The organism is Caulobacter sp. GW821-FHT09B11, assembly GCF_059418205.1.
On sequence record NZ_JBWKPK010000009.1, the window covers coordinates 16,283 to 185,684 of the forward strand.

Genomic DNA, 169,402 nt, shown 5'->3' on the forward strand with positions numbered 1-169,402 from the left:
CCCCCCCCCCCCCCCGAGACTGGGCGCTGAGCTTGCGGTCGCCCCCTCCGTCACGGCGCTGATAGCGCCGCGCCACCTCCCCCGTTTCACGGGGGAGGAGTAAGGAGTTCGCATGACCACCCGCACCATCGCCCGCCTGCACGCGGCCTATCGCGACGACATCGGCGACCTCTCGACCCGCCGCCCCCTGCCCGGTCCGGGTATCGAGCAGCTGGACCCGTTCCTGTTCCTCAATCACCACGGCCCGCAGACCTACCGTCCGGGCAATCGCGGCCTGCCGTTCGGGCCGCATCCTCATCGCGGCTTCGAGACCGTGACCTTCATCCTCGAAGGCCAGCTGTCGCACCTGGACAGCGGCGGCCACGAGAGCGTCATCGACGCCGGCGGGGTGCAGTGGATGACGGCCGGCAGCGGCCTGGTGCACGCCGAGCTGTCGCCCGAGGCGTTCAAGAAAAGCGGCGGGCCGCTGGAGATCCTGCAGCTGTGGGTCAACCTGCCCAGCCGCCTGAAGATGACCAAGCCGCACTATGTCGGCCTGCAGGCGCCGGACATCCCCAAGATCGCGAAGGACGGCGCGACCATCGAGCTGATCTCGGGCGAGGTCGACGGCGTGACGGGGCCGATCGAGTCCCTGACCGGCGTCGCCATGAGCATCGTGCGGCTGGAGGCGGGCGCGGCTTTGTCCCTGCCGATCCCGGCCGGGCGGGCGGTGTTCCTCTATGTGGTGCGCGGGTCGATCGTGATCGGCGACCGAACGGCGGGCGCGGCGAACCTCGTCGAGCTGACCGACGGCGAGGGGCTGGACCTTTCGTCCGTGGACGGCGCGGTGCTGCTGCTGGGTCACGCCGACCCGATCCGCGAACCGGTCGTCTCCCACGGGCCGTTCGTGATGACGACGCGGGAAGAGATCATCCAGGCGATCCAGGACTATCAGGCCGGGAAGTTCGGCAGCGTGAACGCCTAGGAAGGACCCCCTCAGTCGCTCCGCGACAGCTCCCCCAGAGGGGGAGCATCTTGAAGAGCGAGCCCGCGTCCAACAAGATCCTCCCCCTCTGGGGGAGGTGGCCCGGAGGGCCGGACGGGGGACGTTTTCAGCCGCTGAGAAGCTGGCCGATTTCGCGCCACTCCCCTCTCCGTCGGCTTCGTCGACACCTCTCCCACAGGGAGAGGGGCTTGCCGCCACATTCAAACGACCGTTAGACTTCCCCCATGTCCGACGACCTGACCGAGGCCCAGAGCGCCGCAATTCCCGACGGCTACGCCCAGCTGAACTGGACGCGCGGTTTCGGCCGGCAGATCGGGCCGCTGTACGAGCGCGCCGACGGGCCGGGCGAGGCCACGCTGGGTTTCCGGGTCGAGGAGCACCACACCAACGGCCTGGGCAACTGCCACGGCGGCATGCTGATGAGCTTCGCCGACATGGCCTGGGGCCGGATCATCTCGCTGCAGAAGTCCTACAGCTGGGTGACGGTGCGGCTGATGACCGACTTCCTGTCGGGCGCGCAGCTGGGCGAGTTCGTCGAGGGCCGGGGCGAGCTGCTGGCCGAGGAGGACCTGGTCTTCACCGTGCGCGGCCGCATCTGGACCGGCGAACGCACCCTGATGACCGGCACCGGGATCTTCAAGGCGCTCTCCCCCCGCAAGCCCCGCCCCGGCGAGGTCGCCTTCCGCGAGGAGGGCTGAGCCCATGGCCGACGACCACGCTCCCGCCTCGCTGCTGGCCCCGTTCCACGGCGCGCCGCCGCCCGCTCCCGCCTGGTTCGAGGCGGCGATCGCCCATCAGCCCGAACGCTCGACCATCGACGTGCTGGGAACGCCCATCGAGCTTCTGACCTGGGGCGAGATCGGCAAGCCGGGCCTGCTCTTTTTGCATGGCAACGGCGCCCACGCCGACTGGTGGAGCTTCATCGCCCCGTCCTTCGCCAAGGAGTGGCGGATCGCCGCCATCTCCTGGGCCGGCATGGGCAGCAGCGGCTGGCGCGAAGCCTACAGCGCCGAGACCTTCGCGGCCGAGGCCTTCGCCGCCGTCGAGGCGGCGGAACTCGAAGCCGGCGGGGTGAAGCCGATCTTCGTCGGCCACTCGTTCGGCGGCTTTCCCACCCTCTATTGCGCCGCCCGCCACCCCGAACGCCTGCGCGGGGCGATCCTGGTCGACACCAGCATCCAGCCGCCGGAAAAGCGCTGGAAGGGCCCGCCGCCGCGCTCGGGCTTCGGCACCAAGGTCTATCCGACCCTGGAGGAGGCCCTGGCCCGTTTCCGCCTGGCCCCGCCCCAGCCCTGCGAGAACCTCTATATCGCCGACCACATCGCCCGCCGCTCGCTGAAGGAAGTCGAGGGCGGCTGGACCTGGAAGTTCGACCCGGCCATCTGGCAGCGGTTCTCGATGCCGGACCTTGGCCAATTGCTTACCGAGATCGCCTGCCCGGCCGCCCTGATGTGGGGCGAGCGCTCGGGGCTTATGCACGCCGAGACCTTGGACTATATGGTCGCGCAGATGCCCAAGGACGTTCTGCGCTTGCCCATTCCCGACGCCGACCACCACGTGATGCTCGATCAACCCCTGGCCTTCGTCGCCGGACTTCGCGGCCTGCTGGCGGCCTGGGCGTGAACCTGGACCCCGCCGTTTCGGCCGGGACCGGCAAAGGCCTCGTCATGGTCTACATGCCCGACCGGGGCGTGGGCGACCTGACCTGGCACCTGCCGACCCTGCGCGCTATCGCCGCCCAGACTCCCGAGCAAACTGTGCTGCTGGCGGCCCGCCCGACCAGCCGCGCCCGCGACCTGCTGGGCGCGGAGACCTGCATCACCGCCATCGACTATCTCGACTACCGCTCGGGAACCTGGAAGGACGTGCAGGAGATCGCCGACTTCTACGCCCTGTGCCGGGCCCGCCGGCCGCGCGCGGTGTGGATCCTCGAGAAGATCGACCGCCCCGCCATCGGCGCGGCCCTGGCCGGCGTGCCCGAGCGGCGCGGCTTCGGCATGGCCCACGGCCAGCAGCGCTGGCTGACCCACGGCCCCTACCTGCCCAAGGCCATGCGCCCGGCCCACCGGATCGAGAAGCTGGCCGCCTTCGAGCAGGCTCACGGCCTGGCGGTCGCCAGTCGCGAGCCGGCCCTGATCCCCCTGCCCTCGGCGCTGGAGACGGTCGAAGCCCGCTTCGCCGGCCTGCCCCGCCCCTGGGTGGTGTTCGGCGTCGGCTCCTACGAGCCGGCCCGCTGCTGGCCGCTGGCGCGCTGGAGCGAGCTGGCCCGCCGCCTGTCGGACCTGGGCGGCACGCGCTTCTGGCTGGGCGGCTTCGGCGACGCCCCCGCCGTGGACGCCCAGATCGCCCGCCCGGACGCAGCGCCGGGCCAGGTCAATGTCTGCGACGTCAAGCTCGACGTCGGCTCGGCCCTGATGGCCCGCTCGGACCTGATGATCGGCAACAATTCGGGGCCGCTGAACCTGGCAGCCGCCGTCGGCACGCCGGCCCTGGGCATCTTCGGCCCCTGGCCGGTGCTCGCGCACTCGCGCTTCATGAACGCCCTGGACGCGCCGGGCCTGGCCATCGCCGACGTGCCCGCCGACCTGGTCGAGGCCCAGGCCCGCCCGCTGCTGAGCTAGGCCGGCACGCCGGCGGCGTCGCGCAGCAGGCTTTCCAGCCGCACCACCGCGCTGTCCCAGTCGTAGCGCGCCAGCGCCTGACGCAGGCCGGCGTTGAGCCGCGCGCGCAGGGCCGCGTCGTCGATCAGCCGCACGACGTTAGCCGCCAGGGCGGCCGGATCGTGGATCGGGCTCAGCAGGGCGGTCTCGCCGTCGACGCCGAACTCCCGGTGGCCGAGATTGTCGGTGATCGCCAGGGCCGCCCCGCACAGCCCCGCCTCGCACGGCGGCAGGCCCCAGCCCTCGTTGTGGCTGGCCGACAGGAAGATCGCGGCGCGATTGTACAGCGCCCGGATCTCGGCGTCGGTCGGCTGGGCGTGATAGACGACCCAGTCGGGCAGGTCGTCCGGCGCGGCCGGGCCGAACATCTCGACCACCAGTTCGGGACGCTGCTCGCGCACCCGCTCCAGCGCCGCCATGGCGTCGGCGAAGCCCTTGTAGATCGAGGTGTGGTGCAGCAGGGCCACCCGGAACGGATCGCGCCGGTCCAGGGGCGCATCGACGCCGTAGTTCCAGAAATCCAGCCCCAGCGGCGCTCGCTCGACGGCGAAGCCGCGGGCGGTCGCCTCCTCCTCGATCGCCTTGGCGATGACGATGCGTCGCATGGGCTCGGCCCAGGCCGCCGCCAGGGGGGCCACGTCGGCCTGCGGCACGTAGCCGAAGTCCCAGTGGATCGCGAAGAACACCCGGGCGCCGTGGCGCGGGGGCAGGTTGGCGACCGCGCGCACCACCTTCCAGTTCACCGCCACGACGACGTCGCCGGCCGGCACGCTGCGCGCCGACAGGTCCGGCGCCCAGATCAGCTCGACCTTGGGCGAGATCGTCGCCCAGGCCGGATACCAGCTGCCGTCGCGCTTCCAGCGCCGCCAGCGCGACCTCAGCCGCAGCCGCTTCAGCAGGCGATCGGGGCGGCTGGGCGCGACCGGATGGACGATGCTGACCTGGTGGCCGCGCTCGGCGAGGCGGCTGGCGTAGTCGTAGAGCACCCTCGCCCCGCCCACCGGACGCGGGCAAGCGCCGACTTCCACGAACACGATTCTCAAGCCTTCCCCCGCGTGCGTCATCGCGCCGCCCCAGCTTGAGCGCCGCGCGGCGTTGCTATACTTCGGCTGTGAGGAAACAACTAGGAGAGCCTGGCTGATGGCCAATCAAGCGTCCGATTACCACCGTGGGGAAATGGACATCCACGAACAGGCCGCCACCTATGCGGCGTTCGGCAAGATGACCAAGTGGGGCTCGCTGGCCATCGCCGTGCTGCTCACCTTCATCACCCTGCTCTTCTGCACCCCCGCGGGCTTCATCGGCGCGGCCGGAACGGCCGTCGTGCTGGCCGTGGTCGGAATCCTGGCGCTCCGCGAGAAGGCCGCCCCGGCTCATTGACACCGGTGGACATCGGCAATTTTTTGCGCCCGACACGCGGGTATTTCTCGACAAGAGGCAAGAACCTCCCCTAAAGAGCGGCTCAAGTTATTTGAGCGAACAACGCTCCCGGGGGAGGTATGCCGATGGCCGTCATCGCCGTCACGAAAGAGACCCGCTCGAACGAGACACGGGTCGCCGCGACGCCCGAGACCGTCAAGAAACTGACCGCCGCCGGCTTCTCGGTGGTGGTCGAGGCCGGAGCCGGAACGGCCGCCTCCTATCTCGACGCCGACTATGAAGCGGCCGGCGCCAAGCTGGCCAAGACCGCCAAGGACGCGATCAAGGACGCCGACGTCCTGTTCAAGGTCCGCGCGCCCGAAGCCGCCGAGATCGCGGCCCTGAAGAGCGGCGCGATCGTCGCGGCCGCCCTCAATCCCTACCAGGACAAGGACACGCTGAACGCCCTGGCCAAGGCGGGCGCCAGCGCCATCGCCATGGAGTTCATCCCGCGCATCACGCGGGCCCAGGTGATGGACATGCTGTCCAGCCAGGCCAACCTCGCCGGCTACCGCGCCGTGATCGAAGGCGCCGAGGCCTATGGCAAGGCCCTGCCGATGATGATGACCGCCGCCGGCACCGTCGCCGCGGCCAAGGTGTTCATCATGGGCGTCGGCGTCGCCGGCCTGCAGGCCATCGCCACCGCCCGCCGCCTGGGCGCGGTGGTCACCGCCACCGACGTCCGCCCCGCCACCAAGGAGCAGGTCGAAAGCCTGGGCGCCAAGTTCCTCGCCGTCGAGGACGAGGAGTTCAAGAACGCCCAGACCGCCGGCGGCTACGCCAAGGAGATGTCGGCCGAGTACCAGGCCAAGCAGGCCGAGCTGGTCTCCAGCCACATCGCCAAGCAGGACATCGTCATCACCACCGCCCTGATCCCGGGCCGTCCGGCGCCGAAGCTGGTCAGCGCCGCCCAGGTGGCGTCGATGAAGGCCGGCTCGATCCTGGTCGACCTGGCCATCGAGCAGGGCGGCAACGTGGAAGGCGCCAGGCTGGACGAGACCGTGGTCACCGCCAACGGCGCCAAGATCCTCGGCCACGCCAACCTGCCCGGCCGCATCGCCGCCGACGCCTCGGCGCTCTATTCGCGCAACCTGCTCGCCCTGTCGGCCCTGTTCCTGACCAAGGAAGGGGCCTTCGCGCCCGACTTCGAGGACGAGATCCTCAAGGCGGCCGTGGTGACCCGCGGCGGCGAGATCGTCCATCCGAACCTGAAGACCGCCTAACCGGCATAGAAAGGGAGGCTCCCATGGAAGCCGTCGACCCCACCGTGTTCCGCCTGGCGATCTTCGTGCTCGCCATCTTCGTCGGCTACTACGTCGTCTGGAGCGTGACGCCCGCCCTGCACACTCCGCTGATGGCCGTGACCAACGCCATCTCGTCGGTGATCATCGTCGGCGCGCTGCTCGCCGCGGCCGCCCACGGCGGCGCGGGCGAGGCCGCCACCGGTTCGGTGTGGATCTCCAAGGGGGCCGGCGCGCTCGCCGCGGCCTTCGCGGCGGTCAACATCTTCGGCGGCTTCCTGGTCACCCAGCGGATGCTGGCCATGTACAAGAAGAAAGAAAAGAAGTGAGCGGCCAGAGCCACTTGGGGGAAATGACATCATGAACGCCAATCTCGCCGCCATCCTCTACATCGTCTCGGGCGTGCTCTTCATCCTGGCGCTGCGCGGGCTGTCCAGCCCGGTGACCAGCCAGACCGGCAACCGCAACGGCATGATCGGCATGGCCATCGCCGTGGCGACCACCCTGGCCACCCTGTGGACCCAGGGCGCGCTCGACATCGTGACCCTGGGCCTGATCCTCGGCGGCGTCGCCGTCGGCGGCGCGGTGGGGGCGATCATCGCCCGCAAGGTCGCCATGACCTCGATGCCGCAGCTCGTGGCCGCCTTCCACTCGCTGGTCGGCATGGCCGCCTGCCTGGTCGCCGTGGCCGCCATCTACACGCCCGCCGCCTACGGTATCGTCGGCGAGGACGGGCACATCCACCTCAACAGCCTGATCGAGCTGTCGCTGGGCCTGGCCATCGGCGCCATCACCTTCACCGGCTCGGTCATCGCCTTCGCCAAGCTGAACGGCAACATGGGCGGCGCGCCGATCCTGCTGCCCGCCCGCCACCTGCTGAACATCGTGATCGCCCTGGCCATCGTCGCCCTGGTGGTGGTGCTGGTGATCAGCGGCGGCCAGGCCAAGTGGGCCTTCTGGGGCATCTTCGCCCTGAGCCTGCTGATCGGCGTCACCCTGATCATCCCGATCGGCGGGGCCGACATGCCGGTCGTGGTGTCGATGCTGAACAGCTATTCGGGCTGGGCCGCCGCCGCTCTGGGCTTCACGCTCGAGAACACCACCCTGATCATCACCGGCGCCCTGGTCGGCAGCTCGGGCGCGATCCTGTCCTACATCATGTGCAAGGGCATGAACCGCTCGTTCGTCTCGGTGATCCTGGGCGGCTTCGGCGCCGACGCCGCGGCCGCGGGCCCCGGCGGCAAGGTCGAGAGCCGTCCGGTCAAGCAGGGTTCGGCCGACGACGCGGCCTTCATCATGAAGAACGCTTCGAAGGTGATCATCGTCCCGGGCTACGGCATGGCCGTCAGCCAGGCCCAGCACGCCCTGCGCGAAATGGCCGACAAGCTGAAGGAAGAAGGCGTGGAGGTGAAATACGCCATCCACCCCGTCGCCGGCCGCATGCCGGGCCACATGAACGTGCTGCTGGCCGAGGCCAACGTCCCCTATGACGAGGTCTTCGAGCTGGAGGACATCAACTCGGAGTTCTCGACGGCCGACGTGGCCTTCGTCATCGGGGCCAACGACGTGACGAACCCGGCCGCCAAGACCGACCCGACCAGCGCCATCTTCGGCATGCCGATCCTGGACGTCGAGAAGGCCCGCACCGTCCTCTTCGTGAAGCGCGGCATGTCGTCGGGCTACGCCGGGGTCGAGAACGAGCTGTTCTTCAAGGACAACACGATGATGCTGTTCGCCGACGCCAAGAAGATGGTCGAAGGCATCGTCAAGGGGCTCTGAAGCCGCCTTGTCCCGCCAGAAACGCGAAAGCCCCGGTCGCAGGACCGGGGCTTTTTCGTTTAATCCTCCCCTCTTGGGGGAGCGGGGTCCTCCAGCAAAGGCCCCGGCGTCACCGGGGCCTCCGCGGCGGATCGTTCGGCATGCGGGGCTCAGCGAGCGGCCACCGCCACCGGGGTCGCGCGGGCGGCCGAGGCCAGGGCCTGGCGCTGCTTGTCCGAGAGCTTCTCGTTGATCTCGTCCCGGACGTCGATCGTGCAGGCGCGACGCGACATCAGGTCGAGGCGCTCGTGGTTGGCCCGGGCCCGGCAGAAGCGGTTGGTGGCGTCGGCGGCGCGGGTCTCGAACTCGGCGGCGTCGGCCGGGTCGGCCAGGTTCAGGTCGCCGACGCGAACGGTGACCGGCGCGGCGTGGGCCGCCTGGGTCAGGCCGATCAGCGGCACGGCCGCCAGGGTCAGGGTAGCGATCGAGGTGAGGCTGATCATGAACTTGCGCATTGGAATTTTCCCTCTGTTCCAGGGCGCGTCCGCCGCGCCTCCATGGACAAAGGTGTACTGAACGATACTTGAAGAGTCCCGTTAAGTGTCGTTCATGACTCCGTATTCATAGTATTGACTGGATTTAATATTATAAACTTTGCGTAATGTTTGACGAATTCGCGACAGCCCTCAGCCAAGCTCTGGCGAACACCACAGCCCAGCTGCCGCCTTTCCGCCCGATCGCCCAGGCAAAGAGCCGCGTTCACGATCGCGAAAGGCCAAGCCCCTAGAACCGCCCGGCTCGCGATCCTCGCACATGACCGATCCACGAGGTTCCGTTCTTGGCGCCAGACATCCAGGCCCCGCCCGCCCGAAGCTTCGCCCTGCCCCTGACGATCGGCTTCGCCGTCGTCGTGGCCGCGGCCTCCGTGCCGGCCGCCCGCGCCCTGGCCGACCTGCTGGCGCCGGCCCCCAGCGCCGCGCCCGTCGTCCAGGCCGTCGCCGAACCCGCGCCGCCGGCCCCGCCGCCGCCCGCCTACGCCTTCGACGCGCCCCTGCCCGGTCGCGACATCGCCTCGCCCTTCGGCCTGCGCCAGCTGCCCTGGGAAGAAGGCGGCCGCCTGCACGAGGGCGTCGACATCGCCGCCCCCTCCGGCACGGCGGTGAAGGTCGCCGCCGACGGCGTGGTGCTGCGCACCGGCGTCGACGCCGGCTACGGTCGCTTCGTCGAGGTCAGGCACAAGGACGGCTTCACGACGCTCTATGCGCACCTGGGCCGCAATCTCGGCATGAAGAAGGGCGTCTTCGTGCGCCGGGGCACGCCGATCGCCCTGGTGGGCGACAGCGGCCGCTCGACCGGCTCGCACCTGCATTTCGAGATCAGCCGCAAGGGCCGGCCGCTGAACCCGGCCCTGTTCATGGACAAGACCTTCGCGCAGGCCGACGACCTGCCGCTGAAGGCCGCCGCCCGCGTGCCGCGCAAGGTGCGCCTGGCCCAGGTGTCGCGCTGGCCCGAGGGCATGAAGGAAAAGGTCGCCGCCCGCCGGGCCGCGGCCAATGGCGGCGTCGGCGTCGCCACGCGCGGCGAGGACGGCCGCGTGCGCGTGCGGATCCAGGTCGCCGACGGCTAGGGCTTCAGGCTCATTCCCGCTCGGCGCCCTCGCCCAGCAGCAGATGGCCGAGCCAGCTGACCACGCCGATCACGATCGCCCCGAGAATCCCGGCCCAGAAGCCGTGCACGGCCAGCCCCGACAGCAGCATGGCCACAAGGCCCAGCATGGCGGCGTTGACCACCAGCAGGAACAGGCCCAGCGTCACCAGGGTGAGCGGCAGGGTCAGCAGCACCACGATCGGCCGCACCACCGCGTTGACGACCCCCAGCAGCACCGCGGCGATGGCGATGGTCTGCCAGCCCGAGGCGCTGATCCCCGGCACGATCCGCGACGCCAGCCACAGGCCCAGCCCCGCGAACAGCGCGCGCAGAAGAAAACCGGTCATGCGGAGGGTCTCCCAAGAACAAGCGCGACCGTGACGCTCTCCAAAGATGCAGACAAGCCCTGTTCGCGCTCTCGTGCGCCAAATGTCGACAAGACGACGGTCAGCCTGTTCAATGCGACGTACTGTCAAGCACCGGCCTAGGCCGTCTGGAGCCGCCGCCGTGACCGCAGAATTCTCGTCGCACGCCCCCATGCTGGACGGGCTCCGCGCATGACGGCCGTCCCGACGCCCGAGCAGGTCCAGGCCTGCGATCGCGAGCCCATCCACATCCCCGGCGCCATCCAGCCGCACGGCGTGCTGCTGGCGCTGGACCGCGACGGCCTGACCGTGCGCGCCGCGGCCGGCGACGTGGCCGGCCTGCTGGGCGTCGAGACCTGGCTGGACCAGGCGGTCGGCGCCGTGATCGGCGACGACCTGGCCGGCCAGGTGGCCGCCATCTCCAACTCGCGCCCGGCCGGCGGCTTCGTCGGCGTGCTGCACCGGAACGGCCGCAACCTCGACCTCAGCGCCACGGTGCAGGGCGAGCTCGTGCTGCTGGAGATCGAGCCCGGCCTCGAGCGGCCGATGGCCGGCTCGCAGATCCTGACCCACCTGGAGGCCGCCGCCGCCGCCTTCGAGCGCTGCCCCGGCCTGAAGACGCTGTATGACCGCGCGGCCCTGGAATTTCGCCGCCTGACCGGCTTCGACCGGGTGATGATCTATCGCTTCGGGGTCGAGGACGACGCCGGCGAGGTGGTCGGCGAAGACCGCGCCCAGCACCTGAAGAGCTTCCTAAACCACCGCTTCCCCGGCTCGGACATCCCCAAGCAGGCCCGCGCCCTCTATGTGCGCAACCTGGTCCGGGTGATCCCGGACTCGGCCTACACGCCCGCCCCGCTGGAGCCGGCGCCGGACGGCCAGCTCGACATGAGCGACCTGGCCCTGCGCAGCGTCTCGCCGGTGCACCTGCAGTACCTGCGCAACATGGGCGTCGTCGCCTCGGCCTCGGTGTCGATCGTCAAGGACGGCCGCCTGTGGGGCCTGGTGGCCTGCCACCACAACAGCCCGCGCCTGCTGCCCTACGAGATCCGCGCCGCCTGCCGCGCCCTGGCCGGCGGCCTGGCCCGCCAGATCAAGGCCAAGGAAGAGGCCGAGACCTGGCGCGAGAAGCTGCGCCTGCGCGCCCTGGGCGACGACCTGGCCTCGGTGCTGTCGCAGTCCGACATCGGCGACCTGGCGCTGGAGGAGCACGTTCCCGACCTGGTCGCCCTGGGCGACGCCGACGGCGTAGCCCTGTTCCGCGACGACCGCATCGAGACCGCCGGCAAGACCCCGCCGCACACGGCCCTGGCCATGCTGCGCGACTGGCTGCTGGACGTCGACGCCGGCGGGGTGATCGCCACCGACCGCAGCGCCGCCGTGTTCCCCGGCGCCAGCGCCTTCAAGAGCTGGGCCTCGGGCCTGATGGGCGTGGTGGTCGAGCGCTCACCGCTGCTGGCCGTGCTGTGGACCCGCGCCGAAGAGGTCGAGGTCGTGCGCTGGGCCGGCGATCCCTACCGCACCGCCAAGGCGGCCGGCGGCGACGGCGCCCTGACGCCGCGCGCCTCGTTCGACGCCTGGAGCGAAACCGTGCGCGGCCGCTCGCGCCCGTGGAGCACCTCGCAGACCGAGGCGGCCCTGCGCCTGCGCCAGGACCTGCTGGACCTGCGCCGCGCCCGCCGCACGGCAGAGCTGAACAGCCAGCTGCGCGCCACGCTGGACGACAAGGACGACCTGCTGCGGCAGAAGGACTTCCTGCTGCGCGAGGTGAATCACAGGGTCCAGAACAGCCTGGCCCTGGCCGCCGGCTTCCTGACCATCCAGATGAAGGCCATCGAGGATCCGGCCGCCCGCGCGCCGCTGGAAGAGGCCAGCCGCCGCCTGACCGCCGTAGGCCTGGTCCACCGCCGGCTCTATCGTGGCGACCAGCTGGAGACGGTGTCGCTCGACCGCTACCTCGTCGAGCTGGCCGAGGAGCTGGTGGAATCCCTGGGCCAGGAGTGGGCGCGGATGCTGCGCGTCGACGCCGCCCCGGCCACGGTCTCGACCGACAAGGCCGTGACCATCGGCCTGGTGGTCACCGAACTGGTGATCAATGCGGTGAAATACGCCTATGGCGGCCGGCCGGGTCGCATCGATATCGGCCTGGTCGAACAGGGCGGCCGCGTGCGCATCTCGGTCGCCGACCAGGGCGGCGGCAAGCAGGGCCCCCGCGTCGGCTTCGGCAGCAAGATGATGGACGCCATGGTCCGCCAGCTGGCCGGCGCCCTGGCCTATCACGACAACAATCCCGGCGTTCGCGCCGAACTGGACGCGCCGACGGGGTAATGGCCTTACGCCACCAGCCCCCTTTCTTCCCGTCATTCCCGCCCTTGTGGCGGGAAACCCTGGAGCCGCTCGCAGGTGAAGCGCAAGCGGACTGCTGAGCAGTCCGCCCCATCCACCCTTGCGGCTGGCAGAGGGCTTCCCGCCACAAGGGCGGGAATGACGGGCTGTTATGGAGCAGGCACCCCTTCAAACGCCCCCTTGCAATTTTGAGAATGATCGTTCATTTTTTTGAGAATGAACGTTCATTCCGCCATCGAAATGTCCAATACCTGAGCCACGGTGTCGGACATTACAATTGCGTTATCGACCTTACCTTCGCCGCAACCCGTACCTATCTCACCCATTCGAAAGTGGGCTTTAGGAGCCACGTTGGCTCCGGGCCCAGGGGATGTTGAACTCATGGCAGTGAATTCCTTGTCGGTGATGTCGCCGGACGGCGGCCTGTCGCGCTACCTCACCGAAATCCGCAAGTTCCCGATGCTGGCGAAGGACGAGGAGTTCATGCTCGCCCAGCGCTGGAAAGAGCATCAGGACAGCGACGCCGCGCACAAGATGGTCACCAGCCACCTGCGCCTCGTGGCCAAGATCGCCATGGGCTATCGCGGCTACGGCCTGCCGATCGGGGAAGTGATCTCCGAGGGCAATGTCGGCCTGATGCAGGCGGTCAAGAAGTTCGAGCCCGAGAAGGGCTTCCGCCTGGCCACCTACGCCATGTGGTGGATCCGCGCCTCTATCCAGGAATACATCCTGCGTTCGTGGTCGCTGGTGAAGATGGGCACGACCGCCGCGCAGAAGAAGCTGTTCTTCAACCTGCGCAAGGCCAAGAGCCAGATCGCCGCCTTCCAGGACGGCGACCTGCGCCCCGACCAGGTCAGCTACATCGCCACCAAGCTGGGCGTGCTGGACAGCGAAGTCATCTCGATGAACCGCCGCCTGGGCGGTCCCGACGCGTCGCTGAACGCGCCCCTGCGCACCGACGGCGAAAGCGAGTGGCAGGACTGGCTGGCCGACGACGACCAGGTTTCGCAGGAGACCGTGGTCGCCGAGAACCAGGAGAAGTCCATGCGGATGAGCCTCCTGGAAGAGGCCATGGTCGAGCTGACCGACCGCGAGCGCCACATTCTCACCGAGCGCCGCCTGAAGGACGACCCGACCACCCTGGAAGACCTGGCCGCTCAGTACGGCGTCAGCCGCGAACGGGTCCGCCAGATCGAGGTCCGGGCCTTCGAGAAGCTGCAGAAGTCCATGCGCGAGGCGGCCGTCGCCAAGAACATGGTCGAGGCGTAACGGCTTCACCTCTGCTAGAAGAACGGCCGTCGCGACCCTGTCGCGGCGGCCTTTTCGTATCGACGGCGTCGCTGGACCGTCACAAACGGCCTTTTCCTCGCCGCCGACGCGCTCTAAGAGCCTCGCCTTCGATTTTTTCGGCGCTTTCCCGGCGCAAATTCAAAGACTTCCCATGACCCGTCACGAACTGAAGACCTGGCCGCAGTATTTCGCCGCCGTGCGCTCGGGCAAGAAACGCTTCGAGATCCGCCGCAACGACCGCGAATTCAAGGTCGGCGACGTGCTGGTGCTGCGCGAGTTCGACCCCGACCAGGACGTCTACACCGGCCAGGTGGAAGAGCGTCAGATCACCTTCCTGCTGTCGGAAGAAGACTACGGCGTGATCCACGGCTTCGTGGCCATCGGCTTCGGCGACGTCGTGCACCACCCGAGCGCCGCGGAAGACCACCCGCTGACCGCCGGCGAACTGGCGCAGTGGCACGAGACCGCCGCCGCCAACGCCGCCCTGCGCGGCGAGGAGGCCCGCCGGGTGTCGCAGTCCTACACCGCCACCGGCATGAGCGTCGCCGCCGACCGCAACGGCGCGGTTGCCGCCCTGGCCGAAACCGACGCGGCCTTCCACGCGGCGGCGGCGCGGATCATCCGCAAGGGGTGATCCCCTCTTCCTTCCCGTCATTCCCGCCCTTGTGGCGGGAAACCCTCCGTCAGCCGCAAGGGCAGTTGAGGCGGCGTGCCAAGCACGCCGCTTGCGCTTCACATGGAAGCGGAACCAGGGGTTCCCGCCACAAGGGCGGGAATGACGGGAAATTGGAGCTTCGGGACGGCGCCGCGGCGTCGCTCCAGCTCAGTCAAGCTGCGGCTGTTCCCGCTCGCCAAGATCGATTCCAGGCTCGTCGAAGAAGTCGTCCCAGGACATATCGGAGGGCATGACGATGCGCTTGGCGCCGTCACGCACGACGACAACCGAGCGCACGCCTTCAGGAAAGGCGACCTCTTCCGGCAGCAAGACGATCTGCGAACCTTCCGACCTGGATAACGTGACTCCGAACATACTGGGCTCCTGAGCAAGGCAGTTTAGCACAGATTGCCTACACCCCGCCCTCGTCGCCGCGCTCCAAGCCGGCCAGTGTCGCCTCGCCGGGCGTCTCCTCGTCGCTGACCTTGCGCAGCACGGCCTGGCGCAGGGCGTAGGCCAGCATCGCCGCCAGGATCAGGGCGTTGAGCACGAACGGGGCCCAGCGCACGGCCTCGTAGAGCAGCACGAACAGCGGCGCGACCACCACGTTGAGGCCGTTGATGGCGGCGATGGCGCCGGCCGCCCCGGCCTGGTCCTTGGCCTCGACCGACAGCGACGCCCCGGCCGTGAACCCGGGCCGCGCGAAACCGTAGCCCAGCGACGACACCGCATAGCCGATGGCCACGGCCGCATAGTCCGGCGCGAAGGCCACGACCACGTTGCCCAGGGCCGCCACCGCCACGCCCCAGCGCATCAGCTCGCGCGGGCCCATGGCGAACATCCGGATCAGGCCCCACTGGGCCAGCAGCCCCGCCACCGCCCCGGCCGCCATGGCCAGGGTGATGAAGCCCTGGGCCTTGACCGGGGCGACGCCCAGCTTGTCGATGATCAGGAAACCCAGGGTCTGGGTCTGGGCCGTCTGGCAGGTGGCCACCAGGAAGCCGAAGATCAGGAACGGCATGAGGCGCGGGTCGCGCCACAGGCTGTCGCCCCGCCGCAGCGACGGGAAGGCCAGGCGCGCCCGCGGCTGGACTTCGCCGGCGCTGGCCGGCCGCCCGGTCTCCTCCAGGCCTCGGTGGACGATCCACATCATCACCGCGGCAAGCCCGGCGAAGGCGAACATCGGCCCGGCCAGGCCCACCACAGGCAGCACGAACAGCGGGGCCAGCAGCGGCCCGACCACCGTCCCCAGGCCGAACGCCCCGGCCAGGGTGGCCATGGCCTGGGTGCGCTCCTCGCGCTTGGTGCGCTCGGCCAGATAGGCCTGGGTAGCCGGATTGGCGGCCGAGCCGAACAGGCCAAACAGCGCCCGCGCCAGCAGGAACAGCACGAAGACCAGCATCGGCGGGAAAAGGTGGTGCAGCCCGGCGCTGACCACGAAGGCGCACAGGGTCATCGACACGCAGAAGCCGCCCAGCCCCAGCAGGATCAGGGGCTTGCGCCCCCGCACGTCCGAACGCTTGGCCCAGAACGGCGAGGACAGCGCCCACAGCAGGGCCGACAGCGAGAAGATCGCCGCCACCATGGCGTCGGGAATGCCGATCTGCCGGCCGATGGCGGGGAGCACGGACAGCATGCCCGTATTGCCCAGCGCCGTGGCCGCCGACACCCCGAAAAGGATGGCGAAGGCCCGCCGGTTGACCTGTTGATCTTGAGCGGCGGCAGACATCGAACAAACGTTAGAGTGCGTTCGTCGTCAGGGGAAGCCCGTGGAAGCGCCGGGCGACACCGGGACGCCCCAAGGACGCTATGTCGCAACCCTGGGACGGTCCGGATTAAGGGTCCGCTCATGGCGCGGGCGCGTAGTGGGGCCATGCTGCGTCACATCTCCGTCCCCCACAAACTGCTGCTGGCCTTCGCGGCCATGATCACGATCTGCGGCGCGGCCAGCGCCGTGGTCGCCTTCGACCTGTGGTCGCTGCGCAAGGCGACCGAGATGACCGACGACTCCATGGCCCTGACCATGGCCAGCGCCCGCATGCAGGCCGCCGCCCTGGAGCAGCAGAACGCCATCCTCGGCTATGTCGCCTCGGGCGCCAGCGAGCACATCCGCCGCTTCGACGCCGCCGAGAAGGCCCTGGAGGCCGACCTCGACGCCCTGCGCAACGCCGACGCCGCCGGCGACTACGCGACCGCCGCCGCCAAGCTCTCGGACGCCCGCAAGCAGTACAAGGCCGAGGCCCAGGCCCTGATCGCGATGGCCGCCACGCCCGAGGGCCGCGCCCAGGCCGCGACCCAGACCAGCGCCGGCGATCGCCTGGCCGACCTGCGCAAGGTGCTGGCCGAGGTCGAGGCCCAGGAGCATCGCGATGAGGCGGTGCGCTCGGCCAGCCGCGAGCGGGCCTTCGGGCGCGCCTTCCTCGGCATCGTGGTGGGCGGGATCCTCGGTCTTCTCGCCTCGCTCGCCCTCGCCTGGCTGCTGACCCGCGTGCTGGGCCGGCCGGTGACCGCCCTGACGGGCGTCATGACCCGCCTGGCCGGCGGCGACAACGGCGTCCAGGTGCCCGAGGTCGACCGCCGCGACGAGATCGGCGCCATGGCCAAGGCCGTGCTGCGCTTCAAGGACGCCGCCATCGAGAAGATCGCCGTCGAGCGCCAGGTCGAGATCGAGCGCCAGGCCGCCGAAGCCGCGCGCCAGACCGCCGAGGCCGAGCGCGAGGCCGCCCGCGTGCAGCTGGAGGCCGTGGTCGACAGTCTGGCCAGCGGCCTGCGCGCCCTGGCGCAGGGCGACCTGACCCGCCGCGTCGACATCGCCTTCCCCGCCGAATACGAGCGCCTGCGCGCCGACTTCAACGCCGCCATCGCCCAGATGGAAGACGCCCTGAAGGTCATCGTCCGCTCTGCCGGCGGCATCGAGGCCGGCAGCGACGAGATCGCCTCGGCCGCCGACGACCTGTCCCGCCGCAGCGAACGCCAGGCCGCCAGCCTGGAGGAGACCGCCGCCGCCCTCGACGAGATCACCGCCACCGTCCGCCGCAGCTCGGCCGGCGCCAAGAGCGCGGCCATCGTGGTCGGGGCGGCCCGCAGCGACGCCCAGCGCTCGCGCGTCGTGGTCGGCGACGCCGTTGGGGCCATGACCCGCATCGAGGCCTCCTCGCGCGAGATCGGCCGCATCGTCGGGGTGATCGACGAGATCGCCTTCCAGACCAACCTTCTGGCCCTCAACGCCGGGGTCGAGGCCGCCCGGGCCGGCGACAGCGGCAAGGGCTTCGCCGTCGTCGCCATGGAGGTGCGGGCCCTGGCCCAGCGCAGCGCCGAGGCGGCCCGCGAGATCAAGGTGCTGATCGCCACCGCCGCCCGCGAGGTCGAGCAGGGCGTGTCGATGGTCGGCGAGACCGGCCAGGCCCTGCAGGCCATCGCCGACAAGGTGGGCGAGATCGACGGGCTGGTCGGCGAGATCGCCGCCTCGGCCGCCGAACAGTCGGCCGGCCTGTCGGAAGTCAACGGCGCCATCAACCTGATGGACCAGACCGTCCAGCAGAACGCCGCCATGGTCGAGCAGTCCACCGCCGCCAGCCACAGCCTCAAGACCGAGGCCGCCACCCTGGCCCACCTGATCGGCCGCTTCCGGGTCGGCGGCGCGGCCCAGGCCCGCAAGCCCGCGCGCGCGGCGTGACGGCGGCCTGCGCCCCGTCGCCGCACGGACCTGCAAACCGCCGATACCTTGGATTAATCATTAACAGCCATGATGCCGGCTGAATTCTTCGGGGCCTCCTGACGTCATGTTCCAGATCATCGGCATCGTGCTGCTCTTCGGCCTCGTGTTCGGCAGCTACCTGATGGGCGGCGGCAAGATGGACGTGATCCTTCACGCCGCGCCGCACGAACTGATGGCCATCCTGGGCGCGGGCGTCGCCGCGTTCCTGATTTCGAACTCGATGACCGTCATCAAGGCCACCGCCGGCGGCTTCGGCAAGATCTTCGCCGGCCCCAAGTGGAAGGCCGGCGACTACCGCGACCTGCTGGCCCTGCTGTTCCTGCTGACCAAGACGATGAAGTCCAAGGGCGTCATCGCCCTGGAAAGCCACATCGAAAAGCCGCACGACAGCTCGATCTTCTCGCGCTACCCGAAGATCTCCAAGGACCACTTCGCCGTCGACTTCATCTGCGACACCCTGCGGATGATGACCATGAACCTGGAGGACCCCCACCAGGTCGAGGACGCGATGGAAAAGCAGCTCGAGAAGCACCACCACGAGGCGCTCGAGCCCGCCCACGCCCTGCAGTCGATGGCCGACGCCCTGCCCGCCCTGGGCATCGTCGCCGCCGTGCTGGGCGTCATCAAGACCATGGGCTCGATCACCGAGCCGCCCGCCGTGCTCGGCGGCATGATCGGCGGCGCCCTGGTCGGCACCTTCCTCGGCGTGTTCATGGCCTATGGCCTGGTCGGCCCGATGGCCGCCCGCCTGCAGGCCGTCGTCAACGAGGACGGCGCCTTCTACAAGATCATCCAGGCGGTGCTCGTCGCCCACCTGCACGGCAACGCCGCCCAGATCAGCGTCGAGATCGGCCGCGGCAACGTGCCCAGCGTCTGCCAGCCCAGCTTCGTCGAGCTGGAAGAGGCCCTGTCGCAGATCCCCAACGAGGGCTGAGGCCCCTACATCCCTCCGTGCACGGTCAGATCACGCGCCCGTGATCTTTGGCTTGCAACGGGGCGTGAAAAGCGGTTCCTTGCCACCATGGCGCCCGGCTCCCACGCCGGGCGTTTCCATTTTAGACGTCGCAAGGGATGCCCCTATGACCACTCAAGTCCTCCGCAAGATCCTCATCGCCGGCGCGGCCATGACCGCCCTGTCGCTGGCCGCCTGCGGCGGCAAGAAGGACGAGGCTCCCGCCGTCGACGAGAAGGCCGCCGCGGCCGCCGCCGCCGGCGCCAGCGACGTGACGGCCGCCGACGCCGGTGAAGCCGCCGACCAGGCCACCGCCGACGCCAACAAGGCCGCCGCCGACGCCGCCGCCGAACCGGACGCCGTCTCGGCCGCCGAGGGCGCGCCCGCCCCGGCTGCCGCCGAGCCCGCCAAGGAAGAGCACAAGACCGAAGGCCACTGAGCCTTTCGTCCGCTTCTTCCGAAAGATCCGAAGGGCCGTCCGCGAGGGCGGCCCTTCTTCTATGATGGCGCCATGACTTCCGACTCTTCAGACACCCCCGGCTCCCCCCTGATCTGGCGCGAGGACGGCCTGCCGCAGTCGCGGCTCTACGGCGACGTCTATTTCTCCAGCACCGACGGCCTGGCCGAGACCCGGGCGGTGTTCCTGGAAGGCTGCGGCCTGCCGGACGCCTGGGCCGGGCGCGAGCGCTTCGTGGTCGGCGAGCTGGGCTTCGGCACGGGATTGAACATCGCCGCCCTGCTGGACCTGTGGCGACGCGAGAAGCCGGCGGAAGCCCGCCTGCACATCTTCTCGATCGAGGCCCACCCGATCACCCGCGACGAGGCCGCCCGGGCCCTGGCGGTCTGGCCGGAACTGGGCGAGGCGGCCCAGGTGCTGCTCGACCATTGGCCCAGCCCCGCGCGCGGCTTCCACCGCATCGACCTGCCCGGCTTCGACGCCGTGCTGGACCTGGCCGTCATGGACGTGGCGGAGGCCCTTGAGGCCTGGAGCGGCGCGGCCGACGCCTGGTTCCTCGACGGCTTCTCGCCGGCCCTCAACCCGGCCATGTGGCGCGAGGAGATTCTCGCCGCCGTCGCCGCCCGCACCGCTCCCGGCGCGCGGGCCGCGACCTTCACCGTGGCCGGGGCCGTGCGCCGCGGCCTGGCCGCCGCCGGCTTCTCCTGGAAGAAGCGCCCCGGCTTTGGCCGCAAGAACGAACGGCTGGAGGCGACCTTCCCCGGCGAGCGCCCCGCGCCGTTCGCGCCGAAGAGCCTGGCGATCGTCGGCGGCGGCATCGCGGCGGCCGGCCTGGCGCGCGCCGCCCGGGCCGAGGGCCTGGCCGTGACCGTGATCGACGCCGGCCGCGACCCGGCCTCGGGCAATCCCGCCGCCCTGGTCACCCCGGCGCTCGACGCCGGCGGCGGCCCGCGCGCGGCCCTGCCGGCCCAGGCCCTGGCCCGCGCCGCCGCCCTCTACGAGGCCCTGCCCGACGCGATCCTGGCGCGCGGCGTGCTGCGGCTGGCGACCGGTCCCAAGGACCCCGACCGCTTCGCCGCCGTCGCCGGCCAGGACCTGTTCGCCCCCGGCGAGATGTCCGTTCTGGACGCCGGGGCCGCGAGCGCCGGCCTGGGCGAGGCGGCGAGCGGCGCCCTCTCCATGAACCTCGCTCGGGTGATCGAGCCCGCCGCCGTGATCGCCGCCTGGCGCGGCGAAGCGATCGCCGCCGAGGTCGCCCGGATCGAGCCCGGCGACGACGGCTGGCGCCTGCTGGACGCCGACGGCGCGGTCCTGGCGACCGCCGACGCCGTCGTGCTGGCCGGCGGCGCCGATCTGGCCCGCCTATGGCCCGGCGCGCCGATCCGCCCGGTGCGCGGCCAGACCAGCTGGACCGCCGCCGTCGAGGCGACGATCGCGCCCGCCGCCTTCGGCGGCTACGCCGTTCCCACCCGCGACGGCGGCGTGCTGTTCGGGGCCACCCACGACCGCGGCGAGACGGCGTCCGACCTGCGCGAGGCCGACCATACTCGCAACCGGGCCGCCCTGGCCAAGGGCCGGCCGGAACTGGCCGCCCGCCTGGCCGCCACGCCGCTGGACGGCCGCGCCGCCGTGCGCGCCACCACGGCCGACCACCTGCCCCTGGCCGGCGCCGTTCCCGGCGCGCCGGACGGCCTGTTCGTGCTGGGCGGCCTGGGCGGACGCGGCTTCACCCTCGCCCCGCTGCTGGCCGAGCATGTGGTGGCGCTGGCGCTGGGCGCGCCGTCGCCGCTGCCGCGCGCGCTGGCGGCGCTGGTGGACCCCGGCCGATAGCCCTCTCCCATCGAAGCCATGCTCCTCCCTCGCGCAGCGGGGGAGGTGGCGCGGCGCTATCAGCGCCGTGACGGAGGGGGCGAGTGACAGAGCGCTGAGCCCGGTCTCGCCCCCTCCACCGCTTCGCGGTTCCCCTCCCCCGCACGCGGGGGAGGATCAAAAAAGCAAAAGGCCCCGGAGTTTACTCCGGGGCCTTCGCATTTCGTCGGGAAGCGTGAAGCCTCCGTCCGGTCTCGATCTTAGAAGTTGATCGAGATGGTCGAACGGCGGTTCAGCGGTTCCTTCACGCCGTCGCCGGTGGCGACGGCCGGGGCGCTTTCACCCTTCCAGTCGACCGCCAGGGTCGTGGCGGGCACGCCGGCGCCGACCAGACCATCGGCCACGGCCTTCGCACGACGTTCCGACAGGCGGACGTTGTACTTCGGCGAGCCCGAGGTGTCGGTGTGGCCCACGACCGTGATCTTGGTCGCGTTGCCGCCCTTGGCGTAGTCAGCCGCTTGCTGAACCACGGCCTGGGCTTCCGGCGTCAGCACGTACTGATCGAACGGGAAGTAGACCACGAACTCGCGGGCCTCGTAGGCCGGCGGAGGCGGCGGCGGGGGCGGCGGAGCCGGGGGCTCGGGCGGGGGCGGCGGGGGAGGCGGCGGCGGCGGGGGCGGAGGCGGCGGGGGCGGCGGCGAGCCGAAGGTGTAGCGCACACCCAGGGTGATCGAGCTGTCCTTGTAGTCGCCTTCGAAGTAGCCGAGCGGCGTCGGAGCCGGACCGGCTGCGCCGACGTTGTGGGTGATCGTGCCCCAGGTGACGTTCTTGGCCGTCAGATAACGGCCCGTCAGGTCGATCGACCAGTTCGGGGTCAGGTCCCAGGCCAGGCCCAGCAGGCCCTGATAGGCGAACGCCTGGTCGACGTCGTCGATGCTGGCGTTCTGGTAGGGCGCCGCGCCGGTCGGCACGCCGCTCAGTTGGCCGTAGACCTTGTTGTGAACCCAGGCCGTACCGACACCGACGCCGACGAACGGACGCCAGGACGAGTCCGGCATGAAGTCATAGATGACGTTGGCCATCAGGGTGGTGGCCTTCAGCTCGCCGTTCGGCGCGCCGCAGGTCGGATTGGCCGTCGTGCGGATCGGACCGGCGGTGCAGAGACCCAGCGGCTGCGGACGCGAGGAGTCTTCCGAGCGGACGCCCTTGATGTCGCCGCCGCGGTAGCCGTACTCGCCTTCGACGCGCCAGTTCGGCGAGATGCGATAGCCGAGGCGAGCGAAACCCGCCCAGTCTTCGTCGGTCGAGAAGGTCCAGTCGTAGGGACGGCCGTCGGAGGCGTCCACCGACGAACTTGCTTCAACGCCCTCGGTCGAGTGGTAACCGACGTCGCCGGCCACATACCATCCGCTCAACGCGCCTTGGGCGGAGGCGCCGGAAGCCGCGCAGAGCGCGACAGTTGCGACGCCAGCCAGCAACCCGAATTTCATGATGAGAACCCTCTTAAAATGAGCCTGGACGCCCCCACCGGGCGGCTTCCACGACGACAAACGCGCAACCTCGCAATTCGGCTGTGGCACAGGCGCCACAGTGAGCGAGTTTCGTCGAAATCTCGACAGAACCGCTCGGAAAGATCGGGAACGCGGACGTCGTCGGCCGACGCTGGTCTTTGCGCCGTGGAAGGATGATCGCCGCGTTTGCGGACAGCGTCCAGATCAACCCTGGCGTTTATTCGGAGAACGTCGCCCGATGAGCGTTGTTTGATCAGCGGGAGGCGACCAGCGCCGCGGAACGAGCGACGCTGGTCACGGACCGGACCGCGGATCGCCCCCACGACCCTGCAGCCGGCCACCCTCTCCTCTTCACCGCCTGGAGGAAGCGGCGAAGTCTGTCGCCGCCGGCGCTTCGATCCAAGCGCGACGGGCATGTGCATGGGCCGCCCCGGCGCCGCCGACGCTGTGGAGTGCGCGGCGACGCCGAAAACCGCCCCCGGCGGCCTCGGACGGGGATCGAGGGATCGACCACCCCGGCGAGGACGCGGGAGAAACCGTCCCCGCCGCTCCTGGGGGCGAAGACGCTCGGCGCGACGGCTAGCATTCGCCCGGCCGGACTGTCGCGTTCCAAAGCTGGAACATTCCGCAACGGGAGGCGCCGTGAAGGGCTGGACAGCGCGAGGCGTTGCGTTAACTACGATCCTCGCACGGGGGGAAATTGTGCGCCCTCTCCAGTTTCTTGAAGCTTATGCTTGAGCGTATGCGGTCGAGTCCGGACGACAGTCCGTCCGTCGGTCTTCCCATCGTCCTGCTGCTGGCGGCCGGCCACTTCATGGCCTTCGTCGATCGCGCCGTGCCCAGCGTCTACGCGCCGGTGCTCAAGGCCGACTTCCATCTCACCGACACCCAGCTGGGCGCCTTGCAGGGTCCGGCCTTCGTGGCGCTCTACACGGTCGCCACCCTGGCCGCCGGCCATCGCGGGCATCGCCTGCCGCGCGGGCTGCTGCTGGCCGCCTCCGCCGCCCTGTGGACCCTGGCGACGGCGGCCATGGCCTTCGCCCAGAGCTATGGCGCCCTCTTCGCCTCGCGCCTCGTGCTGGGCCTGGCCCAGGCGGTGTACGCCCCGACCGCCCTGGCGGTGATCGTCGCCGCCGCCCCGCCCGCCCGGCTGTCGCGCTGGGTGTCGGTGTTCACCTCGGGCTCGTCCATGGGCCGCAGCGGCGCCCTGCTGGCCGGCGGCCTGGCCCTGGGCGCGTTCTCGACCGGCGTCCTCCAGGCCTTCAGCCCCGCGCCCTGGGGCCACGCGCCGTGGCGCGCCGCCATCGTGCTGCTGACCCTGCCCAACCTCGTGCTGGTCGCGCTGATGGCCTGGCGCCTGCGCGGCCGCGACGAGGGCGCGGCCGGCGGCCTGGGGCTGGACCGGGCCGTGGCGCATCTGGCCGCACGGCCCGCCGGCCTCGCCCCGCACTTCCTGGCGGCGGGCGCGGTGATCCTGCTGGTGCAGGCGGCCGCGGCCTGGGCGCCGTCGATCGTCAACCGCGCCTGCGGGCTGGACCCGGCCGCCAGCGCCCTGCTCGCCGGCCTCGTCGTGCTGGTCGCCGCCCCGAGCGGACACCTGGGCGGCGGCTGGCTGCTCGACCTTCGTCGACGAGCCGGCGGGGGCCCGACGGCGGTCATCGCAGGCGGCGTCCTGGCGGCCGTGCTCGGCGCCCTGCTGCTGTCCCGCGCCGGCTCGCCGACGACGGCGGCCGCGGCGCTCTTCCTGATCACGGCCGGCGGCGGCGGGGCGGCCCTGGCGGCCCTGGCCGGCCTGCAGCCGCTGAGCCCGCCGCACCTGCGGCCGGCCATGAACGGCCTCTACCTGGCCTTCGTGACGGTGGCGGGTCTGGGTTTCGGCCCGCTGCTGACCGGCCTGGTGAGCGACAGCTGGTTCGCCGGCCCGCACGGCCTGGCCAAGGCCCTGGCCGTGGTGATGACGACGGCGGGATCGCTGGCCGTGCTCGCCGCGTTCCTAGGCGCGGGACCCTGGCGGCGGCTGGCGCAAGAAATCAGCGAGGCCGCGCGCCCCTAGATGTCAGCTTCCGTGACCGACAGCTTCCACTTCTCGAGCGACGACCACTCCGCCGACGAAGCCTTCGCGCTCTACGCCACGCTCTATTCGCGCGGGTCGGACGTGAGCCGCGGCGAAGGACCGTTCTTCGCCCGGGTGCGCGCCTGGCGGCTGGACAAGATCCTGCTGTTCGAGCGGCGGCTGTCGGGCGTGGTCCATGCGCGGCGCGAGCGGATCTCGGGCGACGGCTTCGACCATTTCGTGCTCACCCACGTGGTCGAGGGCGAGGTGCGGCTGGACGCGCCCGGCCCGCCCCGAACCCTGCTGCCGGGCGAGGGCGTGCTGCTCGACACCCGCCGGCCGATGCGCACCGACCACCGCGACGCCGTCATCCTGACCGCCAGCATCGCCCGCGACGTCGTCGAGGCGGCCCTCGGCTCGGCCGGGCGGCTGCACGGCCAGATCCTGGCCCCGCCCGACAACCTGGTCCTGGCCGACTTCATGGCCTCGCTTGCCCGGCGCGGCGACGCCCTGGCGGCGGCGGCCCTGCCGGCCCTGGGCCGCGCCTTCATCGACATCCTGTCGTCGGTCGGCGGCGACGCGGCCCGCGCCGGCCGCGAGGACCAGCGCCGCGACCTGGCCCGCCGCGAAAGCGTGCGCCGCTTCGTGCTGCCCCGGCTGTCGGACAAGACCCTGTCGGTCGAGGCCATCAGCGCCGGCGCCGGCCTCTCGCGCTCTTCGCTCTATCGCCTGTTCGAGAAGCAGGGCGGGGTCGCGCGGTTCATCCAGGCGATCCGCCTGGACACCCTGCGGGCCATCCTCGACGCCGAGGGCCACGCCGCCCCGGGCGAGGCCGAACTGGCCGAGCGCCTGGGCTTCGCCGGGGTCGCCCAGATGGAGCGGCTGTTCGCCGAGGCCTACGGCGCCGACCTCGGGGCCTATCGCGAGGCGGTCGGCGACAAGCCCCGCAACGACCCCGACCTCGCCCGCCGGCGCTGGGCCGGCTGGCTGAACGAGCTGGGCTGAGCCTTACGGGGCCTTTGGCGGACGGCCGACCAGCACGCCGCGTCCGTGCGGGGCGATGTAGACGACGCCGTACTCCAGCAGATCGCCGGCCACGCCCTGGATGTCGCCGAACTGGTGGGCGTCGTCGTTGATCCGCGTCCAGGACGCGCCCTCGTCGTCCGAGCGCCACAGGCCGCCGCGCCCCTCGACCTTGCCGTAGAGATAGACCGCGGGGTAGCCGTCCTTCTCCCTGGGCGCGCCGAAGCTCACCGACCAGGCCGCATCGACCTTGCGGGCCGGCTTGAACGGGGCGCCGACGTCGCGCGAGTGCAGCAGGCCCGACGGCAGGGCGATCCACAGGTCGCGCATCCGCGTCGGCACGACGGCCAGCTGGGCGCGGTCCCAGTGCTGGGCCGCCGGCAGGCCCGAGGCGATCGGGGTGAAGGTCAGGCCGCCGTCGACGCTGACCAGCACGCGGCCGCCGGCCCGGTCGTGCACGTAGAACACCCGCTCGACCACCTTGTCGGCGACCGGAACCAGGGTCTGGTCGCCGCCGGCGGGCCAGCCGGCCGAGGCGGTCCAGGTCTTGCCGCCGTCGAGCGAGGCGTAGCCGGCGTCCTTTTCCGGCGCCCACAGCAGGGCCGAGCCCTTGGCCGACACCGCGATGGCGCCCGGCCCACGCCAGGGCTGGCCCTCGCCCGGAGGCTTGTAGGGCTGCGCCGGCATCGGCCGCCAGTCGGCGCCGCCGCTGGTGGAGTAGAAGGCGTTGGCCTTGCCGTTGGCGGTGCGGACGATGTAGCCGGGCTTCTGGCCGGCGTAGTCGACGCTCCAGTTGCTCTCGGTGTTGGGGCGGAACAGGCCGTTGGCCGGCGGACGGGTGACGTCGTCCCAGGCCGCCCCTGCGGTGTCGCCCATGGCCGCCAGCAGGGTCGCCCCGCCGGTCGGCGAGACCAGCTGGGTGACCGCGCCCTCTTCCAGGTTGTCGATCCGGGCGTCCAGCGCCACCGGGGCGTCGCCGCCGGCGGCGGTGAAGTTGCGGCTCATCCACAGGCCGCCGCCGTGGCCGTAGATAAGCTCGTCGGCGTTGAACGGATTGACCCGCAGGGCCGAGATCCAGCCGCCCATCTTGCGCTCGGGATTGGTCTCGGCCAGCCACGGATAGGCCCTGGCCGAGAAGCCGGCCTGGCGGCTGAGCGCGCTCCATTTGGCCCCGCCGTCGCGCGAGACGAAGATGTCGTCGTTGGGCCACCACCGGTCGAGGGTCGAGACCACCAGCGCGCCGTCCGGCCCGACGTCGACGCCCGAGAAGCCGCCCTGGCGGGCCTCGCCCTTCAGCGGGGAGATGTCGCGCCACTTGCCCGAGGCCGGGTCGCGCTTCTGCACGCTGCCGCCCTTGGCGTGGCTGGGATTGACCGCGAAGGCGCCGCCGTCCCCCTCGGCGAAGGCGACGTAGAGCGTCCCGTCGGGAGCGAACACCGCCCGCTGCGGCAGCTGGGCCGGGGCGCCGGCCGCCGGCTGGAACGAGGCGCCGTGGTCATGGCTGACGAACAGCCCGCCCTTGCCGTCGGCCCCGCCCACATAGAGGTCGCCGGTCTTCGGCTCGAAGATCACCAGGTTGATGGAGCGCGCCGGCGAGGCGGCGACCTTGGCGAAGCTGACACCGCTGTCCGTGCTGCGCCACAGCCCGTCCTGGTTGGAGCCGAACCAGATGGTCTTCGGATCGCTGGGATCGACCATCAGCCGCTCGCCCGCGCCGCGGCCGTCGGCGTTGCCGCCCACCCGGATCGGCAGCTCGGTCTTCTTCCAGGTGGCGCCGCGGTCGTCGGAGCGCAGCACGGCCCCCTTTCGGGCCCAGTCCTGCAGATAGAGCCCGCAGACGGCGTAGAGCTTGTTGGGATCGCTCGGATCGACCGCCAGGCTCAGCACGCCCATCAGGTCGGCGTCCTCGCGCGGCAGGTGGTCCAGCAGCGGGATCCAGCGCTTGCCCGCGTAGTCGTAGCGATAGGCCCCGCCGACATCCGTGCGGGCGTAGAGCAGGCCCTTCTCGCGCGGGTGATAGACGAAGCCGTCGACATAGCCGCCCGCGCCGTAGGGCACGCTGGCCCAGGCGTAGGGCTGGGCCGCCTCGGCCGCCCGCGCCTGCAACGCCGGCGCGCTCATGGCCAGCAGCAGGGCCAGGCCCGCGCCGCCGCACGCACGTCCAAGGACAGGCTTCATCCGATCAAGGAGCATCTGGTTTCCCCCGCTGCGCTCCGGACGATCCTTGGGCCTGAGCCGTCGCCGTCCGTGTTCTTGTGAGCGCTACCATAGCGAACGCGATTAATCCTACAATACGGGATTTCGCGGTTATGGCAGGTTGGGCGGCCTCAAGGCTGGAAGCCGTCGCCGCCGAGCCGGCGGTCGGGCTGCCGGTTCCGGTCGTAGCGTCCGTGCGACAGGCCGACCGCCCGGTGGAACGGGCCCAGGCTCGGCGCCTCAGCTCACCACTGGCGGCTTTCCCAGCAGGCGTCGCATTCGCCGCTTTCCTGGTGCTCGCAGGTCGTGTCCGGTTGAGACAGCCCCCACTTCAGCATCTTGCCCAGCGTGACGCCCAGCAGGGCGAACAGCGCCAGCCACGCCGGCGGGCCGATCAAGGTCGAGCTGATGGCGGAAGACGCGGCTCCGAAGGCCGCTGGCGCGATGATCCACATAATCCCCCCCGGGACCGCGATGTTGCCCGAGGATCACCCCGCAACCGGTGGAGCGCAACACCCTTCTTGCATCCCAGGGTTTACGGACGGTCATTGCGTGACCTGGGTCAGCGCCTGCCCGATCGGCGACACCGGCATGGCCGGGCGACCGCGCCGTCGGCGAACGGCAAGCTTGACTTCAACCTGAGGGCGTCAATGCTGATGACGCCAGCGCGCCTTCCGGCAGAGTGAGCGTCGGGGGCGCGTGCGGGCCGTAACGGGGGAAACGGGCCGTGGATCATCCAGGACCTGGGAACGACAGCCGCGCCGACGCCGGCATGCCGCGCATCCTGGCCGCGGCCATGCTGTGCCTGACCGCGCCCTACGTGCTCGTCGAGCTGTCGTTCAATTCCAAGCTGGTGGACGTGCTGTCGACCAACGTGCCGATCGAGACGATCTTCGGCGTCGAGCAGTGGGGCCGGCTGCTGGCGAGCTTCGCCCTGGCGCTGCTGCTGGTCAGCTTCTCGGCCTCGGCGCTCGGCGCGGGACGGACGGATCGGGCCCGGCGCTGGCTGGTCCTGGCCTTCGTCGCGCTTCCGCTGAGCTATGTCGCGCAGGACGCCGTCGTGCGCTGGAGCGCCCACCAGACGAACGACGAGCAACGCCGCGCCCTCGTCATCCAGGACCAGGCGGCCAGCGCCCTCAAGCGCCAGGCGCAGGCGGGCACGGCGCCGCTCGACCCCGATTACCTGCGAAAGCCGGCCGGCCGGACCTTCCTGGCGATGTCGCCGGCAGCCCCCGCGACCACGGACGCCGACATCGGGGCGATCGTCACGGCCAACACCGAGGCCAAGCTGCGGCCCGAAGACACCCTGGAGACCTACAGCCGGTTCCGCGCCGACGCCAAGGCCCGGTTCGTCGAGACCTACGCGTCGGCGTCGGAGACCTACCGCGCGGCCGTCCGCGACAGCCGCAGCGAAAGCGGCCGGCAATGGAACCGCTTCGTCGACAAGGTCGGCTTCCATCCCGAGATCAGCCGCACCGAGCAGTACCGCCGCGCCGTCAACACCGAGCTGCAGGAGAAGTTCGGCAAGCGCGCCCGCCTGCTGCCGGATGACTGGGCGGTCGACGACATGGAGACCTTCCAGGCCACCGTGAAGGGCAATCTGGATCGCGAGGCCTGGGAACGCTGGTCGCGACGCAGCCGCGACGAGCTCGGCGTAGCGCTCTCGCCCGGGCTGAACCCGAACAAGGCCTTCAACAGCAGGCCGGTCCAGGCGGTCTTCGACAAACGCCTGCGCGAGGCGTTCGAGGGCCTGAACACCAAGGCCATTCCGCATCGCGACAAGATCTCGCTGAAGAAATGGACCGTCACCGGCCACCGCGCCTTCGTGCAGGCCCGGTCGCAGACCCTGACCCGGGCGCTGGAGGATCCAGCCGCTTCGTTCACCTCCGGCGATCACCGGTGCATCGGATACATGGCGGCCATTTCCGCCAGCGTCCCGATCATGGCCCTGACGCTGTCGGCCCTGGGGCTGGTCGTGCACAGCTGCAGATGCCTGATGTACCTGGCCTCGCTGGCCCTGGGGCCGGCGCTGTCCTACCCCCGCCGCCTGATCCTGGGCCTCGCCGCCGCCCTGGTGCTCGTCGGCGTTCCGATGCTGTTCGCGCCCCCGGCCGACGCCCATGCCGACCAGGCCCTGGCCGGCCTGCGCGAGCGTTCGCCCGTGAGCCACCAGCTGGTCCGCTGGACCCAGCAGCAGCAGCGCTTCCTGCTGCCCTGGGGACGCGCGGTGCGGGCCAGGCTCCTGCCGAACGTCCGGTTCCGACGCTTCTACGACGAGCACTACTGCTAGCGCAGGCGCGAGCACGGTAGCGGGCGGAGAACCGCCGCAAGTCATTGAGTTCAGAGAGGGAGGGATGGCCGCAAAGGAACTGTGCAGCGTGCTCGCCGTGCCGACCCGGCGGTTCGATCCGGGCGGCCCTGGTCGCGCGGCTTCGTCATCGGATCGAACAACGCGCCTTCCCGTTCGCGTATACTTTCAGGCGCATCTTGCGAAAACGCCCGCTTGGCGAGAATATCCCTGATCGTCGGGGGGGCCCGCAGTGACGGCACATCACACAAGGCGCGCGCCAAGGGCCCTCATCATGCGCGGCGTCGGGGCCGGTCTCGTGGCCGGGCTGATGCTTTCGACCGCGCCATCAAGCGCTCAAACGCCGCCGGCGGCGGGGCCGGCCTTCATGATGTTCGCGCCGGGCGACGCGGTCCTGGCCCCGCAGATCGAAGGCGGCAATTCGGCGAGCGAAGCCGACTGGCCGGCGACCTTCATCTTTGTCGGCCTCAACCAAAAGCCCTGCACGGCCAGCGCCATCGGCCCCCACGTCATCATGACGGCCGCGCACTGCGTCGCCGACAAAAGTTCGGGAAAGCTCGTCAAGAACAGCGCCACCGTGACCTGCACACGCCACCAGTGGTGGGGAGGGTCCGGGAGCCCCTACGACGTGGCGCTCTGCATTTCGGTCCAGAAGATCCCCCTGCCCGACAACGCGCGGTATGAGAGTCTGGAAACCGACCCTCAGCGCCCTCCGACCAGAGCCGGCCTCGTGCTTCTGGGCTTTGGCTGCACGACCCAGAACCGCGCGGGAGGCTTTCTCTATTCGGGAAACGCCAACGTCCAGACCCCGCCGACTCCCCTGCAGCCGTTCTTCACGACGACCGGATCGGCGTCGGTCTGCGCGGGCGATAGCGGCGGAGCCGTCTACGCACCGTCCAAGGACGGCCGCCGCATCGTCGGCGTGGCTTCGCGCGAGGACGGCGCCAGCGGATCCGTCTTCGCATCGATCACGGCCGACGAGGTCCGCGACTGGATCAAGACCTGGTCGGAGAAGGATTCCGACAAGGGCATTTCCGCCAAACTGAAGGTCGGTATCTGTGGCCTGGATGAAGATCCCTCCCATTGTCGCAGCTAGCCTGCTTCTCCAGGCCGCTCCGATACCCGACGCCGGTCCGCCATCGGCGCCCGTCGGCATAGAGATCACCATCGAGCAGGGCTATGCGCCGGCGATGATCGCGGCGGTCGCGGAGGTCGGCCAGCCCGAACCCGTGACCATGGGGGCCGGACAGAGCCTCCGCGGCCTGATCGAGGCGCGATGCGGCACGGTCGATCCGGTCTATCTGGCGGCCCTGATGAAGGAGAACCGCGGCGAACACCCCGAACTGACCGGCGAACTGCTGGACGGTCCTCTCGACGGCGCGGAGCTCTATCTGCCCGCCTGCCTGACGCCGATCATCATCTCCTATCCGGTCGCGGCGGGAGACCAGATCGGGTCGATCTTCAGTCGCAACGGCATGCCGCTCGACCAGAAAGGCCTTCACGCCGGCTACGCGGCCCGCCCCCAGGAGGTTCCGGGCGTGGCGTTCGCGAGCATCTCGGGCCTGTCGCCCAGCGCCAATCCGCTGGTCCTGGCCGCGAGCAATATCGGCATGGTCCGTACGGAAAACGCCCGGCGGTTTGTCAGCCTCAATCGCGACATCGACCCCTACGATCTCAAGCCGGGCCTCCAGCATCTGCGCCTGGATACCGGCCGCAGGTCTGCAACGATCCTGATCCGCAAAGGCCTGGATGCGGATAAGGCCAAGGCCTTGGTCGACGCGGCGCGCACGACCAAGCCCGCGGGCGTTCTGTCGGCGGACGTGGTGGAGCCCGCACGCCTCGACGATGACGCTGCGATCGAGCCGGACGAGTGCGAGGGCGCCGAGAAGGACGAAGACTGGCCGTTCTCGATAGCGATGCTGGATCGGGCGCTGGAAGCCAACCGGACCCAGCGCGCCGCGGCCGTGCTCGATCCTCCGCTTGTCATGATCGCCGACACCGGGATCGACGACCTGGCGCTCGACGGCACCCCGGCGATCCCCAAGCGCTATCTGGGCGCGATGCCTGGCCCCGGAGGCGGCCCCGCCGATCAGGTCGGCGTGAACGCCGCGCACCGTCAGCCGGGAGCCCACCCTCCCGAAGGTCTTGCTTCCGCGGCCCATGGCCTGGAGGTCGCCGCGACGATCCTCGGCGGATCGCGCATCGACAACAGCGAGGGGCGATACCCGTTTCCGCGCCTGGTCTTCGCCAGCCTGGCGCAGCAGGTCTATCCGCCCTATCTGGCGCCCGGCGCGCTCGCTGAAGCCTATGCGCATGCGGTGTCGGCGAAGAACACGCCCATCCCGATCATCAACGCGAGCGTCCGCGCCCCCGCCCCATACAAGCGCTTCAAGAGCGGGTTGCAGGAGCAGCCCCTGCTGATCACCGCAGCGGGCAACGTCAAGGACGAGCCCCAGGACTTTTCGGAAGGCGTCTTCACCTGGCCGGGGGGCCTCGGCGGCGATCCGGCCAACGCCAAGCCGGGCCTGATCATCAGCGTCGGCGCGCACGACAACCACAAGAAGCTGCTCAAATCGAGCCGCAAGGGCGCCGGGCGCGTCGACCTGCTGGCGCCGGGGTGCAAGATCCCGACCTGGACGGCGAGCCGGACCGAGGATGGCGGCCTGGCGGTGACGCAGGTGCGGCGCAACGGCACCTCGTACGCGGCGCCGATCGTGACCATGGTTGCGGCGCTGCTCTGGCGCGAACAGCTGGACCCACCCGCGATCAAGCTTCGCCTTCTCACCACCGTGGACGTCGATCTCGATCTGGAAGAGACCGCCTGGTCGATGGGCCGCCTCAACATCGAAAAGGCGCTTCTGGTCTGGCGCGACCGCATTACCTACCTGCCGGTCGAAGACCCCGGAGCCGGACCCAACGCCCCCAAGCCCGTACCGGTGACCATCACCGGCCTGCTCCAGACGCCAGTGCTCAAGCTGACAGTGTGCAATCGCAGGCTCGTACATGGCCAGGTTCGTCAGCTGGTCCGGGCCGGCAGCGGGTCGGGCAAGGCGGTGGGCGAGCGATGGATCGGCTGGGCCTCGAGCACGGATCAGGAAGACCGCACGGCCATGGAACGGATCGACTGCCCCGTGACGAACGTTCCGAGCGGTCAGCGCCTTTCGTTCATCAACGACGCCACGGGAGAGCGCGTCGACGTCCAGGCTGACAGGATCATCGACTACACCGCCGCATGGAAGAGGCCCGCCAGGCCGGGGGGCTGAGCCCGGCACGACGGATCATCTCCAACGTCACCGATCAACTTCCGCTCTTGGCCTTGTCCAGCTCGCGCTGCGCTTTCAGCCGGGCCAGTTCCGCCTCCAGCAGCGCCTTTTCGGCCGTCGTCACCGCGGCCTCGGCGTCGTAGCGCTTCTTGACGTCGGCCTGGGCGGCGTTGGGATCTTCCAGCAGCTTCTTGCGCTGCTCGGCCAAGTCCACCTCCAGCTTGGCGATCGCGATGCGGGAGTTGAGATCGTCCTTCTGCTCGCTGATCGACAGCCCGGCCGTGGCCGTCGCCAGCTTCTGCTGGGTTTCGATCAGACTGATCTGCTCTTCCAGGAGCTGCTTCGGCGTCCTGGTCAGCGCCGCCTCCGCGTCGGTCGCGCCCTTTCTGGCCTCGGCCAGCACCTTGCGGTTCCGCAGCTCGGTGAGCTCGGCGCTGTCGCGCGCCTTGTCGTAGGCGACGACCTGATCGACGACCGAGCCGGCCGCATTGGCCATGCCGAGAGCCGCGGCGTTGTCGCGCTTCAGGCTGGCCTTCAGCAGCCGCCCCTGGTCGTCGAGCGTCAGGCCGATATTGCCATTGGCGAAGGCCGGGCTCGAGAACGGCACGTTGAAGATCATGCCCAGCTGAGCGATCGGGCCCGGGAACCTCGCGACCAGGGTTTTGTCGCCCTTGGCGCAGACGGCTTCCTGTTCGCAGATCACCAAGGCGCCGGCGGCCGGCACGCGATACCGCAGGCCGTCCTTCGCGCCGCCGGTGTCGCTGCTCGCGCCCTCCCCGCCATAGGTTCCGCGCCGGACCAGGTGCAGGGAGACCGAAGCTTCGGTCGATTTGCGGACCTTGGCTTCGAGTTCGGCGCCGCCGAGCGCCTTCCAGAGCAGCACGAACTCGTCACAGTCCGCCGAGCGCACCGTATGGCATTTGAGGGGCTCGAACGTCGCCGAGGCCAGGGCCGGGTAGGCGGCCTTGAACTGCTCCTCACTCATTTTCACCTTGGCGGCGTTTCCGGTCGGACCGCTATTGCGCAGCCGGGTCACACCTGCCGCGTCGTTCGCGTAGGACGGCGCTGCGTTGGCGTGGAAGCTGTAGGCCGCCGCGAGGTTGAACCACTTGTCGATGGTCGCGGGCCGCAGGGGCTGGATGAGCGCCGTGTGGAATTCCTTGCTGGTTTCGGGCCAGGTGATGGTGACGGTGTCGGTCAGCCACTTCGTCGCGTCGGACACCTTCTTGGTCTGATCGTCCACGGCCTCCTGGGCCTTCTTGATCGCCTCGGCCTTCTCGGCGACGGCCTTTCTCAACTTCGCGTTCGGCTTGACGGCGTATTCCGTCGTCATCGCGGCGAGCTCGGTCCTGGTCGCCAGGAGGGCGTTCGCCATCTCCGCCAGCTTCGGCGTTTCATCCTTGACGAGTTGCAGCTTCTTGATCGCGTCCGCGGTGCACAGCTGCATGGTCTTTGAGCCGTCCACGAAGCCGACCGGCGTCCCCGTCGCCAGGAGTGCGATCTTGCCCGCCGTCGCCGCCGCCGAAGCGACCACCTCGCCGGTTTTGTCGACGGTGGCGGCGTTGAAGCCCACCAGGCGGCCGTCCTTGTAATCGACCGATATGTCGCTGGTCTTGAAAGCCGAAATCAGGGACGACGGATCGATGACGTAGACATGCTCTCCATCCGGCGCCAGGCTCGGCGTCGCCGTGGCCTCGATCTTGATGGAAGGCTCCGCGCCCACCTTGCAAGCGAGAAGCGTGCGGGTCAGGACCAGCTCGTACTGAGTATAGTCGAGCATGTAGGCGTAGCCGGCCTTTGAAGCCTCGCTATCCGTGACTTTGTTGACTTCCAGATGCGTGCAGGCGCCAAGCGTCATCACGCAGGCCGCAGCCGCGGCCAGCTGTTTGAGGTTCATCGCCAAGGCCCCCCGTGGCGCTCGAGTTCAGATCCAATCAAACGCGAGACGGGCCGCACAACGCCCTGCGCGAGAAATTAAGCAGATGCAACCCTGATCTGCAAGGCGCGACTGGCCTGATCCCGTCCGCCGAAGTCGATCGAAAGCGGATGACTTCCACATGCTGCGGCGCGGCGTGTCCCAGGACCAGTATTCGCCCCCGGGGGGCCGATTACGCCAACCTGTGCAATTCCTCCTCGCTGATTATCCCCGCATCGGCCAGAACTTCATGGGCGATGTCGGCGAGGACCTGCTCCACGCGGCGACGGCAATTGGCCGGCTCGCTTACGATCTCGCTTTCGGCGAATACGAGCAGGCGAAATCCAATAGCGACGATCGCGGCCTCCCGTTGGATCTTGTAGGGCAAGCGCTCCCCGACCCGGTGGTCATCGATGATTATGGCGAGCTGGCGGGCATGATGGTCACATCGAACCTCCAGCCCGTAGTCGATGGCCTGCCCGCGGGCTATTTCCGGCAGAAACACGATCGTCGTACCCCAGCCGCGCCTTGAACGATCCTCCCAGCTTCTGGCCAAGACGATGTCGTTGAAGCCGTCGGTCGCCGTCATCATTTCGGCGAGAAACAAAGCCTGCGCCGGCGAGTGGTTAGCTGAAAGCGTCTCCGAGAACGTCTCCCACATTGCATCGCCGACGGCGTCGGCGTGCGCCTGGATTCGTGCGCGCGCTCGCCGTTCGGCCTCCTCGTTCGTCATTGGCGAGCCATCCCGGTCCCCGCCCCATTCAAGATCGCTTTGGACGTGGGTCAAAAGACGGGCTCCTCGCTTTCGAACGTCGCGTCCGGCATGGGCATCGGGGTTTCGATACGCGCCCTGATTTCAGGGTCTTTCAGGAGGGCGACCCTCATGACTTCGCGTGCGCGCGGAGCCGCGGCGCTCGAACCGAACATGCCTCCGTGCTCGACCAGGACCGAAATCGCGTAACGAGGCGCGTCGTAGGGGGCGAAAGCAATGAAAAGATTATGGTCTTTCAGGCGCCAAGGGATGCCCTGATTGCTCCGCGACCCCGTTTGGGAATATTGCCTGACCTGCGCCGTCCCGGTTTTACCGGCCATGAGCACATCGCCCAAGCCCAACTGGCTTTGCTTGTAGGCGCCGCCCGTCGGGTCGTTGGCCACCGCCGCCATGCCCTCGCGAACGACCTTGAGATGCTCGGCCAGAAAGGGAAGGTCGCCGACGGCGTCCCCATGCGGCTGGTCCTCGCCCCCGACAGCCTTAATCAAGCGCGGATTGAGCATCTTTTTGCTGTTGGCCAGGCGCGCGGTCATGACGGCCAGCTGCAATGCGTTGACGTTGATGTAGCCCTGCCCAATTCCGTAGGGAACGGAGTCGCCGGGGTGCCAGATCGGATCACGCTTGAAAGCGCGCTTCTTCCACTCCCTCGAACCGACCAGCCCCTTTTTCTGCCCCGGGACGCCGATGTCGAAGAGCTGCCCGAAGCCGAGCGCCGTCGCCGTGCTGTGGATCGGATCGGGCCCGATGCGCAGCGCCATCTGATAGAAATAGACGTCACAAGAGTTCTTGATAGCGTCGTGCATGTTCTGGGCGCCGTGGCCGCCCTTCTTGTGGCAGTGCCAAGTCCGCCCCCCGAAAAACCAGCCGCCGGTGCAGACGACGCGCTCGGCGGGATTCACCCCGGCCGTCAGCGCCGCCAGCGCAACCGTCGGCTTGAAGGTCGAGCCTGGCGGGTAGACACCCGTCATGGTCTTGTCGAGCAGCGGCTTGCGCTCGTACTCGGCCAGCGCCCTGTACTCGACGCCCGACAGGCCCTTCACGAACCGATTGGCGTCGAAGCTGGGGGCCGAGGCCATGCACAGCAGGTCGCCGTTGCGGCAGTCCATCATCACGATGGCGCCGCTCTCCTCGCCCATCACCTCGAGGGCGCGGTTCTGGATGTCGGCGTCCAGGGTGAGGCGGACCTCCTTGCCCGGGCTCGGCCGGATGTCGCCGGCCGGATCCAGGCTGACGACGCGGCCTTGCGCATCGACCTCGGCCTTGATGGCCCCCGCCCGGCCCCGCAGGTCCAGGTCGAAAGCCTTCTCCACGCCCTGGCGGCCGATGCGGAAGCCTGGATTGTGCAGCAGCTCCTGGTCCTGCGTCGGATCCTTCCTGGCCGCGTCGACATCCTTGTCGGAAACCCTGGCGACGTAGCCGATGACGTGGGCGAAGGCGCCGCCGAACGGATAGACCCGCACCTCGCCCATGTCGGCGCTGATGTTGGGCAGTTCGGGCGTGCGGATGTTGATCCGGGAGAACTCCTCCCAGCTCATGTCCTCCATCACCACCACCGGCGCCTTGCGCGGGGCGTTGTTGATGTCCTTGATCAAGCGAGCGCGGCGCGTGCCGTCGATGGGCACCAGGGTGGCCAGGTCGTCGAGAGTGGCCTCGACGTCCATGCCCTTCTCCTTGACGACCATCAGGCGGAAGTTGGGGCGGTTCGAGGCCAGGGCCACGCCGTTGCGATCGAGGATCAGGCCGCGCGGCGGCGGCACCAGGCGGTAGTTGAACTGGTTGCCGGCCGAAAGCTTCTGGTAGCGCTGGGCCTCGACCAGCTGCAGCTGGGCCAGGCGTCCGGTCAGGGTCAAGAGACCCAGGCCCGCGAAGCCGCCCAGCAGGAACGCCCGGCGGTGGAAGACCCCCTGCCGCTCGTTGACCTCGAAGAAGAAGATCGATGGTTCGTTCACAATACTTTACTCAGCAGGCGCGAAATCTCGAACACGACGGTATCGCAAGCGCCTGAGTTGAAACACGGCCCGATCCGCCTAGAAATTGTCCCGGCCCAAATAGGCGGGAGATGTGCTATTCCAAGGCCTCTGGCGTAGCCGAAGCCGTTTGCTTGGCCAGCGCGGCTTCGAAGTCCTTCCTGGATTGCGCAACGAAACGCTGCAGTTCCGTCGCATCGACAAACGCGCCCGCCTCGCCTTGCTCCAGGCGCTCGCGCTTGCCATGCAGATCAAAGAAGAAATCGTGGGGCGCGAGGAAGACGTCGGCTTTCATCAGGCTGAGCTTCTTGAAGCTGCCCCGGTAGTCTTCCACGACTCCCTCATAGGCCTGCGGGCCGATGAGCGGCTGGCCGACCGACGTGCTGCAGTAGAACACGACGCGCAGCTTGCGCGTCCCATGATGCGTCTGTGTCGTCCAGGTCGTGCATCCGCGCGTGTGCCCCGGGGTGAGATGAGCCGTCAGCTTGACTGAGCCCAACTTGACGACGTCGCCCTCGCGAACCCTCCGATCCACGGTCACCGGCGGGAAGCTCCAAGCCTCCGGGCGATAGGCCAGGCGGCCTGCTTCCAGTGCGCCGGCGTCTTCGTTGCTGGCGATCAGCTTCGCTCCGGATCGCGCCTTCAGCTCTGCCAGTCCCCCCGCGTGGTCCTTGTGCGCATGGCTGTTGAGGATGAATTTCACATCCTGGAGCCGAAATCCCAGCGCCTCGATGTTCTGTTCAATTTGGACCGCGCTCTCGGGAAAGCCGCCATCCAGCAGAACATGCCCCTGGCTCGATGTGATCAGGAAGGCCGAGAGGCCGCCCGTGCCGACGTAGTAGATATTGTCGACGATGCGGAAAGGCGTCATTGGCCTGTTCCACTTGCGCACGAGACTCGGCTCCTGCGCCCTGGCGCCGTCGACACCGGCGAAGGAACCGCTCAGGCATAGAACCGCCAAGCACAGATGCGGCGCCATCCGCCGCCTGCCAGTCCGGGCAAGGCGCAGTCCACGATGAATGTTCGCCTCAGCCATTCATGGCCACCAGGCTATCGCTCAAGCTCCAGCCGGCGTCTCGGCCCAGCCCCTGCCAGCGTCGCTCGGCCCCTTCCCACTGGAAGACGCCGTAGGGGTTGGGAATGCCGTGCTCGGCCATGGCGCGGACAAACCGGCCCAGGCGATCGAATCTCTCCTCGGCCGACAGATCGCGCTTGACCAACTGCGGCGTCACGTTCAGGGCGCGGTTGACCTCCAGACTGAACCGCATCCGAGAGCCATAGGTCTCGGTAAGACTGTCGGAGTTGGCCAGGCCATCCGCGTGATATTGGAAAAGCCAGGCGTCAGCCTGGAAAATGGCGCCTCGATGATCATGGATGAAGTCGAGCGTCTGGTTGAATTCAGCGTCCGTTTCCCCCGGATAGCCGACCACCCAGAGCGTGCTCGTCATCACCCCGGCTCCCGACAGCGCTTCCAGGCTTTTCGACATCAGCGTCGGCGTGGTCATCTTGACCATTTCGTCGAGGATGCGCTGGCTCGCCGACTCCATGCCCAGGCGCGCCCGATAGAGCCCGCCTTCTCGCCACCGCTTGGCCTTGGCGGGATCGATGCACGACTTGTCCGCGCGGAGATAGCAGTCGAACTGATAGCTTCGTCCAAGGCGCGAAACCTGCTCGGTCAACGGTCCGATGACCGAGTTCGACAGGGAGTCGCAGATATAGAACGAGCGCCGATTGTAGCGCGTCGCCAAGGCCTCGACCGTCTCGAACAGCTTCCCGCCGGAGGTCTTTCTAAAGCCGTCCCAAAAGACGGTTTCAGCGCAGAACGAACATTCGAACGGGCACCCTCGCGAACTGGACACCGATAGCTGAAGGTAGCGTTCGATATCCAGGTCGCCGTAGTCCGGCTGCGGCAGGTCGTCGAACTTCAGCTTGGACTGCGCCATGTCGCGGGCGACCAGGATGCCGGACGGCTGCGACGGGTTTTCGAGGAGATCGAGGTAGGGAACTTCCCCCTCGCCAACGACGAAGAAGTCGATCTCGTCATGGGCGTCGTAGAAGTTACGCACTTCTTCGAGGTCCGCGGTTATGCCCATGATCGGCCCAGGACCTCCGGCCACCGTGCGGATCTGGCGGTCGAAGCGCTTGGCGAGCCGCGCGGCGAAAAGGGACCCAGCCCAAGTAGAGTTGAACAGTGAAACGCCGACGATCTTGGGACGGATGCGCTCGAGCCGCCCCAAGACAATTTCTTCCACCCGCGCAAAAAGTCGATCGAACAGATCGTCAAAACGACGCGTGTCGAGTCGCGCCATGACATCCGCCAGCGGCTGCTCCAGAACATTGAGCACCTCCGCCACCATCGATACATAGTTCGGGGCATGCCGGGCGTTGATGTAGAGCACCTGATGCATGGCAAGCATTTCGGTGCCGTTGCGCTCGATACTGAAGCCCTTCCAGAAGGGAAACTGGCGTTTGACCTCCTCGAAATAGAGCTGCTGGAAGCGGAACACTCCCGGCTCGATGTTCAGGTCGAGCAGGTGCACGTCGTGGCCGTGCCTGTCGCCGTAGGCCTTGAGGGAACTCACCCCCAGCGGCACGCATACCGGGTCCCAGAAGTGCGGGACGATCAATAGAGCTGTCGTCATCGGCGCCCGCTCCGCTTTGAGGCTCGATTGGTTTGGAGTTTCATTGCAAGGCCGACGACGCATCGGGCTGGCGGCCGCCATAGACGGCCCCGTGTCCCATCCCGAAGATCATCGCGCTGGGATCCTCGGCGCCGATGCGTTCGGCGTAGGCCCGCGCGGTCGTCATCGCCAGTCCCGACACCCGCTCGTAGACGTGCGGCCGCAGCAGATCCTCAAGGGCGTCCACCCAGCCCGAGATCTCCTGCGGCGGCGTCACCGGCGTTGGCGCGCCCAGGCTTCCGTGCGCCTGTTCGTACCGCTCGATCGGCGCAACCTCGACCAGATAGGGGACGCCGAGCATGGCCTCCGGAAGTCCGCCGACGCGGCTGGCGATGACCGGTATGCCGCGGAGCATTGCTTCGACAGCAGTCACGCCGAAGGCTTCATCCCAGAGGGAAGGCATCAATAGAACGCGGGTCTGCTCGAAGATGTCGTCGATGTCGTCCGAAGCCGCCAGCAAGGTGACATTGGCCTGGACCGCCAGCTTGGCCAGGTCGGCTTCGCTGGTGGCCCAGGTCGGCACGGCGGCGAAGCGCAGGTCGGGGCGCCGGCGCGCCAGCTCCAAAAAGATGTCGAGACCCTTGATGGCTGAAGGGTTCACCAGGGTGACAAACGGCCGGAGACCTGGGGCGTCCGCGGCGGCCCTGGGCGGATCGTATCGCCTGAGCGACAACACCCCCGCGTCGATGTCCGACCAGCGGCGGATGTAGTCCCGCATGTAGCGGCTGCCGCAAAGGACCTGATCGCAGCGCCCGAGACTTTCGGCGGACCGCGCGTCGAACACCGCCGCGCTCGGGCCGAAGCCAAGCTCCGCGGTCGAACGGACGATGCGGACGATACGCCCGCCGCCGTCCAGCGCCGACCTCACAATCAGTGAGGCCTTGTCAGTCCCCGTCACGACGACAACGTCCGGTCGCCAGGATCGGCGCACCTGATCGAGATGCGACAACAAGCCGGTCAAGCGAGCGCCGCTCCCCCCCGGACGCTCGACGACAAGATCGACGCTCGCCTCCGGGAGTTCGTGTCGACGGATTTCTCCGGACTGGGTGCGAACAGCCTGAACCGCGGGCGCTTCGACCTCGGCGCGCGAGACCGGCGAGACGATCGCATGGCACCGATGGCCGGCGGCGCTCAGCCAGCGCGCCAAGAAACGGTCAGATTTCGTTCCACCGCCATGGGCCCGAAGATACGGCCCCCGATGCACGAAAAGAACCCTCACGCGTCACTCACTCCACCAAAGCGGGTACATAAGGGCTGACCCAAGGGCAAGCATCTCGACGCGATCATCCGCTCACAAACGACAAGTTTTCAAGGTAGAAACAAAGCAATATATATCGATGCCTAAATATTCATCGAAAACTGTGAGTATCGATGTGCCTTTGACGCGGGCGCAGTGTCAAGGCTTGTTTTCGCTATCCAGTTGTGCGCACCGTCGGTTCGGCAGGGGGTTGATCGACCCTGGGGTGTGTCCGGGGAGGTGGGGCCGCACTTCGCCGCCGGCCTCCCGACAATCGAGTTCCTTTTGTCAGCTTAGAGAGTGCAATGGTCGACAGTCGCTGGAATGGAATATTCGACGATCATATCATCTTGGTTTCCGGCCTGAGCGTCGACGAACGGTGCGGACTTTTCCTGATCGACGGCGAAACTGTAGTTACCATCGACCGAATAGATACTACGGGTATACATTTTTCGGATGGCGTCCTGCACCGAATTCTGCCGCGCCAAGCGGCTGCAGGCGTGGTCGGACGAATGCTGTCCTACTCGGCGGACGGCGTTCGCGGGACGCCCACGCTCGAAAATGTCGACGAGCCGCACGACGTCCGGCGCTATCGCGGCGAGACGCTGTGCGTTTCCACGGGCACCAACGCCGTGGTGCGGATTCTAGAGGACGGCCGCACGGAGGAGTACTGGCGCGCGCCTGGCGCGGGCAACTCCTGGCACCTCAATTGCCTTGCGGAAATCAATGGCGAGCTGGTGATCAGCGCGTTCGGGCGATTTGCCGAACATCGCGAATGGAACCAGCACAAAACCGACGGCTCGGGCGTGGTCTTCAACATCAGCCGGAACGTGGTGATGGCGGGCGGCCTTTGCTGCCCCCACAATCCGCGCCTCTGGAACGGAGACCTGATCGTCTGCGATTCCGCCGCGTTCGGCTTGGTGGCGATTGATCCAAACGGACAGATCGTCCGTCGCAGATCGCTCGGGGCGTGGACCCGCGGCCTGCTGCTCACGCCCGGCGCCTTCTTTGTCGGCACCAGCGCGCCACGCGATTTTTCCGGCGTGCGCGACCACGGCTCCGTGGAGGTGCTCGACCCGACTAGCTGGGAGACGAAGCGCAGCATCCCGTTGCCCTGCCGCGAAGTCTACGACGTCATCGCCGCGCCGCGCTCGATCGCCGCCTGGTTCGGCGTCTCGCTGTTCACCAAAGAGGCGGAGTCGGCCTGAGGTCGGCCGCGTTCGTTCTCGCCATTCAAGAGCTTCCAAAATGTTCGACGCCAATGTTCAGGCCAGCCAGTCTCTGAGGCTTTGCGCCAACTTCAATCTGGGCATCATCGCGCGCACGTCAGCCTTCCTCATCGACAAGACCGGTCTTGGCTTGCCGATCAAGGTGCTGGACAACGAACAGGCGCTGCTCCAGGTGCAGCGCCTGGCTGGCGCCGGCGTGATCGATGGCCACCATGATCTGGTGCTGTTGCGCCTGGCCTCATGGTTGGGCGGAGCCGGCCTTCCCGAAGCTGATCGCGCCCTGGTGCTGCAGGAAACCGTCGCGCAGTTCATGAACACGCTTTCGGCGCTGGCTGGAACCGAGGTCTCGGTCCGCCTGGCCTTGGCGCCCGACGTGGCCACCGGCAGTCCGTCTCTCGACGAGGCCATCGCCCGACAGCGCGCGTGGATTCTCGCCAACGCCGCGCGCGCGAACGTTCGCTGCCTGGATCTGGCTGACGTCGCAGCGCGATACGGGGTCATCGAGACGACTCAGCAGCACGACGAGATCGGCGCACTTCTGCCGTTCTCCGAAGAGCTGCAGGCCAGCATCGCCGCCGCCGTCGTGCACGACCTCTATCGCGAACTGGGACGGCAGAGAAAGGTCATCGTCGTCGATTGCGACAACACGCTTTGGGACGGGGAGTGCGCCGATGGCTCCATCCCTGGGCTGGCCGCGGAGCATCTATCCCTGCAAGCGTTTCTCGTGCGGGCGCGTGAGCGCGGCGTCCTGGTGTGCGTCTGCAGCAAGAACGAGCCGGCCGACGTCGCCAACGCCTTCGCCAGCACGCCAGGGATGGTCCTGCGCGAAGAGGACATCGTCGCTTGGGAGGTCGGGTGGGATGCGAAATCCACCGCCATCCGGCGCCTGGGCGCCCGGCTCGAGCTGGCCCTGGATAGCTTCGTCTTCATCGATGACGACCATTTCGAGTGCGCGGACGTTCGCTTCCACTGTCCGGAGGTGGTCGTGCTGCACAAGCCGCCGCAGCCGGCCGATTTCGAACGCATGCTCTCGCACGCCTGGTTCCTCGATCCCGTGGCGTCGACCAAGGAGGACGCGGGGCGCACGGCCTGGTACCGCACCCAGATCGAGCGCGCCGCCCCTGCGGACGCCCAGCAGGCGGATCTGGACGCCTTGCTGCTGCGCCTGGATTTCAAGGTCGATCTGGCGCCGCTGAACGAAGAAACCCTGCCGCGCGCCTCGCAACTGACCTTCCGGGCGCGGCAATGGAACAACCTGCGCCACGGCTTGTCGGCCGACGACCTGCGCTCGCTGGCGCGGCGCGCACGGGTTGTCACCGTCCAGGCCAGCGACCATTTTGGCGACTACGGCGTCATCGGCGTCGCCGCCATCGCCGTCGCCGAAGGGCGCGCCCAACTGGACCTCATGGCGTTGAGCTGTCGGGCCCTGTCAAAAAACGTCGAACTGAGCATGCTGCAATGGGCGGCCGGCGCCGCGCGCGACGCCGGAGCCGTCAGCCTCACCGCGCCGGTGGAGATCACCGCCCGCAACTCGGTCCTCCTGGCGGCCTTGAACGCCTATGGAGGGACCCAAGCCGGCGCCCCCGCGGACGGAACCATCTTCACCTTCGAAGTAGAAGGCTTCCTGGATCGCCTGGCGCCGACGCCGTACGGATATCGGTTCATCGCCGATGGCCAGTCGGACGATCCGCTGAGAGCCATTCGCGCGGCCCAGGAGCAACTGATCCTGCCGTCGGCGGACAACCGATCGTCCGAGGCTGAAAGTCTCGCCGACATCGCCGGCACGCTCAATCTGGGTCGGCGCCTGCTGCGTGGACAGAGCGAGTGGTTCGCCAACGCCGACCACGAGGGCGGCAGCCTGGCGCCTCCCCGCACGCCGACCGAGGCCAGCATTCTGGAAATCTGGCGCTCGGTCCTGTCGATCGACCAGATCGGCGTGGATCAAGACTTCTTCGACATCCAGGCGGATTCGCTGCGCGCCGTGCAAATTCTGAGCCGCATCAAGCGGCACTTTAACGTCGAGTTGCCGCTCAGCCTACTGTTCGAGCGGGCGTTCACGATCGAGACCATCTCCGAGGCGGTCGATCTGGCGGTGATCTCCCAGGCCGCGCCGGATGTGATCGATCAGGAAATTCTCGCCCTCGCCGCGTTGAGCGACGAGGAGGTCGCCGCCCGGCTGCAGGCGGGCGCCTAGCCATGGCCCGCGTCTTGATGACCACCTTCGGCACGCTGGGCAACACGGTTCCCTTCGTGGAATTGGGACGCTTGCTCCAGGCGCGGGGCCACGAACCGCAGCTATGGACGAACGCCCCGTTCGCGCGCCGTTACGAGCAGGCTGGCTTCCCGGTCCACGCGCTCGACACGGACGCTGAATACGCCGCCTTTCTGACCGACGGGCCCTTGCTGGACCGGCCGTCCACGCTGCCCGCGGTCTACCGGCGGCACTATCTCGACAAGGTCGAGCGCGAACTGGAATCCATGTCGGCGCAGGTCGAGCCTGGCCGAACGGTCGTTGTCGCCCATGACGCCCCCGGACTGGCCGCTCGGATCCTGGCCGATCGGCATCGCTTGCCGCTCGTCTCTGTACTGACCTATCCGAGCCATGACCTGGCCGCAGAGGTGCTCGAGGAACTCATCTGCAACGCCTTGGCCTCGGATATCGAGGCCCTGCGCGCCCGCACCGGCGGCTCGCGAAACGATCTGCGGACGTGGTGGCGACTGCCCAGCCACTATATCGGCCTCTGGCCGGCCTGGTTCAACAACCACCCCGGACCGCGAAATTCGAAGCTTAGCGAACCGGGCTTCCTGTTCGAGACCCCCGAACCGCCGCCTCCGCCGGAGGTGGAAGACTTTCTAAGTCAGCCTGGCCCCCGCGTGCTGATCACAGGCGGCACCGGCGGGCTGTCCGGAGAGAACTTCTTCGAGCTCGCGCTTGGCGCGGTCTCGGCCTTGGGCGTGCGTGCGCTGCTCGTCAATCGTCGCCCGGCGCCCGCCGCAGAAGGCGTCCTTCAGGTCGATCGGGTCCCGTCGCTGAAGGCCCTGATGCCACGGGTCGATGCGATCATCCATCATGGCGGGATGGGCACGATCGGCCAGGCCCTGGCCTCGGGCGTCCCTCAGTTGATCATAGCCGACGGCGGCGATCGTCCGCAGAACGGCCATATCCTGCAAGCGCTGGGCGTCGGGCGTGTCCTGACGCGGCGTGACTGGCGCGTGGAGCGGGTCAGCCAGGCCCTGTCCGCCCTGCTGGGCGATCCGGCCGTCCGCGCCGAAGCGCGACGGCGCAGCCAACTGCTGGCGGATCAAGATACAGGCGCGGCGATCTGCGAGGTGATCGAGCAGATCGCTCGCAAGACCACGCTGGTGGAAACATGCGCGTTTCCCATCCAGCGAGGACGCGAAGACGGCGTCCTGGCGACACCCGGCCTTGCACACGCCGACGCGATCACCGCCCTGGCGCCCGAGCGCCGCTACCTGCTGGCCAAACTCATCGCCGAGCGGCAGGCCAAGGGCAGGACGTAGGCTCGGCGCGACATGAGGCACAGCGAAAGCAGCGACGGCGCGACCGCGGGGGTCTGGCGGGCTCTGTTCCCATCGGAGGTGGCCGTCCGTGTGGCGACCGCGTCGATGTACGAGACCCCGCCCTGGCCGATCGAGCAGGACGCGGTGGCTCACGCCTCCCTGAAGCGCAGGCGGGAGTTCGCCGCCGGACGCGCGGCGGCGCGAGCGGCCCTGGGTGATCTTGGCCAGCGGCCTGCCGCCCTGCCCCGCGGCGCCGGCGGCGCCCCTGCTTGGCCCACAGGCTTCGTCGGCAGCATCTCCCATTGCGCTGGACTATGCCTGGCCGCGGCGGCCAGCGGCGCGTCGGTCGCCGGCCTGGGCGTTGACGTCGAATGCGCCGCGCCATTGACCGAAGACGTCGCGGCGATGGTCGCCGCCCGCGACGAGCTGGACGTGGCTCGGCGTCGGCTTCCTCGACGGATCGATGCGGCGGGGTTTTTGTTTTGCGCCAAGGAAGCCGTCTACAAGGCGCTCTACCCGATCCTGGGCACGTTCCTGGACTTCCCCGACGTCCGCGTCACGCCCTTCGAGACCGATAGAGACGCCGGCGGCGCTTTCAGCGCGACCCTGCTGCTCGACGCCGCCCGCCTTGGCGGACATCGGCTCCATGGTCGCTGGCTTCACGCCAGCGCCATCATCGGCTGCGGCGTTACACTAGCGGCGCCGAGCCGATGAGGCGGCTGCCCGCCCGCCCCGTCTCATGTTCTGGCGATCGGCGCGAATATGTCGTCGCTGGCGCGCTGGATGATGTCCGCCAGGCCCGCCAAGACCTCTTCACCGCGCAGCATCCCCTTGCTCGGCGTCACGCACGCCAAGTCGAGCCGCTCGCCGCGCCGTCGCGTCCAGAGACGCGTCCGCTGATCGGCCGAGCTCTGGGTGCTGGGCTCGGTCGGCAGCCACGTCGGTCGGGACCAGCGACCTTGCCACGTTTCGGCGGGCTGCTCGTGCAGGCCCGAAAGGTTCAATCGCGCCTGCGCCCGGGGCGGCCGCTCGCCGAAGAGCAGTACGGCGTGGTCGGCGTGCTCGCGGGCCGCCAGATAGTCGGCGCGGGCGCGCAAAGCCAGGCTGGCGAAGCTGTCGCCGGGTTCGACGACGACGCGCGTGAATTCCTCGCGCGCGAAATTGGCCGCCATTTCGGCTTGCTCGGCCATTGGCCTGTTCTCGACGACCATCGAAAACAGGCTGGCGCCGCCCGCCGAGCCTGCGTTGAAATGAGCGCCCAGCGCAGCCAGCACCACCATGGCCGGCGTCATGCCCAATCCCTTGGCCAGCGCGTCCACCTGTCCCCATGGCAGGGTTCCGAGCGTCCGCGCGGACGGCGGCCCGGCTTCCTCGCGCTTCTCCGCACCGGCCGCCAGCCCCGCTTCCGCAAGATAGGTCGCCCAGAATGCGCGTTTGGCGGTCAAGTCTGCTTCGTCGATGCGATCGAACTCGAAACGGCAGTAGTCCTGGTAGCTGAGATCGAGGGCGGCCGGCGGCGAAACCTCGGGATCCACCAGACTCTCGTAGAAGCGCCCGAGGTCGCGCAGAAAGATCTCGCGGCCGATCTCGTCCAGCGCCACATGGTGCGAAACCAGCGCCAGCAGGCTGCGCCCGTCGGTCAAGGTCCATACGCCCAAGGCCATGGGGGCCTCTGTGAAGAGGTCGAACCTTCGGTCGATGAAGTCCTTGGCCAACTCCAGAGCTTGAGCCTGGTCCCGCGTCGTCGCGTCGAACCGCATCTCGACGGCCTCCGGCGCGAGCAGAACCTGCCTGACCTCGGCGCCGTCACGCGAAAAGCGGACGCGAAGCGCATCATGGCGCTCAATGACGGCCAGGGCTGCGCGACGCAGCGCCGACTGGTCCAGGCCCAGGGCCTCGATCAGATAGACGCCGCCGACCGTATCAGCCTCAAGCCTCGCTCCTTCGATACGCCGCAGCCACGCGGCCTGTCCGCGCGACAGCGGCGCCGTTCCGTCCGCGTGCGGTCGATTATCGGGCCGAGAATACGGTTTGATCAGCGCCAGCGCCGCGATGAGCTCCGCTCGCCGATCCGCCATGGCTTGCCGCAAATGCGGCTCCAGCGCGCCGGCCGGCGCTCGATAGCGCAGTTCCCCATCGCTGAGGCTGAGGCGCACGCCCTGCCGTCGCAGGTCAGACAGCAACTGGTGGACCATGCCCGCTTCTCCAAACGCCAGAACGACCAAAGCTCGCCCAATGGTGGGCGCGGCCTGATCTGCAACCTGAACCCAGTGGGCGTTCGTCGAAGAATGCAAGCCCCGCCCGCGGCGTCGCCGCATCGGCGGGGCGCAAGGCGCGGCCTAGCGGCGCAAGCGACCATCGCCGCTCGCCCTTTCAACATCGGAGATCAAAAATGCTCGTCAACATGATGCGCGCCAAGCTGCATCGGGTCACAGTCACCCAGGCCGACAAGGACTACGAAGGCTCCATCGCCATCGATCGCGATTTCCTCGGCGCCGTGGGGATGCTGCCCCACGAGCAGGTCGATGTGCTGAACATCAGCACCGGCGCGCGCTTCACAACCTACGTCATCGAGGCTCCGCGGGGCTCCAGGACCATCGGCGTCAACGGCGCCGCCGCTCGGCTGGTTCAGACCGGCGACCTGGTGATCGTCGTCAGCTACGCGCAAATGACGCTGGACGAAGCTTCGGCGCACGAACCGCGCGTGGCGTTGTTTGGCCCCGGCAACGTTCAGCTCTAGCGGCGCAACCCCGACGTTCAAACTGGAGCACGATTGTGAAAATACTGGTTTCCGGCGGTTGCGGATTCATCGGCTCGCATTTGATCGACCGCTTGCTCAAGCGCTCGGACGTAAGCAGCCTTGTCGTCGTCGATAACCTCTGGACGGGGCTCACCGCCAATCTGGCGCATATCGACGACCCACGCCTACAGGTGATCGTCGCCGACGTCGAATCGATCACCTACGACAAGCTGTTCGACGAGGTCTATCACTTGGCCTCTCCGGCCTCGCCGCCATGGTATATGGCCCAGCCGCTCAGGACGGTTTCGGCCAATGTCAGCGGCGCTTTCGCCCTTCTCAGGGCCCTGCGTGACGACGGCCTCTTCTGCTTTGCCTCGACTTCCGAGGTCTATGGCGATCCCATCGTCTCGCCGCAGCCCGAAACCTATCGCGGCTTGGTGGACTGCACCGGACCGCGCGCGTCCTACGACGAAAGCAAACGCTGCGTGGAGGCGATGCTGTTCGAGGCCAAGCGCGTCCATGGCCTGAGGATCAAGGTCGTCCGGTTGTTCAACGTCTACGGCCCCAGGACGCGACGCGACGACGGGCGGGCCGTCTCCAATTTCGTCACCCAGGCGCTTACCGACAGGCCGCTGACGATCTACGGCGACGGCCTGCAAACGCGCAGCTGGGGCTATATCGACGACATCGTCACCGCGCTCGAACGCTTCTTCTGGCTCGACGGCGTTGATTTCGCGGGGCCGCTGAACGTGGGCAATGATCGCGAGATCAGCGTCTTGGAAGTGGCGGAATACGTGCGCGACCATATTCCCGGCGCGCGCATCGTCCATCTGCCGCCGACGCCCCAGGATCCGACCAATCGTCGGCCGGATCTGGCCTTGATGAGGCGGGTGCTGCCCGGTTGGGATTGCGCGGTGCCCTACGAGGAAGGCGTACTGCGGTGCATCGACTGGTTCAGCGGCCGGAACGACGTGCGCGCCGGAGGCGTGGTGCATGAACAAGCCTGAGTTCGGCTTCGACACGCCGCAGCCCGCCTACGCTCCACCGAGCGCCTACGATCGCCTGCCCCCACATCGCCTCGCGGCCGACTACGATGCGGCCATCGGAGACTACGTGGCGCGCGTCGCCTCGACCGAAGGACTCCTGGCGGTGTTTTCGTTCGGCAACGTCGGCTATCCGGGGCTTTCGGACATCGATCTGCTTTGCGTCGTCGACGACGCCGCCCCCGGGCCGGCCATCGAAACCCTGCGCCTGGCCGCCGGCGACAGTGATCTCTTCACGCACGGACCAATCGTCGTGCCGCTGTCGGTCTTCGATGGTCTCAACTGGATACTCCGAGTCACCGACTACGATCGGCGCCATGGCGCGCTCCCGCCTCCGCGGCCTCTTCCCGCCGCTCAGCAAAAGGCCATCTGGCGCGCCATCGTCCTCGACGGCCTGCTGATGCGCCTCATGCAGCTGGAACGCCAAAGGCTCGGCGGCAAAGCGATCAACACCCGGCAGTGGAACTGCCGCCTCTGGAGCATGCGCTACTATATCGGCCTCACCGAGGAGATCGGCGTCGCGCTGAGCCCCGGCGTGGAAACTTTCCGCCGAGACATCCTGGCGCTGCGGCGGGCTTGGTCGGAAGACGCGACCTGGGAAGCCCAGCGCGATCAGACCAACGACCTCATGGGCCGCTTTGGGGGGATCTGCGACGAGATGTTGTGGGCCCTGAACGACGACCTGGCGGCCGACGTCGAGCTGGCGCTGAGACCGCGGCGCCGGTTCGTCTATAGCAACGTCTCGCTTCTTTCCCTTGGCCGCAATCAACGCTGCGGCGCGGCCATCTCGCCTGTCAGCGGGAAATACCGGGTTCGCGAGCACGTCGTGCTTCGAGCCCCTCCATTGGTCACCGCCCATTGCGCGCTGCACGCGGCCCCGCCCAGACGCGCTGGCCAGGCCGCCGAGGCGCTGATCGAGCGCGTGCGACTGCTCGACCGCCACGACGCCTTCATTCAGATGAAGCAATTGGGCGGATCGCTCCGCTATCGCGGCGCGCTCTCGCTACCGAACAGCGATCCAATGGCCCGTCTTCTGGAACGGTGGCGCGGCCAAACCCTGGCGGGGGGGCGTCACGGCAGCGCGAAGGCGACGTAGGCAGACCCCTGCGGCCCCTTCTTATCCTTTCCGCCGCTGGCGGCGATGACGATGTACTGCTTGCCGCCCACCATGTAGGTGGCCGGTGTCGCCGTTCCCGAGAAAGGCAGGGCTCCGGTCCACAGCAGGCGGCCTGTTGCGGCGTCGAAGATGCGGATTTTCCGATCATAGCGCGTCGCGGCGATGATCAGCAGACCGCTCGCGGTCAGGACGGGGCCGCCGTAATTCTCCGACCCCGTGTCGCGAAGACCCGCCGCGGCCAGGGCGGGATACTCGCCCAACGGAACACGCCAGAGGTATTCGCCGGTGTTCAGATCGATGGCGTTCAGGGTGCCCCAAGGCGGCTTGGCCGCCGGATAACCATCCGGATCGAGGAACTTGCGGTGACCCGTGAACAGATAGGGGGAGCGATCGCGCTCTACGCCTTTCCCGGACCGGGGCATCGCGCGCCCCTCGCGCAAATAGGCGACGAAAGCGTCCCGCTCCTGACCGACCAGAAAGGGGAACGCCGGCATTCGGCCTCGCCCGCCCGCTATGACCTCCACGACGTCCTGATGGCCGAGCCGCTTGCCCAGATCGATCAGCGAGGGCGTCTCAGGCGGTTGGCCACGCCGATCCGGTCCGTGGCAAGCCGCGCACTTGTCGGCATAGATCTCGGCGCCGCGATCCTGGACCGACGGCGATCGAACCAGCCCACCGGTCCAGGGAAGGTCGTTGGCGTTGACATAGAGCACCCCGGCGCGCGGATCGACTGCGGCTCCCCCCCATTCGGCGCCGCCGTCGAAGCCCGGAAACACGACCGTCTGCTTGTCCACCTCCAATGGCGTGAACTGGCCCCCGACGCGGAATTTGCGCCATTGAGCGGCGGCGTAGGCGGCGGCGTCCGCCGTTCGGTCGGTGAGCAACTCCTGCGTCAACGTCTGGCGCGCGAACGGGGCCGGCTTCAACGGGAACGGCTGTGTCGGGCTCGACGCCTCGCCAGGCACCTGACTGGGCGGCACGGGCCGTTCGACGATAGGGAAGAGCGGCGCGCCGCTCTGCCGGTCGAACAGGAAGACGTAGCCATGCTTGGTGACCTGCGCGACCGCATCGATCCGACGCCCGTCGCGCCGCACGGTGACCAGCGTGGGCGGGGCGGGCAGGTCCCTATCCCAAAGGTCGTGGTGCACCGTCTGAAAATGCCAGAGCTTGCGCCCGCTCGCCGCGTCGAGCGCGACCAGCGTGTTGGCGTAGAGGTTGTCGCCGCGCCGGTCGCCTCCATAGAAGTCGCCGCTCGCCGACCCCGTCGGCACGTAGACGACGCCGCGCTGCGGATCGACGGCCATGCCGGCCCAGGCGTTGCCACCTTGACCAGGGCCGCTTCGGCCCTCCCCTTCCTGGGGCCGTGTGAAGAATGTCCATCTCAGACGGCCCGTGCGCACATCGAACGCGCGCACGGCGCCTGGCGCGGCGGGTTTGGTCTCGGACGTCCTGAACCCGACGATGACCAAGTCGCGATAGAGCGCGCCGGGGCTGGTCAGATAGACGGCGACGTTCTCCGGATCGACCCCCAGCCCCTTGCGAAGGTCGATGCGGCCACCCTCGCCGAAGCTGGTGATGGGCTTTCCCGTCGATGGATCGAGCGCGTAGAGGTAGCCCATGACGCCGGCCAGCAGGCGCGGTCGCCCGCCGCCGGGCCAGTACACCAAGCCACGGTTGGGTTGACCGCTGGTCAGCCCCGAGGCGAACCGCCACTTCTCCCGGCCGGTCGCGGCATCGAGCGCGATCACCTGCTGGTCTACAGTGTAGGCGAACAGGACGCCGTCGACGATAAGCGGATTGGTCTCCAGCAGGCCCTTTTCGCCATTGTAGCGCCAGGCCTGCCGCAGGCCGCCGACGTTGCGCTTGTCGATTTGGCGCAGCGGCGAATAGTGCTGCCCCTCGGCGTTCCCGTGATAGACGGCCCAATCGCTGTCCGGCGCCTTGCACCCCACGGCGATGAGCGCGAGCGCTAGGCTCGTCGCCACATTAGAAGCGCGCCGCGCCCACGCCCTATTGACACTCACCAAAGCCTCCACATTGTAACCTTGGATTGCGCGTATAGGTATTTGATTCTGACCATCCGCGCCAAGTGACGATTAAGGCTGCGAGAAATAGGTCGTTATATGCAACTTTTCCGGCGTTTTTGTCGAAATGGAAATATAAACAGCGCCATTCTTATCCATTTTTCTCGTGGCGGAGAGAATATTGGGTGCGACTTCGACGGATCAGACTTTTCACGTCGTTCGCAATAGACAAATATGACCCTTCGTTTTTTCAGTAGGGGTCTGCTGGGCGCTCGGCTCGCGTTTTTCCTTCCGCGCACCAACCGAGCGCCGCCGCGCGGCGTCCGAAGGATCATGGCCTTCGGCATACCCTCTATCGGCAACACCCTGCTCTCCGCCTCGATGTTCGCCGCCTTGCGGACGCATTTCCCCAAGGCTGAGATCGCCATCGTCTACCGTGAGCAGCGAGCCGGCGCGGAGATCCTGCGCCACATGGGACTGGTCGACCGGGTTTATTTCCTGGATCGCGCCAACCCCGCACGTCGTCTGCGGCAGACGCTCGAGGCCGCCGCGTTCAGGCCGCAGATCGTCATCCGGCCCTTCTTCTGCGTCAGCCTCTACTTGCCTGTCGTCGCCCTGGCGCGGCCGCGTTGGCGCGTCGCCCACGTAGCCAGCGACGGCTGGGACGGCGGCCATGACCAGGCCTTCAACCGGCCCGTGCGCATGCGTTCAGGCCAGCACGAAGAACAGCGCTACCTGGACTTGGCGCGAGCGCTCGGATGCTCGCCCTCCCCCGACCGGCCGGTCTTTCCGATCCGGCCTGAAGACGAAAAGACCCTGACGACCTGGCTCGCCGATCGTGGCGCGCCGGCCGAGGCGCGGCTCATCGCGGTGCACATGGGCAGCAGCCCGGGCCAGACCTGGAAGCGCTGGCCACAGAAGCATTGGCGAGACCTGATCGAGCGGCTCCGCGCTGAGCCGGACACCTACATCGTCATGCTCGGCGACGCCGATGAAAAGCCCCTGTCGACGAGCATTCTGGCCCAGCTGGGGCCGTCACGCCTTCTCGACGCCTGCGGTCAGTTCGATCTGTGGACCTCCGCGGCCCTTCTGGCCCGGTGCGCGGCCCTGGTGTGCAACGACAGCGGCCTCATGCATCTGGCCGGCGCGGTCGGCACGCGCGTTGTCGCCTTGCTCGGCCCGACCGATTTGGATCGGACGGGCCCCATAGGGGGCGAGGTGATCAGGCTGGGCCTGCCTTGCCAGCCCTGCTTTCAACTCGCGGGCAAGGACGCGGTGGAGGCCTGCGGCCATCGCCGCTGCCTCGACGACCTCATGCCCGACCTTGTGCTCGACCGCATCCTTCGCGGTGCGCCTTCGCCCCTCATCGCGCATGCCCCGACGGAGCAGATACCTCATGTCCGGCCCTAAGTTCTGGTGCAGCATCGCCTCCACCGAGCCGCTGGTGATCTACACCGTCGCCCAGCACCGCACCGGCCCGCTCGGCGCGGCCGCTTTTGTCGGCGACCAGTTCGCCGACCAGCCCGTCGTCTTTCTCGTCGGGCGCTGGTGGTCTTTCGCCGTCAGCGGCGCGGCCGAGGCCTATGCGCGCGCGGCGACTGAGCATCAGCGTCGCCACCCGCGCCACCAGTTCCTGCTGCTCTGCAACGACCAGCTGGAACTGCAGGAAGCCCAGCGCGTGGGCGTGCCGGCCGTCAGAGGCAATCACAATGTCTTCGTTGACGAGGAGCGCTACACCGCCGCGACAGGCGCCGCATGCCGCGATGCGATCTACGTGGCGCAGATGCATCCCTACAAGAACCACCACCTGTGCCAAGACTTGGACAGTCCAAGCCTCGTCTACCACAATGTGGCGGCCAACGATCCGCGGTACTTTGAATTTATTCAGAAATTGCTGCCCCAGGCGCGCTACGTCAATCACCTCTCGGGCGACTATCATGAACTGACATCGGACGAGGTCGCCGGCGAAATCCGCGCCGCGGCGGCCGGCCTGTGCCTCTCCACAGTCGAAGGGGCCATGTACGCCAGCATGGAATACATGCTCTGCGGGCGCCCCGTCGTGTCGGTCCCGTGCGTGGGCGGGCGCGATGAATTCTTCGAGCCGGACTATTGGATCCGCGCCAGCACCCGCCCGCCCGACATCAGGAACGCCGTCGAGGCCGCGGCCGCGCGCCAGATACCGCCTCAGCAGATCCGGGACGACATCGTCGCGCGCGTGAACAGCTATCGCCAGCGCATGCAGGATGAGATCGATGATTTCGTGCGCCGGCAGGTGGGCGCGGCTTACCTGAACCTCTCGCCGAAAGGCTTCAACAAGCTCCTGTCGGTCCATGACGCGGACACTTTCGCGGTCCGTCTCGAGACCGCCCGGCGCGCTCCATGACCACGATGGTCCAGCGGCTCGGCGGCTTGATCGACACCTGCGCCGCATCCTCCGCACGCGTCGCCTTCGCCGCCGACGGTTTCCGAGCCACCTACGACGAGGCGCTGGCCGAGATCAGCCGCCTGGCCCGCACGCTCTGCGAGATCACCGTGGCCGGCCAGGTGATCGCCGTGCAGGGACACCCGTCGCCGGCGATGACCGCCGCCGCCGCCGCCATTGTCACGAGCGGTCGGGTGCTGCTGCTGCTCGATGCGGCCACGCCCCCCGCACGGCAGGCCGATCTTCGCGAGCGCGCCGGCGCGTCTCTGGTCCTGGCCCTGGAGGGCGGAAGCTCCGAGTTCGCAAACTCCATCGAATACCGGTGGGGCCGTGCGCTCGAAAAGCCGTCCACCGCCGCGCAATCGATGCGGATATTGCCGCCTGAGGCGTCGCAGGTGTTCTTCACCTCCGGGAGCACCGGCCTTCCGAAGGGGGTTATCGGGACCTTCGAGAACCTCAGGTGCTTCATCGACTGGGAGGCGCGGCAGTTCTCCGTGCAGGCCGGCGACAACTTCGCCCAGGTCACCCGCCCGACCTTCGACGTCATCCTGCAGGACATGTTCGTCCCGCTGCGCTGCGGGGCCAGGGCAAGCTTCTTCCCGCCCGGTGCCCCCATCGACCAGCCGCAATTCGCTCTGCAAATGGCTCGCGCGGAAGTCACGACGATCCATACCGTGCCGTCGGTTCTTCGCCATTGGGTCAACGATCTGGCCGGGCCGGTCGATTGGCCGGATCTGCAATGCGTCTTCCTGATTGGCGAACCCGTGGAGGCGGGGCTCGTCCGAAGCGCACGGCGGACCCTGCGCGGCCCCCATCGGATCATCAATCTCTATGGCACCACCGAAACGGGCTTCGAGACCTGTTTCCATCAAGTCGCTCTCGAGCCGGCCGATCCGGTGCCAGCCGGGCGGGCCATGGCCGGCGCCAAGGTCCGCATCCTGTCGCCCGATGGCGATCCGGTCGCCGACGGCGCGACGGGAGAGATCTGCCTTGAACACGCCGCGGCCAATCTGGGCTACCTGGGCGAGCCCATGGAGCGCAGCGGATACCGCGGCAGCGCCTTCGCCGACCGCATAAGCCCGGTGCACTACCGCACCGGCGACCGCGGCATGATCCGCGGCGACGGTGAATTGGTCGTGCTCGGGCGGCTCGACGACGAAATCAAGATCAACGGCGTTCGCATCCATCCGCGCGAAATCGTCCGTCGCCTCCAAGAGATCGCCGGGATCGTGGATGCGAGCGTGGTCGCCGACAAATCCGCCGGCCGCGCCCGCCTCCTCGCCGCCTACGTGGCCGGTCCGGCCGGCCCCGACGAACAGCAGGTCCGAGCCGCCCTTCAGCGGACGCTCCCCGCCGCCTTGCAGCCCTCGGTCCTCCGCCGAATGCCCGCACTCCCCCTCAACCCCAACGGCAAGGTCGACAAACCCCGTCTTCTTCAAAGCCTGGCCGACGACATCCGGCCCGCCCCCGCGCAGTGGGTCTGTCGTGACGACGCCGAGCGGGAAGCGCGCGACCTGATCTCGTCGGCCTGGACGCAGTTTCTGGGCGGGCCGCCGGCGCCTTCGGACGACTTCTTCGCGGCGGGGGGCGAGTCGATCGCCGCAGCGCGAATGGCGGCTTTCTTGTCGGCCCGCTCGGGGGTGGATCTGCGCCCGCGGACGATCTTCGAGGCCCCGCGCGCCGACGAACTGGTCGAGCGCCTCGCCAATCTTCTTTGGTATTCTGGACGGTCGCCCGCCGTGACGAACGCGACCGACGAGGAGGGACGGCTCTGACGATGCGAATCCTAGTGGTCAAGACAGGCGCCCTGGGCGACGTCGTCCGCACGACCGGCCTCCTGCCAGCACTGAGAGCACGCCATGGAGACGCTCGCATCGACTGGGTGACCAGCCCTGCTCACCTTCCCGTGCTGGCAGGCAATGACATGCTGGAGCGACTGCTGGTCGTCGACGACCTCCCGAACCAGCCGGCGGGCGTCTATGACCACGTCCTGATGCTGGAGGAAGATCACGCGCTGTGCCGCATGGTCAGCGCCCTGGCGCCCGGACGCGTGTCGGGATGCTTCATCGAGCAGGATCAGGTGCTCTATACGGACGACCTGGCCGAGTGGTTCGGCATGAGCCTGCTGCGTCCAGAGGCGATTGGCGGCCTGACACGCGCCAATGAGCTCAAGAAGCTCAATCGCCGAGGCTACCTGCAGATGTTGTGCGAGGGGCTGGGCCTTCCGCTCGAGGCGGCTCGCACCGAGGTCCCCCTTTCGGAGGATCACCGGCGGGACGGCGTCCTCTGCATCGGCGGCCGCTCTCTGGGGCGACCGGTGATCGGGCTCAACGCCGGCGCCGGCGGTCGCTGGCCGACCAAGACCTTGCCGCTTGATCTGGCCGCCGACCTCATCGGGCGCCTGGCGGATAGGTACGACGCCCACGTCGTGCTGTTCGGCGGAGCGCCTGAACGCGCCTTCAACCAGGAACTCTGGGCGCACTTCGGCTCGCGTCACGTCGCGGTCGCCCAAACGGCGGGCGACATCAAATTGTTCGCCGCCGCCGTCGCCGCCTGCGACGCCCTGATCACGACGGACTCCTCGGCCATGCATTTCGCCATTGCCGCACGCCGTCCGACCATCGCGCTTTTTGGCCCGACCCCCGCAAGCGAGATCGACGACGCCCCGGGCCTCGTCAAGTTCGAGACCACCCGGGATTGCGGCCGTTGCTATCTGCCCGCCTGCCCCATGTCCGTGCCTTGCATGCACGAGGTCGATCTGGCCGCGATCATCGACGCCGTCGATCGGCTGCTGCGGCCTTGCCAACCTCTGGACGCCGCGCCCGCCGCACTGGGGGCTGCATGAACGCCTCGTCATCTTCCGGCTGGGCGATGGCCAGGTTCGTCGGCGGCGTGTGGCGCGAACGCCCCGGCGCTCTGGCCGCCATTCTCGCCGCCGTACTGACCTCCACGGCATGCGACATAGCCGTGCCGTGGACGGCTAGTGCTTTCCTTGCCGCCGTCTCCCAACACGGCTCACAGAACGAGGCGATCCGTTTGTGGCTGGCGCTCTCGGCGCTGTACGTCGGCCTCTACGGCGCAAAGCAGATCGCGTTCCGGTTCAATGCGCGGTTTTCGGCGCGGAACATGGAAGCGATCATCAACCGCGCCTTCGTCGCCTTGCAGCGACAGACCGCCCACTGGCATACGCAGAACGCGACCGGCGGCATTGCTCGCCGCGTGACCCGCGGCTTTTGGGCCTACGACACTTTCTCCGACGTCGTTCTGCTGGGACTGGGTCCGTCGCTCCTGGTTCTGATCGGGATCGCCGTATCGCTGACGGTGCGCAACGGAGCGGTGGGGGTGGCTTGCCTCGTCGTCATCGTCGCCTATGTCGGCCTCAACGTATGGCTCACGGCTCGCCACGTCAGGCCGGTGAACCTCCAAGCCGGTCTCGCCGACACGGCCATCGGAGCCGCGCTCACCGACGCGATGGCAGGCCATCAGACCACGAGAACCTTCGCCATGGAGCAGGCCGAAGCCGAGCGCTTCGCCAGCGTGACCCGGCTCTGGCGCGCGGCGATCGTTCGCTCATGGGACCGTTTCGGCGACCTCTCGGGCCTGATGGGAATGCTGATCGTCCTGCTTCAGGCCGCCATAAACGGGGTCCTCATCTGGAATTGGATTCACGGCGCCGGCTCGGCCGCGGACGTGGCGTTCGGCTTGACCGCGTTCATGCTCGTCAGCGGCCATCTGCAAAGCGTCGGCCAGATGGTGCGCAATCTGCAAAAGGCGATCGACGGCCTCGATGACGTCGCTGAACTCATGGAGTCCGCGCCGCCGGCGCCGCGGTCTCCCGCTGCGCCCTTTCGAGGAGACACGGGCCACATTCGCTTCGAAAACGTGACCTTCCGCTATCCCGGCCGCACAGATCCGCTTTTCGAGGACCTCGAATTGGAGATCAAGGCGGGCGAGCGCGTGGCTTTCGTCGGCCAGTCGGGTTCGGGCAAGTCGACCCTGTTCCACCTCATGCTGCGCTTCTACGGCCTGGACCGGGGACGGATAGTGATCGACGGCCAGGACATCGCCGAAGTTGACGCCGCCAGCTTGCGGCGGCGGATCGCCTGCGTGCAGCAGGACACCACGCTCTTCCACCGTTCGATCCTGGAGAACATCGCCTTCGGGTCGGAGAGCCTGGACCAGGAGCGGCTCTCGATGGCCGCGCGCAAGGCCGCGGTCGACGACTTCGTATGCAATTTCCCTGATGGATACGAGACGCCGGTGGGCGAGCGAGGCGCTCGGCTTTCCGGCGGTCAGCGACAAAGGATCGCTCTGGCGCGCGCGCTGCTGACAACCGCCAAGATGGTTTTGCTGGACGAGGTCACCGCGAGCCTCGACGTCGCCACCGAGGAGCGTGTCTTCGAGAGCCTGATGGACCTGGCCGCCGGGCGCACGATGGTGATGACGGTTCACCGCCTGCGTCTCGCGTCGCGCTTCGACCGTATCGTCGTGTTCGATCACGGGCGCATCGTCGAGCAAGGCAGCCATGCTCATCTGATGGCGCTCGGCGGACGTTATGCACGCATGGTGCGTCTTTCGACCATAGAAGGGGGCGCGGCGACGACCTCCGAGCCGGCCGAATGAGCGCTCAAGAACCGGCTGGCTGGACGCGCAAACGGGCCAAGTGCGCCTCTATCCTCTCCACGCTGATTTTGTCGGGTCCGCGATAGTCTCCAACCGCCCGATCGTCGCCGCGGACCCTGTGGTAGAAGAACAACGTATAGAGGAAGGAAGCGGCATCGCGCGACGCAGTGTCGTCCAGCCGCATCAAAGCGGCCGCTCCATGCCCTTCCGGATCCGCCGCGAGACGGTCGATCCAGCCCCTCACGACGAGTTTGGCCTGGGCGCGTAGGCCATTGTCGGAAAACAGCCATTCCTCAATGCGCCGAATGAACGCGTCGTCCCCCCGCGAGACGATGCACGCGCCCGACAGCAACGCGTCCACCAACTCCGCCGCCGCGCGCCGATGCGCCGGAGACCACGGACCCGGCCCATTGACCGCATCGCCATCGGACGCGGCGGTGGGAGCAGCATGGGCCGCAGGATAGACGACCGCTCGCATGAACTCATCGATCCAGTCGGGGCGCTTCATCGAAGGTCTCCACGCCGCGCGCGCTGCACCATATGGTCGCTCGCTCGCCAGGCCAGGGCCATGATCGTCAAGGTGGGATTTTTGTCGGGGTGAGAGGCGAAGACGCCGCCGTCGCAGATGGCGACGTTGGGCACATCCCAGAGCGCGCCCCACGGATCGGTTGCGGCTTCAGCTTCGCGCGCCCCCATCCGCAGGGTTCCCAGTTCATGGATCGTCCTTCCGCCCGGCGCCATGGCGGGCGCATCCTCGACGAGGCGCCCGCCCAGCCGCTCGATCAGGTCCATCGTCGTCGCGCGCATGTGGGCGTGGCGCCGGAGGTCCGCATCTGACCAGCGCCAATGGAATTTCAAGCTCGGTATTCCCCAGGCGTCGGTCGCCGCACCGTCCAGTTCGCAACGGCAATCGGCATTGGGAAGCATTTCGCCGCGCGCGGAGAAGGTGACGATGCTCCGCCGATGGGCTTCCAGATCGCCGATCATGCCGCTGGCAAAATTGTCCACCGCCATGGCGCCGATCAGCGGATCCACACCGAAGCGGTGAGGCCCATAGTACTCGAGGTGGTAACCACGTGGAAAATCGAGCGGCTCGGACGCGAAGGGCTTTGGATCCCATGGCGCGTAGCGCCTTGGTACGGCGATCCCGTCCTCGTCGCGCTCGTGCTCAAGCACGGGAAAGGCCGCGCGCAGGGTAAGATCGATCGTGTCGGTCAGGTGAAGTCCGACATGACCGCCGAACGCGGCCAGGCCGTCGGGAAAACGCGGCGATTTCGAGTTCATCATGATCCGGGCGCTTTCGCACGCGCCTGCGGCCACAAAAACCGCATCGGCCTGCACGACGAAAACCTCGCCGGTGACACGGTCCATGCATCGCACACCTGAGGCGAGCCCCGCCGCGTCGACCAGGATTTCGACGGCCGCCGCCGAGTGACGCAAAGTCGCTCGCCCGGTCGCCAGGGCGAGCCTGAGCAGCGCCAAGCTGGCGATGTCGCTCAGCGCCTCCGGCTGAGCCTCTGCGGGCCCTCCGCTTCGGTCGGGCAGCGCGACGATCCGCGCGGGCGCGGAGGCCCGCCCCTGCATCGCCAGCCCGCCGTCGACCAGGATGTCGGCCAGCTGCGCCGGCAATGGCTCAAGCAGATGATCGTCGACAAGCCGCCCTTCGATCCTGTCGACCGGCTCGCCGTGGACGCCCAGAAGGCGCTCCACCCTGTAATAGTAGGGCGCCAGCTCACGATAGCCGAGCGGCCAGTCGACCCCCAGCCCGTCGCTGGACCGACCCGTAAAGTCCCGCTCGTCGAAGCGCAGCGCCACCCTGCCCCAGGTGTTCAGGCGCCCGCCGACGCTGCGGCTCCTGTACCAGCGGAAAGCCCCTGGCGGGTCGCTGGCATAGGGCTCGTCGGGCAAGTTCCAGCCGCCCTCCTTGCGCGGTCGCCGGTCGTCCAGCTGGACTGGAGTGCGGCCGCCGGCCTCCAGCACAAGCACCTCAACGCCGTGTTGAGCCAGAACATACGCCGCCGTCGCTCCGCCAGCGCCGGATCCGACGACGATTGCTTCATACCGGCGAGCCGTGCCAGCTTCACTACCTGACATTGGATTCGGTGCTCTCAAGCATGAATGTGCTCAATCTGTTTTTCTCCCCCCAGAAATTTTACAGCGGAATTACAAGACACATCAGCGCCGTAGCCGATTGTTTCAAGCAGCATGGCCATCGATCTCTTGAGCTGGTCCTGCCAGAGACTGAATTCAGGTATCTCGGACAAGCCTCAGACCAGCCGCGCCTCCCCCTGGTCGGGCTTTCGTCAGCCCTATCCGAATGGATCCGTGCGCAAGGCGCGGACGTCGTCCATGTGCACAATGGCCAGCGCGGCGATCTTGGCGTCTATCGCGCGATCCATTCCGCTTGCTTAAATTCGCGAATACCTCTGGTCAATACAATATACGACCTTCCACAACGAAACAGTGACAGCATTGTTGAAATATTAAACACCGGATGCCAAATAACAATCACGAAACTTGTTGGCGATATTGCTTTCGAATACGCGAATGTCAGGCCGGCGGCCGTGATACCTCCAGCCATTGATTGCAACTTCAAGACCGCCGGACCGCCGCCCGATCTCAGGACGATCGCCTATCCGGCGCGCCTGGTGCCGGAGAAGGGGGCCATGACGGCGGTTCTGGCGGCTGGCCATGTAAGCGCCCAGCTTGGCGAACTGCGCCTGCTGCTGTCGGCGCCGACCGAGAAGTCCCGGGCTTTCGTCGCCGACCTGCAGGCGGCGGCGCGCGCCTTTGCCAATCTCAAACTGGAGTTCAACCCCACCGGCGACGTCGCCTGGATGTACGAACAGGCGGCGCTGACGCTCGTACTGCCGCTGGTCAGGGAAGGCTTCGGGCTCATACCGGCCGAGAGCCTGCTGGCCGCTCGCCCCTGCATCGTACTGCCCTCGGGCGGGCTCGACTGGGTTCGCGACGTACCCGGCGTCCATCTGGTGGGCCCCAGCGATCTCACCAGCGTCGCCGAAGCCATCCTGGACCTGCTCTCGAACTGGCAAGACCATGCCGCGGCGACAACCGCCGGCGCCGCGCAAGTCCGCAGCCTCCTCGCCGCCCCCGTGGTCATGGATCAATTGCTGACGGTCTACCGGCGACTGATCGTCCACGCCGCCCCGCAAGAGGCTTGAGAACCACCGTGTCGTTCGCCGCGGGCAACATGAGCCATCCGCCCGCCTGTCGGGTTGCGGAGATCGACATCCCGGCGATCGGCCTGGGCACCAGCGAATTGAATGACGGGCGCGCCCAAGCCGCCGTCGAACAGGCGCTCCTGCTTGGCTATCGCCACATCGATACGGCGCGCGCCTATCGCAATGAGCATGAAATCGGTCGCGCGCTGGCGGCGAGCGGCTTGCCGCGGCGGGACGTGTTCCTGACCACGAAGGTGTGGAAGGACCAGATGGCGGGCGCCGAGTTGCGGTTCGCGGTAGAGGCCAGCTGCCTCGGCCTGGGGGTCGATCAGGTCGATCTCGTCCTCCTGCACTGGCCCAGCCCCAAGTTCCCGCTTGCGGAGGTCATGCGCGCACTGGGAGCCGTCCGTCGAGACGGCCTAGCCCGGGCGATCGGCGTTTCGAACTTTCCCAGCACCCTGCTCGACCAGGCGAGCAAGGCATGCGACCAGCCGCTGGCGGTAAATCAGATCGAGTACCACCCCTTTCTGTCGCAAAGGCGCGTCCTGGCGGCCTGCCGCGCGCACGACATGGCCGTAGTGGCCTGGTCCCCGCTCGCCCAGGGCCTCGCCGCCAAGCACCCGCTGCTGGCCGCCATAGGCCGGCGCCACGGCAAGTCGGCCGCGCAAGTCTCGCTACGCTGGCTGATCCAGCAGCAGGGCGTGGCGGCGATCCCAAAGTCCGAACACCCGGATCGGCTCGCCGAGAACATCGCCATTTTCGACTTCACGCTCAGCGAGGCCGAAATGTCGGAGATTTCGGCGCTCGGCCAACAGGGACTGCGCCTGGGCGACCATCTCCACCCCGCGTTCAGTTGGGATACGGACTGAACGCCCCGGCAAACCGGACCGCGCCAGCTTTCAACGATCTCATGCAGGCCGCGCATCCCACCGGCATGCGCTCAGCGAGGCCTACGCAGGCGGCCAAAGGACGCCGCGGAATAGGCTGGCGAGGGTCTACCGTGGGGAGGGTCTTTGAGGGCAAGCCCCAGAAGCAGCAAACGGCCACAAGCGTGATAGCTCGACAGGCCTTTGGCTTTACCCGAGGAAGGGGATGGTGGACGCGACAGGGATTGAACCTGTGACCCCTACGATGTCAACGTAGTGCTCTCCCGCTGAGCTACGCGTCCGCCGAAGCGATCCGAAGCGCCTCAACGAGGCGTCCCGGCCGGGAAGGTGTGGGGGTATAGCGGCGGCTTGGCCGGGGCGCAAGCCGCCGAAGAAACTTTTTCGGAGAAGTTTTTCGGAAGGCTGTGGAGGCTTGGAGCGCGCCAGGGTCAGGTGCGTGCGGCTGACCCGCCCGGGCGCGCGTCAGCCCTTTAAGCGGCCATCATCTTTTCGACTTCGGAGACCAGGTCGCGCAGGTGGACGGGCTTGGACAGCACCTTGGCGCCGGCCGGGGCGCGGTCCTGGGCCGACAGGGCCACGGCGGCGAAGCCGGTGATGAACATGATGCGCAGGTCCGGGTCGCGGGCGGCCGCCTGGCGCGCCACCTCGATGCCGTCCATGCCGGGCATGACGATGTCGGTCAGCAGCAGGTCCCACGGGTGGTCGAGGTGCCCGACGGCTTCTTCGCCATCGGCGCAGGCCGTGACTTCGAAGCCGGCGCGTTCGAGCGCCCGGGCGAGGAAGCCGCGCAGCGAGTCGTCGTCTTCGGCGAGGAGGATGCGGGCCATGTCGCTTACGTGTCCGTTGGAGCTCGTCTCTGGAAAGCCGAATCTAGGCCCGGGACGGTAAATCGCCGGTGAACCGACGCGGACCGTCCACAGATACGACAGGGCGCGAGGGCATTTGACCGCAAGCCCGGGGTTCTCGACTATGTGACGCATGAACGCATGGGACCCGATCACCCCGAAAACCGCCTCTCCCCAGGCCGGCGACACCGCCGCCCCGGGGCGCGAGCCGGCGTTCGAGGCCGCGCGGGCCGCGCCGGAGGGCCTGCCCGCCCCGACCCCCGTGGTGTTCGCCTCGCCCCACTCGGGCGCGCTCTATCCGCCGGAGATGATGGCCGCCGCCCGCCTGCCCGAGAGCGTGCTGCGCGGCTCGGAGGACGCCTTCGTCGACCGGCTGATCGCCAAGGCCCCGACGCAGGGGATTTCGACCATCCGGGCGCGGCTGGCGCGCTCGTACATCGATCTCAACCGCGACCCGTGGGAGATGGACCCGGCGATGTTCGACGGCGACCTGCCGGAGTTCGCGCGCGGCCGCACCGCCCGGGTCGCCGCCGGCCTGGGGGCCATCGCCCGGGTGGCGGACGGCCGGCCGATCTACGCCCGCAAGCTGACCTTCGACGAGGCCAAGGCCCGGGTCGAGCGCGCCCACCGCCCCTATCACGACACCCTGGGCCGCCTGCTGGCCCAGGCGCGCACCGCCCACGGCCTGGCGGTGCTGATCGACTGGCATTCGATGCCGGCGGCGGCGGCGCGCGGCTCGCGGGCCCGGGGCGGCGGCCCGTGCGACATCGTGCTGGGCGACCGCTTCGGCGCGGCCTGCGCGCCCGAGCTGACCAGGCTGGTCGAGCAGGCGCTGGAGGAGATGGGCTATCGGGTGGCGCGCAACGCCCCCTACGCCGGCGGCTACACCACCGAGCACTACGGCCGCCCCGCCCGGCGCACCCACGCCCTGCAGGTCGAGATCAATCGCTCGCTCTACATGAACGAGACGACGCGCGAGCCGACCGAAGGGCTGGCGGCGCTGACGGCGCATGTCGAGAAACTGACAGCCCTGCTGGCCCAGACCGACTGGACGGGGCTGAAATAGCGCCCCTCGCCGTTCAGCCGCGGACCCGATCGAGGCCCAAATAGCGGCAATTTGCCTGCAAACCGCCGCAAAGCCCTGCAAACTCGTGCTTTGTCGGCTTCAGGCCAAAAAAAAAGCCCGGCGGTAAGGCCGGGCTAGTTCATTAGGGAGGAAACGCCCAGGAAGGGCAGAAGCGGCAGCGCCGCCTCACACCTTCCTTATAGGGTGCGCTGCGAAATCGAGCAAGCGGAAAGTTGGACAACGTTGTCGAATTTTCTGCGACATCCGGTAGCAACCCTTTGCACAGCAAGGATCGGAGAACGTCGATCTTCAAGCTTGACTATAAATTAGGCATTGCTGCGCTGCACAATTAGTTGCCCAAGAAACGACAACCGCCAGAAACCACCCCAAACCCGGTAGGAATAAGGGTTTGCGGCCTGACACCGGTAACCGCGACATAAGGCGCCGTTTGGGCGGGGTGGATAAACGCAGCGCAGTCGCGTAAAAGCCGCGCGCCTGACGCGCGCAGCGTCTCATCCGATTTTTCTCCGAAAGCCCGCCGTCCTCCCATGTCCATGCGAAATATCGCCATCATCGCGCACGTCGATCATGGCAAGACCACCCTCGTCGACCAGCTGCTGGCCCAGTCTGGCGTGTTCCGCGCCAACGAGGCGACGACCGAACGCGCCATGGACTCCAATGACCAGGAGCGCGAACGCGGCATCACCATCCTGGCCAAGTGCACCAGTGTCCTGTGGAACGGTGAAGCGGGCGAAACCCGCATCAACATCATCGACACCCCCGGACACGCCGACTTCGGCGGCGAGGTCGAACGGATCCTCGGCATGGTGGACGGCTGCGTCCTGCTGATCGACGCCGAAGAAGGCGTCATGCCGCAGACCAAGTTCGTGCTGACCAAGGCGCTGAAGATGGGCCTGAAGCCGATCCTCTGCATCAACAAGGTCGACCGCGCCCACGCCGATCCGGACCGCGTGCACAACGCCGCCTTCGACCTGTTCGCCGCCATCGGCGCCACGGACGAGCAACTGGACTTCCCGCACATCTACGCCTCGGGCCGCGCCGGCTGGGCCACGCTGGACATGAACGTGCCCAGCGACAACCTCGGCCCGTTGTTCGACCTGATCGTCCGCCACGTGCCGGAACCCAAGCAGATCGCCAAGAAGGACGAGCCGTTCCAGATCCTGAACGTGCTGATCGAAAGCGATCCGTTCCTGGGCCGCCTGCTGACCGGCCGCATCGAGAGCGGCAAGGCCGTCCCCGGCATGGCCATCCACGCCCTCGACCGCAACGGCAAGGAAATCGAGCGCGGCCGCATCACCAAGGTGCTGGCCTTCCGCGGCCTGAAGCGCCAGCCCGTCGATGAAGGCGCGGAAGCGGGCGACATCGTCGCCATCGCCGGCATGTCCAAGGCCACCGTCGCCGACACCCTGTGCGCGATGGAAGTCACCGACGCCCTGCCGGCCCAGCCGATCGACCCGCCGACCATCTCGATGACCGTCTCGGTCAACGACAGCCCGCTGGCCGGCCGCGAAGGCGACAAGGTCCAGTCGCGCGTCATCCGCGACCGCCTGCTGAAGGAAGCCGAGAGCAACGTCGCCATCAAGGTGACCGAGACCAGCGAAGGCGACGCTTATGAAGTGTCGGGTCGCGGCGAACTGCAGCTGGGCGTCCTGATCGAGAACATGCGTCGCGAAGGCTTCGAGGTTTCGATCTCGCGTCCGCGCGTCGTGTTCCAGACCGATCCGGAAACCGGCAAGCGCCTGGAGCCGATGGAAGACGTCATGATCGACGTCGACGACGAGTTCTCAGGCATCGTCATCGAGAAGCTGTCGCTGCGTAAGGCCGAACTGCGCGACATGGGTCCGTCGGGCGCGGGCAAGACCCGCATCCAGCTGACCGCCCCCTCGCGCTCGCTGATCGGCTATCAGGGCGAGTTCCTGACCGATACGCGCGGCTCGGGCGTGCTGAACCGCGTGTTCAGCCACTACGAGGGCTACAAGGGCGCCATCGACCAGCAGCGCAAGGGCGTGCTGATCTCCAACTCGGATGGTGAAACCGCGGCCTACGCGCTGTGGAACCTGGAAGAGCGCGGCACCATGTTCGTCGGCGCCGGCGAGAAGACCTATCTCGGCATGATCATCGGCGAGAACGCTCGTCAGGATGACATGGACGTCAACCCGATGAAGGCCAAGCAGCTGACCAACGTCCGCGCCTCGGGCAAGGACGAGTCGATCCGCCTGACCCCGCCGCGCAAGATGACCCTCGAGCAGGCCATCGCCTACATCGAGGAAGACGAGCTGGTGGAAGTGACGCCGAAGAACATCCGTCTGCGCAAGCAGATCCTGAACCCGTCGTTCCGCAAGAAGCGCGTCAAGGAAGACTAGTCTTCAAGCCCCCTGGCGGGGATTGCAGGACATGAAGGGGCCGCCGACCGCAGGGTCGGCGGCCTTTTTCTTTGCCTCCAGGGCGGTGGAGAAGCGGCCAGAAAAAAGGGCGGCGGACCGAAGTCCGCCGCCCCTCCTGCGAAACCGGAAGGATCCGGCCCGCCGTTACCAGGAACGCTCGACCGAGACGAAGCCCTTGCGGCCCTTCAGATCGTAGCCCCACACCTCGGAATTGCCGACGCGGTAGCTGCTCGAGATCGAGGGCGGCGCCTCGTCGAACACGTTCTGCACACCGAAGGTCAGGGTGGTCTTGTCGTCGATCGTCTTGCGGAACGAGACGTCGTGATAGGCCATGAACTCGGTGTGGTACTTGCGGCCGACGTACTTGTAGTAGACGCCGCCGGACACGTAGTCGTAGTTCGTCGAGGACGCGTACTTGCTGGAGGCGACGGTGTCGCCGGCCAGTTCGGCGTCGGAGCCCTTGCCGGTGATCGAGGTGGTCCAGTTGATAGTCCAGTCCTCGTGGCGGAAGCTCAGGTTCATCCGGCCCGAGAAGTCCGGACCATCGTAGATGTAGGTCGAGCCGTTGTAGTCGTCCTCGTCGCTGTCGCCGAACAGCTTGGTGGTGTCCTGCAGCTGCCAGGTGAACTCGCTGTGGAACGACAGGTCGCCGGCCGGGAAGTGGTGGCGGTAGTCGACGTTGAGGTCGAGCGCCCGGTTCTTCTGTTCGGCCACGTTGACGTAGTTGTTGTGGACGATCAGGCGGTTCGTCGAGGCGTCGCGCGAGACCAGCGAGCAGAAGGCGCTCGTGAGGTTCACCGACTCGTAGCAGCGCTCGGCGATGTTGGCCGCGCCGAACTGGGTGATCTCGTTGTCGATGTCGATCTCGGAATAGTCGACGGCCACCTGCAGGTTGATGAACTGCGGCGTCCAGACGATCCCGGCGATCTTCGATTCCGAGGTTTCGGCCTTCAGGTTGCCCGAGCCGCCGCCGGTGTAGACGAGGCTGGTGTAGGTGGTCTGCGAGCTGGACACGCCCTGGGCCGCGCAGTTGGCCTGGATCGTGGCGCTGACGCCGCTGCTGCCCCACAGGATGCAGGGATCGGCGGTGGTGTAGCCGCTCTGGTTGGCCAGGTAGAGCTCGTACAGCGACGGGGCGCGGAACGAGGTGCCGTCCGACAGGCGCAGGCGCCACGCGGGCGTGATCCGCCAGTTCAGGCCGATCTTGTAGACGTCGTTGTCGCCGTAGCTGTCGACCTCGGTGTGACGGCCCGACACGGTCAGGTCGAGGCTGTGCACGAACGGCAGGTCACGCAGCAGCGGGGCCTCGATCTCGATGAAGGCCTCGGTCGTCGCGTCGTGGCCGGCGGTGTGGCCCGCCTGGGTCAGGTTGAGGTTGTTGTTCTTCAGCGAGGCGACGCCGGGGGTGTCGTCGAAGTCGTCCTTGCGGAACGACACGCCGACCGCGGCGCTGACCGTGCCGGCCGGCAGGGTGAAGAGGTCGCCCGTGGCCGAGGCCTCGCCCATCCACTGCTCGTAGACGGTGTGGCCGACGTCGACGCCGAACAGGAAGGCCTTTTCGGCGGCCGTGAAGTTGCCCGACAGGACGCGCTGGCTCAGCCACGGAATGCCGTTGGGCAGGGTCGAGCAGTCGCCGCCCGAGATCGTCACCATCGACTGGACGCAGTAGTTCGTCGAACCGGCGGCCATGGTGGCGGCCACGGCGTCGGTGTTGATCGTGCTGACCGAATAGGTCCCGTCCGACTTGCCGTACTGGGCGTAGACGTCCCAGCTCCACGACTTCAGGAAGTCGAGCCTGGTGTCGCTCAGGCTGCGCAGGTCGCCCCGGACGCCGCCCAGGCCGTGGTAGTAGTCGACCTTCTGGATCGAGTCATAGGCCACCGAGATGACCGGCTGGACCGTGCCGGCGGCCGCGCCCAGGGTGTTGTTCGGGTTGGTCGAGGCCAGAGTGGCGTAGAGCTGGCGCGCGCCGTCCTGCTCGGAGTTGCGGCGGTTGTAGAGCACCTCGCCATAGGCCTCGACCGCGTCGGAGATGTCGTAGCCGCCCTTGACGTAGAGGCTGTAGCGCTCGACCGGGCTGATAACGGTGGCGCGCTGCCAGGCCGCCGAGTCGTAGTTGGCGTAGCGGTAGCTCTCGGCGTAGTTGGCGCGGGCGACGCGGGCCAGGCCGGCGAAGGTGCTGTTGTTGCCCGCGTAGCTGTAGTCGAGGCCGTCCTGCTTGTACTGCAGGTAGCCGACGCTCGTGGAGATCACGTTGTTCAGCTGGTTGTAGCACTTGAGGCCGCCGGTCACCGGATCGGTGTAGTCGAGGCGCGCGCCGGTCTGCAGGTTGTAGTAGTTTTCGCTGGCGCAGCTGGTGTATTCGCGGTCGCCGCGACGCAGGGCGTTCTGCTTGTAGTAGCTGCCGGTGACGTTGACGTAGCCGCGGCTGAAGGTCTTACCCCACAGCGCTTCGGCCGTGTACTGGTTGCCGCCGCCGCCGCTGGAGAACGGGGCGTTGCCGTACAGCTTGATCTTGCCGCCGTCGAAATCCTTCTTGGTGATGTAGTTCACCACGCCGGCCACGGCGTCCGAGCCGTAGATCGACGAGGCGCCGTCCTTGAGGATCTCGACGCGCTCGACGACCGCGTTGGGGATGGTGTTCAGGTCGGTCGGGCCGACCTGGCCGCGCACGCCCGACGGCGCGATGCGGTGGCCGTCCAGCAGCACCAGGGTGCGGTTGGCGCCCAGGCCGCGCAGCGAGATCGAGTTCACGCCCGGACCGCCGGTGATGTTGTAGCCGGTCAGCTCGTTGCCGACCTGGAACGAGCCGCTGGCGATCGACGAGCCCTGGATGATGGCCGTCGTGTCGATCAGGCCTTCCAGCGACGCCTGGTCGGACGTGATCACCTGGATCGGCGAGGCGCTGTTGTAGGCGTTCTGCTTCAGGCGCGACCCGGTGACGACGACGGCCTCGACGGCGTCATCGCTCTCGGCCGGCTTCTGCGCGGTGGAAGCGGTGTTGGTTTGAGCTTGCGCCCAGGCGCCGACGGGCGCGAGGCCGAGGCCCGCGATCACCGACGAGGCCAGCAGCAACTTACGGTCCAGCATTAAATATGCCCCCATGGAGAGATTTGCATGGAAACTTCGCCCCTCGCGAAGCCTCCGCCATGGCAGGTGCTTTAAGATGTCGAGGACATTCGGGAAGCGACAACGCACCCCAAGTCCGCGCAATTTCCCCAAAATCCCCGCCAAAGCCGCCCTTCACGGCAATAGTTAGCCACGAAGGAACAGGGAGCAGACATTAGTCCGTCACAGTTCGGCCGTTATCTCCGAGGGGAAAAATATGCCTCTTCATAGATGTGTTTATCGTGCCGATAACATCGACATCTGGAATCTATGGAAGCTTATGGAGCATCGGCGATTGCCGACGCGCGGCGATGCTCGCCATGGTCGCAAAGGCGCTCACGGAGGGCGCTCGGCTTTTGGGCGCCGGCCCCTCCGCGGGAATCGTCAGCGCGGCGTCACGCGCCAGATGACGTTGCCGACGTCGTCGGCGACCAGCAGCGCGCCCTTGGCGTCGAAGGCCACGCCGACCGGCCGGCCCAGGGCCTCTTCCTCGTCGTTGAGGAAGCCGGTCAGCACGTCGCGCGGCGGACCGGACGGCTTGCCGCCGGCGAAGGGCACGAAGATCACCTTGTAGCCGCTGTGCGGCTTGCGGTTCCACGAGCCGTGCTGGCCGATGAAGGCCCCGCCCTTGAACGGCGCCGGCAGGGCCGAGGCCGCGTCGAAGGCCAGGCCCAGCGAGGCGGTGTGCGGGCCCAGCGCGTAGTCGGGAACGATGGCCCGGGCCACCAGGTCCGGCCGCTGCGGCGCGACCCGCTTGTCGACGTGGGCGCCGTAGTAGCTGTAGGGCCAGCCGTAGAAGCCGCCGTCCTTCACCGAGGTCAGGTAGTCGGGCACCAGGTCGCTGCCGATCTCGTCGCGCTCGTTGACCACGGTCCACAGGGCGCCCGTCGAGGCCTCCCAGCCCATGCCGTTGGGATTGCGCAGCCCGCCGGCGAACAGCCGCTTGGCGCCGGTGGCCAGATCGATCTCCCAGATCGCCGCTCGCCCCTCCTCGGCCGCCATGCCGTTCTCGGCGACGTTGCTGTTGGAGCCGACGGTGGCGTAGAGCCGCTTGCCGTCCGGGCTGGCGATCAGGCTCTTGGTCCAGTGGTGGTTGCGCGGCCCGGCCGGCAGGTCGGTGACCCGCACGCCCTTGGCCGTGATCGTGGTCTCGCCGCCCTTGTAGGGAAAGCGCAGCACCGCGTCGGTATCAGCCACGTAGAAGGCGTCGCCGACCAGCGCCATGCCGAACGGCGAGTTCAGCCCCGACAGGAAGGTCGCGCGCAGGTCGGCCACGCCGTCGCCGTCGGTGTCGCGCAGCAGGGTGATGCGGTTGGCGCTCTTGGTCGCCGCCCCCGCCCGCTTCATGACGACAGCCTGGATCTTGGCCTTCAGGCCCTTGTTGTCCTCCGGCTTGGGCGGGGCGTTGGTCTCGGCCACCAGCACGTCGCCGTTGGGCAGCACCTGGATCCAGCGCGGATGGTCCAGCCCGTCGGCGAAGGCCCTGACCGCCAGGCCTTGCGCCGCCTTAGGCGCGCCGCCCTCCGGCCAGCCCTTGGCCGGCGCGATGTTCAGCGTCGGCAGCAGGGTCTTCTTCGGGGCCGGCAGCTGGGGATTGGGTCCCGTACCGGCGGCGACGTCGAGCCTGGCCCGCTCGCCGCAGGCGGCGAGGTTCAGGGCCGCCAGCGCCGCCGCGGCGATCAGGACCGGCTTCATCCTCAGGCGGCCCATCCTCAGGCGCGTCGGCGGAAGAGACCCAGCAGGGCCAGCAGCACCACCGCGCCGATCGTCGAGATCACCAGGCTGCCCAGCCATCCGGTCGCTCCCAGGCCCACCATGCTGGCCAGGAAGGCCCCGACCAGCGACCCCACCAGGCCGACCACCAGATTGGTCAGCAACCCATGGTCGCGCTTCATGATCTTCTCGGCAAGCCAGCCGGCGAACACGCCGATGATGATCGCACCGATGAAACCCACGCCGTTCATGCCCTGGTTCTCCTGTTCGCCCTCGGGGTGTCAGGAAAATGCGTAGGGTGCGGCAGAGGTTGCTTACCCCCTCAGTCGCTCCGCGACAGCTCCCCCAGAGGGGGAGCATCTCGAAGAACCCGCGCCAACCAGATCCTCCCCCTCTGGGGGAGGTGGCCCGGAGGGCCGGAGGGGGCCGGCGCGGCGGAAGGTCTTGGCGCCTCGACCTCGCCAAGCCATGGTCCGCGCCCACACCGCCAGAGCCTCCCATGGTCCACCCCGTCTTCGCCGACCTGCCCGTCACCGTCTTCGAGGAGATGAGCGGCCTCGCCCGCGAGCTGGGGGCGATCAATCTCGGCCAGGGCTTTCCGGACGACCAGGGGCCGATCGCCCTGCGGCGCAAGGCCGGCGAGGCGCTGATCGAGGGCTCCAACCAGTATCCGCCGATGCGCGGCCTGCCCCAGCTGCGCCAGGCGGTCGCCGGCCACTACGGGCGCTCCCAGGGCCTGGACCTCGATCCCGACCGCGAGATCATCGTCACCTCGGGCGCCACCGAGGCCCTGGCGGCGGCCTTCCTGTCCCTGATCTCGCCCGGCGACGAGGTGGTGCTGTTCCAACCGCTCTACGACGCCTACCTGCCGATGGTGCGCCGCGCTGGCGGCATCCCCCGCCTCGTTCGCCTGACCCCGCCGCACTGGCGGTTCGACCGGGCGATGCTGGAAGCCGTCTTCAGCGACAAGACCAGGCTCGTCGTGCTCAACAGCCCGCTGAACCCGGCCGGCGTCGTCACCCCCGACGAGGACCTGGCCCTGCTGGCCGAGTTCTGCGTCCGCTTCGACGCTGCGGCCGTCTGCGACGAGGTCTGGGAGGCCGTGGTCTTCGACGGCCGCGCCCACAGACCGCTGATGACCTTCCCCGGCATGCGCGAGCGGACGGTGAAGATCGGCTCGGCCGGCAAGATGTTCGGCATGACCGGCTGGAAGGTCGGCTTCCTGTGCGCGGCCCCGCCGCTGGCCAAGGCCCTGGCCGGCGCCCACCAGTTCCTGACCTTCACCACCCCGCCCAATCTGCAGGCCGCCGTCGCCTTCGGCCTGGAAGAGCCCGGCGACTGGTTCGAGACCATGCCCGCCGGCCTTCAGCGCTCGCGCGACCGCCTGGCGGCGGGGCTGCGGGACGTCGGCTTTTCCGTGCTCGACAGCGGCGGGACCTATTTCCTCAATGTCGACCTGACCGCCTCGGGGATCGACGAGCCCGACCGCGCCTTCGCCCTGCGGGCCGTCCGCGAGCACGGCGTGGCGGCGATCCCGGTCTCGGCCTTCTACGCGCAGGATCCGGTGACCAACGTCCTGCGCCTGTGCTTCGCCAAGGGGGACGACGTGCTGGACGCGGCTGTGGAGCGGCTGGCGCGGGCGAAGTAGTCCCTCTCCCGCCCCCTACTTCGTCATCCCGGAAAGCGCGCAGCGCTTATCCGGGACCCAGGGGGACCGGGCGCTGAATCGCCGCCGCCGCAAGCACCAGCCACCTCCTTGCGGCGGCCCCTGGGTCCCGGCTCTTCGCTGCGCTACGGCCGGGATGACGAGCTTTTGAGCGGCGCGGGCCCTCAAGGATGCGCCGCCGCCCAGTCCATCACCTCCTGCAACGGCGCGACCCACACCTGGTCGGGATGCGCCTTCAGCCAGGCCAGCAGCTCCTGGTGCGCCGGGTTCGACACCTGCAGGTAGTCGCCGCCCACGCCGTGGAACAGGAACACCGCAACCCCGCCGCCCGCCGCGGCGCTCTTGGCGAAGTCGATCAGCTGCGCGCCCGTCACGGTCTCCGGAAAGCCGCGCGAGGGGACGTGCATCGGGTCGATCCGGCGACCGGCCAGGTCGTCCGGCGTGGTCACCACGCCGCGCGCGTAGGTCGCCAGGCCCGAGGCCCGCAGCGCCTCCAGATAGTCGACGCCGCCGGCCTTGCTGGCCCCGCAGGGGGTGGCGAAGCCGTGGCGGGCCTTGCCGTCGATGGCGGTCAGCAGCACGTTCTGCTGCTCGATCTCCTTGAGCAGGCTGGCCGGCGTATAGGCCTCGGCGACATAGCGCGGATCGGCCGGGAAGTTGGCCGCCGGGCAGGCGTGAAAGATCGTGTGGTTGGCCAGTTCGTGGCCTTCGGCGGCGGCGGCCCGCCAGCGCGGAATGTCGGCCGCCTTGACGCCCGACAGGAAGAAGCTGCCGCGAAAGCCCGCCGCGTCCAGGGCCGGCACGGCGTTGTCGAGCTGCGAGACCAGGGCGTCGTCATAGGTCAGGGCGACGGCGGCCCTGGCCCCGTTCGGCCATTGCGTCGCGCAGGCGGCGGACACCCCGCCGACCAGGCCCACGCCCAGGCTCATGACGATCGCCAGCAACGCCTTCATCGGACACGTCCTCCCCCGTTTAGAGAGGGAGGACGCTAGGGTCCGCCGAGGCGGGGCGCAAGCGCCCCGCCGGACTCACCGGAACAGGTTGGCCTCGATCACGGCCATGGTCATGTCCAGGTGGTCGCCAGCGAAGTCCAGGTTCACGAAGTTGAGCTTGGCGGTCATGACCGGATCCTCGGCGACCAGCCGCGCCAGGGGCGGCTGGATGCGTTCGGCCTTGGTCTTGATGGACTCCCCGCCCGGACTGGCCGGGACGTTGCAGTGCATCATCCACAGCGGCCCGCCGGTCGGCGGCTCGACCGCGTCGATCGCCAGCCGCAGATCGTAGGCCGTGGTGCTGTAGCCGTTGATCCAGACGCCCGCGAGATCGAAGTCGACGTCGAAACCCGCGGCCTTGGCGGCCTTGAACGCGCCCTCCCACGGCTTCTCGCCCGGCGTCAGGGCCGAGCCTTCCGGCGTCGAGATCCAGATGTTGTGGTCCTTCCGCCGGCCCTTCATCGGCCCGTCCGCCTTGACGGCGGCGGTCGGCGGCTTGCCCCATGAGAACAGTACGACGTTATTCTTCATCCCCAGAAGGCCGTTCTGGTTCGCGTGCTGGATGAAGCGGTAATAGACGTGGTCATGGCCGTCGCCGTCCTTCTCGACGACGATCCGCGGATAGACCCGGGGACCCAGGGCGTTGAGCACGAGGTCCCAGGCGTCGATGGCCGGGGTGTACGGCTGAAGCGCCTGCATGCAGAGGGCAAGAGACGGCTGCGGCTGCGTGAGCAGCGAGATGACGAGGATCTCCTCGGGATTCTCGTCGAGGAAGCGGTTGATATCGGCCAGCACCGAGGTCAGTTCGGCCGAGGTGTTGTCCAGGCCGTGGAAGCCTCGCCAGACGCCGTCGCATCCCGCGCGGAACCGCAGGTCCAGATACCGCGATCCGGCTCGCAGCTGGCCGTAGATGTCCCGCGACTGGGTCTGGCTGCGCTGGTCGCCGCCGGCGATCGGAATGTCCCAGGAGGCCGCGTCGTGGCTGCCGGGGATGACCAGGTCGGCCAGGGCCCGGCCGCCGATGACGCCCCGCAGGTCGCCCATCCAGCTGAAGGTGTCGATCTTCGTCCAGTTGTCGTGCTTGGACTTCAGCCCCGGCGCGTAGGAGGCCTTGGAGCCTTGGAACTGCTCGATCGGCACGAACTCGAACAGGAACGGCTCGGTCGTGAACTCCAGATAGACCTCCTGGCTGCTGAACAGCTGGTCGGGGCCGTTCGGCGCGTTCTGGAAGCTGATCCAGACGACGTCTTCGTTGATCTCGTAGTTCGTCGACAGCTTGAAGGGCTGGCCGTCGCGGGTCTGCGAGAGCGTACCGCTGAAGGCGCCGGGAACCGGGCTTTGCAGGTTCACGCCGGAAACGGGATCCAGGGTCAGCGTGTAGGCCTTGCTGACCCAGTGCCAGTAGGCGTCGACCCCGCCGTCGTTCTCGCCGCCCAGGCCCCAGTCGCCGTCGGGATGCGGCACGGCCAGGACGCCCTGGTTCGAACCGCTCGGGCGCCACTGCACATAGAGGACGTTGTCCAGCTTCAAGGGGTTGCTGTAGACGCCCGCCGGAATGCAGACCGCGTAGTTATCGTTGGTCCCCAGCCAGCCGAAGACCTTGTCTCCCGCCAGATTCCAAAGCCGCACGAAATATTTCTGATCCTTAGCCATCCAGGCCCCCTTCTGATCGCCGAAGGCCTGGATAGACGCAATAGTTGATTATCCCAAATTACAACTTCAAGACGGCGTTGCTAAACTTCACGCCGCCACCCGTTCCTCGTCGCGCACGCTTCGCCTGAAGTCGCGCGGCGAGCAGCCGTACTGGTCGCGGAAGGCGCGGCTGAAGTGGGCGCTGCCGTTGAATCCCCAACGAAAGCAGATCTCCGAGATCGACAGCCGGGCGAACTGGGGGCTGGCCAGGTCGTTGCGACAGCGCTCCAGCCGACGGGTGCGCAGATAGTGGCTGAAGGTCTCCTCGACGCCCTCGAACAGCTTCTGCACGTAGCGCGGCGAGACCCCCTCCTCGTCGGCCACCCGGCGGATGGTCAGGTTCGGGTCGGGCAGCAGCGTCTCGATGGTCTGGCGCAGGCGCTGCAGGTGGGCGCTGCGGGCGTCGGTCGGCCAGGCCGCCCCGCGCTCTTCGCCGGCTTCCAGCAGGCACAGGCCCAGGAACTCGGCCAGGGCCAGCTCGACCGGGCGCAGCTGGTCGACGGTCAGGTCCTCCAGCGAGTCGGCGGTGGCGCGCAGCAGGCCCGACAGGATGTGCTTGACCCCGCCCTCGCCGCGCAGCCGCCCCACCCGCAGGGCGCGCGGCGCGACCAGGCGATGGTTCAAGGCCACGCGCGGGGCGCGGACGAACATCAGCCGGCAGCGGGTGGCCAGCCGCAGGGCCGCCGCCTGGCCGGTCGGGCCAAAGGCGATGTCGCCGATCGACAGGTCCTCGCCCAGGTCGTCGCTGACCACCGCCGCCTGGCCGTCGAGCAGCACCGCCATCCACACCGCCGCCGGCTGGTTGGTGAGACGGCCCGAGATGGTCTGGGCCCCGGCGTTGACCAAGGCGAACTCGATGCCCAGTGGACTGGTCAGGCAGACCACCGAGGTCGAGGCCGGCTCCAGCTCCGACAGGCTCTCGACCGGCAGGCCCAGGCGCGACATGGCCTCGCGCCAGGCGTCGGCCCGCTCGGCGCGGGGGTAGCTGTCGGTGCTGAACGACCAGGCGCGCAAGGCCTCAGGTTCTCTTCGAAGACTTGGTTTGGGGGAAGATGTCGCGCGGGATGCGGACGTGGCAGCCCTGCTTGCCGTCGACCACCTGGGTGACGCCGAAGTCGGACGCCACGCTCATCAGCGAATAGGCGTCGTTCTTGGTCAGGCCGACATGGTCGGACAGCAGGCTCAGCATGTTGAGGGAGGCTTGGCGCATGGCCACGTTGAGATCCTCGTCGAACCCGTGGACGATCCACCACTTGGGGGTCTCCAGCAAAGGCCCCGGGGTCTCGAAATCCTTGCGAAGGACGATCTGCATCAGGACGTTGAGCGAACTTTCGATCGCGGTGCCTGAAAGTTCGCCATCGCCCTGGCTGACGTGGGGATCTCCGATGGAGAACAGCCCGCCCTCCACCTGGACGGGATAGTACATCGTCGCCCCGGCCCCGATCCGCCAGTTGTCGATATTGCCGCCGTGCAGGCCGGGCGGGATGGTGCTGACGCGGCCGTCGACGGCCGGCGCGACGCCGGCGGTGCCCAGATGCGGACGGGCCGGGATACGCACGCCCGGCAGGGCGCTCTGGCGGTCGCATTCGGGGCAGTTGGTGATCGTGCCGGGCGTCAGGTACTTGCCCGGAAAGTCGTAGGCATAGAGGGCGCTGGCGGTGTTGTAGTCGGCGTCGAGCTCATAGATCGTCACCCGCTCCTTCTCGCCGAACTCCTTGTAGAGATAGCCCCAGTTGGCCGCGAGGTTGGAGCCGTAGTTGTTGCGCGGGACCATGCGCAGGTAGCGCACCTCCAGCACGTCGCCGGGCTTGGCGTCCTCGATCCAGATCGGGCCGGTCATGATGTGGACGCCGGGATTGCGGTCGTCCTCCGGCACCTCGGTGAAGATGCGGGTGATCGCTTCGTCCATCATCAGGTCGGGGGCGTCGCCGGCGTGGTGAGTGATCGCCTCGGCCTGGATCAGGTCGCCGCTCTTGATGCGCAGGGCCGGCTTGATCGACGGATCGAAATAGCCCCAGTGGATGGTCTCGGGCGTGGCCTTGAGGTGGTGCAAGGCGCCGGGCGCGACGTCGGGACGGACCTGGCCGGGTTCGCAGATGAAGGGCATCGGGATCTCCGTTTAGGCCGCGGCCAGCGTCACGCTGGTCATGCTCAGCGAGCCATGCTCGATGTGGTCGGGGGAAAAGCGGGCGACATCGCCGGGCAGCCGCGCGCCCAGCACGTAGAGCAGCGGCCAGTAGTGGTCGGGGGTCGGCACGGCGCGACGAGCGTCCTCGCCGAGCTTTTCGAACTCGACGGCGGTCAGCGGCTGGTCGTCGGCGATGGCCGTCTTGATTGCTTCATTAAAGCGCTGCGACCAGTCGTAGGGCGCGCAGTGCCGGTCGCCCCAGTCCATGGCCGGCAGGTTGTGGACGATGTTGCCGGTGCCGACGATCAGAACGCCCTCGTCACGCAGCGAGGCCAGGCGCTTGCCCATCTCGTAGTGCCACTGCGGCGGCCTGGTCCCGTCCATCGACAGCTGGATCACTGGCACGTCGGCCTCGGGCCAGGCCTTGCACAGCACCGACCAGGTCCCGTGGTCCAGACCCCACTGGCGCTCGTCCAGCACCACCGGAATCTCGGGGGCCAGCAGGTCGCGCACGCGCGCCGCCAAGTCAGGCGAGCCCGGCGCCGGGTACTGCACCTCGAACAGGGCGCGCGGGAACGAGGCGCCGAAGTCGTGGATGGTGCGCGGCTGGCTCATGGCCGTGACGCCGACACCCTTGGTGATCCAGTGGGCCGAGACGCAGAGGATGGCCTTGGGCTTGCCGTGCCTGGTCTCGATCTCGGCGGCCATGGCGGCCCAGGTCTTGGTGGTGTCGTTGGTCTCCAGCGCGATCATCGGGCTGCCGTGACCGAAGAAGACGACGGGAAGGCGCGAGGTCATCTCAGGCGGCCTCCACCGGAGCGGCGGGCGTCTCGCCGCCCTTCAGCCGCGCCCACTGGGCCTGGTAGCGCGGGGCGAGCCAGCGGTTGAACTGCACCTGCGCGCCCTCCTGCCAGCTGTAGCGGCCACGAATGGCGAAGCGCGAGCGCAGGCCCTTCTGGACCAGTTCGTCGACATGCATGTCCTGGGCGATGATCTGGCCGGCGGAGGTCATGATCATCTCCAGCCGCTCCTTGAAGCCGTAGCTGTCGCGGGCGCCGGGGGCGACCAGGATGCCGGTGTCCTGGGCCATGGTCTCCGGGCCGGTCGGCCGCAGGATCAGGTAGATGACCATGTCGCTGGTCATCACGAGCGACAGGGTCGGCGGGATGTTGGCGAAGGTCGCCCGGCCCCGGTCCTCGTCCGACAGCTTGGGGAAGATCGGCAGCACCGCCTTCTGGGTCGGGTTGAAGCTGGCGTCCGGGTGCAGGGTGCCGTTGTAGCGCAGGAAGCCGGCGTCGCCGGGCTCGGCTTCCGGGAAACTGGCCAGCTCGCTGGGAATGAAGTCGTGCAGCACGCCGCGATGCAGCTTGCTGGCGTGGTAGCCGTCGTTGTTGTTCTCGAACATCACCTTCCAGTTCCAGGCGAACTGGCCGGTCATCGGTTCGAGCGCTTCGGCGGTCTCGAGGTCGAAATTGGCGATGGCGGCCTCGACCGCGGTCAGGCGCGGGGCCAGCGGCTCGGCCTCGGCGTCGAAATTGACGAAGATGAAGCCCAGCCAGATCTCGACCTTGAAGGTCGGCAGGCTGACCTTCTTCTTGTCGAAGCCGCAGGTGCGGTCCATGGCCGGGGCGTTCACCAGGTCGCCGTTCAGCGAATAGACCCAGTGGTGATAGGGGCAGACGAAGCCGCGGGCGTTGCCCTTGCCCTCGGCCACCAGCATGGCGCGGTGCTGGCAGACCGACGACATCGCCTTGATCTCGCCGGCCCGGTTGCGGGTGACCAGGATCGGCTCGCCGACGATCTCGGTGGTGAAGAAGTCGCCGGGCTCCTGCACCTGGTCCACCCGGCCCACGCACAGCCACTCGCGGTCGAACAGGGCGGCCTTCTCGAACTCGTAGAACGCCGCGTCGGTATAGCAGGCCGGCGGCAGGGTCTCGGCCGCGCCCACCTCTTGGGTGGAGCTGGACAGCCCGTCGAAGAAGGCGTCGCTGAACAGGGTCACGGCCGGGGCGCTCGCTGAAGAGAAGAAGACGACCCAAGGCTGGCGCCCCTCCCCGCCCCGGTCTTGCTCCAGCGCGCACGAAAACTTGGTCAGCCGCAGGGGCGCGCCGCGCGGTCGCCCGCCGAACGGGCGGTGCTGTCGCCGGGGCGTACAGGAGGCGGGCTTTTGACCATACGCGCACGAGACGGGGGAAAGAGAGAGGGCGCTCTGAGGCAAGACCGTGGTTTTTCAGCCGCCTAGGCTTGCCGCCATACAGTCACCCGAAGGTCGATCCCATGCTCGCCGAAGCACCGCCCGCCCTGGCCACCAAGCCCCTCAAGAAGGGCGCGCAAGACGACTTCGGCGCGGAGATCCTGAACATCGACCTGCCGACCGCCTCGGACGCCGAGCTGGACGGCGTGGTCGCCGCCTTCCACGCCCACGGGGCGGTGCTGGTGCGCGACCAGGCGATGACGCCGGACGACCTGATGGCCTTCATCGGCCGGTTCGGCGATCCGGAAGACCACACCCAGACCCGCTTCACCCTGCCCGGCTATCCGAAGATCTTCATCCTCTCCAACCGCGTCGTCGACGGCCAGCCGATCGGGGCCCACAACGACGGCGTCGGCTGGCACACCGACTACAGCTACAAGCCAGAACCCGTGATGCTGACCATGCTCTATTGCGTGGAGGCGCCGGAGGAAGGCTCCGACACCCTGCTGGCCGACGGCTGCGCGGCCTGGAACGCCCTCTCGGCCGAGAAGCAGGCCGAACTTCTGCCGCTGCGGCTGCACCACAGCTACAAGCACTTCATGGCCACCCGCACCTTCGGCGAGCAGATGATCCTGTCGCCCGAGATGGAGGCGGCCAATCCCGACGTCGAGCACCCGCTGATCCGCACCCACCCCTCGGACGGCCGCAAGGCCCTGTGGCCCTCGACCGGCACGGTGACCGAAGTGATCGGCAAGCCCGGCCCCGAAGGCCTCGCTTTGCTCGACGAGCTGGTGGAGTTCATGACGCAGGAGCGCTTCGTCCACGCCCACAAGTGGCGGCCCGGCGACATCCTGATGTGGGACAACCGCTGCACCCTGCACACCGGCACGCTGTACGACGACCAGAAGTACTTCCGGACGATGCACCGCCTGTGGGTGAAGGGCGATAAGCCGTTCTAAGTTCAAGTAAGACCGTCATCCCGGAAAGCCCGAAGGGCTTATCCGGGACCCAGGGGCCGGCGCACTGCGGTCGCCCCTGGGTCCCGGCTCTCCGCTGCGCTGCGGCCGGGATGACGAGCGATAGGAAATGCGAACATGACCCAGACCTGGCTGATCACCGGCGTATCCGGCGGGCTCGGGCGCGAGATCGCCGCGGCCGCCCTGGCGCGGGGCGACGTCGTGGCCGGCACGGTGCGCAGGAAGGCCGACGTCGCCGGCTTCGAAGCCATCGCGCCGGGCCGCGCCCACGGCCTGGTCATGGACGTCACCGACCCGGTCGCCGTCGCCCAGGCTGTGAAAGCCGCCGAGGCCCTGACCGGCCAGATAGACGTGCTGGTCAACAACGCCGGCTACGGCCTGGTCGGCGCGGTGGAGGAGGCCTCTCTGGAAGAGGTCCGCGCCCAGTTCGAGACCAACGTCTTCGGGCCGCTGTCCGTGCTCAAGGCGGTGCTGCCGGCCATGCGGGCGCGGCGTTCGGGGCGGATCGTCAACGTCACCTCGGTCTCGGGCCTGGCGGTCTGGGCCGGCACCGGCGTCTACTGCGCCAGCAAGTGGGCCCTGGAAGGGCTGACCCAGACCCTGGCGGCCGAGGTCGCCGAACTGGGGATCAAGGTCACGAACGTCGCCCCGGGCGGCCTGCGCACCAGCTTCGCCAAGGGCTCCAAGACCATCGTGGCCGACAAGCTCGCCGACTATGACGGCCTGGCCCGCGACGCCGAACGGATCATGGCCGACCATGCCGGCTCCGAGCCCGGCGACCCGAAAAAGGCCGCCCTGGCCGTGCTGGCCATCGTCGATGCGCCCGAGCCGCCCCTGCACCTGCTGCTGGGCGAAGACGCCCTCCACTACGCCGGCTACGCCATCGACGGCCTGAAGGCCGACATCGACGCCTGGCGCGACCTCTCCCTTTCCATCGCCTTCGACTGACCCAAAGGACCGCCCGTGACCAACACCCTGATCTTCGTCGACCTGGCCAGCGACGATCCCGCCAAGGCCGGCGAATTCTATGCTGAGGTGTTCGGCTGGCAGAACGACGCCCGGCCGCAGGGGATCTATCACCGCATGGTGCCGGGCGGTCATTTCAAGAACCCCGACGGCGGCGACAGCCAGATCGGCAACCTGCACCTGGGGATCTTCGACGCCGCCAACGCCCGTCCGCACCCGGAGAGCGCCGGCGTCGAGCCCCGCACGCTGTCGACCGACGGCCGCAAGCCCCGCATCTGGATCCTGATCGGCGACGACGACAGCGCCGACCGGATCCTGGGAACCGCCGAGAAGCTGGGCGCGACGTTGCTCTGGCGCAACCACTACTGGGCCGAGTTCAACGGCTACAACCATGCCTTCCGCGATCCCTGGGGGAACGAGATCGTGCTGTGGGGCAAGGCGGGGCAGAACCCGGAAGTGCCGGAGAGCTTCAGCCGGGAGTAGCCACCTGGCGGCGGCCCCCTCCGGCCCTCCGGGCCACCTCCCCCAAAGGGGGAGGATCTGGTCCGCGCGGCGTAGATGCTCCCCCTCTGGGGGAGGTGGCCCAGAGGGCCGGAGGGGGTCCCGCGCAGCGGGTAACGCACCTGCGAACCCTCATATTGCACCGCACCCAACACCGGCGCATCATCCGGCGATAACCAGAAAAGATCGCCGGGAGCGCAGGATGTCGGACAAGGCCTTTCAGCACGCGCCCGATCCGCCGTGGATCTTCCGCACCTATGCCGGCCATTCGACGGCCGAGAAGTCCAACGCGCTCTATCGCTCGAACCTGGCGCGCGGCCAGACCGGCCTGTCGGTGGCCTTCGACCTGCCCACCCAGACCGGCTACGACCCCGACCACATCCTCTCCCGCGGCGAGGTTGGCAAGGTCGGGGTGCCGATCAGCCATCTGGGCGACATGCGCGCCCTCTTCAGCGAGATCCCGCTGGAGAAGATGAACACCTCCATGACCATCAACGCCCCGGCCGCCTGGCTGCTGGCGATGTACGTGGCCCTGGCCGACGAGCAGGGCGCCGACCGCGCCCTGTTGCAGGGCACCACCCAGAACGACCTGATCAAGGAGTACCTCTCCCGCGGCACCTACATCTTCCCGCCGGGACCGAGCCTGCGGCTGATCGGCGACATGATCGCCTGGTGCTATCGCGAGGTTCCGAAATGGAACCCGATGAACGTCTGCAGCTACCACCTGCAGGAGGCCGGCGCGACGCCGGAGCAGGAGCTGGCCTTCGCCCTGGCCACGGCGATCAGCGTGCTCGACACCGTCCGCGCCGGCGGCCAGGTGCCCGAGGAGGACTTCGAGATCGTCGCCTCGCGGATCAGCTTCTTCGTCAACGCCGGGGTGCGGTTCGTCACCGAGCTGTGCAAGATGCGCAGCTTCACCAAGCTGTGGGACGAGATCCTGCTCGAGCGCTACGGCGTGCAGGACAAGAAGGCCCGCCGCTTCCGCTACGGGGTGCAGGTCAATTCCCTGGGCCTGACCGAGCCGCAGCCCGAGAACAATGTCTACCGCATCCTGATCGAGGCCCTGGCCGTCACCCTCAGCAAGGACGCCCGCTGCCGGGCCTTGCAGCTGCCGGCCTGGAATGAGGCCCTGGGCCTGCCGCGGCCGTGGGACCAGCAGTGGTCGCTTAGGCTGCAACAGGTGCTGGCCTATGAGACCGACCTGCTGGAATACGAAGACCTGTTCGCCGGCTCCCACGTGGTCGAGGCCAAGGTCGCCGAGCTGTCGAAGGGGGCGCTGGAGCAACTGGCCCTGATCGACGAGATGGGCGGCGCCCAGAACGCGATCGACTACATGAAGGCCGAGCTGGTGGCCTCCAACGCCAGGCGGGTGCGGGCCGTCGAGACCGGCGACCTCACCGTGGTCGGCGTCAACCGCTGGACCGACAGCGAGCCCTCGCCCCTGTCGGCCGGCGAAGGAAACATCGAGACCATCGATCCCAAGCTGGAAGCCGAGGTCGTCGCCCGCATCCAGGCCTGGCGCGCGGCCCGCGAAGCCGCCGCCGTCGAGGCCGCCCTGGCCGACCTCAAGGCCGCCGCGATCGACGGCCGAAACATCATGGAGCCCTCGATCGCCGCCGCCAAGGCCGGGGTCACCACCGGCGAGTGGGCCGGGGCGCTGCGCGAGGTGTTCGGCGAGTATCGCGGCCCGACGGGCGTCGCCATCGTCGTCTCAACCGGCGAGGCCGAGGACGTCGAAGCCGTGAAGGCCGAGGTCGAGCGGGTCTCCGAAGTCCTTGGCCGCACCCTGACCTATCTGGTCGGCAAGCCGGGCCTGGACGGCCACTCCAACGGCGCCGAGCAGATCGCCACCCGGGCCCGGGCCTGCGGCATGGAGGTGGTCTATGACGGCATCCGCTCGACGCCGGAGGAGATCGTCCGCCGCGCCAAGGAAAGCCGGGCCCACGTCGTGGGCCTGTCGATCCTGTCGGGCTCGCACCTCGACCTGGTGCAGGAGGTCGTGCGGCTGATGCGGGCGCAGGGCCTGGACCACATCCCCGTCGTCGCCGGCGGCATCATCCCCGAGGCGGACGCCCTGATCCTCAAGCAGATGGGCGTGGCGCGGATCTACACGCCCAAGGATTTCAGGATCACGGAGATCATGGGCGACGTGGTGCGCCTGGTCGAGGCGACGACCCTGGCGGAGGCTTGAGCGCGATTGATCGCCGCCACGGCCACGCTACCTTAGGGTGATGAAGCAGGCGCCGCCCCATGATCCAGACGTCCCGTCCGATAGAGGTTCGGCGGACATGACGCCGTTGCGCAAGGTCGCGAACGGCGTGCGGACGAGCCTGCCCACCGGCGAGATCGCGCGCGAAATGACGACCACGGCGATCTGGTGCGGCCTGCTGCTGGGCGTCTGGGGCGGCTCGCCCGAGGTCGGACCGCCGCTGTTCGTGGCCGGCGGCCTGGCGGCCGTCGCTTTCTGGCTGGCCGGCCGGCGCGAGGACGCCCCCGACCAGCCCGAACTCGGCGTATGGCGCGCCAGCCGCAAGACCCTGTTCCAGGCCCGCTGGAAACGCCGCGCGCCGCTCGGCGGCCTCGCCATCGGCCTGCTGCTGGCCGGACAGTCCTGGTGGTACGGCGACGCCTGGGGCGTGGTCTACGCCCTGGCGCTCTGTGGCGGCTTCGGCTGGCTGGCCTGGAGGCGCAAGCCGCTGGAGGACTGGGTGGAGCTGCGGATCGACGCGGACGGCCTCTATTCCCGCGAACTGGGCTGCACCATTCCCTGGCCGGTGCTGCAGGCGGTGCGTCCGCGCGCGCGCCACCGGGCGGGCAAGCTGGGCTTGCGGCTCGGTCCCAACGACCTGCCGAGCCTGGACGCCGCGGACCGCGCGGTGGGAGCCGATGTCGAGATCGATCTGGCGCCCCTGGCGCTGGGCGTCGACGCCGTCCGCGCCGAGATCTTCCGCTACCGTCCCGACTTGGAGATCGGCCCCGCGCCGGGCGCGCCGCCCGAGTCCATAGTCACGCCGATCCCTGGCGCGGCCACCGAGGCCGACGGCCGCGACGACAGCGCCCTGGCCGCCGTGTCGATGCTGGCGGTCGCCCAGAATCCCGCCCTGGCCCTGATCGCCCTCAGCAGCTCCAGCGACCGCTGAGCCGCCTTCAGCCCTCGAAGCCGACCAGCGCTCGAAACGCCGCCTCGGTCCGCGCCCAGAGCGCCGGATCGCGCGGCGCGACGGAAGGCTTGGCGCTGACCGCCCAGACCATCTGTTCGCGGACATAGTCGTCGATGGCGGGAATGCGCGCGCCCACGCCTACCGCCTCGCCGGCCGCCTGCTTGCGGCGACGCAGGTCTTCCAGGGCCTCGGCGGTCTCGGTCGGCAGGCGCACATGGTCGAGCAGGCGCGGCAGGCTCATCGGCGGCCGGGCGTCGCCCCGCTCACGCAGCCACTGCAGAGCCACGGCCGGGCGGATGACGTAGAAGTACTTCTTCAGCCGCACCTGCTCGCGCCCCTCGATGAAGCTTCCCCACTGGCGGCGGGCCAGGCCGTGATAGTGGGCGACGTCGCCGTGCAGGTCGCGCCAGGCCCGGGCGATCGGCTCGAACGCCGATCGGAAACCGGGATCCTCGGCATAGAGGATCGGCGAGGACAGCCATTCGGAGACCACGGCGTTGCCACGCGCCACCAGCTTCAGCGCCTTGGCCACATCCCAGCCGCCGATGTCGAGGTCGTCGTCGATCGGCCGCTCGATGACGTCGCGGGGCGGGGTCAAGCTCAGGTAGTCGGCGACCGGCCGGGCATAGACGAAGCGGACGTCATAGTCGCTGTCGGGCGAGTGGAAGCCCCAGGCGCGACTGCCCGATTCCACGGCCAGCAGCACGCGCACGCCCTCCTCGCGGGCGATGTCGGCCAGGCGGTTGACGATCTGTTCCCGGCGGTCGGCGGAAACGGCGTCGGCGAAACGGAGGTCGTCGGTCATCCTGGCGTTGTGCCGACGGCGCGGCCTTCCCGCAAGGTTCAGCTTCGCGCCAGCCGCCAGGCCGCCGCGAAGCCGACCAGGGCCAGCGGCACGAAGGCCCCGAACAGCCACGGGCCGTGGGCGAAGGCGGCGGCGGGATCGATTCCGTGGCCGAAGCCCAGCAGGTTGGCCATGGCCCCGGCGGCGGCCGAGCCGGTCGCGCCGCCGATCAGCTGCACGGTCGGCACCGCCGATGAGGCCAGGGCCTGGTCCTGGGCCGGCGCGCCGGCGATGGTCCGCCGGGCCAGGAACGCCCAGCAGAGCCCGAAGCCGCAGCCGACGGCCAGCAAGGAGAGGCCCGTGCTCCACAGGCCGCCGCGCGACACGGCCAGGGCCGAGGCCGCGACCCCGGCCAGGATCACCAGCGCGCCGGCGCGGATGGCCAGGGGCTCGTGCTCGACCTTCAGCCGGGCCACCAGCATGGCGCAGACGGTCCAGCCGGCCGCGATGCCGCCGGTGACGTAGCCGGCCACCAGCGGCGAGGCGCCGTGACGGGCCTGGATGAAGGCCGGGCCATAGACCGTGAAGCCGATGGCGGCGGCCTCGCAGGCGAACATGACCAGCAGGCCAAGGCCGGTGGCGGTGGAAAGATCGGCGGCCGAGCGCGGCAGCAGCCGGTCGGGCGAGATGCGGTTGACGGCCAGCATGGCGGCCATGGCCAGGGCGCCTAGCACGGCGCAGATCCCCGCCGTCGCCGGCGAGGTGACGACGCCGGCCGCGCCGACCAGGCTGACCCCGACCACCAGCAAGGCCAGCTGGCGGCTGGGGATGCGCGTGCGCCCCTCGGCCCGCTTCTCGCCCGGCAGCATGGCCAGCACCGCGATCACGAACACCACGCCCTGGACGACGAAGGCCCAGAACGCGCCCCGCCAGAAGCCGGCGGCGGCGAACACCCCGCCCAGCAGCGGTCCCAGCAGCGTCGCCCCGCCCCAAACGCCCGCCACCGCGCCATAGACGCGCGGCCACAGCTTTTCGGGGAACAGGGCGGTGATGGCGACGTAGCACAGGGCCACCACGGCCCCCGCGCCCAGCCCCTGGATCAACCGTCCGACGACGAAGGTGACGAACTCGGGCGCCAGGGCGCTCATGGCGCAGCCGGCGGCGTAGACAACGCCGGCGCAGGCGGTGGCCCGACGCAGGCCCAGACCTTGCGAGAACTTGCCGCTGCACGCGCCGGCGACGATCGAGCCCATCAGATAGGCCGCCACCGACCAGCCGAAATACTGGTGGCCGCCGATCTCGCGGGCGACGCTGGGCATGATGGTGGCGGTGACCAGGGTGTCGGCGGCGTTCAGCCAGATGCCCAGGCACAGCAGGCCGAAACGCGGCAGCAGGGCGCGGTCCAGCAGGGCGGTGCGATCGGCGGCGACGGACATCGACGGTCTCTTCGACGGCCCTTCCGGACCGGGCAGGCGGTCATGCCCGTTTCCGCGCCGCTCGCCAAGCCGCTGCACAGAACCGGACCGCTCGCCCCGCCGTTGAACACGCGTGAAACCCGCATCCCCTCAAGCCCTGGCGCTGGCCGAGATCGGCGGCCTGCTGCTCGACGCGGCCCTGGCCGGCCTGCTGGTCTTCGCCCTGGTCGACCGCATCGCCCCGCCGCAGGACCTGCCGTGGAAGCCGTTCTCGATCGACCAGCCGCTGGGCCTGGCGACGGAAGGCAAGCTGTCGCGCCTCGGCGCCGATCCGGCCGCCTGCCGCGCCGCCCTCCGGGCCGGGGGGATCACCCCCATCGACCAGCCGGCGCGCGACCAGGGCTTCTGCTCGACCCGCGACACGGTGCGGACCCAAAGCCTGCTGTCGCCCGCCGCCCCGGTGATGACCTGCCCGCTGGCCCTGCGCTACGCGGTCTGGGAGCGGCAGGTGCTGGTGCCGGCCGCCGAGCGGATCCTGGGCAGCCCGCTGGCCGGGGTCGATCACCTCGGGACCTACGCCTGCCGCACGATCTACGGCCGCCCCGGCGAGCGGCCCAGCCAGCACGCCCGCGCCGCGGCCCTGGACGTGTCCGGCGTCCGCCTCGCCGACGGCCGCCGCCTGACGCTGGCCGCCGACTTCCGCAAGGCCGGTCCCGAGGGGCGCTTCCTGCGCACGGCCCGCGCCGGCGCCTGCAAGGTGTTCGGGGCGGTGCTGAGCCCAGACTACAACGCCGCCCACGCCGACCACCTGCACCTAGATCTCAGCACCTACCGCCTGTGCCGCTGAGCGCGACAATAGAGCGCGCCCGCCTGTGAAATCCGTTCCCGGGGGTGCGAGGCGCCGGGCGTGCGCGCTATAGTTGGTCGAGTACCCGACGCGTTCCCCCGAAAGCCCGCCGATGCCCCACTCCATCCTGGTGATCGACGATGACCCGCTGATCCGCGAGTTCGTCGACCTGGTGCTGAGCCAGGCCGGCCACCGCGTTTCGGGCGCGCCCAACGGCGCGGTCGGCCTGGAGACCCTGGGCCACGCCAAGTCGGATCTGGTGCTGCTCGACATCCAGATGCCGGGGATGAGCGGCCTTGAGGCCCTGCGCGTCATCCGCCGCCTGCGCCGGCTGCGCACCCCGGTGATGATGATGACCGCCCGCGGCGACATCGACACCGTCAAGCAGGCCCTGAACGACGGGGCCAACGGCTACATCGTCAAGCCGTTCACCGCCGCCGACCTGCTCAAGCGCGTCACGGCCCTGCTGGCCAGCGACGGCCGCACGCCCGTGCCCCCGCCGGTCCCCGTCCCGGCCAAGCCCGCGCCGCCGCCCCCCGGTCCGGACACCTTCGAGATCGACTGAACGCCCCTCTCCCTTGCGGGAGAGGGTGGTCAAACGCGAAAAGCCCGCCTGGCCGGGGGACCAGGCGGGCTCGCACGGAGCGCGCAGGGGGGACGGGAGCGCGCCCCTAGCGTCCGTTAAGCGCGGTAGACGTAGGCGCTGGAGACGTAGCCGACGCCGACGCCGTTCTGGCCGACCAGGATCCACTTGCCGTCGCCGGTGCGGCCCAGGGCCTGGAAGGTTTCGCCGGTGACGACCGAGCCGACCTTCATGCCGCGGGTCGAGGCCGAGGCGCGCAGGTTCAGGTTCGAGCGGGCGACGTACTTGCCGCTGATCTTGGTCATCGGCGCATCGTCGATGTTGTGCGAGATGCGGATGCCGTTGCTGGTCTTGTAGGCCCCGCCGACGTCACGGGCGGCGTCCTTCTTCTGCATGTTGCAGCCGACGTAGGAGCCGGCGCCCGCGCCGACCACGGCGCCGATGGCGGTGCCCGTGCCACGGTCGTTCTTGGCCAGGTTCGAGCCGGCGACGGCGCCCAGCAGGCCGCCGATCACGGCGCCGGTTTCCTGCTTCTTGCCCGAGGCCTGGCAGCCGACGACGCCGCCCAGGCGCTGTTCGACGGCGTTGGCGGCCGGGGCCGCGGCCATGGTGAAGGCGGTGGCGGCGGCGGCGATGGTCAGACCGATGGTCTTCAAGGTGGTGGTCTTTTGCATGGCGAGAGTCCTTCGTCCCTTATGATTTTGCCGGGGCGCGCCGGCCCCGTGAGACGCAACATGGCAGGGCGAAGCTGAACCGCGCCGTCAGGTCGTTCGACAGAATTCGTTCATGTTGAAATTTTTCGCGGGGGTCCCAAAAGGGCTCCCTGGGGGCCTCATGGGTCGTGGTGTCGAAATGCACAACTTCAGATATTGTTTTTCGGCATGATGCGGCCGCCACGCGGCCAGCAACACCGCGTCGGGGAGGGATGTCATGAGGAAGATCGCTTTCGCGGCGGCCGCGGCTGTCGTGTTCGGCGCGGGGCTGTGGGGCTGCGACAAGGCTCCGGAGGCGCCCAAGCCCGAGGTTCTGCTGGACACGGCGGTAATCACGCCCGTGCCGCTGCCGACCACCGCCGACTATCCGGTCGCCCAGGCCACGATCCAGGGCTGGATCAACAACAGCGACACCGCGGCCATCCGCAACCACGCCTGGCAGATCTGGCAGGCCATGTCGCAGCCGTCCGGCCAGGTGTTCAACGGCCAGGACCTGCCCATCTGGGACACCTGGGCCGGCAGCAACGAAGTCTTCCCGCCGGCGCCGCCGGCCCCCGCCGCCGGTCCTGAGGCGGTCGCCGCGGTCAAGACGACGGTGGCCGACCGGGTCAAGGCGCCGCGCGCGCTGCACCAGTTCATCTCGCCCAACCAGTTCCACCACGGCCGGGGCGGCATCCCCAGCCCGCAGTTCGACGGCGCCATCACCGCGTTCAACAAGTTCAGCCCCGAGGCGGCCGCCTTCATCGATTCCACCCAGCCGGGGCCGGGCGGCAACTACACCTATTCCAACGGCAACGACCTGGGCGTGCTGAACGCCTCCTGGCCGGCGACCACGCCGGCCCAGGACCGCACGATCAACGTCTTCCCGGTGCGCGGCATCGAGCTCAAGCCGGTGTTCGGCCTGGTCAAGGCCACCGGCCTGACGATCCAGCCGCTGTGGCAGGGGCCGTCGGGCTCGACCAACGCCACCAACCCGATGCCGCCGACCTGGACCACCTGCGTCCTGATCGACCCGAACGGCAAGGGCGCGGTGCGGCCGGCGACCAAGGAAGAGATCGCCCAGGCTCCCAACGCCGCCGGCGCGGCCTATTTCAGCGCCTGCAAGACCTTCCTGTGGGGGCCGCTCAGCAGCTTCTACGCGGTCAAGCTCAGCACCGCCGAAGCGGCCGCCTTCAACGCCGCCAACGCGCCGCCGCCCACGCCCGCGCCGCCCCTGGCCGCCAAGGGCGACTACGCGGTGCTGCAGGCCATGCACGTCAACACCAAGGAGATCCCGTTCTGGACCTGGCAGACCTTCTGGTGGCAGCCGGGCGGCGACACGCCCAACGGCTTCCCCGGCAGCAAGCAGGGCCAGCCCTCGTCGCTGAAGACGCCGTGGAACAACTACGCCAGCTGCACGGCCTACGACCAGACGACCACGCCGGGCGGCTCGGCGATGACGGTGTGCTTCAACCCCTATCTGGAGACCAGCACCAACATCCCGGCCGGCATCACCTCCAACTGCATGAGCTGCCACGGTGTGGCGGTGATCGCCGCCAATGCGCCGTATCCGCTGTCGTACACGGCGCCGATCTCGTTCTTCACCGACAAGACCTACTTCACCACCAGCAACACCCAGGCCGACTTCTCCTGGGCGGTGGCTGGCGCGGCCGTGGTGCCGCCGAAGACCACGACGGCCAAGGCGCCGGCGGCGGCCAAGCCGAAGTAGCCGACAGCCGCGCCCGTCCTTCGGGGCGGGCGCGGATCTCCCGCGATCCCCATCGATCCCATCTTCGGGCCATGCCGCGCGCAACCGCATGCTGCGTCGCGGCATTGCTCGCAGGTGCGAAAGAGATCAGAGTGCCGGAAAACAAAAGTACGGCGCAGGGGAGTTCGAAAGCCATGACCGACGCGGTCGCCCAGGAGTCCAAGTCCCTGATCCTTCCCGGCCTGACGGGCCTGCTGCGCGAGGCGGCGACCTCGGCCCAGCTGTTCGTCGCCGAGGCCAAGCCGGCGGTGAAGGCGGGCGTCAGCGGCGAGGACGGCAGGATCGACCGCAAGCTTGCCGACGCCCAGCAGCACGCCGTGCACGGTTTTGGCTGGTACGCCGCCTATGCCGAGCTGATGAACCAGGTCGCCGGCTGGGCCGAGCGGCTGGAGGGCGAGGGGCGGTTCGGCGAGATCGAGGCCCTGCTGGCCCAGCTGCTGTTCTCCGAATACGCCGCCCAGCTGATCGGCGGCGTGCCGATGAACCAGGGCGAGATCGTCCGCCCCGCCCACCTGGTCACCGACCGCGCCGTCATGAACCGCCTGTTCTCGAACGGCATCATGAAGCTGATGGTCGAGGGCGGGACCCAGGCCGTGAAGACCCGCGTGGCCCAGCGCCTGGCCGAGGCCCGGGGACGTCCTACGCTTGAGCACACCGGTCTCGACGAGACCTTCGAGATGATCCGCGACCAGTTCCACGCCTTCGCCGAGGAGAAGGTCACCCCCTTCGCTCACGACTGGCACCTGAAGGACCAGCTGATCCCGATCGAGCTGGTCGAGGAGCTGGGGGCGCTGGGCGTGTTCGGCCTGACCATCCCCGAGGAATACGGCGGCAGCGGCATGGGCAAGACCGCCATGTGCGTGGTCTCCGAGGAGCTGTCGCGGGCCTGGATCGGCGTCGGCTCGCTGGCCACCCGCTCGGAGATCGCCGGCGAGCTGATCCTGACCGGCGGGACCGAAGCGCAGAAGCAGCACTGGCTGCCCAGGATCGCCAGCGCCGAGATCCTGCCGACGGCCGTCTTCACCGAGCCCAACACCGGCTCCGACCTCGGGTCCTTGCGCACCCGCGCCGTGCTGGAGGGCGAGCAGTACGTGGTGACCGGGAACAAGACCTGGATCACCCACGCCGCCCGCGCCGACGTCATGACCCTGCTGGTGCGCACCGATCCGGCCACCACCGATTATCGCGGCCTCTCCATGCTGCTGGCCCCCAAGCCGCGCGGCGCGGAGGGCGACGACTTCCCGGCCCAGGGCATGAGCGGCGGCGAGATCGGCGTCATCGGCTATCGCGGCATGAAGGAATACGAACTGGGCTTCGACGGCTTTTCCGTGCCGGCCGAGAACCTGCTGGGCGGTGTTCCGGGCCAGGGCTTCAAGCAGCTGATGGCCACCTTCGAGAGCGCCCGCATCCAGACGGCCGCCCGCGCCGTGGGCGTGGCCCAGGCCGCGCTGGAGGTGGGGCTGTCCTACGCGCTCGACCGCAAGCAGTTCGGCGACGCGATCTTCGCCTTCCCCCGGGTGCACAACAAGCTGGCCATGATGGCGGCCGAGATCATGGGCGTGCGCCAGCTGACCTATTTCGCCGCCCGCCAGAAGGACGAGGGCAAGCGCTGCGACCTGGAGGCCGGCATGGCCAAGCTGATCGCCGCCCGCGTCGCCTGGGCCGCCGCCGACAACGCCCTGCAGATCCACGGCGGCAACGGCTTCGCCATGGAATACGCCGCCAGCCGCCTGCTGGCTGACGCCCGCATCCTCAACATCTTCGAGGGGGCCGGCGAGATCCAGGCCCAGGTCATCGCCCGGCGACTGCTCGAAGACGGGAACTAGAGTCGGCCGGCGGACTTATCTGGTTTCGTTGTGCCGCTTGCCGCGATGGCCTAGGAATTCGTCCCTGGTCGCGCGTCGCTCCCGCGAGCCGCGCGATCCGCGAGGGAGTTCCTAAGGTGCAGTCGGCGGCCGGCCTTCTGGAAGCTGTGGATTGGGAAAACCACCTGCTTGGCCCGCGCGAGGCCTGGCCGGCGACGCTGAGCATGGTGGTCAATTCGCTGCTGGGCTCGCCGGAGTCGATGTACCTGGTCTGGGGGCCGCAGCGCGTCTTCCTGTTCAACGACGCCTACCGGTCGATCCTGGGGCCGCGCCTGGAGGCGGCCCAGGGCGCCCGGTTCGAGGACCTGTGGGCCGACGCCTGGCCCAGCGTCGCGCCGATGTTCCTGGCCGCGGAAGCCGGCGAGGCTTCGCGTGTAGTCGACATGTTCATCCCCATGGCCCGCTATGGCGAGCACGAGGACACCTGGTGGACCTTCTCCTACACGCCCGTCGTCGATGAGACCGGGATCGTGCAGGGCGTGCTGTGCATCACCAACGAGACCTCCGACAAGGTGCGGGCCGAAGCCGCCCACGCCCAGGCCGTGGCCCACCAGGAACTGCTCAACAACGAGCTCAGCCACCGGGTCAAGAACACCATGGCCATGGTTCAGGCGATCGCCGCCCAGAGCCTGAAGTCGATCGCCGACCGCGAGGCCGTCGAGGCCTTCGAGGATCGCCTGGTCGCCCTGGGCCACGCCCACGACGTGCTGTTGCAGAACCAATGGCGACCGGCCTCGGCGCGCGCGGTGGTGGCGCCGATGCTGGCCCTGCACGACGGCCGCGGCCGGATCGCGGTCGAGGGGCCGGACGTGCTGCTGGGGCCCGACGCCAGCCTGTCGCTGTCGCTGCTGCTGCACGAACTGGCGACCAACGCCGTCAAGCACGGCGCGCTGTCGGTCGAAAGCGGCCGGGTGGCGCTGGGCTGGACGATCGAGGACGGACGCTTCTTGCTCGACTGGCGCGAGACCGGCGGCCCCCCGGCCTCGCCGCCGCAGCGCAAGGGCTTCGGCTCGCGCCTGATCGCCTCGGGCCTGTGCGCGACGCGCGATGCGCAGCTGCGCTATGCGCCCGAAGGCTTCTCGGCGAAGTTCGCCGCGCCGCTGGAGCGGATGATGCGGGGGTGAGGCCCCCTCCGGCCCTCCGGGCCACCTCCCCCAGAGGGGGAGGATCTGAAGCGCCAGGATGCTCCCCCTCTGGGGGAGCTGTCGCGTAGCGACTGAGGGGGTTAGCCCCGCGGCGCCCAGCCGCTGGCGATCAGGGCGATCTGCCGGTCCATGGCCGCCGACATCGTCGTCGCGTCGGCGCCCTGGCCGGCCGCCAAGCGGTAGTTGGAGGCGTAGCAGGCCTTCAGCACTTCCACGGTCAGGGCGAAGTCCAGGTCGGGGCGCACGTCGCCGCGCGCCACGCCTTCCTGCAGCACCTGCTCCAGCATGTCGGCCAGATGCTCGTTGCGGCCGTAGGGGGTGACCCCCGGGTCGTTGGTCGGGCTGTAGGAAGCGGCGATGTGGGCCAGGAACAGCCGCACCCGTCGCGTCTCGAACTCGTAGTGGATGGCGAAGATCGAGCACAGCCGATCGGCCGTGGTTCCGCGCAGGAACGGCAGCACCCGGTCGAACTCGGCGTAGAGATCGCCCAGCCGCCGCTGCATCACATGGCTCAGCACCTCGGCCTTGGAGGCGAAGGTCGTGAAGACGCTGCCCACCGACACGCCCGCCCGTTCGGCGATGGCGCGGATGGTCGTCTCTTCGTAGCCGGTCTCGTTGAACAGGTCGCGCGCGGCCTCGAGCACGCGCTCGCGCGTCGCCTGTTTCTGTTCGTCACGTACGCCCACGCAGTTCCCCCTCCGGACACGCAGCGCTGTTTGCACATCGACCCGCGCGCCCGACCCCAACGGGCGCCCGAACCATCATTCTTTTCGTTGGCCTGGCCGACCGGGGGACGATCCGCCCCCCGGCGGGACCGTCCTCAGGCGCGCGCGCCGGCGAGGATCAGCGTGAGCTGTTCGCGCAGGTGAGCCACCAGGTTCTCGACCGTCCAACCGTCGAAGACGGCGCGGCGATAGTTGGCGACATACACGTCCCAAGCGATCTCGGCCACGAGTTTCGCGTTTACGTCGGCCTTCAGCTCGCCCGACTTCACGCCGCGCTCCAGGGCGTCGTTGATCAGGGCGAACAGGTGCTTGATGTCGCCGCGGGCGCGCTTTTCGGCGGCGTCCGAACGGGTCCAGCTGACGGCGATGCTGGCTTGCAGCAGCGGCAGTTGCTCCAGGTGGAAGCTGTAGGCCACGCCGAACAGGCCCAGCAGGGCGTCGGCGACGTTCTCGCCGTCGCGGGCGGCCTGCTTCATCTGGGCGTAGATGACTTCGTAGTCGGCGGTCAGGATCTCGTCGAACAGCTCGCTCTTGTCCGAGAAGCTGGCGAACACCGCGCCGGTCGACATGCCGGCGGCCTGGGCGATGTCACGGATCGTGGCGCCCTCGTAGCCGCGCTCGCTGAACAGCTGGCGGGCGGCCGACAGCACGCGCTCGCGGGTGCGCTGCTTGGCGAGCGCCCGGCGGGTCAGCTTCACCGGGGTTTCGGAACCGGACTCGATGTTGACGGAAACAAAGCTCATGCGGCGGCCTCCAGGCGGGCGAGCGCGGCTTCAGCGCGCTTTTCAAATTCGATGCAGTACTCGTCGACGACGTTTTGAAGGACGTCGGCGTAGCGGCGGGCGAGGTCGCGCCCATCCTGGGCGGCGTCTCGAAGGTCGATGATCAGTTGGCGGACTTCCGCCAGGGCTTCTTCCCGTTCGGAGGGAGCCGCGGTGAGCCGGGCGCTCTGCGACATGTCGTCTTCTCTCCAGACCGACCGCGGAAACAAACTGCGCTGAACGATCCGCGGCTGGGTGTCGATCATGTTCAACGAACGCGCACTGTGAATTCAGGTGGGGGCCTCTACCCTTGTGCGCAAGGGATTTCAACCCACAAATATAGCCAAAATCGATGAACCTTGGCTGGTTTAGGTTCTATGGTAGCGCTCCTCATCCGTCGATGCGACAAATGCACTCAACGAACACGCTCGCCGAACGCGTTCTGTGAACTTTGGGATGAGTTGGGCGGTGCTGGCGTTCCCTGGAGGCGCGGCCTAGGTTGAGCCGATGGCCCACCTGTTCCAGATCCTGATCCCCGTCGCCCTGTTCGCCGTGCTGGCGACTCTGTGCGTGGGGATCTACGCCCTCTTCCGCGGCGGCGACTTCGGCCGCTCCCATTCCAACCGTCTGATGCGGCTGCGCGTGGTGCTGCAGTTCGTCGCCGTGCTGGTGCTGGTGGCCGCCTTCTGGTGGAGCCACCGCTAGCTTTACTAGCCCGCTGATTTTGCGGGATTGTTTCAGAGAGTAACCAAAACATGGTCGTCCTGAACCGCATCTATACCCGCACGGGCGACAAGGGCTCGACGCGGCTGTCGACCGGCGAGCCGGTCAGCAAGGCCAGCTTGCGGGTCGAGGCCTATGGCGGGGTCGACGAGACCAACGCCTTCATCGGCGTCGCCCGCCAGCACGCGGGCGAGGACCCCGAGCTCGACGCCATGCTGGAGCGGATCCAGAACGACCTCTTCGACCTCGGCGCCGATCTGGCCACCCCCGAGCAGAACGAAAAGCCCGAATGGGAGCCGCTGCGCGTGGTCGAGGCCCAGGTCGAGCGGCTGGAGGCCGAGATCGACCTGATCAACGCGCGCCTCTCGCCCCTGACCTCGTTCGTGCTGCCGGCCGGTTCGGCGCTGTCGGCGGCGCTGCACGTGGCCCGCACCGTCTGCCGCCGGGCCGAGCGCACCTGCGTGGCCCTGGCCGCCACTGAAGGCGAGATCGTCGGCCAGCCGGCGCTGAAATACCTCAATCGCCTGTCGGACCTCTTGTTCGTCGCCGCCCGACGCGCCAATTCCGACGGCGCGCGGGACGTTCTGTGGAAGCCCGGCGCGACGCGATAGCAGGACCCGGCGAGACGACGATGCGTATTGGTATCCTGGAGACGGGCGAGCCGCCCGAAAGCCTGATCCCCGCCTACGGCCGCTACGGCGGCATGTTCCAGCGCCTGCTGGGGCCCGGGCACGACTACACGACCTTCGACGTCCAGGCCGGCGCGCTGCCCAAGGCGGTGGACGCCTGCGACGCCTGGCTGGTCACCGGCAGTTCGGCCGGGGTCTATGACGACCTGCCGTGGATCGCGCCGCTGAAGGGGTTCCTGGCCGGCGCCCGCGACAAGGCGCCGATCGTCGGGGTCTGCTTCGGTCACCAGGTGATGGCCGAGGCCTTCGGCGGCAGCGCGGTGAAGTCCGACAAGGGCTGGGGCGTGGGCCTGCAGAGCTATTCGGTGTCGCAGCCGGCCTCGTGGATGGACGACGCGGCCCCTCACGTGACCGCCCCGGGCTCGCACCAGGACCAAGTCGTGGCCCTAGCGCCGGGCGGCCGGGTGCTGGCCGGCAGCGACTTCACCCCGTTCGGCGTGCTGGCCTACGGCGACAAGGCCATGTCGATGCAGTTTCATCCGGAGTTCGACCCGGCCTATGCCGCGGCCCTGATCGAGAGCCGGCGCGGTACGCGCTTTACCGAGGCCCAGGCTGACGCGGCGGTGGCCTCGCTGGCCGCGCCCAACGACAGCGGCCGCATCGCCGGCTGGATCGAGCGCTTCCTGAAAGAGGCAACCGGCGCCTGATCCCGGCCGTTGCAGGCGGGAAGGGAGACGCCGATGTCCCGCCCCGCCACCCTGCTGTTGCTGACCGGCCTGGCCCTCGCGGGCGGGGCGCTGGTCGCCGGCGCGCTTGCCGAAGGCGAGCCCGCCGCGGCCGCCGCGCCGGTTCCGGTGCTGAAGACCGCCGCCGACTTCCAGTGGATAAAGGATCCGGCCGCCCGGTCGCTGGCCCTGTTCGCCGAGGCCGGCAAGGTCATCCAGAGCCCGCGCTGCCTGAACTGCCACCCGGCCACCCGCGTGCCGACCCAGGGCGATGACCTGCATCCGCACGACCCGCCGATGCTTGCCGGCCAGAGCGGCCATGGCCCCACGGGCCTGCCCTGCCTGTCGTGCCACGGCCCGGCCAACGTCAGGACCTTCGGCGAGCACATCAAGAGCATGCCGGGCGATCCGAAGTGGGCCGTGGCGCCGGCCGAGATGGCCTGGCAGGGCAAGTCGCTGGGGGCGATCTGCGCCCAGCTGAAGGACCCGGCCCGCAACGGCGGCAAGACCCTGGCCCAGCTGCAGCACCACATGGCCCACGACCACCTGGTCGGCTGGAGCTGGAACCCCGGCGAGGGGAGAAAGCCCGCGCCGGGGACGCAGGCCCAGCTGGGCGACCTGGTGCAGGCTTGGATCGATAGCGGCGCGAAGTGCCCGAAGGCGTGAGGGGCGATCACCGCCCGCCTCCCTCTCCCTCTCCTCCCGTCATTCCCGTCCTTGTGGCGGGAACCCCTCTCTCAGCCGCAAGGGCAGTAGTGGCGGCGTGCTGAGCACGCCGCTCGCATCTCACGTGAAAGCGGAACCAGGGGTTCCCGCCACAAGGGCGGGAATGACGGGAGCATTTGGGGGGAGTGTTGGGGCCGAGGCGGCTGGACAACCCCACATTGGCCTGACCAATATCGCTCCAACGACGGCGCTGGCATTACCAGCGTCGCGCGACAGGGAGAGGCGGATGCGGCGGATCTTCGGATGGGCGTTGGCGGTCGCGGCCGCGTTCCTGGCGACATCGGCCGCCCAGGCCGGCCCCACCCTGACCCGCGCCGACCTGCGCGGCGGCCAGGACCTTTCCGGAACCTGGAACTATTCGGTCGATCCCTATCGCGACGGCGTCGCCGGCTTCCATCGCGGTCCGCCGGGCGTGGGCCATCGGCGCTATGACGACAGCGACGTCGACCAGGTGACCCGGGCCGATCCCAAGGCGCTCTACGAATACGACATGCGCCGCTCGCCCACGGCGACCCTGCCGGCCGCGTGGCTGACCCATGCGCCGGAGATGCGCCACTACCAGGGGCTGGTGTGGTACCAGCGGCGCTTCGACAGCGCGGCCCTCAAGCCCGGCCAGCGCGCCTTCCTGCGCTTCGAGGCCGCCAACTACACCGCCAAGGTCTTCCTCAACGGCCAGGCGGTGGGCGAGCACGAGGGCGGGTTCACGCCGTTCTCGTTCGAGGTGACCGGCCTGCTGCGGGCCGGCGAGAACCAGGTGACGGTCGGCGTCGACTCCACCCCGTCGGCCGACGGCGCCCCGCCGCCGGTCACCGACTGGGAGAACTACGGCGGTATCACCCGGCCCGTGCGGCTGGTGATCACCCCGGCCACCTTCGTCGACGAGGCCTGGGTGCGGCTGACCCGCGACGGCAAGACCATCGCCGCCGACGTGCGCCTCGACGGCGTCAGCGCCGCAGGAGCGGCGGTCAGCGTCAAGGTCGCGGGCCTGACCTTGTCGGGAAACGCCGGCGCCGACGGTGTGGCGAAGCTGTCGGCCCCCGCGCCCAAGGGCCTCAAGCGCTGGGCCCCCGGCGCGCCGACGCTGTACGACGTGCGCGTCGAGGCCGGCGACGACGTGCTGACCGACCGCGTCGGCTTCCGCACCATCGAGGTGCGCGGCGGCGAGATCCTGTTGAACGGCAAGCCGGTGTTCCTGCGCGGTATCTGTCTGCACGAGGAGGAGTTGGGCGAGAACCCGGCCCGCACCATCACCGAAGCCTCGGCCCGCGCTCTGCTGGGCGAGGCCCGCGACGGCCTGCACGCCAACTTTGTTCGCCTGGCCCACTATCCGCACTCGGAGGTCACCACCCGCGTCGCCGACGAGATGGGCCTCTTGGTCTGGAGCGAGATCCCGATCTACTGGCTGGTGGCCTTCGACAATCCCCGCACCCTGAAGCTGGCGCGCGACATGCTGGCCGACTCGATCCGCCGCGACCGCAACCGCGCCTCGATCGTGCTGTGGAGCGTGGCCAACGAGACCCCGGTCGGCGAGGCCCGCAACGCGTTTTTGGGGACCCTGACCGACGACGTCCGCGCCCTGGACGACACCCGCCTGGTCACCGCCGCCCTGCTGGCCGCCCGCAAGACGGTGGACGGCCCCGATGGTCGCCACGCCGAGCAGTGGATCGACGATCCCCTGGCCGCCAGGCTCGACGTGCTGGCGGTCAACACCTACGCCGGCTGGTACGGCGACGATCCGCTGGACGCCGTTGCGAAGATCAGCTGGCGGGCCACCGACAAGCCGATGGTGTTCTCCGAGTTCGGCGCCGACGCCCTGGCCGGCTTCAGCGACCCGGTGCTGATGCGCAAGTTCTCCGAGGACTTCCAGGCCCGCTACTACGTCCAGACCCTGGCCATGGCCGCCAACGCCCCCAGCCTGCGGGGCATGTCGCCGTGGATCCTCAAGGACTTCCGCTCGCCCCGCCGCCAGCATCCGGTCTATCAGCAGGGCTGGAACCGCAAGGGCCTGATCTCGCCCACGGGGCGGCGCAAGGCGGCCTTCAAGGTGCTGGCCGACTACTACGCCAGGCTGGCGGGCGAGGGACGTTAGGCGCCGTCCGTCACTTTCCGCCACGCTCCACGACTTTCGGTTTCGAAGGCGAAGGAGGCCGCAACATCGGGCTTGCTCGGCTTGCGCCTCAATGCTCTAGGTTGCGCCTGGCGGCGGGCTCCATCATGTCGGTGGCGACCGCGCGTTTCCGCCGAGTGGGGGCGTAGATGGCGAACTTTGTGGGGGGCTCGAGCCTCGACGTGTACTATGGCCAGGGCGAGGCCGACACGATCGAAGGCAATGGCGGCGACGATCACCTGTTCGGCGGCGGCGGCGACGACCTGATCCGCGGCGGCGACGGCAACGACAGCCTCTATGGCGAGGGCGGGGCCGACACGATCGAGGGCGGGGCGGGCGACGACCGCATCCAGTCCGGCTTCACGCAGGTCGCCTCCGATTTCGACCGGGCCGTCGACATCCTGAAGGGCGGCGCGGGCGCCGACACCTTCGTGTTCGAGATCGCGTTCTACGAAAAAACCGGCAACCTCGACACGATCGACCACATCGCCGACTTCTCGTCGGCGGAGGGCGACCAAGTCTACCTGGCCTATAGCGGATCGACCAAGCTGGCCTGGCGCGGGGCGGTGACCAACGCCGACTTCACCATGACCGTGGGCCAGTCCTATGGCGGGACGAGCTCGGAGTTCCTGGGCGTCTACACCTGGACCAGCGGCTCGACGACCTATCTGATGGTCGACGTCAACGGCAACAACGTGCTCGACGCCAAGGACTTCGCCCTGGCCTTCGACGGCGCGCCGACCCTGTCGATCACCGACCTCGTCCGCGCGTCGGGCTACATCGTCGAGACCGGCGGGGCCAACGCCGACACCTGGACGGGTTCGTCCGTGGCCGACATCTACTACGGCAAGGGCGGCGGCGATCAGATCTCGGGTCTCGGCGGCGCCGACCAGCTGTACGGCGACGACGGCGACGACCGCATCCTCGGCGGCGACGGCGACGACTTCATCCTGGGCGGCCAGGGCAGCGACGAACTGAGCGGCGGCGCGGGCGCCGACACGATCTACGCGGCCTACAATCTGAACGGCTATTCCGAGAGCCAGGACGCGACCAACGTCCTGCACGGCGACGACGGCGACGACATCCTGATCGGCGGCGACGGCAAGGACACCCTGTACGGCGACGCCGGCAACGACCTGCTCACCAACGGCGCAGCGGGCGACAGCCTTTACGGCGGCGACGGCGACGACCGGCTCATCGGCGGCGGCGTGGGCACGGTGCTGGACGGCGGGGCCGGCAACGACACCCTGTCCTACACCAGCGGCGCGACGGTCACCGGCGGCGCCGGCGCCGACAAGTTCACGACGTCCTATTCGAGCTACGCCAGCACCAACCCCACCGGCTTCGCCACCATCACCGACTTCGATGCGACAGAGGGTGACACGCTCGACTTCGGGGCGGCCTACTCGCAAATGCGGCCCATCGTCTGGCGCGGCGAGGTCGACGCCGGCTTCTCGCTGCAGAACGGCCAGGTCTTCTCGTCCGGCGACTACGGCGTCGGCTTCATCCAGGTCTGGACCTGGACGGACGGCGACGCGACCTATCTGATCTTCGACACCGATAGCGATGGGGGCCTCGATTACGGTCCCAACGTCTGGAGCCAGGACTTCATCGTCAAGTTCGAGTCGGCCGTCGGCTTGGCGGCTTCGAGCTTCGCGGCCGGCTACCTGACCACCGTGCAAGGAACCAACGCCGTCGACGTCTTCGCCGGCACGGTCAACGCCGATCTCTATTACGGCGTGGGCGGCGACGACGAGCTGCATGGCGGGGCCGGCGCCGACACGCTCTACGGCAACAAGGGCGCCGACCGTCTCTATGGCGACGCCGGCCAGGACACGCTGAACGGCGGCGAAGGCGACGACGTCCTCGAAGGCGGCGCCGACAGCGACACGCTCTACGGCGCGGCCGGCAACGACACGCTGTATGGCGGCGACGGCGACGACCGGCTCGTGACCGGCGGCTCCGGCGTCGGCGAAGCCGACACGGCCGATGCGGTCAACGTCCTCTATGGCGGGGCGGGCAACGACACGCTGACCGGCGGCCTCAGCACCAACGACCGCTTCTATGGCGGATCCGGCAACGACAGCCTGTGGGGCGGCGGCGAGCTGTACGGCGAGGACGGCGACGACTCCCTGGGCGCGCGAACGTCCAGCCTGCTCGACGGCGGCGCCGGCGACGACATCCTGACGGGCGGCGACGGCGCGGACGTGCTGATCGGCGGCGCCGGCAAGGACAGCCTGCAAGGCGGCTGGGGCGACGACGTGCTCTATGCCGAGCTCGGCGACACGGCCGCCAACGGCGGCTACGGCAGCGACACGATCCATATCGCGCCTTTGCGCGCCGGCGAGACGCAGAACCTCACGATCGTCTACGGCGACTACAACGCCGACCGCTTCGTCATCGACGCGGACCTGGCCAACACGACCAGCCTGTCGCTCGTCGGGGCGATGTATTCCTGGGACTACGACAACTTCGTCGACGCGCTGGATCTGAAGGCGGCGACCGGCTTCGTGCAGGTCGATCTGTCGCTGACCACCGCCCAGCAGACCGGCATGGGCCTGTTGACCCTGCAGCAGATCGAGGACGTCTATGCCGGCGACTTCGGTTCGCGGCTGATCGGCTCGACGGCCGTCAACGGCCTCTACGGCGGGGCGGGGGCCGACTATCTGGACGGCGGCGCCGGCGCGGACGTCCTGACGGGCGGCGCGGGCGACGACACCTACATGGTCGACCAGGCCGGCGACAGCATCGTCGAACTCGACGGCGGCGGCTTCGACACGGTGTTCGCCTCCAGCTCCTACACCCTGGGCGCCTATGTCGAGCAGCTGATCCTGACCGGCTCGGCGACGACCGGCGCCGGCAACGCCCAGAACAACGCCATCCTCGGCAACGCCCTGGCCAACACCCTCTCGGGCGGGGCCGGCGCGGACTGGCTGAGCGGCCAGGACGGGGCCGACCTGCTGTACGGCGGCGAAGGCGGCGACTGGCTGGAAGGCGGCGCGGGCGAGGACTATCTCGACGGCGGCGCGGGCCGCGACACCCTGGTCGGCGGCGCCGGCAACGACACCTATGTGGTCGACGACGCCCTGGACGTGGTGATCGAGCTGGCCGGCGGCGGCGGCGATCAGGTGCTGGCCTCGGTGGACTACGCCCTGGCCGACAATGTCGAGCAGCTGGTCCTCACCGGCGCGGCCCTCGTCGGCAAGGGCAACGCCCTGGACAACTCGATCCTCGGCAACGGGCTCGCCAACACCCTGTTCGGCGGCCTGGGCAATGACTGGCTGAGCGGCCAAGCCGGCGACGACGCCCTGATCGGCGACGACGGCAACGACCAGCTGGAAGGCGGGGCCGGGGCCGACTGGCTCGACGGCGGGGCCGGTTCCGACGTGATGATCGGCGGCGTCGGCGACGACTCCTACGTCGTCGACGCGGCCGGCGACACCGTGGTCGAGGCGTCGGGCGAGGGCTACGACCAGGTGCTGTCGTCGATCTCCTACACGCTGGGCGCCCATGTCGAGCAGCTGATCCTCACCGGTTCGGCGACGACGGGAACGGGCAACGGCCTGGACAACGCCATCCTCGGCAACGGCGTGGCCAACACCCTGTTCGGCGGTCTGGGCAATGACTGGCTGAGCGGCCAGGCCGGCGACGACGCCCTGATCGGCGACGATGGCGCCGACCAGCTGGAAGGCGGGGCCGGGGCCGACTGGCTCGACGGCGGGGCCGGTTCGGACGTGATGATCGGCGGGACGGGCGACGACTCCTTCGTCGTCGACACGGCGTCCGACACCGTCGTCGAGGCCGCGGGCGAAGGCTACGACCAGGTGCTGTCGTCGGTCTCCTACGTGCTGGGCGACAATATCGAGCAGCTGATCCTGACCGGTTCGGCGACCACTGGGACGGGCAACGCCCTGGACAACGCCATCCTCGGCAACGGGGCGGCCAACACCCTGTTCGGCGGGCTGGGCAACGACTGGCTGAGCGGAGAGGCGGGCGACGACGCCCTGGTCGGCGGCGACGGCGCCGACTGGCTGGAGGGCGGATCGGGGTCCGACTGGCTGAGCGGCGAGGCCGGAAACGACACCCTCGTCGGCGGCCTGGGCGACGACTGGCTGGAAAGCGGCGCGGGGCAGGACATCCTGCGCGGCGGCGCAGGCAACGACACCCTGGTGGGCGGTGCGGGGGCCGACACCTTCGTCTACGCCGTGGGCGGCTACGACGTGATCAAGGACTTCGGGACGGGCGACCAGATCGACCTGACCGGGGCGGCCGAGGCCGGCCTGACCTGGACCACCCGCACCACCGCCCAGGGGATCGAGATCGATTTCTCGAACGGCGACGCCATGCTGCTGGAAGGTGTCTACACCCCGCCGGCCGCCGACGGCTGGTTCCTGCACCCCTGATCAGTATAGACCCCCGCCCGCTTCACCGCGGGCGGGGCGATCGCCTCGCGCCTAGGCGGGATCGACATTCACCGGCCTGAGCTCATTTTTCACCGAGCCTCCCCGCGAAGGCGGGGATCCAAGCCGAGGTTGGGTTCGATCCACGGTCGCGCCTCATCCTGAAATCCAGCTTGGGTCCCCGCCTTCGCGGGGATGCGCGGATTTGAAGGTCGCAAATAGCTGAATGTCGATTCGCCCTAGAGCGTCGCGGCCAGGGCGGTCATCTGGTCGGCGGCGACGCCCCAGCCCTCGTGGAAACCCATCTGCTCGTGGGTCGCCTTGTCTTCCGCCGTCCAGTGGCGAGCGGTGGCGGTGTAGCGGGTCTTGCCGTCGCCGAGGTCCTCGAACCGCACGATCCCGACCACGAACGGCTTCTCCGACGGGACCCAGGCGCTGGTGAAGGCGTCGGTGAAGACAATCAGCTGGTTCTCGATCACCTCCAGATAGACGCCGGGATTGGGCATCTCCTCGCCGTTCGGGCCGCTCATGACGATGTAGCTGTTCCCGCCGCTGCGCACGTCCATCTGCGCGTACGACACGCGCCAGGGCGGCGGGCAGAACCACTTGGGCAGCAGCTCGGGCGTGGTCCAGCACTTGAAGAGCTTGTCGGCCGGGACGTCGATGATCCGGGTCAGGGTCAGTTCGTGGGCGGCGGCGGGCGGCGTGAAGGCCATGGCGGGTCTCCGTCTTGCTGGAAGGACTGTTCGGGCCAAGGACGGTCCAGGTCCAGCCGTCCCGACACGCGCGCCGCATTTTTCGATCGCGGTTGACCGGGCGGCGCGCGGCGGTCACTGTGCGGGCAATTCAAACAAACGTTTAGGGAGCGCGCCGTGAGCCTCTTCGACCTTTCCGGCAAGGTGGCGATCATCACCGGATCCTCGCGCGGCATCGGCAAGGCCATCGCCGAGCGCCTGGCGCAGCACGGCGCGAAGGTGGTGATCTCGTCGCGCAAGGCCGGCCCCTGCGAGGAGGTCGCCGGCGCCCTCAACGAAAAGCATGGCGCGGGAACGGCCATCGCCGTTGCGGCCAACATCGCCTCGAAGGAGGACCTGCAGCGTCTGGTCGACGAGACCCGCGCCGCCTTCGGCCGCGTCGATGTCTGCGTCTGCAACGCCGCCAGCAATCCCTATTACGGCCCCCTGGCCGGCATCGCCGACGATCAGTTCCGCAAGATCCTCGACAACAACATCATCAGCAATCACTGGCTGATCTCGATGGTCGCCCCGGAAATGCGCGAGCGGAAGGACGGCGCGATCATCATCGTCAGCTCGATCGGCGGCCTGCGCGGCAACGCCGTCATCGGGGCCTACAACATCTCGAAAGCCGCCGACTTCCAGCTGGCCCGCAACCTCGCCCACGAGTTCGGCCCCGACAACGTGCGGGTCAACTGCATCGCGCCGGGCCTGATCAAGACCGATTTCGCCAAGGCCCTGTGGGACGATCCCAAGACCCTGGAGCGCTCGACCGCCGGCGTGCCGCTGCGGCGCATCGGCGAGCCCGACGAGATCGCGGGCGCGGCCGTCTACCTGGCCTCGCCGGCGGGAAGTTTCATGACCGGTCAAGCCATGGTGGTGGACGGCGGGGCGACCATCTGAGCCCCGTTCCACCTCCGCGCGATAACGGCGGTCTTTCGGTGCGGCCTAGGGACGCGCCGGGCCGAAATTAACCTCCGGCATGGAAACTTGACGCTAGGACAGAGCGGTTGCTTGAGGAACCGCACGCCCCGTGAAGCGCATCCTGCCCCTGCTGCTCGCGCTCGTCGCCCTGGCCGGCGTCGCCCAAGTCGGCGTCGTCGGGCCGGCGCGCGCCGCGACGCCGCAGGCTTCGGAGCAGGCGCGCAAGCTGGAGCAGCTTTATCGCGAGATCGGCGTGCAGCGGGCCGGTCCGGCCCCGCGCGACAACGAAGACGTCGAGCGCGCCGGCCGCCGGGCCCTGCGCCAGAAGGGCGACACCCGCCTCTACGCCCTGTGGCGCGTGCTCTACGCCTACAAGAGCAACCACGTACAGAAGGCCTTCGACGACTGGGAGGCGACGGTTCGCGCCACGGCCCGGGTCGATGACGATCCCGAACTGGCGGCGCTGGCCGACCTGATGCAGGCCGCCTACGACGTCGACGCCCGCGGGCCGACGGGCATGGACGACGCCCGCTGGGCCCGGTTCCTGGGCGGCTCCGGCCGCGAGATCGGCCTGATGGCCGGCGTCGAGCGCATCCGCTCCCTGGCGCGCAGCGGCCGCTGGACCGAGGCCAGCCATTTCGCCGGCCAGCTGTTCGAGGCGCTGGGCGAGCGCGGCTCGATCGCCCGGCCGCTGCTGGCCGAGGCCCATCAGGTGCACTCGTACACGCTGTCGGAAATCGGCGACAAGGACGGCGCCCTCGACCACATGGCCGAGGCCGCGCGGCTGGACGAGCGCGACGCCTTCTACATGCGCAAGATCGAGCGGCTGTACGACATCGCCTACACCGCCGCCGAGCTGGGCGAGATCCCCGCCGCCGAGCGGTTCGCCGAGGTGCACCACCGGATGAGCGTGGGGTCCGGCGATCCGGACCTGCTGACCTGGGACCAGAACCTCTGCGCGGTGATCGCCGACGCTCGCGACGATCCCCAAGGCGTGCTGCGCTGCCTGCGCGACGCCGGGGCGGCGCTGGTCGCGCCGCAGGATCGCGTCGCCATGTCGATGCTGCGCCTGCGGGCCAAGGCCCTGGCCCAGACGGGCCGGGCGGAGGCCGCTCGCCGTGACCTGACGCTGCTGGACACCGCTCCGCCCCGGGCCGCGCGCCCGGATCCGGTGGGGCGGATGCTGGTCGAGGCGTTCATCGCCAACGCCGAGGGCCGCAGCAAGGACGCCTTCTCCCTGTTCGACCGCTGGCGCGTGGCCCATGCCCGCGACACCAACGCCGCCCAGGCCGCCACCGCCTCGCAGATCTCCTCGGCGCTCGAGGCCGAGCTGCAGTCCAAGCGCACCGAGAGCGAGCGCCTGACCGCCGAGGTCGAGCTGACCCGCCGCCTGGCCCAGGCCACCGGCGTGATCGCCGCCCTGATGGCCCTGCTGGTGGTCGGCGGCGTCACCTGGGCGCTCTACATGAGGCGGGCCCAGGCCAACCTGAAGGACGCCCGAGGCCGGGCCGAGGCCGCCAGCGAGGCCAAGTCCTCGTTCCTGGCGGTGATGAGCCACGAGCTGCGCACGCCGCTGAACGGCATGCTGGGCATGGCCCAGGCCTTGCGCGGCGAGACCCTGGGCGACGGCCAGCGCGAGCAGGTCGACCTGCTGATCGATTCCGGCGAGACCCTGCTGGTCCTGCTCAACGACATTCTCGACCTGTCGAAGATCGAGGCCGGCAAGCTGGAGATCGCCCCGACGGCCGGCGACCTGGCCCAGGCTGTCGGCCGGCTGGTCAACGGCTTCCAGCCGACGGCCCGCGAGAAGGGCCTCAGCCTCACCTTCGACGTCGTCGGCGAGCCGCCGCCGTGCCTGATGTTCGACGTGGTGCGGGTGCGCCAGTGCGTGGCCAACCTGGTGTCGAACGCCCTGAAGTTCACCAGCGAGGGCCGGGTCGCCGTGACCCTGTCCTGCGCGCCCGAGCCCAACAGCGGCCGCCAGTCGGTGCGGCTGACGGTCAGCGACACCGGCATCGGCATGACGCCCGCGACGCTGAACAAGCTTTTCGGCGCCTTCACCCAGGCCGACGCCTCGACCACCCGCAACTACGGCGGCTCGGGCCTGGGCCTCAACATCACCCGGCGCCTGGCCGAGATGATGGGAGGCTCGGTGACCGTGCGCAGCCGCGAGGGCGAGGGTTCGCTCTTCACCCTGCGCTTCCTGGCCGACGCCGCCGTCGGCGAGACGGCCGAGACCCCGGCGGCCGAGCCCGCGGCCCTGGAGCTGGACGCCCTGGCCTCGCTGGGCGGACGCCGGGTGCTGGTGGTCGACGACCATCCGGTCAACCGCCGGGTCATCCGCCTGTTCCTGGAGCCGTTCGGCTGCGAACTGGTCGAGGTCGAGAACGGCCAGGAGGCGCTGGACGCCGTCGCCGCCCACCCCTTCGACATCGTGCTGATGGACGTCAACATGCCGGTGATGGACGGGCTGGAAGCCACCCGCCGCCTGCGCGCCGATCCGCGCTGGGTGCGCCTGCCGATCGTCGCCCTGACCGCCGACGTCATGCAGACCCAGATCCGCACCTGCCTGGAGGCGGGCATGGACGCCCACGTCGCCAAGCCGATCGACATGCGCAACCTGCTCTCGGTGCTGGCCCAGGTCGTGGTCGCCGCCCAGGCCCCCGGCGTGACGCGGGCGCGGACCGCCGAGCGGGTCTAGCGTCCTTCTCCCCTTGCGGGAGAAGGTGGCGGCCGAAGGCCGTCGGATGAGGGGTCTCTCAAACTTCGGACGCGGCGTCCGGCCGACCCGCCTGTCGCAGCGGACAGGTCTATCGGCCCCTTGTCTCACCCGACCTCCCTTCGGGAGATGAGGGAGGCGGGATTGGACTGGAGCGCCGCCCTCACCCCAGCGCGCTGACCCCGCCCAGCCAGGTCTGCCAGATCACCACGAAGCCGCCGTGCAGCAGCACCGCCGGCCACAGCGACCCGGTCCGCAGCCGCATCAGGGCGCAGGAAAGCCCCAGGATCGCCGTGCACAGCAGGAAGTCCCAGCGCAGGAACGTCGTCGCGTGCGGCAGGAAGGTCAGGGTCTCCAGCGGATGCCAGGCGACGTAGAGCGCGGTCGAGACGGCGACCCACAACCAGGGCCGGCGGGTTTCGTCGCGGCCGGGCAGCAGCAGGCCCCGGAACGGCAGTTCCTCGCCCAGGGCCGGGATGATCCAGACCAGCAGCAGCCGCACCGGCAGGCCCGGCGCCGTCTCGGTAAGACGATAGAGGCCGGTCGAGAAGCCGATCGCCGCCATCAGCGCGCCGCAGGTCACGGCCGTGATCGCGCACCACCGCCAGCCGGCCGCGTCGGGCAGGGTCGTCAGGACGGCGACGAGGCGCCGCCGCCAAGCACCTGTCAGCCAGGCAGCCCTCAGCTGCGCCACTTCAGCGTGGTTTCCTTGACCGGATTGACGAAGGGCCGGCCCTCGGCGCGGCTGGCGGTCCATTCGCGCTTCAGCTGCTGGTACCACTTGGCCTGGGTGTCGGCGTCGTCGATCCAGATCAGGGCCGGGTCGTACTTCAGCCCCTCGTTCTGCAGGTTCACCATGCGGCCGTCCTGGCGCAGGAACTCGCGGGCGAAGGGGGCGATCAGGGAGCGGAAGGCCATGACCGGATGATCCGACCAGATCAGCTGGCTGATCCGCGTGCTGGTCTCGGTCAGCGGCGTCAGGCAGGTCAGCGCCAGCACCTGATGCTTGCCGACCACGATGTGCTCCCAGCGATAGCCGGGCAGGCGGAAGGTGATCTCGATCTCCGGCGCGCCGCCGAGGATGTCGTACAGCCGGTTGGCCTTGCTGCGCCCGTGGCGGCGCATGACGAAGCCCTCGGGAGACGGCGCGAAGACCTTGGTCTTCTCCGACTGGCGCTTGGACGAGCGGGCCCACCAGGCCTCGTGCACATAGGGCGCGTGGGTGGGATCCATCAGCCCGACCACCGCGTGGTCCATGTGGGTCTCGAAGATCATCGAGTCGACGATCTTGGCGTCGCCGCCGACCACGCCGGGGAACTCGGGCGGCGGCTCCGGCGGCTCGCCGTCGAAGCGCGGGTCGCCGCTGATCCAGACGAACACCATCCCCTGGCTCTCGGCCGCCGGATAGCGCCGCACGCGGATGCGCGAGACCTCCAGGCTCTGGTCGCTGGTCAGCGACGGGATGGAGGCGCAGACGCCGTCCGAACCGAACCGCCAGCCGTGATAGGGGCATTCGACGCTGGAGCGGCCGTCGGCCTCCTGCGTCAGCTTGCCGCCCGACAGGGGCGCGGCGCGGTGCGGACAGACGTCGCGGATGGCGAACACCTTGCCGTCCTTGCCCCGGCTGACCAGCACCGGCTCGCCGAGGATCTCGTAGCGGGCGAGCTTGCCGGTCTTCACCTCGCGCGACAGGGCCGCGTAGTACCAGGCGTCGAACAGGAAGCCCTTGCCGAACTTGGCGGGCGGGGCCTTGGCGGTCTTGGTCGCGGCGCGTGCGGCTTCTGCAGGCAAGGAGGGGGCGGGCATGAGCCGGTTCTAGCGCTCGCCGGGCGCGTTGCGAAGGGCGCCGAGGAGCCGAAACCCCGCCCTTCGACAAGCTCAGGGTGAGGTTTCTACTCGACGGCCGGCAATAGCCCTCATCCTGAGCTTGTCGAAGGACGAGGGCGGCCGCGCCTACCGCCCCGCCGTCTCCACCAGCCGCTGGTAGAAGCGCACCATCTCCTCAAGGTTGGCCACGGTCATATGCTCGTTGGTGCCGTGGATCATCTTGGCGCCGTCCATCGACAGGGTGATCGGCTGGAAGCGGTAGATGTCGTCGGCGATCGGCGACATGAAGCGGCTGTCGGTGGCGGCGATGACCAGGCCCGGGGCGACCGGCGCGCCGCTCTCGTTCCCGGCCAGCGAGGCCAGGGTCTTCCAGCCGCCCGACGAGGTCGACGACACCGGCGAGGGATCATTGGGCGCCCGCTCCCAGGCGAAGGTCACCGGCAGGTCGCCGACGGCGCTCTTGGCCCGGGCCATGACGTCGGCCGCGGTGTCGCCCGGCGCGATACGGTAGTTGATCCAGGCCGTGGCGTCCTGCGGCAGGACGTTGTCCTTGGGCGAGCCCTTCAGCATGGTCGGGGCCGTGGTGGTGTGCAGCATGGCCGCGCCGGCCGGCGACTTGCTCATCTGTTTGATCAGCAGCGGCGAGAACAGCCAGGTGTTGGCCGCCGCCATCTTCACCACCGGCGAGGCGCTGGGGGCCAGGGCCTTCAGCATGTCGGCGCCGGGGCCTGAGAACGTCATCGGGTGCGGGTGGTCGGCGATGGCCAGCACGGCGCGGGCCAGGGTGGTCACGCCGGTCTGGGCCGGCGGGGTCGAGGAGTGGCCGCCCGGCGCCGGGGCGGTGATCCGCATCGTGCCGTAGCCCTTCTCGGCCACGCCGATGATCGCGGCGGGGCCCTGGGTGACCGGGTTGTCGGCCACCACCACCATGCCCTCGTCGAGCACGAACCAGGCCTTGACGCCCCGCGCCTTCAGCGTCGCCGCCACGGCCCGGGCGCCGGCTCCGCCGACCTCCTCGTCATGGCCGCTGGCGATGATGACGGTGCGCTTGGGGGCGAAGCCGCCGGCCGCCAGGCCCTCGACCGCTTCGAAGAGGCCGATCAGCGAGCCCTTGTCGTCGACCGAGCCGCGGCCCCAGACCGCGCCGTCGGCCACCACGCCGGCGAACGGCGGGTGCTTCCAGTCCTTCTCGGTGCCCGGCGTCACCGGCACCACGTCCTGGTGGGCCATCAGCACCAGCGGCGGCAGCGACGGGTCCGAGCCCTTCCAGGTGTAGATCAGGGCGTGGCCGCCGACGACCTCGCGGGTCATGGCCTTGTGAGCGGCCGGATAGGTGCTCTGCAGCCAGGCGTGCAGGGCGTCCCACTGGGCGAGGTCGTTCTCGCCGGCGTCCTGGTGGCTGACGGTCTGGAAACGGACGGCCTCGCCCAGGTGGGCGGCGGCCCTGGCGGCGTCGAACGGACGGGCGGCGGCCAGGGGAACGTCACCGGCCGGGGCCGGCGGCTTGAAGGTCGCCGTGCGCACCGCGACCACCCCGGCCAGCACCGCGACGACGCCGACCGTGCCCAGCGCGACCTTGCTCTTCCACCCCATGACGCCCCTCCGCGAATGTCAGGGCGCGACTGTGGGACGGGACGGCGCGGTTGCCAATCCCTATTTCGATACGATTAGGATCGAAATATGAGTTCTGACTATCGCCCGCCTATCCGCCCGTCATTCCCGCCCTTGTGGCGGGAACCCCTGGTTCCATTCGCACGTGAAGTGCAAGCGACGTGCTCGGCACGTCGCCCCATCCGCCCTTGCGGCTGACAGAGGGGTTCCCGCCACAAGGGCGGGAATGACGGGAAGAAAGGGAGCGTGGGCCGACCTACCCCTTCACGTGCGTTGTCGGCCGGTCATGGCCGTCGGACAGTTCCTCGCGCCACTGGCCGCGCTCGTCCTCGTAGGTGATGCCGGTCGTGTCGCCCGCCACCTTCTGCTCGCCGGCCGCGCGCTTAGCGGCGGCGAGGGCCGCGTCGTGCGTCGGATAGGTCTCGGAGAACACCGCGCCCAGCTTGTAGGCCCAGCCGCCGTCGTGCTCGACGATGGTGTAGGTGATGTCGGTCATGGGCGGTGCTCCTTCGGATGCGAAACTGGAGGGAGAGGGACGTGGTTCCGACGACGCTGTCTTGGACGCAGGCGCTGCATTCTCGAGCCCCAAATTCGTCATCCCGGCCGAAGCGCAGCGTAGAGCCGGGACCCAGGGGACTGGGCGCAGGCGGATCGGCCGGCTCACGGCGTCGGCGGCGACGCGGTGCGGCGGCCCCTGGGTCCCGGATAAGCGCTGCGCGCTTTCCGGGATGACGGCGGTGGGGTTGAACGCCCCCTACCCCTCCCCGCCCAGTTCCTGCACCTCTTCGAAGGTCCGCAGGCCCGGGCGCTGGGCGCAGATCAGCACGCCCATGTTGCCGGGCAGGTGCTGGTTGGCCAGCATCTTCTCGTGGGCGGCGGGGATCTGGTCCCAGGGGAACACTTCCGACAGGCAGGGATCGACGCGGCGGTCGATGACCAGCTGGTTGGCGGCGCTGGCCTGCATCAGGTTGGCGAAGTGCGAGCCCTGCACCCGCTTCTGGCGCATCCACAGGAAGCGGGCGTCCATGGTCAGGTTGAAGCCGCTGGTGCCGGCGCAGATGGCGACCATGCCGCCGCGCTTCACCACGAACACCGACACCGGGAACGTCGACTCGCCGGGGTGCTCGAAAACGAGGTCGACGTCCTTGTTGCCGGTGATCTGCCAGATGGCTTTGCCGAACTTGCGGCTCTCCTTCATGTAGTCGGAGAACTCGGGACCGTTGACCTTGGGCAGCTGGCCCCAGCAGTTGAACTCCTTGCGGTTCAGCACCGCCTTGGCGCCCATCGACAGCACGAACTCGCGCTTGTCGTCGTCGCTGACCACGCCGATGGCGTTGGCCCCCGCGACGGCCGCCAGTTGCACGGCGAAGACCCCGAGGCCGCCCGAGGCGCCCCAGACCAGCACGTTCTGGCCGGGCTTCAGCTCGTGCGGCTTGTGGCCGAACAACATGCGGTAGGCGGTGGCCAGCGTCAGGGTGTAGCAGGCCGCCTCCTCCCAGGTCAGGTGGCGAGGGCGCGGCATCAATTGGCGCGACTGCACGCGGCAGAACTGGGCGAAGCTGCCGTCCGGCGTCTCATAACCCCAAATTCTTTGGCTAGAAGAGTACATCGGGTCGCCGCCGTTGCACTCCTCGTCGTCGCCGTCGTCCTGATTGCAGTGGATGACGACCTCGTCGCCCAGCTTCCAGCGCTTGACCTTGGCGCCCACCGCCCAGACGACGCCCGAGGCGTCGGAGCCGGCGATGTGAAAGGGATGCTTGTGGCCGTCGAGCGGGCTGATCGGCTCGCCCAGGGCGGCCCAGATGCCGTTGTAGTTGACGCCAGCGGCCATCACGAGGACCAGCACCTCGTCCTCGCCGATCTCCCAGGTCGGCACCACCTCGACCTGCATGGCCGAGCCCGGCGGGCCGTGGCGCTCCTTGCGGATCGTCCAGGCGTACATCGACTTGGGCACGTGGAAGGCCGGCGGAATCTCGCCGATCTCGTAGAGGTCTTTGACAGGCGACGCAGTGGTCGCGAGGGTCGCGGTATCCATCTCACTCCCCGGCTCTTGGCCCCGGCTCTTCGGCGCTGCAACATGAACGCCGAAAGGACTGATTGCGCTCCGCGGTACGGTTCGGCGCGAACTAAAAACGCGCCGCCGGGCCGTCGTTCTTATCGTGTTCTCCGGCCACGCTCGGCAGGCCGGTACGGCTGAGGCTGTGACAAGCCTTCGGATCTGGCAAGCGGAATCCTTGTGCGTCGCAGCATGGTTGCGCATGAAACGACCTGTCGCCCCTGAGGTTGCGCGCTTCCCATTCGGCCCGCGCCGGGCGAGGTTGCGGGCATGACGCCGACGATACCGCCGCTGCTGCACGTCTCGCGCCCCACGGGCTCCATCATCCTGCTGGAGCTGGACGCCCCGCCGGCCAACGCCCTGAGCCTGCCCTTGCGGGCCCAGCTGGTCAGGGCCCTGGACGAGATCGCCACCGACGACGACGTCCGCGCCGTGGTGCTGACCGGCCGGGGCGCGGTGTTCTGCGCCGGCGATGATCTGCGCGAGGCGGCCGTGCGCGGCGACGGCGCCCTGGCGGCGGTGGAAGACTTCAACCGGCTGATGGACTGGGTCGAGGCCCTGCGCGTGCCGACCATCGCCGCCATCGACGGCTGGTGCTTCGGCGGCGGACTGGAACTCGCTTTGGCCTGCGACATCCGCCTGGCCAGCGACCGGGCGGTGTTCGCGGCCTCGGGGGTGAACATCGGTCTGGTGGCCTCGGCGACGCGGCTGCCCAAGCTGATCGGCGCCGCCCGCGCCAAGGCCCACCTGCTGACGGGGGCGAAGTTCGACCCGGCCCGCGCCCTGTTCGACGGGATCATCACCGCCGTCCACACGCCCGCCACCCTGCTGCGCGAGGCCATGAAGCTGGCCGAAGCCATCTCCTCCCGCGCGCCCCTGGCCGTGGAAGCGACCAAGCGGATCGTCGACGGCAAGGCCTATGTGGAAGAGGAACTGCCGGCCCTGATCGCCAGCGGGGATCACAAGGAGGCGATCGCGGCGTTCATGGCGAAAAGGACGGCGGATTTCCGGAGGAAGTAGATCCTTCTCCCCTTGCGGGAGAAGGTGGCGGCCGAAGGCCGTCGGATGAGGGGTCTCTCAGACACGAGACGCCACCGCCCGGCCTATCCGCTGCATGCCGCTTTGAGTTCTGAGAGACCCCTCACCCGACCTGCTTCGCAGGCCACCCTCTCCCGCAAGGGGAGAGGGACCAATCACACCGGCCGATCGCCCGCGATGGTCACCCGGAAGCCCGAGCGCACGTCCGGGAAATAGTCCCAGATCGCCTGGTGCCAGGTGCAGCGGTTGTCCCAGAAGGCCACCGAGTTGGGCCGCCAGCGGAAGCGGACCTGGAAGTCCGGATTGGCGGCGTGGTGGTAGAGATAGCCGAGGATGGCGGCGCTCTCGGCCTTGGGCAGGCCGGCGATGTGGGTGGTGTAGGACGGATTGACGAACAGGCTCTTGCGGCCGCTGACCGGGTGGGTGCGCACCACCGGGTGGGCGGTGCAGTTGTACTGCCGGTCGAGGTCGGGGAAGAGCGCCTTGTAGATCGGGTTGGCGTCGTGGACGGCGGTGAGGCCCTCCAGATAGGCCTTCATCCGGTCCGACAGGGTGTCGTAGGCGGCGTACATGCTGGCGAAGACGGTGTCGCCGCCGTCGTCGGGCACGACCGGCATGTGCAGGATGCTGCCCAGGGGCGGCTCGGGATCGCAGGTCAGGTCCGAGTGCCAGCTTTCGCCGGCCACGAACTTGGAGTTCTCGTCGGCGTGGATGGCCACGACCTCGGGATGGTCGGCCAGGCCCGGCACGCCCGAATGGATGGCCAGCGGCCCGAACTTGCGGCCCAGGGCCTTGTGGGCGTCGTGGGTCATCTGCTGATCGCGGAAGAACAGCACCTGGTATTGCGTGAGGGCCTGGTGCAGCTCCTCGAACTGCCGGTTCGACAGCGGCTGGCCCAGGTCGACGCCGAACACCTCGGCGCCGATCCGGCGGGTCATCGGCTTCACTTCCAGAACGTCGTACGCCATCGGGACTTCTCTCAGGTGTTCAGGAACTGGCCGCGCACGTAGACGAGCGGCGGCTTGGACTCGTCGATGCGGACCGAGACGACCCGGCCGACGAGGATCTCGTGGTCGCCGCCATCGTGGGCGGCGTGCAGCTCGCATTCGACCGCCGCCACCCCGCCGGCCAGCACCGGAGCGGCGGTGGCGCCCGGCTCCAAGGCGGCCAGGGCGAAGCGGTCGTCGCAGCCGGACCTGGCGAAAGCGTAGGCCAGCTCGCCCTGGTCGGCGGCCAGGATGTTGACGCAGAACACCCCGGCCTCGCGCACGGCGGCCAGCGTGCGGCTCTCGCGCTTGAGGCAGGCCAGCACCAGCGGCGGGTCCATCGACAGCGACGAGAAGGCGCTGACCGTGGTGCCCGACAGCTGGCCGTCCAGCGCCGTGGTCACCACCGTCACGCCGGCCGCGAAGCCGCCCATGGCCTTGCGGAACAGGGCGGGGTCGGCGTCGCTGGCCAGGGCCGCGCCCATCACTCGCCCCCGAACGGGTTGTCGCCATAGACCGGCGGGGCGCGATTGGCCGCCTCACCCGTCTCGGCCCGGCCGCAGACGGCCAGCGCCGTCAGGGCGTAGACAAGGGCGCTGTCCACGAGGTCCTTCGGCGTCGGGCGCCAGCGGGCGAAGCCCGTGGTGATGGCCGGGATGCGGTGCATGTTGAAGACGTTGTGGTCGCGCCACATGCTCGAATAGACCGGGGCCGCCTTGGCGACCGGATGGCCCAGCGACAGCTGGGTGGCGACGTCCACCGCGCCGACCAGCGGGGCCACCTCGGCGGCGTCTGCCTCGAAACCGTGGCGCACGACCACCGGCTCGACCTCGATCCCCGAAATGCCCGTGGCCCGCACCATGGCCTCCAGCGAATGCTGGATGTCGGCCACGCGCTGGCGGGGGTTGAGGCCCACTTCGAGATAGAGGTTCACCCGCTCGGTGCCGGCCCCGAAGGCGTAGGGGATGCCACCGCGGATCGAGGCCAGTTGCGACTTCGGCTGGGCCACGCCACCAGGGCTCTCATAGAGGCTGGCCTTCTCCCACTCGCCGCTCCAGGCGTGGATGGCCTCGGTCAGCTTGCCGATCTTGTAGAGCGGGTTCGGATGCTCGGCGGCCGTGGCCGGGTGGGCCAGCAGCGGGGTGAACACCCCCTCGCCCCACACCGTGATCCGAAACACCGCATAGCCGCAGCCGACCCAGGTCAGGCCGAAGTCGCAGCCCTCGGCGGCGATGGCGTAGTCGGGGGCGACGCCGCCGTGGTGGAACAGGTAGTGGGCGCCGATGTCCTTGCCCATGTAGGCGATCCCGCGATGCTCCTCGATCGGCTCGGGGCCGATCTCGCCGGGGCAGGCGGTCAGATACATCTTGCCGGCCAGGTCGTAGCCCGCCGCCTTCAGCGCCTTGGCGGCGATCAGGAAACAGGCCATCGGCCCGCGGTCGTTGGCGATCGGATAGCCGTAGAGCTTGCCGTCCTCCAGCCAGCACTTCTCCCACTCGGGATTGGCCAGGGTCGAGGGGCTGTACTTGTAGGCGTCGAGATCGGGGTTCCAGGTCGGCGCCTCGGTGTCGAGGTGGGCGGTGAAGAGGAGGTTCTTCCCCACGCCCTTGCCGCCGTGCGTGCCGATGATGTTCGGACGCTCGGGTGTCGCGCCCACCTTGCGCGGCGAGAAGCCCTCACGCGCCATCCAGTCGTAGACGTAGTTGGCGACCTCCAGCTCCTTGCCCGAGGGGGCGGGGATGTTGCCCAGGGTCAGGGCCAGCTCGACGATCTCGCTCTCGCTGATCGCGGCGGCGATGGCGGCGCGGTCGGCTTCCGTCACCGTATAGGGCGCGGCGACGCCCGGGATGTTGGCGAACCCGTCGGCCATCACGCGGCCTCCTTCCAGGCTTTGGCGACCTCGACGCTGTCGGTGAGGATCGCGGTGTTCAGCGCCATGGTCTTCAGAGCCACCTCGTGCAGGTCGGGCTCGTAGGCCGCGCAGGCGTCGGCGGCGACGAAGACGTGGTAGTCGAGGTCGAAGGCGTCGGCGGCGGTGGCGGCCACGCAGCACTCGGTGGTCAGGCCGCAGACCACGAGCGTATCGACGCCCATGGCCTTCAGGCGGGCATCGAGATCCGTGCCGACGAAGCCGCTGTAGCGGGTCTTGGCCACCACCAACTCGCCCTGCGCCGGTTGCGGGCCGTAGAAGGCGCTGCCCGGCTGGCCGGCGCGGCACAGGGCCGCCTCGCTGTCGGGATCGCCGCCGCGACGGCGCATGCGCTCGTTCCACGACGGGCTGTCGGTGTCCGGCGCGGTGAACAGGCCGACGAACACCACCGGCACGCCGGCTTCCCGCGCGACCGCGACCAGGGCCGCCGCCGCATCCACGGCCGGCGCGGCCATGCCCATGTCGACGCCGTATTGGCCCAGCAGGCCCTCGGGCGAGGCGAAGTCGACCTGGATGTCGATCACCGCCAGCGCCGTGCGGCCGGGCGCGATCCAGCCTGCGAAGTCGCTCACGAGAACACCGAGCGCAGGCCCGGCAGGATCTCCGAGCCGAACATCGACAGGCCCTCCACATAGTCCGGGAAGATCAGCATCAGCCCGTCCAGCTCGCAGTCGGTGACGAAGGCCTGGACCTGTTCGGCGCAGGTGGCGGGCGAGCCGACCACGGTGTGGGTCATGAACGCGCCCTGCTGGGCCGCGACGCTCGACAGCTTCTCGGCCGGCACGCCCCAGCTTTCCAGCATGGCCAGGATGGCGCCCATGTCGGCCCCGTCCTTGTAGCGCTGGACCAGGGCCTCGGCGCCCGCGTCGCTCTCGGCGTGGACGACGGTGCACATGGCGTAGGTCTTGATGGTCTTGCCCATGCCCTGGGCGGCGATCTTGGCCCGGCGCGAGGCGTCGCGGCGCTCTTCGGGCGTGCGGCCGCCGATGAAGCAGACGTCGGCCTCGCGCACCGAGAACTGGAAGCCCCGGTCGCTCATGCCCGCGCAGACCAGTTCCGGACGCGGACGGCTCAGCGGCTTGGGCTTGGACTGGCAGTCCTTCATCGTGAAGAACCGGCCGTCGAAATCGACGCTGTCCTCGCTCCACAGCCGCTTGACGATCTGGGTCCATTCCTCGGTCAGGACATAGCGGTCGTCGTGGGTCAGGGCGTCGTCCCAGGCGCCCATCTGGGCGAACTCGCCGCGATAGGCGCCGGCGACGATGTTGAGGCCCGCGCGGCCGCCGCTGATGTGGTCGAGGGTGGCGATCATCTTGGCCGCCACGGCCGGGTTCTGCAGCAGCGGGTGGATGGTGGCCCAGATGCGGACGTTCTTGGTGGCCTCGGCGATGCCGGCCATCATCGTCACCGACTCCAGGGCCGTGCCCCAGTGGTCGGTCTCGCCGCCGAAGCCTCGGAACTTGCCCATCGACATGACGAAGTCCATGCCGACCTGGTCGGCGGCGACGGCCGCGGCCTTGTTGCTCTGGTAGAGGCCGTCGAGGGTGGGCGTGGTCTTGGAGATGATCCAGCCGCCGTTGGCCACCGGCAGGAAGACTCCGAAGTCCTTGTGCTTGGAAGGGCTGTGGAACATGGCGGACATCCTTGATTACGCGGCGTCTTGCAGAAGGGCGGGAACGGGCTCGCCGATCGGCTCGGCCTCGGCGGCCTTGCGCGGCGGGCGCATGAACAGGGCGGCGACGAAGATCACGCCGATCACCGCGGCGAAGACCTGGAAGGCGGGCGCGAAGCCGCCCAGCTGGTCGCGCATGAAGCCGCCGATCGCCGGCCCCAGGGCCGAGGCCGCGCCCGCCAGGCAGACCAGCGAGAAGAGCTCGAGATTGTTCTTCCGGCCGTAGTAGTTGAGCAGCAGGATGCTGACGGCCAGCACGGTCATGCCAAAGCCGATCCCCACCCCGACGGCGAACAGCATCATCAGCGGCCAAGTGGTGGCGTGGGTCAGGGCCAGCAGGCCGACGGCCATCACCCCTTGCGCGCCCGCCAGCAGCCAGCGCGGGTCGATGCGGTCGCCGACCAGACCACCGCCCAGGCGCGCAGCCACCTGCATCAGGGATTCCAGGCTGATCGCCGAGATGGCGATGGTCATCGGCACGCCCAGCTCGCCGAAGTGGGTCGGGGCCAGGCTGACGGCGGTGACCCCGCCCAGCAGGTGGGCGAAATAGGCCGCCAGGATCACCCAGAACTGCGGGGTGCGGACGGCTTCCTTCACGGTCCAGTCGACGGCGGTGCGATAGACGCGTGTGTTGGCCGGCGCGTTCTCGACGTCCTCGGCCACGGCCTTGTCGGTCTCGGCGGCGGCGGCGTCCAGCCAGGCCTTGCCGCCCACGAGGGCGGTGCACAGAACGCCGACGACCAGCGAGGCGGCCGCCTGCATCCACCAATAGGGCCGCCAGGCGCCGCCGGCGATCTCCATGCCCGACAGGGCCATCCACGGCCCGACCACCCCGCCCAGCGAGCCGACGGTGAAATAGATCCCGAACGGCAGGGCGCGCTTCTTGAACAGCATGCCCAGCACGTGGGTGCCGGGGATCAGGGCCATCATCTGGTAGCCGACGCCCAGCAGCGCCGTGCCGAAGAGATAGACGCCGAGGCCCGGCGTCGCCGCCAGGCACGAGAAGCCCGCCACCATCACCGCCGAGCCGGCCAGGATGGTCGGCCGCACCCCCAGCTTGCGGATCAGCAGGGCCGGCAGCCACGACGAGCCGCCGCAGAACGCCCCCAGCAGGGTGAAGCCGGTGAAGGCCGGGCCGAAGCCCCAGCCCTGCTCCTTGATCATCGCCGGCAGCACCACCCCCAGCGACGAGAAGGTCGAGGCGGTGATCAGGAACAGCAGCAGGGCGAAGACCGACAGGATCAGCCAGGCGCGCCAGGGAGAGGTCGACATGGCGAGGCTCCTTTTGGGGGAAAAGGAAACGACGCGCCCGTTGCAGCGGGCGCGCCGCAAGGGGAACTAGAACTTCCGGGACAGGGTCACCCGCCACTCGCGACCCCTGGAGGGCAGCGCGCCGAGGTTGGCGTAGGTGTCGGCGTCGGGGGTGAAGTAGAGCTTGTCGAACAGGTTATCGACGTTGAGCGTGGCCGTGTACGGACCGTACTCGTAGTAGGCGCTGGCGTTGGCCACGGCGTAGGCCGGATAGACCACCGCGCCCGGCAGCACGCCCGAGGTCTTGGTCACGTGCGTCACGCCCAGCGTGCCGCCGACCTTGCCCCAGTCGTAGGCGTCGGAGGTGTAGGAGCCGTAGAGGCTGACCACCGACTTGGGGATCAGAGTGTAGTCGTAGTCGCCGTTTCCGACCACGCTGCTGTAGCTCCACACCACGTAGGAGCCGCCGAAACCGTTGGCGCCCGAGACGCCCGCGGCCCAGGCCGGGATGTACTGGAACGAGGTGTCCGGGCCCTTGACCGAGGTGTGCTGGCTGTTGCCCGAGAAGGTGAAGCTGAAGTGCTCGCTGGCGAGCCAGCGCACTTCCAGCTCGACGCCCTTCGCGCGGGTGCCGGTGACGGTGCCGGCGATGCCGGTCAGCTGGGTGCGGTTCTGGCGGTAGCCGGCCAGGGAGCCCACCAGCGTGCCGTTCAGCCACTGGAACTTGACGCCGGTCTCGGCCAGGTCGCCGTCCGACAGCCAGGTCCCGCCGTTGACCAGGCCCGGAGCGATGTCGCCCGCCTGGCTCATCTCCAGGGCCGAGGTCTCGGCATAGGTGATGTAGGGCATCAGGCCCAGCGGCAGCTTGTAGGTGGCGCTGGCGGTGTAGGTCCACTTGCCCTTCGACGCCTTCTGCACGCCGGCGACCGTGTAGGACAGGAAGCCGGTGTCGTTGGAGGTGACGTCGTAGTCGTCGTAGCGGCCGCCCAGCATCAGGTTCAGCTTGCCGCCGATCATGATGTCGCTGGTGAAGAAGACGCCCGCGTCGCTCCACTGGCTGGCGTTGTCGTTCTCCCACTGCACGCCGTCGCCGGCGTTGAACGGGCTGCCGAGGATGTCGGTGGCCGAGGCCCCGGCCGACAGATCGCGGCGGTCGAGCGCGATCATGCCGCTGTTGAAGCTTTCGCGCCGACGGCCGTCGAAGTCGCGATAGGAGGCCCCGACGAAGGACTTGGTCTCGACCGCGCCGTCCAGGAAGTCGTGGTCGATGTTGTAGGTCAGGCGGGCTTCCCAGACCTTGCTGTCGAACCAGGCCGGGTAGCCGTAAGACGAGAAGCGCTTGTTCTCCAGATCGTCGTAGAACAGCTGCAGCTTGATCGAGCTGTCGGCGCTGAGATCCTTGGCCAGGTCCCAGTAGAAGGTGTTGGTGCGGGTCTTCGAGAAGTCGGCCTTGGAGACGTAGACCGTGCGCGGCGACAGCTTGGTCGTGCCCACCCCGGTGTCCAGCGTGTGCAGCGCGTCGCTGGTCGGGTAGCCGTAATAGGCCAGGTACATCGACGCGGCGTAGGGGTAGTAGCCGATCTCGTTGGGCGTCAGGCGGCCGTTGCCGTCGCTGTCGGTCAGGCTGGTGTCGCGGCCGGTGATGTAGGTCCCGTTGTCGATCAGGCTTTGCGTCAGGCGGTTCCAGCCGGCCGTCTGCACGTCGCCGTCGGAGTGGTAGAGCATCGCGCCCATGGCGGTGCTCCAGCCGTTGCCCAGGTCGAAGTCGGCCGAGATCTCGCCCGTCTGACGCTTGGGATAGATGCCGTGGTAGTAGCTGTGGCTGTCCTCGGCCTCGCCGTAGAGATAGACGCCGCCGACCACGTCGCCGAACGACACCGGCAGGCCGACCTGGGCCGTGGCGTTCTTGCGGTTGTAGCTGCCGTAGGTGGCCGTCACCTCGCCCGTGGGCTCCGACAGGTAGCCGCCCTCGTTCTTGCCCGACTTCGGAATGAAGTTCAGCAGGCCGCCCACCTTGCCCGGACCATAGATCGGGGTCGGCGGACCGCGCACGACCTGGATCTGCTCGGCCGCGCCGATCGGGGTGGAATAGGTGCCGCGGTTCTCGACCCGCTTGAAGCCGCGGAAGTAGTTCTCGGCCAGGGTGCCGCGAATGTTCAGCGAGCCGGGCACGCCGTAGAAGCTGGCGGTGTAGGTGCCGGGCGAGACGGCGGTCAGGCCGTCGATGGTCTCGATGCCGTAGCGCTGCAGGGTCAGGTCGGAGACGAAGCTGGCCGAGCGCGGCGTCTCGATCAGCGGCTTGTCGAGACCGAACACGGTGTCGTTCGGCTGCTTCTCGATCAGGCCGGCCTTGTCGCGGGCCTTGACGACGATCTCGTCGACGGCGTCCGGCGCGGCGACAGGATCAGGCTCGGCCGCGTGAGCGGCGCCGGCCAGAGCGAGCAGAACGGCGGCGGAGCAGCCCGCCAGCAACATCCGTTGGTTCGACATGACGTCCTCGTTCGAGGCCGTCGCACCTTCCGCCCTCGGCGGTTATCCCCAGGGGCGACACCTCTTGGAGAAACCATCGCCTCGCCGGTTCCGGACGTCCGGCGCGGCATCTGTAATTTCACTCAAAATGTTCGGGTCGCCCAGGATTTGCCCCGCCCTGCGCGGCTTTCGCCCACGGCGGGACCAGAAAACTTGATCCAGCGCGAACGACACCCCGACTCAAGCGCCGTGCGCCGGCCGCCCGGCCCAGAACAGCAGCGGCGGCCTCGGGTCAGCAGGGCGCGGGTCAGGGGGCGGGGTCGCTCTCGCCCACCCCTCCTCCCGTCATTCCCGCCCTTGTGGCGGGAAACCCTGGTTCCGATCGCACGTGAGGCGCACGCGGCGTGCGCGGCACGCCGCCCCTCCTGCACTTGCGGCCGACAGAGGGGTTCCCGCCACAAGGGCGGGAATGACGGGAGAATGGGGAAGATCGGCGCCCTGAAGGAGAAACCGCCTGTAGACCTTCTGCCCGGCCACCGCCGCGGCCCTGGCGAACCGACCAACGAGCACCTGACGAAAATGTAATCTGCGGGCGAAAGGCTCAGCTGTTTACAAACGTCTTACAACGCACCACGTTTCTATCCATGGTCGCGCTGAACACACCCTTGAGCGTCAGGTTGTCCGAGGAGGACGCCCTTTTCCTCGCCGGTCTCGAACTGGAGGGGGCGGTGACGGCCAGCGACAAGGTGCGCGGCCTGATCCGCCAGGCCCGCCAGCGCGCCCAGGCCCCCGCGACCTGGGACGCCGCCCTGGCCGCCGCCCACGACATCGCCGCCCCGGCCCTGAAGGCCCTGCGCGCGGCCGAGCTGGCCAGCGACCGCCACTCCACCGTCGCCCTGTCCCTGACCACCGCCGTCGAGGAGATGCTGGCCGTGCTGCTGGCCGCCCCGGCGGAGCTGGCCGGCGGCGACCCCGAACGCCTGGCCAGGCACGAGGCGCGGCTCGTCGACGCCGCCGCCCGCCTGACCGAGCAGATGCTGCGCTGGGGCGTCACGACCAGCGCCCCCGCCTACGATCCCACGATCGTCTCCCGCCGCGTCGCCGCCCTGGGCGAGCTGACCCGCCTGATCACCGCCGCGGCCGACCGCCCGGCGAGCGCCTGACGAGGACCCGATGGCAGATTCCCTTCGCGCCCGGGTGGGCCGCATCGTCAGCGGCGGGGCCCACGCCCTAATCGACGCCCTGGAAGAGGTGATGCCCGACGCGCTCGGCCAGCAGGCCCTGCGCGAGGTCGACCAGGCGGTCGACGAGGTGCGCGCCGAGCTCGGCCGCGCCATCGCCGCCCGCCACCTGGCCGCCAAGCGCCTGACCGAGCAGTCCAGCCGCCACGACGACCTGTCGGCCCAGATCGAGCTGGCCCTGTCTCAGGACCGCGAGGACCTAGTCCGCGCCGCCCTCGAACACCAGCTGGACATCGAGGCCCAGGTTCCGGTGCTGGAGACCGCCGTCGCCGACGCCGCCCAGCGCCAGGCCGAGCTGGAAGGCTACCTCGCCGCCCTGCAGGCCACCCGCCGCGAGATGGCCGAGGACCTGACCGACCTGTCGGCCGCCCGCGCCAAGGCCCCCAAGCCGCCGACCGACGGCGAACTGGCCCAGGGCGCCAAGCTCTCCGAACTGGAACGCCTGACCCGCCGCCACCGGGTGGAGGAGCGCCTGGCCGCCCTCCGCGCCGCACGGCAGGAGGGCTGACCGCGATGTGGAGCTTCCTCGCCGCCGACGGCAACACCCTGTTCCTGGCCGCCCTGCTGCTGATGCTGCTGATCGGCGCGGTCGAGGCCGCCGGCCTCGGCGCGGGCCTGGGCCATGACGGCCTCGATGGCCACGACCTGGATCATCCCTCGCTGCTGGGCTGGCTGAACGTCGGCCGCCTGCCGCTCTTGATGATCATCGTCGTCTTCCTGTTCGCCTTCGGGACCGTGGGCCTGGTGCTGCAGCAGCTGATCGCCGGGGTGTTCAGGCATCCCGCCCCGATCTGGATCGCGGGGCCGCTGGCCGCTGCGGTCGCCCTGCCCTTCACCCGGGTGCTGGGTCGCCTCTTGGCCCGCATCCTGCCCGGCGACGAGACCACCGCCGTCTCGCGCGAGACCTTGGTCGGCCGCGTCGCCACGATCGTCACCGGCCAGGCCAAGGTCGGCTCGCCGGCCCAGGCCCGGGTGCGCGACGCCCACGGCCAGGCCCACTACGTGATGGTCGAGCCCGACGAGGACGGCGAGGTCTTCGACCAGGGGACCAGCGTCATCATCGTCCGCAACGCCGGCGCCCGGTTCCTGGCCATCCGCAACGAAAGCGACGCCCTGCGCGAGCGCTGATTCCTTCCTCCCTTTTTCGCTTATCCAAACTTCGGGGGTTACCCACATGCCTGCCTTGATCGAAATCGGCGTCATCGCCGGCGGCAGCCTGCTCGGCCTGCTGATCCTGGGCCTGATCCTGGCCCGCCTCTACAAGCGCGCCTCCAAGGAGACGTCCTTCGTCCGCACCGGCTTCGGCGGCGAGAAGGTGGTGATGAACGGCGGGGCGCTGATCCTGCCGGTGTTCCACGAGACCATCCCCGTCAACATGAACACCCTGCGCCTGGCCGTGGCCCGCAGCGCCGAGCAGGCCCTGATCACCAAGGACCGCATGCGCGTCGACGTGCTGGCCGAGTTCTATGTCCGCGTGCAGCCCAGCGCCGAGGCCATCGCCAGCGCCGCCCAGACGCTGGGCCAGCGCACCATGCACCCCGAGCAGCTCAAGGACCTGGTCGAGGGCAAGTTCGTCGACGCCCTGCGCTCGGTGGCCGCCGAACTGACCATGACCGAGCTGCACGAGCAGCGCACCCACTTCGTCCAGAAGGTGCAGCAGGTCTCGTCGGAAGACCTGCTGAAGAACGGCCTTGAGCTGGAGACCGTGTCGCTGACGGGCCTGGACCAGACCGCCATGGAATACTTCAACCCCTCGAACGCCTTCGACGCCGAGGGCCTGACGCGGCTGACCGAGGAGATCGAGCTGCGCAAGAAGCTGCGCAACGACATCGAGCAGGACACCCAGGTGCAGATCCGCACCAAGAACCTCGAGGCCCAGCGCCGCACGCTGGAGATCAGCCGCGACGAGGAATACGCCAAGCTCGAACAGGAGCGCGAGCTGGCCATCCGCCGCGCCGCCCAAGCCGCCGAGGTCTCGCAGAAGGAAGCCGAGAAGTCGCGCGAGGCCGAGGGCGCCAAGATCGCCGCCCAGCAGCAGATCGAGACCGCCAAGATCGAGGCCGACCGGGCCGTGGCCCAGCAGCGCATCGCCGTGGAGCAGGAACTGGGCGAGCGCGAGATCGCCAAGGAACGCGCCGTCGAGACCCAGACCATCGAGAAGGCCAAGGCCATCGAGCTGTCCGAGCAGGACCGCGCCATCGCCGTCGCCGAGAAGTCGCGCGCCCAGTCCGAGGCCCAGGCCGACGCCGACAAGGCGCTCGCACTCGCCGTCGCCGCCGAGGAACAGGTCAAGACCGTCCGTGAACGCGAAGCCGCCGACCGCCAGAAGATCATCGAGCTGATCGAGGCGACCAAGGAAGCCGAGCGCGAGGCCATCGCCGTCCGCGTCGCCGCCGAGGCCGAGAAGACCGCCGCCGCCGACCGGGCCGAGGCCCTGCGCGAAGAAGCCAAGGGCGCGGCCGACAAGACCCGCATCGGCGCCGAGGCCGAGGCCCAGGCCGTTCGCCTGGCCGCCGAGGCCGCCCGCGTGCGCTACGCCGTCGACGCCTCGGGTCAGGAGGCCTTGAACAAGGCCGCCAACCTGCTGTCGGCCGACCAGGTGGCCATGGCCATCCGCATCAAGCTGATCGAGAACCTCGACCGCATCATCGCGGAATCGGTGAAGCCGCTGGAGGCCATCGACTCGATCCGCATCGTCCAGGTCGACGGCCTGAACGGCGCGACCGGCAGGGCGGCCAACGACGCCGGCGGCGGCTCGAACGGCGGCGGCAACCTCGCCGACCAGGTGGTCAGCGGCGCCCTGCGTTATCGCGCCCAGGCCCCGTTGCTCGACCAGCTGATGGCCGAGGTCGGGCTGAACGGCGGCGCCCTGTCGGGCCTGACCGCTCCTCTGTCCGAGACCCCGGCGCTGTCGGCCGTGGTCGAGGACGCGCCCACGCCCCGTCGCGGCAAGAAGGCCAAGCCCGTCGCCATCGCCGCGCCGGTCGAGGTGGAAGAGGTCGAAGCAGAGGAAGAAGGGGACGAGGAGGCGTAAGGACGCTCATCTCGCTCTAAATCGTCATCCCGGCCGAGGCGCAGCGAAGAGCCGGGACCCAGGGGCAGCCGCAATGCGCCGGCCAACGCTGGGGCGGGGAAACCAACCACCGCGCCCGGTCTCCTGGGTCCCGGATAAGCCCTGCGGGCTTTCCGGGATGACGGCCTTAGGGGATGACAGCCTTAGGGGAAGGCGGAGGAAGCCCTCAGATCCGGTTGTACGGATACCGGTCCCGGATCATCCGCTGGAAGAACCGCCCTTTCGAGCGCGACCGCGTGAAGGCGGCGGTCACCCGCTCGGGCACCCCGACATAGACATACTCGTCGCCGTCGATGAACCGGACGAACAGCTTGCCGTGTTCCGGTTGGTAATCGATCGCCTGGATCGCGGTGGAGTCCACAAGCATGCACGAGACCTTTCCTGGAAAGGGTTCGGACGGGTGTCTTCGAAGCTGAAAGCGCATGGACGCGGCGGCCGGTTCCGCCTTGGCCCTCGCGGCTTTGAGCTTCAACCCTGAATAAGCTTAAGCTCCCCCGCGCGCGCCGCCTTGAGCCGCGTCAAAAGGGGGAAAGACACGCCATGCAAACCCACGCCCTGGTCGCCATCGTCACGCTGGCCGCCCTGATCTGCTATATCTGGACGATCCTGCGGGTGGGCGGCGCGCGTCGCCGCACCGGCATCCAGGCCCCGGCCATGACCGGCGATCCCGACCTCGAACGCCACGTGCGGGTGCAGGCCAACACCCTGGAATGGCTGCCGATCTTCCTGCCGTCGCTGTGGCTGTTCGCCATCTACTGGAACGACCTGTTCGCCGCCGCCGCGGGCGTGGTCTGGATCCTCGGCCGGATCATCTACGCGCTCAGCTACACGGCCGATCCGAAGAAGCGGGGCCTGGGCTTCGCCATCCAGGGTCTGGCGACCTTCGCCCTGCTGCTAGGCGCGCTGGGACGCGCGATCTGGGTGGCGGTTACGGTGGGGCTCTGACGACGCCCTCCCACCTCCCGTCATTCCCGCCCTCGTGGCGGGAAACCCTCTTTCAGCCGCAAGGGCGGTAGGAGCGGATCGCCAGCGATCCGCCGGCGCCTCACGTGCGAGCGAAACCAGGGGTTCCCGCCACAAGGGCGGGAATGACGGGCGGATAGGTTGGAAGAAATTGAGGGAACGCTCCGGCTAGCCTATAGCCCCGCTCATGGTCCTGCCCGTCGATCCCGCCCGCTACAGCGCCTTCCTGGCGGCCATGTTCGTCATGGCCATCACGCCGGGCCCGGCCAACCTGTTCGCCATCGCCACCGGCATGGAGAAGGGCAAGGGCGCGGCGCTGCTGGGCGTGGTGGGGATGAACAGCGCCAGCCTCGTCTGGTTCGTGGCCGCGGCCCTTGGCCTGGGGGCGCTGATCGCCGCCTTTCCCGCCGCCTTCCACGTGCTGGCCATGGCGGGCGCGGCCTATCTGGTCTGGCTGGGGATCAAGTCGATCCTCGGCGCGCTGAAGCCGGCAGCCGAGGGTTCGGCCCTGGCGGCGGTGCGCGCGCCCAGCGGCCGCTCCGCCTTTCGCGACGGTTTCACCGTGCAGATCGCCAATCCGAAGATCCTGGTGTTCTTCGCCGGCGTGCTGCCGCCGTTCATCGACATCCACCGGCCGCTGGTCCCGCAGCTGATCATGTTCGCCTGCGCCACCATCGGCATGGACCTGATCAGCATGAGCGCCTACGGCCTGGGCGGGGCGGCCCTGGCCACCCGGATGAACGAACCGGCCTTCCGCAAGGGTTTCGGCCTGCTGGTGGGGGCGCTGCTGATCGGCGCGGCCTGCCTGATCGTCCTGCGCGGATAGGGCCGCGGGTAGAACCCTTTTTTCGCTTTGCGGAAACGGTTCGCCTTGGCGAAACCGCAAAGCTGCGCCATCCGTTACGGTACGGGAGTAACGAGTTGTCGCAAAGGAGCGCGCCATGTCCCAGAAAAAGGTCAAGTGGCTCGCGATCGCGGCGGTCGCCGCCGCGCTGAGCGCCTGCGCCACCGCCACCCCCTACCAGCCCGCCGCGCCCGGCCAGAAAGCGTCGGGCGGCTTTTCCGAACTACGCCTCGAGGGCGACCGCTATCGCGTCACCTTCGCCGGCAACAGCCTGACCGGCCGCGAGACCGTCGAGCGCTACCTGCTCTACCGCGCCGCTGAGCTGACCGTGCAGCAGGGCTACGACTGGTTCGAGACGGCCGACCGCCGCACCGACCGCACGGCCCGCACCGTGATCGACGAGGATCCGTTCATGCGGCCGGGCTTCGGCTACGGCTATCCCTATGCCGCCTGGCGTCCGGCCTGGCGCTACTACGGTCCCCGCTACGGCGGCTGGCGCGCCTGGGACCCCTTCTGGGGCGACCCCTTCTTCGCCAATCGCGCCGAGATCCGCACGATCGAGAAGTTCGAGGCCAGCGCCGAGATCGTCCTGCACAAGGGCGCCAAGCCCTCGGGCGACCCCCGCGCCTACGACGCCCGCGAGATCGTCAAGAACCTCGAGCCGAGCATCCAGCGCCCGGCGCCGGGGCAGTAGAAACGACAAAGGCCCTCTCCATCGGAGAGGGCCTTTTGCTTTGTAGATCCTCCCCCAGAGGGGGAGCATCTTGCTTCCTTAAGCCACGCAGGCCTCGAAACCCTTCTTCAGTTCGGCTTCGTCCAGGTCGCGGCCGATGAAGACCATGCGGCTGTAGCGGTTGTCCTTGTCGGTCCAGGGGCGCTGGAAGTCGCCTTCCAGGATCATGTGCACGGCCTGGAACACCAGGCGGCGCTCCTCGCCCTTCACGTCGATGATGCCCTTGGCGCGCAGGATGTCGACGCCCTTGGCGGCCAGCAGGTTGTTGAGCCAGACGGTGATCTTCTGGCCGTCCACCGGCTTGTCGAGGGTGAGGGAGATGCCCTTCACGCCGTCGTCGTGGATGTCGCTCTTGTGGTCGTGACCATGATCATGACCGTGGTCGTGACCGCAGTGTTCGTCATGCACGTGGTCATGGTCGTGGTGGTGATGGCCGTGATCGTGGCCGCAGTGCTCGTCGTGCACATGGCCCGGCTCGCCGTGGCCGGGGTTGAGGAAGTCCGGCTCCAGCTCGGTGATCCGCTCCAGGTCGAAGCTGTGCTTGCCGATGATGGCGCTCAGCGGAACGTTCGAGCGCTGGGCGCGGTGGATCGGGGCCAGCGGGTTGATCTTGCGGATCCGAGCCTCGACGTGGCGCAGGTCGTTCTCGTCCACGAGGTCGGTCTTGTTGAGCACGATCTGGTCGGCGAAGGCGATCTGCTCGACCGCTTCCTTGCTGTCGGAGAGACGCAGCATGATGTGCTTGGCGTCCACGAGGGCGGTGACCGAGTCGAGATAGGTGCGGGCCTTGACGTCCTCGTCGACGAAGAAGGTCTGGGCCACCGGGCCGGGATCGGCCAGGCCCGTGGTCTCGACGACGATGGCGTCGAAGCCGCCCTTCCTCTTCATCAGGCCCGACAGCACCCGGATCAGGTCGCCGCGCACCGTGCAGCAGACGCAGCCGTTGTTCATCTCGAACACTTCCTCATCGGCCCCGACCACCAGGTCGTTGTCGATGCCGACCTCGCCGAACTCGTTGACGATCACGGCGTAGCGCTTGCCGTGCTCCTCGGTGAGGATGCGGTTGAGCAGCGTGGTCTTGCCGGCGCCGAGATAGCCGGTCAGCACGGTGACGGGGATCTTGCCGGGGGCGGAAGCGGTCTGGGTCATGGCGGGTATTTAGGGCGGCTCAGGCTGAAGTGAAAGCGGCCTTCCCTTCTTCCCGTCATTCCCGCCCTTGTGGCGGGAACCCCTGGTTCCGCCCGCACGTGAGATGCAAGCGGCGTGCCCGGCACGCCGCCCCTCCTGCCCTTGCGGCTGACAGAGGGGTTCCCGCCACAAGGGCGGGAATGACGGGAGATTGTGAGGACCCCGCGCCTACGTCTCAGACTCAGGTCTTCAGGAACGCCACCGCCAGCCCCACCAACACCAGGGCAGCGCCGAGGATGGTCTCCTCGTAGCGCTCCAGCCAGTCGAGGTTCAGGCGGCGCACGCCGGCGAGACTCAGGCCCGTGAAGATCAGCATCCCCGCCGCCGTCGCCGCCAGCAGCACCACGCTGAGCAGCAGGAAGGCGGCCCAGCCGTGCTTCATCCCGGCCAGGTAGTAGGGAAGGAAGGCCTCGCACGGCGACAGGGTTAACAGCACCACCAGCGCCATGATCGCCGCCCGGTCCGAAGTGTAGGCCTTGCGGCCGGCCTCGGGCAGTCCGTGGCTGTGACGGCCGCGCGCTATATAGAAGAGCCCGACGGCGACCATCAGCCCGCCGACCACCCAGTGGAACAGGCCGCCGAGCTTCGGCTCCAGCGCCAGGCCCGCGATCACCAGAAAGAGGCCCAGCAGGATGGTCAGGGCCACATGGCCCAGGCCCGCCAGCAGGGTGACGCCCAAGGTGCGCGCCGCCGACCATTTCTGCGCGCGGCCGACCAGCACGAACGGCAGCCAGTGGGTTGGCAGGGCCGCATGCAGGAAGGCCACCATGAAGCCGGTGGCCGCGATCGAGGCGAAGAAGGCGGACGTCACGCCCGCGCTATAGCCTGTTACAAAATAACGAACCAGGGGACTCTTTGGGGCGGCGGCCACGGGCCGCATATTGAATCTCGTCAAGAGCTTGAGAGGCGTCCTTGGCCGTTGACTCACAGCCTTTCGGCGCTATAAGTGCGCCCCTCTCGCCCGCCGGGTTTCCTAGCGGGCGTTCCGTATTTTGCGAACAGCACGTTATTTAAGGCGCTAACCTATGTACGCGGTCATCAAAACCGGCGGCAAGCAGTACCGGGTCCAAGCCGGCGACCTGCTGGTCGTCGAGAAGCTCGACGGTCAACCTGGCGCGGAAGTCGCCTTTGGCGAAGTTCTGCTGCTGGGCGAAGGCGAGGCCGTGACGGTCGGCGCCCCCACCGTTGACGGCGCCGTCGTCAACGCCACCCTGATCGAAACCCGCAAGGGCGAGAAGGTGAAGATCTTCAAGAAGATCCGCCGTCAGGGCTACCGCCGCACCCGCGGTCACCGCCAGGCCGAGACGGTCCTGCGCGTGACGTCGGTCGCCGGCGCCGGCAAGGAAACCAAGTGGGAAGGCGCGATCGACCTGACCCCGAAGGTCATCCTCGACGCCCGCGCCCGCGGTCTCGGCGACGCCGCCGTCCCGGCCACCATCCCGGAAGCTCCGGCCGCCAAGGCTGAAGCCGCCCCCGCTCCGAAGAAGAAGGCCGCGCCGAAGAAGGCCGCGGCTTCGGAAGCTCCGGAAGCTGAAGCTTAAGATCCGCCAGGGTCTTTTTTGGAATTGATCTGACCCAGGTCCGCTCGCGGAAACCAGGTCGAAGATTAGGAGAGCATCATGGCTCACAAGAAATCTGGCGGCTCGTCGAGCAACGGTCGCGACTCGGAATCGAAGCGCCTTGGCGTAAAGAAGTTCGGCGGCGAGAAGGTTCTCGCCGGCAACATCCTCGTGCGTCAACGCGGCACCAAGTTCTACCCGGGCGCCAATGTCGGCATCGGCAAGGACCACACCCTCTTCGCTCTCGTGCAGGGCGCCGTGGGCTTCGTGACCAAGAAGAACAACCGTACCTACGTGACCGTGGCCCCGGTGGCCCAGGCCGCCGAATAGTACGATCAGAAGTCTCCCTTCGGATCGTGCTTCCCAAAAGAAGACGATCCGGACGCGACGAATTCGAAGCGGGCAGTCCGGACGCCGGACTGCCCGCTTTTGTTTTGTCCACGCTCCACGAAATAGCCCCATCACGGCAATTGGAGCGTCACGGTCCCGCACTATCTGAGGTCCGTCGGAGCGATCCGGCCTCGGGGTGAAGAAGGACCGGGAAAGGGAGACGCGCCATGTGCGTGATCGAAAGAAGCCCCGTCATCGAGACGCGGCGGCTGACCTTGCGGGCTCCGGACATGTCCGACGCGCCGCGCATCGCCAGCCTGGGCGCTGACTACGCCATCCCGAAGATGACCACCCGCATGCCCTGGCCCTACGCCTTGGGCGACGCGGAGGAGTTCGTGGCCCGCGTGCAGTCGCAGGACTGGAGCCGCGCGGCCACCTTCGCCATCGAGCTGGAGGACGCCGGCGTCGTCGGCGTGCTGGGCTTCTTCCCCAACGAGGACGGCCGGCTCGAGGTCGGCTACTGGATCGGCCGGCCGTTCTGGGGCCGGGGCCTGGCGACCGAAGCCCTGCAGGGCGGCCTGTCCTGGGCCGCGCACGACTGGCGTCGCAAGCTGGTCGTCGCCGGCCACTTCGCCGACAACCCCGCGTCCGGCCAGGTGCTGGTCAAGGCGGGGTTCCTCTATACGGGCGTCGTCGAGGACAAGCCGTCGGTGTCGCGCGGGGCGAGTGTGCCGACGCGGATGATGGTGTGGCTGGCTTAGCTTGATCCCTCTCTCTTCGAGAGAGGGAGGGGCCCGCGCCGAAAGGCGTGGGAGGGTGAGAGGTAACAAACTCTCCGGATGAGGCGCGGCCGTTCGAGTCGGCATATCCGAGGGCCCACGGCCGACGGTAAAACCCCTCACCCTCCCACCGCTTCGCGGCGGGCCCCTCCCTCTCCCTATGGAAGAGGGTATCGGCGCGCGGCAGGACCGGTGGGCAAACTCCGCACATGATGTAGAATGCAAGCCCATAATATGGGAGGCATCATGCATCGTCGCGTTCTGGCCGGTCTGGCGCTCGCTCTGGCGCTCACGGCGCCCGCCGCCGCTGTCGCCGAGGCCCAAAAGCCCCTCTATCGCGACCCGGTGTTCGACGGCGCGGCCGACGTCTCGATCGCCTGGGACAAATCGGGCAAGCTTTGGCGGATGTTCTACACCAACCGCCGCGCGACGCTGAAGCTGGACGACCCCAAGGACGTGGCCTGGCTGCACGCCACCGCCATCGGCGTGGCGACCTCCAAGGACGGCCTGTCCTGGACCTATGCCGGCACGGCGAACATCCCGGCCGCCTGCACCGGCGAGACCCTGTGGGCGCCGGAGATCTTCACCGAAAACGGCGTCCACCACATGTTCCTGACCGTGGTGCCGGGGATCTTCCACCGCTGGAACCTGCCGGAAGCCGGCGCGAAGATCGTCCACCTGACCTCGACCGACCTCAAGGCGTGGACCTGCGCCGACACCCTCGACCTCGGCTCGGACCGGGTGATCGACGCCGGCGTCATCAAGGCCCCGCAGGGCGGCTATCGCCTGTGGTTCAAGGACGAGCGCAAGAACAGCCGGATCTTCTTCGCTGACAGCCCGAACCTGAAAACCTGGACCCGCCAGCCGGATTTCGTCGCCGACTTCGCCGGCGAGGGGCCCAAGGTGTTCTTCTTCGAAGGCTGGTGGTGGATGATCGCCGACGCCTGGAAGGGCCTGGCCGTGCTGCGCAGCAAGGACGCCGTGACCTGGGAGAGCCAGCCGGGCTTCATCCTCGACAAGCCCGGCAGCCGGCCCACCGACCGCGACCTTGGCCACCACCCCGACGTGGTGGTCAACGACGGCCGGGCGCTGCTCTACTACTTCGTCGGCCAGGGCAAGGAAGACGAGGCCAAGGCCGACCCGATCTGGAACCAGCGCACGGTGATCCAGCTGGGCGAGCTGAAGGTGGTGGACGGGCGGCTGGCCGTGGACCGCGAGGCTGTGGTGAACAAGGGGCTGAAGGCGCCCAAATGATCCCTCTCCCCTTGCGGGAGAGGGTGGCCCCGCGGAGCGGGGTCGGGTGAGGGGCTGCACGAACAGAAACGCCGCGAAAGCCGATCAGCTTTCGCGGCGTCTGACTTTTGAGAGACCCCTCATCCGTCGGCTACGCCGACACCTTCTCCCGCAAGGGGGAGAAGGACCAGGTCAGGCCGCCCGGTGGGTGTGGATCACCTTCTGCGGGCCTTCGCGGAAGCGCTTTTCGGCGGTCACGATCCGCTCGCACAGGGCGTCGAGGTCGCTCAGCAGCGAATAGGTGGCGTAGATCGGGATCTCCATCATCGCCACCTGCGCGCGGGGCATGAACTCGCAGTACTTCTTCCACGAGATGTGGTTGTCGCGCGCGTTCATGGCCCGCTGGCCCAGCGGGTTCCAGAGATCCAGGTCCATCAGCTCGTCCCGGCACTCCTTCATCACCGGCAGGGCGATGTAGAGGAACAGGAAGGTCGGGGTGGCCGCGCGGCTGAACTGCGGCTGCACCTGCATGTGCCAGATGCGGAAGGCCTCGAAGAAGTTGGCCTTGCGGGTCGGATCCGGCGGCAGCCAGGTGGCTTCGGTGTTGATGACCTCGGCGGCGCTGGCCGCGCGCTTGACCAGCTCGTCGGCGCTGCGGCCGCCGGCCATGGTCTTGGACAGTGCGCCGACCGGGATGTTCAGCTTCTTGGCGACGTCGGTGAAGCTGACCTGCTGGCCGCCCATCGGGGTGAACTGGCCGAAATTGGGGGCGTTGGGGGCCTTGGCGCGGCGGAAGGCGGCGGCCTCGTGCTCCAGCTTCTGGGACTCGCGCTTCTTCTCGGCCTGGAGGCGATCGAAATCGGCCTCGTGCGCGGACTGCTCGTCGGGGGTCATCCAGCGGGCGCGGCCGGGGCCATAGGTGCGCTCGAGCCGGTTGATCAGGACCAGGACGTGGTTTTCGGACGGCCGGGTGCCGATGTCGCCGAGGAAGGCGCGGAAGTCGCGCCAGGTGCCGGTCACGCCGGTGCCGCGGCTCATCAGGATGTTGCGGTGGATCGAGGCCTCGCCGGCGTATTTGCGGCAAAGCGTCTGCAGAGTCAGGTCCTTGAGATCCTGATCCAGTTCGCCTCTGACGTTCGCATCCGTCGACAACGCCAGCCTCCCCCTCCACGAGAAATAGAGAATTTTCGCCCCGGGACCGTTTGTCGCACCCGTACGTTTAACATTTCGTCACGATACCGAACAGCGTTCAAGGCAGCGTTTGTTTGTCGCAATCCCGACACGGGAAGCGTCCGAACGCACTTTCCCGAGGTTGCGCCAAGTCCATTTTACTCGACGCGAAACCCGTGTTGAGACAAAAGACGCCCATGAAATTCCTGGATCAATGCAAGATCTTCATCCGCTCCGGAAACGGCGGCGGCGGGTCGGTGTCTTTCCGACGCGAGAAGTACATCGAATACGGCGGCCCCGACGGCGGGGACGGCGGTCGCGGCGGCGACGTCTGGATCGAGGCCGTCGAGGGCCTCAACACCCTGATCGACTATCGCTACCAGCAGCACTTCAAGGCCGGCACCGGCGTGCACGGCATGGGCCGCCAGCGCCACGGCGCGGCCGGCGAGGACGTGCACCTGAAGGTCCCGGTCGGCACCGAGGTGCTGGAAGAGGACAAGGAGACGCTGATCGTCGATCTCGACACGGCGGGCATGCGCGTGCAGCTGGCCAAGGGCGGCAACGGCGGCTGGGGCAACCTGCACTTCAAGGGTCCGGTCAACCAGGCCCCCACCTGGGCCAACCCCGGCCAGGAGGGCGAGGAACGCTGGCTCTGGCTGCGGCTGAAGCTGATCGCCGACGTCGGCCTGGTGGGCCTGCCCAACGCCGGCAAGTCGACCTTCCTGGCGGCCGCCAGCGCCGCCAAGCCGAAGATCGCGGACTATCCCTTCACCACCCTGACGCCCAACCTCGGCATGGTCGACCTGTCGACCAGCGAGCGCTTCGTCCTGGCCGACATTCCCGGCCTGATCGAAGGCGCCAGCGAGGGCGCGGGCCTGGGCACCCGGTTCCTGGGCCACGTCGAGCGCTCGGCGACCCTGATCCACCTGGTGGACGCCACCCAGGACGACATCGTCGGCGCCTGGTCCACCATCCGCGGCGAACTCGAAGCCTATGGCGACGAGCTGGCCGACAAGTCCGAGATCCTGGCGCTGAACAAGATCGACGCCCTCGACGAGGAGACCCTCGCCGAGAAGATCGCCGAACTCGAAGAGGCCGCCGGCGTCAGGCCGATGCTGGTCTCGGGCGTCTCGGGCCAGGGCGTGACCGAACTGCTGCGGGCCGCCTACCGCCAGGTGCGCGAGCGCCGCGGCGAGGTCATTCCCGACGACGAGGACGAAGGGCCGATCGAGGAGACGCCGGGGGGCTGGCGGCCGTGAACCTGGGGGTCGGGGGACCGCTGGGCCAGGCCCGGCGGATCGTGTTCAAGGTCGGCTCGGCCCTGCTGGTCGACGCCGCCACCGGCGCGGCCAACAAGGGCTGGCTGGAGGCGTTCTGCGCCGACGCCGCGGCCCTGCGCGCGGCCGGCAAGCAGGTGGTCGTGGTCTCGTCCGGCGCGGGGGCGCTGGGTCGCCGGCGCCTGGGCCTCTCGGGCCGTAAGACCACCCTGCCGGAAAAGCAGGCCGCCGCCGCCGCCGGCCAGAGCCTCTTGATGCGAGCCTGGGAAGAGGCGTTCGAGCCGCACGGCGTCGGCGTCGCCCAGATCCTGATGACCCGCGACGACACCGAGATCCGCCGCCGCTGGCTGAACGCCCGCGCCACGGTCGAGACCCTGCTGTCGCTGGGCGTGGTTCCCGTCGTCAACGAGAACGACACGGTGGCCACCGAGGAGATCCGCTACGGCGACAACGACCGCCTGGCCGCGCGCGTCGCCCAGCTGGCCGGCGCCGACCTGCTGGTGCTGCTGTCCGACATCGACGGGCTCTACACGGCCGATCCGCGCCGCGACCCGACCGCCACCCACATCGCCCGGGTGAGCGAGATCACCCCGCAGATCGCCGGCATGGCCGAAGGCGCCAACGCCTCGGCCGGGGTCGGCACCGGCGGCATGGCCACCAAGATCGCCGCCGCCCGCATCGCCCGGGCCGCCGGCTGCGCCACCCTGATCACCCTGGGCTCGCGCCCGCGCCCGCTGGCCGCCATCGAGGAGGGCGCGCCCGCCACCCTGATCGAGGCCGGGGCCTCGCCCGCCGCCGCCTACAAGGCCTGGATCGCCGGCTCGCTGGCCCCCCAGGGCTGGGTGACGATCGACGCCGGCGCCGCCGCAGCGCTCGCCAAGGGCAAGAGCCTGCTGGCCGCCGGGGTGCGCGCCGTCGAGGGTCCGTTCGACAAGGGCGACGCCGTCCGCGTGCGCGACGAGACCGGCCAGGAAGTCGCCCGGGGCCTGGTCCGCTACGACAGCGCCGACGCCCACAAGATCGCCGGCCTGCGCAGCGACGCCATCGAGGCGGAGCTGGGCTTTACGGAAGGCCCGATGATCCACGCCGATGACCTGGCGGTGAACACCTGACCCTTCTCCCCCTTGCGGGAGAAGGTGGCGGCCGAAGGCCGTCGGATGAGGGGTCGCAACCACGAAAAACGCCGCGACGGCTGATCGGCTGTCGCGGCGTCTTGCTTTTGAGAGACCCCTCACCCAACCCCACTTCGTGGGGCCACCCTCCCCCTTCAGGAAGAGGGGCTATTTGAGAAACCCCTCCACCTCTCGGGCAAAGCGCTCCGGCTGGTCGGCCATGATGAAGTGGCGGCTGTTCTCCACCCGCACCAGCTTCACGCCGGGCAGGTCGCCGTACTCGCGCATCCACAGCGCCCCGACCACGCCGGGCGGCAGGGCGCCCTCGGGATCGACGGCGTAGAGGGCGGTGACGGGCAGCTTCAGCGCCGGGAGGCCCGGCCGGGCGTCCAGGGTCATCACCTCCGACAGCGCCCTGGCCACGGCGCGGCGATCCGAAGCCAGCGACCAGGCGACGATGGCCTCCTGCGTCGCCGGGGTGCGCGACAGGCCCTTGGCCGTAGCGGTCTGCTGAGCGGCGAAGGCCTCGGGGCTGGCCGACAGAACGCCCGCCGCCATGCGGTCGGCGAAGGGCCTGGCGCTGGCGGCCGTGGCTGTCGGCCCGAACATCGCGCTGTAGAACGGCAGGCTGTCGACGGTCATCAGCCGGCCGACCAGCTCAGGATGGCGCTGGGCCAGCAGCAGGCCCGACAGCCCGCCCATCGAGTGGCCGATCACCGCCGGCTTCGACAGCCCGGCCGAGCGGATGTAGGCCGCGAGCGCCTCGACGGCAGGATCCACGAACGGCCCGTCGCCGCCGGTCCAGGGCTGGCCGGCGAAGCCCGACAGCTGCACCAGGTGCACGCGGTGCGTGGCCTTCAGCCGCTCGGCCAGGGGCCGGAACGCCTCGCGCGACGAGGCCAGGCCCGGGATCAGGATCACATCCGGCCCCTGCCCCACCACCTCGACCGTCAAGCGATCGGACGTAAAGGCGGCGGGCTCGGCGCGGGCGATCGCCACGGCTATGCCCAGGCCCAGCAGGGCGGCCAGGAAGACGACGCAGGCGCGCGCGATCGCGCGGCCGCCGGGAAAGGCGAACGACATCAGGTCTCTCCAATTGTTGGGAAGGCGACGTCCTCAGCGGACGTGCGGGTTCTCGAAGATCTCTTCGATCGGCCGCTCGAACACGGCGGCGATGCGATAGGCCAGGTCGAGCGAAGGGTCGTGCTTCTCGGTCTCCAGGGCGTTGACCGCCTGGCGCGAGACGTTCAGCACCTGGCCCAGCTGCTCCTGGGTCCAGCCGCGCTCGACGCGCAGCAGCTTCAGGCGGTTCTTCAACGGGTGCTCCGGACGAAGACGGCCGTCAGACCGAACATGGCCCAGAACAGCGGCAGGATCAGCCAGCCCGGAGCGTGCGGCGCGTGGGCATAGCTCTCGCCGAAACCCCAGCCGGTGAACAGGGCGATGGCCAGGCCCGCGGCGATGATGAACTGGCGCGCCAGAAGGCCCCGCACGAACTCGTCGGACTCGGCCATCAACGCCAGCAGCGCCCAGATCTGTCCGACCACCGGCGCGGCCACCACCAGGGCCAGCGCCCAGGCCGCGACCGGGTTGGCGCCCACTTCGTCGAAGGCCCCGAAGATCGCGCCCATGTTGACCAGCACATAGGGGACGGTGAAGGCCGTGATGCGGATCACGTAGCGCCTGTGCGCCGGAGTCTGGAATTTGCCGATGGCCAGCATGGCTCGCCTCCCGTTGATGTAAGGCAAACCTGACACGGGCAAAATGTCGTGTCAACCTGACATCATGTCAGGAAAACACGACATCACTTCGGGTAGGGCGTCAGCGAGTACGGCCGCGCGGCGGGCTTGGCGCCCCAGGCCTTGTTCGGCGTCGCGCCCATGGTGAAGACCAGTTCGCCCCCGGCCCGGATCTCGGCGTCGCGCAGGAACACCCGGTCCAGCGGCCTGCCGTTCAGCGTGACCCTGGCGACGTAGGGATGGGCGTCCGACAGCCCTTCGGCGCGCACCGTGAAGCGCTTGCCGCCGTCGAGGGTCAGCATCGCCTTCTCCACGAACGGCCGGCCGATGACGTATTCGTTCGAGCCCGGCGCGACGGGGTAGAAGCCCAGCGCCGTGAACACCAGCCAGGCCGACATCTGGCCGAGGTCGTCGTTGCCCGACAGCCCCTCGGGCGTGGGCTTGTACTGGCTCTCGACGATCTCTTTCAGCCGGGCCTGGGTCCGCCACGGCGCGCCGGCATAGGCGTACATGTAGGCCACGTGGTGGCTGGGCTCGTTGCCGTGGATGTACTGGCCGATCAGGCCGGCGATGTCCTCGGCGTGCGAGTAGTCGAGCTTGGAGTTGTCGTACTCGAACATGGCGTCGAGCTTCTTCACGACCGCCGCGTCGCCGCCCATCGTCGAGACGAGGCCGCCCAGGTCGTGCGGGGCGAACCACGAATACTGCCAGGCGTTGCCCTCGGTGTAGTCGGAGCCGTAGTTGATCGCCGTCGGGTCGAAGGGCTCGCGGAACGCCCCGTCGCTCTTTCGGGCGCGCAGGAAGCCGGTCTTGGGATCGAAGCTGTTCCGCCAGTTCAGCGACCGCTTCTCGAAGGTCGCGGCCACGTCGGCCCTGCCCAGGGTCTTGGCCATGCGGGCGATGGTCCAGTCGTCGAAGGCGTATTCGACGGTCTTGGAGGCGGCTTCCGGCTCGCGGTCGATCGGCACGTAGCCGAGGGTCATGTAGTCGGAGAGCCCGCCATAGGGTCCGTAGGTCGCGCTCGCGACCATGGCGTCCAGCGCCGCGTCGGCGTCGATCCCGCGGACGCCCTTCAGCCAGGCGTCGGCGATCACCGGCACGGCGTGATAGCCGATCATCGTCCAGGTCTCCTGGCCGTGGAACGCCCAGACCGGCAGGATCCCGTAGGGGCTGACCTTCTGCGAGGCGACCAGCGAATTGACGAAGTCGGCGTTGCGCCGTTCCGGCTGCACCAGGGTCAGCAGCGGATGCTCGGCGCGGAAGGTGTCCCACAGCGAAAAGGTCGAGTGATAGGTGAAGGCTCCCTTTCCGGAGAGGGGCGCCTGGTGCACCGCATTGTCGGGCCCGCGCCAGCGGCCGTCGACGTCGCCGGAGACGCTCGGCGCGATCAGGGCGTGATAGAGGGCGGTGTAGACATTGGTCCGCATCGGGGCCGGCGCGGCGATGTCGAGCGCGCCCAGCGCCTTCTCCCAGTCGGCCCGGGTGCGCATCCGAAGACCGTCGAAGTCGAAGCCCTTCTCGTCGCTGTCGAGATTGGCCAGGGCCCCGGCCTCGTCGACGGTGGAGATCGCGACCTTGGCCACCAGCGGCCCGTCGATCTTGCCGAAGTCGAAGACGCCGACCAGGGCGCGGCCCTCCATCTGAGCGCGGTCGCCGCCGGTGCGGCCGGGCTGCTTGAAGCCCTTGTAGGGGACGTCGGTCTCGGTGCTGGTCAGGCTGCGACCGACCATCGGCCGGCTGAAACGGATGGCGAAATAGAGCTGCCGGCCCGGCGCCCAGCCGCGCGTCTCGCGCATGCCGGTGACCGTCCCGTCCTCGCGCACCCGGATCCGCGACCAGCTGACCTTGCCCGGATAGTTGTAGAGCGAGCTTCGCAGGTCGAGCAGCACCTGGGCCCGCGCGCCCTTCTCGAACGTGTAGCGATGCAGGCCGGTGCGCGTTCCGGCGGTCAGCTCGGCCCGCACGCGGCTGTCGGTCAGGGTGACGGCGTAGTAGCCGGGCTGGGCGATCTCGCCGTCGTGGGTGAAGCGCGAGCGGTAGCCCGAGCCGGGGACCTTCGGATCGCCGGGCTCCAGCCGGGCCTCGCCGCTGACCGGGGCCAGCAGGATGTCGCCCAGGTCCGAATGGCCGCTGCCCGAGAAGTGGGTGTGCGAGAAGCCGAGGATGGTCGGGTCCGAGCGCCGGTAGCCGGCGGCGCGGGCGTAGCTCTGCTTGAACGGCAGGACGTCGGTGTCGGGCGACAGCTGCACCATGCCGAACGGCGCTACCGCGCCCGGGAAAGTGTGCCCCTCCCCGTCCGTGCCGATGAACGGATCGACGGCTTCGTAGGGGGTCTTGGGCGTAGCGGGCGTCTTGGGCTGGGCCAGGGCGGGCGTGACGGCCAGGGCGGCGAGCGCGGCGAGCACCAGTCCAGGACGCATGATCTTCCTCCTCGGGAGGCCCGACCCTAGCCGCAAGGTCCCGCGCCCGTCACGCCGCTTCCAGCTGCGCTGACGGCAAATCCAGCGTTTGGCCATTCCCCCCGAGGCCCAAAGCGCCTAGGTAAGGCTCACTCTGAGCATATCCGGGGACGGACGAGCCATGGACGACGCGGCCGGTGGCCTGCAGGCGACGATGAGAGCGATGGGCCAGGCGGCTCGCGAGGGTGCGCGCGCGCTGCGCCTCGCCACGCCAGCCCAGCGCACCGCCGCCCTGACCGCCATCGCCGCCGCCATCCGCGCCGAGGCCCCCGCCATCCTGGCCGCCAACGCCCGCGACCTGGAGAAGGCCGGCAAGAACGGCCTGACCGCACCGATGATCGAGCGGCTGATGCTGAACGAGGCCCGCCTCGAAGGCGTGGCCGCCGGCGTCGAGGCCGTGGCCGCCATCCCCGACCCGCTGGGCGTGGAAACCGCCCGCTGGACCCGGCCGAACGGCCTGGACATCGCCCGTGTGCGCACGCCGATCGGCGTCATCGCCATGATCTACGAGAGCCGTCCCAACGTGACGGCCGACGCCGCGGCCCTGACCCTGCGCTCGGGCAACGCCGTCATCCTGCGCGGCGGCTCGGAGTGCATCGAGTCCAACCTCGCCATACACGGCGCGGTGCTGAAGGGGCTGGAGGCCGCCGGCCTGCCGGCCCAGGTGGTGCAGATGGTGCGGACCACCGACCGCGCCGCCGTCGGCGCCATCCTGTCGGGCCTGGACCGCAGCATCGACCTGATCATCCCGCGCGGCGGCAAGAGCCTGGTCGCCCGCGTCCAGGCCGAGGCCCGCGCCCCGGTGCTGGGCCACCTGGAAGGCCTCAACCACGTCTTCGTGCACGCCGCCGCCGACCTCAGGAAGGCCGCCGACATCGTGCTGAACGCCAAGATGCGTCGCGTGTCGGTGTGCGGCTCGGCCGAGACCCTGCTGATCGACCGCGCGGCCGCCGCCAGGCTGCTGCCGCCGATCGCCGACGTGCTGATCAAGGCCGGCTGCGAGATCCGCGGCGACGCCGCCGCCCGCGCCATCGAGCCCGACCTCAAGGCCGCCGCCGTCGAGGACTGGACCACCGAATACCTCGCCCCGATCATCGCCGTGGCGGTGGTCGACGGCGTCGAGGGCGCGGCCGAGCACATCGCCACCTACGGCTCGGGCCACACCGACGCCATCGTCACCGAGGACGCGGAGGCCGCCGAGGCCTTCGTCGCCAAGGTCGACAGCGCCATCGTGCTGGTCAACGCCTCGACCCAGTTCGCCGACGGCGGCGAGTTCGGCTTCGGGGCCGAGATCGGCATCGCCACCGACAAGCTTCACGCCCGCGGCCCGGTTGGGGCCGAGCAACTGACGACGTTCAAGTATGTGGTTCGCGGGACCGGCCAGACTCGTCCCTGAGGCCGGCCGTACCAGCGCCCAGCGCCTCGGCTTCCACCTGGAGCCGGGGATGCGCGTCGGGCTGTTCGGCGGCAGCTTCAACCCGGCGCACGAGGGCCACGCCCACGTGGCCGAGACCGCCATGCATCGCCTGGGCCTGGACCGGGTGATCTGGCTGGTGTCGCCGCAGAACCCGCTGAAGTCCTCGCACGAGACCCGCCCCCTGGCCGAGCGCATCGACCAGGCCCGCAAGTGGGCGCGCGGGCCGGGGATGATCGTCTCCGACGCCGAGACGCGCCTCGGCTCGCAATACACCATCGACACCCTGCGGGTGCTGAAGGCCCGCTTCCCGGGCGTGAAGTTCGTCTGGGTGATGGGCGCCGACAGCCTGGCAACCTTCCACCGCTGGCGCGGCTGGACGCAGATCATGCGTTCGGTGCCGGTGGCCGTGGTCTCGCGGCCGTGGGCGGCGCTGAAGGCCCGCACCTCGCCGGCCGCCCGCCGCTTCGCCTTCGCCCGCCGCCCGGCCAGCGCCGCGTCCACCCTGGCCGACGCCGATACGCCCGCCTGGGTCTACCTCACCGGCCCGCTGAACTTCGCCTCGTCGACGGCGCTTAGGGCGCGGCCGCCCAAGGGCTAGGCTGGATCGCGCCTAGTGCGGCGCGATCGGCCCTGTCCACAGGGTGGCGACGTCGCCGTCGGACGCGATCGAAAGCGTCCATCCCGTCCGTCCGGCCATCTCGCCGTTCAGCGTCAGCGAACCGCCTTCCGAGCCATGGACGCTTCTCAGGTCCTCCAGCCGCACCTGGGCGAGATCGCAGCCGGGATGCGCGCAGCTGAACCGCCAGCGGCCGGGCGCGGCCAGCAGGTCCGCCAGCCGCTTCACGCCCAGGCTCGCCACCGCGTCGGACGACGCCTTGAACGGCGGCCAGCCGGCCCCGGCGCAGTCGCGGCCGCCCGGGGCGACGAGCAGATAGCCGTCGGCCACCGACACCCGGTCGGCGACGCTGGGCGGATCGGCGCGGAGAGCGGGTCCGTCGGCGGCCACCGGCTCGAAAAGGATGGTCAGGGTCTGCTGGCGGCACACGCGATCGGCGACCGGGCGCGGCGCCAGCCGCACGTCGATCTTCCGCAGGGCGTAGGCTTCGGGCGTCCCGTCCTCGATATGGACGGAGGGATCGGCGCCCACGGCCTGGGCGAGCACGCGGGCGGCGAGTTCCGCCGACGGCAGGTCGCGGACCTCCTTCAGCGTCAGCCCATCCTCGCCCGCCAGGGCCGCGACCGGCGACGACGCGATCAGCAGCAGCCCCGCCGCCCAGCTCGAAAACCCGCCTCCACGCACGATTCACCCCTCCCCGAACCGCCGCAATATAGCCCGCCGCCGCCCTGCGACCACGATCCCCCTCACGTTTCGAGTCTTTCCGTGCTAAGGGAGGCTTTGCGCGAAGCCAATAAGGAGCATTCCGCTGCGTAGCGACCCCGCGCCGACGGCGCACGAGGGACCGGCTGGGGCCGAATCCTCGACTGAAAATCCGACGCTCAGTACGGACCTGAACATCAAGGCGCTCGAGACGCTGATCCTCTCGCGCCTCGACGACGACAAGGCCCAGGACATCGTCCACATCGACCTCACGGACAAGAGCTCCGTGGCCGACAGCCTGATCGTGGCGTCCGGCCGTTCGCACCGTCACGTCGGCGCGCTGGCCGATCACGTGCTGCGCGCGCTGAAGGACCACGGCCTGGGCAAGGCCCGGGTCGAAGGCCTGCCGCACTGCGACTGGGTGCTGATCGACGCCGGCGACGTCGTCGTTCACCTGTTCCGCCCCGAAGTGCGCAGCTTCTACAACATCGAGAAGATCTGGGCCGTCGACGCCCCGCACCGGATGCCGTCGGCTTCGTCGAACTGATAGCGCCAAGCGACCTCGCCCTTCGACAAGCTCAGGGTGAGGTCTAAGGTCATGCTCTTGAAACCCTCATCCTGAGCTTGTCGAAGGACGAGGGCTTCAACGCACGCTCTCCCCAAAATGAAGATCACCATCCTCACCGTCGGGAAGCTCGGCCGCATGGTCGAGGCGCAGCTGGCGCTGGACTATGCGTCCCGCGCCACCGCGTCCGGCCGCGCCCTGGCGCTAGGTCCGGTCGAGATCCTCGAGGTCGAGGCCAGGAAGCCCGGCAAGGCCGCCGAGGCCGAGGTGCTGCGCCCGCACCTGGAAGGCGCCTACGTCGTCGCCTGCGACGAGCACGGCAAGGTCCACACCTCCCGCGCCTTCGCCGGACGGCTGGAGCGGCTGCGCGACGACGGCCAGCGTAGGATCGTGTTCCTGATCGGCGGCGCCGACGGGCTGGATCCGTCGATCCTGGCCGGGGCCAACGAACTGCTGGCCTTCGGCCCCCAGACCTGGCCCCACGCCCTGGCCCGCGCCATGCTGGCCGAACAGATCTACCGCGCCGTCACCATCCTGTCGGGCTCGCCGTATCACCGGGATTGAGCGGCGCGGTTTCGACTGGCCGCCCTCCATTTTTCTCCCGTCATTCCCGCCCTTGTGGCGGGAACCCCTCTGTCAGCCGCAAGGGCAGCAGGGGCGGATCGCCAGCGATCCGCTAGCGGCTTCACGTGCGAGCGGAACCAGGGGTTCCCGCCACAAGGGCGGGAATGACGGGAGGTTGGTGGGGCAAACCCTTTGAAACCGCCGCGCCCTCAGGCAGATAGGGACGCAATGCCCCGCCGCCTCGCGATCGCCGCCGCCAGCGCCGCCGTCCTGCTTCTCGCCGGGGCGGGGGTCGTGCTCGCGCAGGTGGGCGACCAGCGCACGCGCGACCTGCAGCAGGCCGCCGACACCCGCCGCGAGATCGAGGACCTGCGGGCCGAGCTGACCCGGCTGAACCAGCAGCAGGTCGCCGCCGGCGCCGATGTCGACGTCAAGCGCCAGCGGCTGGAGGTCCTGCACCGCCGGGAGTCGGCGCTGATCGGCGAGATGGGCCGCGACCGGGGCCAGCTGGCCCGGCTGCTCAGCGCCCTGCAACTCTTCCGCCGCAACCCGCCGCCGGCCCTGCTGGTCAATCCCGGCGACGCCCGCGACGCGGTGCGGGCCGCGATCCTGATCCGCGCCATGACGCCGGAGCTGCAGGCCCGGGCCGACGCCTACGCCCGCCAGGCCCGCGCCGTAGGGGCCCTGCGCCGCGAGGCCGCCGCCGCCTCCGAGCAGCTGTTCACCGCCGAAAGCGCCGTGGCCGACCGCCGGGGCGAGCTGGAGCGGATGATCGTCGAGAAGACCGAGCTGGAGCGCGCCTACGCCCAGGACGCCATCGCCGCCGACCAGGAGCGCCGCACCCTGGGCGCCCTGACCGACGGCCTGACGACCGCCAGCACCGGCCCGCTGGCCCTTCGCGCCCCGGCCCCGGGCGACGTCGTCCGCCGCTTCGGCGAGGCCCTGCCGGTCGGCGGCAAGTCCGAAGGCCTGTCGATCCGCACGGCCAAGGGCCAGGCGGTCGGCAGCCCGGCCGCCGGCACCGTCGAATACGCCGGTCCGCTGAACGGCTGGGACATGGTGGTCATCGTCCGCACCCAGGGCGCCTATCACCTGGTCATGGCCGGCATGGCCGACGTAAAGGTCGCCCCCGGACAATCGGTCGCAGCCGGCGCGGAGCTGGGCAGCATGACTGACCGTGGACCTTTGGAGCCGGAGCTCTATCTTGAGGTGCGCGAGAACGGCGTTCCGGCCGACCCGGGGCGCTGGCTCAAGCAGGAGTCGCGGTAGACGACTTTTTCAGTAATGATGGATGTCCATCGACGTGCGGCCCGCGTCGGGGATGGACGGGGCCGGACGATTAAGACGCGGCGCTCTCGCCGCTCGGTTAGCGAACGCGGCCTCACCGCCGCAAGGGAGCCTTCTAGGCCTTATGCGCAAGTACCTGCTCATCGGTGTTTCGGCCTTCATCCTCGGCGCGGGGACGATGGCCTATGTCAGCCCCATCGCCCAAGCGACCATCCCCTCGCAGAAGGCCAAGACCTACAAGCTGCTCGAACTGTTCGGCGACGTGCTCGCCACCGTCGAGGACCAGTACGTCACCGAGGTCGACGACAAGAAGCTGATCGAGGCGGCGCTGGACGGCATGCTGACCAGCCTCGACCCGCACTCGGGCTACCTGTCGCCCGACAGCTTCGAGGACATGCAGGACACCACCCGCGGCGAATACGGCGGCCTCGGCATCGAGGTCACCAGCGAGGACGGCGTGGTCAAGGTGATCTCGCCGATGGACGGCACGCCCGCCGCCCGCGCCGGCGTCCAGGCCGGCGACTACATCACGGCCGTCAACGGCCAGTCGGTGCTGGGCCTGACGGTCACCGAGGCCGTCAAGCAGATGCGCGGCCCGGCCGGCGAGACGGTGACCATCACCATCGCCCGCGAGAAGACCGACCCGTTCGACGTCAAGCTGGTGCGCGAGGTCATCAAGCCCAAGGCCGCCATCGCCCGCATGGAAGGCGACTACGGCTACGTGCGCCTGCCCGGCTTCAACGAGAAGTCCACCGACGCGCTCTCGGCCGCCATCACCGACCTGAAGGCCAAGAACCCGCAGATGAAGGGCCTGGTCTTCGACCTGCGCAACAATCCGGGCGGCCTGCTCGACCAGGCGCGCGGGGTCGCCGACCTGTTCCTCGAAGGCGGCGAGATCGTCAGCCAGCGCGGCCGCAATCCGCGCGACATCCAGCGCCTGAACGCCACGCCGGGCGACATCCTGGCCGGCATGCCGATGGTCGTGCTGATCAACCAGGGCTCGGCCTCGGCCGCCGAAATCGTCGCCGGCGCCCTGCAGGACCGCCATCGCGCCGAACTGGTGGGCATCACCAGCTTCGGCAAGGGCTCGGTCCAGACCGTGATCCCGCTGCGCGGCGGCGCCGACGGCGCGCTGAAGCTGACGACGGCCCGCTACTTCACCCCGTCGGGCCGCTCGATCCAGAAGACCGGCATCGAGCCCGACCTGGAAGTGGCCCAGACCAAGGACCAAGCCCAGGACATCGCCAACCGCGTGTGGTTCAGCGAGGCCAGCTTCAAGAACGCGCTGAACGCCGACGAGGGCAAGACCCGCAAGGGCGTCCACACCCCGGCCGAGGCCCCGCCCTCCGGCTTCGACGAGAAGAAGGGCGACTTCCAGCTGGAACGCGCCGTCGCCGTGCTGAAGGCCGGTTCGGTCGAGGCGGTGGTCAAGCTGCCCAAGCCGCAGCCCAAGATCGCCGAAGTCACCGCCAAGGCCGCCGCCGCGGCGGCCACGCCCGGCAAGCCTCCGGTCGAGAAGAAGTAAGGACGTTTTCGAACCTTCGAGAGAAGGAGCCGCCCGTCGAAAGATGGGCGGCTTTTTCTTTGGGCCTCAGGAATCCCTCTCCCCCTGCGGGAGAGGGTGGCCTGCGAAGCAGGTCGGGTGAGGGGTCTCTCAGAACTCAAAGCTGCGCGCAGCGGTCAGGTCAGGTGAGGGGTCTCGCATCTGAGAGACCCCTCATCCGTCGGCTTCGCCGCCACCTTCTCCCGCAAGGGGAGAAGGAAGCCGCGCTACCCCATCCCCAGCGCCGCGATCAGCACCACGGCCAGGCCCAGCGCCAAGCCCGCCCCTGCCCGCAACACCGCGGCGAGGCAGACGGCGCGGGCTTCGGGGGCCGCGGTGGTGGAGAAGCGGGCGATCTCGGTCATGCTCATCGGACGAGGCCTCCTGATCTCAAGCTTGCGCCCGAGGATCGGCCGGCGGAAAGCGTCGTAAAGCCGTCACGGGCCATCACGCCGCCAGACGGTCATTCCTTCACCGCCGACGCCGCAAAAACCGGCGCCAGCCGCCTGTCGATTTCGCCGCAGCTTTCGCCAAACAGCGTTAACCATATCTTGGAAGCTTGCCTCGTAAGGCTCGTCCATGGCCGCCGTGTTCTCCCGCAAGCCCGCCTACACCGCCGCCGCGCCCGCCGTTGACGCGGGCGGCGGCGACCTGCGCGCGCGCCTGCTGGCGGCCGCCGGCAACCCCTATATCGGCGCCAGCGCCGCGGCCTTCCTGTTCCTGCTGAGCCTGGCCGTGCTGGTGATGGTCACCGGCGATCCCAGGGCCGGCGCGCCGGTGCTGCGCCTGGAGCTGACCAAGATCGGCGCCACCACCAATCCGCCCGAAGGCTGGCGCGAGGCCCTGGCCCCCGAGGGCGCCGAGGAAGCCCCGCTGCTGCCCGGCGCGATGGACCTGTCCGAACACCCCTTCGCCCGCCGCGCCGCCGCGCCCGAAGCCGAAAGCGAAGCCGTCGACCTGGCCGCCCCGCCCGTTCCGTCCGGCGGCGCCCTGGTCCAGGCCCCGCTGCCCGGCCTGTCGGTTCCCGGCCCCGGCGGCGGCCCGCTGCCGGTGATCGCCCCCGACGGCCGCACGGTCGCCGAGGCCTATGCCCGCCCCTTCACGCCCGACGGCCGCCCGCGCGTGGCCCTGGTGATCGGGGGCCTGGGCCTCAACGCCCAGACCACCCGCGCCGCCATCGAGACCCTGCCGCCCGAGATCACCCTGTCGTTCGCGCCCTATTCCGAGGGCCTGCAGGGCTGGATCGACCTGGCCCGCTCGCACGGCCACGAGGTGCTGCTCGAGACGCCGATGGAGCCCAACGACTATCCGGCCAACGATCCGGGCCCCTACACCCTGATCGCCGCCAACCGGCCCGACGAGACCGTGCGCAAGCTGGAATGGCTGATGTCGCGCGCCACCGGCTATTTCGGCCTGACCAACTATCTGGGCTCGAAGTTCCTGGCCTCCGACCCGGCCATGGCCACCTTCATGGCCTCGCTCAAGGCCCGGGGGCTGGCCTTTGTCGACGACGGCTCGGCCGCCCGTCGGGGCGGCCCGATCCCGCGCGCCTCGGCCGAGCGCGGCATCGACGACGATCTGTCCGGCGAGGCCATCGAGGGCCAGCTGCGGGCCCTGGAAGCCGGCGCCGGCGCGCGCGGCGCGGCCATGGGCGTGGGCTTCGCCTACCCCGTCACCATCAGCCAGGTGCGCAACTGGGCCGGCGGGCTGAACGCACGGGGCGTGCAACTGGCCCCGGCTTCGGCTATCGCCAGGCGATGAGCGCCAAGCAAGACCTCTCCCTCTACCGCCCCAATGTGGGCGTCGCCCTCTTCCATCCGACCGACGGCCGCGTCTGGCTGGGCATGCGCCACAAGCAGGAGCCGCCCTTCAACTGGCAGCTGCCGCAGGGCGGCGTCGACGAGGGCGAGGACCTGGAAGCCGCCGCCCGCCGCGAGCTGCACGAGGAGACCGGCGTCACCTCCGCGGCGCTGCTGGGCCGCACCGAGGGCTGGCTGACCTACGACTATCCGGCCGACTTCATGGGCACGAAACGCGCCCGCGGGTACCTGGGCCAGAAGCAGGTGTGGTTCGCTTTCCGCTTCACCGGCGAGGAGTCCGAGATCGATCTGGCCGCCCACGGCGACATCGAGTTCGACGACTGGCGCTGGGGCGCTCTCGACGAAACGCCCGAACTGATCGTACCCTTCAAACGCGGCGTCTACGAACTGATGGTCGCCGCTTTCTCGGGGTTCGCGCGCGTCGCCTGACACCCAAGGCTCGCGCGCCGATCCTCGCTTGGGGATTGGAGGCGCGGGCGTGACCAGAACCATCCTGATGATCCACGGCTACGGCATGACCGGCGACGGCTGGTCGCCGGCGGCCGAGGCGTTTCGCAAGGCCGGCTATGCGGTCGAGACGCCGACCATCCGTCCAAAGCTGCGCGTGCCGGCCTCGCCGTCGGCCGAACTCGGCGGGCTTAGCCTGGCCGACTACGTCGCCGAGCTCAGCGCCCTGGCGGCGGTGACCGCCGCCCGCGACGGGATCAAGCCGATCGTCTTCGGCCACTCGATGGGCGGGCTGATCGCCCAGAAGCTGGCCGAGAGCGGCCTGACCTCGGGACTGGTGCTGTTCGCCCCCGCCTCGCCGGCCGATGCGCGCGGCAAGCCCAAGCTCTCTCCCCTGATCACCTTCCTCAACGCCGTGCTCAGCCAGGGCGGCCCGCCCAAGCCGGTGAAGATGTGGAAGACCGGCTTCAAGTTCGGCGTGGTCAACGCCGTGCCCGCCGCCCGCCACGACGCCCTCTACGCCACGGCGGTGTACGACTCCGGCCGGGTGCTGCAGGACCTGGCCTATCCCGACCGCGATCCCTCGCGCACCGCCCATGTCGACTCCGCCAAGGTCGCCGTGCCGGTGCTGGTGCTGGCCGGGGCCCGCGACCGCACCACGCCGGTCGAGGACCTGCGCCTGGTCGGCCGCAAGTACGCCGGGGCCGACTATCGCGAATATCCCGACCACGCCCACTGGCTGATCGACGAGCCGGGCAGCGCGGCCCTGTACGACGCGGCCAAGGCCTGGCTGTCGGAAAAGGGCCTCGGCCCGGCCTCCGCTCCGCCGCCTGCCAAGGCCAAGGTCGAACCCAAGGCCGAACCCAAGGCCGAACCGACGCCCACGCCCGCTCCCAAGCCGGCGCCGGAGCCGAAAGCGGAGACCCCGGCCCCCGTGGCTGCCCCGGTAGCGGCCCCGGCCCCCAAGCCCAAGGCCCCCGCCAAGGCGAAGACGCCCAGCAAGGCCAAGGCCGTCGTCGCCGAACCGGTCGTGAAGCCCGCCGCCAAGGCGCCGGCCAAGCCCAAGGCGGCCCCTGCGCCGAAGCCCACCGCCCCGAAGACCGTCGCCAAGGCCGAAGTCGCGCCTGCTCCCGCCAAGACCGAGGCCAAGGCCGCGCCGGCCAAGACCACCAAGCCGAAGACGCCGCCGCCCGCGCCGGTCGAACCGGCTCCTGTGGCGAAGGCCCCGGCCAAGTCGGCGCCCAAGCCGAAGACCGAAGCCAAGACCGCCCCCGCCGCCAAGGTCGCCAAGCCCAAGGCGCCCGCCAAGGCCGCAGCGCCTCCCGCCGAACCGGCCAAGCCGGCGACCGCGAAGCCTGCCGCCAAGGCCAAGCCTGCTCCCACCGCCAAGGCCGCCCCCGCGCCGGCGCCGGCCAAGCCTGCTCCGAAAGCCAAGAGCGCGCCTGCCGCCAAGGCCGCTCCCAAGGCCGCGCCGGCCGCCAAGGCCGAAGCCAAGCCGAAGGCGACCCCGAAGGCCGCCGCAACCAAGACTGCTGCGACAACGACGCCCGCCAAAACTTCGCCACGCGGCAAGAAGAGCGTGTAGGCTCCATTGAAACGCTCGTATCAGTCACACGGGCGGGGTTGACCTAAGAGGCGGGCGTGAAGGCTCCGGTGATCATGGTCCACGGCGCCTTCTGCGGCGGCTGGACGTTCGATGTGTTTCGCGCGCCGTTCGAGGCCGCCGGTCATCAGGTGCTGACGCCCGACCTGCCCGGCCGCGCGCCCGGCGAGTCGATCGTCGGCCTGTCGATGAGCGACTACGCCCGCGCTGTCGTGCGGCTGATCCGGTCGTGCGAGACGCCGCCGATCCTGATCGGCCACTCGATGGGCGGCCTGGTGGCCCAGCTGGCCGCCGGCCGCGCCCCGGTCGATCGCCTGATCCTGCTGGCCCCCTCGCCGCCCTGGGGCGTGCACGGGGCGAGCCTGGAGGAGGCGGTCTCGGCCGTCAGCCTCTATTCGCTGGGCCCCTACTGGCTGCAGGCCATCGCGCCGGACTACGGCGTGGTGCGCCGCTACAGCCTCGACCGCCTGCCCCGCGAGACCCGCCGCGCCCTCTACGCCCGCATGACGTCGGAAAGCGGCCGGGCGCTGTGGGAGACGCTGAACTGGTGGCTCGACCCCTTCATGACCACCAGCCCCGGTACGGTGAAGGCCCCGGTGCTGGCCATCGCCGGCGGCCAGGACGTCGTCCACCCGCCCGCCACCGTCCGCCAGACCGCCGCCCGCCTGGGCGGGGTGTTCCGCGAGTTCCCGGAAATGAGCCACTGGCTGCCGGGGGAGCCCGGCTGGGAAAACGTGGCGCAGGTCTGCCTGGACTTCATCGCCGCCGAGGACCGGGCGGCGGCGTAGGCTCACCCTGACCCTCTCCCATAGGGAGAGGGAGGGGCCCATGCGCAGCATGGGAGGGTGAGGGGTTAGGAACCTTTCCGGACAAGGCAGGGACAAGGGTGACGGGGCGGCCGACGGCTTACCCCCTCACCCTCCCACGCCTGCGGCGCGGCCCCCTCCCTCTCCCCATGGGAGAGGTTTCCTCGGGCGACGTCAGTGCCCCGAGCTGAACACCTTCAGCCCCAGGATCCCCGAGACGATCAGGCCCAGGCAGACCAGCCGCGCCGCCGTGGCCGGTTCCTTGAACACCAGGATGCCGACGATGGCCGTGCCGACCGCGCCGACGCCGGTCCAGACCGCATAGGCCGTACCCAGCGGCAGGCTCTTCACGGCCCAGCCCAGCAGGCCCATCGAGGCGACCAGGCTGATCGCGGTCAGGAGGGTGGGGATCGGGCGGGTGAAGCCCTCGGTGTATTTCAGGCCGACGGCCCAGCCGATTTCGAAAAGACCGGCGATGAAGAGGATGATCCAGGCCATGACCTGCTCCCGTTGATCGCGCGCCCGGCCCGTGGCCTCGGCGTCGCGAGAAGCGGGGTCGTCCCCGGAAAACAGCAAAGGCGCGGGGTCGTCCCCGCGCCTTGCCTAGATAGCTTCTGAATCCCGGAGGGCAAGCCCTCCTGGCCTCACTGCGAGGTGTAGAGGATCTGGGCCTGCTCGTAGTTCTTGCCGACCGAGCTGTCGTCCAGCTTCTTGATGCGGACATAGACGAGGCCGGCCTTGCCGCCGGCGGCGTTGTTGTCCCAGGTCACGGTCAGGCGCTTGACGTCGGTGACCAGCTGGTCGTTGCGGATCAGGCGCAGCTGCGGGCTGTTTTCCCAGCTGGCCCAGTCGTGCAGGGCGGTGGCCAGGGCCTGGGCCTGCTCGGGGCCTTGAGCGTGCTGGACGTTCAGGGTGCAGACGTTCTTGTTCGAACCCGGGTTGTCGAGGACGATCTGGTAGGGCTTGCCCAGGTCCAGGGTCCACAGGTCGCGCTTCTTCTTGAAGCCCGCGGCCTTGGCCAGGGCGTTGAAGTCGCCGCCGACCACGGCCGGCTTGCAGATGGTGTCGAGCACGCTGAGGATCCGCACCGAGACCGGATCGGTCGGCGGCGGCGGGCGCACGGGTTCCGGAGCGACCGCGGCGGCGGCGGCTTCGGGCGTGCCGGCGGCCGGAGCCGGAACCACGGGCGCGGCCTGATCGGCGGGCGCGGCGGCCGGGGCGGGAGCCGGGGCGGCGGCGGGAGCGGGTTGCTCCTGAGCGACGGCGGTCGAGACGACGCCGAGGGCGATCAAGCTGGCGAGCGCAAGGCGCATAGTCTGGATATCCCCTAGAGACTTGGAGGTCGGCATTAAAACCGACAAGCGTTCCCTCGCAACCCTTATGGTGACGGATTGCGGCGCCGATAGGGTCACAATCGTAATTTTTATAGTTGGCGCCCTCTTCCTTCTCCCATTGCGGGAGAAGGTGGCGGTCGAAGACCGACGGATGAGGGGTCTCTCAAACTGGAGACGCTTCACCCGGCCTGACCGCTACAGGCGGCTTTGAGGTCTGAGAGACCCCTCACCCGACCTCCCTCCGGGAGGCCACCCTCTCCCGCAAGGGGAGAGGGGCAAACGAAAAGCGCCCCCACCCTTGCGGATGGAGGCGCTTTCGAAGTGCTCCGAGAGAAGCGGCCCTTAGCCGGCCACTTCCACCGCGTGCTCGGCCAGGATCGTGAAGCCGTCGGGACCGACGTCGGCGAAGCCGCCCTGGATGTCGAACAGCTTGACGGTCGCGCCGTCGCGCACCGTGACCCGGCCCTCGCGCAGGGTGGTCATGAACGGCGCGTGGTTCGGCAGGACGCCGAAATCGCCTTCCGTGCCCGGCGCGTCGACCTGGTCGACGTCGGCGGAGAACAGCTCGCGCTCGGGCGCGACGAGGGAGAAGTGCAGCTTGGCCATCAGTCGTAAGTCTCCACGGCGCCGAGGGCCGCCTCAATGTCTTCGTCGGTCTGGATCTCGGTGCCGCAGAACGGGCAGAAGCGGATGGTGGTCAGGACCGTGCCGGTCTCGCCATCGGCTTCGCGCTGGCCCAGGTTCAGCAGGATCAGGCCGCTGTCGTGCTCGATGAGCGAGGCCTCGGCGTCCGAAGACACGGCGTCCTCCAGCTCCTCGCAGCAAAAGTTGACGGCTTCGAAGTCGGTGTCGGTCATCTCAGTCTTGCTTCTTTGCGTCGGGCTCCGCCGGCGGGCGACGCGTCATCTGTCCGACGGTGAACGCGGCGAACGACGTTATGGAATCTATGTAGCCCGCGGAGGCGAAATACAGATCGATCCGGGTCCCGAGGTTCTCCACCAGGGGGTGGCCGAAGGTCTTGATGGTGTAAACCTCTTCGGTCCCGTCCAGCTTCATGTCCTGGAAGCCCGAACCCGTCGCGGCCAGCCAGTCAAGCGTGGGCTGCTGAGCGGCCTGGGCGTCGAAGGCGACGACCGTGCATTGGGCCTTGCCGCGATTGCCGGTGCCGACGACGACATAGACCGAACCGGTCGCATCAGCCGCCAGTTCCGCCTTGCCGACGGCGAACAGCCCGTTGCGGTTGAACCTGGTCAGGCCCGCCGGAAACTGGTCGGCCCTGGCGACGACGAAGCCGGGAAAGGCCTCGATCCCGTCGAAGGTCTGGAAGGCGATCTGCGCCCCCCTGACCTCCAGCTTCATCTTCTCGAACTGCGCCGCGCAAGCCTTGTTGCCGGCCAGGTAGGCTTCGGCGGCGCTCCCGTAGGGCGCAGCCAAAGCCACCGAGGCGGTCGCCCAAATGGCGGCGACCGTCGAAGACAGCAAGCCGACCATTCGGGCGCGCATCATCAGGCGTCCGCCGCCATCTTCTCGGCCTTGGCCACGGCTTCTTCGATCGGGCCGACCATGTAGAAGGCGCCTTCCGGCAGGTGGTCGTACTCACCGTCCACGATGCCCTTGAACGAGCGGATCGTGTCCTTCAGCTGGACGAAGGCGCCCGGCGTGTTGGTGAACTGCTCGGCCACGTGGAACGGCTGCGACAGGAAGCGGCTGATCTTGCGGGCGCGAGCGACCGTCAGCTTGTCCTCTTCCGACAGTTCGTCCATGCCCAGGATGGCGATGATGTCCTTCAGCGCCTTGTACTGCTGCAGGACTTCCTGGACGCGGCGAGCCACGGTGTAGTGCTCTTCGCCGATGACCAGCGGGTCCATGATCCGCGAGGTCGAGTCCAGCGGATCGACGGCCGGGAAGATGGCCTGGGCGGCGATGTCGCGCGACAGAACGGTGGTGGCGTCCAAGTGGGCGAACGAAGCGGCCGGGGCCGGGTCGGTCAGGTCGTCGGCGGGAACGTAGATGGCCTGGACCGAGGTGATCGAACCCTTGTTGGTCGAGGTGATGCGCTCTTGCAGGTTGCCCATCTCGGTGGCCAGGGTGGGCTGGTAGCCCACGGCCGAGGGGATGCGGCCCAGCAGAGCCGACACTTCGGCGCCGGCCTGGGTGAAGCGGAAGATGTTGTCGACGAACAGCAGCACGTCCTTGCCTTCTTCGTCACGGAAGTATTCCGCGATCGACAGGCCGGTCAGGGCGACGCGGGCGCGGGCGCCCGGGGGTTCGTTCATCTGGCCGTAGACCAGGGCGCAGCGCGAGCCTTCGGTCGAGCCGTTGTTGGCCTTCGGGTCGACGTTGACGTTGCTCTCGATCATCTCGTGATAGAGGTCGTTGCCTTCGCGGGTGCGTTCGCCCACGCCGGCCAGAACCGAGTAACCGCCGTAAGCCTTGGCGATGTTGTTGATCAGTTCCTGCATCGTCACGGTCTTGCCGACGCCGGCGCCGCCGAACAGGCCGATCTTGCCGCCCTTGGTGTAGGGGCACATCAGGTCGATGACCTTGATGCCCGTGACCAGCACTTCAGCGGTGTTGGTCTGCTCGGCGAAGGTCGGGGCGTCGCGGTGGATCGTGCGGGTGATGTCCGACTGGATCGGGCCCTGCTCGTCGATCGGCTCGCCGATGACGTTCATGATGCGGCCCAGGGTGCCCGGACCGACCGGCACGCGGATGGCTTCGCCGGTGTCGCGCACGGGCTGGCCGCGGACGAGACCTTCGGTGGCGTCCATGGCGATGGCGCGGACGGTGTTCTGGCCCAGGTGCTGGGCGACTTCGAACACCAGGCGCTGGCCGGTGGCGGTGTTGGTGGTCTCGACGGCGTTCAGGATCGCCGGCAGCGGGCCGGTGAACTCGATGTCGACGACGGCGCCGATGATCTGGACCAGACGACCGGTGGCTTCGCCGGCGACGGGCGCCGGAGCCTTCGGAGCAGCGGCGGCCTTCGGGGCGGCCGGCTTCTTGGCGGCCGGAGCCTTGGGAGCGGCGGCAGCGGCGGCCGGAGCGGCGGCGGCGGCCTTCGGGGCGGCGGGCTTCTTGGCGGCAGCCGGCTTTTCAGCGGCGGCGGCGGGAGCCTTAGCGGGGGTCTTGGCCATGGCGTGCGGGTCTTTCGTGCGTCTCTGCGTGCGTTTTTGGCGTTAGGCTAGATCAGACGGCTTCGGCGCCGGAGATGATCTCGATCAGCTCCTTGGTGATCTGGGCCTGGCGGGAACGGTTGTACTCGAGGGTGTAGCGCTTGATCATGTCGCCCGCGTTCCGCGTGGCGTTGTCCATGGCCGTCATCTGGCTGGCGTAGAAGCCGGCCATGTTGTCGAGCAGCGCCGACAGGATCTGAACCGTCAGGTTGCGCGGCAGCAGGGTCTCGAGGATGGCCTCTTCCGAGGGCTCGTACTCGTAGACCGCGGCAGGACCGGACGCGACTTCACCGCCCTCGACCACGGCCGGGATCAGCTGCAGCGCGGTCGGGATCTGCTGCACCACCGACTTGAAGCGGCTGTAGAACAGGGTGACCACGTCGATGTCGCCGGCTTCGTAAAGCTTGGTGACGACGTCGGCGATCGGCTGGGCCACCGACAGCGTCAGCTGGCGATAGGCCGAGAGGTCGAAGTTCTCGACGATGCGACCGGCGTAGAGGCGACGCAGCTGGGCGGTCACCTTCTTGCCGACGCAGACGATCTTCACGTCCTTGCCCTGGGCGATCAGCCCGTCGATGTGGGCGCGGGAGGCGCGCACGATCGACGAGGTGAAGCCGCCGGCGAGACCGCGGTCCGCCGCGGCCACCACCACCAGGTGACGGTCGTCGCGGCCGGTGCCGGCCAGCAGCGCCGGAGCGCCGTCGCCCGACACGCCGGTCGCGAGGTTGGCGATGACGCTGGCCAGACGCCGGGCGTAAGGACGGGCGGCTTCCGCCGCGTCCTGGCTCCGGCGCAGCTTGGCAGCCGCCACCATCTGCATCGCTTTCGTGATCTTTTGCGTCGCTTTGACGCTCGAGATCCGATTGCGCATTTCCTTCAAGCTGGCCATTCGGCGCTACTCTCTCCGAGCGGTTCCGAGGGGGCTTAGGCGAAGGTCGACGAGAAGCTGTCGAGCGCGCTCTTCAGCGACGCTTCCAGGTCCTTGTCGAGGGCCTTCTTGGTGGCGATGCCGGTCAGCAGGTCCTGGTGGGCGCTGTGCAGGCGGGCCAGGAACTCGGTCTCGAAGCGACGCACCGACGAGGTCGGGATCTTGTCGAGATAGCCGCGGGTGCCGGCGTAGATCACGCAGACCTGCTCTTCGACCGACAGCGGCGCGTATTGCGGCTGCTTCAGCAGCTCGGTCAGGCGCTCGCCGCGGGCCAGCATCTTCTGGGTCGAGGCGTCCAGGTCCGAGCCGAACTTCGCGAAGGCGGCCATTTCGCGATACTGGGCGAGTTCGCCCTTAATCGGACCGGCGACTTGCTTCATGGCCTTGATCTGGGCCGACGAACCGACGCGCGACACCGAGATGCCGACGTTCACGGCCGGGCGGATGCCCTGGTAGAACAGGTCGGTTTCCAGGAAGATCTGGCCGTCGGTGATCGAGATCACGTTGGTCGGGATGTAGGCCGAGACGTCGTTGGCCTGGGTTTCGATGATCGGCAGGGCCGTCAGCGAGCCCGAACCGTTGTCTTCGTTCAGCTTGGCGGCGCGTTCCAGCAGGCGGGAGTGCAGGTAGAACACGTCGCCCGGATAGGCTTCGCGGCCCGGCGGGCGGCGCAGCAGCAGCGACATCTGGCGGTAGGCGACGGCTTGCTTGGACAGATCGTCATAGATGATCAGGCCGTGCAGGCCGTTGTCGCGGAACCACTCGCCCATGGCGCAGCCGGCGAACGGGGCCAGGTACTGCAGCGGGGCCGGCTCCGAGGCCGAGGCCACGACGACGATGGTGTATTCCAGGGCGCCGTGCTCTTCCAGGGTCTTGACGATCTGGGCGACGGTCGAGCGCTTCTGGCCGATGGCGACGTAGACGCAGTAGAGCTTGGCGCTCTCGTCCTTGCCGGCGTTGGCGGCCTTCTGGTTCAGGATGGTGTCGATGGCGACGGCGGTCTTGCCGGTCTGACGGTCGCCGATGATCAGCTCGCGCTGGCCGCGGCCGACCGGGATCAGGGTGTCGATCGACTTCAGGCCGGTCTGCACGGGCTCGTGCACCGACTTGCGCGGGATGATGCCCGGGGCCTTCACATCGACGCGGCGACGCTCGGTGTATTGGATCGGGCCCTTGCCGTCGATCGGCTCGCCCAGCGGGTTGACGACGCGGCCCAGCAGGCCCTTGCCGACCGGCACGTCGACGATCTCGCCGAGGCGGCGGACTTCGTCGCCTTCCTTGATCTCGGCGTCAGCGCCGAAGATCACGGCGCCGACGTTGTCGCGCTCGAGGTTCAGGGCCATGCCCTTCACGCCGGCCTTCGGGAATTCGACCATCTCGCCGGCCTGGACGTTGTCCAGACCGTAGATGCGGGCGATGCCGTCGCCGACCGACAGAACTTGGCCGATGTCCGAGACGGCGGCTTCCTCGCCGAAGTTGGCGATCTGCGACTTGAGGATGGCCGAAATTTCGGCGGCGCGGATGTCCATGGCTGGGTCGGGCTCTTTCTTAGGGCTCTCTGCGTACGTACGTTTTTTGCGCGGTTATACGCTTAGGCGCGCTTGAGGGCGAATTTCAGGGAATCGAGCTTCGAACGGAGCGAAGCATCGAACAGACGGGAACCGACGCGCACCTTGACGCCGCCCAGGATGGACGGATCGACGCGGGTCGAGATTTCGGGGGTCTTGCCGAGCGCCTCGGAGACGCCGGCGGTGACGGCCTTCAGCTGAGCGGCGGTCAGCGGGGCGGCCGAGATGACCTCGGCGGCGACCACGCCGCGGTGCTTGGCCGACAGGGCGACGAAGGCGTTGATCGCGCCGACCAGCTCGATGGCGCGGCCGTTGGAGGCGATCAGGCCCAGGAACTTGGCGGTCAGGATGTCGAAACCGGCCTTCACGGCGACGGCGGTCAGGCCCTTGGCCTTGTCCTCGGCCGAGAACGCGGGCGAGTCGATCAGACGGCGCAGGTCGGCGCTATCGGCGATCAGGACCTTGAGATCCTTCAGGTCGCGTTCGACCTTCGCCAGGTTGCCGCCTTCGATCGTCAGTTCGAACAGGGACTGCGCATAACGCTGACCCGCATCCGTCGCCTTGGTTTCTTCCGCCACTTGTTCCGCCCGGTGTGCGTTGCAATCGCCGCGGAAGAGAAGCTGCCCCCTCTTCCCGGCTTAAAGACTTGATCGCGCTTGAGAAAAGCGCACGGGCGGCCCGCGCTCTCACGCTGCCCTTCCCGAAGCCCGGCGCCTGATAACACGGGGTGTTCGCAGTCGCAACCAAGCCGAGACGATCGCGTTCGGCCAAGTTTCGGAAAAAAGCCGTTTATCCGTCAGACGTTGACGCGGCGGAATACGCCGGAGGCCGCGCCGGCCAGGGCGCCGCCCGGCGTACGGGCCTCGGCCTGGGCGAACACCAGACTGCGAGTGGCCCGTTCGATCCAGCCGCGCAGGGCCAGGTCCGGCCTCGCGCCCTCGCCGTAATCGATGGTCAACGACACCGGCGCGGCGTCGGGACCGGCGGCTTCCTTCAAGGCGTCTTCCAGCAGGGCGGCGATCGACTGGGTCATGGACGACACTTAACTCCCGGACGGACGAAAGAAAAAGGCGGCGGAACAAGCCCGCCGCCCTGTCAGGCGATGATCGAGGAAAACAGCCGGAGGCGAGAGCCGCCGGTGTGGAGTTCAGGCTCAGGCGGCCTTGGCCGAAGCGTTGCAGCGCTCCAGCTCGTCGGCGGCCAGGGCCTTGGCGTCGCCGCCGAAAGCCGAGACGCGCCCGGCTTCCTTGGCCAGCGCCTTGCACGAGGCGACGCTGAGGGCCCGCGACGGCGCCGAGGCCGCGACGCAGGACGCATCTTCGCAGACGAAGACCGCGCCGCCGGCGACGATCTTGGTCTTGGCGGAGACGGGTTTTTCGAGAGTGACCGCCAGGCGGCCGTCGGCCAGGGCGGGGGCGGCGGCGAGCGCGCAAACGGACAGGGCGGCGACAGCCGCCAGGGCGCGGAGCTTCATGGACAAAGCCCTCCAGCTTCGGGGATGATGGAAAGATCGATGATCGGCGCGTAAGCTGTACTGGCCGTCGGCCTGCGAGGGATCCTGCCCCTTGGGGGCAAGGGCGTCGGTATCCCCACCGGCGCCGCGCAACCGAACTAAGCACTGCTTAGATATCAGCGTTCAGAAATAGCGCAAGCGCGTTTTCGTTCGCGTGCGCATATTTTATCGAAACGGAGGTTTTCGGGTGGCCGGCGGCCAGGTTCGCCGCCCCGCCCCATCCCTCCCCTCCCGTCATTCCCGCCCTTGTGGCGGGAACCCCTGGTTCCGCTCGCAGGTGAGGCGCAAGTGACGTGCTGAGCACGTCACCCCATCCGCCCTTGCGGCTGACAGAGGGGTTCCCGCCACAAGGGCGGGAATGACGGGAGATTGGGGAGGTTAGCGGCCAAAACTCCGAGGCCGGAATGCCGACCTCAAAGCCCCAGGATCGAGTCGATCCGGCTCTCGGCCTTGGCGTGGATCGCGCGGTCTTCGACCATGCCTTCCAGGCGGGCGTAGCGGCCGTCCTTGCCGGCCTTGCGGCGCAGGCCGTCGGCGGTGACCAGCACCGGGGGGCGACGGCCGTCGGCCAGGCCGCCCAGCAGGGCGGCGAACACCGACCCGACCGTGGCGGCGGCCACGGGACCGGCGAAGTCGATCAGGGTCTCGCCGAACACCGCGTGCATCTGGAGCAGCAGGTGCTCGCGATTGACCTGGTGCGACAGAATCTGCAGCGACCAGGCCGCCACGCCCTGGACGATGCCGGCCAGGGCCACGGCGAACACCACCCCCACGAAGCGGGGGCGCCAGAAGAGCCCGAGCAGGGCTCCCAGGAACGCGAAGGCGGCCAGCAGGATCATGGCTGGAAACTAAGACCCTCCTTTCTCAAGAGCGGGTTAAGAGCCCTCCGCGACAGGACGCCGCGATCGACCCCATGGACGGGGATGGCATCGCCAGCGCCGGCTTACGCATGCGTGATCTTTCCCAACCGGAATTTCCGGCCTACGGTGACGGAAATTCAAACTAACGTTTAAACAGGGAAGAAGCGCCATGCGCGAAGCGGTCATCGTCTCCTACGCCCGGACGGGCCTGGCCAAGTCCAATCGCGGCGGCTTCAACAACACCCACGGCGCGGCCATGGCCGGCCACGCCATCCAGCACGCGGTCAGCCGCGCGGGCCTCGACGGTCCGGAGATCGAGGACGTGGTGCTGGGCTGCGGCGGCCCCGAAGGCGCCACCGGCATGAACGTCGCCCGCAACGCCGCCATCTGGGCCGGCCTGCCGGTCACCACCTCAGGCCAGACCGTCAACCGCTTCTGCTCGTCGGGCCTGCAGGCCATCGCGACGGCCGCCAACTACGTCCGCAACGACGGCGCCCCGGCGGCGATCGGCGGCGGCGTGGAGTCGATCTCGCTGGTCCAGGGCGGCGGCCACATGAACCGCTTCCACATCACCGAAGACAAGCTGATGAAGGAAAAGCCGGCCCTGTGGATGGCGATGATCGACACCGCCGACATCGTCGCCAAGCGCTACGGGATCAGCCGCGAATACCAGGACGAATACTCCCTGCGCAGCCAGCAGCGGATCGCCGCCGCCCAGGCCGCCGGTCTCTTCAATGACGAGATCGTGCCGATGGCCACCAAGATGAAGGTGGTCAACAAGGAAACCAAGGAAGAGAGCCTGGTCGACTACGTGGTCACCAGGGACGAATGCAATCGTCCCGAGACCACCCTGGAGGGCCTGGCCAAGCTGGAGCCGGTGAAGGGCCCGGGCAATTTCGTCACCGCCGGCAACGCGTCGCAGCTGTCGGATGGCGCGGCCGCCGTGGTGGTGATGGAGGCCAAGGAGGCCGCCCGCCGCAACCTAGAGCCGCTGGGCCTGTTCAAGGGCTTCGCCATCGCCGGCTGCGAGCCCGACGAGATGGGCATCGGCCCGGTCTTCGCCGTGCCGCGCCTGCTGGAACGCCACGGCCTGAAGGTCGACGACATCGACCTGTGGGAGCTGAACGAGGCCTTCGCCAGCCAGTGCCTCTACAGCCGCGACCGCCTGGGCATCGATCCGGAGAAGTACAACGTCAACGGCGGCTCCATCGCCATCGGCCACCCCTTCGGCATGACGGGCGCCCGCTGCGCCGGCCACCTGCTGCTGGAAGGCAAGCGCCGCAAGGCCAAACTCGGCGTGGTGACCATGTGCATCGGCGGGGGGATGGGGGCCGCGGGGCTGTTCGAGATCTTCTGAGGTCGGGCTCGGCGATGCTCCCCCTCTGGGGGAGCTGTCGCGGAGCGACTGAGGGG

Annotated in this window: 151 protein-coding genes, 1 tRNA gene and 3 pseudogenes; 81 read left to right on the plus strand and 74 right to left on the minus strand. The window is 68.9% G+C overall.

Going from position 1 to position 169,402, the window contains the following annotated elements; genetic code table 11:
* The first annotated feature begins 112 nt into the window (after positions 1 to 112).
* From AC07N1_RS08590 to AC07N1_RS08605, 4 genes are all read left to right on the plus strand, one after another.
* The gene (locus AC07N1_RS08590) at positions 113 to 964 is read left to right on the plus strand and encodes a pirin family protein (protein WP_494671413.1); all 852 of its coding nucleotides are present in this window, start codon (positions 113 to 115) and stop codon (positions 962 to 964) included.
* Between the two features lie 245 nt (positions 965 to 1,209).
* Entirely contained in the window at positions 1,210 to 1,683 is a 474-nt protein-coding gene (locus AC07N1_RS08595) for a PaaI family thioesterase (protein WP_494671414.1), read from the plus strand.
* Between the two features lie 4 nt (positions 1,684 to 1,687).
* A complete protein-coding gene (locus AC07N1_RS08600; RefSeq protein ID WP_494671415.1) occupies positions 1,688 to 2,608 on the plus strand; it encodes an alpha/beta fold hydrolase in 921 nt (306 codons plus the stop codon).
* Positions 2,605 to 3,606, plus strand: a complete 1,002-nt coding sequence (locus AC07N1_RS08605; protein WP_494671416.1) for a glycosyltransferase family 9 protein — start codon at positions 2,605 to 2,607, stop codon at positions 3,604 to 3,606. The genes AC07N1_RS08600 and AC07N1_RS08605 overlap by 4 nt, the downstream gene beginning before the upstream one ends.
* Here AC07N1_RS08605 and AC07N1_RS08610 read toward each other — a convergent pair.
* Positions 3,603 to 4,679, minus strand: coding sequence for a glycosyltransferase family 4 protein (locus tag AC07N1_RS08610; protein ID WP_494671546.1), 1,077 nt, complete (start codon positions 4,677 to 4,679; stop codon positions 3,603 to 3,605). The genes AC07N1_RS08605 and AC07N1_RS08610 overlap by 4 nt on opposite strands.
* A gap of 106 nt (positions 4,680 to 4,785) precedes the next feature.
* Between AC07N1_RS08610 and AC07N1_RS08615 the strand changes: the two genes are divergently transcribed.
* From AC07N1_RS08615 to AC07N1_RS08630, 4 genes are all read left to right on the plus strand, one after another.
* Entirely contained in the window at positions 4,786 to 5,025 is a 240-nt protein-coding gene (locus AC07N1_RS08615; RefSeq protein WP_494671417.1) for an aa3-type cytochrome c oxidase subunit IV, read from the plus strand.
* 119 nt (positions 5,026 to 5,144) lie between these two features.
* Positions 5,145 to 6,287 carry a Re/Si-specific NAD(P)(+) transhydrogenase subunit alpha gene (locus AC07N1_RS08620; RefSeq protein ID WP_494671418.1) on the plus strand — a complete coding sequence of 381 codons (1,143 nt, stop codon included), beginning with the start codon at positions 5,145 to 5,147 and terminating at the stop codon, positions 6,285 to 6,287.
* A gap of 23 nt (positions 6,288 to 6,310) precedes the next feature.
* The gene (locus tag AC07N1_RS08625; protein ID WP_487292028.1) at positions 6,311 to 6,634 is read left to right on the plus strand and encodes a proton-translocating transhydrogenase family protein; all 324 of its coding nucleotides are present in this window, start codon (positions 6,311 to 6,313) and stop codon (positions 6,632 to 6,634) included.
* Positions 6,635 to 6,665: 31 nt separating this feature from the next.
* On the plus strand, positions 6,666 to 8,084 hold the full coding sequence (locus AC07N1_RS08630; RefSeq protein WP_494671419.1) for an NAD(P)(+) transhydrogenase (Re/Si-specific) subunit beta: 1,419 nt from the start codon (positions 6,666 to 6,668) through the stop codon (positions 8,082 to 8,084).
* Positions 8,085 to 8,233: 149 nt separating this feature from the next.
* Here the strand turns inward: AC07N1_RS08630 and AC07N1_RS08635 are convergent, their stop codons facing one another.
* Positions 8,234 to 8,578 (minus strand): UrcA family protein, encoded by a 345-nt coding sequence (locus AC07N1_RS08635; protein ID WP_494671420.1) that lies wholly within the window; start codon positions 8,576 to 8,578, stop codon positions 8,234 to 8,236.
* Positions 8,579 to 8,901: 323 nt separating this feature from the next.
* Between AC07N1_RS08635 and AC07N1_RS08640 the strand changes: the two genes are divergently transcribed.
* The gene (locus AC07N1_RS08640) at positions 8,902 to 9,690 is read left to right on the plus strand and encodes a M23 family metallopeptidase (protein WP_494671421.1); all 789 of its coding nucleotides are present in this window, start codon (positions 8,902 to 8,904) and stop codon (positions 9,688 to 9,690) included.
* Positions 9,691 to 9,700: 10 nt separating this feature from the next.
* On the opposite strand, the gene AC07N1_RS08645 is transcribed toward AC07N1_RS08640, so the two are convergent.
* A complete protein-coding gene (locus AC07N1_RS08645; RefSeq protein ID WP_494671422.1) occupies positions 9,701 to 10,057 on the minus strand; it encodes a phage holin family protein in 357 nt (118 codons plus the stop codon).
* A gap of 210 nt (positions 10,058 to 10,267) precedes the next feature.
* Between AC07N1_RS08645 and AC07N1_RS08650 the strand changes: the two genes are divergently transcribed.
* The 3 genes from AC07N1_RS08650 to AC07N1_RS08660 all read left to right on the plus strand — a co-directional run bounded on the left by AC07N1_RS08650 (position 10,268) and on the right by AC07N1_RS08660 (position 14,345).
* A complete protein-coding gene (locus tag AC07N1_RS08650) occupies positions 10,268 to 12,403 on the plus strand; it encodes a histidine kinase dimerization/phosphoacceptor domain -containing protein (protein ID WP_494671423.1) in 2,136 nt (711 codons plus the stop codon).
* A 399-nt stretch (positions 12,404 to 12,802) separates the two neighbouring features.
* Positions 12,803 to 13,690, plus strand: a complete 888-nt coding sequence (gene rpoH / locus AC07N1_RS08655; protein WP_494671424.1) for an RNA polymerase sigma factor RpoH — start codon at positions 12,803 to 12,805, stop codon at positions 13,688 to 13,690.
* A 172-nt stretch (positions 13,691 to 13,862) separates the two neighbouring features.
* Positions 13,863 to 14,345, plus strand: a complete 483-nt coding sequence (locus AC07N1_RS08660) for an ASCH/PUA domain-containing protein (protein ID WP_494671425.1) — start codon at positions 13,863 to 13,865, stop codon at positions 14,343 to 14,345.
* Between the two features lie 189 nt (positions 14,346 to 14,534).
* Here AC07N1_RS08660 and AC07N1_RS08665 read toward each other — a convergent pair whose 3' ends face one another.
* Together AC07N1_RS08665 and AC07N1_RS08670 are read right to left on the minus strand one after the other, a co-directional pair.
* Positions 14,535 to 14,741 carry an AbrB/MazE/SpoVT family DNA-binding domain-containing protein gene (locus tag AC07N1_RS08665; protein WP_494671426.1) on the minus strand — a complete coding sequence of 69 codons (207 nt, stop codon included), beginning with the start codon at positions 14,739 to 14,741 and terminating at the stop codon, positions 14,535 to 14,537.
* A 37-nt stretch (positions 14,742 to 14,778) separates the two neighbouring features.
* Positions 14,779 to 16,095 (minus strand): MFS transporter, encoded by a 1,317-nt coding sequence (locus AC07N1_RS08670; protein WP_494671427.1) that lies wholly within the window; start codon positions 16,093 to 16,095, stop codon positions 14,779 to 14,781.
* A gap of 144 nt (positions 16,096 to 16,239) precedes the next feature.
* Between AC07N1_RS08670 and AC07N1_RS08675 the strand changes: the two genes are divergently transcribed.
* The 4 genes from AC07N1_RS08675 (at position 16,240) to mnmC2 (ending at position 21,323) form a co-directional block, all read left to right on the plus strand.
* A complete protein-coding gene (locus AC07N1_RS08675) occupies positions 16,240 to 18,042 on the plus strand; it encodes a methyl-accepting chemotaxis protein (RefSeq protein WP_494671428.1) in 1,803 nt (600 codons plus the stop codon).
* A gap of 106 nt (positions 18,043 to 18,148) precedes the next feature.
* Entirely contained in the window at positions 18,149 to 19,018 is an 870-nt protein-coding gene (motA, locus tag AC07N1_RS08680; protein WP_494671429.1) for a flagellar motor stator protein MotA, read from the plus strand.
* A gap of 145 nt (positions 19,019 to 19,163) precedes the next feature.
* A complete protein-coding gene (locus AC07N1_RS08685) occupies positions 19,164 to 19,475 on the plus strand; it encodes a hypothetical protein (RefSeq protein ID WP_494671430.1) in 312 nt (103 codons plus the stop codon).
* Between the two features lie 72 nt (positions 19,476 to 19,547).
* The gene (gene mnmC2 / locus AC07N1_RS08690; RefSeq protein ID WP_494671431.1) at positions 19,548 to 21,323 is read left to right on the plus strand and encodes a tRNA (5-methylaminomethyl-2-thiouridine)(34)-methyltransferase MnmC2; all 1,776 of its coding nucleotides are present in this window, start codon (positions 19,548 to 19,550) and stop codon (positions 21,321 to 21,323) included.
* A gap of 239 nt (positions 21,324 to 21,562) precedes the next feature.
* On the opposite strand, the gene AC07N1_RS08695 is transcribed toward mnmC2, so the two are convergent.
* Positions 21,563 to 22,792: an OmpA family protein gene (locus AC07N1_RS08695; RefSeq protein ID WP_494671432.1), complete on the minus strand. Its 1,230-nt coding sequence runs from the start codon at positions 22,790 to 22,792 to the stop codon at positions 21,563 to 21,565.
* Positions 22,793 to 23,555: 763 nt separating this feature from the next.
* Between AC07N1_RS08695 and AC07N1_RS08700 the strand changes: the two genes are divergently transcribed.
* Both AC07N1_RS08700 and AC07N1_RS08705 read left to right on the plus strand, forming a co-directional pair.
* Positions 23,556 to 24,866, plus strand: coding sequence for an MFS transporter (locus AC07N1_RS08700; RefSeq protein ID WP_494671433.1), 1,311 nt, complete (start codon positions 23,556 to 23,558; stop codon positions 24,864 to 24,866).
* Complete coding sequence (locus AC07N1_RS08705; RefSeq protein WP_494671434.1) at positions 24,867 to 25,871, plus strand: helix-turn-helix transcriptional regulator; 1,005 nt, start codon at positions 24,867 to 24,869, stop codon at positions 25,869 to 25,871.
* Between the two features lie 3 nt (positions 25,872 to 25,874).
* Here AC07N1_RS08705 and AC07N1_RS08710 read toward each other — a convergent pair whose 3' ends face one another.
* Together AC07N1_RS08710 and AC07N1_RS08715 are read right to left on the minus strand one after the other, a co-directional pair.
* Positions 25,875 to 28,082 (minus strand): WD40/YVTN/BNR-like repeat-containing protein, encoded by a 2,208-nt coding sequence (locus AC07N1_RS08710; protein WP_494671435.1) that lies wholly within the window; start codon positions 28,080 to 28,082, stop codon positions 25,875 to 25,877.
* A 248-nt stretch (positions 28,083 to 28,330) separates the two neighbouring features.
* Positions 28,331 to 28,540 carry a hypothetical protein gene (locus AC07N1_RS08715; protein ID WP_494671436.1) on the minus strand — a complete coding sequence of 70 codons (210 nt, stop codon included), beginning with the start codon at positions 28,538 to 28,540 and terminating at the stop codon, positions 28,331 to 28,333.
* Between the two features lie 272 nt (positions 28,541 to 28,812).
* On the opposite strand from AC07N1_RS08715, the gene AC07N1_RS08720 reads away from it, so the two are divergent.
* The 3 genes from AC07N1_RS08720 (at position 28,813) to AC07N1_RS08730 (ending at position 33,656) form a co-directional block, all read left to right on the plus strand.
* Positions 28,813 to 30,375: a hypothetical protein gene (locus tag AC07N1_RS08720; protein ID WP_494671437.1), complete on the plus strand. Its 1,563-nt coding sequence runs from the start codon at positions 28,813 to 28,815 to the stop codon at positions 30,373 to 30,375.
* Positions 30,376 to 30,667: 292 nt separating this feature from the next.
* The gene (locus AC07N1_RS08725; protein WP_494671438.1) at positions 30,668 to 31,489 is read left to right on the plus strand and encodes a trypsin-like serine protease; all 822 of its coding nucleotides are present in this window, start codon (positions 30,668 to 30,670) and stop codon (positions 31,487 to 31,489) included.
* Positions 31,461 to 33,656 carry a S8 family serine peptidase gene (locus AC07N1_RS08730; RefSeq protein ID WP_494671547.1) on the plus strand — a complete coding sequence of 732 codons (2,196 nt, stop codon included), beginning with the start codon at positions 31,461 to 31,463 and terminating at the stop codon, positions 33,654 to 33,656. The genes AC07N1_RS08725 and AC07N1_RS08730 overlap by 29 nt, the downstream gene beginning before the upstream one ends.
* Positions 33,657 to 33,690: 34 nt before the next feature.
* Here AC07N1_RS08730 and AC07N1_RS08735 read toward each other — a convergent pair whose 3' ends face one another.
* From AC07N1_RS08735 to AC07N1_RS08760, 6 genes are all read right to left on the minus strand, one after another.
* The gene (locus tag AC07N1_RS08735; RefSeq protein WP_494671439.1) at positions 33,691 to 35,553 is read right to left on the minus strand and encodes a hypothetical protein; all 1,863 of its coding nucleotides are present in this window, start codon (positions 35,551 to 35,553) and stop codon (positions 33,691 to 33,693) included.
* Positions 35,554 to 35,764: 211 nt separating this feature from the next.
* The gene (locus tag AC07N1_RS08740; RefSeq protein ID WP_494671440.1) at positions 35,765 to 36,358 is read right to left on the minus strand and encodes a hypothetical protein; all 594 of its coding nucleotides are present in this window, start codon (positions 36,356 to 36,358) and stop codon (positions 35,765 to 35,767) included.
* Positions 36,355 to 38,292, minus strand: a complete 1,938-nt coding sequence (gene mrdA / locus AC07N1_RS08745) for a penicillin-binding protein 2 (RefSeq protein WP_494671441.1) — start codon at positions 38,290 to 38,292, stop codon at positions 36,355 to 36,357. Before mrdA ends, AC07N1_RS08740 begins: the two co-directional genes overlap by 4 nt.
* 115 nt (positions 38,293 to 38,407) lie before the next feature.
* A complete protein-coding gene (gene bla / locus AC07N1_RS08750) occupies positions 38,408 to 39,202 on the minus strand; it encodes a subclass B3 metallo-beta-lactamase (protein ID WP_494671442.1) in 795 nt (264 codons plus the stop codon).
* 136 nt (positions 39,203 to 39,338) lie between these two features.
* Entirely contained in the window at positions 39,339 to 41,033 is a 1,695-nt protein-coding gene (locus AC07N1_RS08755) for a B12-binding domain-containing radical SAM protein (protein ID WP_494671443.1), read from the minus strand.
* On the minus strand, positions 40,993 to 42,138 hold the full coding sequence (locus AC07N1_RS08760) for a glycosyltransferase family 4 protein (protein WP_494671444.1): 1,146 nt from the start codon (positions 42,136 to 42,138) through the stop codon (positions 40,993 to 40,995). Before AC07N1_RS08760 ends, AC07N1_RS08755 begins: the two co-directional genes overlap by 41 nt.
* 395 nt (positions 42,139 to 42,533) lie before the next feature.
* On the opposite strand from AC07N1_RS08760, the gene AC07N1_RS08765 reads away from it, so the two are divergent.
* The 4 genes from AC07N1_RS08765 to AC07N1_RS08780 all read left to right on the plus strand — a co-directional run bounded on the left by AC07N1_RS08765 (position 42,534) and on the right by AC07N1_RS08780 (position 47,693).
* A complete protein-coding gene (locus AC07N1_RS08765) occupies positions 42,534 to 43,436 on the plus strand; it encodes a DUF4915 domain-containing protein (RefSeq protein ID WP_494671445.1) in 903 nt (300 codons plus the stop codon).
* Positions 43,437 to 43,476: 40 nt separating this feature from the next.
* Entirely contained in the window at positions 43,477 to 45,651 is a 2,175-nt protein-coding gene (locus tag AC07N1_RS08770) for an HAD-IIIC family phosphatase (RefSeq protein ID WP_494671446.1), read from the plus strand.
* A gap of 2 nt (positions 45,652 to 45,653) precedes the next feature.
* Positions 45,654 to 46,979 carry a glycosyltransferase gene (locus AC07N1_RS08775; RefSeq protein WP_494671447.1) on the plus strand — a complete coding sequence of 442 codons (1,326 nt, stop codon included), beginning with the start codon at positions 45,654 to 45,656 and terminating at the stop codon, positions 46,977 to 46,979.
* A 105-nt stretch (positions 46,980 to 47,084) separates the two neighbouring features.
* Positions 47,085 to 47,693, plus strand: a complete 609-nt coding sequence (locus AC07N1_RS08780) for a 4'-phosphopantetheinyl transferase family protein (RefSeq protein ID WP_494671448.1) — start codon at positions 47,085 to 47,087, stop codon at positions 47,691 to 47,693.
* A gap of 23 nt (positions 47,694 to 47,716) precedes the next feature.
* Here AC07N1_RS08780 and AC07N1_RS08785 read toward each other — a convergent pair whose 3' ends face one another.
* Positions 47,717 to 49,174 carry a condensation domain-containing protein gene (locus AC07N1_RS08785; protein WP_494671449.1) on the minus strand — a complete coding sequence of 486 codons (1,458 nt, stop codon included), beginning with the start codon at positions 49,172 to 49,174 and terminating at the stop codon, positions 47,717 to 47,719.
* Positions 49,175 to 49,371: 197 nt separating this feature from the next.
* On the opposite strand from AC07N1_RS08785, the gene panD reads away from it, so the two are divergent.
* The 3 genes from panD to AC07N1_RS08800 are packed head-to-tail and all read left to right on the plus strand — an operon-like array spanning position 49,372 to position 51,858.
* Positions 49,372 to 49,719, plus strand: a complete 348-nt coding sequence (panD, locus tag AC07N1_RS08790; protein ID WP_494671450.1) for an aspartate 1-decarboxylase — start codon at positions 49,372 to 49,374, stop codon at positions 49,717 to 49,719.
* 35 nt (positions 49,720 to 49,754) lie between these two features.
* Positions 49,755 to 50,726 (plus strand): NAD-dependent epimerase/dehydratase family protein, encoded by a 972-nt coding sequence (locus AC07N1_RS08795; protein ID WP_494671451.1) that lies wholly within the window; start codon positions 49,755 to 49,757, stop codon positions 50,724 to 50,726.
* Complete coding sequence (locus AC07N1_RS08800; protein WP_494671452.1) at positions 50,713 to 51,858, plus strand: hypothetical protein; 1,146 nt, start codon at positions 50,713 to 50,715, stop codon at positions 51,856 to 51,858. Before AC07N1_RS08795 ends, AC07N1_RS08800 begins: the two co-directional genes overlap by 14 nt.
* On the opposite strand, the gene AC07N1_RS08805 is transcribed toward AC07N1_RS08800, so the two are convergent.
* Positions 51,834 to 53,864 (minus strand): pyrroloquinoline quinone-dependent dehydrogenase, encoded by a 2,031-nt coding sequence (locus AC07N1_RS08805; protein ID WP_494671453.1) that lies wholly within the window; start codon positions 53,862 to 53,864, stop codon positions 51,834 to 51,836. The two genes, AC07N1_RS08800 and AC07N1_RS08805, sit on opposite strands and share 25 nt — an antisense overlap.
* A 273-nt stretch (positions 53,865 to 54,137) precedes the next feature.
* Here AC07N1_RS08805 and AC07N1_RS08810 point away from each other — a divergent pair, with 273 nt between their 5' ends.
* The 5 genes from AC07N1_RS08810 to AC07N1_RS08830 are packed head-to-tail and all read left to right on the plus strand — an operon-like array spanning position 54,138 to position 60,948.
* Positions 54,138 to 55,313 (plus strand): glycosyltransferase family 9 protein, encoded by a 1,176-nt coding sequence (locus tag AC07N1_RS08810; RefSeq protein WP_494671454.1) that lies wholly within the window; start codon positions 54,138 to 54,140, stop codon positions 55,311 to 55,313.
* Complete coding sequence (locus AC07N1_RS08815; RefSeq protein WP_494671455.1) at positions 55,300 to 56,286, plus strand: glycosyltransferase; 987 nt, start codon at positions 55,300 to 55,302, stop codon at positions 56,284 to 56,286. The genes AC07N1_RS08810 and AC07N1_RS08815 overlap by 14 nt, the downstream gene beginning before the upstream one ends.
* Complete coding sequence (locus AC07N1_RS08820; RefSeq protein ID WP_494671456.1) at positions 56,283 to 58,100, plus strand: non-ribosomal peptide synthetase; 1,818 nt, start codon at positions 56,283 to 56,285, stop codon at positions 58,098 to 58,100. The genes AC07N1_RS08815 and AC07N1_RS08820 overlap by 4 nt, the downstream gene beginning before the upstream one ends.
* A gap of 2 nt (positions 58,101 to 58,102) precedes the next feature.
* On the plus strand, positions 58,103 to 59,170 hold the full coding sequence (locus AC07N1_RS08825) for a glycosyltransferase family 9 protein (RefSeq protein ID WP_494671457.1): 1,068 nt from the start codon (positions 58,103 to 58,105) through the stop codon (positions 59,168 to 59,170).
* Positions 59,167 to 60,948, plus strand: a complete 1,782-nt coding sequence (locus tag AC07N1_RS08830; protein WP_494671458.1) for an ABC transporter ATP-binding protein — start codon at positions 59,167 to 59,169, stop codon at positions 60,946 to 60,948. The genes AC07N1_RS08825 and AC07N1_RS08830 overlap by 4 nt, the downstream gene beginning before the upstream one ends.
* A 4-nt stretch (positions 60,949 to 60,952) precedes the next feature.
* On the opposite strand, the gene AC07N1_RS08835 is transcribed toward AC07N1_RS08830, so the two are convergent.
* The 3 genes and pseudogenes from AC07N1_RS08835 to AC07N1_RS08845 form a co-directional block, all read right to left on the minus strand.
* Positions 60,953 to 61,456 (minus strand): hypothetical protein, encoded by a 504-nt coding sequence (locus AC07N1_RS08835; RefSeq protein WP_494671459.1) that lies wholly within the window; start codon positions 61,454 to 61,456, stop codon positions 60,953 to 60,955.
* The gene (locus AC07N1_RS08840; RefSeq protein ID WP_494671548.1) at positions 61,453 to 62,856 is read right to left on the minus strand and encodes a GMC oxidoreductase; all 1,404 of its coding nucleotides are present in this window, start codon (positions 62,854 to 62,856) and stop codon (positions 61,453 to 61,455) included. Before AC07N1_RS08840 ends, AC07N1_RS08835 begins: the two co-directional genes overlap by 4 nt.
* A gap of 63 nt (positions 62,857 to 62,919) precedes the next feature.
* A pseudogene (locus AC07N1_RS08845) lies at positions 62,920 to 63,042 on the minus strand (NAD(P)-binding protein); the annotation flags it as partial.
* On the opposite strand from AC07N1_RS08845, the gene AC07N1_RS08850 reads away from it, so the two are divergent.
* Positions 63,000 to 64,130 carry a glycosyltransferase family 4 protein gene (locus tag AC07N1_RS08850; RefSeq protein WP_494671460.1) on the plus strand — a complete coding sequence of 377 codons (1,131 nt, stop codon included), beginning with the start codon at positions 63,000 to 63,002 and terminating at the stop codon, positions 64,128 to 64,130. The pseudogene AC07N1_RS08845 and the gene AC07N1_RS08850 sit on opposite strands and share 43 nt — an antisense overlap.
* An 8-nt stretch (positions 64,131 to 64,138) precedes the next feature.
* Positions 64,139 to 64,999, plus strand: coding sequence for an aldo/keto reductase (locus AC07N1_RS08855; RefSeq protein ID WP_494671461.1), 861 nt, complete (start codon positions 64,139 to 64,141; stop codon positions 64,997 to 64,999).
* A gap of 224 nt (positions 65,000 to 65,223) precedes the next feature.
* On the opposite strand, the gene AC07N1_RS08860 is transcribed toward AC07N1_RS08855, so the two are convergent.
* Positions 65,224 to 65,298: transfer RNA gene (locus AC07N1_RS08860), tRNA-Val, on the minus strand.
* A gap of 189 nt (positions 65,299 to 65,487) precedes the next feature.
* Entirely contained in the window at positions 65,488 to 65,844 is a 357-nt protein-coding gene (gene cpdR, locus AC07N1_RS08865; protein WP_110119269.1) for a cell cycle two-component system response regulator CpdR, read from the minus strand.
* A 151-nt stretch (positions 65,845 to 65,995) separates the two neighbouring features.
* Here cpdR and AC07N1_RS08870 point away from each other — a divergent pair, with 151 nt between their 5' ends.
* Together AC07N1_RS08870 and typA are read left to right on the plus strand one after the other, a co-directional pair.
* Positions 65,996 to 66,928, plus strand: a complete 933-nt coding sequence (locus AC07N1_RS08870; RefSeq protein WP_494671462.1) for an N-formylglutamate amidohydrolase — start codon at positions 65,996 to 65,998, stop codon at positions 66,926 to 66,928.
* A gap of 548 nt (positions 66,929 to 67,476) precedes the next feature.
* A complete protein-coding gene (typA, locus tag AC07N1_RS08875; protein WP_110119268.1) occupies positions 67,477 to 69,312 on the plus strand; it encodes a translational GTPase TypA in 1,836 nt (611 codons plus the stop codon).
* Between the two features lie 165 nt (positions 69,313 to 69,477).
* Here typA and AC07N1_RS08880 read toward each other — a convergent pair whose 3' ends face one another.
* From AC07N1_RS08880 to AC07N1_RS08890, 3 genes are all read right to left on the minus strand, one after another.
* Positions 69,478 to 72,423, minus strand: a complete 2,946-nt coding sequence (locus AC07N1_RS08880; RefSeq protein WP_494671463.1) for a TonB-dependent receptor plug domain-containing protein — start codon at positions 72,421 to 72,423, stop codon at positions 69,478 to 69,480.
* Positions 72,424 to 72,825: 402 nt separating this feature from the next.
* On the minus strand, positions 72,826 to 74,136 hold the full coding sequence (locus AC07N1_RS08885) for a PQQ-dependent sugar dehydrogenase (protein ID WP_494671464.1): 1,311 nt from the start codon (positions 74,134 to 74,136) through the stop codon (positions 72,826 to 72,828).
* Between the two features lie 17 nt (positions 74,137 to 74,153).
* A complete protein-coding gene (locus AC07N1_RS08890; RefSeq protein ID WP_494671465.1) occupies positions 74,154 to 74,405 on the minus strand; it encodes a GlsB/YeaQ/YmgE family stress response membrane protein in 252 nt (83 codons plus the stop codon).
* Between the two features lie 248 nt (positions 74,406 to 74,653).
* Between AC07N1_RS08890 and AC07N1_RS08895 the strand changes: the two genes are divergently transcribed.
* A complete protein-coding gene (locus AC07N1_RS08895; RefSeq protein WP_494671466.1) occupies positions 74,654 to 75,802 on the plus strand; it encodes an aminotransferase in 1,149 nt (382 codons plus the stop codon).
* A gap of 46 nt (positions 75,803 to 75,848) precedes the next feature.
* Here AC07N1_RS08895 and AC07N1_RS08900 read toward each other — a convergent pair whose 3' ends face one another.
* From AC07N1_RS08900 to AC07N1_RS08930, 7 genes are all read right to left on the minus strand, one after another.
* Positions 75,849 to 75,992, minus strand: coding sequence for a hypothetical protein (locus AC07N1_RS08900; RefSeq protein ID WP_494671549.1), 144 nt, complete (start codon positions 75,990 to 75,992; stop codon positions 75,849 to 75,851).
* Positions 75,985 to 76,773, minus strand: a complete 789-nt coding sequence (locus AC07N1_RS08905; protein WP_494671467.1) for a polysaccharide deacetylase family protein — start codon at positions 76,771 to 76,773, stop codon at positions 75,985 to 75,987. Before AC07N1_RS08905 ends, AC07N1_RS08900 begins: the two co-directional genes overlap by 8 nt.
* Before the next feature lie 75 nt (positions 76,774 to 76,848).
* On the minus strand, positions 76,849 to 78,465 hold the full coding sequence (locus AC07N1_RS08910) for a phosphatidylinositol-specific phospholipase C domain-containing protein (RefSeq protein ID WP_494671468.1): 1,617 nt from the start codon (positions 78,463 to 78,465) through the stop codon (positions 76,849 to 76,851).
* A gap of 87 nt (positions 78,466 to 78,552) precedes the next feature.
* The gene (locus tag AC07N1_RS08915) at positions 78,553 to 79,518 is read right to left on the minus strand and encodes a helix-turn-helix domain-containing protein (protein WP_494671469.1); all 966 of its coding nucleotides are present in this window, start codon (positions 79,516 to 79,518) and stop codon (positions 78,553 to 78,555) included.
* A 4-nt stretch (positions 79,519 to 79,522) separates the two neighbouring features.
* Entirely contained in the window at positions 79,523 to 80,611 is a 1,089-nt protein-coding gene (locus AC07N1_RS08920; protein WP_494671470.1) for an acetamidase/formamidase family protein, read from the minus strand.
* Positions 80,612 to 80,623: 12 nt separating this feature from the next.
* Complete coding sequence (gene ygiD, locus AC07N1_RS08925; RefSeq protein WP_494671471.1) at positions 80,624 to 81,430, minus strand: 4,5-DOPA-extradiol-dioxygenase; 807 nt, start codon at positions 81,428 to 81,430, stop codon at positions 80,624 to 80,626.
* A 1-nt stretch (position 81,431) separates the two neighbouring features.
* Complete coding sequence (locus AC07N1_RS08930; RefSeq protein WP_494671472.1) at positions 81,432 to 82,634, minus strand: aromatic ring-hydroxylating oxygenase subunit alpha; 1,203 nt, start codon at positions 82,632 to 82,634, stop codon at positions 81,432 to 81,434.
* Between the two features lie 275 nt (positions 82,635 to 82,909).
* Here AC07N1_RS08930 and AC07N1_RS08935 point away from each other — a divergent pair, with 275 nt between their 5' ends.
* On the plus strand, positions 82,910 to 83,785 hold the full coding sequence (locus tag AC07N1_RS08935) for a TauD/TfdA dioxygenase family protein (protein ID WP_494671473.1): 876 nt from the start codon (positions 82,910 to 82,912) through the stop codon (positions 83,783 to 83,785).
* Between the two features lie 41 nt (positions 83,786 to 83,826).
* Here AC07N1_RS08935 and AC07N1_RS08940 read toward each other — a convergent pair.
* Positions 83,827 to 83,922: pseudogene (locus tag AC07N1_RS08940) on the minus strand (hypothetical protein); the annotation flags it as partial.
* Here AC07N1_RS08940 and AC07N1_RS08945 point away from each other — a divergent pair.
* From AC07N1_RS08945 to AC07N1_RS08960, 4 genes are all read left to right on the plus strand, one after another.
* Entirely contained in the window at positions 83,921 to 84,751 is an 831-nt protein-coding gene (locus AC07N1_RS08945; protein ID WP_494671474.1) for an oxidoreductase, read from the plus strand. The pseudogene AC07N1_RS08940 and the gene AC07N1_RS08945 overlap by 2 nt on opposite strands.
* Before the next feature lie 15 nt (positions 84,752 to 84,766).
* Positions 84,767 to 85,252 carry a VOC family protein gene (locus tag AC07N1_RS08950; RefSeq protein WP_494671475.1) on the plus strand — a complete coding sequence of 162 codons (486 nt, stop codon included), beginning with the start codon at positions 84,767 to 84,769 and terminating at the stop codon, positions 85,250 to 85,252.
* A 220-nt stretch (positions 85,253 to 85,472) separates the two neighbouring features.
* Positions 85,473 to 87,461, plus strand: coding sequence for a methylmalonyl-CoA mutase family protein (locus AC07N1_RS08955; protein WP_494671476.1), 1,989 nt, complete (start codon positions 85,473 to 85,475; stop codon positions 87,459 to 87,461).
* 97 nt (positions 87,462 to 87,558) lie between these two features.
* Positions 87,559 to 88,410 (plus strand): hypothetical protein, encoded by an 852-nt coding sequence (locus tag AC07N1_RS08960; RefSeq protein WP_494671477.1) that lies wholly within the window; start codon positions 87,559 to 87,561, stop codon positions 88,408 to 88,410.
* Positions 88,411 to 88,417: 7 nt separating this feature from the next.
* Here the strand turns inward: AC07N1_RS08960 and AC07N1_RS08965 are convergent, their stop codons facing one another.
* A complete protein-coding gene (locus tag AC07N1_RS08965) occupies positions 88,418 to 89,236 on the minus strand; it encodes a nucleotidyltransferase domain-containing protein (RefSeq protein WP_494671478.1) in 819 nt (272 codons plus the stop codon).
* 38 nt (positions 89,237 to 89,274) lie between these two features.
* On the minus strand, positions 89,275 to 90,651 hold the full coding sequence (locus AC07N1_RS08970) for an MFS transporter (RefSeq protein ID WP_494671479.1): 1,377 nt from the start codon (positions 90,649 to 90,651) through the stop codon (positions 89,275 to 89,277).
* A 112-nt stretch (positions 90,652 to 90,763) separates the two neighbouring features.
* On the opposite strand from AC07N1_RS08970, the gene AC07N1_RS08975 reads away from it, so the two are divergent.
* Together AC07N1_RS08975 and AC07N1_RS08980 are read left to right on the plus strand one after the other, a co-directional pair.
* A complete protein-coding gene (locus tag AC07N1_RS08975) occupies positions 90,764 to 91,477 on the plus strand; it encodes an extensin-like domain-containing protein (protein ID WP_494671480.1) in 714 nt (237 codons plus the stop codon).
* 112 nt (positions 91,478 to 91,589) lie between these two features.
* The gene (locus AC07N1_RS08980) at positions 91,590 to 92,042 is read left to right on the plus strand and encodes a response regulator transcription factor (protein ID WP_494671481.1); all 453 of its coding nucleotides are present in this window, start codon (positions 91,590 to 91,592) and stop codon (positions 92,040 to 92,042) included.
* Positions 92,043 to 92,158: 116 nt separating this feature from the next.
* Here AC07N1_RS08980 and AC07N1_RS08985 read toward each other — a convergent pair whose 3' ends face one another.
* Complete coding sequence (locus AC07N1_RS08985) at positions 92,159 to 92,734, minus strand: SH3 domain-containing protein (RefSeq protein ID WP_494671482.1); 576 nt, start codon at positions 92,732 to 92,734, stop codon at positions 92,159 to 92,161.
* A gap of 256 nt (positions 92,735 to 92,990) precedes the next feature.
* On the opposite strand from AC07N1_RS08985, the gene AC07N1_RS08990 reads away from it, so the two are divergent.
* From AC07N1_RS08990 to AC07N1_RS09000, 3 genes are all read left to right on the plus strand, one after another.
* Positions 92,991 to 94,481: a hypothetical protein gene (locus AC07N1_RS08990; protein WP_494671483.1), complete on the plus strand. Its 1,491-nt coding sequence runs from the start codon at positions 92,991 to 92,993 to the stop codon at positions 94,479 to 94,481.
* Between the two features lie 173 nt (positions 94,482 to 94,654).
* Positions 94,655 to 96,346: an acyl-CoA dehydrogenase family protein gene (locus tag AC07N1_RS08995; protein WP_494671484.1), complete on the plus strand. Its 1,692-nt coding sequence runs from the start codon at positions 94,655 to 94,657 to the stop codon at positions 96,344 to 96,346.
* A gap of 116 nt (positions 96,347 to 96,462) precedes the next feature.
* Complete coding sequence (locus tag AC07N1_RS09000; RefSeq protein WP_494671485.1) at positions 96,463 to 97,509, plus strand: sensor histidine kinase; 1,047 nt, start codon at positions 96,463 to 96,465, stop codon at positions 97,507 to 97,509.
* 101 nt (positions 97,510 to 97,610) lie between these two features.
* On the opposite strand, the gene AC07N1_RS09005 is transcribed toward AC07N1_RS09000, so the two are convergent.
* The 3 genes from AC07N1_RS09005 to AC07N1_RS09015 form a co-directional block, all read right to left on the minus strand.
* A complete protein-coding gene (locus AC07N1_RS09005; RefSeq protein WP_494671486.1) occupies positions 97,611 to 98,216 on the minus strand; it encodes a TetR/AcrR family transcriptional regulator in 606 nt (201 codons plus the stop codon).
* Positions 98,217 to 98,350: 134 nt separating this feature from the next.
* Positions 98,351 to 98,998 carry a TetR/AcrR family transcriptional regulator gene (locus AC07N1_RS09010; RefSeq protein WP_494671487.1) on the minus strand — a complete coding sequence of 216 codons (648 nt, stop codon included), beginning with the start codon at positions 98,996 to 98,998 and terminating at the stop codon, positions 98,351 to 98,353.
* Positions 98,995 to 99,213 (minus strand): CC0731 family SpdR-regulated protein, encoded by a 219-nt coding sequence (locus AC07N1_RS09015; RefSeq protein WP_110119254.1) that lies wholly within the window; start codon positions 99,211 to 99,213, stop codon positions 98,995 to 98,997. The genes AC07N1_RS09010 and AC07N1_RS09015 overlap by 4 nt, the downstream gene beginning before the upstream one ends.
* A 310-nt stretch (positions 99,214 to 99,523) precedes the next feature.
* Between AC07N1_RS09015 and AC07N1_RS09020 the strand changes: the two genes are divergently transcribed.
* The 6 genes from AC07N1_RS09020 (at position 99,524) to AC07N1_RS09045 (ending at position 108,329) form a co-directional block, all read left to right on the plus strand.
* Positions 99,524 to 99,721, plus strand: a complete 198-nt coding sequence (locus AC07N1_RS09020) for a twin transmembrane helix small protein (protein WP_494671488.1) — start codon at positions 99,524 to 99,526, stop codon at positions 99,719 to 99,721.
* A gap of 50 nt (positions 99,722 to 99,771) precedes the next feature.
* On the plus strand, positions 99,772 to 100,350 hold the full coding sequence (locus AC07N1_RS09025) for a cob(I)yrinic acid a,c-diamide adenosyltransferase (RefSeq protein ID WP_494671489.1): 579 nt from the start codon (positions 99,772 to 99,774) through the stop codon (positions 100,348 to 100,350).
* Between the two features lie 20 nt (positions 100,351 to 100,370).
* Positions 100,371 to 101,075: a type 1 glutamine amidotransferase gene (locus AC07N1_RS09030; protein WP_494671490.1), complete on the plus strand. Its 705-nt coding sequence runs from the start codon at positions 100,371 to 100,373 to the stop codon at positions 101,073 to 101,075.
* Between the two features lie 33 nt (positions 101,076 to 101,108).
* Positions 101,109 to 101,759 (plus strand): Isoquinoline 1-oxidoreductase subunit, encoded by a 651-nt coding sequence (locus tag AC07N1_RS09035; protein ID WP_494671491.1) that lies wholly within the window; start codon positions 101,109 to 101,111, stop codon positions 101,757 to 101,759.
* 286 nt (positions 101,760 to 102,045) lie between these two features.
* Positions 102,046 to 103,908, plus strand: coding sequence for a glycoside hydrolase family 2 protein (locus tag AC07N1_RS09040; protein ID WP_494671492.1), 1,863 nt, complete (start codon positions 102,046 to 102,048; stop codon positions 103,906 to 103,908).
* A 167-nt stretch (positions 103,909 to 104,075) separates the two neighbouring features.
* Positions 104,076 to 108,329 carry a beta strand repeat-containing protein gene (locus AC07N1_RS09045; protein WP_494671493.1) on the plus strand — a complete coding sequence of 1,418 codons (4,254 nt, stop codon included), beginning with the start codon at positions 104,076 to 104,078 and terminating at the stop codon, positions 108,327 to 108,329.
* Between the two features lie 236 nt (positions 108,330 to 108,565).
* Here AC07N1_RS09045 and AC07N1_RS09050 read toward each other — a convergent pair whose 3' ends face one another.
* Positions 108,566 to 109,042, minus strand: coding sequence for an SRPBCC family protein (locus AC07N1_RS09050; protein WP_494671494.1), 477 nt, complete (start codon positions 109,040 to 109,042; stop codon positions 108,566 to 108,568).
* A gap of 156 nt (positions 109,043 to 109,198) precedes the next feature.
* Between AC07N1_RS09050 and AC07N1_RS09055 the strand changes: the two genes are divergently transcribed.
* The gene (locus AC07N1_RS09055; RefSeq protein WP_494671495.1) at positions 109,199 to 109,963 is read left to right on the plus strand and encodes an SDR family oxidoreductase; all 765 of its coding nucleotides are present in this window, start codon (positions 109,199 to 109,201) and stop codon (positions 109,961 to 109,963) included.
* A 130-nt stretch (positions 109,964 to 110,093) separates the two neighbouring features.
* Positions 110,094 to 112,685, plus strand: a complete 2,592-nt coding sequence (locus tag AC07N1_RS09060; protein WP_494671496.1) for a hybrid sensor histidine kinase/response regulator — start codon at positions 110,094 to 110,096, stop codon at positions 112,683 to 112,685.
* Positions 112,686 to 112,866: 181 nt separating this feature from the next.
* Here AC07N1_RS09060 and AC07N1_RS09065 read toward each other — a convergent pair whose 3' ends face one another.
* The 6 genes and pseudogenes from AC07N1_RS09065 to ccrA all read right to left on the minus strand — a co-directional run bounded on the left by AC07N1_RS09065 (position 112,867) and on the right by ccrA (position 118,176).
* The gene (locus AC07N1_RS09065) at positions 112,867 to 113,397 is read right to left on the minus strand and encodes a CPBP family glutamic-type intramembrane protease (protein WP_494671497.1); all 531 of its coding nucleotides are present in this window, start codon (positions 113,395 to 113,397) and stop codon (positions 112,867 to 112,869) included.
* Entirely contained in the window at positions 113,385 to 114,509 is a 1,125-nt protein-coding gene (locus AC07N1_RS09070; protein WP_494671498.1) for a Rieske 2Fe-2S domain-containing protein, read from the minus strand. Before AC07N1_RS09070 ends, AC07N1_RS09065 begins: the two co-directional genes overlap by 13 nt.
* Positions 114,510 to 114,562: 53 nt before the next feature.
* Positions 114,563 to 114,645 (minus strand): annotated as a pseudogene (locus AC07N1_RS09075) (hypothetical protein); the annotation flags it as partial.
* 11 nt (positions 114,646 to 114,656) lie between these two features.
* Entirely contained in the window at positions 114,657 to 116,123 is a 1,467-nt protein-coding gene (locus AC07N1_RS09080; RefSeq protein ID WP_494671499.1) for a M20 family peptidase, read from the minus strand.
* Between the two features lie 274 nt (positions 116,124 to 116,397).
* A complete protein-coding gene (locus AC07N1_RS09085) occupies positions 116,398 to 116,637 on the minus strand; it encodes a DUF2188 domain-containing protein (RefSeq protein WP_494671500.1) in 240 nt (79 codons plus the stop codon).
* A 258-nt stretch (positions 116,638 to 116,895) separates the two neighbouring features.
* A complete protein-coding gene (ccrA, locus tag AC07N1_RS09090) occupies positions 116,896 to 118,176 on the minus strand; it encodes a crotonyl-CoA carboxylase/reductase (RefSeq protein WP_494671501.1) in 1,281 nt (426 codons plus the stop codon).
* 291 nt (positions 118,177 to 118,467) lie between these two features.
* On the opposite strand from ccrA, the gene AC07N1_RS09095 reads away from it, so the two are divergent.
* On the plus strand, positions 118,468 to 119,217 hold the full coding sequence (locus AC07N1_RS09095) for an enoyl-CoA hydratase/isomerase family protein (protein WP_494671502.1): 750 nt from the start codon (positions 118,468 to 118,470) through the stop codon (positions 119,215 to 119,217).
* Positions 119,218 to 119,390: 173 nt separating this feature from the next.
* On the opposite strand, the gene AC07N1_RS09100 is transcribed toward AC07N1_RS09095, so the two are convergent.
* From AC07N1_RS09100 to AC07N1_RS09130, 7 genes are all read right to left on the minus strand, one after another.
* A complete protein-coding gene (locus AC07N1_RS09100) occupies positions 119,391 to 120,203 on the minus strand; it encodes a TauD/TfdA dioxygenase family protein (protein WP_494671503.1) in 813 nt (270 codons plus the stop codon).
* A gap of 11 nt (positions 120,204 to 120,214) precedes the next feature.
* Positions 120,215 to 120,706 carry a flavin reductase family protein gene (locus AC07N1_RS09105; protein WP_494671504.1) on the minus strand — a complete coding sequence of 164 codons (492 nt, stop codon included), beginning with the start codon at positions 120,704 to 120,706 and terminating at the stop codon, positions 120,215 to 120,217.
* Entirely contained in the window at positions 120,706 to 122,091 is a 1,386-nt protein-coding gene (locus tag AC07N1_RS09110; RefSeq protein WP_494671505.1) for a zinc-binding metallopeptidase family protein, read from the minus strand. Before AC07N1_RS09110 ends, AC07N1_RS09105 begins: the two co-directional genes overlap by 1 nt.
* Positions 122,091 to 122,723, minus strand: a complete 633-nt coding sequence (locus tag AC07N1_RS09115) for a cysteine hydrolase family protein (protein WP_494671506.1) — start codon at positions 122,721 to 122,723, stop codon at positions 122,091 to 122,093. Before AC07N1_RS09115 ends, AC07N1_RS09110 begins: the two co-directional genes overlap by 1 nt.
* Entirely contained in the window at positions 122,720 to 123,784 is a 1,065-nt protein-coding gene (locus tag AC07N1_RS09120) for an LLM class flavin-dependent oxidoreductase (protein WP_494671507.1), read from the minus strand. Before AC07N1_RS09120 ends, AC07N1_RS09115 begins: the two co-directional genes overlap by 4 nt.
* Positions 123,785 to 123,799: 15 nt before the next feature.
* Entirely contained in the window at positions 123,800 to 125,095 is a 1,296-nt protein-coding gene (locus tag AC07N1_RS09125; protein WP_494671508.1) for an MFS transporter, read from the minus strand.
* Between the two features lie 66 nt (positions 125,096 to 125,161).
* On the minus strand, positions 125,162 to 127,564 hold the full coding sequence (locus tag AC07N1_RS09130; RefSeq protein ID WP_494671509.1) for a TonB-dependent siderophore receptor: 2,403 nt from the start codon (positions 127,562 to 127,564) through the stop codon (positions 125,162 to 125,164).
* Between the two features lie 644 nt (positions 127,565 to 128,208).
* On the opposite strand from AC07N1_RS09130, the gene AC07N1_RS09135 reads away from it, so the two are divergent.
* Genes AC07N1_RS09135 through AC07N1_RS09150 form a run of 4 tightly spaced genes read left to right on the plus strand, consistent with a single transcriptional unit; the run spans position 128,209 to position 131,818 of the window.
* Positions 128,209 to 128,706: a hypothetical protein gene (locus AC07N1_RS09135; protein WP_494671510.1), complete on the plus strand. Its 498-nt coding sequence runs from the start codon at positions 128,209 to 128,211 to the stop codon at positions 128,704 to 128,706.
* 10 nt (positions 128,707 to 128,716) lie between these two features.
* Positions 128,717 to 129,292, plus strand: a complete 576-nt coding sequence (locus AC07N1_RS09140) for a PspA/IM30 family protein (RefSeq protein WP_110119209.1) — start codon at positions 128,717 to 128,719, stop codon at positions 129,290 to 129,292.
* 5 nt (positions 129,293 to 129,297) lie between these two features.
* Positions 129,298 to 129,912, plus strand: coding sequence for a YqiJ family protein (locus tag AC07N1_RS09145; protein WP_494671511.1), 615 nt, complete (start codon positions 129,298 to 129,300; stop codon positions 129,910 to 129,912).
* A gap of 46 nt (positions 129,913 to 129,958) precedes the next feature.
* Positions 129,959 to 131,818, plus strand: a complete 1,860-nt coding sequence (locus AC07N1_RS09150) for a flotillin family protein (RefSeq protein WP_494671512.1) — start codon at positions 129,959 to 129,961, stop codon at positions 131,816 to 131,818.
* Positions 131,819 to 132,023: 205 nt separating this feature from the next.
* On the opposite strand, the gene AC07N1_RS09155 is transcribed toward AC07N1_RS09150, so the two are convergent.
* On the minus strand, positions 132,024 to 132,224 hold the full coding sequence (locus AC07N1_RS09155; RefSeq protein ID WP_494671513.1) for a KTSC domain-containing protein: 201 nt from the start codon (positions 132,222 to 132,224) through the stop codon (positions 132,024 to 132,026).
* Between the two features lie 173 nt (positions 132,225 to 132,397).
* Between AC07N1_RS09155 and AC07N1_RS09160 the strand changes: the two genes are divergently transcribed.
* The 3 genes from AC07N1_RS09160 to AC07N1_RS09170 all read left to right on the plus strand — a co-directional run bounded on the left by AC07N1_RS09160 (position 132,398) and on the right by AC07N1_RS09170 (position 134,358).
* The gene (locus AC07N1_RS09160; protein ID WP_494671514.1) at positions 132,398 to 132,802 is read left to right on the plus strand and encodes an MAPEG family protein; all 405 of its coding nucleotides are present in this window, start codon (positions 132,398 to 132,400) and stop codon (positions 132,800 to 132,802) included.
* A 205-nt stretch (positions 132,803 to 133,007) separates the two neighbouring features.
* Positions 133,008 to 133,646, plus strand: a complete 639-nt coding sequence (locus AC07N1_RS09165; RefSeq protein ID WP_494671515.1) for a LysE family translocator — start codon at positions 133,008 to 133,010, stop codon at positions 133,644 to 133,646.
* Positions 133,647 to 133,761: 115 nt separating this feature from the next.
* Positions 133,762 to 134,358, plus strand: coding sequence for a CC0125/CC1285 family lipoprotein (locus AC07N1_RS09170; RefSeq protein ID WP_494671516.1), 597 nt, complete (start codon positions 133,762 to 133,764; stop codon positions 134,356 to 134,358).
* Positions 134,359 to 134,436: 78 nt separating this feature from the next.
* Here the strand turns inward: AC07N1_RS09170 and AC07N1_RS09175 are convergent, their stop codons facing one another.
* Entirely contained in the window at positions 134,437 to 135,546 is a 1,110-nt protein-coding gene (locus tag AC07N1_RS09175; protein ID WP_492854399.1) for a CobW family GTP-binding protein, read from the minus strand.
* A gap of 220 nt (positions 135,547 to 135,766) precedes the next feature.
* Positions 135,767 to 136,396, minus strand: a complete 630-nt coding sequence (locus AC07N1_RS09180; RefSeq protein ID WP_494671517.1) for a hypothetical protein — start codon at positions 136,394 to 136,396, stop codon at positions 135,767 to 135,769.
* 214 nt (positions 136,397 to 136,610) lie between these two features.
* On the opposite strand from AC07N1_RS09180, the gene rplU reads away from it, so the two are divergent.
* From rplU to AC07N1_RS09200, 4 genes are all read left to right on the plus strand, one after another.
* Positions 136,611 to 137,126, plus strand: a complete 516-nt coding sequence (gene rplU / locus AC07N1_RS09185) for a 50S ribosomal protein L21 (protein ID WP_494671518.1) — start codon at positions 136,611 to 136,613, stop codon at positions 137,124 to 137,126.
* A gap of 78 nt (positions 137,127 to 137,204) precedes the next feature.
* Entirely contained in the window at positions 137,205 to 137,474 is a 270-nt protein-coding gene (gene rpmA, locus AC07N1_RS09190) for a 50S ribosomal protein L27 (protein WP_110119187.1), read from the plus strand.
* Between the two features lie 227 nt (positions 137,475 to 137,701).
* Positions 137,702 to 138,235 carry a GNAT family N-acetyltransferase gene (locus tag AC07N1_RS09195; RefSeq protein ID WP_494671519.1) on the plus strand — a complete coding sequence of 178 codons (534 nt, stop codon included), beginning with the start codon at positions 137,702 to 137,704 and terminating at the stop codon, positions 138,233 to 138,235.
* Between the two features lie 264 nt (positions 138,236 to 138,499).
* On the plus strand, positions 138,500 to 139,507 hold the full coding sequence (locus AC07N1_RS09200) for a glycoside hydrolase family 43 (RefSeq protein ID WP_494671520.1): 1,008 nt from the start codon (positions 138,500 to 138,502) through the stop codon (positions 139,505 to 139,507).
* Between the two features lie 171 nt (positions 139,508 to 139,678).
* On the opposite strand, the gene AC07N1_RS09205 is transcribed toward AC07N1_RS09200, so the two are convergent.
* Entirely contained in the window at positions 139,679 to 140,638 is a 960-nt protein-coding gene (locus tag AC07N1_RS09205) for a hypothetical protein (RefSeq protein WP_494671521.1), read from the minus strand.
* A gap of 215 nt (positions 140,639 to 140,853) precedes the next feature.
* Between AC07N1_RS09205 and obgE the strand changes: the two genes are divergently transcribed.
* Positions 140,854 to 141,915, plus strand: a complete 1,062-nt coding sequence (gene obgE, locus AC07N1_RS09210; protein ID WP_494671522.1) for a GTPase ObgE — start codon at positions 140,854 to 140,856, stop codon at positions 141,913 to 141,915.
* Positions 141,912 to 143,045 (plus strand): glutamate 5-kinase, encoded by a 1,134-nt coding sequence (gene proB, locus AC07N1_RS09215; protein ID WP_494671523.1) that lies wholly within the window; start codon positions 141,912 to 141,914, stop codon positions 143,043 to 143,045. The genes obgE and proB overlap by 4 nt, the downstream gene beginning before the upstream one ends.
* Positions 143,046 to 143,213: 168 nt before the next feature.
* Here proB and AC07N1_RS09220 read toward each other — a convergent pair whose 3' ends face one another.
* The 4 genes from AC07N1_RS09220 to AC07N1_RS09235 all read right to left on the minus strand — a co-directional run bounded on the left by AC07N1_RS09220 (position 143,214) and on the right by AC07N1_RS09235 (position 147,300).
* The gene (locus tag AC07N1_RS09220) at positions 143,214 to 144,128 is read right to left on the minus strand and encodes an alpha/beta fold hydrolase (RefSeq protein WP_494671524.1); all 915 of its coding nucleotides are present in this window, start codon (positions 144,126 to 144,128) and stop codon (positions 143,214 to 143,216) included.
* A 33-nt stretch (positions 144,129 to 144,161) separates the two neighbouring features.
* Positions 144,162 to 144,362, minus strand: a complete 201-nt coding sequence (locus tag AC07N1_RS09225; RefSeq protein ID WP_494671525.1) for a helix-turn-helix transcriptional regulator — start codon at positions 144,360 to 144,362, stop codon at positions 144,162 to 144,164.
* On the minus strand, positions 144,359 to 144,766 hold the full coding sequence (locus AC07N1_RS09230; protein WP_494671526.1) for a hypothetical protein: 408 nt from the start codon (positions 144,764 to 144,766) through the stop codon (positions 144,359 to 144,361). Before AC07N1_RS09230 ends, AC07N1_RS09225 begins: the two co-directional genes overlap by 4 nt.
* 83 nt (positions 144,767 to 144,849) lie before the next feature.
* Positions 144,850 to 147,300: a GH92 family glycosyl hydrolase gene (locus AC07N1_RS09235; protein ID WP_494671527.1), complete on the minus strand. Its 2,451-nt coding sequence runs from the start codon at positions 147,298 to 147,300 to the stop codon at positions 144,850 to 144,852.
* 64 nt (positions 147,301 to 147,364) lie between these two features.
* Between AC07N1_RS09235 and AC07N1_RS09240 the strand changes: the two genes are divergently transcribed.
* Both AC07N1_RS09240 and AC07N1_RS09245 read left to right on the plus strand, forming a co-directional pair.
* On the plus strand, positions 147,365 to 148,639 hold the full coding sequence (locus tag AC07N1_RS09240) for a glutamate-5-semialdehyde dehydrogenase (protein ID WP_494671528.1): 1,275 nt from the start codon (positions 147,365 to 147,367) through the stop codon (positions 148,637 to 148,639).
* Entirely contained in the window at positions 148,605 to 149,258 is a 654-nt protein-coding gene (locus AC07N1_RS09245) for a nicotinate-nucleotide adenylyltransferase (RefSeq protein WP_494671529.1), read from the plus strand. Before AC07N1_RS09240 ends, AC07N1_RS09245 begins: the two co-directional genes overlap by 35 nt.
* A gap of 12 nt (positions 149,259 to 149,270) precedes the next feature.
* On the opposite strand, the gene AC07N1_RS09250 is transcribed toward AC07N1_RS09245, so the two are convergent.
* Positions 149,271 to 149,960 (minus strand): hypothetical protein, encoded by a 690-nt coding sequence (locus AC07N1_RS09250; RefSeq protein WP_494671530.1) that lies wholly within the window; start codon positions 149,958 to 149,960, stop codon positions 149,271 to 149,273.
* Between the two features lie 124 nt (positions 149,961 to 150,084).
* On the opposite strand from AC07N1_RS09250, the gene rsfS reads away from it, so the two are divergent.
* The 4 genes from rsfS (at position 150,085) to AC07N1_RS09270 (ending at position 153,919) form a co-directional block, all read left to right on the plus strand.
* Positions 150,085 to 150,525 (plus strand): ribosome silencing factor, encoded by a 441-nt coding sequence (gene rsfS, locus AC07N1_RS09255; RefSeq protein ID WP_494602839.1) that lies wholly within the window; start codon positions 150,085 to 150,087, stop codon positions 150,523 to 150,525.
* 117 nt (positions 150,526 to 150,642) lie between these two features.
* Complete coding sequence (rlmH, locus tag AC07N1_RS09260) at positions 150,643 to 151,107, plus strand: 23S rRNA (pseudouridine(1915)-N(3))-methyltransferase RlmH (RefSeq protein ID WP_492854385.1); 465 nt, start codon at positions 150,643 to 150,645, stop codon at positions 151,105 to 151,107.
* A gap of 228 nt (positions 151,108 to 151,335) precedes the next feature.
* Complete coding sequence (locus tag AC07N1_RS09265; RefSeq protein ID WP_494671531.1) at positions 151,336 to 152,376, plus strand: murein hydrolase activator EnvC family protein; 1,041 nt, start codon at positions 151,336 to 151,338, stop codon at positions 152,374 to 152,376.
* Between the two features lie 142 nt (positions 152,377 to 152,518).
* On the plus strand, positions 152,519 to 153,919 hold the full coding sequence (locus AC07N1_RS09270) for a S41 family peptidase (RefSeq protein ID WP_494671532.1): 1,401 nt from the start codon (positions 152,519 to 152,521) through the stop codon (positions 153,917 to 153,919).
* A gap of 245 nt (positions 153,920 to 154,164) precedes the next feature.
* Here AC07N1_RS09270 and AC07N1_RS09275 read toward each other — a convergent pair whose 3' ends face one another.
* Positions 154,165 to 154,308 (minus strand): hypothetical protein, encoded by a 144-nt coding sequence (locus AC07N1_RS09275; RefSeq protein ID WP_158285868.1) that lies wholly within the window; start codon positions 154,306 to 154,308, stop codon positions 154,165 to 154,167.
* A gap of 208 nt (positions 154,309 to 154,516) precedes the next feature.
* On the opposite strand from AC07N1_RS09275, the gene AC07N1_RS09280 reads away from it, so the two are divergent.
* Genes AC07N1_RS09280 through AC07N1_RS09295 form a run of 4 tightly spaced genes read left to right on the plus strand, consistent with a single transcriptional unit; the run spans position 154,517 to position 158,595 of the window.
* A complete protein-coding gene (locus tag AC07N1_RS09280; protein ID WP_494671533.1) occupies positions 154,517 to 155,698 on the plus strand; it encodes a divergent polysaccharide deacetylase family protein in 1,182 nt (393 codons plus the stop codon).
* Positions 155,695 to 156,186: an RNA pyrophosphohydrolase gene (locus AC07N1_RS09285; RefSeq protein WP_494671534.1), complete on the plus strand. Its 492-nt coding sequence runs from the start codon at positions 155,695 to 155,697 to the stop codon at positions 156,184 to 156,186. Before AC07N1_RS09280 ends, AC07N1_RS09285 begins: the two co-directional genes overlap by 4 nt.
* A 49-nt stretch (positions 156,187 to 156,235) precedes the next feature.
* Entirely contained in the window at positions 156,236 to 157,789 is a 1,554-nt protein-coding gene (locus AC07N1_RS09290; protein WP_494671535.1) for an alpha/beta hydrolase, read from the plus strand.
* A 56-nt stretch (positions 157,790 to 157,845) separates the two neighbouring features.
* Positions 157,846 to 158,595, plus strand: coding sequence for an alpha/beta hydrolase (locus tag AC07N1_RS09295; protein WP_494671536.1), 750 nt, complete (start codon positions 157,846 to 157,848; stop codon positions 158,593 to 158,595).
* A gap of 192 nt (positions 158,596 to 158,787) precedes the next feature.
* Here the strand turns inward: AC07N1_RS09295 and sugE are convergent, their stop codons facing one another.
* The 12 genes from sugE to AC07N1_RS09355 all read right to left on the minus strand — a co-directional run bounded on the left by sugE (position 158,788) and on the right by AC07N1_RS09355 (position 167,968).
* On the minus strand, positions 158,788 to 159,111 hold the full coding sequence (gene sugE / locus AC07N1_RS09300; protein WP_494671537.1) for a quaternary ammonium compound efflux SMR transporter SugE: 324 nt from the start codon (positions 159,109 to 159,111) through the stop codon (positions 158,788 to 158,790).
* Between the two features lie 146 nt (positions 159,112 to 159,257).
* Positions 159,258 to 159,926, minus strand: coding sequence for a hypothetical protein (locus tag AC07N1_RS09305; RefSeq protein ID WP_494671538.1), 669 nt, complete (start codon positions 159,924 to 159,926; stop codon positions 159,258 to 159,260).
* Positions 159,927 to 160,289: 363 nt separating this feature from the next.
* A complete protein-coding gene (locus AC07N1_RS09310) occupies positions 160,290 to 160,553 on the minus strand; it encodes an ATP synthase F1 subunit epsilon (protein WP_494602540.1) in 264 nt (87 codons plus the stop codon).
* Complete coding sequence (locus tag AC07N1_RS09315) at positions 160,553 to 160,804, minus strand: hypothetical protein (RefSeq protein ID WP_494671539.1); 252 nt, start codon at positions 160,802 to 160,804, stop codon at positions 160,553 to 160,555. Before AC07N1_RS09315 ends, AC07N1_RS09310 begins: the two co-directional genes overlap by 1 nt.
* Position 160,805: 1 nt before the next feature.
* Positions 160,806 to 161,453: a hypothetical protein gene (locus AC07N1_RS09320; protein ID WP_494671540.1), complete on the minus strand. Its 648-nt coding sequence runs from the start codon at positions 161,451 to 161,453 to the stop codon at positions 160,806 to 160,808.
* Positions 161,453 to 163,081: a F0F1 ATP synthase subunit beta gene (atpD, locus tag AC07N1_RS09325; protein WP_487289958.1), complete on the minus strand. Its 1,629-nt coding sequence runs from the start codon at positions 163,079 to 163,081 to the stop codon at positions 161,453 to 161,455. Before atpD ends, AC07N1_RS09320 begins: the two co-directional genes overlap by 1 nt.
* 52 nt (positions 163,082 to 163,133) lie before the next feature.
* A complete protein-coding gene (locus AC07N1_RS09330; protein WP_110119150.1) occupies positions 163,134 to 164,009 on the minus strand; it encodes a F0F1 ATP synthase subunit gamma in 876 nt (291 codons plus the stop codon).
* 35 nt (positions 164,010 to 164,044) lie between these two features.
* A complete protein-coding gene (atpA, locus tag AC07N1_RS09335; RefSeq protein ID WP_110133024.1) occupies positions 164,045 to 165,577 on the minus strand; it encodes a F0F1 ATP synthase subunit alpha in 1,533 nt (510 codons plus the stop codon).
* 62 nt (positions 165,578 to 165,639) lie between these two features.
* Positions 165,640 to 166,194 carry a F0F1 ATP synthase subunit delta gene (locus AC07N1_RS09340; RefSeq protein WP_494671541.1) on the minus strand — a complete coding sequence of 185 codons (555 nt, stop codon included), beginning with the start codon at positions 166,192 to 166,194 and terminating at the stop codon, positions 165,640 to 165,642.
* A 218-nt stretch (positions 166,195 to 166,412) separates the two neighbouring features.
* Positions 166,413 to 166,649, minus strand: coding sequence for a hypothetical protein (locus AC07N1_RS09345; RefSeq protein WP_494671542.1), 237 nt, complete (start codon positions 166,647 to 166,649; stop codon positions 166,413 to 166,415).
* Between the two features lie 120 nt (positions 166,650 to 166,769).
* Entirely contained in the window at positions 166,770 to 167,090 is a 321-nt protein-coding gene (locus AC07N1_RS09350; RefSeq protein WP_494671543.1) for a DUF8200 family protein, read from the minus strand.
* A gap of 452 nt (positions 167,091 to 167,542) precedes the next feature.
* The gene (locus AC07N1_RS09355) at positions 167,543 to 167,968 is read right to left on the minus strand and encodes a hypothetical protein (RefSeq protein ID WP_494671544.1); all 426 of its coding nucleotides are present in this window, start codon (positions 167,966 to 167,968) and stop codon (positions 167,543 to 167,545) included.
* Between the two features lie 190 nt (positions 167,969 to 168,158).
* Here AC07N1_RS09355 and AC07N1_RS09360 point away from each other — a divergent pair, with 190 nt between their 5' ends.
* Positions 168,159 to 169,346 (plus strand): acetyl-CoA C-acyltransferase, encoded by a 1,188-nt coding sequence (locus AC07N1_RS09360; RefSeq protein ID WP_494671545.1) that lies wholly within the window; start codon positions 168,159 to 168,161, stop codon positions 169,344 to 169,346.
* Positions 169,347 to 169,402 lie beyond the last annotated feature (56 nt).

Bases quoted from the DNA above. Each gene is read 5' to 3' on its own strand.
- atpA (WP_110133024.1), bottom strand. From the start codon at position 165,577: ATGGACATCCGCGCCGCCGAAATTTCGGCCATCCTCAAGTCGCAGATC.
- AC07N1_RS08825 (WP_494671457.1), top strand. From the start codon at position 58,103: ATGCGAATCCTAGTGGTCAAGACAGGCGCCCTGGGCGACGTCGTCCGC.
- AC07N1_RS09080 (WP_494671499.1), bottom strand. From the start codon at position 116,123: ATGGGGTGGAAGAGCAAGGTCGCGCTGGGCACGGTCGGCGTCGTCGCG.
- AC07N1_RS09175 (WP_492854399.1), bottom strand. From the start codon at position 135,546: ATGACCCAGACCGCTTCCGCCCCCGGCAAGATCCCCGTCACCGTGCTG.
- AC07N1_RS08955 (WP_494671476.1), top strand. From the start codon at position 85,473: ATGTCGGACAAGGCCTTTCAGCACGCGCCCGATCCGCCGTGGATCTTC.
- mnmC2 (WP_494671431.1), top strand. From the start codon at position 19,548: ATGACTTCCGACTCTTCAGACACCCCCGGCTCCCCCCTGATCTGGCGC.
- AC07N1_RS08620 (WP_494671418.1), top strand. From the start codon at position 5,145: ATGCCGATGGCCGTCATCGCCGTCACGAAAGAGACCCGCTCGAACGAG.
- AC07N1_RS08880 (WP_494671463.1), bottom strand. From the start codon at position 72,423: ATGCTGGACCGTAAGTTGCTGCTGGCCTCGTCGGTGATCGCGGGCCTC.
- AC07N1_RS08660 (WP_494671425.1), top strand. From the start codon at position 13,863: ATGACCCGTCACGAACTGAAGACCTGGCCGCAGTATTTCGCCGCCGTG.
- AC07N1_RS08780 (WP_494671448.1), top strand. From the start codon at position 47,085: ATGTACGAGACCCCGCCCTGGCCGATCGAGCAGGACGCGGTGGCTCAC.
- rpoH (WP_494671424.1), top strand. From the start codon at position 12,803: ATGGCAGTGAATTCCTTGTCGGTGATGTCGCCGGACGGCGGCCTGTCG.
- AC07N1_RS09275 (WP_158285868.1), bottom strand. From the start codon at position 154,308: ATGAGCATGACCGAGATCGCCCGCTTCTCCACCACCGCGGCCCCCGAA.
- AC07N1_RS08935 (WP_494671473.1), top strand. From the start codon at position 82,910: ATGCTCGCCGAAGCACCGCCCGCCCTGGCCACCAAGCCCCTCAAGAAG.
- AC07N1_RS09195 (WP_494671519.1), top strand. From the start codon at position 137,702: ATGTGCGTGATCGAAAGAAGCCCCGTCATCGAGACGCGGCGGCTGACC.
- AC07N1_RS08725 (WP_494671438.1), top strand. From the start codon at position 30,668: ATGCGCGGCGTCGGGGCCGGTCTCGTGGCCGGGCTGATGCTTTCGACC.
- AC07N1_RS09155 (WP_494671513.1), bottom strand. From the start codon at position 132,224: ATGCTTGTGGACTCCACCGCGATCCAGGCGATCGATTACCAACCGGAA.
- AC07N1_RS08635 (WP_494671420.1), bottom strand. From the start codon at position 8,578: ATGCGCAAGTTCATGATCAGCCTCACCTCGATCGCTACCCTGACCCTG.
- AC07N1_RS09315 (WP_494671539.1), bottom strand. From the start codon at position 160,804: ATGACCGACACCGACTTCGAAGCCGTCAACTTTTGCTGCGAGGAGCTG.
- AC07N1_RS09230 (WP_494671526.1), bottom strand. From the start codon at position 144,766: ATGCTGGCCATCGGCAAATTCCAGACTCCGGCGCACAGGCGCTACGTG.
- sugE (WP_494671537.1), bottom strand. From the start codon at position 159,111: ATGGCCTGGATCATCCTCTTCATCGCCGGTCTTTTCGAAATCGGCTGG.
- AC07N1_RS09165 (WP_494671515.1), top strand. From the start codon at position 133,008: ATGGTCCTGCCCGTCGATCCCGCCCGCTACAGCGCCTTCCTGGCGGCC.
- AC07N1_RS08990 (WP_494671483.1), top strand. From the start codon at position 92,991: ATGAGGAAGATCGCTTTCGCGGCGGCCGCGGCTGTCGTGTTCGGCGCG.
- AC07N1_RS08695 (WP_494671432.1), bottom strand. From the start codon at position 22,792: ATGAAATTCGGGTTGCTGGCTGGCGTCGCAACTGTCGCGCTCTGCGCG.
- rplU (WP_494671518.1), top strand. From the start codon at position 136,611: ATGTACGCGGTCATCAAAACCGGCGGCAAGCAGTACCGGGTCCAAGCC.
- AC07N1_RS09110 (WP_494671505.1), bottom strand. From the start codon at position 122,091: ATGGCCGACGGGTTCGCCAACATCCCGGGCGTCGCCGCGCCCTATACG.
- AC07N1_RS09360 (WP_494671545.1), top strand. From the start codon at position 168,159: ATGCGCGAAGCGGTCATCGTCTCCTACGCCCGGACGGGCCTGGCCAAG.
- AC07N1_RS09150 (WP_494671512.1), top strand. From the start codon at position 129,959: ATGCCTGCCTTGATCGAAATCGGCGTCATCGCCGGCGGCAGCCTGCTC.
- AC07N1_RS08595 (WP_494671414.1), top strand. From the start codon at position 1,210: ATGTCCGACGACCTGACCGAGGCCCAGAGCGCCGCAATTCCCGACGGC.
- typA (WP_110119268.1), top strand. From the start codon at position 67,477: ATGTCCATGCGAAATATCGCCATCATCGCGCACGTCGATCATGGCAAG.
- AC07N1_RS08830 (WP_494671458.1), top strand. From the start codon at position 59,167: ATGAACGCCTCGTCATCTTCCGGCTGGGCGATGGCCAGGTTCGTCGGC.
- AC07N1_RS09100 (WP_494671503.1), bottom strand. From the start codon at position 120,203: ATGGCGTACGACGTTCTGGAAGTGAAGCCGATGACCCGCCGGATCGGC.
- AC07N1_RS08735 (WP_494671439.1), bottom strand. From the start codon at position 35,553: ATGAACCTCAAACAGCTGGCCGCGGCTGCGGCCTGCGTGATGACGCTT.
- rlmH (WP_492854385.1), top strand. From the start codon at position 150,643: ATGAAGATCACCATCCTCACCGTCGGGAAGCTCGGCCGCATGGTCGAG.
- AC07N1_RS08590 (WP_494671413.1), top strand. From the start codon at position 113: ATGACCACCCGCACCATCGCCCGCCTGCACGCGGCCTATCGCGACGAC.
- AC07N1_RS08645 (WP_494671422.1), bottom strand. From the start codon at position 10,057: ATGACCGGTTTTCTTCTGCGCGCGCTGTTCGCGGGGCTGGGCCTGTGG.
- AC07N1_RS08730 (WP_494671547.1), top strand. From the start codon at position 31,461: ATGAAGATCCCTCCCATTGTCGCAGCTAGCCTGCTTCTCCAGGCCGCT.
- AC07N1_RS09160 (WP_494671514.1), top strand. From the start codon at position 132,398: ATGCAAACCCACGCCCTGGTCGCCATCGTCACGCTGGCCGCCCTGATC.
- AC07N1_RS09145 (WP_494671511.1), top strand. From the start codon at position 129,298: ATGTGGAGCTTCCTCGCCGCCGACGGCAACACCCTGTTCCTGGCCGCC.
- AC07N1_RS08785 (WP_494671449.1), bottom strand. From the start codon at position 49,174: ATGGTCCACCAGTTGCTGTCTGACCTGCGACGGCAGGGCGTGCGCCTC.
- AC07N1_RS08910 (WP_494671468.1), bottom strand. From the start codon at position 78,465: ATGGCTAAGGATCAGAAATATTTCGTGCGGCTTTGGAATCTGGCGGGA.
- AC07N1_RS09140 (WP_110119209.1), top strand. From the start codon at position 128,717: ATGGCAGATTCCCTTCGCGCCCGGGTGGGCCGCATCGTCAGCGGCGGG.
- AC07N1_RS08885 (WP_494671464.1), bottom strand. From the start codon at position 74,136: ATGAAGCCGGTCCTGATCGCCGCGGCGGCGCTGGCGGCCCTGAACCTC.
- AC07N1_RS09265 (WP_494671531.1), top strand. From the start codon at position 151,336: ATGCCCCGCCGCCTCGCGATCGCCGCCGCCAGCGCCGCCGTCCTGCTT.
- AC07N1_RS09120 (WP_494671507.1), bottom strand. From the start codon at position 123,784: ATGTTCCACAGCCCTTCCAAGCACAAGGACTTCGGAGTCTTCCTGCCG.
- AC07N1_RS09235 (WP_494671527.1), bottom strand. From the start codon at position 147,300: ATGGCCAAACGCTGGATTTGCCGTCAGCGCAGCTGGAAGCGGCGTGAC.
- AC07N1_RS09240 (WP_494671528.1), top strand. From the start codon at position 147,365: ATGGACGACGCGGCCGGTGGCCTGCAGGCGACGATGAGAGCGATGGGC.
- AC07N1_RS08770 (WP_494671446.1), top strand. From the start codon at position 43,477: ATGTTCGACGCCAATGTTCAGGCCAGCCAGTCTCTGAGGCTTTGCGCC.
- AC07N1_RS08960 (WP_494671477.1), top strand. From the start codon at position 87,559: ATGACGCCGTTGCGCAAGGTCGCGAACGGCGTGCGGACGAGCCTGCCC.
- AC07N1_RS08710 (WP_494671435.1), bottom strand. From the start codon at position 28,082: ATGCTCCTTGATCGGATGAAGCCTGTCCTTGGACGTGCGTGCGGCGGC.
- AC07N1_RS09010 (WP_494671487.1), bottom strand. From the start codon at position 98,998: ATGAGCTTTGTTTCCGTCAACATCGAGTCCGGTTCCGAAACCCCGGTG.
- AC07N1_RS08895 (WP_494671466.1), top strand. From the start codon at position 74,654: ATGGTCCACCCCGTCTTCGCCGACCTGCCCGTCACCGTCTTCGAGGAG.
- AC07N1_RS08705 (WP_494671434.1), top strand. From the start codon at position 24,867: ATGTCAGCTTCCGTGACCGACAGCTTCCACTTCTCGAGCGACGACCAC.
- panD (WP_494671450.1), top strand. From the start codon at position 49,372: ATGCTCGTCAACATGATGCGCGCCAAGCTGCATCGGGTCACAGTCACC.
- AC07N1_RS08625 (WP_487292028.1), top strand. From the start codon at position 6,311: ATGGAAGCCGTCGACCCCACCGTGTTCCGCCTGGCGATCTTCGTGCTC.
- AC07N1_RS09355 (WP_494671544.1), bottom strand. From the start codon at position 167,968: ATGATCCTGCTGGCCGCCTTCGCGTTCCTGGGAGCCCTGCTCGGGCTC.
- AC07N1_RS09305 (WP_494671538.1), bottom strand. From the start codon at position 159,926: ATGCGCCTTGCGCTCGCCAGCTTGATCGCCCTCGGCGTCGTCTCGACC.
- AC07N1_RS08810 (WP_494671454.1), top strand. From the start codon at position 54,138: ATGACCCTTCGTTTTTTCAGTAGGGGTCTGCTGGGCGCTCGGCTCGCG.
- AC07N1_RS08985 (WP_494671482.1), bottom strand. From the start codon at position 92,734: ATGCAAAAGACCACCACCTTGAAGACCATCGGTCTGACCATCGCCGCC.
- rpmA (WP_110119187.1), top strand. From the start codon at position 137,205: ATGGCTCACAAGAAATCTGGCGGCTCGTCGAGCAACGGTCGCGACTCG.
- ccrA (WP_494671501.1), bottom strand. From the start codon at position 118,176: ATGGATACCGCGACCCTCGCGACCACTGCGTCGCCTGTCAAAGACCTC.
- AC07N1_RS08870 (WP_494671462.1), top strand. From the start codon at position 65,996: ATGAACGCATGGGACCCGATCACCCCGAAAACCGCCTCTCCCCAGGCC.
- AC07N1_RS09125 (WP_494671508.1), bottom strand. From the start codon at position 125,095: ATGTCGACCTCTCCCTGGCGCGCCTGGCTGATCCTGTCGGTCTTCGCC.
- AC07N1_RS09350 (WP_494671543.1), bottom strand. From the start codon at position 167,090: ATGAAGCTCCGCGCCCTGGCGGCTGTCGCCGCCCTGTCCGTTTGCGCG.
- AC07N1_RS08835 (WP_494671459.1), bottom strand. From the start codon at position 61,456: ATGAAGCGCCCCGACTGGATCGATGAGTTCATGCGAGCGGTCGTCTAT.
- AC07N1_RS08965 (WP_494671478.1), bottom strand. From the start codon at position 89,236: ATGACCGACGACCTCCGTTTCGCCGACGCCGTTTCCGCCGACCGCCGG.
- AC07N1_RS09025 (WP_494671489.1), top strand. From the start codon at position 99,772: ATGGTCGTCCTGAACCGCATCTATACCCGCACGGGCGACAAGGGCTCG.
- AC07N1_RS09095 (WP_494671502.1), top strand. From the start codon at position 118,468: ATGACGCCGACGATACCGCCGCTGCTGCACGTCTCGCGCCCCACGGGC.
- AC07N1_RS09200 (WP_494671520.1), top strand. From the start codon at position 138,500: ATGCATCGTCGCGTTCTGGCCGGTCTGGCGCTCGCTCTGGCGCTCACG.
- AC07N1_RS08615 (WP_494671417.1), top strand. From the start codon at position 4,786: ATGGCCAATCAAGCGTCCGATTACCACCGTGGGGAAATGGACATCCAC.
- obgE (WP_494671522.1), top strand. From the start codon at position 140,854: ATGAAATTCCTGGATCAATGCAAGATCTTCATCCGCTCCGGAAACGGC.
- AC07N1_RS09105 (WP_494671504.1), bottom strand. From the start codon at position 120,706: ATGGGCGCGGCCCTGGCCAGCGACGCCGACCCCGCCCTGTTCCGCAAG.
- AC07N1_RS09035 (WP_494671491.1), top strand. From the start codon at position 101,109: ATGTCCCGCCCCGCCACCCTGCTGTTGCTGACCGGCCTGGCCCTCGCG.
- atpD (WP_487289958.1), bottom strand. From the start codon at position 163,081: ATGGCCAAGACCCCCGCTAAGGCTCCCGCCGCCGCCGCTGAAAAGCCG.
- AC07N1_RS08765 (WP_494671445.1), top strand. From the start codon at position 42,534: ATGGTCGACAGTCGCTGGAATGGAATATTCGACGATCATATCATCTTG.
- AC07N1_RS09015 (WP_110119254.1), bottom strand. From the start codon at position 99,213: ATGTCGCAGAGCGCCCGGCTCACCGCGGCTCCCTCCGAACGGGAAGAA.
- AC07N1_RS08685 (WP_494671430.1), top strand. From the start codon at position 19,164: ATGACCACTCAAGTCCTCCGCAAGATCCTCATCGCCGGCGCGGCCATG.
- AC07N1_RS08630 (WP_494671419.1), top strand. From the start codon at position 6,666: ATGAACGCCAATCTCGCCGCCATCCTCTACATCGTCTCGGGCGTGCTC.
- AC07N1_RS08980 (WP_494671481.1), top strand. From the start codon at position 91,590: ATGCCCCACTCCATCCTGGTGATCGACGATGACCCGCTGATCCGCGAG.
- AC07N1_RS09085 (WP_494671500.1), bottom strand. From the start codon at position 116,637: ATGACCGACATCACCTACACCATCGTCGAGCACGACGGCGGCTGGGCC.
- AC07N1_RS09280 (WP_494671533.1), top strand. From the start codon at position 154,517: ATGGCCGCCGTGTTCTCCCGCAAGCCCGCCTACACCGCCGCCGCGCCC.
- AC07N1_RS09020 (WP_494671488.1), top strand. From the start codon at position 99,524: ATGGCCCACCTGTTCCAGATCCTGATCCCCGTCGCCCTGTTCGCCGTG.
- AC07N1_RS08920 (WP_494671470.1), bottom strand. From the start codon at position 80,611: ATGCCCTTCATCTGCGAACCCGGCCAGGTCCGTCCCGACGTCGCGCCC.
- AC07N1_RS08650 (WP_494671423.1), top strand. From the start codon at position 10,268: ATGACGGCCGTCCCGACGCCCGAGCAGGTCCAGGCCTGCGATCGCGAG.
- AC07N1_RS09270 (WP_494671532.1), top strand. From the start codon at position 152,519: ATGCGCAAGTACCTGCTCATCGGTGTTTCGGCCTTCATCCTCGGCGCG.
- AC07N1_RS09040 (WP_494671492.1), top strand. From the start codon at position 102,046: ATGCGGCGGATCTTCGGATGGGCGTTGGCGGTCGCGGCCGCGTTCCTG.
- AC07N1_RS08670 (WP_494671427.1), bottom strand. From the start codon at position 16,095: ATGTCTGCCGCCGCTCAAGATCAACAGGTCAACCGGCGGGCCTTCGCC.
- AC07N1_RS09320 (WP_494671540.1), bottom strand. From the start codon at position 161,453: ATGATGCGCGCCCGAATGGTCGGCTTGCTGTCTTCGACGGTCGCCGCC.
- AC07N1_RS08755 (WP_494671443.1), bottom strand. From the start codon at position 41,033: ATGGCGGCCGCCAGCCCGATGCGTCGTCGGCCTTGCAATGAAACTCCA.
- AC07N1_RS09345 (WP_494671542.1), bottom strand. From the start codon at position 166,649: ATGACCCAGTCGATCGCCGCCCTGCTGGAAGACGCCTTGAAGGAAGCC.
- cpdR (WP_110119269.1), bottom strand. From the start codon at position 65,844: ATGGCCCGCATCCTCCTCGCCGAAGACGACGACTCGCTGCGCGGCTTC.
- AC07N1_RS09310 (WP_494602540.1), bottom strand. From the start codon at position 160,553: ATGGCCAAGCTGCACTTCTCCCTCGTCGCGCCCGAGCGCGAGCTGTTC.
- AC07N1_RS08775 (WP_494671447.1), top strand. From the start codon at position 45,654: ATGGCCCGCGTCTTGATGACCACCTTCGGCACGCTGGGCAACACGGTT.
- AC07N1_RS09220 (WP_494671524.1), bottom strand. From the start codon at position 144,128: ATGTCGTTCGCCTTTCCCGGCGGCCGCGCGATCGCGCGCGCCTGCGTC.
- AC07N1_RS08675 (WP_494671428.1), top strand. From the start codon at position 16,240: ATGCTGCGTCACATCTCCGTCCCCCACAAACTGCTGCTGGCCTTCGCG.
- AC07N1_RS09030 (WP_494671490.1), top strand. From the start codon at position 100,371: ATGCGTATTGGTATCCTGGAGACGGGCGAGCCGCCCGAAAGCCTGATC.
- AC07N1_RS08945 (WP_494671474.1), top strand. From the start codon at position 83,921: ATGACCCAGACCTGGCTGATCACCGGCGTATCCGGCGGGCTCGGGCGC.
- AC07N1_RS08800 (WP_494671452.1), top strand. From the start codon at position 50,713: ATGAACAAGCCTGAGTTCGGCTTCGACACGCCGCAGCCCGCCTACGCT.
- AC07N1_RS08665 (WP_494671426.1), bottom strand. From the start codon at position 14,741: ATGTTCGGAGTCACGTTATCCAGGTCGGAAGGTTCGCAGATCGTCTTG.
- AC07N1_RS09285 (WP_494671534.1), top strand. From the start codon at position 155,695: ATGAGCGCCAAGCAAGACCTCTCCCTCTACCGCCCCAATGTGGGCGTC.
- AC07N1_RS09245 (WP_494671529.1), top strand. From the start codon at position 148,605: ATGTGGTTCGCGGGACCGGCCAGACTCGTCCCTGAGGCCGGCCGTACC.
- ygiD (WP_494671471.1), bottom strand. From the start codon at position 81,430: ATGACCTCGCGCCTTCCCGTCGTCTTCTTCGGTCACGGCAGCCCGATG.
- AC07N1_RS09330 (WP_110119150.1), bottom strand. From the start codon at position 164,009: ATGGCCAGCTTGAAGGAAATGCGCAATCGGATCTCGAGCGTCAAAGCG.
- AC07N1_RS09170 (WP_494671516.1), top strand. From the start codon at position 133,762: ATGTCCCAGAAAAAGGTCAAGTGGCTCGCGATCGCGGCGGTCGCCGCC.
- AC07N1_RS09130 (WP_494671509.1), bottom strand. From the start codon at position 127,564: ATGTCGAACCAACGGATGTTGCTGGCGGGCTGCTCCGCCGCCGTTCTG.
- AC07N1_RS08820 (WP_494671456.1), top strand. From the start codon at position 56,283: ATGACCACGATGGTCCAGCGGCTCGGCGGCTTGATCGACACCTGCGCC.
- AC07N1_RS08905 (WP_494671467.1), bottom strand. From the start codon at position 76,773: ATGAAGGCGTTGCTGGCGATCGTCATGAGCCTGGGCGTGGGCCTGGTC.
- AC07N1_RS09070 (WP_494671498.1), bottom strand. From the start codon at position 114,509: ATGCCCGCCCCCTCCTTGCCTGCAGAAGCCGCACGCGCCGCGACCAAG.
- AC07N1_RS08815 (WP_494671455.1), top strand. From the start codon at position 55,300: ATGTCCGGCCCTAAGTTCTGGTGCAGCATCGCCTCCACCGAGCCGCTG.
- AC07N1_RS08970 (WP_494671479.1), bottom strand. From the start codon at position 90,651: ATGTCCGTCGCCGCCGATCGCACCGCCCTGCTGGACCGCGCCCTGCTG.
- AC07N1_RS08600 (WP_494671415.1), top strand. From the start codon at position 1,688: ATGGCCGACGACCACGCTCCCGCCTCGCTGCTGGCCCCGTTCCACGGC.
- AC07N1_RS08890 (WP_494671465.1), bottom strand. From the start codon at position 74,405: ATGAACGGCGTGGGTTTCATCGGTGCGATCATCATCGGCGTGTTCGCC.
- AC07N1_RS09050 (WP_494671494.1), bottom strand. From the start codon at position 109,042: ATGGCCTTCACGCCGCCCGCCGCCGCCCACGAACTGACCCTGACCCGG.
- AC07N1_RS09045 (WP_494671493.1), top strand. From the start codon at position 104,076: ATGGCGAACTTTGTGGGGGGCTCGAGCCTCGACGTGTACTATGGCCAG.
- AC07N1_RS08700 (WP_494671433.1), top strand. From the start codon at position 23,556: ATGCGGTCGAGTCCGGACGACAGTCCGTCCGTCGGTCTTCCCATCGTC.
- AC07N1_RS08715 (WP_494671436.1), bottom strand. From the start codon at position 28,540: ATGTGGATCATCGCGCCAGCGGCCTTCGGAGCCGCGTCTTCCGCCATC.
- motA (WP_494671429.1), top strand. From the start codon at position 18,149: ATGTTCCAGATCATCGGCATCGTGCTGCTCTTCGGCCTCGTGTTCGGC.
- AC07N1_RS08995 (WP_494671484.1), top strand. From the start codon at position 94,655: ATGACCGACGCGGTCGCCCAGGAGTCCAAGTCCCTGATCCTTCCCGGC.